The 223,710-nt window shown below is 67.0% G+C and carries 221 protein-coding genes, 1 tRNA gene, 1 other RNA gene and 16 pseudogenes (2 of these 239 running past the window's edge); 114 read left to right on the plus strand and 125 right to left on the minus strand.

Features of this window, described 5'->3' with window-relative positions; all coding sequences use genetic code 11:
* Positions 1-702: the 3' portion of a HesA/MoeB/ThiF family protein gene (locus QP166_RS08120; protein ID WP_333915456.1), read on the plus strand. 63 nt of this gene lie to the left of the window's left edge; the window shows 702 of its 765 coding nt (coding positions 64-765); its start codon lies beyond the left edge, outside the window; the stop codon is at positions 700-702.
* A gap of 3 nt (positions 703-705) precedes the next feature.
* Here the strand turns inward: QP166_RS08120 and galU are convergent, their stop codons facing one another.
* Positions 706-1,575, minus strand: coding sequence for a UTP--glucose-1-phosphate uridylyltransferase GalU (gene galU, locus QP166_RS08125; protein WP_333915457.1), 870 nt, complete (start codon positions 1,573-1,575; stop codon positions 706-708).
* Between galU and QP166_RS08130 the strand changes: the two genes are divergently transcribed.
* A complete protein-coding gene (locus tag QP166_RS08130) occupies positions 1,466-2,365 on the plus strand; it encodes a metallophosphoesterase family protein (RefSeq protein ID WP_333915458.1) in 900 nt (299 codons plus the stop codon). The genes galU and QP166_RS08130 overlap by 110 nt on opposite strands.
* A gap of 212 nt (positions 2,366-2,577) precedes the next feature.
* On the plus strand, positions 2,578-2,823 hold the full coding sequence (locus QP166_RS08135; protein ID WP_333915459.1) for a hypothetical protein: 246 nt from the start codon (positions 2,578-2,580) through the stop codon (positions 2,821-2,823).
* A 497-nt stretch (positions 2,824-3,320) separates the two neighbouring features.
* Here QP166_RS08135 and QP166_RS08140 read toward each other — a convergent pair whose 3' ends face one another.
* From QP166_RS08140 to hisI, 4 genes are read right to left on the minus strand one after another with little or no spacing between them, the layout of a single operon-like run.
* Positions 3,321-5,123: an acyl-CoA dehydrogenase C-terminal domain-containing protein gene (locus QP166_RS08140; RefSeq protein ID WP_333915460.1), complete on the minus strand. Its 1,803-nt coding sequence runs from the start codon at positions 5,121-5,123 to the stop codon at positions 3,321-3,323.
* A 4-nt stretch (positions 5,124-5,127) separates the two neighbouring features.
* Entirely contained in the window at positions 5,128-5,547 is a 420-nt protein-coding gene (locus QP166_RS08145; RefSeq protein WP_333915461.1) for a MerR family transcriptional regulator, read from the minus strand.
* Between the two features lie 32 nt (positions 5,548-5,579).
* A complete protein-coding gene (locus QP166_RS08150; protein WP_333915462.1) occupies positions 5,580-6,065 on the minus strand; it encodes a hypothetical protein in 486 nt (161 codons plus the stop codon).
* A complete protein-coding gene (gene hisI, locus QP166_RS08155) occupies positions 6,065-6,427 on the minus strand; it encodes a phosphoribosyl-AMP cyclohydrolase (protein WP_333915463.1) in 363 nt (120 codons plus the stop codon). Before hisI ends, QP166_RS08150 begins: the two co-directional genes overlap by 1 nt.
* A gap of 129 nt (positions 6,428-6,556) precedes the next feature.
* On the opposite strand from hisI, the gene purF reads away from it, so the two are divergent.
* Both purF and QP166_RS08165 read left to right on the plus strand, forming a co-directional pair.
* On the plus strand, positions 6,557-8,014 hold the full coding sequence (purF, locus tag QP166_RS08160) for an amidophosphoribosyltransferase (protein WP_333915464.1): 1,458 nt from the start codon (positions 6,557-6,559) through the stop codon (positions 8,012-8,014).
* Positions 8,015-8,019: 5 nt separating this feature from the next.
* Positions 8,020-8,727 (plus strand): SDR family NAD(P)-dependent oxidoreductase, encoded by a 708-nt coding sequence (locus QP166_RS08165; RefSeq protein ID WP_333915465.1) that lies wholly within the window; start codon positions 8,020-8,022, stop codon positions 8,725-8,727.
* A gap of 9 nt (positions 8,728-8,736) precedes the next feature.
* Here QP166_RS08165 and QP166_RS08170 read toward each other — a convergent pair whose 3' ends face one another.
* The 3 genes and pseudogenes from QP166_RS08170 to QP166_RS08180 form a co-directional block, all read right to left on the minus strand.
* Complete coding sequence (locus tag QP166_RS08170; RefSeq protein ID WP_333915466.1) at positions 8,737-9,951, minus strand: cyclopropane-fatty-acyl-phospholipid synthase family protein; 1,215 nt, start codon at positions 9,949-9,951, stop codon at positions 8,737-8,739.
* Between the two features lie 12 nt (positions 9,952-9,963).
* Positions 9,964-11,304: a cryptochrome/photolyase family protein gene (locus tag QP166_RS08175; RefSeq protein ID WP_333915467.1), complete on the minus strand. Its 1,341-nt coding sequence runs from the start codon at positions 11,302-11,304 to the stop codon at positions 9,964-9,966.
* 8 nt (positions 11,305-11,312) lie between these two features.
* Positions 11,313-12,232, minus strand: a pseudogene (locus tag QP166_RS08180) (histone deacetylase family protein).
* Between the two features lie 42 nt (positions 12,233-12,274).
* On the opposite strand from QP166_RS08180, the gene QP166_RS08185 reads away from it, so the two are divergent.
* The 8 genes and pseudogenes from QP166_RS08185 (at position 12,275) to QP166_RS08220 (ending at position 20,832) form a co-directional block, all read left to right on the plus strand.
* Positions 12,275-13,267, plus strand: a complete 993-nt coding sequence (locus QP166_RS08185) for an alpha/beta hydrolase (RefSeq protein WP_333915468.1) — start codon at positions 12,275-12,277, stop codon at positions 13,265-13,267.
* Positions 13,268-13,298: 31 nt separating this feature from the next.
* The gene (locus tag QP166_RS08190; RefSeq protein ID WP_333915469.1) at positions 13,299-13,799 is read left to right on the plus strand and encodes an RNA pyrophosphohydrolase; all 501 of its coding nucleotides are present in this window, start codon (positions 13,299-13,301) and stop codon (positions 13,797-13,799) included.
* A 15-nt stretch (positions 13,800-13,814) separates the two neighbouring features.
* Positions 13,815-14,873 (plus strand): DUF481 domain-containing protein, encoded by a 1,059-nt coding sequence (locus tag QP166_RS08195; protein WP_333915470.1) that lies wholly within the window; start codon positions 13,815-13,817, stop codon positions 14,871-14,873.
* 72 nt (positions 14,874-14,945) lie between these two features.
* A complete protein-coding gene (locus QP166_RS08200) occupies positions 14,946-16,148 on the plus strand; it encodes a hydrolase (RefSeq protein ID WP_333915471.1) in 1,203 nt (400 codons plus the stop codon).
* On the plus strand, positions 16,145-17,161 hold the full coding sequence (locus QP166_RS08205; RefSeq protein WP_333915472.1) for an arginine N-succinyltransferase: 1,017 nt from the start codon (positions 16,145-16,147) through the stop codon (positions 17,159-17,161). The genes QP166_RS08200 and QP166_RS08205 overlap by 4 nt, the downstream gene beginning before the upstream one ends.
* A pseudogene (locus tag QP166_RS08210) lies at positions 17,158-18,410 on the plus strand (N-succinylarginine dihydrolase). The gene QP166_RS08205 and the pseudogene QP166_RS08210 overlap by 4 nt, the downstream one beginning before the upstream one ends.
* The gene (locus tag QP166_RS08215) at positions 18,407-18,646 is read left to right on the plus strand and encodes a hypothetical protein (RefSeq protein ID WP_333915473.1); all 240 of its coding nucleotides are present in this window, start codon (positions 18,407-18,409) and stop codon (positions 18,644-18,646) included. The pseudogene QP166_RS08210 and the gene QP166_RS08215 overlap by 4 nt, the downstream one beginning before the upstream one ends.
* A gap of 59 nt (positions 18,647-18,705) precedes the next feature.
* A complete protein-coding gene (locus QP166_RS08220) occupies positions 18,706-20,832 on the plus strand; it encodes a TonB-dependent receptor (protein ID WP_333915474.1) in 2,127 nt (708 codons plus the stop codon).
* Positions 20,833-21,091: 259 nt separating this feature from the next.
* Here the strand turns inward: QP166_RS08220 and QP166_RS08225 are convergent, their stop codons facing one another.
* The 4 genes from QP166_RS08225 to QP166_RS08240 all read right to left on the minus strand — a co-directional run bounded on the left by QP166_RS08225 (position 21,092) and on the right by QP166_RS08240 (position 24,004).
* A complete protein-coding gene (locus QP166_RS08225; RefSeq protein WP_333915475.1) occupies positions 21,092-21,607 on the minus strand; it encodes a GNAT family N-acetyltransferase in 516 nt (171 codons plus the stop codon).
* A gap of 1 nt (position 21,608) precedes the next feature.
* Complete coding sequence (ndk, locus tag QP166_RS08230; RefSeq protein WP_333917295.1) at positions 21,609-22,031, minus strand: nucleoside-diphosphate kinase; 423 nt, start codon at positions 22,029-22,031, stop codon at positions 21,609-21,611.
* A gap of 80 nt (positions 22,032-22,111) precedes the next feature.
* Positions 22,112-22,552, minus strand: a complete 441-nt coding sequence (locus QP166_RS08235; protein WP_333915476.1) for a DNA polymerase III subunit chi — start codon at positions 22,550-22,552, stop codon at positions 22,112-22,114.
* A gap of 9 nt (positions 22,553-22,561) precedes the next feature.
* The gene (locus QP166_RS08240; RefSeq protein WP_333915477.1) at positions 22,562-24,004 is read right to left on the minus strand and encodes a leucyl aminopeptidase; all 1,443 of its coding nucleotides are present in this window, start codon (positions 24,002-24,004) and stop codon (positions 22,562-22,564) included.
* A 150-nt stretch (positions 24,005-24,154) separates the two neighbouring features.
* Between QP166_RS08240 and QP166_RS08245 the strand changes: the two are divergent.
* The 4 genes and pseudogenes from QP166_RS08245 to rsmA all read left to right on the plus strand — a co-directional run bounded on the left by QP166_RS08245 (position 24,155) and on the right by rsmA (position 29,639).
* A pseudogene (locus tag QP166_RS08245) lies at positions 24,155-26,390 on the plus strand (LPS-assembly protein LptD).
* 78 nt (positions 26,391-26,468) lie between these two features.
* Entirely contained in the window at positions 26,469-27,821 is a 1,353-nt protein-coding gene (locus QP166_RS08250) for a peptidylprolyl isomerase (RefSeq protein ID WP_333917296.1), read from the plus strand.
* Positions 27,822-27,831: 10 nt separating this feature from the next.
* Positions 27,832-28,821: a 4-hydroxythreonine-4-phosphate dehydrogenase PdxA gene (pdxA, locus tag QP166_RS08255; RefSeq protein ID WP_333915478.1), complete on the plus strand. Its 990-nt coding sequence runs from the start codon at positions 27,832-27,834 to the stop codon at positions 28,819-28,821.
* Entirely contained in the window at positions 28,818-29,639 is an 822-nt protein-coding gene (gene rsmA / locus QP166_RS08260) for a 16S rRNA (adenine(1518)-N(6)/adenine(1519)-N(6))-dimethyltransferase RsmA (protein WP_333915479.1), read from the plus strand. The genes pdxA and rsmA overlap by 4 nt, the downstream gene beginning before the upstream one ends.
* A 4-nt stretch (positions 29,640-29,643) precedes the next feature.
* Here the strand turns inward: rsmA and QP166_RS08265 are convergent, their stop codons facing one another.
* From QP166_RS08265 to QP166_RS08280, 4 genes and pseudogenes are all read right to left on the minus strand, one after another.
* Entirely contained in the window at positions 29,644-30,168 is a 525-nt protein-coding gene (locus QP166_RS08265) for a tetratricopeptide repeat protein (protein ID WP_333915480.1), read from the minus strand.
* Positions 30,169-30,201: 33 nt separating this feature from the next.
* Positions 30,202-31,352, minus strand: a pseudogene (locus tag QP166_RS08270) (RsmB/NOP family class I SAM-dependent RNA methyltransferase).
* Positions 31,353-31,884: 532 nt separating this feature from the next.
* Positions 31,885-33,342 (minus strand): IMP dehydrogenase, encoded by a 1,458-nt coding sequence (gene guaB / locus QP166_RS08275; protein WP_333915481.1) that lies wholly within the window; start codon positions 33,340-33,342, stop codon positions 31,885-31,887.
* Positions 33,343-33,567: 225 nt separating this feature from the next.
* Positions 33,568-35,178, minus strand: coding sequence for a phosphoenolpyruvate carboxykinase (locus QP166_RS08280; RefSeq protein WP_333915482.1), 1,611 nt, complete (start codon positions 35,176-35,178; stop codon positions 33,568-33,570).
* A gap of 167 nt (positions 35,179-35,345) precedes the next feature.
* On the opposite strand from QP166_RS08280, the gene QP166_RS08285 reads away from it, so the two are divergent.
* The 7 genes from QP166_RS08285 to QP166_RS08315 are packed head-to-tail and all read left to right on the plus strand — an operon-like array spanning position 35,346 to position 40,425.
* Positions 35,346-36,050 carry a response regulator transcription factor gene (locus tag QP166_RS08285; protein WP_333915483.1) on the plus strand — a complete coding sequence of 235 codons (705 nt, stop codon included), beginning with the start codon at positions 35,346-35,348 and terminating at the stop codon, positions 36,048-36,050.
* Positions 36,019-37,584 (plus strand): sensor histidine kinase, encoded by a 1,566-nt coding sequence (locus QP166_RS08290; protein WP_333915484.1) that lies wholly within the window; start codon positions 36,019-36,021, stop codon positions 37,582-37,584. Before QP166_RS08285 ends, QP166_RS08290 begins: the two co-directional genes overlap by 32 nt.
* Positions 37,581-38,012, plus strand: coding sequence for an HPr kinase/phosphorylase (locus QP166_RS08295; RefSeq protein WP_333915485.1), 432 nt, complete (start codon positions 37,581-37,583; stop codon positions 38,010-38,012). Before QP166_RS08290 ends, QP166_RS08295 begins: the two co-directional genes overlap by 4 nt.
* Positions 38,009-38,905: an RNase adapter RapZ gene (gene rapZ, locus QP166_RS08300; protein ID WP_333915486.1), complete on the plus strand. Its 897-nt coding sequence runs from the start codon at positions 38,009-38,011 to the stop codon at positions 38,903-38,905. The genes QP166_RS08295 and rapZ overlap by 4 nt, the downstream gene beginning before the upstream one ends.
* A gap of 29 nt (positions 38,906-38,934) precedes the next feature.
* Positions 38,935-39,342, plus strand: a complete 408-nt coding sequence (locus tag QP166_RS08305) for a PTS sugar transporter subunit IIA (protein WP_333917297.1) — start codon at positions 38,935-38,937, stop codon at positions 39,340-39,342.
* Positions 39,339-39,608, plus strand: a complete 270-nt coding sequence (locus QP166_RS08310) for an HPr family phosphocarrier protein (RefSeq protein ID WP_333915487.1) — start codon at positions 39,339-39,341, stop codon at positions 39,606-39,608. The genes QP166_RS08305 and QP166_RS08310 overlap by 4 nt, the downstream gene beginning before the upstream one ends.
* A 19-nt stretch (positions 39,609-39,627) precedes the next feature.
* Positions 39,628-40,425: a TrmH family RNA methyltransferase gene (locus tag QP166_RS08315; protein WP_333915488.1), complete on the plus strand. Its 798-nt coding sequence runs from the start codon at positions 39,628-39,630 to the stop codon at positions 40,423-40,425.
* Positions 40,426-40,431: 6 nt separating this feature from the next.
* Here the strand turns inward: QP166_RS08315 and QP166_RS08320 are convergent, their stop codons facing one another.
* The 4 genes from QP166_RS08320 to recR form a co-directional block, all read right to left on the minus strand.
* Positions 40,432-41,196: an AAA family ATPase gene (locus QP166_RS08320; protein WP_333915489.1), complete on the minus strand. Its 765-nt coding sequence runs from the start codon at positions 41,194-41,196 to the stop codon at positions 40,432-40,434.
* A gap of 5 nt (positions 41,197-41,201) precedes the next feature.
* Complete coding sequence (locus QP166_RS08325; protein WP_333915490.1) at positions 41,202-42,581, minus strand: DNA recombination protein RmuC; 1,380 nt, start codon at positions 42,579-42,581, stop codon at positions 41,202-41,204.
* A gap of 66 nt (positions 42,582-42,647) precedes the next feature.
* Positions 42,648-43,178: a peptide deformylase gene (gene def, locus QP166_RS08330; protein WP_333915491.1), complete on the minus strand. Its 531-nt coding sequence runs from the start codon at positions 43,176-43,178 to the stop codon at positions 42,648-42,650.
* Positions 43,179-43,209: 31 nt separating this feature from the next.
* The gene (gene recR, locus QP166_RS08335; RefSeq protein WP_333917298.1) at positions 43,210-43,806 is read right to left on the minus strand and encodes a recombination mediator RecR; all 597 of its coding nucleotides are present in this window, start codon (positions 43,804-43,806) and stop codon (positions 43,210-43,212) included.
* A 52-nt stretch (positions 43,807-43,858) separates the two neighbouring features.
* On the opposite strand from recR, the gene fmt reads away from it, so the two are divergent.
* Together fmt and truA are read left to right on the plus strand one after the other, a co-directional pair.
* Positions 43,859-44,764: a methionyl-tRNA formyltransferase gene (gene fmt, locus QP166_RS08340; RefSeq protein WP_333915492.1), complete on the plus strand. Its 906-nt coding sequence runs from the start codon at positions 43,859-43,861 to the stop codon at positions 44,762-44,764.
* Complete coding sequence (gene truA, locus QP166_RS08345; RefSeq protein WP_333915493.1) at positions 44,761-45,552, plus strand: tRNA pseudouridine(38-40) synthase TruA; 792 nt, start codon at positions 44,761-44,763, stop codon at positions 45,550-45,552. The genes fmt and truA overlap by 4 nt, the downstream gene beginning before the upstream one ends.
* Here truA and QP166_RS08350 read toward each other — a convergent pair.
* The 10 genes and pseudogenes from QP166_RS08350 to dapA all read right to left on the minus strand — a co-directional run bounded on the left by QP166_RS08350 (position 45,492) and on the right by dapA (position 57,258).
* Entirely contained in the window at positions 45,492-46,670 is a 1,179-nt protein-coding gene (locus QP166_RS08350) for a class I SAM-dependent RNA methyltransferase (protein ID WP_333915494.1), read from the minus strand. The two genes, truA and QP166_RS08350, sit on opposite strands and share 61 nt — an antisense overlap.
* Positions 46,667-48,040 carry an NAD(P)H-hydrate dehydratase gene (locus tag QP166_RS08355; protein ID WP_333915495.1) on the minus strand — a complete coding sequence of 458 codons (1,374 nt, stop codon included), beginning with the start codon at positions 48,038-48,040 and terminating at the stop codon, positions 46,667-46,669. The genes QP166_RS08350 and QP166_RS08355 overlap by 4 nt, the downstream gene beginning before the upstream one ends.
* Positions 48,041-48,198: 158 nt before the next feature.
* On the minus strand, positions 48,199-49,920 hold the full coding sequence (gene ilvD, locus QP166_RS08360; RefSeq protein ID WP_333915496.1) for a dihydroxy-acid dehydratase: 1,722 nt from the start codon (positions 49,918-49,920) through the stop codon (positions 48,199-48,201).
* Positions 49,921-49,970: 50 nt separating this feature from the next.
* Positions 49,971-50,318: a response regulator gene (locus tag QP166_RS08365; RefSeq protein WP_333915497.1), complete on the minus strand. Its 348-nt coding sequence runs from the start codon at positions 50,316-50,318 to the stop codon at positions 49,971-49,973.
* 89 nt (positions 50,319-50,407) lie between these two features.
* Positions 50,408-52,824: pseudogene (locus QP166_RS08370) on the minus strand (response regulator).
* A 17-nt stretch (positions 52,825-52,841) separates the two neighbouring features.
* A complete protein-coding gene (locus QP166_RS08375) occupies positions 52,842-54,884 on the minus strand; it encodes a M13 family metallopeptidase (protein WP_333915498.1) in 2,043 nt (680 codons plus the stop codon).
* 64 nt (positions 54,885-54,948) lie between these two features.
* Positions 54,949-55,488, minus strand: coding sequence for a DUF2062 domain-containing protein (locus tag QP166_RS08380; protein ID WP_333917299.1), 540 nt, complete (start codon positions 55,486-55,488; stop codon positions 54,949-54,951).
* A gap of 23 nt (positions 55,489-55,511) precedes the next feature.
* Positions 55,512-55,994: an SsrA-binding protein SmpB gene (smpB, locus tag QP166_RS08385; RefSeq protein WP_333915499.1), complete on the minus strand. Its 483-nt coding sequence runs from the start codon at positions 55,992-55,994 to the stop codon at positions 55,512-55,514.
* A gap of 39 nt (positions 55,995-56,033) precedes the next feature.
* Complete coding sequence (locus tag QP166_RS08390) at positions 56,034-56,354, minus strand: hypothetical protein (RefSeq protein WP_333915500.1); 321 nt, start codon at positions 56,352-56,354, stop codon at positions 56,034-56,036.
* A gap of 22 nt (positions 56,355-56,376) precedes the next feature.
* Positions 56,377-57,258 (minus strand): 4-hydroxy-tetrahydrodipicolinate synthase, encoded by an 882-nt coding sequence (dapA, locus tag QP166_RS08395; protein WP_333915501.1) that lies wholly within the window; start codon positions 57,256-57,258, stop codon positions 56,377-56,379.
* A gap of 113 nt (positions 57,259-57,371) precedes the next feature.
* Here dapA and QP166_RS08400 point away from each other — a divergent pair, with 113 nt between their 5' ends.
* The 4 genes from QP166_RS08400 to QP166_RS08415 all read left to right on the plus strand — a co-directional run bounded on the left by QP166_RS08400 (position 57,372) and on the right by QP166_RS08415 (position 62,488).
* Entirely contained in the window at positions 57,372-59,333 is a 1,962-nt protein-coding gene (locus tag QP166_RS08400) for a lytic transglycosylase domain-containing protein (protein WP_333915502.1), read from the plus strand.
* Positions 59,330-59,824 (plus strand): transcription elongation factor GreB, encoded by a 495-nt coding sequence (gene greB, locus QP166_RS08405; protein WP_333915503.1) that lies wholly within the window; start codon positions 59,330-59,332, stop codon positions 59,822-59,824. Before QP166_RS08400 ends, greB begins: the two co-directional genes overlap by 4 nt.
* A gap of 238 nt (positions 59,825-60,062) precedes the next feature.
* Positions 60,063-60,857: an NYN domain-containing protein gene (locus tag QP166_RS08410; RefSeq protein ID WP_333915504.1), complete on the plus strand. Its 795-nt coding sequence runs from the start codon at positions 60,063-60,065 to the stop codon at positions 60,855-60,857.
* A 2-nt stretch (positions 60,858-60,859) separates the two neighbouring features.
* A complete protein-coding gene (locus QP166_RS08415) occupies positions 60,860-62,488 on the plus strand; it encodes a M28 family peptidase (RefSeq protein WP_333915505.1) in 1,629 nt (542 codons plus the stop codon).
* Positions 62,489-62,616: 128 nt separating this feature from the next.
* Here QP166_RS08415 and QP166_RS08420 read toward each other — a convergent pair whose 3' ends face one another.
* Together QP166_RS08420 and ettA are read right to left on the minus strand one after the other, a co-directional pair.
* Positions 62,617-63,093: a hypothetical protein gene (locus QP166_RS08420; RefSeq protein WP_333915506.1), complete on the minus strand. Its 477-nt coding sequence runs from the start codon at positions 63,091-63,093 to the stop codon at positions 62,617-62,619.
* Positions 63,094-63,227: 134 nt separating this feature from the next.
* The gene (gene ettA, locus QP166_RS08425; protein WP_333915507.1) at positions 63,228-64,907 is read right to left on the minus strand and encodes an energy-dependent translational throttle protein EttA; all 1,680 of its coding nucleotides are present in this window, start codon (positions 64,905-64,907) and stop codon (positions 63,228-63,230) included.
* A gap of 110 nt (positions 64,908-65,017) precedes the next feature.
* Between ettA and QP166_RS08430 the strand changes: the two are divergent.
* The 4 genes and pseudogenes from QP166_RS08430 to QP166_RS08445 all read left to right on the plus strand — a co-directional run bounded on the left by QP166_RS08430 (position 65,018) and on the right by QP166_RS08445 (position 67,329).
* Positions 65,018-66,416, plus strand: a pseudogene (locus QP166_RS08430) (M20/M25/M40 family metallo-hydrolase).
* A 162-nt stretch (positions 66,417-66,578) separates the two neighbouring features.
* Positions 66,579-66,842 carry a hypothetical protein gene (locus tag QP166_RS08435; protein WP_333915508.1) on the plus strand — a complete coding sequence of 88 codons (264 nt, stop codon included), beginning with the start codon at positions 66,579-66,581 and terminating at the stop codon, positions 66,840-66,842.
* 12 nt (positions 66,843-66,854) lie between these two features.
* Complete coding sequence (locus tag QP166_RS08440) at positions 66,855-67,127, plus strand: hypothetical protein (RefSeq protein WP_333915509.1); 273 nt, start codon at positions 66,855-66,857, stop codon at positions 67,125-67,127.
* A 125-nt stretch (positions 67,128-67,252) separates the two neighbouring features.
* A tRNA-Pro gene (locus QP166_RS08445) sits at positions 67,253-67,329 on the plus strand.
* A gap of 191 nt (positions 67,330-67,520) precedes the next feature.
* On the opposite strand, the gene QP166_RS08450 is transcribed toward QP166_RS08445, so the two are convergent.
* Positions 67,521-67,805, minus strand: coding sequence for a hypothetical protein (locus QP166_RS08450; RefSeq protein WP_333915510.1), 285 nt, complete (start codon positions 67,803-67,805; stop codon positions 67,521-67,523).
* Positions 67,806-68,190: 385 nt separating this feature from the next.
* Between QP166_RS08450 and QP166_RS08455 the strand changes: the two genes are divergently transcribed.
* Genes QP166_RS08455 through QP166_RS08465 form a run of 3 tightly spaced genes read left to right on the plus strand, consistent with a single transcriptional unit; the run spans position 68,191 to position 69,459 of the window.
* Positions 68,191-68,766, plus strand: a complete 576-nt coding sequence (locus tag QP166_RS08455) for a hypothetical protein (protein WP_333915511.1) — start codon at positions 68,191-68,193, stop codon at positions 68,764-68,766.
* A 15-nt stretch (positions 68,767-68,781) separates the two neighbouring features.
* Positions 68,782-69,240: a hypothetical protein gene (locus QP166_RS08460; protein WP_333915512.1), complete on the plus strand. Its 459-nt coding sequence runs from the start codon at positions 68,782-68,784 to the stop codon at positions 69,238-69,240.
* A 21-nt stretch (positions 69,241-69,261) separates the two neighbouring features.
* Positions 69,262-69,459 (plus strand): SDR family oxidoreductase, encoded by a 198-nt coding sequence (locus tag QP166_RS08465; protein ID WP_443027198.1) that lies wholly within the window; start codon positions 69,262-69,264, stop codon positions 69,457-69,459.
* 112 nt (positions 69,460-69,571) lie between these two features.
* Here the strand turns inward: QP166_RS08465 and QP166_RS08470 are convergent, their stop codons facing one another.
* Positions 69,572-70,417 carry an RMD1 family protein gene (locus QP166_RS08470; RefSeq protein WP_333915513.1) on the minus strand — a complete coding sequence of 282 codons (846 nt, stop codon included), beginning with the start codon at positions 70,415-70,417 and terminating at the stop codon, positions 69,572-69,574.
* Positions 70,418-70,448: 31 nt separating this feature from the next.
* The gene (locus QP166_RS18980; RefSeq protein WP_443027199.1) at positions 70,449-70,745 is read right to left on the minus strand and encodes a DUF2256 domain-containing protein; all 297 of its coding nucleotides are present in this window, start codon (positions 70,743-70,745) and stop codon (positions 70,449-70,451) included.
* A 189-nt stretch (positions 70,746-70,934) separates the two neighbouring features.
* On the opposite strand from QP166_RS18980, the gene QP166_RS08475 reads away from it, so the two are divergent.
* The 4 genes from QP166_RS08475 to QP166_RS08490 all read left to right on the plus strand — a co-directional run bounded on the left by QP166_RS08475 (position 70,935) and on the right by QP166_RS08490 (position 73,785).
* Entirely contained in the window at positions 70,935-71,852 is a 918-nt protein-coding gene (locus tag QP166_RS08475; protein WP_333917300.1) for a bifunctional helix-turn-helix transcriptional regulator/GNAT family N-acetyltransferase, read from the plus strand.
* Positions 71,849-72,397, plus strand: a complete 549-nt coding sequence (locus tag QP166_RS08480; protein ID WP_333915514.1) for a GNAT family N-acetyltransferase — start codon at positions 71,849-71,851, stop codon at positions 72,395-72,397. The genes QP166_RS08475 and QP166_RS08480 overlap by 4 nt, the downstream gene beginning before the upstream one ends.
* Positions 72,398-72,482: 85 nt before the next feature.
* Entirely contained in the window at positions 72,483-72,935 is a 453-nt protein-coding gene (locus QP166_RS08485) for a carboxymuconolactone decarboxylase family protein (RefSeq protein WP_333915515.1), read from the plus strand.
* The gene (locus tag QP166_RS08490; protein WP_333915516.1) at positions 72,928-73,785 is read left to right on the plus strand and encodes a sigma-70 family RNA polymerase sigma factor; all 858 of its coding nucleotides are present in this window, start codon (positions 72,928-72,930) and stop codon (positions 73,783-73,785) included. Before QP166_RS08485 ends, QP166_RS08490 begins: the two co-directional genes overlap by 8 nt.
* On the opposite strand, the gene QP166_RS08495 is transcribed toward QP166_RS08490, so the two are convergent.
* Positions 73,757-73,936: a hypothetical protein gene (locus tag QP166_RS08495; RefSeq protein WP_333915517.1), complete on the minus strand. Its 180-nt coding sequence runs from the start codon at positions 73,934-73,936 to the stop codon at positions 73,757-73,759. The two genes, QP166_RS08490 and QP166_RS08495, sit on opposite strands and share 29 nt — an antisense overlap.
* 68 nt (positions 73,937-74,004) lie before the next feature.
* On the opposite strand from QP166_RS08495, the gene QP166_RS08500 reads away from it, so the two are divergent.
* Both QP166_RS08500 and QP166_RS08505 read left to right on the plus strand, forming a co-directional pair.
* Positions 74,005-74,964 carry an IS481 family transposase gene (locus tag QP166_RS08500; protein ID WP_333914047.1) on the plus strand — a complete coding sequence of 320 codons (960 nt, stop codon included), beginning with the start codon at positions 74,005-74,007 and terminating at the stop codon, positions 74,962-74,964.
* Positions 74,965-75,116: 152 nt separating this feature from the next.
* Positions 75,117-75,725 (plus strand): helix-turn-helix domain-containing protein, encoded by a 609-nt coding sequence (locus tag QP166_RS08505; RefSeq protein WP_333915518.1) that lies wholly within the window; start codon positions 75,117-75,119, stop codon positions 75,723-75,725.
* A 78-nt stretch (positions 75,726-75,803) separates the two neighbouring features.
* On the opposite strand, the gene QP166_RS08510 is transcribed toward QP166_RS08505, so the two are convergent.
* The 6 genes from QP166_RS08510 to QP166_RS08535 all read right to left on the minus strand — a co-directional run bounded on the left by QP166_RS08510 (position 75,804) and on the right by QP166_RS08535 (position 81,307).
* The gene (locus QP166_RS08510; protein ID WP_333915519.1) at positions 75,804-76,088 is read right to left on the minus strand and encodes a hypothetical protein; all 285 of its coding nucleotides are present in this window, start codon (positions 76,086-76,088) and stop codon (positions 75,804-75,806) included.
* Positions 76,089-76,130: 42 nt separating this feature from the next.
* Positions 76,131-76,784, minus strand: a complete 654-nt coding sequence (locus QP166_RS08515; protein ID WP_333915520.1) for a PEPxxWA-CTERM sorting domain-containing protein — start codon at positions 76,782-76,784, stop codon at positions 76,131-76,133.
* Positions 76,785-77,357: 573 nt separating this feature from the next.
* A complete protein-coding gene (locus QP166_RS08520; RefSeq protein WP_333917301.1) occupies positions 77,358-78,692 on the minus strand; it encodes an O-antigen ligase family protein in 1,335 nt (444 codons plus the stop codon).
* A 22-nt stretch (positions 78,693-78,714) separates the two neighbouring features.
* Positions 78,715-78,852, minus strand: a complete 138-nt coding sequence (locus QP166_RS08525; RefSeq protein WP_333915521.1) for a hypothetical protein — start codon at positions 78,850-78,852, stop codon at positions 78,715-78,717.
* 130 nt (positions 78,853-78,982) lie between these two features.
* Positions 78,983-80,659: a GMC family oxidoreductase gene (locus QP166_RS08530; RefSeq protein ID WP_333915522.1), complete on the minus strand. Its 1,677-nt coding sequence runs from the start codon at positions 80,657-80,659 to the stop codon at positions 78,983-78,985.
* A 66-nt stretch (positions 80,660-80,725) separates the two neighbouring features.
* Complete coding sequence (locus QP166_RS08535; protein ID WP_333915523.1) at positions 80,726-81,307, minus strand: gluconate 2-dehydrogenase subunit 3 family protein; 582 nt, start codon at positions 81,305-81,307, stop codon at positions 80,726-80,728.
* A gap of 242 nt (positions 81,308-81,549) precedes the next feature.
* Here QP166_RS08535 and QP166_RS08540 point away from each other — a divergent pair, with 242 nt between their 5' ends.
* Entirely contained in the window at positions 81,550-81,750 is a 201-nt protein-coding gene (locus tag QP166_RS08540) for a hypothetical protein (RefSeq protein WP_333915524.1), read from the plus strand.
* Positions 81,751-81,787: 37 nt separating this feature from the next.
* On the opposite strand, the gene QP166_RS08545 is transcribed toward QP166_RS08540, so the two are convergent.
* Positions 81,788-82,561 (minus strand): SDR family oxidoreductase, encoded by a 774-nt coding sequence (locus tag QP166_RS08545; protein WP_333915525.1) that lies wholly within the window; start codon positions 82,559-82,561, stop codon positions 81,788-81,790.
* A gap of 207 nt (positions 82,562-82,768) precedes the next feature.
* Between QP166_RS08545 and QP166_RS08550 the strand changes: the two genes are divergently transcribed.
* Entirely contained in the window at positions 82,769-84,862 is a 2,094-nt protein-coding gene (locus tag QP166_RS08550; RefSeq protein WP_333915526.1) for a hybrid sensor histidine kinase/response regulator, read from the plus strand.
* 48 nt (positions 84,863-84,910) lie between these two features.
* Positions 84,911-85,849 carry a cation diffusion facilitator family transporter gene (locus tag QP166_RS08555; RefSeq protein WP_333915527.1) on the plus strand — a complete coding sequence of 313 codons (939 nt, stop codon included), beginning with the start codon at positions 84,911-84,913 and terminating at the stop codon, positions 85,847-85,849.
* 281 nt (positions 85,850-86,130) lie between these two features.
* Here QP166_RS08555 and QP166_RS08560 read toward each other — a convergent pair whose 3' ends face one another.
* The 6 genes from QP166_RS08560 to QP166_RS08585 all read right to left on the minus strand — a co-directional run bounded on the left by QP166_RS08560 (position 86,131) and on the right by QP166_RS08585 (position 92,910).
* The gene (locus QP166_RS08560; protein WP_333915528.1) at positions 86,131-86,817 is read right to left on the minus strand and encodes a DsbA family protein; all 687 of its coding nucleotides are present in this window, start codon (positions 86,815-86,817) and stop codon (positions 86,131-86,133) included.
* 57 nt (positions 86,818-86,874) lie between these two features.
* On the minus strand, positions 86,875-87,720 hold the full coding sequence (locus QP166_RS08565) for an amidohydrolase family protein (RefSeq protein ID WP_333915529.1): 846 nt from the start codon (positions 87,718-87,720) through the stop codon (positions 86,875-86,877).
* Positions 87,721-87,730: 10 nt separating this feature from the next.
* Entirely contained in the window at positions 87,731-88,549 is an 819-nt protein-coding gene (locus QP166_RS08570) for an IclR family transcriptional regulator (RefSeq protein ID WP_333915530.1), read from the minus strand.
* Between the two features lie 5 nt (positions 88,550-88,554).
* Entirely contained in the window at positions 88,555-89,808 is a 1,254-nt protein-coding gene (gene fucP / locus QP166_RS08575; protein WP_443027248.1) for an L-fucose:H+ symporter permease, read from the minus strand.
* Between the two features lie 99 nt (positions 89,809-89,907).
* Positions 89,908-90,918, minus strand: coding sequence for a zinc-binding alcohol dehydrogenase family protein (locus QP166_RS08580; protein WP_333915532.1), 1,011 nt, complete (start codon positions 90,916-90,918; stop codon positions 89,908-89,910).
* A 180-nt stretch (positions 90,919-91,098) separates the two neighbouring features.
* A complete protein-coding gene (locus tag QP166_RS08585; RefSeq protein WP_333915533.1) occupies positions 91,099-92,910 on the minus strand; it encodes a DUF885 domain-containing protein in 1,812 nt (603 codons plus the stop codon).
* Between the two features lie 142 nt (positions 92,911-93,052).
* On the opposite strand from QP166_RS08585, the gene QP166_RS08590 reads away from it, so the two are divergent.
* Both QP166_RS08590 and QP166_RS08595 read left to right on the plus strand, forming a co-directional pair.
* A complete protein-coding gene (locus tag QP166_RS08590) occupies positions 93,053-94,834 on the plus strand; it encodes a cation:proton antiporter domain-containing protein (protein WP_333915534.1) in 1,782 nt (593 codons plus the stop codon).
* A gap of 48 nt (positions 94,835-94,882) precedes the next feature.
* The gene (locus QP166_RS08595) at positions 94,883-96,034 is read left to right on the plus strand and encodes a glycosyltransferase family 4 protein (protein WP_333915535.1); all 1,152 of its coding nucleotides are present in this window, start codon (positions 94,883-94,885) and stop codon (positions 96,032-96,034) included.
* A 69-nt stretch (positions 96,035-96,103) separates the two neighbouring features.
* On the opposite strand, the gene QP166_RS08600 is transcribed toward QP166_RS08595, so the two are convergent.
* Both QP166_RS08600 and QP166_RS08605 read right to left on the minus strand, forming a co-directional pair.
* Entirely contained in the window at positions 96,104-96,394 is a 291-nt protein-coding gene (locus QP166_RS08600; protein WP_333915536.1) for a DUF2218 domain-containing protein, read from the minus strand.
* On the minus strand, positions 96,391-97,014 hold the full coding sequence (locus QP166_RS08605) for a PadR family transcriptional regulator (RefSeq protein ID WP_333915537.1): 624 nt from the start codon (positions 97,012-97,014) through the stop codon (positions 96,391-96,393). Before QP166_RS08605 ends, QP166_RS08600 begins: the two co-directional genes overlap by 4 nt.
* 127 nt (positions 97,015-97,141) lie before the next feature.
* Between QP166_RS08605 and QP166_RS08610 the strand changes: the two genes are divergently transcribed.
* From QP166_RS08610 to QP166_RS08625, 4 genes are all read left to right on the plus strand, one after another.
* A complete protein-coding gene (locus QP166_RS08610; protein WP_333915538.1) occupies positions 97,142-98,470 on the plus strand; it encodes a replication-associated recombination protein A in 1,329 nt (442 codons plus the stop codon).
* A gap of 124 nt (positions 98,471-98,594) precedes the next feature.
* Positions 98,595-99,650, plus strand: a complete 1,056-nt coding sequence (locus QP166_RS08615; protein WP_333915539.1) for a type III polyketide synthase — start codon at positions 98,595-98,597, stop codon at positions 99,648-99,650.
* On the plus strand, positions 99,647-100,333 hold the full coding sequence (locus tag QP166_RS08620) for a methyltransferase domain-containing protein (RefSeq protein ID WP_333915540.1): 687 nt from the start codon (positions 99,647-99,649) through the stop codon (positions 100,331-100,333). Before QP166_RS08615 ends, QP166_RS08620 begins: the two co-directional genes overlap by 4 nt.
* Positions 100,315-101,391, plus strand: a complete 1,077-nt coding sequence (locus tag QP166_RS08625; protein ID WP_333915541.1) for an NAD(P)/FAD-dependent oxidoreductase — start codon at positions 100,315-100,317, stop codon at positions 101,389-101,391. Before QP166_RS08620 ends, QP166_RS08625 begins: the two co-directional genes overlap by 19 nt.
* 194 nt (positions 101,392-101,585) lie before the next feature.
* Here the strand turns inward: QP166_RS08625 and rplS are convergent.
* The 5 genes and pseudogenes from rplS to QP166_RS08650 all read right to left on the minus strand — a co-directional run bounded on the left by rplS (position 101,586) and on the right by QP166_RS08650 (position 103,684).
* Positions 101,586-101,970: pseudogene (gene rplS / locus QP166_RS08630) on the minus strand (50S ribosomal protein L19).
* Positions 101,967-102,700, minus strand: a pseudogene (gene trmD, locus QP166_RS08635) (tRNA (guanosine(37)-N1)-methyltransferase TrmD). Before trmD ends, rplS begins: the two co-directional pseudogenes overlap by 4 nt.
* Positions 102,697-103,023: a hypothetical protein gene (locus tag QP166_RS08640; protein ID WP_333915542.1), complete on the minus strand. Its 327-nt coding sequence runs from the start codon at positions 103,021-103,023 to the stop codon at positions 102,697-102,699. The pseudogene trmD and the gene QP166_RS08640 overlap by 4 nt, the downstream one beginning before the upstream one ends.
* Entirely contained in the window at positions 103,023-103,391 is a 369-nt protein-coding gene (locus QP166_RS08645) for a type II toxin-antitoxin system VapC family toxin (RefSeq protein ID WP_333917302.1), read from the minus strand. The genes QP166_RS08640 and QP166_RS08645 overlap by 1 nt, the downstream gene beginning before the upstream one ends.
* A gap of 5 nt (positions 103,392-103,396) precedes the next feature.
* A complete protein-coding gene (locus QP166_RS08650) occupies positions 103,397-103,684 on the minus strand; it encodes an AbrB/MazE/SpoVT family DNA-binding domain-containing protein (protein WP_333915543.1) in 288 nt (95 codons plus the stop codon).
* A gap of 63 nt (positions 103,685-103,747) precedes the next feature.
* Here QP166_RS08650 and QP166_RS08655 point away from each other — a divergent pair, with 63 nt between their 5' ends.
* Positions 103,748-104,656 (plus strand): NAD(P)/FAD-dependent oxidoreductase, encoded by a 909-nt coding sequence (locus tag QP166_RS08655; protein ID WP_333915544.1) that lies wholly within the window; start codon positions 103,748-103,750, stop codon positions 104,654-104,656.
* 85 nt (positions 104,657-104,741) lie between these two features.
* Here the strand turns inward: QP166_RS08655 and rimM are convergent, their stop codons facing one another.
* The 5 genes from rimM to QP166_RS08680 all read right to left on the minus strand — a co-directional run bounded on the left by rimM (position 104,742) and on the right by QP166_RS08680 (position 108,289).
* On the minus strand, positions 104,742-105,236 hold the full coding sequence (gene rimM / locus QP166_RS08660) for a ribosome maturation factor RimM (RefSeq protein WP_333915545.1): 495 nt from the start codon (positions 105,234-105,236) through the stop codon (positions 104,742-104,744).
* Positions 105,205-105,342, minus strand: coding sequence for a hypothetical protein (locus tag QP166_RS08665; RefSeq protein ID WP_333915546.1), 138 nt, complete (start codon positions 105,340-105,342; stop codon positions 105,205-105,207). The genes rimM and QP166_RS08665 overlap by 32 nt, the downstream gene beginning before the upstream one ends.
* 57 nt (positions 105,343-105,399) lie before the next feature.
* Complete coding sequence (gene rpsP, locus QP166_RS08670; protein WP_333915547.1) at positions 105,400-105,825, minus strand: 30S ribosomal protein S16; 426 nt, start codon at positions 105,823-105,825, stop codon at positions 105,400-105,402.
* A gap of 126 nt (positions 105,826-105,951) precedes the next feature.
* Positions 105,952-107,460, minus strand: a complete 1,509-nt coding sequence (gene ffh / locus QP166_RS08675) for a signal recognition particle protein (RefSeq protein WP_333915548.1) — start codon at positions 107,458-107,460, stop codon at positions 105,952-105,954.
* A 274-nt stretch (positions 107,461-107,734) separates the two neighbouring features.
* Complete coding sequence (locus QP166_RS08680; protein ID WP_333915549.1) at positions 107,735-108,289, minus strand: DUF924 family protein; 555 nt, start codon at positions 108,287-108,289, stop codon at positions 107,735-107,737.
* A 16-nt stretch (positions 108,290-108,305) separates the two neighbouring features.
* On the opposite strand from QP166_RS08680, the gene QP166_RS08685 reads away from it, so the two are divergent.
* The 3 genes from QP166_RS08685 to QP166_RS08695 are packed head-to-tail and all read left to right on the plus strand — an operon-like array spanning position 108,306 to position 111,114.
* On the plus strand, positions 108,306-109,484 hold the full coding sequence (locus QP166_RS08685; protein ID WP_333915550.1) for a MiaB/RimO family radical SAM methylthiotransferase: 1,179 nt from the start codon (positions 108,306-108,308) through the stop codon (positions 109,482-109,484).
* Complete coding sequence (ftsY, locus tag QP166_RS08690) at positions 109,481-110,413, plus strand: signal recognition particle-docking protein FtsY (protein WP_333915551.1); 933 nt, start codon at positions 109,481-109,483, stop codon at positions 110,411-110,413. The genes QP166_RS08685 and ftsY overlap by 4 nt, the downstream gene beginning before the upstream one ends.
* Positions 110,410-111,114 carry an inner membrane-spanning protein YciB gene (locus tag QP166_RS08695; protein WP_333915552.1) on the plus strand — a complete coding sequence of 235 codons (705 nt, stop codon included), beginning with the start codon at positions 110,410-110,412 and terminating at the stop codon, positions 111,112-111,114. Before ftsY ends, QP166_RS08695 begins: the two co-directional genes overlap by 4 nt.
* Positions 111,115-111,272: 158 nt before the next feature.
* Here the strand turns inward: QP166_RS08695 and QP166_RS08700 are convergent, their stop codons facing one another.
* From QP166_RS08700 to pspF, 5 genes and pseudogenes are all read right to left on the minus strand, one after another.
* Positions 111,273-112,601, minus strand: a complete 1,329-nt coding sequence (locus QP166_RS08700; RefSeq protein WP_333915553.1) for a PQQ-dependent sugar dehydrogenase — start codon at positions 112,599-112,601, stop codon at positions 111,273-111,275.
* Positions 112,598-113,020, minus strand: coding sequence for a DUF2231 domain-containing protein (locus QP166_RS08705; RefSeq protein WP_333915554.1), 423 nt, complete (start codon positions 113,018-113,020; stop codon positions 112,598-112,600). The genes QP166_RS08700 and QP166_RS08705 overlap by 4 nt, the downstream gene beginning before the upstream one ends.
* A 550-nt stretch (positions 113,021-113,570) precedes the next feature.
* Positions 113,571-115,690 (minus strand): annotated as a pseudogene (locus QP166_RS08710) (TonB-dependent siderophore receptor).
* A 178-nt stretch (positions 115,691-115,868) separates the two neighbouring features.
* On the minus strand, positions 115,869-116,480 hold the full coding sequence (locus tag QP166_RS08720; protein ID WP_333915557.1) for a superoxide dismutase: 612 nt from the start codon (positions 116,478-116,480) through the stop codon (positions 115,869-115,871).
* 61 nt (positions 116,481-116,541) lie between these two features.
* Positions 116,542-117,594, minus strand: a complete 1,053-nt coding sequence (gene pspF, locus QP166_RS08725; protein ID WP_333915558.1) for a phage shock protein operon transcriptional activator — start codon at positions 117,592-117,594, stop codon at positions 116,542-116,544.
* Positions 117,595-117,749: 155 nt separating this feature from the next.
* Here pspF and QP166_RS08730 point away from each other — a divergent pair, with 155 nt between their 5' ends.
* From QP166_RS08730 to QP166_RS08765, 8 genes are all read left to right on the plus strand, one after another.
* On the plus strand, positions 117,750-117,887 hold the full coding sequence (locus QP166_RS08730; protein WP_333915559.1) for a hypothetical protein: 138 nt from the start codon (positions 117,750-117,752) through the stop codon (positions 117,885-117,887).
* Positions 117,888-117,973: 86 nt separating this feature from the next.
* Positions 117,974-118,636 (plus strand): phage shock protein PspA, encoded by a 663-nt coding sequence (gene pspA / locus QP166_RS08735; protein WP_333915560.1) that lies wholly within the window; start codon positions 117,974-117,976, stop codon positions 118,634-118,636.
* A 1-nt stretch (position 118,637) separates the two neighbouring features.
* Positions 118,638-118,919 carry an envelope stress response membrane protein PspB gene (pspB, locus tag QP166_RS08740; protein ID WP_333915561.1) on the plus strand — a complete coding sequence of 94 codons (282 nt, stop codon included), beginning with the start codon at positions 118,638-118,640 and terminating at the stop codon, positions 118,917-118,919.
* Positions 118,919-119,299: an envelope stress response membrane protein PspC gene (gene pspC, locus QP166_RS08745; protein ID WP_333915562.1), complete on the plus strand. Its 381-nt coding sequence runs from the start codon at positions 118,919-118,921 to the stop codon at positions 119,297-119,299. The genes pspB and pspC overlap by 1 nt, the downstream gene beginning before the upstream one ends.
* 26 nt (positions 119,300-119,325) lie before the next feature.
* Positions 119,326-119,607 carry a hypothetical protein gene (locus QP166_RS08750; RefSeq protein ID WP_333915563.1) on the plus strand — a complete coding sequence of 94 codons (282 nt, stop codon included), beginning with the start codon at positions 119,326-119,328 and terminating at the stop codon, positions 119,605-119,607.
* A 56-nt stretch (positions 119,608-119,663) separates the two neighbouring features.
* Positions 119,664-119,888 carry a hypothetical protein gene (locus QP166_RS08755; protein ID WP_333915564.1) on the plus strand — a complete coding sequence of 75 codons (225 nt, stop codon included), beginning with the start codon at positions 119,664-119,666 and terminating at the stop codon, positions 119,886-119,888.
* Positions 119,889-119,917: 29 nt separating this feature from the next.
* Complete coding sequence (locus QP166_RS08760) at positions 119,918-120,151, plus strand: hypothetical protein (RefSeq protein WP_333915565.1); 234 nt, start codon at positions 119,918-119,920, stop codon at positions 120,149-120,151.
* A gap of 40 nt (positions 120,152-120,191) precedes the next feature.
* Positions 120,192-120,611 (plus strand): SufE family protein, encoded by a 420-nt coding sequence (locus tag QP166_RS08765; protein ID WP_333915566.1) that lies wholly within the window; start codon positions 120,192-120,194, stop codon positions 120,609-120,611.
* Between the two features lie 264 nt (positions 120,612-120,875).
* Here the strand turns inward: QP166_RS08765 and QP166_RS08770 are convergent, their stop codons facing one another.
* From QP166_RS08770 to QP166_RS08780, 3 genes are all read right to left on the minus strand, one after another.
* Complete coding sequence (locus QP166_RS08770; RefSeq protein WP_443027249.1) at positions 120,876-122,183, minus strand: sensor histidine kinase; 1,308 nt, start codon at positions 122,181-122,183, stop codon at positions 120,876-120,878.
* A gap of 58 nt (positions 122,184-122,241) precedes the next feature.
* Entirely contained in the window at positions 122,242-122,907 is a 666-nt protein-coding gene (locus QP166_RS08775) for a response regulator transcription factor (protein ID WP_333915568.1), read from the minus strand.
* A 99-nt stretch (positions 122,908-123,006) separates the two neighbouring features.
* On the minus strand, positions 123,007-123,300 hold the full coding sequence (locus QP166_RS08780; protein ID WP_333915569.1) for a hypothetical protein: 294 nt from the start codon (positions 123,298-123,300) through the stop codon (positions 123,007-123,009).
* Positions 123,301-123,415: 115 nt separating this feature from the next.
* Between QP166_RS08780 and QP166_RS08785 the strand changes: the two genes are divergently transcribed.
* Together QP166_RS08785 and QP166_RS08790 are read left to right on the plus strand one after the other, a co-directional pair.
* Positions 123,416-125,197: an ABC-F family ATP-binding cassette domain-containing protein gene (locus tag QP166_RS08785; RefSeq protein WP_333915570.1), complete on the plus strand. Its 1,782-nt coding sequence runs from the start codon at positions 123,416-123,418 to the stop codon at positions 125,195-125,197.
* A 69-nt stretch (positions 125,198-125,266) separates the two neighbouring features.
* The gene (locus QP166_RS08790; RefSeq protein ID WP_333915571.1) at positions 125,267-126,718 is read left to right on the plus strand and encodes a methyl-accepting chemotaxis protein; all 1,452 of its coding nucleotides are present in this window, start codon (positions 125,267-125,269) and stop codon (positions 126,716-126,718) included.
* 107 nt (positions 126,719-126,825) lie between these two features.
* On the opposite strand, the gene QP166_RS08795 is transcribed toward QP166_RS08790, so the two are convergent.
* Positions 126,826-127,638, minus strand: a complete 813-nt coding sequence (locus tag QP166_RS08795) for an ATP-binding protein (protein ID WP_333915572.1) — start codon at positions 127,636-127,638, stop codon at positions 126,826-126,828.
* A 140-nt stretch (positions 127,639-127,778) separates the two neighbouring features.
* Between QP166_RS08795 and QP166_RS08800 the strand changes: the two genes are divergently transcribed.
* The gene (locus QP166_RS08800) at positions 127,779-128,807 is read left to right on the plus strand and encodes a mannose-1-phosphate guanylyltransferase/mannose-6-phosphate isomerase (protein WP_333917303.1); all 1,029 of its coding nucleotides are present in this window, start codon (positions 127,779-127,781) and stop codon (positions 128,805-128,807) included.
* Positions 128,808-128,923: 116 nt separating this feature from the next.
* Here QP166_RS08800 and QP166_RS08805 read toward each other — a convergent pair whose 3' ends face one another.
* From QP166_RS08805 to QP166_RS08825, 5 genes are all read right to left on the minus strand, one after another.
* Positions 128,924-129,376, minus strand: coding sequence for a DUF3429 domain-containing protein (locus tag QP166_RS08805; RefSeq protein WP_333915573.1), 453 nt, complete (start codon positions 129,374-129,376; stop codon positions 128,924-128,926).
* 25 nt (positions 129,377-129,401) lie between these two features.
* A complete protein-coding gene (locus tag QP166_RS08810; RefSeq protein WP_333915574.1) occupies positions 129,402-129,965 on the minus strand; it encodes a Uma2 family endonuclease in 564 nt (187 codons plus the stop codon).
* A gap of 191 nt (positions 129,966-130,156) precedes the next feature.
* A complete protein-coding gene (gene groL / locus QP166_RS08815) occupies positions 130,157-131,800 on the minus strand; it encodes a chaperonin GroEL (protein WP_333915575.1) in 1,644 nt (547 codons plus the stop codon).
* Between the two features lie 54 nt (positions 131,801-131,854).
* Positions 131,855-132,142, minus strand: coding sequence for a co-chaperone GroES (groES, locus tag QP166_RS08820; RefSeq protein WP_333915576.1), 288 nt, complete (start codon positions 132,140-132,142; stop codon positions 131,855-131,857).
* 146 nt (positions 132,143-132,288) lie between these two features.
* Complete coding sequence (locus QP166_RS08825) at positions 132,289-133,641, minus strand: MATE family efflux transporter (RefSeq protein ID WP_333915577.1); 1,353 nt, start codon at positions 133,639-133,641, stop codon at positions 132,289-132,291.
* Between the two features lie 314 nt (positions 133,642-133,955).
* On the opposite strand from QP166_RS08825, the gene sppA reads away from it, so the two are divergent.
* Complete coding sequence (gene sppA, locus QP166_RS08830; RefSeq protein ID WP_333915579.1) at positions 133,956-135,824, plus strand: signal peptide peptidase SppA; 1,869 nt, start codon at positions 133,956-133,958, stop codon at positions 135,822-135,824.
* Positions 135,824-136,387 carry a GNAT family N-acetyltransferase gene (locus tag QP166_RS08835; protein ID WP_333915580.1) on the plus strand — a complete coding sequence of 188 codons (564 nt, stop codon included), beginning with the start codon at positions 135,824-135,826 and terminating at the stop codon, positions 136,385-136,387. The genes sppA and QP166_RS08835 overlap by 1 nt, the downstream gene beginning before the upstream one ends.
* 181 nt (positions 136,388-136,568) lie before the next feature.
* On the opposite strand, the gene egtD is transcribed toward QP166_RS08835, so the two are convergent.
* The 5 genes from egtD to gluQRS form a co-directional block, all read right to left on the minus strand.
* Complete coding sequence (gene egtD, locus QP166_RS08840) at positions 136,569-137,546, minus strand: L-histidine N(alpha)-methyltransferase (RefSeq protein ID WP_333915581.1); 978 nt, start codon at positions 137,544-137,546, stop codon at positions 136,569-136,571.
* Positions 137,546-138,805 carry an ergothioneine biosynthesis protein EgtB gene (gene egtB / locus QP166_RS08845; RefSeq protein ID WP_333915582.1) on the minus strand — a complete coding sequence of 420 codons (1,260 nt, stop codon included), beginning with the start codon at positions 138,803-138,805 and terminating at the stop codon, positions 137,546-137,548. The genes egtD and egtB overlap by 1 nt, the downstream gene beginning before the upstream one ends.
* Before the next feature lie 53 nt (positions 138,806-138,858).
* Positions 138,859-139,416 carry a cob(I)yrinic acid a,c-diamide adenosyltransferase gene (locus QP166_RS08850; protein ID WP_333915583.1) on the minus strand — a complete coding sequence of 186 codons (558 nt, stop codon included), beginning with the start codon at positions 139,414-139,416 and terminating at the stop codon, positions 138,859-138,861.
* A complete protein-coding gene (locus QP166_RS08855; RefSeq protein ID WP_333915584.1) occupies positions 139,416-139,643 on the minus strand; it encodes a twin transmembrane helix small protein in 228 nt (75 codons plus the stop codon). Before QP166_RS08855 ends, QP166_RS08850 begins: the two co-directional genes overlap by 1 nt.
* Positions 139,644-139,840: 197 nt before the next feature.
* Complete coding sequence (gluQRS, locus tag QP166_RS08860) at positions 139,841-140,644, minus strand: tRNA glutamyl-Q(34) synthetase GluQRS (RefSeq protein WP_333915585.1); 804 nt, start codon at positions 140,642-140,644, stop codon at positions 139,841-139,843.
* A gap of 126 nt (positions 140,645-140,770) precedes the next feature.
* Between gluQRS and QP166_RS08865 the strand changes: the two genes are divergently transcribed.
* The 3 genes from QP166_RS08865 to QP166_RS08875 all read left to right on the plus strand — a co-directional run bounded on the left by QP166_RS08865 (position 140,771) and on the right by QP166_RS08875 (position 143,893).
* A complete protein-coding gene (locus QP166_RS08865; RefSeq protein WP_333915586.1) occupies positions 140,771-142,780 on the plus strand; it encodes a S9 family peptidase in 2,010 nt (669 codons plus the stop codon).
* A 145-nt stretch (positions 142,781-142,925) separates the two neighbouring features.
* Positions 142,926-143,489: a DedA family protein gene (locus QP166_RS08870; RefSeq protein ID WP_333915587.1), complete on the plus strand. Its 564-nt coding sequence runs from the start codon at positions 142,926-142,928 to the stop codon at positions 143,487-143,489.
* Positions 143,486-143,893, plus strand: a complete 408-nt coding sequence (locus QP166_RS08875; RefSeq protein WP_333915588.1) for an acyl-CoA thioesterase — start codon at positions 143,486-143,488, stop codon at positions 143,891-143,893. The genes QP166_RS08870 and QP166_RS08875 overlap by 4 nt, the downstream gene beginning before the upstream one ends.
* 106 nt (positions 143,894-143,999) lie before the next feature.
* Here the strand turns inward: QP166_RS08875 and tal are convergent, their stop codons facing one another.
* The 7 genes from tal to QP166_RS08910 all read right to left on the minus strand — a co-directional run bounded on the left by tal (position 144,000) and on the right by QP166_RS08910 (position 150,978).
* On the minus strand, positions 144,000-145,109 hold the full coding sequence (tal, locus tag QP166_RS08880; protein ID WP_333915589.1) for a transaldolase: 1,110 nt from the start codon (positions 145,107-145,109) through the stop codon (positions 144,000-144,002).
* A 110-nt stretch (positions 145,110-145,219) separates the two neighbouring features.
* Positions 145,220-147,289 carry a transketolase gene (tkt, locus tag QP166_RS08885; RefSeq protein ID WP_333915590.1) on the minus strand — a complete coding sequence of 690 codons (2,070 nt, stop codon included), beginning with the start codon at positions 147,287-147,289 and terminating at the stop codon, positions 145,220-145,222.
* Between the two features lie 337 nt (positions 147,290-147,626).
* Entirely contained in the window at positions 147,627-148,298 is a 672-nt protein-coding gene (rpiA, locus tag QP166_RS08890; protein ID WP_333915591.1) for a ribose-5-phosphate isomerase RpiA, read from the minus strand.
* A 152-nt stretch (positions 148,299-148,450) separates the two neighbouring features.
* Entirely contained in the window at positions 148,451-149,101 is a 651-nt protein-coding gene (locus tag QP166_RS08895) for a sterol desaturase family protein (protein WP_333915592.1), read from the minus strand.
* On the minus strand, positions 149,077-149,286 hold the full coding sequence (locus tag QP166_RS08900) for a hypothetical protein (protein WP_333915593.1): 210 nt from the start codon (positions 149,284-149,286) through the stop codon (positions 149,077-149,079). The genes QP166_RS08895 and QP166_RS08900 overlap by 25 nt, the downstream gene beginning before the upstream one ends.
* Before the next feature lie 111 nt (positions 149,287-149,397).
* Positions 149,398-150,558, minus strand: coding sequence for a PEPxxWA-CTERM sorting domain-containing protein (locus QP166_RS08905; protein WP_333915594.1), 1,161 nt, complete (start codon positions 150,556-150,558; stop codon positions 149,398-149,400).
* Positions 150,559-150,654: 96 nt separating this feature from the next.
* Complete coding sequence (locus tag QP166_RS08910) at positions 150,655-150,978, minus strand: hypothetical protein (RefSeq protein ID WP_333915595.1); 324 nt, start codon at positions 150,976-150,978, stop codon at positions 150,655-150,657.
* Between the two features lie 157 nt (positions 150,979-151,135).
* Between QP166_RS08910 and uvrA the strand changes: the two genes are divergently transcribed.
* Positions 151,136-154,018 (plus strand): excinuclease ABC subunit UvrA, encoded by a 2,883-nt coding sequence (uvrA, locus tag QP166_RS08915; RefSeq protein WP_333915596.1) that lies wholly within the window; start codon positions 151,136-151,138, stop codon positions 154,016-154,018.
* A 16-nt stretch (positions 154,019-154,034) separates the two neighbouring features.
* On the opposite strand, the gene QP166_RS08920 is transcribed toward uvrA, so the two are convergent.
* From QP166_RS08920 to QP166_RS18985, 3 genes and pseudogenes are all read right to left on the minus strand, one after another.
* Positions 154,035-155,021: an ATP-binding protein gene (locus tag QP166_RS08920; protein ID WP_333915597.1), complete on the minus strand. Its 987-nt coding sequence runs from the start codon at positions 155,019-155,021 to the stop codon at positions 154,035-154,037.
* A gap of 6 nt (positions 155,022-155,027) precedes the next feature.
* Positions 155,028-155,468, minus strand: a complete 441-nt coding sequence (locus QP166_RS08925; protein ID WP_333915598.1) for a hypothetical protein — start codon at positions 155,466-155,468, stop codon at positions 155,028-155,030.
* Positions 155,469-155,474: 6 nt separating this feature from the next.
* Positions 155,475-155,780 (minus strand): annotated as a pseudogene (locus QP166_RS18985) (AlbA family DNA-binding domain-containing protein); the annotation flags it as partial.
* A gap of 305 nt (positions 155,781-156,085) precedes the next feature.
* Between QP166_RS18985 and QP166_RS08930 the strand changes: the two are divergent.
* On the plus strand, positions 156,086-157,222 hold the full coding sequence (locus tag QP166_RS08930; protein WP_333915599.1) for a hypothetical protein: 1,137 nt from the start codon (positions 156,086-156,088) through the stop codon (positions 157,220-157,222).
* Positions 157,219-157,665 (plus strand): DUF3597 domain-containing protein, encoded by a 447-nt coding sequence (locus QP166_RS08935; RefSeq protein WP_333915600.1) that lies wholly within the window; start codon positions 157,219-157,221, stop codon positions 157,663-157,665. The genes QP166_RS08930 and QP166_RS08935 overlap by 4 nt, the downstream gene beginning before the upstream one ends.
* A 21-nt stretch (positions 157,666-157,686) precedes the next feature.
* Here the strand turns inward: QP166_RS08935 and QP166_RS08940 are convergent, their stop codons facing one another.
* On the minus strand, positions 157,687-158,397 hold the full coding sequence (locus QP166_RS08940) for a glutathione S-transferase (RefSeq protein ID WP_333915601.1): 711 nt from the start codon (positions 158,395-158,397) through the stop codon (positions 157,687-157,689).
* Complete coding sequence (locus tag QP166_RS08945) at positions 158,394-158,663, minus strand: BolA family protein (protein ID WP_333915602.1); 270 nt, start codon at positions 158,661-158,663, stop codon at positions 158,394-158,396. Before QP166_RS08945 ends, QP166_RS08940 begins: the two co-directional genes overlap by 4 nt.
* Before the next feature lie 45 nt (positions 158,664-158,708).
* On the opposite strand from QP166_RS08945, the gene QP166_RS08950 reads away from it, so the two are divergent.
* Positions 158,709-159,302: a J domain-containing protein gene (locus QP166_RS08950; protein WP_333915603.1), complete on the plus strand. Its 594-nt coding sequence runs from the start codon at positions 158,709-158,711 to the stop codon at positions 159,300-159,302.
* A 3-nt stretch (positions 159,303-159,305) separates the two neighbouring features.
* Here the strand turns inward: QP166_RS08950 and QP166_RS08955 are convergent, their stop codons facing one another.
* The 4 genes from QP166_RS08955 to sdhC all read right to left on the minus strand — a co-directional run bounded on the left by QP166_RS08955 (position 159,306) and on the right by sdhC (position 162,722).
* Positions 159,306-159,878, minus strand: a complete 573-nt coding sequence (locus QP166_RS08955; RefSeq protein ID WP_333915604.1) for an ATP-dependent Clp protease proteolytic subunit — start codon at positions 159,876-159,878, stop codon at positions 159,306-159,308.
* Positions 159,879-160,114: 236 nt separating this feature from the next.
* Entirely contained in the window at positions 160,115-161,920 is a 1,806-nt protein-coding gene (gene sdhA, locus QP166_RS08960; RefSeq protein ID WP_333915605.1) for a succinate dehydrogenase flavoprotein subunit, read from the minus strand.
* A complete protein-coding gene (gene sdhD / locus QP166_RS08965) occupies positions 161,920-162,297 on the minus strand; it encodes a succinate dehydrogenase, hydrophobic membrane anchor protein (RefSeq protein WP_333915606.1) in 378 nt (125 codons plus the stop codon). Before sdhD ends, sdhA begins: the two co-directional genes overlap by 1 nt.
* On the minus strand, positions 162,297-162,722 hold the full coding sequence (gene sdhC, locus QP166_RS08970) for a succinate dehydrogenase, cytochrome b556 subunit (RefSeq protein ID WP_333915607.1): 426 nt from the start codon (positions 162,720-162,722) through the stop codon (positions 162,297-162,299). The genes sdhD and sdhC overlap by 1 nt, the downstream gene beginning before the upstream one ends.
* A gap of 180 nt (positions 162,723-162,902) precedes the next feature.
* On the opposite strand from sdhC, the gene QP166_RS08975 reads away from it, so the two are divergent.
* The 5 genes and pseudogenes from QP166_RS08975 to QP166_RS08995 all read left to right on the plus strand — a co-directional run bounded on the left by QP166_RS08975 (position 162,903) and on the right by QP166_RS08995 (position 167,985).
* Positions 162,903-164,261, plus strand: coding sequence for a methyl-accepting chemotaxis protein (locus QP166_RS08975; protein ID WP_333915608.1), 1,359 nt, complete (start codon positions 162,903-162,905; stop codon positions 164,259-164,261).
* 26 nt (positions 164,262-164,287) lie between these two features.
* Positions 164,288-165,637, plus strand: coding sequence for a methyl-accepting chemotaxis protein (locus tag QP166_RS08980; protein WP_333915609.1), 1,350 nt, complete (start codon positions 164,288-164,290; stop codon positions 165,635-165,637).
* Between the two features lie 28 nt (positions 165,638-165,665).
* Positions 165,666-166,363, plus strand: a pseudogene (locus QP166_RS08985) (SDR family NAD(P)-dependent oxidoreductase).
* Positions 166,353-167,297, plus strand: a complete 945-nt coding sequence (locus QP166_RS08990) for a 50S ribosomal protein L11 methyltransferase (RefSeq protein ID WP_333915610.1) — start codon at positions 166,353-166,355, stop codon at positions 167,295-167,297. Before QP166_RS08985 ends, QP166_RS08990 begins: the two are co-directional and overlap by 11 nt.
* A 16-nt stretch (positions 167,298-167,313) precedes the next feature.
* Positions 167,314-167,985, plus strand: coding sequence for a TIGR02117 family protein (locus QP166_RS08995; protein ID WP_333915611.1), 672 nt, complete (start codon positions 167,314-167,316; stop codon positions 167,983-167,985).
* A gap of 214 nt (positions 167,986-168,199) precedes the next feature.
* On the opposite strand, the gene QP166_RS09000 is transcribed toward QP166_RS08995, so the two are convergent.
* Positions 168,200-168,559, minus strand: coding sequence for a hypothetical protein (locus QP166_RS09000; RefSeq protein WP_333915612.1), 360 nt, complete (start codon positions 168,557-168,559; stop codon positions 168,200-168,202).
* Positions 168,560-168,665: 106 nt separating this feature from the next.
* Here QP166_RS09000 and QP166_RS09005 point away from each other — a divergent pair, with 106 nt between their 5' ends.
* Positions 168,666-169,568: a pirin family protein gene (locus QP166_RS09005; protein ID WP_333915613.1), complete on the plus strand. Its 903-nt coding sequence runs from the start codon at positions 168,666-168,668 to the stop codon at positions 169,566-169,568.
* On the opposite strand, the gene QP166_RS09010 is transcribed toward QP166_RS09005, so the two are convergent.
* Together QP166_RS09010 and nusB are read right to left on the minus strand one after the other, a co-directional pair.
* Entirely contained in the window at positions 169,555-169,734 is a 180-nt protein-coding gene (locus tag QP166_RS09010; protein ID WP_333915614.1) for a DUF4169 family protein, read from the minus strand. The genes QP166_RS09005 and QP166_RS09010 overlap by 14 nt on opposite strands.
* Before the next feature lie 2 nt (positions 169,735-169,736).
* Entirely contained in the window at positions 169,737-170,192 is a 456-nt protein-coding gene (gene nusB, locus QP166_RS09015) for a transcription antitermination factor NusB (protein ID WP_333915615.1), read from the minus strand.
* A 135-nt stretch (positions 170,193-170,327) separates the two neighbouring features.
* On the opposite strand from nusB, the gene QP166_RS09020 reads away from it, so the two are divergent.
* On the plus strand, positions 170,328-170,843 hold the full coding sequence (locus QP166_RS09020; protein WP_333915616.1) for a YciE/YciF ferroxidase family protein: 516 nt from the start codon (positions 170,328-170,330) through the stop codon (positions 170,841-170,843).
* A 41-nt stretch (positions 170,844-170,884) separates the two neighbouring features.
* Here the strand turns inward: QP166_RS09020 and hisD are convergent, their stop codons facing one another.
* Both hisD and hisG read right to left on the minus strand, forming a co-directional pair.
* Positions 170,885-172,180, minus strand: a complete 1,296-nt coding sequence (gene hisD / locus QP166_RS09025; RefSeq protein WP_333915617.1) for a histidinol dehydrogenase — start codon at positions 172,178-172,180, stop codon at positions 170,885-170,887.
* Positions 172,177-172,842 (minus strand): ATP phosphoribosyltransferase, encoded by a 666-nt coding sequence (gene hisG, locus QP166_RS09030; RefSeq protein ID WP_443027200.1) that lies wholly within the window; start codon positions 172,840-172,842, stop codon positions 172,177-172,179. Before hisG ends, hisD begins: the two co-directional genes overlap by 4 nt.
* 46 nt (positions 172,843-172,888) lie before the next feature.
* On the opposite strand from hisG, the gene QP166_RS09035 reads away from it, so the two are divergent.
* The 4 genes from QP166_RS09035 (at position 172,889) to QP166_RS09050 (ending at position 179,478) form a co-directional block, all read left to right on the plus strand.
* Entirely contained in the window at positions 172,889-173,950 is a 1,062-nt protein-coding gene (locus tag QP166_RS09035; protein ID WP_333915618.1) for a DUF2332 domain-containing protein, read from the plus strand.
* Between the two features lie 412 nt (positions 173,951-174,362).
* The gene (gene thiL, locus QP166_RS09040; protein WP_333915619.1) at positions 174,363-175,241 is read left to right on the plus strand and encodes a thiamine-phosphate kinase; all 879 of its coding nucleotides are present in this window, start codon (positions 174,363-174,365) and stop codon (positions 175,239-175,241) included.
* A 79-nt stretch (positions 175,242-175,320) separates the two neighbouring features.
* Complete coding sequence (locus QP166_RS09045; RefSeq protein ID WP_333915620.1) at positions 175,321-177,501, plus strand: sodium-translocating pyrophosphatase; 2,181 nt, start codon at positions 175,321-175,323, stop codon at positions 177,499-177,501.
* Positions 177,502-177,870: 369 nt separating this feature from the next.
* Complete coding sequence (locus QP166_RS09050) at positions 177,871-179,478, plus strand: DNA methyltransferase (protein WP_333915621.1); 1,608 nt, start codon at positions 177,871-177,873, stop codon at positions 179,476-179,478.
* Positions 179,479-179,633: 155 nt separating this feature from the next.
* On the opposite strand, the gene QP166_RS09055 is transcribed toward QP166_RS09050, so the two are convergent.
* The 3 genes from QP166_RS09055 to QP166_RS09065 form a co-directional block, all read right to left on the minus strand.
* Positions 179,634-179,876, minus strand: coding sequence for a hypothetical protein (locus QP166_RS09055; RefSeq protein ID WP_333915622.1), 243 nt, complete (start codon positions 179,874-179,876; stop codon positions 179,634-179,636).
* A gap of 107 nt (positions 179,877-179,983) precedes the next feature.
* Entirely contained in the window at positions 179,984-180,307 is a 324-nt protein-coding gene (locus QP166_RS09060) for a YbaB/EbfC family nucleoid-associated protein (protein ID WP_333915623.1), read from the minus strand.
* 13 nt (positions 180,308-180,320) lie between these two features.
* On the minus strand, positions 180,321-181,958 hold the full coding sequence (locus tag QP166_RS09065) for a DNA polymerase III subunit gamma/tau (RefSeq protein WP_333915624.1): 1,638 nt from the start codon (positions 181,956-181,958) through the stop codon (positions 180,321-180,323).
* A 235-nt stretch (positions 181,959-182,193) separates the two neighbouring features.
* Here QP166_RS09065 and QP166_RS09070 point away from each other — a divergent pair, with 235 nt between their 5' ends.
* Positions 182,194-182,388: a hypothetical protein gene (locus tag QP166_RS09070; protein WP_333915625.1), complete on the plus strand. Its 195-nt coding sequence runs from the start codon at positions 182,194-182,196 to the stop codon at positions 182,386-182,388.
* A gap of 201 nt (positions 182,389-182,589) precedes the next feature.
* On the opposite strand, the gene ffs is transcribed toward QP166_RS09070, so the two are convergent.
* From ffs to QP166_RS09095, 5 genes are all read right to left on the minus strand, one after another.
* Positions 182,590-182,687, minus strand: an RNA gene (gene ffs / locus QP166_RS09075) — signal recognition particle sRNA small type.
* 41 nt (positions 182,688-182,728) lie between these two features.
* Complete coding sequence (locus QP166_RS09080; protein ID WP_333915626.1) at positions 182,729-183,079, minus strand: hypothetical protein; 351 nt, start codon at positions 183,077-183,079, stop codon at positions 182,729-182,731.
* A 69-nt stretch (positions 183,080-183,148) separates the two neighbouring features.
* Positions 183,149-183,436 (minus strand): 2Fe-2S iron-sulfur cluster-binding protein, encoded by a 288-nt coding sequence (locus tag QP166_RS09085; protein WP_333915627.1) that lies wholly within the window; start codon positions 183,434-183,436, stop codon positions 183,149-183,151.
* A complete protein-coding gene (locus tag QP166_RS09090; protein WP_443027201.1) occupies positions 183,433-184,551 on the minus strand; it encodes a cysteine desulfurase family protein in 1,119 nt (372 codons plus the stop codon). Before QP166_RS09090 ends, QP166_RS09085 begins: the two co-directional genes overlap by 4 nt.
* A complete protein-coding gene (locus QP166_RS09095) occupies positions 184,509-185,573 on the minus strand; it encodes a cysteine desulfurase family protein (protein ID WP_333915628.1) in 1,065 nt (354 codons plus the stop codon). The genes QP166_RS09090 and QP166_RS09095 overlap by 43 nt, the downstream gene beginning before the upstream one ends.
* Before the next feature lie 72 nt (positions 185,574-185,645).
* Here QP166_RS09095 and QP166_RS09100 point away from each other — a divergent pair, with 72 nt between their 5' ends.
* Entirely contained in the window at positions 185,646-186,302 is a 657-nt protein-coding gene (locus tag QP166_RS09100; RefSeq protein WP_028965652.1) for an alpha/beta hydrolase, read from the plus strand.
* Positions 186,303-186,650: 348 nt separating this feature from the next.
* Here QP166_RS09100 and QP166_RS09105 read toward each other — a convergent pair whose 3' ends face one another.
* A complete protein-coding gene (locus QP166_RS09105) occupies positions 186,651-187,613 on the minus strand; it encodes a threonine ammonia-lyase (RefSeq protein WP_333917306.1) in 963 nt (320 codons plus the stop codon).
* Between the two features lie 149 nt (positions 187,614-187,762).
* On the opposite strand from QP166_RS09105, the gene QP166_RS09110 reads away from it, so the two are divergent.
* The 3 genes from QP166_RS09110 (at position 187,763) to QP166_RS09120 (ending at position 191,796) form a co-directional block, all read left to right on the plus strand.
* Complete coding sequence (locus QP166_RS09110) at positions 187,763-188,995, plus strand: type III PLP-dependent enzyme (RefSeq protein ID WP_333915629.1); 1,233 nt, start codon at positions 187,763-187,765, stop codon at positions 188,993-188,995.
* 109 nt (positions 188,996-189,104) lie between these two features.
* Positions 189,105-190,163, plus strand: a complete 1,059-nt coding sequence (locus QP166_RS09115) for a 1,9-bis(guanidino)-5-aza-nonane synthase (protein ID WP_333915630.1) — start codon at positions 189,105-189,107, stop codon at positions 190,161-190,163.
* A gap of 685 nt (positions 190,164-190,848) precedes the next feature.
* A complete protein-coding gene (locus QP166_RS09120; protein ID WP_333915631.1) occupies positions 190,849-191,796 on the plus strand; it encodes an alpha/beta hydrolase in 948 nt (315 codons plus the stop codon).
* Here the strand turns inward: QP166_RS09120 and QP166_RS09125 are convergent.
* Together QP166_RS09125 and QP166_RS09130 are read right to left on the minus strand one after the other, a co-directional pair.
* Positions 191,762-193,504 carry an asparagine synthetase B family protein gene (locus tag QP166_RS09125; RefSeq protein WP_333915632.1) on the minus strand — a complete coding sequence of 581 codons (1,743 nt, stop codon included), beginning with the start codon at positions 193,502-193,504 and terminating at the stop codon, positions 191,762-191,764. The two genes, QP166_RS09120 and QP166_RS09125, sit on opposite strands and share 35 nt — an antisense overlap.
* Before the next feature lie 72 nt (positions 193,505-193,576).
* Positions 193,577-194,648, minus strand: a pseudogene (locus QP166_RS09130) (LacI family DNA-binding transcriptional regulator).
* A 285-nt stretch (positions 194,649-194,933) separates the two neighbouring features.
* On the opposite strand from QP166_RS09130, the gene QP166_RS09135 reads away from it, so the two are divergent.
* Genes QP166_RS09135 through QP166_RS09150 form a run of 4 tightly spaced genes read left to right on the plus strand, consistent with a single transcriptional unit; the run spans position 194,934 to position 199,478 of the window.
* Positions 194,934-195,920, plus strand: a complete 987-nt coding sequence (locus QP166_RS09135) for an alpha/beta hydrolase (protein WP_333915633.1) — start codon at positions 194,934-194,936, stop codon at positions 195,918-195,920.
* Positions 195,921-195,946: 26 nt separating this feature from the next.
* Complete coding sequence (locus QP166_RS09140; protein WP_333915634.1) at positions 195,947-198,001, plus strand: TonB-dependent receptor; 2,055 nt, start codon at positions 195,947-195,949, stop codon at positions 197,999-198,001.
* Between the two features lie 35 nt (positions 198,002-198,036).
* On the plus strand, positions 198,037-198,576 hold the full coding sequence (locus tag QP166_RS09145) for an NAD(P)/FAD-dependent oxidoreductase (protein WP_333915635.1): 540 nt from the start codon (positions 198,037-198,039) through the stop codon (positions 198,574-198,576).
* Positions 198,519-199,478 (plus strand): flavin-containing monooxygenase, encoded by a 960-nt coding sequence (locus QP166_RS09150; protein ID WP_333915636.1) that lies wholly within the window; start codon positions 198,519-198,521, stop codon positions 199,476-199,478. The genes QP166_RS09145 and QP166_RS09150 overlap by 58 nt, the downstream gene beginning before the upstream one ends.
* A gap of 2 nt (positions 199,479-199,480) precedes the next feature.
* On the opposite strand, the pseudogene glmS reads toward QP166_RS09150, so the two are convergent.
* Together glmS and glmU are read right to left on the minus strand one after the other, a co-directional pair.
* A pseudogene (glmS, locus tag QP166_RS09155) lies at positions 199,481-201,303 on the minus strand (glutamine--fructose-6-phosphate transaminase (isomerizing)).
* A 1-nt stretch (position 201,304) separates the two neighbouring features.
* A complete protein-coding gene (gene glmU, locus QP166_RS09160) occupies positions 201,305-202,654 on the minus strand; it encodes a bifunctional UDP-N-acetylglucosamine diphosphorylase/glucosamine-1-phosphate N-acetyltransferase GlmU (protein WP_333915637.1) in 1,350 nt (449 codons plus the stop codon).
* Positions 202,655-202,716: 62 nt separating this feature from the next.
* On the opposite strand from glmU, the gene QP166_RS09165 reads away from it, so the two are divergent.
* From QP166_RS09165 to QP166_RS09215, 11 genes and pseudogenes are all read left to right on the plus strand, one after another.
* Positions 202,717-203,388: an HAD-IA family hydrolase gene (locus QP166_RS09165; RefSeq protein WP_333915638.1), complete on the plus strand. Its 672-nt coding sequence runs from the start codon at positions 202,717-202,719 to the stop codon at positions 203,386-203,388.
* Positions 203,385-203,732, plus strand: coding sequence for a hypothetical protein (locus tag QP166_RS09170; RefSeq protein ID WP_333915639.1), 348 nt, complete (start codon positions 203,385-203,387; stop codon positions 203,730-203,732). The genes QP166_RS09165 and QP166_RS09170 overlap by 4 nt, the downstream gene beginning before the upstream one ends.
* Positions 203,733-203,775: 43 nt before the next feature.
* Positions 203,776-204,979: pseudogene (locus QP166_RS09175) on the plus strand (sensor histidine kinase).
* A 73-nt stretch (positions 204,980-205,052) separates the two neighbouring features.
* Positions 205,053-206,117 carry a substrate-binding domain-containing protein gene (locus tag QP166_RS09180; protein ID WP_333915640.1) on the plus strand — a complete coding sequence of 355 codons (1,065 nt, stop codon included), beginning with the start codon at positions 205,053-205,055 and terminating at the stop codon, positions 206,115-206,117.
* Positions 206,117-207,493, plus strand: coding sequence for a phosphate ABC transporter permease subunit PstC (gene pstC / locus QP166_RS09185; protein WP_333915641.1), 1,377 nt, complete (start codon positions 206,117-206,119; stop codon positions 207,491-207,493). The genes QP166_RS09180 and pstC overlap by 1 nt, the downstream gene beginning before the upstream one ends.
* Positions 207,486-208,754, plus strand: a complete 1,269-nt coding sequence (gene pstA, locus QP166_RS09190) for a phosphate ABC transporter permease PstA (protein ID WP_333915642.1) — start codon at positions 207,486-207,488, stop codon at positions 208,752-208,754. Before pstC ends, pstA begins: the two co-directional genes overlap by 8 nt.
* Positions 208,751-209,518, plus strand: coding sequence for a phosphate ABC transporter ATP-binding protein PstB (pstB, locus tag QP166_RS09195; protein ID WP_333915643.1), 768 nt, complete (start codon positions 208,751-208,753; stop codon positions 209,516-209,518). The genes pstA and pstB overlap by 4 nt, the downstream gene beginning before the upstream one ends.
* A gap of 11 nt (positions 209,519-209,529) precedes the next feature.
* A pseudogene (gene phoU, locus QP166_RS09200) lies at positions 209,530-210,201 on the plus strand (phosphate signaling complex protein PhoU); the annotation flags it as partial.
* Positions 210,202-210,214: 13 nt separating this feature from the next.
* The gene (gene phoB, locus QP166_RS09205) at positions 210,215-210,907 is read left to right on the plus strand and encodes a phosphate regulon transcriptional regulator PhoB (RefSeq protein ID WP_184032802.1); all 693 of its coding nucleotides are present in this window, start codon (positions 210,215-210,217) and stop codon (positions 210,905-210,907) included.
* A 108-nt stretch (positions 210,908-211,015) separates the two neighbouring features.
* Positions 211,016-211,516, plus strand: a complete 501-nt coding sequence (locus QP166_RS09210; protein ID WP_333915644.1) for a hypothetical protein — start codon at positions 211,016-211,018, stop codon at positions 211,514-211,516.
* Positions 211,517-211,602: 86 nt separating this feature from the next.
* Positions 211,603-212,505: an SDR family NAD(P)-dependent oxidoreductase gene (locus QP166_RS09215; RefSeq protein WP_333915645.1), complete on the plus strand. Its 903-nt coding sequence runs from the start codon at positions 211,603-211,605 to the stop codon at positions 212,503-212,505.
* 46 nt (positions 212,506-212,551) lie between these two features.
* Here the strand turns inward: QP166_RS09215 and QP166_RS09220 are convergent, their stop codons facing one another.
* Together QP166_RS09220 and epsC are read right to left on the minus strand one after the other, a co-directional pair.
* A complete protein-coding gene (locus QP166_RS09220) occupies positions 212,552-212,896 on the minus strand; it encodes a DUF2794 domain-containing protein (protein ID WP_333915646.1) in 345 nt (114 codons plus the stop codon).
* Positions 212,896-213,589 (minus strand): annotated as a pseudogene (epsC, locus tag QP166_RS09225) (serine O-acetyltransferase EpsC). The gene QP166_RS09220 and the pseudogene epsC overlap by 1 nt, the downstream one beginning before the upstream one ends.
* Positions 213,590-213,746: 157 nt before the next feature.
* Between epsC and QP166_RS09230 the strand changes: the two are divergent.
* Positions 213,747-214,517 (plus strand): sulfite exporter TauE/SafE family protein, encoded by a 771-nt coding sequence (locus QP166_RS09230; RefSeq protein ID WP_333915647.1) that lies wholly within the window; start codon positions 213,747-213,749, stop codon positions 214,515-214,517.
* 45 nt (positions 214,518-214,562) lie between these two features.
* On the opposite strand, the gene QP166_RS09235 is transcribed toward QP166_RS09230, so the two are convergent.
* Together QP166_RS09235 and QP166_RS09240 are read right to left on the minus strand one after the other, a co-directional pair.
* The gene (locus QP166_RS09235) at positions 214,563-215,081 is read right to left on the minus strand and encodes a carboxymuconolactone decarboxylase family protein (protein ID WP_333915648.1); all 519 of its coding nucleotides are present in this window, start codon (positions 215,079-215,081) and stop codon (positions 214,563-214,565) included.
* A gap of 145 nt (positions 215,082-215,226) precedes the next feature.
* Positions 215,227-215,772: a peroxiredoxin gene (locus QP166_RS09240; RefSeq protein ID WP_333915649.1), complete on the minus strand. Its 546-nt coding sequence runs from the start codon at positions 215,770-215,772 to the stop codon at positions 215,227-215,229.
* A 153-nt stretch (positions 215,773-215,925) separates the two neighbouring features.
* Between QP166_RS09240 and QP166_RS09245 the strand changes: the two genes are divergently transcribed.
* Positions 215,926-216,828 carry a hydrogen peroxide-inducible genes activator gene (locus tag QP166_RS09245; RefSeq protein WP_333915650.1) on the plus strand — a complete coding sequence of 301 codons (903 nt, stop codon included), beginning with the start codon at positions 215,926-215,928 and terminating at the stop codon, positions 216,826-216,828.
* 116 nt (positions 216,829-216,944) lie between these two features.
* On the plus strand, positions 216,945-217,619 hold the full coding sequence (locus tag QP166_RS09250) for an energy transducer TonB (protein WP_333915651.1): 675 nt from the start codon (positions 216,945-216,947) through the stop codon (positions 217,617-217,619).
* On the opposite strand, the gene QP166_RS09255 is transcribed toward QP166_RS09250, so the two are convergent.
* The 3 genes from QP166_RS09255 to pgsA form a co-directional block, all read right to left on the minus strand.
* Positions 217,620-218,051, minus strand: a complete 432-nt coding sequence (locus QP166_RS09255; RefSeq protein ID WP_333915652.1) for a molybdenum cofactor biosynthesis protein MoaE — start codon at positions 218,049-218,051, stop codon at positions 217,620-217,622.
* A complete protein-coding gene (gene moaD / locus QP166_RS09260) occupies positions 218,048-218,299 on the minus strand; it encodes a molybdopterin converting factor subunit 1 (protein WP_333915653.1) in 252 nt (83 codons plus the stop codon). Before moaD ends, QP166_RS09255 begins: the two co-directional genes overlap by 4 nt.
* 99 nt (positions 218,300-218,398) lie before the next feature.
* A complete protein-coding gene (gene pgsA / locus QP166_RS09265) occupies positions 218,399-218,965 on the minus strand; it encodes a CDP-diacylglycerol--glycerol-3-phosphate 3-phosphatidyltransferase (RefSeq protein ID WP_333915654.1) in 567 nt (188 codons plus the stop codon).
* 128 nt (positions 218,966-219,093) lie between these two features.
* Between pgsA and QP166_RS09270 the strand changes: the two genes are divergently transcribed.
* Positions 219,094-220,389: an MFS transporter gene (locus QP166_RS09270; protein WP_333915655.1), complete on the plus strand. Its 1,296-nt coding sequence runs from the start codon at positions 219,094-219,096 to the stop codon at positions 220,387-220,389.
* 4 nt (positions 220,390-220,393) lie between these two features.
* Here the strand turns inward: QP166_RS09270 and QP166_RS09275 are convergent, their stop codons facing one another.
* Positions 220,394-220,567, minus strand: a complete 174-nt coding sequence (locus QP166_RS09275) for a hypothetical protein (RefSeq protein ID WP_333917393.1) — start codon at positions 220,565-220,567, stop codon at positions 220,394-220,396.
* An 83-nt stretch (positions 220,568-220,650) separates the two neighbouring features.
* Here QP166_RS09275 and QP166_RS09280 point away from each other — a divergent pair, with 83 nt between their 5' ends.
* Positions 220,651-221,193 (plus strand): gamma carbonic anhydrase family protein, encoded by a 543-nt coding sequence (locus QP166_RS09280; RefSeq protein ID WP_333915656.1) that lies wholly within the window; start codon positions 220,651-220,653, stop codon positions 221,191-221,193.
* A gap of 79 nt (positions 221,194-221,272) precedes the next feature.
* On the plus strand, positions 221,273-222,226 hold the full coding sequence (locus QP166_RS09285) for an NAD(P)H-dependent flavin oxidoreductase (RefSeq protein ID WP_333915657.1): 954 nt from the start codon (positions 221,273-221,275) through the stop codon (positions 222,224-222,226).
* 285 nt (positions 222,227-222,511) lie between these two features.
* On the opposite strand, the gene QP166_RS09290 is transcribed toward QP166_RS09285, so the two are convergent.
* Together QP166_RS09290 and QP166_RS09295 are read right to left on the minus strand one after the other, a co-directional pair.
* Positions 222,512-222,973, minus strand: coding sequence for a DUF1465 family protein (locus tag QP166_RS09290; protein WP_333915658.1), 462 nt, complete (start codon positions 222,971-222,973; stop codon positions 222,512-222,514).
* Positions 222,974-223,067: 94 nt separating this feature from the next.
* On the minus strand, positions 223,068-223,277 hold the full coding sequence (locus QP166_RS09295; protein WP_333915659.1) for a DUF465 domain-containing protein: 210 nt from the start codon (positions 223,275-223,277) through the stop codon (positions 223,068-223,070).
* A 165-nt stretch (positions 223,278-223,442) separates the two neighbouring features.
* Here QP166_RS09295 and QP166_RS09300 point away from each other — a divergent pair, with 165 nt between their 5' ends.
* On the plus strand, positions 223,443-223,601 hold the full coding sequence (locus QP166_RS09300) for a YdcH family protein (protein WP_081668721.1): 159 nt from the start codon (positions 223,443-223,445) through the stop codon (positions 223,599-223,601).
* 48 nt (positions 223,602-223,649) lie between these two features.
* Here the strand turns inward: QP166_RS09300 and QP166_RS09305 are convergent, their stop codons facing one another.
* Positions 223,650-223,710 carry the end of a hypothetical protein gene (locus tag QP166_RS09305; protein ID WP_333915660.1) on the minus strand. 371 nt of this gene lie beyond the right edge of the window, so 61 of the gene's 432 nt are visible here — the last part of the coding sequence; its start codon lies off the right edge, out of view; it ends in the stop codon at positions 223,650-223,652.

The raw sequence follows: 223,710 nt of genomic DNA on the forward strand, positions 1-223,710 counted from the left end.
GGCGGCGGACAATTGCGGCTGACGCGTGCGCATGTCCTGGTGATCGGCGCGGGCGGGATCGGGTCGCCGGTGATCCAGTATCTGGCGGCGGCGGGCATCGGCCGGCTGACGATCGTCGACGACGACCGGGTCGAACTCAGCAACCTGCAGCGCCAGACGCTCTTCGCGACCGAGGACGTCGGACGTGCCAAGGCGGAGGTGGCGGCGGCGAGCGTGGCGCGGCTCAACCCGCATGTGTCCGCGCGTGCGATCGTCGCGCGGGTAGGCGCTGACAACATCGCGTCGTTGCTGGACGAAGCACCGGACGTGATCGTCGATGGCTGCGATAATTTCGACACCCGGCTGGTTGTCGCCGATGCCGCGCTTGCGCATCGCATCCCGCTCGTGTCCGCGGCGGTCGGGCGGTTCGAGGGCCAGATTGGCGTCTATCGCGGCTGGGAGACGGACAAGCCCTGTTACCGCTGCTTCGTCGGCGACGCTCCGGCGCGCGATGCGCTGACCTGCGCCGAGGAAGGCGTGCTGGGGCCGGTCACCGGGATCGTCGGCAGCATGGCGGCGCTGGAGGCGATCCGGCAGATCGCGCCGTTCGGCGACGACAGCGCCGGACGGCTGATGCTGCTCGACTTCCTGTCGCTGCGGTTCCGCACATTGGCGTTGCCGCCCGATCCCGCGTGCCGCGCGTGTAACGCGACACGCGGGTAAGGATCAGCTGAGCCGCGCTTCCGCGAAGCTGCGGACCGCGGGACCGATGTCGCCGCGCGCCATCGCGAGCGCGAGATTGGCGGTGACGAAGCCGGTCTTGTCGCCGCAGTCGAACCGCTCACCGTTGAAGGTGAAGCCGTGGAACGGCTGCTGCCCGATCAGCTTGGCCATGGCGTCGGTCAGCTGGATCTCGCCGCCGGCACCCTTTTCCTTCAGATCGAGGATCTTCATGACCTCGGGCTGGAGGATGTAGCGGCCGGGGATCATCAGGTTCGACGGCGCGCTGCCCTTGGCGGGCTTCTCGACCAGCGCGGTCACTTCGGTCAGCGCGCCGTCGCGCGCACCCGGCGAGATGATGCCGTACTTGTCGGTTTCCTCGGGCGCGACTTCCAGCGCACCGATGACGTTGCCGCCGACCTTGTCATAGGCCTGCACCATCTGCGCCATGAAGTTCGGCGTGCCGACCATCAGCTCGTCGGGGAGCAACACCGCGAACGGCTCATCGCCGACGATGTCCCGCGCGCACCACACCGCATGGCCGAGCCCGAGCGGCTCTTGCTGGCGGACATAAACCGGCGAGCCGGGCTGCTGACGGATGTTCTCGATCACGGAAAGGCTCTTGCCCCGCGCGCGCATCGTCGTCTCGAGTTCGAACGAGATGTCGAAATGATCCTCGAGCGCGCCCTTGCCGCGCCCGGTGACGAAGATGATCTGCTCGATCCCCGCCTCCAGCGCTTCCTCGACCGCATATTGGATCAGCGGCTTGTCGACGACCGTCAGCATCTCCTTGGGCATCGCCTTGGTGGCGGGCAGGAAACGGGTGCCGAGCCCCGCTACGGGGAAAATCGCCTTGCGTACCGGCTTGATGGTCATTCGGTCCTCCTGTTGGCGCCGGCTCTCTACCGGCGGGCGATCCGGTAAGCAATTCGATAGCATGACGATCGGCGTCCCGCGCGATCGCCTGAGCCGCGCTTGCGGTCGTCAGGCATCTGGCCTAAGCACCCGCTCCATCCCGACATCGCCGGTTTTTGCGTTCTCCATGCTCAAGAAGCTGTTTCGTTCGTCCCGCGTCGTTTCCGGGCCTGCTTTCGCCCCGGAAGCCGGCAGCCGGATCTATGCCATCGGCGATATCCATGGCTGCCGGTTCGAACTCGAGCAATTGCTGGAGATGATCGATGCCGACGACGCAGCGCGCGGGGCCGCCGAGACGACGTTGATCTTCCTCGGCGATCTGGTCGATCGCGGACCGGATTCGGCGGGCGTGATCGCGCGGCTGATGCAGCTGGCGCAGGAGCGACCACGCGTCCGGTTCCTCAAGGGCAACCACGAGGAATTGTTCTTGCACGCGCTGGACGGCGCGAAGGACGCGTTGCGGATGTTCTGTCGCGTCGGCGGCAAGGAAACGGTGCTCAGCTACGGCGTCGACAGCGCCGAATATGATCTCGCTCGATTACCCGCAACTGGCCGAGCGGCTGGCGGCGCTGGTGCCGGCCGATCACCGGGCGTTTCTCGACGGGTTCGAGGACCTGATCGTCTCGGGCGACTATGCCTTCGTCCATGCCGGGGTGCGGCCGGACGTGCCTCTGGACGAGCAGAAACCCAGCGACCTGCGCTGGATCTCGCGAGAGCTTCCTCGACCATCGCGGTGCGCATCCCAAGATGATCGTCCACGGGCACACGATCACCGCGGAGGTCGACCGCCGACCGAACCGGATCGGTGTGGATACGGGGGCTTATGCCTCGGGCAAGCTGACGGCGTTGGGCATTCAGGAACGTGAGACCTGGATCCTGAACACATGATGCACCGCGGCAATCGACGCTTGCATTTCGCGCACGCGTAGTTAAGAGATGCCCTGCACGCAAAGGGAGTTCATCATGCGTATTGCCAAGTATATGCTCGCTGCTGCCGCCGCCACGATGGCGGTTGCTCCGGCGATGGCCGCGCCCGCCAACTCGGCAGCGAGCCTGTCGGTCGCCAAGTCGGTTCGCGCTTCGGCTCCGTCGGCCAAGAAGAACGAGCTCGCCGGTGGCGGAGTGATCGTTGCCGTTCTGGCAGCTGCGGCCGTTGTGGCCGGTATCGTCGTCGTCGCGCAGGAAGACGACAGCTCGGACAGCAACTAAGCTGACCTCTCCCTCGGGAGAAGGAATAGCGGCCTTCGGGCCGCTATTTTTTTGCCTGTCGTTTGTCGGGTTTTTGGACTCCGGTCATCTTGCGCGTGCCCGTGACGTGGCTGAGCCGCGGAAGACGTGAGGCTCGGGGTCACTGGATCGAGGGGGTCGTGGGCGTCGATACGACCCAGCACCGGTGCCGCTTGAGTTTGACCCAGCTGGCTTGAAGGATCTGTATTCGCACCACGGCGAAAGTCGCGGCCGAGATGGGAGGCCGGGGCAACGTAGCGCGACGCGGATCAGCAGCGTCCCCCAACTGGGCCCCGGCCTTCGCCGGGGTACACGGCAGCTTCGACCGGTCACACCGTGGGGGCCACCGGCTATACGTCATTGCGATTGTAGCGAAGCGATCTTGGGACGCGGCCTGATGCGGCCCCGGATTACTTCGCTACGCTCGCAATGACGGCAGGACGGGCGGCACCTGTATTCAGCCGCCCACAAACGATCCTTCACGCCGCTGCGAACATCTCCGGCGGCAGCGCCATGATCGCCTCGGCCCCGCCCTCGATCTGGCGGCGCAGCGAACCCGCCTCGGGCAGCACACGCTCGGCGAAATAGCGCGCGGTGACCAGCTTGGCATCGAGGAAGGCCGCATCGCCCTGCCCTTCGTCCTTCAGCTTCGCCGCCGCCGTCGCCATGCGCAGCCACATCAGCCCGGTCGCGACCGCGCCGACCAGATGCATGTACGGCACCGCTCCGGCGCCGACGTTGTTCGGGTCCTTCATGCCGTTGGCGAGGAACCACATCGTCGCCGCCTGCAACTCGCCCGCCGCCTTTTCGAGACGCTGTGCGAGGTCGGCGACCGCCGGATTGCCCTTGCCCGCGGCAATCTCCTCCATCACCAGCCGCCCGAACGCCTGCACCGCACGGCCGCCGTTCTGCGCAAGCTTGCGCCCGACCAGATCCATCGCCTGCACACCGTTGGTGCCTTCGTAGATCATCGCAATCCGCGCATCGCGGACATATTGCTCCATCCCCCATTCGCGGATGTAGCCGTGACCGCCGTAGACCTGCTGTGCGTTGGTCGCGATCTGGTAGCCGCGATCGGTGCCGACACCCTTGATGACCGGGGTGAGCAGCCCGAGTAGATCGCCCGCGAGCTGGCGATCCTCCTCGGCATCGGCATGATGCTCGAGATCGGCCTGGAGCGCGCCCCACAGGCAGAGCGCACGCAGCCCTTCGGTCCACGCCTTCGCGTCCATCAGCATCCGGCGGACGTCAGGATGGACGAACAAGGTATCGGCCTTCTCGCCCGGCTCCGCCGGCCCGGTCAGCGCCCGGCCTTGCCGGCGATCCTGCGCATATTGCACGGCGTTCTGGTAAGCGGTCTCGGCAACCCCGAGGCCCTGCAACCCGACGCCCAGCCGCGCCGCGTTCATCATGATGAACATTGCGGCGAGGCCCTTCATCTCGTCGCCGACCAGCCAGCCGGTCGCGCCATCATAGTTCATGACGCAGGTCGAGTTGCCGTGGATGCCCATCTTATGCTCGATCGAGCCGCACGACACCGCGTTGCGCTCGCCCAGCGATCCGTCGTCACCGACCATCACCTTGGGCACCACGAACAGCGAAATGCCCTTCGAGCTGTCCGGCGCGCCGGGGGTCTTGGCGAGGACGAGATGGATGATGTTGTCAGTCAGGTCATGCTCCCCGGCCGAGATGAAGATCTTGGTGCCGGTGATCTTGTAGCTGCCATCAGCCTGCGGCTCGGCGCGGGTGCGGATCAGCCCGAGGTCCGTTCCGCATTGCGGCTCGGTCAGGTTCATCGTGCCGCCCCACTCGCCCGACACCATCCGCGGCAGATACTTCTGCTGCTGCTCGGGGTTCCCCTTCACGACCAGGGCCGCGATCGCTCCATGCGCGAGGCCGGGGTACATGGCGAACGCCATGTTGGCCGAGATCATATATTCCTGAAACGCGGTGGAAACGACGTGCGGCATTCCCTGCCCGCCGAACGCCTCCGGCGCGCTGAGCGTACCCCAGCCCGATTCGACGAACTTGGCGTAGGCTTCCTTGAAGCCCTTCGGCGTCGTCACGCTGCCGTCCTCGTGCCGCGTGCAGCCTTCCTGATCGCCCGACTGGTTGAGTGGGAACAGCACCTCGGCGACGAAACGGCCGCCTTCCTCCAGCACCGCATCGACCGTGTCGGGGGTTGCCGAACCGAAGCCGGCGACATTGGCATAGCGGTCGAGCCCGACGACATGTTCGAGCACGAAACGGGTGTCGCGGATCGGCGGCGTGTACTGCGGCATCGTCTCACTCTTTCCTGGTTGCGCCACCGTCGAGCACGCCGACGAATTCGGTCAGCTCGGTGATGGCGGCGTCTAGGTCGTGCTTCTGCTGCTCGAGTGCCGCGATCCGGTCGCGACAGCGCTGGATCGCCACTGCGCGCTGCGTCTGGCGACCGTCGCCGAGGTCGTAGAGGTCGATCATCTCGCGGATATCGGCCAGGCTGAACCCGACGCGCTTGCCGCGCAGGATCCACGCCAGCCGTGCTCGATCGCGATGCGAGTAGATGCGGACCAGTCCGCGCCGCTCCGGCGCGATCAGCCCTTCGTCCTCATAGAAGCGCAGCGCACGCGGCGTAACGCCAAACTCCGCCGACAGATCGGTGATCGTGAAGCTGTCGCGGTCAGGCCGCGGGGAAACAACGGCATAGGCAGCAGAAGCGCTCATGGAACCGGGCATACCTTCCCCTTACGTGAACGTCAATCAGTGCAGAGCAACTTGCCGTCGGCGCCGCGCAACCGGGTCGCCTCGCCGCTCGCCTCGCTCAGCCGGTCGAGCGCGAGCGTGTCGAGCGTCGCCCGGCCCTGACAGTATCGGGCGCATTCGGCAGGCGCGCGGACCGGGAACAGCAAGCGTTCGCCATTGTGGGTTGCGGTGAAGCGGCAGCCGTCCCCGAGGTCGATCGCCAGCGTGCCCCGCCCCTGCGCCGTTCCATGCGCGATACAGCGTTGGCCGTCGCCGAAGTCGACGCTGACGCCGATCCGGTAGCGTGGCGCTGCGCCGGTCATGCAGAGGCGATCCTCGCCGACCGCGTAGACGCCGGTGGCATCGGCGATGTCGCCGATGATCCCCGCCTTGCGTGCCGAGGCTTCCAGCGCCTTGCCCGCCGCATCGTCGTCACCCGTATCGCGGGCGGGAGAGCAGGCGGCGAGCAGCAGCGACAACACCACCGCCGCGCGTGTCATCAGGCGAAGCGCTCCAGCCCCGAATCGGTCAGCCGCCGATAGAAACAGCTCGGCGCGCCGGTGTGGCAGGCCGGGCCGGCTGGGTCGGCGATGATCCACAGCGCATCCTGATCGCAGTCGACGCGCATTTCGACGACCCGAAGGACATTACCGGAGGTCTCGCCCTTCTTCCAAAGGCGTCCGCGGCTGCGCGAGAAGAAGGTCGCCTCGCCGCTCGCGCGCGTCGCGTCGATCGCCTCTGCATTCATATGTGCGACCATCAGTACGCCGCCACTGGCACGATCGGTCACGACCGCGGTCACCAGCCCGGCCGCATCGAATTTGGGCAGGAAATCACTGCCGGTTTCACGCGCATCGCTCATGCGAAAACCGCGTAGAACAGCCGAGGGCGAGCCACAACGCACGATATCGTCGGCCGATCCCCGGCAATTGATGACATTTGCGCGACCATCGCTATATGCGGCCCCGCACAACGCGAGCCCCCACCGCTTATGCTGACGACACATCCGTTCGACGACGATCATCTCCATGAGGAATGTGGCATCTTCGGTGCCTCCGGCTCGGAGGGCGCAGCCGCGCTCGTCGCGCTGGGTCTTCACGCGCTCCAGCATCGCGGCCAGGAAGCCGCAGGTATCACCAGCTTCGACGGCCACGTCTTCCACACCCATCGCGCGATGGGTCATGTCGCGGGTAACTTCGACCGCGACGAGGTCATCCGCGCTCTTGCCGGCGATGTCGCTTGCGGGCACGTCCGCTATTCGACGACCGGTGAGACCGCGCTGCGCAACGTCCAGCCGCTCTATGCCGAACTGCAGTCGGGCGGTTTCGCGATCGCGCACAACGGCAACATCTCCAATGCGATGCGGCTGCGTCGCGAGTTGGTGCGGCGCGGATCGATCTTCCAGTCGACCTCCGATACCGAGACGATCATCCACCTCGTCGCGACCAGCCAATATCGGACTCTGCTCGACAAGTTCATCGACGCACTGAAGCAGGTCGAGGGCGCCTATGCGCTGATCGTGATGACCCCCGACGGCATGATCGCGTGCCGCGACCCGCTGGGCATCCGTCCGCTGGTGATGGGCAAGCTCGGCGAGACGTACATCTTCGCGAGCGAGACGGTCGCGCTCGACGTGGTCGGCGCAACCTTCGAGCGCTCGGTCGACCCGGGCGAGCTGGTGATTGTTCAGAACGGCGAGCTGCGCTCGATCCGTCCGTTCGAGCAGGTCGCCGCGCGGCCGTGCATCTTCGAATGGGTATATTTTTCGCGCCCCGATTCGATCGTCGACGATCATTCGATCTATTCGGTGCGCAAGAACATCGGCGCGCAACTCGCGATCGAGGCACCCGTCGAAGCCGACCTCGTCATCCCGGTGCCCGACTCGGGCGTTCCCGCGGCGATCGGCTATGCGCAGGAATCGGGCATTCCGTTCGAACTCGGCATCATCCGCTCGCACTATGTCGGGCGCACCTTCATCCAGCCGGGCGACAAGGTCCGTCACCTCGGCGTCAAGCTGAAGCACAATGCCAATCGTGCGCTGATCCAGGGGAAGAAGGTCGTGCTGATCGACGATTCGATCGTGCGCGGCACCACCTCGCTCAAGATCGTACAGATGATGCGCGAGGCGGGCGCGGCGGAGGTGCACATGCGCATCGCCTCGCCGCCAACGCGGCATAGCTGCTTCTACGGCGTCGACACGCCCGAGCGCGCCAAGTTGCTGGCGGCGAAGCTGGATCTGGGCGGGATGACCGACTTCATCCACGCCGACAGCCTGTCGTTCGTCTCGATCGACGGGCTGTATAAGGCGCTGGGCGAGTCACAGCGCGCCGATGGCCGTCCGCGATATTGCGATGCGTGCTTCACCGGCGACTATCCGACCACGCTGACCGACCATGACGAATCGAGCGCGGTCGATCAGTTTGCGATGCTCGCCGAGCGGGTGAACTGACGCGCATGGACAAGCTATTGCAGGACAAACTGGCGCTCGTGACCGGCGCCAGCCGCGGGATCGGTGCGGCGACGGCCGTGGCGTTGGGGGAGCAAGGCGCGCATGTCGTGCTGACCGCGCGCACTGCCAGCGGTCTGGAGGAGGTCGAGCAGAGAATCTTCGACGCGGGCGGATCGGCGACGATCGCGCCGCTCGATCTGACGCAGAGCGACTCGATCGCCCGGCTTGCGACCGCGATTGGGGAGCGCTGGCAGGCGCTGGACGTGATGGTCCTGAACGCGGGGATGCTGGGGTCGCTTGCCGCGGTGCCGGCGATCGACGCCAAGGAACTGGCTCAGGTGCTGACGCTCAACGTATCGGCGCAAGTGGCGCTGATCCAGGCGTTCGATCCGATGCTGCGCCGGTCCGCCGGGGCGCGCGTGATCGGCGTTACGTCATCGGTCGCGCGTAGCCCGCGCGCCTATTGGGGCGCCTATGGCGCTTCGAAGGCGGCGTTCGAGACGCTGCTGGAGGCCTATGGCGACGAAATCGCCGAGGTGAGCAAGATCCGAGTGGCGGTGCTCGATCCGGGGGCGACGCGCACAAAGATGCGCGCGCGTGCCTATCCGGGCGAGGACCCGAATTCGGTCAAGCCGCCCGAGGCGGTCGCGGCGCGGATCGTGGCGCTGGCGGTCGATGGCTTTCCGCCGAACCATCGCGAACGGGTCAGCTAGTCTAAGCCGTCAGCGCGGTTTGACTAAAGTCACCTGCATGACGTCGATGCCGCCGCCGCGGAACCCTCCCTCGCAGTACATCAGGTAATAGCGCCAGAGCTGCTGGAAGCGTGCGTCGAAGCGTGGCGGGAGGCGCCCTTCGGCCACCGCGCGATCGAAGCGGCGCCGCCAGTCGAGCAGTGTCGCGGCATAGTCGAGCCCGAAGCGATGTTCGTCCTGCCACGCCAGCCCATGCGCTTCGGCGAGCGCGCGGAAGCGGCTGGCGGAGAGCAGCGAGCCGCCGGGGAAGACGTAGCGCTGGATGAAGTCGGCGCTGCCATTATAGGCGTCCCAGATATCATCGGCGATCGTGATGAACTGCAGCGCGGCGCGACCGCCCGGCTTCAGCACGCGCGCGATCGTCGCTAGATACGCAGGCCAATATTCGGGGCCAACCGCCTCGACCATCTCGATGCTGGCGACCGCGTCATAGCGACCGGCGACGTCGCGATAATCGGTCAGCGCGACGGTTACGCCCTCAAGTCCGCGCGCGAGCACATGGTCGCGCTGTTCGGTCGAAAGCGTCAGCCCGTGCACCGCGACGCCGGCAGCAGCCGCGGTCGCCGCGAACGAACCCCAGCCGCAGCCGATCTCGAGGATCGATTGCCCGGCGCTGGTCGCGGTGCGCGCGAAGACCGCGTCGAGCTTGCGCTGCTGCGCCGCCTCGAGCGGCTCGCCAGCGACGACGTCGAGCGCACTCGAGTACGTGAGCGTCGCGTCGAGCCATTCGCGGTAGAAGTCGTTGCCGAGGTCGTAATGCGCGGCGATGTTGCGACGCGCTCCGCTGCGGTGGTTGCGGCGCAGGCGGTGTCCGAGCCACACCGCCAGCCGCGCGACATGCTTGGCGCGCGCGACATTGCCCAGCGCGCCACGGTTGCGGACGAACAGGTCGAAGATCGGCACAAGATCCGGGCTGGTCCAGTCGCCGGCCGCCCACCCCTCGTACCAGCCGATCGATCCGGCGGTGACCAGCCGCCACAGCGCGCGCCAGCGCACCAGCCGCACCACCGCGACCGGCCCCGGCGCATGGCCGCCGAGCAGGCGCTGCGTACCGTCGGGAAGCTGCGCCTCGATCGCGCCTTCCCGCAGCCCGCGGTCGATACGATCGAGTACGCGGTGCCATATCGGCGCGAACAGCCGCGCTCGGCCCCGGGCAGGCGAAGGATGAGAGGTGGCCGCGTCCATCGCGGACGCGCCCTAACGTACCTTCTTGCCCGCCGCCAGCGCGCGTTCGCGCGCCTCGCGATGCCCGATCAGCTTGGGCGGGTAATCGTCCGGACGACAGCCGGCGGCGTCGGGATCATGGATTGCGTCGTCCGGCAGATCCTTCAGCTCCGGCACCCACTCTCGGATATAGTCGCCGGCATCGAATTTTTCGGATTGGGTCAGCGGCGCCATGATCCGGCCGAACATGTTCGCATCGATCCCGGTACCGGCCACCCACTGCCAGTTGACCGCATTGTTGCCGTAGTCGGCGTCGATGAGACAGTCCCAGAACCACCGTTCGCCCTCGCGCCAGTCGATCAGCATATGCTTGATGAGAAACGAGGCGGTGATCATCCGCACGCGGTTGTGCATCCAGCCGCTCTGCCAAAGCTGCCGCATCCCGGCGTCGACGATCGGATAACCGGTCTGACCGGTCTGCCACGCGCGCAGATCGGACTGGGCTTCCTTGCCGGTGCGCCACGGCAGCTTGTCGAATGCAGACCGACCGTTCTTGTCGGCATATTCAGGCAGCGCGAGCACGACACCATCGGTGAAGTCGCGCCACGCCAGTTCCTTGCGGAAGGTGATATCATGCGCGCCACTGGCATGCCAGACCGCGCGCGGCGAGACCTCGCCGAAATGAAGATGCGGCGAAAGGCGCGACGTGCCTTCCTCGGCGGGCATGTTGCGACGATCCTCATAGCCCTTCAGGTCGAGCGAAGCGATCTTCCGACATGCCTCGTCCTCGCCCGGCGTCCAGTCGAACCCGCCCGACCAATCGGGCTTGGTCGGCAGCAGACTCCAGTCGGCGAGCGTGTCGCCCTTCGGCCAATGCTTCGGCGCCGGAATGTCGTCCGGCTCGGCAAGCGGCTTCTCGGGCGGCAGATGCTCCTGCAACCCCTTCCAGAACGCCGAATAGATGCGAAACTGACCGCCGGAGCCCGTCGTCACCTGTTCGGGCGGGGCAAGGTGGTTGCCGTCGTGGAGGCAGAGACGCTCGCCGAGCGCGTCCTCCGCCTTGCGCCACCACGGTTCGTAGTGGCGCATCGCGTGGATCGCCTCGGCCCCGCTCGCCTCCGCCAGTTCGTTGAGGATCGACACCGCGTCGCCGCGACGCAGGATCAACCGGCTGCCCTTGTCGCGCAGCGCCTTGTCGAGCGAGGCGAGGCTTTGATGGAGCCACCACCGCTGCGCCCCGCCGATCCGCCAGTCGCCCGGCGCGTCGTCATCGAGGATATAGACCGGGATCACCGGTCCCTGCTGCGCGGCGGCGACGAGCGCCGGTTGATCGTGAAGCCGCAGATCCTGTCGCAGCCAGAGCAAGGTGGTCATTATTCGCGCTACGAACGATGGGGTTGCCCGGTTCCGGCGAACGCCTCGCCCAGCGTCGAAATCACCCGCACATGCCGCGCGGCGATCGCCATCACGTCATCGCCATAGCCGCCGCCGACGGTGCAGGCGAGCGGGACGCCATGGGCGATCGCAAGCCTCGCAACCAGCCGCTCGCGCCGAACCAAACCCTCCTCGCTGAGCGATAGACGGCCGAGGCGGTCACCCGCAAAGGGGTCGACGCCGCCCTGATAGAGGATCAGCGTCGGCTGCCATTCGGCGATCATCGGCGCGAGCGTTTCCTCCAGCATCGCCAGATAGGCGGCGTCACCGATCGCATCGGCGAGTGGCACGTCGAGCGTCGATTGCGCCTTTCGCACCGGAAAGTTCTTCGCGGCATGGATCGAGTAGGTCGCGATCTTGGGGTGACCGGCAGTCAGCGCAGCGGTGCCATCCCCCTGATGAACATCGACATCGACGATCAGCACGCGCGCGGTCGTCCCCTCCTCGACCAGCCGCAGTGCGGCCACGGCCAGATCGTTGAAGACGCAATAGCCCGCGCCGGTGTCCGACAAGGCGTGATGGCTCCCCCGGCGGTGTTGGCGGCGAAACCATGTTCCAGCGCGAGCACGGCGGCGAGATAGGTCCCGCCCGGCACCATCTGCGCGCGGCGCGCGACGACGGGCGTGACGGGAAAGCCGATCCGCCGCTCCTTGGCCGCGGGCACCTGCGCGGCGAGCACTTCCGCCACATAGTCGGGATCGTGCGCCGCCTCCAGCCAGCGTTGGGGCATCGGCTCCGGCGCGTGCCATTTGATCCGCTCGCCCTCGGCGCGAAGCAGATCGCGGATCGCGCCATTCTTGCCCCAGCGATAGGTGCTGCGCGCCGGCGCCTCGGTGACGTAATCGGGATGGTGGACGATGGCGATCATCGACCTAAGATAGGCATTGGCGCGCCCGCGCAGGAGTAGCGAATGACCGAACCGACCATCGCCGTTCAACCGTTCGTCCGCCCGGACGTCGCAACCTTCCTCAGCTATCTCAACAACCTGCCCGGACCGCGCACGCATCAGATGAGCGTCGCGGACGCGCGCGCCGCTATGCGCGCAATGTGCGACGTCGCCGACCCCCCGCGCGAGGCGCTGGCAGTCGACCGCGAAGTGACGATCCCCGGTCCGGGCGGTCCGTTGCCCGCGCAGTTGTTCGACACTTGCGCCGAGCGCGTCGCCGGTCCGGCGGTCGTCTTCTATCACGGTGGCGGCTGGGTGGTCGGGGACGTCACCAGCCACGCCAGTCTCGCCGCAGAAATGGCGCGGCAACTCGACATGCCGGTGATCTCGGTCGATTATCGGCTGGCGCCGGAAGCTCCTTTTCCTGCCGCGGTGGAGGACGCCGAGGCAGCGGCACGGTGGGTTGCGGCGAGCCCCGCTGAGCTGGGACGAACGGTTACCGGGCTGGTGCTGAGCGGGGACAGTGCCGGCGGTAATCTCGCGATCGTCACCAGCGTGGCGCTGCGCGACCGCCCCGCCGTGGTGCCGGTGCTCGTTCAGGCGCCGATCTATCCGGCAACGGACGCTACCCGCGCCTATTCCTCGTTCGACGCCTTCTGCGACGGCTATCTGCTGACGCGCGAGACAATGGGGTGGTTCGGCGGCCATTACCGTCCCGATCCCGATGACGCGCGTTTCTCGCCGCTTGTCGGGGACTTGAGCGACCTGCCGCCTGCGGTGATCGTTGCGGCCGGACTGGACCCGCTGCGCGATCAGGCGCGCGCCTATGCCGCAGCGCTCGCGCTTGCGGGGGTGCCGGTCACCTATCAGGAGGCACGCGGCAACATCCACGGCTTCGCGACGCTGCGGCGTGCGATCCCGTCGAGCCAACAGGACCTCACGACGTTTCTTGCCGCCGTCCTCGCAGCGGTCGCGACGGCGACGCACGATATCGCAAATGCGAAGGCGGCGGGTTGAAGCACCACGAGCCGCGGCCTATTCGACCTGCATGACTGCGCCAGACTCCCTGCCCTATCGCCCGTGCGCGGGCGTGATGCTCATCAACCGCGACGGGCAGGTGTTCGTCGGTCAGCGCATCGATAATGTGCTGGAAGCGTGGCAGATGCCACAGGGCGGGATCGATCCGGGCGAGGATGCGCAGGCCGCGGCGACGCGTGAATTGTGGGAAGAAACCGGGATAACCGTCGACAAGGTGACGTTGCTCGACGAGGCGCCCGACGACTTCTATTACGATCTCCCGCCCGAGATGATCGGCAAGGTCTGGAAAGGCAAGTACCGCGGGCAGCGGCAACGCTGGTTCCTGTTCCGCTTCGACGGCGAGGACAGCGACATCCAAATCGACACGCCGCACCCGGAGTTTCGCGCATGGCGCTGGGCCGCGCCTGCCGATCTTCCGCAGCTGATCGTGCCGTTCAAGGCGCAATTGTACCGCGACGTGCTCGCCGCCTTTGCCCCGCATCTGCAGGGTGGCGACGCGACGCCGCGCTGATCGGCTGGCCTCAAGATGCTGTCGGTGTTGATCGGGACGGTGTGTCTCGCCGCGCTGCCGGAGCCGGCGATTGCGCAGGCCCGCCGCCGCGTGTCCACGGCGGGGCGCGTTCGGCGACAGACGACGCTTGAGCGACCGGAGCTGGAGGTGGAGCCGGTCGCTATCACCGCGCCCCCGCTCGACGTGCCCGAACCCGTGCTCAACGATGTCGGCGTCGTGTTGGCCAAGATCCCCGGGCCGGAAATCTCCCCGGAGATGCGCGCGATGCTGGATGCCGCAATGCAGGCCGGTGACGAAGCCGGCGTCGACACGCTCGTGAAATATGCGCGAAACGGCGATCCGGGGTCGCGCGATCTGGTGCTGCGCCGCGCCACCGAGTGGAAGGAAGGCCGCGCCCGCGCCCGCAACGAACGCGTGCGACAGGCCAGCGCGTTCCAGCTTTGGAGCGGACGCGTCGAGGCGGGCGGGTTCGTCTCGTCCGGCAATTCCGACGTCACCGGGATCACCGGCGTCGCCGACCTGACCCGCGAAGGCTTGCGCTGGCGGCACCGTGTCATGGCGCAGGCCGATTTCCAGCGCACGGCCGGCGTGACCAGCCGCGAACGCTATGCGCTCGGTTATCAGCCCAACTACAAGCTCAACGATCGCGGATATATCTACGGCAACGGGCAGTATGAATCCGACCGCTTCCTCGGCTATTTCAATCGTTTCTCCGCGTCGGTCGGCGCCGGCTACAGTGTGTTCCGCCGCAACGGCCTGACGCTCGACATCGAAGTGGGTCCTGCGTTTCGTCAGACCGACTTCACCGACCGGACGATGCAAGGCAGCATCGCAGCGCGCGGGAGCATGGAGCTGAACTGGACGCTGTTCAGCGGGCTGACCGCGACGCAGAGCGCCTCGGGCTATTGGGAACGCTATAACAGCACGATCCGCAGCGTCTCGGCGATCGAGGCGAAGCTGCTCGGGCCATTGTCGGCGCGGCTGTCGTACACGCTACAATATGAAAGCGAGCCGCCGGCCGGACGGGTGACGACCGATACGACCAGCCGCGCCTCATTGGTATACGCGTTCTGAGGTGACACGGCCGCACAGGGCGGCGATCAGCCCTGTGTTCCGTTTCGGCGATCGTCCCGCTACGGTGGCGGAATGAACATACTTTCGTCCGTCGAACGGGCATCTCTGGAGAGGATCGACGCCGGCGCGATGCTGGCGCGGGTCGAGCGTTGGACGGCGATCAACAGCGGCACGCACAACGTCGCAGGTTGCGCGGCGATGGCGGCGGCGTTGGCGGATGCCTTTGCGGCGCTGCCGGGCGAGGTGGAGCTGATCGAGCCGACCCCAACCGACAGCGTCGGGGCTGATGGGCAGGTCACGCCGCTGGCGCATGGCCGACACCTGCGTCTGTCGGTCCGCCCCGATGCGCCGGTCCGGCTGTTGCTGACCGGACATATGGATACAGTCTATCCGGTCGATCACCCCTTCCAGACGTCGCGCTGGCGCGAGCCTGGCGTGCTCAACGGTCCCGGCGTGGCGGACATGAAGGGTGGATTGTCGCTGATGCTCGAAGCCTTGCTCGCGATCGAAGCAGGCTCGTCACGGCTCGGCTATGACGTAGTCATCAACTCGGACGAGGAAACCGGATCGCTGTCGTCCGCTTCATTGTTGGCCCAGGCGGCACAGGGCAAGGTCGCGGCGCTGACCTACGAGCCCGCGCTGCCCGACGGGACGCTGGCCGGGGCGCGGGGCGGAACCGGCAATTTCTCGATCGTCGTCCGCGGTCGCGCCGCCCATGCCGGGCGCAACCCGGAGGACGGGCGCAACGCGATCGTCGCCGCGAGCGCGCTGGCGGTGCGGCTGCATCAGGAACGCTCGCCGCGGCTGGCGGTCAACCCGGCCCGGATCGACGGCGGCGGACCCAACAACGTCGTCCCCGCCCTCGCGGTGCTCCGCGTCAACTTCCGCCCCGCCGATGCCGCTGAGATCGCCCGCGCGCGCGCCTCGATCGATGCCGCGGTCGCCGAGATCCAGGCAGCGCATGAGGTGAGCGTCGCGGTGCACGGCAGCTTCAACCGCCCGCCCAAGCCGATCGATGCGGGCGCGGCACGGCTCTTCGAACTGGTACGCGGTGCTGGCGCGGCCCTTGGCCAGCCGATCGCGTGGCGGGATACCGGCGGGGTCTGCGACGGCAACAACATCGCCGCGTGTGGCGTGCCGGTGGTCGACACGATGGGCGCACGCGGCGGCGCGATCCACTCCAGCGACGAATTCCTAATCGTCGACAGCCTTGCCGAGCGTGCCGCGCTGTCGGCGGTGACGATGTTGCGACTGGCCGAAGGAGCGCTGGCATGACGTTCGTGATCCGCGCCGCCGACCGGAACGACCTGTCGCATCTCTACGAAATGGCGAAGCTGACCGGCGGCGGGTTCACCAACCTGCCCCCCGATCGCAACGCGCTGACCGCCAAGCTGGAGCGCAGTGCACTGGCGTTCGGGCATGACGACACCTCGCTGACCGACGAACTCTTCGTGCTGATGCTCGAGAACAACGTCACCGGCGATGTGCGCGGAACCTGCCAGCTTTTCACGCATGTCGGGCAGAGGCACCCCTTCTACAGCTACCGGCTGGGCACGCTGGCGCAGCACAGCCGCGAGCTGTCGCGGACGTTTCGGGCCGAGATGCTGTCGCTGACTACCGATCTGGAGGGCGCGAGCGAGGTCGGCGGGCTGTTCCTCCATCCCGGCGAGCGCGCGGGCGGCCTGGGACTGTTGCTGGCGCGCAGTCGCTATCTGTTTATCCGCGCGCATCGCCCGCGCTTCGCCGACCGGACGCTCGCCGAGCTACGCGGGGTGATCGACGAGGCGGGCGGGTCGCCGTTCTGGGACGGGCTGGCCGGGCGGTTCTTCGGCATGGGGTTTCAGGAGGCCGATGAATTCAATGCGGTCCACGGGCACCAGTTCATCGCCGACCTGATGCCCAAGCATCCGATCTACACCGCGATGCTCTCCGACCACGCACGCGCTTCGATCGGGCTGCCGCATCCCTCCGGCCGGGCGGCGATGCGAATGCTGGAAAACGAGGGCTTCGCTTACGAAAATTACATCGACATCTTCGATGGTGGTCCGACGATGACCGCCAAGACCGACCAGATCCGCACCGTCCGGGACGCGCAGGATGCGACGGTCGTGGCGGTGCGAGAGGGTGGCACCAACGAGGCGCTCGTCGCGACCGGGCGACTTGCCGGCTTCCGGTGCGCCTACGCCCGCATCGGAACGGTCGATGGAGGCGTGACGCTGGACCCGGCCTCGGCCACGGCGCTACGGCTGCGCGAAGGCGACCGCGTGAGCTGGATCGGACGGATATGATACGCGAGATCAACTTCGACGGGATCATCGGACCCAGCCACAATTACGCGGGGCTGAGCCCCGGCAACCTCGCCGCCACCGCCAATGCCGGACAGGTCGCGCACCCGCGCGCCGCAGCGTTGCAAGGGATAGCGAAGATGCGCGCCAATCTCGCGCTCGGGCTGGTGCAGGGCGTGCTGATCCCCCGCCCCGCCCCGACCACGATTGGCTGGCGCGGCTCGCGATCGACTATGATTCGGCACCGGCGCACCTGAAGGCGCAGGCGCTCTCCGCCTCGTCGATGTGGGCCGCCAATGCCGCCACCGTCTCGCCGGCGCCCGACACCGCGGACGGGCGCTGCCAACTGACCGTCGCCAACCTGGTGACGATGCCGCATCGCAGTCACGAGTGGCGCGCGACGCTGGCGCAATTGCGGATCGCCTTCGCCGATGCCGCGCAGTTCGTCGTGCAGCCGCCGGTGCTCCCGCCATTCGGCGATGAGGGTGCCGCGAACCACATGCGGCTGTGCGCCGCGCACGATGCGCCGGGCATCGAGGTGTTCGTCTATGGCGTCACGGGCGGCGCGTTTCCGGCGCGGCAACATGTCGAGGCCAGCCGGGCGATCGCGCGCCACCATCGGCTCGACCCGGCGCGAACGCTGTTCGTCCAGCAATCGGCGGAAGCGATTGCGGCCGGCGCCTTCCACAACGACGTGGTCGCGGTCGCCAACGAGCGCATCCTGCTGGCACACGAACAGGCATTTGCGGATCGTGACGGCTTCTACGCCGATCTTCGCCGCTTGCTGCCCGAGGTCGAGATCGTCGAGGTGCCCGCGGCGGCGGTGAGCCTAGGCGATGCGATCGGCTCCTACCTCTTCAACGCGCAGCTCGTCACCCCGCCGGACGGCGTGCCGACGCTGATCGTTCCCGAGGAGGCGCGCGGCAATGCCCGCGTGTGGCGGTGGATCGAGGCACATCTCGCCGGCAACGGGCCGATCTGGCGCGTCGAGGTGGTCGATGTACGCGACTCGATGGCGAATGGCGGTGGCCCCGCGTGCCTCCGGCTGCGCGTCGCCTGCGATCCGGCGACCGTCGACCCGCGGTTCCTCGTCGACGATCAGCGGCTCGACCGGATTGCGGCGGTGATCGACCGGCACTGGCCCGAAGCGATCGCACCGGACGATCTCGGCGACCCTGCGCTGCTGGAGCAGATAGCGACCGCCCGCGCCGCGCTGGTCGAGGAACTGAGCCTCACGGAGCTGCGCGCATGACGGCGAGGTGGCAGCGTTGGTGGCGCGGGTTCGCGCGACTGTTCGTCGTCAAGACGAAGTTCGAGGCATTCATGCTGATCTACGCGATCGCGACTGGCGCGGTCGAACGCGGGATGACCTATCTGCATCGTTTTCCCGGCACGCCGGGCTGGATCATGTTCGTCGCCTGCACGATCGTCGTGTTCATGGCCGGCGGCAAGATCATCGACGGGGTGGAACGCGAGGCAGCCAACTAAGTGGATGGGTCTTGATATGTTGTAACATGGCGCTAAGGGGGACTCACAAGGAGTCGCCCATGAAGACCATGTTGTTTGCCGCGGTCGCGCTTGCACCGCTTACCCTGCCCGCCGCCGCCCAGACCGCCGATCCTGCACGGCAGCCTGACCCGCATCGCTCCGACGAGGTCATCGTCACCGCGCCGATCCAGACCAGCGAGTCCGACGTCCTGCAGGGCACGTCGGTGCTGACCGGCGCGAACCTGACCCGCGAGCTTCGTCCGACGATCGGCGAAACCCTCGCGCGGTTGCCGGGCGTGTCGGCGACTTCGTTCGGCCCGAACGCCTCGCGGCCGATCCTGCGCGGTTTCCAGGGCGATCGTATCCGCGTCCTGACCGACGGCATCGGATCGATCGACGTATCGAATACCTCGGTCGACCACGCGGTGGTGATCGATCCGCTGCTCGCCGAACGTGTCGAGGTGCTGCGCGGGCCGGCGGCGTTGCTTTATGGCTCGTCGGCCGTCGGCGGCGTGGTGAACGTGGTCGATCGGCGCATCCCGCGTGCGCTGCCGGAGAACGGCTACCGCGTCGATGCGATCGGCACCTATGGCAGCGCGGCGAACGAGCGCTCGGTCGGCGGCGCGGCGGACGTGACCGCGGTCGGTCCGCTCGTCCTGCACGTCGACGGATCGTATCTGAAGGCGGACGACCTGCGTACCGGCGGCTTCATCCTGTCGCGCGCCGCGCGCCGCGCCTCGCTGGCGCTGGCTGGGTCACCCCAGGATGGCGCCGAGCCGATCGACTTCGCAGCGAACGCGGCGCTGAGCGGCAAGCTGCCCAACAGCGGCGCGGAGACATGGACCGCTGGTGCGGGTGCGTCGATCATCACCGACGGCGGGATGCTGGGCGTCTCGTACGGCCATTACGACAGCGTCTACGGCGTGCCGATCCGCTATGCGACCGCGCTTGGACAGGAGCAGGAAGCGCCGCGGCTCGACGTGGTGCAGAACCGCTATGACCTGCGCGCCGAGGTGACGCCACACGGCGCGTTCATCGATACGATCCGCATCCGCGCCGCGCATGCCAATTACCGGCATTTCGAGCTGGAGGAAGACGGTTCGATCGGCACGGCCTTCTACAACAAGGGGCTCGAGGGGCGGCTTGAGTTGGTGCAGGCGAAGCGCGGCGCGTGGCAGGGTGCCAGCGGCGTGCAATATTTCAGCCGCGCGTTCGACGTGGTCGGTGACGAGGCATTCCTGCCCCGCAACCAGACCGAGCAGACCGGACTCTTCACGCTTCAGCAATTCGAAGACGGTCGCTTCAAGGCCGAGGGCGGGCTGCGATACGAACAAACGCGCCTGACCGCCGATCCGGGCTTCCGCGAAGGGACCGAACGCTTCACGGGCGAGGATCGCAGCTTCGGGACCTGGTCGGGATCGCTCGGTGCGGCCTATACGCTCGCGGACGGCGTCCGGATCGGGCTGAACGGCTCGCGCACGGCGCGCGCACCGTCCGCCGAGGAACTGTTCGCCAACGGGCCGCACGCCGGCACGCAGGCGTACGAGCTTGGCAATCCCAACTTCCGCGCGGAGACGTCATGGGGACTGGAGGCGACGCTCCACGCCCACAACCAGATCTTCAGCCTCGACGCATCGGCCTATTACAATTGGTTCGACAATTACATCTATGAGTCGCAGGTCGCCGCGGCGGCATGCGTGACGGCGGCACAGGGCGAGGTCGAGTTGCCGTGCTTCCGCTACGATCAGGCGAAGGCACGCTATTATGGCTTCGAGGCGGATGCGTCGGCCCGGCTCGCGACGATCGGGACGCATGTCATCACCGCCGATCTGCTCGGTGATTATGTCCATGCCGAGGTTGTCGATCGTGGACCGGTGCCGCGCATCCCGCCGCTGCGTCTGCTTGGCGGGATCGAGGCGCGCAACGACACCAGCGGCGCGCGCGTCGAGGTGGAGCGTGCCTTCGCGCAGAACCGCACCGCGCCGTTCGAGACGCGCACCGATGGCTATACGATGGTCAACGCCTCGCTGTCGTTCCATCCGTGGGGCGGGAGCGACCGGCGCAGCATCCTGCTGGCGGCGAACAACATCTTCGACGTCGAGGCGCGTCGTGCCGCCAGCGTGCTCAAGGACTTCGCGCCGCTCGGCGGGCGTGACGTTCGAGTGACGTTCCGCGTCGGGATTTGATGAAGACTGTCGCCCCGGATCAAAGCCGCGGCGACGACGATCTTAAGAGCGCGATGAGGTGGATCGGGATCGATCACCGTCATTGCGAGCGTAGCGAAGCAATCCAGGGCGTCCTGATCCGGCGCTGGATTGCTTCGCTACGCTCGCAATGACGAGTCGAGCTGCTGTCGTCCCGCTCAAAAACGCAATCACCAACTTTGAAGTGGCACCCCGGCGAAGGCGAGATGCAAGCCAGACGGATCAGCCTTTCAGGCCGCCCTCAAATCGCGCGCGCGTAGATGAGATCGTCGTGCCACGTCGCGCCGACGAGGAAGCGCCGCGTCCCTGCGACGACGAAACCCTGCTTCTCGTAGAAGCGCTGCGCACGCCTGTTGCCGCCATACACGCCGAGCAACAGCCGGCGACGCCCGGCCGAGCGCGCGTCTTCGATCGCCCTCGCCATCAAGGCCGGGCCCAGGCCGGTGCCGTGGGTCGGGAAGAGCGCGTAGATGCGCTTGAGTTCGACGTCACCCGGCTCAAGAGCGACGGGCAGATCGGGTGCGGTGAGCAGGGTGTAACCGATCGGAGCAGCACCAACGCCAGCCGTGGCCAGCGTCGCGATCGCGCCGCCGGCCAGATACGCCTCAAACGCTGCCACGCTGCTGTTGCGCGTGACATGCGCCACAATATCCGGGCCGTCGAGGATGCCCACGAACGCTTCGAGGAAAGTGGCGCCCGCTACCAGCGAAAGCGCGGCGGCATCCGCCGGCCCCGCACGATGCAGGCGCCAGTCCATATCAACCGACGATTTCTTCCGGCTTGAAGAAATAGGCGATCTCGATCTCGGCATTCTCGTCCGAGTCCGAACCGTGCACGGTGTTCGCCTCGATCGACTCGGCCAGTTCCTTGCGGATCGTGCCCGGCGCTGCGTTCTCTGGGTTGGTGGCGCCCATGATGTCGCGGTTGCGCTGCATGGCGTTCTCCCCTTCCAGCACCTGCACGACGACCGGACCCGAGGTCATGAACGTGACCAGATCGTTGAAGAACGGACGCTCCTTGTGGACGGCGTAGAAGCCCTCGGCCTGCTCCTTGGTCATCTGGATGCGCTTGGAAGCGACGACGCGCAGGCCGGCCTCCTCCAGCATCTTGGTGACGGCGCCGGTCAGGTTGCGGCGCGTGGCATCGGGCTTGATGATCGAGAAGGTACGGTTCGCGGCCATGACGGTCACGGGCTCCTGAAATGAATAGGATGGAAGTGGCGTCGCCCTAGGCGGACGCGGGCGGTGATGCAAGCTGGCGCTCAGGCCGCCTGTTCCCAGCGCCCGGCATCGTTCTGCTTCCAATAGCGCCGCTCGACGCCGTCGCGCGCGGCCAGTTCCTTCCACGCCGCCCGCGCCGCACGGATGTGTTCTTCGTCGAAGAAGTGGAAGGCGCGGTCGAAATCGAGCGCGGCGTCACGCCACTCGCCGTCGACCAGCGCGATGTACCGCGCGCGGTTGGCAGGGTTGACGTCGGCGGCGATCAGGATCGGCTGGCGCTCGTCCGCCGCCCCGCCCTGCTGCGCGTGCGGCAGGAAGCTGTCGGGCGCATAGTTCCACAGCAACCGGTCGAGCGCCGCACGCCGTTCGGCATCGGCGGCGACGATCAACAGCCGCGCGCCCGACGCCACCACCTTCGCCGCGATCTGCGGGAGCGCACGCTCCAGCGGCATCCGGCTCAGATGGTAGAAGTCGACCTGCATCGCGCCGCCTTAGCTCTCGCAGGTGTCGGCGACGAACCGGTCGAGGACGCGCACGCCATAACCGGTCGCGCCCTTCGCCCAGGTCGGGCCGTCCTTGTCCGCCCACACCATACCGGCGATGTCGAGATGCGCCCAGGCGACGCCGTCGTCGACGAAGCGCTGGAGGAATTGCGCCGCGGTGATCGAGCCGGCGCCGCGCGGCCCGACGTTCTTCACGTCGGCGATCGGCGAGTCGATCAGCTTGTCGTAAGCGTCGGAGAGCGGGAACCGCCACAATTTGTCGCCGGTGGCGAGGCCCGCCGCCAGCAACTGCCCGGCGAGCGTATCGTCGTTGCTGAAAAGCCCGCCGTACTCGTTACCGAGCGCGACGATCATCGCTCCGGTCAGCGTCGCAAGGTCCACGATCCGCGTCGGCTTGTGGGTATTTTGGACCCAGGTGATGCAATCGCACAGCACCAACCGTCCCTCGGCGTCGGTGTTGATGACTTCGATCGTCTGGCCCGACATGCTGGTAACGACGTCCCCCGGCCGCTGCGCATTGCCGTCGGGCATGTTCTCGACCAGACCCATGACACCGATAACATTGGCTTTTGCCTTACGAGTGGCGAGCGACAGCATCGCGCCGGCCACCGCCGCGGCACCGCCCATGTCCCACTTCATATCTTCCATGCCAGCCGCGGGCTTGATCGAAATGCCCCCGGTATCAAAGGTTACGCCCTTTCCGACCAACGCGGTCAGCGGCGCGCCCTCGCCGGCTCCCAACCACTTGAGGGCGAGGACGCGCGCTTCCCGTCGCGAGCCCTGCGACACGCCGAGCAAGGCACCCGCGCCCAGATCCGCAAGCTGCTGCTCATCAAGGACAGTGACCTCGAGCCCGAGACCGTCGACCGCCTCCAGCACACGCTCGACGAAGCTTTCCGGGTAGAGGATGTTCGGCGGCAGCGTCGCAAGCATGCGCGCAAGGCCCAGACCGCGCGTCACCGCTTCAGGCCCGGTCCATCCGGCGTCGTCGCCGACGATCGTGACGGCGGTCAGCGTCGGCTTCTGCTTATCCGAAAGCTTGTTGCGATATTCGTCGAAGCGCCACGCGCGCTGTACGACACCGGCTGCAAAGCGCGCGGTGGCCGACGGCGACACCCCGTGGAGATCGGCGACCGCATCGGTGACGCCCGAGGTGAGCAGCCGCGCGGTCAACGCGCCGCCCGCGCGCTCGAACGCAGCATCGTCACCGCTGCCGACACCGAGCAACAGCACGCGCTGCGTCCCCTGCCCCGCGGCTACGAACGCCTCCGCAACGCTGCCCGCCTCGCCGGTGAACCGCTGCCCCGCCGCGGCGGCGGCGATCAGCGCGTCCGCTCCGTCGATCAGTCCGGTCAGCGTCGCATCCTTGCGGATCGGCAGCGCCAGCACCGCAGCGTTTGCGGGGCGGTCGACGGTGAAGGCGATCTGCATTCCTGTATCCTCTTGCAACATGCCGCCTACCTAGGCACCGGACCATGAAATGGCAAAGCGTTGCAGCCTCGGCGTGGCGATGCGATAGGCGGCAAGAGCGTGTCCGCCATTTCCGGCCGGTCGCGCAAACGGGGCAACGACGACGACGTGATGCGTTTCGATCTTCTCGCCGGCGGCGTGCTGTGTCTGGCGCTTGCCGTACCGGCCGCGGCGCAGTCGCTTCAGGACCGCGCGGGCGACGGCCTCGCCCCGGCTTCGGCTCCCGCCGCCCCGGCGGACAGCGATCAGGTGCAGTTCAGCGCCGGTGCGCTCGAATATGACTATCAGGCCGATGTCGTGACCGCGACGGGCGAGGTCCGGATGAGCCGTGCCGGCGAACGGCTCCGGGCCGAGAAGGTGGTCTGGAACCGCAAGAGCGGGCGCGTCGTCGCGACCGGCAACGTCGCGGTGACCAATCCGCAGGGCGACGTCGCGTACGGAGATTCGATCGAGCTGACCGATACGCTGAAGGACGGCGTCGTCGACAATCTGCTGGTCGTGCTCGAACAAGGCGGACGGCTGGCGGCGGTGCGCGGCGTGCGAGAGGCCGACGGAACGATGAACCTCGACCGCGCGGTCTACTCGCCCTGCGCGGTCACCGGATCGGACGGCTGCCCGCGCGACCCGACGTGGAAGATCACCGCAGTCAAGGTCACCTACCACCCCGACAAGGAGCGCGTTTACTACGAGGGCGCGCGCTTCCACCTGTTCGGGCTGACCAGCCCGGCCCTGCCGCGCTTCAGCAACTCGGTCGCGGCGAGCAACGACACCGGCCTGCTGACGCCCTCGATCGGGCTGACGCGACTGAACGGTGCCGAGCTGGTGCTGCCGTTCAATCTCGCGCTGGGCGCCAACCAGTCGCTGGTCCTCGCCCCGCACATCTTCACGTCGGAAGTGCCGATGATGGAGGCGCGCTACAGCGGGCTCAACGAACTGGGCGCCTATTCCATCCGTGGCTTCGCGACGAGCAGCCGACGCACGCAGAACCTCGCCGACATCACCACTTCGGACACCGAGCGCGCGTTCCGCGGCTATCTGGACGGTGTCGGGCGCTTCCAGTTCGATCCCAACTGGAGCCTGTCGGGCTCGCTGCGGCTGGTGACCGATCGCACGTTCCTGCGTCGATACGACATTTCCAATGAAGACCGCCTGCGTACGACACTGGCGCTCGAGCGCGTCGATCCGAACAGCTATCTGTCGATCGCCGGCTGGGCAGTGCAGACGTTGCGCGTCGGCGACCAACAAGGAATGCAGCCGGTCGCGCTACCCGAGATCGACTATCGCCGCCGGGTGCCCGATGCGCTGCTCGGCGGGACGTTGCAGATCCAGCTCAACACACTGGCGATCGGGCGCAAGGCCGGCCAGGACACACAGCGCGCATTCGGCAGCGCACGCTGGGACTGGCGCGGGATCACCGTGCTGGGTCAGGAAGTGACGCTGACCGCGTTCGGCCGCGCCGACGCCTATGATACGCAGAATGTCGCGGCGACCTCGATCGCCAGCTATCGCGGGGTCGAGGGCTTCCAGACGCGGCTCATCGGTGCGCTGGCGGCGGATGTCCGCTGGCCGTTCGTCGGTGAATTGTTCGGCGGCTTTCAGCGCTTCACCCCGCGCGTGCAGATCGTCGCCGCGCCGAAGACCCGCAACATCCAGGTGCCGAACGAGGACGCCCGCGCGGTCGACCTCGAGGATTCTGAACCTGTTCGCGCTCAATCGCTTCTCCGGTTACGACCGCTGGGAAGATTCGAGCCGCGTGACCTATGGCGCGGAATGGGCACTCGACCTGGATCGTATCGCGATCTCGGCCAACGTCGGTCAGAGTTACCGCCTCAACGAGCGGCCGAGCATCCTGCCCGACGGCACCGGACTGTCGGACCGCTTCTCCGATATCGTCGGGCGTACCAACATCCGCTTCGGCGAGCTGGTGACGCTCACCCACCGCTATCGCATCGACAAGGACAATTTCTCCGTTCGCCGTAACGAGATCGATGCGACGGTCGGGACACGCCAGACCTATGCCACGGTCGGCTATCTGCGGCTCAATCGCGACATCGACGTGCTGGAGGATTTGCAGGATCGCGAGGAAGTGCGTGCCGGCGGCCGTATCGGGGTTACGCGCTTCTGGTCGGTCTGGGGATCGGCGATCGTCGACCTTACCAACCGCGCCGAGGATCCGTTGTCGACGTCGGACGGATTCACCCCGATCCGCCATCGTATCGGGGTCGCATATGAGGATGATTGTCTCAATCTGGGGCTGGCGTGGAAGCGGGATTACCGCAACGTCGGCGACGCCCGGAGCGGCAACAGCTATCTCTTGACGCTTTCCTTCAAGAACCTCGGCCGCTAAGCCGCGGTTCAGTTGGTTCCCGCCACAAGCGCCGTGGCGGCTGCGGGCGCACCTCATCGGGATTTCGAGACGGACGTGATGATCAAAACAAAGGGCGCGGCGCTGACCCGCCGGTTGCTGGGGACGATCGTAGCGCTGGGCGTGACGGGCGTTGCCTTGGCGCAGGACGCCGAGCCCGCGCGTGACACGACCGGGCTGAACCTTCCGAAGGATCTCCAGATCTTCGGCAAGGTCGATCCGAACATCCGCAAGGCGACCGCGATCGTCAACGAAGCGATCATCACCGGGACCGATGTCGACCAGCGCGTCAACTTCATCGCGGCGGCCAACAACGCCAAGCTGAACCCGGAGGAACGCGAGAAGCTTCAGTTGCAGGTGCTGCGGCAGTTGATCGACGAGACGCTGCAGATCCAGCAGGCGAAGGTGGCGGACATCACCGTGACCAAGGGCGAGATCGACCAGGCCTTTGCCGGCGTGGCGCGCAATCTTCAGAAGACACCTGCGCAGCTTACCACCTGGTTGCGTGAGCAGGGCTCGTCGGATCGTTCGCTGCGTCGCCAGATCGAGGGCGAGTTGGCGTGGAACCGCTATCTCAGCAAGCGTGTCGAGCCGTTCGTCAACGTCGGCGACGAAGAGGTGAAGGCGATCCTCGACCGGCTCGAGGCCGCGAAGGGCACCGAGGAATACCACCTCAACGAAATCTACCTCGCCGCGACGCCGGATCGTCAGCAGCAGGTGTTCGACAATACCAAGCAGTTGATCGCCGAGATCAGCAAGGGCCAGGCGCCGTTCAGCTATTTCGCGCGCAATTTCTCCGAGGCGTCGACGCGCGGCGTCGGCGGCGATCTGGGCTGGGTGCGTGCGGCGCAGTTGCCGGAACCGCTGGCGGAGACTGCGCAGACGATGCAGGTCGGTCAGGTCGCCGGACCGGTCGCGACGCCGGGCGGCTTCTCGATCCTGTATCTGGTCGACAAGCGACAGGTGCTGACCGCCGATCCGCGTGATGCACGGTTGAGCCTGAAGCAGCTGACGATCAAATTCCCGGCCGGTACGACGCAGGCGCAGGCTACCGCGCGCACCAGCGCGTTCGCCACCGCGATCCAGCAGTTGCAAGGCTGCGGATCGGTGGCGAAGGTCGCGGCGTCGCTGAACGCCGAGGTGGTCGACAATGATGCGATCCGCATCCGCGATCTGCCGCCGCCATTGCAGGCGATCATGCTGAAGTTGCAGGTTGGACAGGCGACCCCGCCGTTCGGCTCGCCGAGCGAGGGCGTGCGTACGCTGGTGATGTGCGGGCGCGACGAGGCAGCCGGCGGTCAGCTGCCGGGTGCGCAGCAGATCCAGAACCAGCTCGAGCAACAGCGCGTGAACCTGCGCGCGCAGCAGGCGTTGCGCGACCTTCGACGCGACGCGGTGATCGAGTATCGTTGAGGAATCGAGCATGACCGGCCCGATCGTCATTTCCATGGGCGATCCCGCGGGGATCGGTCCGGAGACGATTGCCAAGGCCTGGGATGCACGCGGCGAGCGCGGTTTGCCCCCGTTCGTGGCGGTAGGCGACCGCCGTGCGATCGCGCGCGTCTGGGACGGACCGGTGGCGGCGGTGACCGACCTGAACGCGGTGCCTGACGTGTTTGCCGAGGCGCTGCCGGTACTGACCGTGCAGGATGCGGGCGAGATCGTCCCCGGTATGCCCGATATCGATGGCGCGCGATGTGCGGTACGCGCGCTCGAACTGGCAACCGGGCTGGTGCGTTCGGGGGCCGGAAGAGCGTTGGTGACCGGGCCGGTCTCCAAGGCGCAGCTTTATCAGACCGGCTTTACCTACCCCGGACAGACCGAATTCGTTGCCGAGCGCTGCGGGATCGCGCGCGATAATGCGGTGATGATGCTCGCAGGGCCCGGCTTGCGCGTCGTGCCGTTGACGACGCACGTCCCGCTCGCCGATGTGTCGGGCCTGCTCACGGTCGACTTGATCCTCGCCAAGGCGCGGGTGACGGCGCGCGCGATGATGCGCAATTTCGGGATCGAGCGGCCGCGGCTCGCCTTTGCCGGCCTCAACCCCCACGCTGGCGAGAACGGCGCGCTGGGGCGGGAGGAGATCGACGTCATGCAACCAGCGATCGAGCAATTGCGCGACGAGGGCCTTGATGTCAGCGGGCCGATGGCGGCGGATACGATGTTCCACGCGCGGGCACGGGCGCGGTTCGACGTGGCGCTCTGCCCATATCACGATCAGGCGCTGGTGCCGCTCAAGACCTTGTTCTTCGACGACGGTGTCAACATCACGCTCGGTCTGCCGATCGTGCGGACCTCTCCCGATCACGGCACGGCGTTCGGGATTGCGGGTAAGGGCACGGCGCATCCCGGCGCGACGATCGCGGCGATCCTGATGGCCGCCGAAGCTGCGGCGCACCGCGCCGGCGCATGACCGCACCGGAACTGCCGCCGCTTCGCGACGTGATCGCGCGGCATGGCCTGTCGGCGTCTAAGGCGCTGGGGCAGAACTTCCTGTTCGATGCGCAATTGCTGGCGCGGATCGCGCGCATTCCGGGCGACCTGACCGATGCCGAGGTGCTGGAGGTCGGCCCTGGTCCCGGCGGACTGACGCGGGCGTTGCTGGCACAGGGTGCGCGGGTCACGGCCATTGAGCGCGACCGGCGCTGCATCCCGGCGCTGGCCGAGCTTGAGGCGGCGTATCCGGGCAAGCTGCGGGTGATCGAGGGTGATGCGACAGAGATCAACGCGCAGGCCTTGTTCGAGGGCGCGCCGAATATCGTTTCCAACCTGCCCTATAACGTCGGCACTGCGCTGCTGATCGGCTGGTTGTCGGCCGAATGGTTGCCGTGGTGGAAATCGTTGACGCTGATGTTCCAGCGCGAGGTGGCGGAGCGGATCGTCGCGCCGGTCGGGGGTGATGCTTACGGGCGGCTGGCGGTGCTGGCGCAGTGGCGGTCGACCGCGAAGATTGCCATGCCGGTGCACCGCTCCGCTTTCACCCCGCCGCCCAAGGTCATGTCGGCGGTCGTGCACATCACCCCGACCGATGCGCCGGAGGGCGTGGCACTCCCGGTGCTGGAGCGGGTGACCGCCGCAGCGTTCGGGCAACGGCGCAAGATGTTGCGCCAGTCGTTGCGCGGCGTGCCCGGGGCACTGGAGGCGCTTGAGGCCGAGGGGATCGAGGCGACGCGACGCGCCGAGACGGTGAGCGTCGCCGAATTCGTCGCAGTCGCCAAACGGTTGAGCTGACGGCTCAATCGTCCGACGTCGGTGTCGATCCGGTCGCGGCGGTGGTGGTGTTTGCGCCGACCTGCGCGGTCGTGATCGGCGGCCCCTTGGCGATGACGGAGGCGAGCGTCGTCGCCTGCGGGCACGTGCCCTTGCAGAGCGAGCGCACCTTGGCGAGGTTCTGACGCGCGCGCTCCACCGCGCCCTTCGCGACCATCGCCTCGCCCTGCCCTGCCAAAGCGTTGACATCGTTGGGTTCGAGCAGCAGCGCTTCGCGATAGAGGCGGATCGCCTTGCCCGGCAGTCCGCGCGCCTCCGCCACGCCCGCCAGCGCGACGAACGCCTGACGGTTGCGCGGATCGACGGTCACCGCGGTTTCGAGCAGGTCGGTCGCGCCCTCCAGGTTGCCCGCCGCGCGCGCCGCCTTGCCCTGTTGCAGCAAGGCTGTGCTGCGGGCGTCGATCTGATCGTCAGGCCGCTGCCCGTGGAGCGCGGTGGAGATCGACACCAGCGCCAGCGAGGCGGCCATGGCGATAGCGGTGAAACGCATGAACGGCTCCAGCTTCGACACGATCCGGCCTGGTTAGCATGGCGCCCGCAGCCGTGCGACGAAAAAACCGTCGGTGTCGTCATGCGCGGGGGTCAGGCGCGTGCCGGCGTGATGCGGACGACCGAACGGCAAGGCGAGCGGTTCGGCCTGCCACCCCGGATAAGCCGCAAGAAAGGCGTCGACCTGCGCTGCGCCCTCTCCATCGAGCAGCGAGCAGACGATGTAGACGAGCGCGCCACCCGGCTTCACCGCGCCCGCACCGATGGACAGGACGTGGCGCTGCGTCTCGATCAGCCGGTCGAGCCGTGCGGGGTCAGCCGCCAGCGCGCCTCCGGGTTGCGCCGCCACGTTCCGGTGCCCGAGCACGGTGCGTCGATCAACACGACGTCGGCCTGCACGTCGGCGAGCGCTTCGGCTTCGTGGTTCGGGTCGAGCAGGCGCGTTTCGATGATCGTCGCGCCGGCCTTTTCGGCGCGCGGGGCAAGCCGGGACAGCCGGGTTCGATCCACATCGCTGGCGACGATCCGCCCCTCGTTCGCCATTTGCGCGGCCATCGCGAGGCTCTTGCCGCCCGCACCCGCGCACAGATCGAGCACGGTCATGCCCGGTGCGACCGCTGCGGCAAGCGTGACCGCCTGACTGCCGGCGTCCTGCACCTCGAGCGCACCGGCATGTGCGGCGATGTCGCTGCCGGCGGGAAGTCGGCGGGCGAGCGGAAGGCCGGGGATCGGCTCGGCACCGGCCAAGTCGAGATCGGCGTGTTCCGGATGGAGACGCACGTCGAGCGGGGCACGATCGATCAGCGCGCGCTGCTCGTCCTCGCCGATCCCGGCGGCGGCGAGCCGCTCGCTCAGCCAGCGCGGGTGAAGCCCCTCGGCGGCGGGCGCTTCGTCGCCGATCGCGGCGGGACCGTGCGTGGAGCCGTCGAAGGTCGCGGCGAGGGCCGGGTCGGTCGCGGCGAGCGCGAGCATCGCGGCCCGGCCATCGGCGGGTCGCTCGCCGAGGCGGCGGATCGCGGCATAGACCAATTCGCGAACCGCGCGACGGTCCTTCGAGCCGGCGTAGCGGCGTTGCGCGAAATAACGGGAAATCAGCGTATCCGCCGCCGCCCCGCCCTCACGCGCGGCGGTGACGATCGCGTCGAGCAGGTCGATCGCTGCTTGGGTGCGGGCGGCGGGGGTCATTGCGGCGCTTTCGGCATTTGATGGGGTTCGATGTAGGGTAGCGGCCCTTCGAGACGCAGCTTCGACAAGCTCAGCCGCTCCTCAGGGCGAACGAAAGAGGATGCGAATGTTGTGCATGTTGAGACGGTGGCGAGTTGTTGCGGTCGCTCTTCCATCTGCGTCACCCCGGCGTAGGCCGGGGTCCAGTGACGGAGCCGTCGTTGTAAGCCACCAACGTCCCCCAACTGGGCCCCGGCCTTCGCCGGGGTGACGGCCTGGTACAGGGATAGTCCGACGCGGCGAATGTTGCGAATGTTGAGACGATCGCACGTTGAATGTGCGAATGTTGAGCTTGTTCCGGACCTATTTTGGGCGATCGATCCGACGCAGCGGGTGTGCGTCATGGGCCCCCTCGCTTCACGTGCTTCGACAAGCTCAGCACGAACGGTGAGAGCGGTTCGGGTTCAGCCCGCTTAGATACATCGGCATGGCCAGGAGGGCACATCATTGCCCCGCCGTGCCACAAACCGCCGCTGTAGGACAGGCGCGGACCTCAGCGCGTCGGATAGTTGGGTGCCTCGCGGGTGATCGTCACGTCGTGGACATGGCTCTCCTTGAGCCCCGCGCCGGTGATCTGGACAAACTGCGCGCGCGCCTGAAGGTCCTTGATCGTCGCCGAGCCGGTGTAGCCCATCGCCGCCTTGATGCCGCCGACGAGCTGGTGGATCACGTCACGCGCCGGTCCCTTGTACGGGACCTGCCCTTCGATCCCCTCGGGGACCAGCTTGAGCTGGTCGCGGACCTCGCCCTGGAAATAGCGGTCGGCCGAGCCGCGGCCCATCGCGCCGACACTGCCCATGCCGCGATAGGATTTGTACGCACGCCCCTGATAAAGGAAGGTTTCGCCTGGCGCTTCCTCGGTGCCGGCAAGCAGCGATCCGACCATGCACGTCCCCGCCCCGGCTGCGAGCGCCTTGGCGAGATCGCCCGAGGTGCGCAGGCCGCCGTCGGCGATCACCGGGACGCCGGCCTTCGCCGCGGCCTCGGCGCAGTCCATCACCGCCGTCAACTGCGGCACGCCAACGCCCGCGACGACGCGCGTCGTGCAGATCGAGCCCGGGCCGATCCCGACCTTGATCCCGTCCGCGCCCGCGTCGATCAGCGCCCGCGTCGCCTCGCCGGTGGCGACGTTGCCCGCGACGACCTGCACCGCGTTCGACAGCTTCTTGACGCGCTCGACCGCACGCGCGACCTCGCTGTTGTGGCCATGCGCGGTGTCGATGACGATCAGGTCGCATTCGGCGTCGACCAGCGCCTCGGTACGGCCGAAGCCCTTGTCGCCGACCGTGGTGGCGGCGGCGACGCGCAGGCGTCCCGCGGTGTCCTTGGTCGCCTCGGGGTACATGACTGCCTTTTCGATGTCCTTGACGGTGATGAGCCCGACGCAGCGATAGGCGTCGTCGACGACCAGCAGCTTCTCGATGCGGCGGTGGTGGAGCAGGCGGCGGGCCTCTTCCTTCCCGACGCCCGTCGAGACGGTGACGAGATTGTCGTGCGTCATCAGCTCGGCGACCGGCTGGTTGGGGTTCTCGGCGAAGCGGACGTCGCGGTTGGTGAGGATGCCGACCAGCTTGCCGTCGCTCTCGACCACCGGGATGCCGCTGATGCGGTGCGCGGCCATCAGCGCCTGCGCCTGCGCCAGCGTCGCCTGCGGCGCGATCGTGATCGGGTTGACGACCATCCCGCTTTCGAAGCGCTTGACCTGCCGCACCGCCGCGACCTGTTCGTCGACGGTCAGGTTGCGGTGTAGCACGCCCATTCCGCCGAGCTGCGCCATGACGATCGCCATGTCGGCCTCGGTGACGGTGTCCATCGCCGAAGAGAGCACGGGGATGTTGAGCGCGATGCCGCGCGTCACCTGCGTGCGGGTATCGGCCGCGCCGGGCAGGACGCTCGACTCCGCGGGCACGAGCAGCACGTCGTCGAAGGTGAGGCCGAGGCGGATGTTCATGGAACGCCGAATCCTGTGGGGGAAGGAAGTGGCGCGCCATGTAACCGCGATGCGGGAGAATCGCTAGGGGGAGTGGCCCGTCCCTTCTCCGCACTTCACACATGCGTCCCGCAGATAGCCGGGAACGCTTGTGCTCCGGCGAACGCCAGAACCCAGGGCCAGACCAGACAACGTCTTTTGGTCTGCGTGGCCCTGGGCTCCGGCGTTCGCCGGAGCACGGTGGCGTCAGGCGTCGACCTTCGCCACTTTCGGCGCCGCCTCGCGGACGCCCTGGTCGACGTGCTCCGCGAATTGCGCGAAGTTTTCGTTGAACAGGTCGACCAGCTTGGCCGCGGTCGCGTCATAGGCCGCCTTGTCGGCCCAGGTCGCGCGCGGGTCGAGGATCGCGCTGTCGACGCCCGGCACCGCGACCGGCACCTTGAAGCCGAAATTCGGATCGGTGCGGAACTCGGCATCGTTCAGGCTGCCGTCGAGCGCGGCGTCGAGCAACGCACGGGTCGCCTTGATCGGCATCCGGTGGCCGGTGCCGTACTTGCCGCCGGTCCAACCGGTGTTGACCAGCCAGCAATCCACCCCGCCCTTCGCGATCCGTTCCTTGAGCAGGTTGCCGTAGACCGATGGGTGGCGCGGCATGAACGGCGCGCCGAAGCAGGTCGAGAAGGTCGCATCCGGCTCGGTCACGCCAATCTCGGTGCCCGCGACGCGCGCGGTATAGCCCGAGAGAAAGTGGTACATCGCCTGATCCGGCGTCAGCTTCGCGATCGGCGGCAGAATGCCATAAGCGTCCGCGGTCAGCATCACGATGCTGCGCGGGGTGCCGCCCATATTCTCTTCCGAGGCGTTCGGGATGAAGTCGATCGGGTACGCACCGCGGCTGTTCTCGGCGAGGCTGTTGTCGTCGAGGTCGAGCTGGCGCGTCACCTCGTCCATGACGACGTTTTCGAGCACGGTGCCGAAGCGCTTGGTGGTGGCGAAGATCTCGGGCTCGGCATCCTCGGACAGGCGGATCATCTTGGCGTAGCAGCCGCCTTCGAAATTGAAGACCGCGTCGTCGGACCAGCCATGCTCGTCGTCACCGATCAGGGTGCGCTTCGGATCGGCCGACAACGTGGTCTTGCCGGTGCCCGACAGGCCGAAGAACACCGCGGTGCGCCCGTCCGCGCCCATGTTGGCCGAACAGTGCATCGGCATGACGCCGGTCGGCGGAAGCAGATAGTTGAGGATGCCGAACACCGACTTCTTCATCTCGCCCGCATAGCGCGTGCCGCCGATCAGGATCAGCTTCTCGGTCATGTTGACCGCGATCACCGTCTCGCTGCGGCAGCCGTGACGCGCGGGATCTGCGCGGAAGCTTGGCAGATCGATGATCGTGTAATCGGGAACGAGCCCCTTGAGATCCTTCTCCTCCGGGCGGACCAGCATCGTGCGGATGAACAGGTTATGCCACGCCAGCTCGTTGATGACGCGGACGCGGACGCGGTGCGACGGCTGCGAACCACCGTACAGGTCCTGGACGAACAAATCGCTCTTGGTGCCGAGCGCGGTGAGGAAATCCTCCTTGAGCGCGGCGAACTGCGCCGGGTCCATCGCCTTGTTCGACTTGCCCCACCAGACGGTCGATTCGGTTTCGGCATCGCGGACGATGAACTTGTCCTGCGCCGAGCGGCCGGTGTGCGCGCCCGTCTCGACGACCAGCGGGCCGTCGGCGGACAGCTTGCCCTCGCCGCGCGCGACCGCGGCTTCGGTCAGGCGTGCGGTGACGAGATTCCAGTGCAACGTGGCGCGGGTCTCGATGCCCTGTGTCTCAAGCCCGGCGTCGGGAATGCGATGGCTCAAAGGTCCGTCCTCCTAAGGGCGCTTGCGGAAAGCGCGTTCGATGGCAGCGAGATACGATGGTACAAGCCGCGCGTCAAACACGTTAAACAAACAGGCGGGACGATGTTGTCGTTGAGCGGCGTCGCGCTTTGGCTTACCGCTGCGGGCGTGATGACCGGGACCAATCCATGACCGCCACGATCGCGCTGGTCGACGACGATCGCAACATCCTGACGTCGGTATCGATCGCGCTGCAGGCCGAGGGGTTCATGACCCGGCTCTACTCGGACGGCGAGGCGGCGTTGAAGGCGCTGACCGACAATCCGCCCGATCTCGCGATCTTCGACATCAAGATGCCGAAGATGGACGGGCTGGAGCTGTTGCGCCGGCTGCGCGAGAAGAGCCGGTTGCCGGTCATCTTCTTGACCAGCAAGGACGACGAACTGGATGAGGCACTGGGCCTCGCGATGGGCGCGGACGATTATATCGCCAAGCCATTCAGCCAGCGGCTGCTGATCGCGCGCATCCGCGCGATCCTGCGGCGGACCGAGCCGGCGCAGGCGGGTGCGGAAGGCGAGGCCGAAACGCAGGGGCCGATCGAGCGCGGGCGGCTGGTGATGGACCCGGCGCGGCACCGCGTGACATGGGACGGCCAGCCCGTCACGCTGACCGTCACCGAATTCCTGATCCTCGAAACGCTGGCACAGCGCCCCGGCATCGTGAAGACGCGCAACCAGTTGATGGATGCGGCCTATCAGGACGACATCTACGTCGACGATCGCACGATCGACAGCCACATCAAGCGCGTGCGCCGCAAGTTCCGCGAAGCCGACCCCGCCTTCGATTCGATCGAGACGCTCTATGGCGCCGGCTACCGCTTTTCGGAGGAGTGACGCCGCCGAACAGGCGCGGGCGTGGTCGGGCAAGGTCTCGCTCACGCCGCGCATCCTGGCGGTCAACGTCCTCGCCCTGCTGCTGCTGGCCGGCGGGTTCTTTTACCTCGAATCGTTCCGTAGCCGCATTCTCGACCAGCGCTCGACGCAGGCGGGGCGCGAAGTGCGGTTGATGACCGAGGCGTTGGCGCCGATCCCGCTGGCGGCGCGCGACGCCACGATCGCGCGATTGGCGCGCGAAACGGGCACGCGCGTGCGGCTGTACGATCGCGACGGCGCAATGCTGGCCGACAGCCGGGCGCTGGGGGTCAACAACTTCCGGCTCGACGATCCCGATGACGATCCGATCGCGCGCCGCAGTGCACGCTGGCTCGACGCGGCGATCGACCGGATCGTTCGCGCGCCGCTCGCCCCCGGCTATCGCGAGCAGCGCGACGGGCGACGGTGGCCCGACGTGCGCGCCGTCCTTGCTGGTGCGGCCAGCGCGCAGACCTTGTGGCGCGCCCCCGATCGCACCCCCGTGATTACCGCCGCCGCACCGCTCGGCGACGGGTTCGCGCTACTGACAGCGGTCAACGCGCGCGACGTGACCGAGCGGGTGCGCGCCGAGCGCTACCGGCTGAGCGTGGTGGTGCTGGTGGCAAGCGTGATCTCGATCGGTCTGTCGCTGTTCCTCGCGCGGACGATCGTTGTGCCGCTGCGGTCACTGGCGCGCGCGGCGGTGCGCGTGCGGCTCGGACGTGCGCGCGAGGTGACGGTGCCGCGACTGCCCGAACGGCGTGACGAGATCGGCATGCTGGCGCGCGCGCTGTCGGACATGACGCTGGCGCTGCGTGCGCGGATCGACGCGACCGAGGCGTTCGCGGCCGACGTCACGCATGAATTGAAGAACCCGCTCGCCTCGCTGCGCTCCGCCACCGACGCGATGGGGCGGGTCGAGGATGCCGAGTTGCGCGCGAAGCTGCTCGGGATCGTCAATGATGACGTTCACCGGCTCGACCGGCTGATCAGCGATATTTCCGAGGCGTCGCGGCTCGATGCACAGCTGAGCCGCGCGACGTTCGAACCGGTCGATGTCGCGGCGATGCTGGCGGCGATGGTCGCCGAGCGCGAGGCGCGCGGCCCCGCGTATGACGTGCGCCTGCGCTTCGATCCGCTCGATGACGTGCTGATCGTGGCGGGTGAAGGCGCGCGGCTGGAGCGTGTCTTCGCCAATCTGATCGACAATGCGATCTCCTTCTCGCCAGAAGGCGGCACCGTGACGATCGCAGCGCGGCGCGACCGTTCGATGCTGGAGGTATGGGTCGAGGATGAGGGCCCCGGCGTCCCCGAGGAAGCGCGTGAGGCGATCTTTCGCCGTTTCCATTCGGTGCGCCCCGCCGAGGAGACATTCGGGCAGCATTCCGGTCTGGGGCTGGCGATCGCGCGGACGATCGTCGAGGCGCATCAGGGGGAGATCGGCGTCGAATCGCGCGAGGACCGGTTGAGCGGCGCGCGCTTCGTGGTGCGCCTGCCGCTGGCGGCGCGCGCGTGACCGCGACCATCCATGCGACCTGCGTCGCGATCGGCACGCGCGGCGTGCTGCTGACCGGACCGTCGGGCGCGGGCAAAAGCGATCTGGCGATGCGACTGATCGATCGCGGCGCCGTTCTGGTAGCCGATGATTATACTCTTCTCGCGCAAGAAGATGGCGTGTTGATCGCGCGGTCCCCGGCGACGATCGCCGGGCAGATGGAGGTGCGCGGGATCGGAGTCGTCGCGCGCCCTGCCCGCGCTGAGGTTCCGGTGTCGCTCGCGGTCGTGCTGGCGGGCGAAGACGAGCGGATGCCGGAGCCGCGCACAATCGTGCTCGCCGGGGTCACCGTCCCGGAGGTCGTGATCGATCCGCGCTGGCCATCCGCGCCGATCAAGGTCGAATGGGCGCTCGCCGAACAACCGCCTGTCGAAGAGGCCGAACGATGAACGAAGTGCTGCTGGTGACCGGCATGGCGGGCGCAGGCGTCTCGACGGTGTTGAAGACGCTGGAGGATCTCGGCTGGGAGACGATCGATAACGTACCCTTGTCGCTGTTGCCGCGCGTCGTCGCGCCGCCCACGGACCCCGACGAGGCCCCTCGCCCGCTGGCGATCGGTTTCGGCACGCGGACGCGCAATTTCGATGCCGACACGGCGTTGCGACGCTTCGAGGAATTGCGCCAGCGCGGCGACAATGTCGGGATGCTGTTCCTCGACTGTTCGGGAGAGGAACTGACGCGGCGCTTCGCCGAGACGCGACGCCGCCACCCGCTCGCCGACGATCGACCCGCCGTCGAGGGCATCCAGCGCGAGCGACGTCTGCTCGCCCCGCTTCGCGAGCGCGCCAACCGGTTGATCGACACCACGACCTTCAAGGCCAATACGCTGGCGCAACAGGTGCGCGAGATGTTCGCGCGCGATACCGGGGTCGGCACGACGCTGACGATCGAATCGTTCGGCTTCGCGCGCGGCATCCCGGCGGGGGTCGATATGGTGTTCGACATGCGCTTCCTGCGGAACCCGCATTGGGACCCGGCGCTTCGTCCCCGTACGGGACAGGACCCGGCGGTCGCGGCCTATATCGCCGCCGACCCGGCCTATGAAGAAGCGGTCGGAAAGATCGAGGACCTGCTGCTGCTGCTGCTCCCGCGCTATCGGGCCGAAGGAAAACCCTACGTCACCGTCGCAATCGGTTGTACCGGCGGCAAACACCGCTCGGTCCATGTCGCGGAGCGGATCGCTGGACGGTTGCGCGACGCGGGATTATGCCCCACCATCGTGCATCGGGACCTTGCGGCGGCCCCGCAGGATGCGCTCGAGGGACGCCCACACGGTCAATGAACGGATTGTCGAAGCAAATGTCGGGGCCAGTGATCGGTTTGGTGCTCGTTACCCACGGGCGTCTTGCCGACGAGTTCGTCGTCGCGATGGAGCATGTCGTCGGCCCGCAGCGGCAGGTGCGTACCGTCGCGATCGGGCCCGAGGACGATATGGAGGCGCGCCGCGCCGATATCGCCGCGACCATCGCCGAGGTCGATGAAGGCCGCGGGGTGATCGTCCTGACCGACCTGTTCGGCGGCACGCCCTCCAACCTCGCGATCTCGCTGATGGAGCGCGGGCGCGTCGAGGTGATCGCGGGCATCAACCTGCCGATGCTGATCCGGCTGGAGTCCGCGCGCAAGGCGATGACCGTCGTCGCGGCGGTCGCGGCCGCGCGTGAGGCGGGGCGCAAATATATCTCGGTCGCGTCCGAGGTGCTGGGCGAGGCTGCGGCATGACGGTGTCGCGCACCGTCGAGGTCACCAACCGCCGCGGGCTCCACGCGCGCGCCAGCGCCAAGTTCGTGACGCTCGCCAGCGGCCAGCCCGCGCCGGTGAAGGTCGCCAAGGGCGATTCGGAAGTGATCGGGACGTCGATCATGGGCTTGATGATGCTCGGCGCCGCCAAGGGCGACCATATCACGATCTCCGCCGAGGGCGAGCAGGCCGAGAATGTGGTCGAGACGATGTGCGCACTGGTCGAGGGCAAGTTCGGCGAGGATTGATCCTCCGCCGTCGTCGCTTATGCCCAAGGTCATTACCTCCTTCTCCAACCCGTTGGTCAAGCGCGTGCAGGCGTTGCGCGACAAGCGGCACCGGCGCGAAGAGGGCCTGTTCCTCGCCGAGGGCCTGCGCATCCTGACCGAAGCGCGCGAGACCGGACGCATCCCGCGCATCCTGTTCTTCGCGGCGGCGAGCGCCGACCATCCGTTGGTTCGCGCGCTGATCGACGCGGTCGAGGCGGATTATGGCGAGGCAGTCGAAACGACGCCCGACATCCTCTCGAAACTGTCGGGCAAGGACAATCCGCAGGCGGTGGTGGGCGTGTTCGACACGTTCGAGACGACGCTGGAGGACCTCGATCGCAATGCCGCGCCGATCTGGCTGGTGGCGGAGCGGCTGCGCGACCCCGGCAATCTCGGCACGATCCTGCGCACCGGCGATGCGGTCGGTGCGGGGGCGCTGATCCTCGTCGACGAATGCGTCGATCCCTTCTCGACCGAGGCGGTGCGGGCGAGCATGGGGGCGCTGTTCACGGTGCCGATCGTGCGGGTGATCTGGCCGGAGTTCCTGTCGTGGCTGCGCGAGGGGCCGGGGCAATTGGTCGGGCTGAGTTTGCAGACCGAGAACGGCTATCGCGACGCGCCCTATACCGCACCGACCTTCCTGCTGACGGGTAACGAGGCGCAGGGGTTGCCCGAGGAATATGAGGCCGAATGCGATCTGCTGGTGAAGATGCCGATGCTGGGCAAGGCCGATAGCCTGAACGCAGCGGTGGCGACGGCGGTGATGGCCTATGAGGTGCTGGCGCGGCATCGGTGAGGGCGGTCACTCATCCGCCATCGCTTCCACCGTGCCGCGGGGGTCAAGGATGAACTCGCGATAGAGCCGGTAATGGTCGCTATCTTCCAGCGCGATCGGATCGATGCCGGCGCGCGTCACCGACAGCAAGCGGGCTTCAGGCGTGGCCATCAAGATGGGAGAGTGCGTGGCGACGATCACCTGCGCCTTTCCGGCCGCCGCGATCGTGCGCAGCAATTTCACGAACTCGAACTGCCGCCGCGGAGACAACGCCGATTCGGGTTCGTCGAACAGGAAGATGCCCGGCCGTGCGCACCGCTCTGCGAAAAAGCGGAGGAAGCCTTCGCCGTGCGAATGGGACAGGAAGTCCGACGAGGCCGCGCCGTCCTCTAAAGCTGCCTGGTCGAGGTAGCGGGAGACGCTGAAGAAGCTTTCGGCGCGGAAGAACCAACCCTGCCCGACTTTGGGCAACCAATTGGCGCGCAACATGTCCTGCAAGCGGTCGCCATTCTGTTCGATGGCCGCACTATGATCGAGCGGCCGGTAGCCCGGACCGCCACCCGCCTGATCGAAGCCGGCGATGGCAGCGATCCCCTCCAGCAGCGTCGACTTGCCGACGCCGTTCTCGCCGACCATGATCGTCACGGCGCGGTCGAAACGCAGGGCGAAATCATCGTCGCGCAGCATCGGCAGGTTGAACGGGTAGCGCGTCCGATCGACCGCTACGTCGTCGCGAATGCGGATCTGCTTGAAGTAAGGTGGCGCGAGCTTGGTCTGGAACCCGCGCGCCATCTTTATTATTCCGCCGCGTCCTCGACGGCGACCAGCTTCGTCAGCGGGCGCGCGGCCTGTTCCCCGACCGGCAGCGTTTCGATCGACTTGTTGCCGGTGTCGATGTTGAGCAACTCGAAACGCCGGGCGCTGGTCAGCACCTGGCTCTCCAGACTACCGACGAAGCTGTTGTACGCGCCCATCGCGGTGTCGAGGTTCTTGCCGAGCCGCGCGACATGGCCGCCCATCACCGCGAGCCGCTGGTAGAGTTCCTTGCCGAGCGCCCCGATTTCCTGCGCCTCGCGCGCCAATTTCTCCTGCCGCCACACCGCCGAGACGGTGCGCGCGATCGCGATCAGGTTCGTCGGGGTGGCGAGCAGCACGCGGCGCTCGAACGCGTAATCCCACAGCGTCGCATCATATTCGAGCGCGGCGGAGAGGAAATGCTCGCCGGGGACGAACATCACGACATATTCGGGCGCGTCGTCGAACTGCGTCCAATAAGCCTTGGCCCCCAATGCGTTGACGTGCGCGCGCATCGACGCGGCATGCGCGGCGAGTCCCAGCTGGCGTTCGGCTTCATCGACCGCGCCGAACGCATCCTGATAGGCGTTGAGCGACACCTTGGCGTCGACGATCAGCGACTTGCCGCCGGGGACGCGAACGATCGCGTCGGGGCGCAGCCTAGCGCCTTCCTCGCCAGCGACGCTCACCTCCATGCGGAAGTCGGTATGTTCGGCAAGACCGCATGATTCCAGCACGTTGCGAAGCTGCTGCTCGCCCCAGCGCCCGCGCGCCTTGGGGGCGTTGCGGAGCGCGTTGACCAGCTTGGCCGCTTCGCCGGAGACACGCTCCTGCCCGACGCGCATCGCCTCAATCTGCCCACGCAACTCACCGAAAGCGTCGCGCCGCTCGGCCTCGATCTTGGCGACGCCCTCTTCGTAGCGGAGCAGGCGGTCGTTGACCGGCTGGAGCAAGGCGCGCAGCCCCTGCCCCGATTGCTCCTCGGCCTGACGAAAGCGCGCCTCGGCGCGTTCGAGAAATTGCTTCTGCGCGTCGCCCAGCGCGTTTTGCGCGACCTCGCGGAAGCGCAGGCTCATCTCGTCAGCGGCGGCGCGCAGGTCGGCGATGCGCTGCTCGGCGGCGCGGCCTTCCGCTTCGAGCCGCGAGACCTGCAACCGCGCCGCCTCGCGCTCGTCGCGCGCCTGCGTCAGTTCGGTGCGGAGCGCCTCGGCCGCCCGGGCGCGTTCCTCCGCGCCGGCCAGATCGGTGATCGCGCGCTTGAACTGCTCGACCTGCGCGTCACGCTCCTGCCGGAAAGCAGCGGCCTCACGCTTGCCGGCGAGCCAGCCGAGCAGGGCACCGAGCGCGAGTGCCAGGAGAGCGACGAGGATGTATTCGACCATCGGCGGAACATAGATCGAACGAGGTGGCGGCGACAACCGTTAATTGGCGCCCGACCCGCCCGCGGATCAGCTGCGACGAAGCTTGTCGAGCTTCTTGAGCAGCATCCCGCGCTTCAACCGCGAAATGTGATCGATGAACAGCACGCCGTTCAGATGATCGATCTCATGCTGCATACATGTAGACATAAGGCCGTCGAACTCGGCCTCCTGCCGCGCACCGTCGGTGTCGAGCCAGGCGACCCGGCAGCGCGTCGGGCGTGTCACTTCGGCATATTGCTCGGGGATCGAGAGGCAGCCCTCGTTGTACCTCGAGGTTTCCTCGCTGAGCCACGTAAGTTCCGGGTTGATGAACGCGCGCGGGTCGCGTGCCGCCTCGCGGGGCTCGCCTTCTTCCAACTCGCGCTCCTGAAGGTCGATGACGACGATCCGCTGCATGATGCCGACCTGTACCGCCGCAAGCCCGATGCCGTGTGCGTCATACATGGTGTCGAACATGTCGGCGACTGTCGCGCGCACGGCGTCGTTCACTTCCGCAACGGGTTCAGCGGTTTCGCGCAAGCGCGCGTCGGGGACTTCTACGATCGGGAGAATGGCCATGGCGCGGCGCTATAAGCGCGTCGCCGGCCCGTCAAGCGACCGGGCGGCGCGCCCGCAGCGCCTGCGCGAGCGTTCCTTCGTCGAGATAATCCAGCTCGCCGCCAACCGGCAGGCCGTGCGCGAGCTGCGTGAGCCGGACGGGATAGCGGTCCAGCCGCTCGGCGAGATAATGGGCGGTGGTCTGGCCTTCGAGCGTTGCGTTCATCGCCAGCACGACCTCGTCGACCGCCCCGTCGGCAACGCGCGCGATCAGCCCCTCGATCGCTAGATCCTCCGGACGAACCCCTTCCAGCGCCGACAAGCGCCCGCCAAGCACATGGAAACGGCCGGGAAAAAGGCGTCCACGCTCCAGCGCCCATAGGTCGCTGACATCCTCGACCACGCACAGGCTGCGCGGATCGCGGCGCGGGTCGGCGCAGATCTGGCACGGATCGCTGGTATCGACGTTCCCGCAATTACCGCAGGTTGCGAGCCGTTCCTCAACCGCGATCAGCGCCGCGCGCAACGGCGCTAGCGACGCCTCGCGACGCTTGAGCAGGTGGAGCACCGCCCGTCGCGCCGAACGGGGACCGAAACCGGGAAGCCGCGCCAGCGCGCTCGTCAGCGCCTCGATCTCGGGGGATGCCATGCGGAACAGATAGGGGGTTGCACCGCGCGCCGCCAGCGTGTCGAGAGGGGCGATGCGGATCATCTTCATGGGAACCCCGGCGTTCGCAGTGCCGACGCTGGAGGCTTTGGTCGCGGACGGGCACGATGTGGTCGCGGCGTACAGCCAGCCGCCGCGCCCCGGCGGTCGGCGCGGGCGTGAGCTGGTGCGCTCGCCCGTACATGTTCGTGCGGAAGAGCTGGGTGTTCCGGTGCATACCCCGGTTACGTTGCGCGACTCCGAAGCGCAGGCAGCGTTCGCGGCGCACGCAGCGGATGTCGCGGTGGTTGCGGCCTATGGGCTGATCCTGCCGCGCGCGGTGCTCGATGCGCCGCGGCTTGGATGCCTCAACGTCCATGGGTCGCTGTTGCCGCGCTGGCGGGGAGCGGCGCCGGTGCAGCGTGCGATCCTTGCCAGTGACGCCGAAACCGGGGTCGGGATCATGCAGATGGAGGCGGGACTTGATACCGGGCCGGTGCGGCTGGAAGGACGGACGCCGATCGGTCGCAAGAACGCCGGGCAACTCACGGACGAGCTATCGATGATGGGCGCGCGCTTGATGGTTCAAGTCTTGCGTGAACCCGACGCCTACCCGCCCGTCGCGCAGCCGGAGACTGGCATCACCTATGCCGAGAAGATCCGCAAGGAAGAGGCCCGGATCAACTTCGGCCAGGACGCCGCGCAGGTCGTGCGGCAGATCGCGGCCTTCTGTCCGGTGCCGGGTGGCTTCTTCGAACATCAGGGGGAACGGGTGAAGGTGCTCGAAGCCGAGCTGGCGGAGGGGCATGGGTCGCCCGGCGAGGTGGTCGACGAAGCGATGACGATCACCTGCGCAACGGGCGCGATCCGCCCGGTACGTGTACAACGCGCAGGGCGCGGCGTGATGAGCGTCGAGGAATTGTTGCGCGGCTTCCCGATCCCGGCCGGGACGCGGTTGTGACGCGCTATGCGCTGACCGTCGAGTTCGACGGGCGGCCGTTCATGGGCTGGCAGCGGCAGGCGCATGGCCCGAGCGTCCAGCAGGCGATCGAGGAAGCGGCGCTGGCAGTGACCGGCGAACAGGTCGTGGTGCATTGTGCCGGGCGAACCGATGCCGGCGTCCATGGTTTGGCGATGTGCGCGCATCTCGACATCGCCAAGCCGATCGGCGCGTTTCGGCTGAGCGAAGCCCTCAACGCGCGACTGCGTCCCGCGCCGGTGGCGATCCTCAACTGCGTCGAGGTGGATGAAGATTTTCACGCGCGATTTTCGTGCCTTGCGCGCGCTTATGAATATCGCATCGTCAATCGCCGCCCGCCGCTGACCTTCGAAAAAGGGCTGGCGTGGCAACTTCCGCAACCGCTCGACGCGCGCGCGATGCACGATGCGGCACAGCTATTGGTCGGCGCGCACGACTTCACCACGTTTCGCTCGGCGCATTGCCAGTCGGCGAGCCCGCTCAAGTCGATCGACTGGATGGCGGTGACGCGCGACGACGACCGGGTGACCGTGCGGGTGGAGGCGCGGTCGTTCCTCCACCATCAGGTGCGTTCGATGGTGGGGTGCCTCGCGCTGGTCGGGATGGGACGGTGGTCGAAAGACGATCTCGGCGACGCGTTGCGGGCCGCCGACCGGGGTCGGCTGGGCCTCAACGCGCCGCCCGACGGGCTGTTCTTCGTGAAGGCGCTCTATGCAGGCGACCGGCTGAAGCGCGACGCCAGTTCGATGTGCGTCGACCAGCGGAATTGACCGACCGCCTGCACCCAGTCGAGCGTGTAGCCGGCTTTGCACAATTCCTGTGCATCACGCGCGAAGCTGCTGGGACTACATGAAATATACCCGATAGTCGCGACCTTCGACGCGGCGAGTTGCAACACCTGCTCGCGGGCACCGGCACGCGGCGGATCGAGGACGATCGCGTCGAAGCGGTCCAGCTCCGCGCTGGTCAACGGACGGCGGAACAGGTCGCGATGCTCGGTGAACACCGGACGCTGCGCCCGCCCGGCCGCGGCCTTGAGCGCCATGATCGCATCGCGCGCCCCTTCGGCGGCGTAGACGCGCGCATCGAGAGACAAGGCAAAGGTGCCGAGACCGGCGAACAGGTCGGCGACGATCCGAGCGCCCTGCACTGCCTCGAGCGTGGCGGCGACCAGTGCCGCCTCACCCTCGACCGTCGCCTGAAGGAAGGCGCCTGGCGGGAGCGGCACCGCGACATCGCCGAGCGTGATCGTCACCGGCTCTGGCTCCCAGCGGGTTTCCGGCCCCATGCCGTCGTCGAACGCGATCCGCGCGACGCGGTGCGCCTGTGCCAATGCGGTAAGCGCGTCGTGATGCGCGAGACCTTCGGGCGCGACGCCCTTCACGAGCACGTCGACACCCTGATCGGCAAGGGTCAGATGAACGTCCAGGCGACGCTTCGCTTTGAAGCTTGGGAGCAGCCGCTTGAGCGGGCGGACCAGCGCGAACAGCTCGGGTGCGAGCACATGGCATTCATGCAGATCGACGATCTGATGGCTGCGCTCTGCGGTGAAGCCGATCCGGCCGGACGGCTCCATGTGCAGCGTGGCGCGGCGGCGGGTGCGCGGCGGCGACAATAACGGCGGACGGATCGGCGCACGCACGCCATGCGCCTCCAATGCCCCTGCAATGCGATCGGTGATGAACCCGGCCCAGGCGATATCGTCTAAGTGCTGAAGCTGGCAGCCGCCGCATTCTGGATAATGGCGGCACGGCGGATCGAGATGGTGCGGGCCGCGGACGATCGTTCCATCGGCGGCGAGCGTGTCGCCGGGAGCGGCCAAAGGGATGTGCCGACCGTCATCAGCGATGCCTTCGCCACGCGCCGCGACCCGGACGATGGTGGTCATGCGCGTGCTCCCGACAGGGCCGTTGCGAGTTCGTCGGCGATGAACGCGGGTCCGAGCCGCCGCGCCGCCTCGGCGTGGAGCCATACTCCGGCCGCGGCGGCGTCGAGCTGCGCGTGGCCGCCTGCGAGCATCGCGGCGATCGCACCGGCGAGGACGTCGCCGGTGCCGGCGGTCGATAGCCATGAGGTCGCTTCACCGGCCATGATCGCCTGACCGTCGGGCGCGGCAATGACAGTGGCTGGTCCCTTGAAGACGACGATGGCCTGCGCGCGTACGGCGGCGTCGCGCGCCGCGGCGAGTTTGTTTCCGGTGGGTGCCCCGAACAAGGCAGCGAATTCGCCGGCGTGCGGGGTGAGGATCAGCGGCGCATTGCGCTCGGCGAGCCGCTCGGGGCTGATCAGATGGAGTGCGTCGCCGTCGATCACCAGCGGATGGTCGGTGGCGAGCGCCTGATCGAGCAGCGCGCGCGCTTCGTCGTTGCGGCCGAGGCCGGGCCCAATCAACAGCGCGGTGATGCGCGGGTCGGCGAGCGCTTCCGCGTCGCAGCGGCGGCGGACCAGCGCGTGCGGCGCGCCGGGGATAGTCGCGCCGAGCAGTTCGACGTATCCCGCGCCTGCGTGCATCGCCGCGCGGGCCGCGAGCTGCGCCGCCCCGGCCATCCGCCCCCGAACGACCGCGACCATGCCGCGCGTGAACTTGTGCGCATCCATGGGTGGCGCGGCGAAATCCGGACGTGCGAGGGCGTGCACTGCGCTTTCGGTTCCGACGCCGATCGGGATCATGCGCACGACGCCGCACCGCGCAGCGGCGGGCTGGAGCAGATGCGCGGGCTTGGCAGCGCCGAGCGCGAGCGTGGCGTGGAACGCGGGGACGTCGCCGAGCAATGCACCGTCATCGGTCGAGACGCCGCTGGGGAGGTCGACCGCAATGGCGAGGTTCGCCTTTGCGACCAGCCGCCCGAGCGCGTCGCTGGTGTCGCTGTCGAGCGCGCGCGACAGGCCGGTGCCGAACAGCGCATCGACCAGCACCGGTGCAGGTGAGACCGTCGTGAGCGGCTCGACCGCGCCCGTCCATAACGCGCGCGCGGCGATCGCGGCGGGGGTATGCGGTTCGGCGGAGGCGGCGACGCGGACCATCCGCCCGGCGGCGTGCAGGCGGGCGGCGGCGACATAGCCATCGCCGCCATTGTTGCCGGGACCGCACAAGATCAACACTTCATTGACGCCCGCAAGCCGCCGGACGGCATCGGCGATCCCTGCCCCGGCGCGCTGCATCAGCGTATCGACACTGATGCCGGTGGCGATGACGGCTGCTTCCGCCGCGCGCATCTCGGCGGCGGTGAGCACGGGGGTTCCGGCGATCGGGATCATCACCGGTGCCTACCGCCTGATGACGCCGGAGTGAAGCGGTTCGTTGAGATGGATGGCACGCCTGCTCGCAAACCAGCCGAACCTGACGTCGCGCCTGTCATCGAAGCAATCCATCGCGGCGCCACCCGACAATGGATTGCTTCGCTGCATCCGCAGCCTCAAATATCTGCGTAGACGTGCCGCTCCGTCTTCGCGCCGGGGTGCGTCACCGCGCCCTTGTAGGCCGGACCGACATTCTGGGCGTAGCGCCACAAGGCACCCGCGCCATAATCGTTTTGGCGCGCCTGCCACCGGGCGCGGCGGTCGCCGAGCACCGCCTCGTCGACGAGCAGGTCGATCGTCCCTGCTTCGGCGTCGATGCGGATCGGGTCGCCGTCCTCGACGAGCGCGATCGGGCCGCCTTCGGCTGCCTCCGGCCCGACATGGCCGATGCAGAAACCGCGCGTCCCGCCCGAGAAGCGACCGTCGGTGATCAGCGCGACCTTCTCGCCCATGCCGAGGCCGTAGAGCGCCGCGGTGGTGGAGAGCATCTCGCGCATCCCCGGCCCGCCCTTGGGACCCTCGTAGCGGATGACGATGACCTCGCCCTCGTTGATTTGGCGTGCCTCGACCGCAGCGAAGGCGTCCTCCTCGCAGTCGAAACAGCGCGCCGGCCCTTCGAACTGCAGGCGGTGCATCCCCGCGACCTTGACGATCGCGCCATCGGGGGCGAGCGACCCGCGCAGCCCGACGACGCCGCCGGTCGGTGTGATCGGGGTCGAGACGTCGTAGATCACCTTCTGGTCGGGGTTCCACGTCACCTCGTCGATGTTCTCGCCGAGCGTCTTGCCGGTAACGGTCAGGCACTCGCCGTCGAGCAACCCGCCGGCCAGCATCGTCTTCATCAGCATGTAGACGCCGCCGGCCTCGTACATGTCCTTGGCGACATACTTCCCGCCCGGCTTCAGGTCGGCGATGTAAGGCGTCGACTTGAAGGCTTCGGCGACATCGAACAGGTCGAACTCGATCCCGGCCTCGCTCGCCATCGCGGGCAGGTGGAGCGCGGCGTTGGTCGACCCGCCGGTCGCCGCCACGACGCGCGCGGCGTTGATGAACGCGCTGCGCGTGCAGATATCGCGCGGACGCAGGTTGCGCGCGACCAGCTCCATCACCTGCGCGCCCGCGGCGACGGCGATCTGCTCGCGCGTCGTATAGGGTGCGGGGACCATGTTGCTGTTGGGAAGCGACAGGCCGATCGCCTCGCCGACACACGCCATCGTGTTGGCGGTGAACTGGCCGCCGCAGGCGCCGTGGCCGGGGCACGCGACCTTCTCCAGCTCGTGCACCTCGGACAACGGACACGCGCCGGCGGCATATTTGCCGACCACCTCGAACACGTCGACTACGGTCACGTCGCGGTCGTGAAAGCGGCCGGGGAGGATCGAGCCGCCATAGACGAAGATCGACGGCACATTGAGCCGCAGCATCGCCATCATCATCCCGGGCAGCGATTTGTCGCACCCCGCGAAGCCGACCAGCGCGTCATAGCAATGGCCGCGAACCGACAGCTCGACCGAGTCGGCGATCACCTCGCGGCTGACCAGCGAGGATTTCATCCCCTGATGCCCCATCGCGATCCCGTCGGTGACCGTGATCGTGTTGAAGCGGCGCGGCATCCCACCGCCCTGCTCCACACCGCGGCGCGAGGCGTCGGCCTGCGCGTTCAGCGTGGTGTTGCACGGCGCGCTGTCGTTACCGGCGGAGGCGAGCGCGACGAACGGGCGCGCGATCTCCTCCTCGGTGAGGCCCATCGCATAATAATAGCTGCGGTGCGGCGCGCGTTCGGGGCCGACCGACACGTGGCGGCTCGGCAGGCGGGACTTGTCGAAGGTCTGGGTCATGATGCGCACGCCTATGTCGCCGAAGGCGGGCGTTGCGCAAGTATTATGCGTCAGGCCAGCTCGCTAAGCGCCTTGTCGACGCCATCGATCGTGAACGGCTTGGCGAGGCGCGGCCGCTCGCGGTGGGTCGCGGCGATCTCGTCGCCGCCGCCACCGGTAGCGAAGACGAACGGGATGTTGCGTTCGGCAAGCGCGTCGGCGATCGCGAAGCTCTTCTCACCACCGCGCAGGTTGACGTCGAGGATCGCGGCGTCGAACCCGCCCGCCTCCACCAACGGCAGCGCCGCGGCGACGCTGTCGGCGGTCCCGGCATGAGTCTTGTCGAGCGCGTCGAGGAAATCCTCGAGCATCATCGCAATCAACGGTTCGTCTTCGACCAAAAGCACACGCATCGTCATGGCGAAATGCCATAGCGCGCTCTCGCGCGCACGCAACCGCTCTCACGTGTCCGTTACGATACAGAAACATCTCGATTTCAGGCGGCTGTTCACGCCTGAGGCCGGGATGCCTCATCCTGTGCGACCAGCACGTCTCGGGTCGCCTCCGCCAGCTGCTGCACCGAAAACGGCTTGGGCAGGAAAGCGACGTTGTCGAGGTCGATCGAGCGGCGCAATTGCTCCTCGGCATAGCCGGACATGAACAGGATCGGGATCCCCGGATGGATCTTGCGGAGTTGCCGCGCGAGCGTGGGGCCATCCATCAACGGCATCATCACGTCGGAGATGACCAACGTCGGCCTGTCGACGCCTTGCATCAACTCCATCGCCGCCTCGCCGTTTTCCGCCGCAAGCACGGTATAGCCCTGTCGCGCCAGCGCCCGCTCGGCGACCGCGCGAACCATGTCCTCGTCCTCGACCAGCAGGATCGTCCCGCTGCCCCACAGGTCGCCCGAGCGGTGCCGGGCGGCCTGTTTAGCCTGTGCCGCGACGGTCACCGCATCGGGGACGCCGGCGGTATGGACCGGCAGATAGATGGTGAAGGTCGCGCCGCGTCCAGGACGGGGTCGGCGAAGATGAAGCCGCCGGATTGCTTGACGATGCCGTAGACGGTCGACAGCCCGAGCCCGGTGCCCTTGCCCACCTCCTTGGTGGTGAAGAACGGCTCGAAGATCTTCGGCAACACCTCCGGCGGGATGCCGGTGCCGGTGTCGGATATTTCCAGCGCCGTATAATCGCCGTTGGGAATGATGTCGCCACGCCGGCGGGTCTCGCCGATCGGCACCGAGCGGGTCTGGATCGTCAGCTTGCCGCTGGTGCCGGTGCTGAGCATCGCGTCGCGCGCGTTGACCGCCAGGTTGACGACCACCTGCTCGAGCTGTCCCGGATCGGCACGTACGGCGCCGAGATCGCGGCCGTGCTTGACCTCCATCGTCACGGTTTCGCCCATCAGCCGGCGCAACAGGTTCGACACTTCGGAGACGACGTCGGGCAGCTGCAACACCTGCGGCCGCAGCGTCTGCTGGCGCGAGAAGGCGAGCAATTGCCGGGTCAGGCTCGCCGCACGGTTCGAATTGGCGCGGATCTGCTGGATATCGTCATAATCGCTGTCGCCCGGCGAGTGGCGCATCAGCATCAGATCGCAATGCCCGATGATCGCGGTCAGGATGTTGTTGAAGTCGTGGGCGACGCCGCCTGCCAGCTGGCCGACCGCCTGCATCTTGGTCGCCTGCGCCACCTCGCGCTTCAACCGGTTCTCCTCGCCATTGTCCTTGAGGCTCAACAGCACCGCCGCATCGCCGAGCCCACGGGCAGCGGCGATCGACAAGGCGACCGGATCGTCGGGATGCCCCTTCAACCGCACCGCCAGATCGGTCGAGCGCGCCGCCGTGCTCGCGAAACGACGGATCGCATCGGCGACCGCGCTCTTGTCCTCGCGCACGACGAGGTCGCCGGGGTAGATCGGCGGCACGCCGGCGTTGACGTTCGCCGCGCGAGCGAACGCACTGTTCATCTGGAGGAAGCGTCCCTCGCGATCGACAAGCGCGACACCGAACGGCATCAGCATCAGCAACGCCTCGATCCCGTCGCCCGATGCGCCGCCGATCGACGGATCGCTGTCGACCAGCGCGACGAGGATCGCCGCCTCAGGATCGTCGGAGAGGGGGATCTGAATAAGTCTCAGCGGGGTGGCCGCGCCTCCCTCCGCGACGAAGCGGACCAGCCCCGCATCGTCTTCTGCAAGGAAAGCGGCGAGATCCTCGCCGATGATCGGCCGATCCGCAGACGGCGAGGCGCGTGTCTGAAGCACCGCGTTCGCCGAGATGACGTAACCCTCGGCGGTGATGAGCGCCGCCATGACGCCCGCCGCGCCAAGCTGCGCGCCGAGCACGCCGTTGAGCGCCTCCATCAATCGTGCGGGCAGCCCCGGCGAAACCGCGCGGCCCGCGAAGCGCCAGATCAGCACATCCTGTTGCTGACCCGCCCGCACGATCGTCGCCTCGATCACCCCGACCGCACCTTTGAGCGCGACATGCGCCTTTCCATCGCGCCACGCGGTGCGCCCCGCTACCTCCAGCTCGCCTGCGCCGTCGCCGGCCAGCGGCAGCGACGGCGGGGTCGGGAAGCCGGCGAACATCTGCTCATATTGATCGTTCGCGCACACCAACCGCCCGCTGCGGTCGGTGATCGCGACACCGTCCGGGCTCGCCTCCGCCATGACGCGCAGCAATTCCCAATCATAGCTGACCATTACCGCCGCATCGGTCGCACGCCGCAGCCGGACGACCGCGGCAGCCGCCCCGGCGAGCACCAGCGCCGTTGCGAGAAAGCCGCCCGCGACCAGCGGATCGCCCACCAGCCACAGGATCAACGCGGCGGCGGCCATCCCGGCAACGCCGGCAATCGCCAGCGCGGCGACTCCGCCGTCGAGCCACCGCCGTTCCTTCTCGATCGTCGCGAGCCGCATCACCGTCGTTCAGCCGATCACCAGATCCGCACCCGCGCATTGGGCGCGAGGTACAGCTTCTGGCCCGGCTGCGGATTATAGGCCGAGTACCACGGATCCATGTTGCGGACGATATTGCCGCGCTGCTCGGACGGTGCGTGGGGGTCGGTGAGCAGACGCTGGCGCAGATTGGCCTCGCGATAGTTGCGGCGCCACACCTGCGCCCAGCCGAGATAGAAACGCTGGTCGCCGGTGAAGCCGTCGATCAACGGCGCGGGCTTGCCCCCCAGCGTCGCGACATAGGCGTCGTGTGCGGCGGCGAGCCCGGCGAGGTCGGCGCTATTCTCGCCGAGGGTCAGCTCGCCCTTCACATGCATCCCTGGCAGCGGCTTATAGGCGTCGTACTGCTTGACCAGCCGCTCGCTAAGCGCCTTGAACTTCTGCACGTCGCCATCGGTCCACCATTGCGTCAGCCGCCCCTTGGCGTCGTATTTCGCGCCCTGATCGTCGAAATGGTGGCTGATCTCATGCCCGATCACCGCGCCGATCCCGCCGTAATTGACCGCCGGGTCGGCCTTGGGATCGAAGAACGGCGGCTGGAGGATCGCCGCCGGGAAGGTGATCGCGACCAGACCGAAATTGGCCTGCGCGTTCACCGTCATCGGCGCCATGCCCCATTCCCAGCGATAGATCGGCTTGCCGAGCTTGGTGACGTTGTAATCGTGCCGCCACTGATTGGCGCGCAGCATGTTGCCGAACGCGTCGTTGGCGCGAACGTCGAGGTTCGAATAATCGCGCCACTGCTCGGGATAACCGATCCGCGGGGTGAAGGCGGCAAGCTTGGCGAGTGCCTTTTGCTTGGTCTCCGGCGCCATCCAGTCGAGCTTCTCGACGCGCTTGCCGAGCGCGGCGAGCACGTTCTTGACCATCTCGTCCGCCGCCGCCTTGGTTTCGGGCGGGAAATAGCGCGCGACATAGACCTTGCTGACCTCATCGGTCAGCGCCTCGGAGGTGAAGCTCACGCCGCGCTTCCACCGCTCACGCTGCTGCGGGGTGCCGCTCAGCACGGTTCCGTTGAACGCGAAGCTCTCGGCATCGATCGCTTTCGGCAGTACGTCGGCGAAGCCGTCGAGGCTGCGCACCAGCAACTGATCACGCAGCACCGCGATGGGCGTGGCGGCGATCAGCTTCGCGGTGCCCGCGATCGCGGTCGGCTGCGCGACGATCAGCGTTGGCGCGCTCGCCTTCTCGGCCTTGAGGAAGCCCGCGAAGTCGAAGCCCGGCGCGCTCTGCCGCAACTGCTCCAGCGTCATCTTGTTATAGGTCTTGTCCGCGTCGCGGCTGTCGATGCGGGTCCAGTGCACACGCGCCAGCTCGGTCTCGAACGCCACGAGCGCGGCGGCACGCGCCTCGCCGTTCGCTTCACCGGCGAGCGTCAGCAGCTTGGCCAGATGTGCCTGATAGGCGGCCTTGGTCTGCATCAGCTTGGCGTCGGTCGACAGGTAATAATCGCGGTCGGGCATCCCCAGCCCGTTCTGCATCAGGTTGACCGCATAGGTGTCCGGGTCCTTGTCGTCCTGCCCGACGTACAGGCCGAACGGGATGTCGACGCCGTTGCGATCCGCTTCGGCGAGCAAGGCGGGGTAACCGGCCTTGTCGACCTTGCGGATCTTGGCCAGCCACGGCTGGACCGGCTTCAGTCCGGCATTCTCGATCGCGCCGGTATCGAGGAAAGCGGCATAAGCGGTGCCGATCTTCGAGCGCGGATCACCCTTGGCGGCCTCGAGGATCGACCGCGTGCGCTCACGCGACAGGTCCTGCAGCACGTTGAAGGCGCCATAGTTCGACTCGTCGGCGGGGATCGCGGTGTTCTTCGCCCAGGTGCCGTTGGCGAAGCCGTAGAAGTCGTCGCCCGGCTGCACGCCACGGTCCATGCCCGCGGCGTCGAAGCCGAAGGTGCCGTACGTGGGGCGGTCGGCGGCAGGTGTCGGCGCAGGTGCGGGCTGCTGCGCGGATTGCGCGATCAATGCGGCGGGGATGAGCGCCAGAAGCGAAGAAACGGTGATGGTGACCAAACGCATTTACCAGGCATCCTTCGGGAAAGCCGCTGAATGCAGGTTTTGTAACCAGCCGTGACCGTCTGCGCTAGTTACCGTGGTGACGGTGCCGCCATTTGCGCGCGATCCACAGCCGCCACAAGAGCGCCGCCAGCCCGTAACCGAGCAGCGCGCCGATCACCGAGCAGACCACCATTCCCACCGCGGTGGCGGGACCGGCGTCCTGCAAGAGCCAGTCGATCCAGCCCGGCGCGGCCTGCACGGCATCGCCCAGCGGTTGTCCGGGCACCGAGCGATCGAGGTGGAGCAACCAGTTACCGACCTTATAGTACATCACGAACAGCAATGGCGTGGTCAGCGGATTGGTGAAGAAAGTGGTGAGCGCCGCCGCCGGCACGTTGGCGCGCAGCGGCAGCGCGAGCACCGCCGAGGCCGGGATCTGACCGAGCGGGATCAGGATACCGGTAAACATCCCCAGCGCCACGCCGCGCGGCACGGAGCGTCGCGTGAACCGCCACAGCTCAGGCGCGAGTACGCGATGCGCGACCGGGCGCAGCACGCGACTGTTCGCCATCGACTCGCGTGTCGGCAGGTTGCGGCGGCTCCACGCCGCGACGCGCTCCCACAGGGTCACCGGCCGCGTCGCCACGGTCAGCCGTGGTCGCGCAGGATGCGACCGGCTTCGCGTTTCCAGTCGCGTTCCTTGATATGTTCGCGCTTGTCGTGCGCTTTCCGTCCCTTGGCGAGTGCCAGTTCCACCTTCGCGCGTCCCTGCCCGTTGAAGTAGATCATCAACGGCACCAGCGTCATGCCGTCCCGCGCGACCGCGCCGTGCAGCTTGTTTATTTCACGCTCGTGAAGCAGCAGTTTACGGGGCCGCTTGGGTTCGTGATTGAAGCGGTTGCCGTGGCTGAATTCGGGGATGTTCGAATTGACCAGCCACACCTCGTCGCCCTTCACCTCGGCATAGCTTTCCGCGATCGAACCCTCGCCGAAGCGCAGCGACTTCACCTCGGTGCCGGTAAGCACGATCCCCGCCTCATAGGTGGTGTCGACCGCGTAATCGAAACGGGCGCGGCGATTTTCGGCGACGATCTTCTTCTTGTCGAAGGTGGTGGGTTTGGGACGCGACATGCGCGCGATGTAGGCGCGACCGACGCAGGGGGCAAACGGCTAACGCCGAGATTTTCCGAGCGGCACCTTGAGCCGGATCATCGCGCGATTGCTCTGCACCCCGCCGACGCTGGCGGCCTCGGTCTCCGCGGCCAGCGTCGCGCGGCCGCCGAGGATGCCGGTCTCGGCCTTGGGGAGCGCAGCGGCGTCGGCGTCGTAGCGATCGGAGAGCGGGCGGAGGCGGTAGCGTTCCGGATCAAGGCGCTGGCCACAGACGACCACGTCGTTGCCGGCCGGGGCGCGGCACGGGTCGGGCGCGACAGGCTTGTCGAGCAACGGGCCTGCGACGGCGGACTGGAGGATGAACCAGAGCGCCGTCATGTCCTATCTCCCGAAAGCCACGTCAGAGCCCAGCGTGTTCGAGCCCGGCATCCACCGCCGCACGGCTCGCCTCTGACGGCCAGGTCATCGGCAGGCGCAAGCCATCGGGGAAGCCGGGGCGCACCTTGGTCATCGCGTACTTCACCGGGCCAGGCGACGCGTCGGTGAACAGCGACGTGTGGAGCGCGAACAGCCGGTCGTGCAGGTCGCGCGCTGTCGCAATGTCACCCGCAGCACAGGCGCGCTGGAAGTCGGCGCATAGCCCCGGCGCGACATTGGCGGTGACCGAGATGCACCCCACCCCGCCATTGGCGTTGAAGGCGAGCCCGAGGTCGTCGTTCCCGGAAAGCTGGCAGAAGTCCGCGCCCAGCCCGGCGCGGTGCTGCGTCACGCGGGTCAGCACGCCCGAGGCGTCCTTCACCGCGACGAAGACCTTCGGAAACGCCGCGACGATGCGGATCAGCGTGTCGGGCTGGATATCGGTGACGGTCCGCGCGGGGACGTTGTAGAGGACGATCGGCAGCGGTGAGTCGGCGGCGAGTGCCTCGAAATGGCGATAGATGCCCTCCTGCGACGGGCGATTGTAATAAGGCGGCACCATCAGCGCCGCATCCGCCCCCGCCTCGCGAGCGGCGTGCAGATTCGCGGCGGCGACGCGCGTATCGTTCGATCCCGCCCCGGCAATCACCGGCACGCGTCCCTTCGCCTGATCGACGCAGACTCGGACGATCGCGAATTGCTCCTCCTTGGTCAGCGTCGCCGCCTCGCCGGTGGTGCCGCACGGCACGAGCGCGGAGGAGCCCTCGACGATTTGCCACTCGATCAGGTCGCGATACGCCGACTCGACGAAATCGCCCTGCGCATCGAACGGCGTGACCAATGCGGGGATGGAACCTGAGAACATGAGACGAATTTGCTCCTGACGCGCGTTTGGGGGACGCGGTTCAGCGCAGATACGGCTAGGGCTGCTATGCTGTCCACCACGGGCGTTGGTCAAAAACAGTGAAGGCGGGTGCGTTGATCCTTTTCGTTGCAGCAGCAGGAATCCTGGCGGTCGTCGCCGGGCAATATGGTGCGGTGCCCGCGACCCAGCCGGCACAACCCCCGGTCGCGGCGGCCCCGTTGCCGGGCATGGCGCAGCCGGTCGCGCAGTGGAAGGCGCTGCAACAGACCGACGCGTTGCCGTTCGACAGCTATTTCTCGTTCATCAGTGCCCATCCCGGCTGGCCGGGCGAGGCCGGTTTCCGACGCACGCTGGAGCGCAAGGCGGCGACCGATCCGAATACGCCGGTGGCGAGCGTCGCGGCGTTCTGCCGCCGGTGGAAGCCGTTGACCGCGGCGGGCTGGATCGCCTGCGCACGCGCCTATCAGTCGACCGGCGCGACGATCGACGCGCAGGTGGCGGCGCGCACCGGCTGGCGGCTCGGCAATCTGTCGCCGCAGGACGAATCGACCGTGCTGACCCAGTTCGCCAGCGCGCTATCGCCTGCCGACCATGACGCGCGCACCGATGCGTTGCTGTGGCAGGGTGCGACCAGCAGCGCGCAACGAATGCTCGCTTATACCAGTGAGGCCGCGCGCGCGCTGTTCACCGCGCGGCTGGCGTTCCGCAGCAATGCCGAGAACGCCTCGGCGCTCGCCGCCAGCTATGACGCGATCGGCGCACGCGATGCGGGCTATATCGCCGACAAGGCGATGTGGCTGCGCAACTCGGGCGCAAGCCCCAGCGCGCGCGGCTGGCTGGCGCGCACCCGCACCGACATGACGCGGCCGGGCAATGTCGAGAAATTCTACGAGGCGCTGCTGGTCAATGCACGCGCGGCGGCGGCGGACGGCCAGTGGCAGACCGCCTATGACATCGCGCGCCAGATCGACGACGCTTACCCGGCGGGCACCGACGTCTCGACCAAGCCTTATGGCGAGCGCGACGATTATACCTCGCTGGCGTGGCTGGCGGGTCAGGCCGCGCTCAAGCTCGGCCGTCCCGCGGATGCGCGCGCGATGTTCGAACGCTACGGGCTCGGCAGCCAGTCGCCGCAGACGCGCGCCAAGGGGCTCTATTGGGCGGCGCGCACCGCCGAGCAGGCGCGCCAACCCGACGCCAATGCGCTGTTCGAGCGCACCGCCGGCTATCGCGACCAATATTACGGCCAATTGGCGATCGAGCATCTCCGCCGCCCGCTGACCGCGCCCCCTGCCCCGCCGACGCCGGTGATAGCGGCGACAGCGCGCTCGGCTTTCTATGGTCGGGAGGTGGTGCGCGCGGCGCAGTTCCTCGGGCAGGCCGGGCAATATCAGGACCAGACCGCCTTCGTGAAGCAGATCGCGGCGGATGCGACCAGCGACACCGACCATTACCTCGCGGACGAATTGTCGCGCTCGCTCGGCCGCCCCGATCTTGGCGTGCTGCTCGGGCGCAGCGCGATGCAGAACGGCCTGACCGAATATAGCGCCACCGGCTTCCCGACCGTCGCGGTGCCGAGCGGATACGAGGCGGAGTGGCCGATGATCCACGCGGTCGCGCGGCAGGAAAGCCAGTTCGACCGCATGGCGCGCAGCCCGGTCGGCGCGAGCGGCTTGATGCAGTTGATGCCGGGCACCGCACGCGAGCAGGCCGGCAAGCTCGGGCTCAGCTACGATCCGCTGCGGCTGACCAACGACACCAATTACAACATCCAGCTCGGCTCGAGCTATTTTCAGCGGATCTTCGCGCTGTACGGCAGCTATCCGCTGGCGATCGCCGCCTACAATGCCGGGCCGGGCAACGTGAACAAGTGGCTGCGCGCCAACGGCGATCCGCGCACCGGGAGCGTCGACGCGGTCGATTGGGTCGAGGCGATCCCGTATGGCGAGACACGCAACTACGTCCAGCGGGTGCTCGAAAATGCGGTCGTCTACGATCTGATGAACCCCTCGCGCGCCAAGAGCCGCGGGCCGAACAATCTCAGCTGGTATCTCGGGCGGTCGCGCGGCGGATGAACGACCGGCCCAATTACCTGACGCCCGACGGCTATCGGAAGCTGCGCGAGGAGTATGAGCAGCTGTTCGCCAAGGATCGTCCCGCGCTGGTCGAGACAATCAGCTGGGCGGCGGGGAACGGCGATCGGTCCGAGAACGGCGACTATATCTACGGCCGCAAGCGACTGCGCGAGATCGACCGTCGGCTCGGCTGGCTGTCGAAGCGGATGAAGGCCGCCAAGGTCGTCGATCTCGCGCAGCAGCAGGACCGCTCGCGCGTGTGGTTCGGCGCGACCGTGACGATCGCCGACGAGGACGACAACGAACGCGTGCTGACGCTCGTCGGCGACGACGAGGCCGAGGCGGGCGCTGGGCGGGTCGGATGGAATGCGCCGATCGCGCGCGCCTTGCGCGGCGCGGCGGTCGGCGACGTGCGGCGCGTCATGTTGCCGGCGGGCGAGCGGGAATATGAGATCGTGGCGATCGGCTATCCCGAGCCACAGGGGTCGTGATTGTTCGACCACCGCCCGCATTGTGAGATCACCCCCGCCCCCCACGACCGTCATTCCCGCGGAGGCGGGGATCCAGAACCTCTGATCTATCGCCTCCATCGACGGACCTGCGCGTCTGGATTCCCGCCTTCGCGGAACGACGAAGTTCCGATCAATCACGACGTTTCGTCAGATCACGATGTTGCGAGGGGATCACGATGGCGTTGACCCAGCGCTTCCCGCAGTCGATGCAGCGCAGATGGCTGCCGACGACAATCCCAATCTAAACATCGCGCTGCTGATCGACGCCGACAATGCGTCGTGGCAAGCGCTCGACCCCGTGCTGACCGCCCTTGCCGAGTTCGGCCGCGTCAACGTGCGCCGCGTCTACGGCAATTGGTCCAAGGAAGGGCTGAAGGGCTGGCGCGAGATGAGCGTCAAGCACGGCATCGAACCGCAGCAGCAGTTCGACCTGACGCGCGGCAAGAACGCCACCGACATGAAGATGACGATCGACGCGATGGATCTGCTCCACCGCGGCCGGGTGGATGCGTTCGGGATCATGTCGTCGGACAGCGACTTCATGCCGCTCGCCACCCGCATCCGGCAGGACGGGCTCGACGTCTACGGCTTCGGCAACAGCAACACGCCGGCGGGCTTTCGCAACGCCTGCACGCGCTTCATCGACGTCAACGCGCTGATGGAGACGACCAAGCCGAAGCGCGCGCGGCGGGTCGAGGTGCCGTTCGGCGAGTCGGTGCCGCCGCCGATCGGCGTGTCGGCAACTGCGCCGCCGCCAGCCCCTGCCCCGGCGACGACGCGCCCGGCGGAAGATCCCGAACTGCTGCAGCTGCTCCACGACGCCTATGATTCGCTGAAGCCCGACGCAAAGGGGTTCGTGCGGCTTTCCGCCCTGGGCCAGCGCGCGGCCAACCGGTCGAGCTTCGACGTGCGCAATTATGGCTACAAGCGGTTGTCCGACCTGGTCGATGCGATCGGGTCGATCGATGTCGACCGCCGCGACAATCACGTGCTGGTACGATGGAAGGATTGACGATGCGGCTTACTTTGGCGCTGGCGCTGGCCGCGACGATCGCCACTCCGGTGCTGGCGGAGGATGCTTCGCCGCAGCGGCTGTCCGACGACGTGCGCGTGCTCGCGTCGCCCGAATATGGCGGACGCGCGCCCGGTACGGCCGGCGAGAAGAAGACGCTCGACTGGCTGGTCGCGCGCTTCACGGCGCTCGGGTTCCAGCCCGGCGGCTCGGACGGTCAGTGGCTGCAGAAAGTCCCGCTGATCCACACCCGCGTCGCGCCGGACGCGCGGATGACGATCGGACGCACGACGGTGACGCAGGGCAAGGAGATCGCGGTCACCACGGTACGTGCCGTGCCGACCGTGGCGATCACCGACTCGCCGATGGTGTTCGTCGGCTATGGCGTGTCCGCACCCGAGGCCGGATGGGACGACTTCAAGGGCATGGACATACGCGGCAAGACCCTGGTCTTCCTCGTCAACGATCCCGACTTCGAAGCGCAGCCCGGCGACGACGCCAAGGGCAAGTTCGGCGACCGCCGGATGACCTATTACGGGCGCTGGACCTACAAGTTCGAGGAAGCCGCACGACGCGGGGCGGCCGCCGCGCTGATCGTCCATGATACCGGCGGTGCCGGCTACCCATGGTCGACGGTCAATGCCTCGAACGGCGAGAATTACGACATCGTCCGGACCGCCAGCGATCCCCGCGTGCCATTACAAGGCTGGATCGAACATGACGTGGCCGACCGCCTGTTCGCCGACGCCGGGCTCGATCTCGCGAAGCTGCGCGTCGCGGCGCGGTCCAAGGCGTTTCGCCCCGTCGCGATGAAGCCACTTTTCTCCGCCGGTGCGACGGTCGCGGTCGAGCGGATCGAAAGCGCCAACGTGCTGGCGAAGATCCCGGGCACGAAGCGCCCCCACGAGACCGTGATGTTCGCGGCCCATTGGGACGCGTATGGCGAAGGCCCGGCGGATGCGTCGGGCAAGACGCTGCGCCCCGGGGCCAACGACGATGCGCTGGGTAGCGCCGGCGTGGTCGAACTGGCGCGCCTGTTCAAGGCGGCGCCCGCGCCGGAGCGGACCTTGGTGTTCGCGCTATGGACCGGCGAGGAACGCGGGTTGCTGGGCTCCGAACATTATGCTGCGCATCCGGTCTATCCGCTCGCCAAGACCGCGGCGAACCTGACGCTCGACATCCTCCAGACCGCGGGTCCCGCAAAGGACGTGGTGCTGGTCGGGCAAGGACAATCGTCGCTCGACGGGTTGCTGGCGGAGGCGGCGCGTGCGCAGGGCCGTGTCGTGACACCGGAGACGTTCAGCGAGCGCGGGCTCTTCTATCGCGCCGACCATTTCTCGGTGGTGCGGCGCGGGGTGCCGTCGCTGCTGCTGATGGCGCTGGGCGGCGCGGCGGACCTGCGCGACGGCGGTCGTGCGGGCGGGCAAAAGTGGCTCGATGATTACATGGCCTGCTATCACAAGACCTGCGACGCCTGGGATGCTGGATGGAAGCTGCAGGGCGCCGCGGCGGACGTCGACCTGTTCCACGCGATGGGGGCGCGGCTATCGAAGGCAGGCGTGTGGCCGACGTGGAGCGCGGGCAGCGAGTTTCTGACGCTGCGCAACAAAAGCGCGGGGGAGCGGAAGTAGGCGCTCGACGATCCGGAGTTTGTCAGCGTTGTGAAAAAGCGCGATCGCGGAGGCGACGATCGGTAACAGTTCGGGCTGGCACAGGTTATTGTGCACGGCCTCTCAGATAGATCGCCTAGGATCGTCGGCTATTGTCGATCATGACAAGGGGTGCATCCGACAAGATCGAAGAACTGCCGAATACGAAAGACGTCATCTTGAGAACCGCCGCTCGCCGGAAGCATGAAATGGGCGGGAGCACGGGCACCCCGCTTTGGCGCGGCGGAAAGGACCAGATACTGAGCGTCCATGCCGATAAATTCTCGATCCCCATGTGGCCTTGGCCCGCCATCCGGACTTGGTGGATGCCAGCCAGGAGCATTCGGATCGTCGGTTGACGCGATGTTCTGCAGACCGTTGCTGCCGCCGTCCCATGGCAACCACCAGGACGTCGTCTTCGCCTCGGCATTGCGAACCGTCAACGCGACACGAGCCGGCCAGTCCGCACCGCTCTCCACTGGATGGAAGGCGGCGGTCACCTCAGGATGATGCCTTAGCGCGTAATGCGCTCGCTCGACCGCACAGGTCGGGCCAGCGAGACTTGCAAGCACCAAAAATGCGATCATCGGCTCGATCCCCAATCGCCGTAGCAGCCGGCGCTGGTTCGATCGTATGACGCAACGATGGGCGGCTCAACGTTGCCCGGCCGTCATGGGTCAGCAAGGGACGGAGCGCTTTCGCGACCCGCCCCTCACCCCGCTCAGCGCGTCAGCTTCTTATATGCCAGCCGTGTCGGACGGTCGGCCGCGTCGCCCAGACGACGGCGCTTGTCCTCTTCGTAACTTTCGTAATTGCCCTCGAACCATTCGACATGGCTGTCACCCTCGAAGGCCAGGATGTGCGTGCACAGGCGATCGAGGAAGAAGCGATCGTGGCTGATCACCACCGCACAGCCCGCGAACGTCTCCAGCGCCTCCTCGAGCGCGCGCAGCGTCTCGACGTCGAGATCGTTGGTCGGTTCGTCGAGCAGCAGGACGTTGCCGCCCTCCTTGAGCATCTTGGCCATATGGACGCGGTTGCGCTCACCGCCCGATAGCTGGCCGACCTTCTTCTGCTGATCCGGGCCGCGGAAGTTGAACGCGCCGACATAGGCGCGCGTCCCCATCTCCTGCTTGCCGAACCGAAAGATTTCCAGCTCGTCGGAGATTTCCTGCCAGACGTTCTTGTTCGGATCGAGATCGTCGCGGCTCTGGTCGACATAGCCGAGCTTGACGGTCGAGCCGACCTCGATCGTCCCCAAATCCGGCGTCTCCTGCCCGGTGATGAGCTTGAACAGCGTCGACTTGCCAGCGCCGTTCGGCCCGATCACCCCGACGATGCCGCCCGGCGGCAACGTGAAGTCGAGGTTGTCGAACAGCAACTTGTCGCCATACGCCTTGGTCAGCCCCTTGGCCTCGATCACCTTGCCGCCCAGCCGCGAGGGAAGCTGGATCAGGATCGCGGCCTTGCCGGCAACGCGGTTCTCCTGCTTCTCCATCAGCTCGTCGAACGCGCGGATACGGGCCTTGCTCTTGGTCTGGCGAGCCTTTGGCGTCTGGCGCATCCACGCCAGTTCGTCGGCGATCGCCTTCTGCTTGCCGGCTTCCTCGCGCTCTTCCTGCTCGAGACGCTTGGCCTTCTTCTCGAGATAGCCCGAGTAGTTCGACTCATAGGTGTAGTAACGCCCGCGATCCAGCTCGAGCACCCAGTTGACGACGTTGTCGAGGAAGTAGCGATCGTGGGTAACGAGGATGACGTTACCGGTATATTCCTTGAGGTAGTTCTCCAGCCACGACACGCTTTCGGCGTCGAGGTGGTTGGTCGGCTCGTCGAGCAGCAGGATGTCTGGCTTTTCCAGCAACAGCTTGCACAGCGCGACGCGCCGCTTCTCACCGCCGGACAGATTGGTGACCGCGGAGTCGCCGGGCGGGCAGCGAAGTGCCTCCATCGCCTGTTCGAGCTGGCTGTCGAGCGCCCAGCCGTCGACCGCGTCGATCTTCGCCTGAAGATCGCCCATTTCCTCCATCAGCGCGTCGAAATCGGTGTCGTCCTTCGGATCGCCCATTTCGGCCGAGATTGCATTGAAGCGATCGACGAGATCCGCGACCGGACGCACGCCGTCCTTGACGTTGCCCATTACGTCCTTGGTCGGATCGAGCAGCGGCTCCTGCGCGAGATAGCCGACGCGGACGCCGTCCGCGGCCCATGCCTCGCCGACGAAATCCGGGTCCATCCCGGCCATGATCTTCATCAGCGTCGACTTGCCCGAGCCATTCGGCCCGATGATCGCGATCTTTGCCGAGGGCAGGAATTGCAAATGGATATTGTTGAGGACGGGCTTGTTCGCGCCCGGGAAGGTCTTGGTAAGACCCTTCATGACATAGGTATACTGGACGGCCATCTGGCGCGCGGCTCCGTAAAAGAGAGGGTGCGGCGAAAAAATCGTTGGCGCGCATGTAAGCGCAGCCCGCGCCGTTGGCAAACCGCACCGCGCCGGTTACGCCACGCTCCATGAAGCATCTTGCCCCGTTGACGCTCGCCCTGCTCCTCGCCACCCCCGCCGCCGCGCAGCGCACCGCGCCGCCCACACCGGCCGCCGTCGATCCACAGGTCGCCGCGCTGCGCGACGCCGCGCTGAAGGACGACCTCGCCTATGAGATCGTCGAGGGGCTGACCACCGAGGTCGGGCAGCGACTGGCCGGGACCGAGGCGGAGGCGCGCGCGCGCGATTGGGCGGTGAAGAAGCTGACCGCGCTCGGCTTCAGCAACGTCCGCGCCGAACCGTACCGGATGGCGGTGTGGGTGCGCGGTGACGAAACCGCGGAGCTCGTCGCGCCGGTGCCGCAGAAGTTGACGCTCGCCGCGCTCGGCAATTCGGCGAGCACCGGCGCCAAGGGGCTCACCGCCGAACTGGTGGTCTTCCCCTCCTATACCGAGTTCGCCAACGCCCCCGCCTCGGCGGTCCGCGACAAGATCGTCTACATCGGCAACGCGATGCAGCCGACGCAGGACGGGTCGAGCTATGGCAGCAGCGGCACCGCGCGCTTCACCGGGCCGGCGACAGCCTCGCAAAAGGGCGCGGCGGCGATCGTGATCCGCTCGATCGGCACCGATGCGCACCGGCTGCCGCATACCGGCACCACCACCTTCCCCGCCGGCGTCAAGCCGATCCCCGCCGCCGCGCTCTCCGCTCCCGACGCGGCGCTGATCGAGCGGTTGGCGAAGCGCGGGCAGCCGATCCGCCTCAAGCTGCTGCTGACACCGAAGATGATCGGCGAGCGCGAGTCGGGCAATGTCATCGCCGAGGTGCCGGGCACCGATCCTGCCGCGGGCGTCGTGCTGGTGGGTGGGCATCTCGACAGCTGGGACCTCGGCACCGGCGCGATCGACGACGCCAGCGGTGTCGCGATCACCACCGCTGCAGCCAAGCGCATCATGGACAGCGGAAAGCGCCCGCGCCGCACGATCTCGCGTCGTGTGGTTCGGAGCCGAGGAAGTCGGCGGCTTCGGCGGCGCGGCCTATGCCAAGCGCCACGGTGCCGAACGCCACGCCACCGCCTCCGAAAGCGACTTCGGCGCCGACCGCGTCTGGCGGTTCGAGACGCAATTTCCCGACGCCGCCAAGGCGGTGACTGCCCGGCTGGCCAGCGCGCTTGCTCCGCTCGGCATCGTTGCCGGCAGCGGACGTGCGGGCGACGGCACCGATATCGCGCCGACGATCGCGACCGGCGTGGCCGGTGTCGACCTCAACCAGTCCGGGCTGCGCTATTTCGACACCCACCACACGCCCGACGACACACTGGAGCGCGTCGACCCCGAACAATTGCGCCAGAACGTCGCGGCTTGGACGACGATGCTCGCGATCGTCGCCAACGCGCCCGAAGAAATCGGCGCAGTGCCGCGGCCGTGAAAATCGCGTGAAAAGGGTGCCTGAACGGGTCACCATTCGTCGCAACCTTTCGCAAAGGTGAATTTTGCTTATTGACCCCCCGGTTGGTAGGGTATTGCGAGCGTTCGCGACGGCGCTGGGGTCGGGCGCGAGTGTTTTTATGTAATGCTTGGGAGCATTCCGATGAAGAAGATCCTGCTCGTTGCCGCCGCCGCTGGCCTGATGTCGGTCGCCGCTTGCTCGAAGTCGCCTGAGGCTTCGGCGGTCGAGAACAACGCCGACATGATGGCAGACAACATGGACGCCATGGCGGCCAACGTTGCCGACATGTCGAACACCACTGCGAACCCGTTCTCCGAGGACAACGCTGAGGCGGTTGCCGAGAACATCCACTCGGCCGCCGACAACGTTCGTGACGCGGGCGAGGACGCTGCGAAGAACATGTAATCGACGGGAGCCGTGCCGGTGGTCATGCGGAAGTTCCTTCCCCTGCTCGCGATTGCGCTTTGCGGCGTGACGGCGTGCAGTGACCGCTCAGGCACGGCTTCGATCGGTAACAATGCCGAGGCGATGGCCGACGCGCTGGAGCGCAAGGCCAACGATCTCGATGCGATGGCTGAAGCCACCGCCAACGACAGCGCCGCCGCCATGCTGGAGGGTGCTGCCGACAATCTTGCGGACCAGGCGGACAATGTCCGCGACTTGGCCGAGGATGGTGCCGCAAAGCGCTGAGCGTATTGTGGTTTGGCGGAGGTCATCCGTTGCGAGGCGCCCCCGGGCGCCTCTTCTTTTTGTGAGGGTATGATCCGGCGCTTGCACGCGGCGGATGCGCGGCCTAGGCCGAACCCTCCACGCGTCGGGGAGTGGCGCAGTCTGGTAGCGCGCCTGCTTTGGGAGCAGGATGTCGCAGGTTCGAATCCTGTCTCCCCGACCAACTCACGCTAAGCTGTTGATTTCACGTCGCCAACCCGGCGATCGGGAACCGTTGTACCCACGGTTGTACCCATCGCTGTACCCATCGGGGGCAATGACGTGGGATTGCCGAACCTGAAACTGCGCGGCGGCAGCTATCATTGGCGGCGCAAGATCATGGTGGCGGGCCGGCCGCTGCCGCTCTCGATTTCGTTACGGACCGGGAATTATTCGCGAGCTCGCGCTATATCCGCCCGACTGAGTGTCGCAGTCGAGGGTTTGCGCATGGCCTATGGTCAGTTCACCGCCATGAGCCGCGAGCAGATAAGGCAGGTGTTCAGCGACGCGTTGCGCTGGCAGCTCCAGCGCATCGAGCAGGATCAAGTCGGCAGCCTGGCGGACCCGGGCGACCACGCCACCGCGAACTCGCTTCATGCCGAGGCATGGGAGTTCCTCGCCCGCGGCGGTATCGGGGCGCGCTGGACGCTCGACGAGCATCAGCGCCTAGTTGCGAGCGGCTGGAGCCCAGCACAGGCCAAGACTGTGGCGAACATCATCTTCGACCTCCAGAACGGCGGCGCCATCTCAGGCGACCAGGTGTCGGACTATAGCGAAGTCTTTGGCCTCACCGTCACGGCCGAGAGTGTCGCGCGCGTTCAACGCCTCATCTGCAAGGCCAGGGCGGCGGCGTGCCACCAGGCGACGGCGCGGCTTTCCTGGGGCGAGGACGAAAGCGATGCGTGGATCGACGAAGCACTCCGCGACGACACCCCCTTTGCCTTTGAACGGTCGAGCCAGCCACGACGCCAGACGCCGGCACGCCCATGCCGCCCGCCCCGACCGTGGAAGGCGAGCCGACGCCCCGCTACCGGTGCGCCCGAAGATGTCCCTGATAGAGGCCAGCGAGGAAGCGATCGCCGACCACCAGAAGGACGGCGACTGGGACACCGACACGGTCAAACAGGTGCGGACCGCGATCCGCCTGTTCGATTATGCCTGCGGCACCGCCATCATGATCGAAGACCTCGAACAATCGCATGTCCGCGCCTTCACCAAGCTGTGTGCCGCCCTGCCGAACCGCTGGGGCCGAACCCGCGAGGAGCGCGCCGGCGGCTTCGAAGCCAGCCTTGCCCGCGCTGCAACCCTGCCCGCGTCCGAAGTCGGTCTCGGTCAGGTGACGGTCAACAAACATCTGACTTGGGTGACCTCGGTCCTGGACCACGCTGCGGGCGAGGATGGCGATGAAACTGGCCATTGCCCCGCGATCCCGCTTCTGTTCAAAACGGCGCGAAAGGGTGCGGGCAAGGGCCCGCGGAAGGACCGCAAGCGCAAGCGTGACAAGCGCGCCAACTGGACGAAGGCCGAAGTTGCACACCTGCTGTCCGCGCTGATCTGGACGGGCACAAAAGGGGTCGACCACCGCCTGACGCCCGGAACCGAAATCATTCATGACGCCTAGTATTGGTTGCCGCTTATGCTGCCGCTCTACGGCGGCCGCAGTTCCGAATTGACCGGGTTGGGGCTGGCCGAGGTGCACGAGCATGAGCCGATCCCCTATTTCGTCATCGACTATACTGAGGATCGCCCGCTCAAGAATGTCCAGTCGATCCGCAAGCTGCCGATCCATCCCGAACTGATCCGGCTTGGCTTCATCGACTATATCACCGAACTGCGCCGCGCCGGCTGCACGATGCTCTTCCCCGAAATGGGGTCGACCGACTCGTCCAGCTTCGCGAGCACCTTCTACAAGGCGATCTTCATCAAGCTGCGGCGCTGGGCCTTTCCGAACGGAACGGAATGGCGCCGCCGAATTGGCGGGGCATGGAAGGACAAGGACGTCCACAGCTATCGCGGCCTCGCCACCACCATGTTGAAAGGCCGCGTGAGTGACAGCCTGCGCTGCGATATCTTCGGCCATGAAGGCGAAACCTAAACCACAGGCGACTTTCTCGCCATGCTTCAGGCGGCCAACGGCGGCACGATCGAAGACGCTCGCCAGTCAGTTCTCGATGCTCTCGGCGGCATTCCTATCGGTCGCGGAGCCGAACCTGCGGAGGTTGCCGACCTGATCGCCTATCTTGCCGCCGACCGCGCAGCCGCGATCCACGGCGCAGAGTTTGTCATCGACGGAGGAACGATCCGCACTGTTTGACCGCCTGGTGGTTGCTCGCCCTTTGGGGCGAGCGACTCTCCAAGCTATCGCCGCCTTGACCCACACTCGGTCATCCAATGTTCGATCGACGCGAAAATGATTGATGCCATCGCTAATGCGGCCAGCGAAACGCGATTTCGTACAGGCCGATGGCAACTTCAAAAGCGATGAGCCCGATTACTGACAATTCAAGACGCAACGAGCGTTTGTCCTGTACCAAGTCAAGCAACCATTCGGCTGAGTCGCCGAGCATCTCGAGCTTGCGCTCAATCGTGCGCATGCGATCGCCCAGCTCATATTCCGCTTCGAGGCGTCCATAAAGACGGTCGAGCTCCGGATGCTCCCAGAGCAGATCCGGCTTCTCGCCGATACGCGCGCGTCCGACGACGCGGTGCTGAGCGGAGAGGACGCTCCCGATCTGGCGCATGATCTGACGGATGGGAAGATGGGCGCGACCATGCTCCCGCATGTCGGTGAGAAGCGGCTCGATCCGGTCGAAAGCGTCCTCGATGCGCATCTCGTCGCGCGCCAGGACCACGGAGCGCGCGAGAACGGTGGCGGCGAGCAGTAGCCGCTCGGAAGTTACTTCTCGCAGCCGGATACGGCCGTCGGCGGATACGGTTTCCTCTCCTTCGTCACGCAGTTCGACGCGGGCGGTCTCGATCTCGGGGGTGGCCGGCGGATCGACGGCATGCGGCGCAACCTGGGCCAGGATCAGCGCCTCTTCCGTAGGCGTTGCACCGACGAGGACGACTGCGCCGTAGCGGAAGACAAACGCGCCTGCACCCTTCAGCTCGACCATCTCGGGATCGCTGAATCCGGCGAGCGCGCGCATATCGATACGCGTGCCCAGGAGATGCGCGCGCATCTCGACCTGGTCACCTCTTCCGGGCAGCGGTGCGACGAGCGCCTCCGGCACCCCGGTCGGTCGTAGCGTCTGTGTGTCGGGCACGAGCATATCCCCTTTATCGAGCGACTCTCGAAAGATTCTATGTTCCCGACGATCCGGCGCAGCCACGCCACAGTTGGCGACGATGTTCCGCTGTAGGCCGCTTGGCGCTTCCAGCAAGTCTTCGACCGCACAATGGGAACTTGGAAAGAAGGCCGCCAAGGCCGCACACGAGTGATCGTGAACCCGATCTCCCCCGCGGGGCGAAACCCGTGCCAAAAGCGCCACAGCGGTCCGGGCAATATTTCACGGCGCCCCAGTCGCGCTCCCGCTTCTTGCGCCAAGCGAACGGCCGGTACCCGATCCCGGAGAACGGGCAGTTCGCTGTGCATTCCACCGCCTCTCGCGGCGCGGGTCGGCTTCGCGATCGGTTATGAAAGCCAGTCGCAGTTCAGCCGTGACTATGGTCGCCTGTTCGGCGCGCCGCCCGATCCCGACGCGATCGCCCTTCGATCGCAACTCGTATCAGAACCGGCGCTACCGTAATACTTAACTCCGTCAAGCAATCCAAGGCAGCATGGCGGACATGGAGCATGAAGACGTCACTGCGATCCGCCGATTCAACCGCTTTTACACCCAGACGATCGGTGCGCTCGACGCCCGGTTCCTGGGCACCGAGGCGAGCCTTCCCAAAGCACGTTTGCTGTTCGAAATCGCCACGCGCGAACCCGTTACCGCAACCGTGTTGCAGGATGCGCTCGGCATGGACGCAGGGTATCTCAGCCGCGTCGTCGCGCGGTTCGAGAAGCGCGGCTGGCTCATGCGCGAGCGGCGTGAGGACGATGCTCGCGCGCGCGACCTGCGGCTGACCGAAGCGGGGCGCGACGCCTTCGCCATCGTCGACCACCGCCAGAGCGACGCCGTCAACGATCTGCTCGGCACCGTGGAAGGTCAGGGGCGGCGCGATCTGGTCGAAGCGTTGACCCGAGCGCGGCTGCTGCTCGATCCTGCGTCGGGCGGACCGTTCGTGATCCGGCCGTTCCGCACGGGCGAGCCCGCGCTGATCGCTGCCCGCCAGTCGCTCCTCTATGCCGAGAGCCATGGCTGGGGTCGCGAATTGGAGGTGATCGAAAGCGAGGTGACGGCGGCCTTTCTGCGCGACTTTAACCCGACGCGCGAGCAATGCTGGGTCGCCGAGATCGACGGCGTGATGGCGGGCGCGGTGTTCGTCACCGATGAAGGGAACCATAACGCCCGACTACGGCTGCTCCATGTCGAGCCCTTCGCCCGCCGCCGGGGTATTGGCGATGCGCTGGTCGAATGCTGCGTGGGTTTCGCGCGGGAAACCGGCTACCGCTCACTGGTGCTGTGGACGCATACGGTGCTGGAGTCCGCGCGTCGCATCTATGCTGCGCACGGCTTCGTGTGTGTCGAGACGGCGATCCACGACCGGTTCGGTGTTCCGCTTCAGGGGGAAACGTGGCGGCTGGATCTGGCCGCATGAGCGGTGGCCTGACGATCCGCCTCGCGACCGAAGCCGACCTCGGGGCGCTTCGCGCACTGATGACGCTGTCGATCGATCGTGGCCAGGCGGCGGTGCTGACCCCGGCGCAGATCATGGCCAGCCGAGCAGTGATGGGGCTCGACACGCAACTGGTGATCGACGGCACCTATTTCGTCGTCGAGGATCATGGCGTGCCGGTCGGCTGCGGCGGATGGAGCCGGCGGGCGACGCTCTATGGCGGCGATCATAGCACCGACTTGCGCGACCCGGCGCTTCTGGATCCGGCAACGGACGCCGCGCGCATCCGCGCCATGTACACCCACCCGGATCACGTCCGGCGCGGGATCGGCCGGATGATCCTTGACCACTGCGAACAGGCGGCGCGGGCGGAAGGGTTCGCGGCGATCGAATTGATGGGGACGGCCGGCGGTGTGCCACTTTATGCGGCCTGCGGCTACGAGCCGATCGAACGCGCCGATGTGCGCGTCGAGGGCGTCGTCGTGCCGTTGACCCGGATGCGGAAGCGCCTGCGCACAATGGCGTAGCGGTGCGCTGGCCAGACATTTTGCAGCGGCATGTCACACCTGCCATCGCTGTCTCGTCATGGTGTCGGAACCAAGGAGACCGACCATGACACCCCGTATCCCAAACCCGCACGCGCTGGCCCCGGAAGCGACCAAGGCCATGATGGCGCTGGAACAGAGCTTCACGAAGAGCGGCATCGACCACAATCTTCTCGAACTGGTGAAATTCCGCGTGTCGCAGATCAACGGCTGCGCCTTCTGTCTGCACATGCACTCGACCGACCTGCGCCGTCATGGCGAAAGCGAGATGCGGCTCTACATGCTGACCGCGTGGCGGGAGTCGACGCTTTATTCGGATCGCGAGCGGGCGGCGCTCGGCTGGGCCGAGGCGTTGACGCTGCTGCCCGAGACAGGCGCACCCGATGCGGATTATGAGGCGTTGAAGGCGGCGTTTTCCGAGGCGGAGCAAGTCTGGCTGACCATGGCGATCGGTGCGATCAATACCTGGAACCGACTGCAAGTGTCGTTCCGCGTCGCGCATCCGGTTGACGATGCCTGACTCAACGCTGTTCGAGGCGGAGCGGCCGCGACTCGTCCGGTTGGCCTATCGCATGACCGGTTCGCTCGCCGAGGCGGAGGATCTGGTGCAGGACGCCTGGCTGCGCTGGTCGCGAGCGGAGGGCGCCAACGCGCCCGAAGCCTGGCTGACCCGGGTGGTCACGCGGCTCTGCCTGGATCACCTAAAGTCGGCGAGGGTGCGGCGGGAAACCTATGTCGGCGCGTGGCTGCCCGAGCCATTGCTCGGCGCGGTCGAGCCGGATGACCTCGCCGACGACCTGACCGTCACGCTGATGCTGGCGATGGAGCGTCTGTCCCCGCTCGAACGGGCGGCGTTCCTGCTGCACGACATATTCGACGTCGACTTGCCCGAGGTGGCGCGGACGCTGGACCGAGCGCCCGCCACCGTGCGGCAGCTCGCCTCACGCGCCCGGCGGCATGTCACCGAGGCGCGCGCCCGCTACCCGGTCAACGCGAAGGAGGCGGCGCGGATCACCAGCGCCTTCTTCACGGCGGCGCGGGACGGCGATGCCCGCGCGCTGTCGGACCTGCTGGCGGAGGATGTCGCGATCCATTCGGATGGCGGCGGCCGTGTCCTGGCGTTCCACAATGTCATCCGGGGAATGGCGAAAGCGCAGCGGCTGTTCACCGGGTTGCGGCGCAAATATCGCGATACGCCGCTCGAACTTCTCCGCTTCGTCACGATCGACGGGCTGCCCGGCTATGTCAGTCGCACGGGCGGTAGCGTGCTTCAGACGACCGCGCTCGACATCCGCGACGGCCGGATCGCGGCGATCTACATCGTTCGCAACCCGGACAAGCTCACCCGCGTGGCGGCGGCGCTGCGCTGACGATGGCCTGCTGGTCCAGCATGTCGGCGACCAGCGCGTCGACCGTCGACTCCGCCGCCGCGATCGAGGCGGCAAGCCGGTCGTCGCCGAACTCGTCATATTCGACCGCAATCGTGTCACTCTGCGTGATGCCAATATAACGCAGCGGCACCGTCAGCCCGGCTGTTTGATCCCACGGTTTGATGGTGCGATCCTTTCGTTGGAATGGAAGGAAGCCGTATGGGACAGGTACGTCATGGGTGCGCCACGACCACGCACGCCGTCCGAGCAGCAATACAGCGATCGCAAGCTTCGCTCGCGACGCTGAGCCGGGAACTCGGGATCAACCCGAAGACGGTCGCGAAGTGGCGTAAGAGGGCGACGGTCGAGGACCTGAAGACCGGGCCGAAGGCCCCTCGTTCAACGACCCTGACTGAAGCCGAGGAGGCAATGGTTGTGGCGTTCCGGCGCCACACGTTGCTGCCGCTCGACGACTGCCTCTACGCTCTGCAGCCGTCGATCCCGCACCTGACCCGGTCAGCGCTGCACCGATGCCTACAGCGGCATGGCATCTCCCGCCTGCCGGACATCGAAGGCGACAAGCCGAAGCGGCAGCGCTTCAAGCGCTACCCGATCGGCTTCTTCCACATCGATATTGCCGAGGTGCAGACCGCCGAAGGCAAACTGTACCTTTTCGTCGGCATCGACCGCACCAGCAAGTTCGCGGTCACCCAACTGGTTGAGAAGGCTGACAGGCGGACAGCCTGGGAGTTCCTGGAACACCTGCTGAAAGCCGTGCCTTACCGCGTTCACACGATCCTCACCGATAATGGCATCCAGTTCGCCGAGCAGCCGCGTAATCGCAACACCGCCTGGTCGCGCCAGATGCGCTTCGACATGATCTGCGACGCAAATGGCATCGAGCACCGACTCACGAAACCGAACCATCCATGGACCAACGGTCAGGTCGAGCGAATGAACCGCACCATCAAAGAGGCGACCGTCAAACGCTTCCACTACGAAAGCCACGACCAGTTGCGCACGCACCTCGCCGACTTCATGGCCGCCTACAACTTCGCCCGCCGGCTCAAGACGCTCAGCGGTCTCACGCCCTACGAATACATCGCCAAGATCTGGACGTCAGAGCCAGACCGGTTCATCGTCGACCCGATCCACCAAATGCCAGGACTAAACACCTAGCTCGCTTTCGCTTCAACCACGATCTTTCTGTCCGCATCTCGCCCGGCCTGAAGGAAGGCGGCAAGATCACGCAGCATAGCGCAAGTCTGCTGATGTTGCAGCCAAATGATGTCACGACGGAATACGTTCCAGTGGAGCAGAAGAAATGCCTCATGACAATCGCAATCGAGCCGGAACGCCTTGAATCCCCGTTCGGCATCCGGCTGTCCGATTACATAACCATGGCTGACAGTTCGGCAAGCGTGGCTATTAGCCACCATGCCATTCATCAAAATAGCGATCTGCGCCGCACGACCGCCGAAATCTTCGCAAATAATCTGTCCGGCCGTTTGCGCTCCGCGTATCTCGCAGCAAAAGCGCAGGAATTATTGGCCCTTACCCTGCACAGCCTGAGCGAGGCAACGCAGGAATTGCGCCAACAACTGACAGAGCGCGACGTTCTGGCGATACAACACGCTCGATCCATCATCGAATCATCGATCACCGATGTTCCGGATGTCGCCCTGCTCAGCCGCACGGTCGGCGTAAACAGAACAAAGCTTTTCTACGGGTTCAAGCGGCTTTATGGCATGTCAGTAACCCATTATGCCAAAGATTTCAAAATGAACCGGGCACGGCGAATGCTCGCCGGCACGAATTTAAGGGTCTCCGAAATCACACAAGCCCTCGGCTATGAACATTCAGCAAATTTCTCGACACAGTTCAAAAGTCGCTTCAATTGCTCGCCGCGAAATTTTCGCGCGCAAGTCAAAGCCATGTAGTTTTAGCTTACTTATATAATAATCATCATTCGACCATTCGCTGGCGCCGTAGTACTTCAGCTTAGACCGCTTCGATCATCAGTCGAATATTCGGCGGATTACCGGAATTCCCAGCAGCGGCAGCGTGGCACCATTGCCGATCCACGACAGCGGTGCATTAGTCCCAACCCAGCAGGCCTCCTGCGTCCAGCGAAGGTCAAGATCGATCAGACCGGTCGCAACATCGCGGCAACGGGTCCGCCCCAAATTCTGCGTATTGGCCGGATCATAGAGCCGATCGATAGACCCGGCACCCGGCCGCACGCCGCCTCGCCGCAAAGAAAAACTCGGCCAACCGCAAGGCTGGCCGAGTTCTTCCGTCACGATCGCACACGGCGGCGTCAGGCGCCGCCGCGCGCTCGCATCTTACAGCATCGCGCGTGCGTAATTGCCGCTCCGCCGACGCGAGCGGGCGGTGTAGCCGATCACGCCGAAGCCGGCCATCAGCATCATCCAGGTCGCGGGCTCGGGAACCGCGGCAGTGCTCGCGGTCTGGAAACGGAACCCCGACGGGTTGATGTTGGCGTTCTGTCCCGGCGAATTGTTCGAGATCACGAACGTCAGGGTGTTCAGCCCCGCGGCCAGCCCCGAGACGCTGCCCGACGAGAACGAGCGGTAAGAGTTCGACAGCGTCGCACCGACCTCGACGCCGTTCAGAAGCACACGCGACAGCTTGTCGTCGGCAGCGAAGTCGAAGTTCAGCACGTCGTCGGCCGCTGCGCTGAAGGTGTTGCTGTACGAGAACCAACCGGGGCTGCTCGCCGCATTCGCCGAGGTCGACACCCACTTCGACATGCTGTCACCGACGAGCCAGCCCTTGACGCTCGAGGCCACCACGACGGCGGTCTTGGCACCGTCGGTCGAAAGCGCCTGCGCGTCGCTCGGGCTGTTCAGCGTGTCGCCCAGGAAGTTGACCGTCCAGTTCGAATCGACGCCGGTGTTCCCGATCGTCGGCATCGCCAGCGCGGGCGCTGCGACGAACGATGCCGCCGCCGCGATAGTCAAAACGAGTGAACGCATACTCTATCCTCCAAAATCACTCCGCATAACTCCCGATTCCGGGTTGCAGCACCGCCGGGATAGATCGTTAATCGCAGAATAGGGACGACTTTCTTCGTTCCACATTGAGATATCAAAAGCATGGAACCAACCGCTGCCCTCCCGGTTATTGCACCCCCTCGCCCTACGTCGCATCGCATCTTCGATCGTCCGCCGGGCTTTCTGTAAGTGCGGTTGAGCGTTCGAAGCGCACGATAAAAACCTGACATCGTCGATCAGGATGCGCTCGCGTGGCGGCATGGGAAACGCAGATGTCGCGGCACTGCAACGGCTCGATCGTTTTTGCATATCGACAGTCGGCGCGCTGGATGCGGGTTTCTCGGAACCGCGACAACGTTGCTCGACGCGCGACTGCTGTTCGATATCGCCGCCCGCGAACCCGTCACCTTCGTTCGACAACGCTCTGGAGTGCGATGACATCATGTCGGAGGCGAGACGTCATTGCGAGCGCAGCGAAGCAATCCAGGGCGTCCTGATCCGGCGCTGGATTGCTTCGCTACGCTCGCAATGACGAACTTCTTCGCGTCACCCGGTTCATTCCCGCACGCCCGCCATCGGCTCGTCATCTCCCGCCGCCGCCTTCGCCTGCTTCTGCGCAAGACGCTTCGCCCGTCGTTCTGCAGCCGCATCGGCGGTGACCTCCTCGGCCAGCCCGATCCCGAGCCCCAGAAAGACGAAGATCAAATGCTGCACGGGGTACATGACGAACGCCCACTCATACTTCAGGTGCAGCCCGACCATCAGCAGCGACATGCCGATCCCCAGCAAATATTCGCCGCGCTTGTCCTTGCGGTTCCGGAACGCGGTCCGAAGGATCTTCACGATCCCGCTTCCGATGAAAAGGACCAGCAGGATCGCACTCACCATCCCGGTTTCGGCGGTGACGAGCAGGTAGCTGTCATGCACGTTCGTCGAGCGGCTGCCCGAGGTCGCGTTGACGCCGGCGCGCGTCGCGTAATTGCCGATATTGCTGATGACGACGTAGCAATTGGCGCCGACCCCGGCCGGATAGTCCTTGATCATCATCCAGGCGGCTTGCTTGAACGCGGCGCGCTCGGCATTGCTGCTCTCGACATTGTTCGAATGCGCCCGCTTGCTGATCGTCGCGATCCCGATCGGCGTGACCACCACCGCCGCCAGGGTCGCCAGCGCGAAGATCTGCCGCTTCTGCGGCGTCCAGCGCCAGATGCTCGAGATCACCAGCAACGCCCCCATCCCGGCGGCACCGAAGGCGAGCGTCGCGCGCGAGGCGGTCAGCACGTCGATCGCGAGCGCCATGACCGGCCCGAGCTTCGCATACCAGCCACGCGTCTTGGCGAGCGCCAGCGACAGCGCGGGAATACCGACGAGGTTGGTCACCAGGCCGAGCAGGTTCTGCGCACCCATCGTCCCGCTCGCCTGCAACACGCCCGAGAAATGCTGTTGCAGCGCAAAGGCGAGCTGGATGCACAGCGCCACCACACCGCCGGCGACGATCGCCTTGAAGGCGTTCGGATTGCTCGACAAGCGGCGCGCGGCGAGCAGCAGGATCAGCATCCGGACGAGCTGTGCCGCGAAGCCAAGCGCCGCCAATTTGTCGATCGCCCAGCTCGCGCTCACCGCGACGATGGCGATATAGGCGATGAACAGCCATATCCAGGGCACGCGCTTCTTGCGACGCGGCGTCGCGACGAGCACCGCGATCGCCAGTGCATCGACGATCGAAACCTCGATCCCCTTCGTATGCCCCGGCCAATAGGGAAACGACACCGGCGCGACATAGAGGTGAAGCGGCGCGAGCAGGAACGGCAGCGCGCCCAGCGCGAACATGATCGCCGGCTGGTAACGAGGCTGGCGGGCGTATGTCGCGAACAGCGGGCAGAGGCCCACCAGGAGCAAGAGAAAACCCATTTCAAGGCGACGCGTCTCCAGCATTCGACAGGCGCCGCGGCGTGACGACCACGTTGTCGTCGCCATCTTCCGGCACCATGGAGTGGCCGATACAGGCCCGAAAGCCCGATACAACCGAAAACTCCACCGCCGCCTTCATGCGGAGGAAGGCCAGAATATCCCGTTAATAGAAAGCAGAGCGGCCAGCCGCCCTTTTGGCGTCATTGCGCGTCATGCGACGACCGATCGGCACGGACGGGGTGGATGGCACACCCCGTCCGCGAAAGGCATCAGATCACGCCGGCCTTCATCTGCTTGATCGCATGGTCGGCGGCGCGCGCGGTCATCGCCATGAAGGTCAGCGACGGGTTGACGCACGACACCGACGCCATCTGCGCACCATCGGTGACGAACAGGTTCGGCGCATCGTGCGCCTGGTTCCACCCGTTCAGCACCGAGGTGTTCGGATCACGCCCCATGCGCGCGCCGCCCATTTCGTGGATGGCCTCGCCCGGAACATGCTTGCCGCGCCCACCGGTGACGTTGACCAGCCCGGCGCGGCGCAGCATCAGCTGCCCCTGCTCCAGCGCGTCGTCCATCATCTTGATTTCGTTGTCGCGGAACGTCACGTCGAAGCGCAGCAGCGGGGTCCCGAAGCGATCCTGCTTGTTGAAGTTCAGCATGACGCGATTGTCGTCATAGGGCAGGCATTCGCCGAAAGCGCCCATCGAGAACTTCCACGGGCCATATTCGCGCATCCCGTGCTTCATGTCGGCGCCGAACCCATCGACCATCGCCGGCTGGCGGAACGCCTGCCCCTGATAGCCATAGCCACGCTTGAACGGCAGCTCTTCGGTCTTGAGATTGCGGAAGCGCGGCACATAGACGCCGCCCGGCCGCCGGCCATATTCGATCAGCTCGGTCATGCCGGGAATTTCGCCCTGCACGCCGACGCGGAAGATATGGTCCATCACCGCGCTGCCCAACGCGCCGTTCGAGTGGAACCAGCTGCGCTCGCTGTCCTTCGGGCGCGAGTTGAGCAGGATGTGCAGCGAGCTCATCGCCGACGCACACAGGAACACCATCCGCGCCTGCACCACCTCCGCACGCCCGGTCTTGGCGTCGACCATGCGAACGCCGGTGACGCGCTTCTTCGCCGGATCGTACTCGAGGTTGGTGACCCACGTATCCGAACGCAGCGTCAGCCGTCCGGTCGCGCGCGCCGCCGGCAGCGTCACCGCCTGCGTCGAGAAATACGCGCCGAAGCTGCACCCGTGGCTGCACTGAGACCGCTTCTGGCAGCGCGTACGGTTCTGCTCGGGCTTGTCCTCGGTGATGTTGCTGAGCCGCGCGTTGATCAGCTTGCGGCCCGGGAACTCGCCTTCCAGTCGCCCCTTCAGCCATTTCTCCGCGACGTTCATCGGGAACGGCGGCATGAACTCGCTGTCGGGCAGATAGTCGAGGTTCTCCTTGCCCCCGGACACGCCGATATATTTCTCGACATAGCTGTACCACGGCGCGACGTCGTCATAGCGGATCGGCCAGTCGACCCCCACGCCCTCGCGCTTGTTCGCCTCGTAATCGGTCGGCGCCCAGCGGAAGCTCCACCGCCCCCACGTCAGCGATTTGCCACCGACCACCGACGGGCGCACCCAGTTGAACTTGTTCGGCGCGTCGTAGTCGTAGGGGTTGAGGCGATCGTTGATGAAGAACGGTTGCGTGCTGGGCGACACCCAGCCGTTGAGCGCGAAATAATCGCGCTTGGCGAGCGCGGCGGGCATCTTGTCGCGCGCCGGGATCTCATAGGCGGGCTTGCCGTCGAAAGGATAATCCTCGCCATGTTCGACCATCCGGCCACGGTCGACCATCAGGACGCGCAGGCCCTTTTCGGTAAGCTCCTTCGCCGCCCAGCCGCCGCTGATGCCGGAGCCGATGACGATTGCGTCGAAACGATCTGTAGCTGCCATGATCTATATGCCCGCCTTAGGGAGGTTCGGGAGGAGGTGCGCCCACCCAGGTGGACGCCGTGTCGGTCAGGCCGAGAAGATGCGCTTGACCTTCGCATAGGGGTAAGCGCCGTCATATTCGCCGGGCACCGGCAGATACTCGCGCTCCTGCGTGATCCCGACCTCGGACGTAAAATAGCCGGTGATCACCAGCTGCTTGAACGCCGGGAAGAACTCCGTCGCGCCCGGCAGCTTGTCGTTCATGGCGAGCGTCAGTAACGCATCCTGCTGCGCCGCGGTCGCCTTGACCGCCGGGACGCGGTAGTCCGCCATGCTGCGCGCGTCGATCGCCGCCAGGCCGCCGAAGATCGTCGCCCGCTCGTCGTCGATCGCCCAGTCGCCGAGCATATGCTCGATATAGGCGGGCACGCCCGCGGTGATCGCGCCCGGCGTGTCGGTGGTCGGCATCACCCGCTCGCTGAGCGCCGCGACCAGCGCCCGCTGCGCAGCGGTGAAGACCGGTGCGGGCGGCCCGGTGTTGATGACGGGATCGGGCTTATAGGCGACCGCGCGCGCGAGCGGGGCAAAGGCGCTCGCCCCGAACGCCGCAACCATCGCGGCCAGCGTCTCGCGACGGCCGATCATCGCGACGCCTCGCGCCCGCGACATGCGTGAGCCTGGCTCATAAACATCCCCACCCGTTGATTTTGTTAGCGCAATCTTTCCACGCTCCGGCCGCCTAGTCAATGCGGCGAACGTCTGAGCCAGATCAGCCACATGCCCGCCATTAACCTTATTTCAGCAAGCATTTGTCATTGACGAGCTACACCCGGCTCGTTCGCGAGCGCTACATCTCGTCATGCCGCTCGCGTCCGGGCGGCTTCTTATTCAATCCGGGAAGGAGGTTCTTGATGACGACACGCGGCCTATCGGCATGGTTCGGCCTAGGTTCCAGCCTTCTGGCGATCCTCGTCGCCGTCGAGCGCCCACACTGGTTCGGCCTCGCCGCTGCCGCCCCGACGGTCGCGACGACGCAAACCGCAGCGCCCGCCGGCGTCACCGCGCGCTCCGCGCCGTGGCTCATCAAGCGCGACGGCGCGGCGCAGCGCTGACCGGGCACGCCGGTCGCCACGCCGCGCCAGTCTTCCGCTACTCGCCGCCAGCCGCGCGCTGCTGCGCGGCACGCTCGGTGAGCGTCTTCAGCGTTTCGTCGAATCGCCCTTCCCGCTCGGCCTGACGCAGGAACTGCACCTCGTCGACGAGGATCTCGCGCGGGGTCGGCTGTTGCAGGAACTGCGCGGTGACCGCATCGGCGAACGCTTCCAGCGGCATGTAGCCCGGGCGATGCGCCTGCCCTGGCGTCAGATCGGTCTGCACCCCCGGCGGTGCCAGCTCGATCACCTCGACCTTCCCCGCCAATTGCGTCCGCAGCGACACCGTATACGAGTGGATCGCCGCCTTGGTCGCCGAATAGGTCGGCGCGGCGACCAGCGGAACATACGCCAGCCCCGAGGTAACCGTCACGATCGCGGCATCAGGCTGCGCGATCAGATGATCCGTCAGCGCATTGGTCAGGCGGATCGGCCCGAGAATGTTGATCTCCACCGTCGCCTCGGCATCCCGCAGGTCACGACGCGCCGTCAGGTCCTCGAACTTCATGATCCCGGCGTTGTTGAACAGCACGTTCAGCTTCGGGAAGTCCGCAACGATCGCCTCCGCGAACGCCTCGACTCCCGCCGCATCCTCGACGTCCAGCGTCCGCACGTGGAGACGCTCGCGCCCCGCAGCGGCCTTCTCGAGTGCGTCGCGCCGCCGCCCGGCGATGATGACGGTATCGCCGCGGTCGTGGAAGCGGTGCGCCAGCGCCTCGCCGATACCGCTGCCGCCGCCCGTCATCAGGATCGTATTGCCACTGGTCTTCATCGTTGCTCGCTCCGCCTCCGCCGGCGCGCCTCGCGACCAGCGCGCATCATAACGTCATGATGATATTGCTTGTTTCCACGGCCGACGCGGCTCGTCGCGTCCTGAACCCGGATCGACCGCCGCACCGCAAGCCCGGCGGGACGCTTCCTTGATCGGGATCACCAAGCTAGATCGCGCGTTAACCTTCCCCGAACATTAATGGACTCCATGACCGATCCTTCCCCGACCATGGCCGACGATCTTCCGCCGGGGCTTGGCTTCCTGGCCGGTGGCGGTGCGGCGACGAAGTTGATCCTCGCGCGCGACTGGCGTGATCACCCGCTCGGGCCACCGCAGACATGGCCATCGGCGTTCAAGACCGCGCTCAGCCTGCTGCTCAACTCGCCCGAATCGATGATCCTGTGCTGGGACGCGGACGAGCTGTTCTTCTTCTTCAACGAAACCTATTTCCCGCTGCTCGGGCCCCGGCTCGACTGGGCGATGGGCACGCCGATGCGCGAGGTCTGGGCGGATGCCTGGGAACAGGCACGCCCGATCGTCGATGACGCCTTCGCGGGCCGCAGCCAGCGGTTCGTTGACCTGCCGTGGAAACTCGCCACCGATCGCGGCGCGGCGGATACGTGGTGGAGCTTCTCCTATTCGCGCGTCCTCGACGATCTCGGCGCAAGGGTCGGGCTGTTCATCTTCACCAACGAGACGACGCAGCGCGTGCTGGCGGACCGCGCGCTTACCGAAAGCCGCGCCGAACTGGTGCGGCTCAACGCCGATCTCGCCCGACAGGTCGCGGAGCGCACCGCCGAGCGCGACCGGATGTGGAACGCCTCCCCCGATCTGATGGTCGTGGTCGCGCCTGACGGACGCTATCGCTCGGTCAACCCGGCCTGGACCGACATCCTCGGCTATGCCCCCGGAGAGTTGATCGGGATCGACGCGCTGGCGCTGGTCCATCCCGACGACCTGACCAGCGCCGTGGTTGCGCTGGCCGCCGCGCAGAGCGGCACGATGCCGACCTTCGAGACCCGGTTCCGCCACCGCGATGGCAGCTATCGCTGGCTGCAATGGGTCGCGGCACCCGGTGAAACCGAGGTGTTCGCGATCGGCCGCCACGTCACCGACGCAAAGGAAGCGGCGGACCAGCTAAGGCGCACCACGGAGCAGCTCAGCCAGGCGCAGAAGATGGAGGCGATCGGGCAGCTGACGGGCGGGGTCGCGCACGATTTCAACAATCTGCTGACGATCATTCGCGGATCGGTCGAGCTGTTGCGCCGCCCCGATCTGTCGCCGGAAAAGCGCGATCGCTATGTCGAGGCGATCAGCGACACCGCAACGCGCGCCGCCAAGCTGACCGGGCAATTGCTCGCCTTCGCCCGCCGACAGGCGTTGACCCCCGAGTTGCTCGACATCGGCGCCGCGGTCGCTGAGATCGCCGAGATGGTGCAGACGCTGATCGGCGCGAGCGTCACCTTGCATGTCGATGCGCCGTCGACCCCCTGCCTCGCCGAGGTCGATCGCAGCCAGTTCGAAACCGCTCTGGTCAATCTCGCGATCAATGCGCGCGATGCGATGGACGGACAGGGTACGCTGCGGATCATCGTATCGCCCGCCACGGAGATCCCCTCGCTGCGCGGGCATCACGGGATCAGCGGTGAATTCCTGTCGGTAACGGTGATCGACGACGGTGCAGGCATCGCCCCCGACGCGCTCCCGCATATCTTCGAACCATTCTTCACCACCAAGGAGGTCGGCCGGGGCACCGGGCTCGGGCTGAGCCAGGTGATCGGCTTCGCCAAGCAATCCGGCGGTGACATCAGCGTCGCCAGCGAATCCGGCCACGGCACCAGCTTCACCCTCTATCTGCCCCGCGTCAGCGAGGGCCGCGCCGCCGCCAGCCGGATCGAGGACGACGGCCCCGCCGACGGTCAGGGCGCCTATGTGCTGCTGATCGAGGACAATGACGAGGTCGGGCAATTCGCCACCGCCGCGCTCAACGAACTCGGCTATCGCAGCCTGCTCGCCACCAACGCGATCGATGCGCTGGCGCTGCTCGAAACCGACGCCGCGCGCTTCGATATCGTCTTCTCCGACGTCGTGATGCCGGGGATGAACGGCGTCGAATGCGCGACCCGCATCCGCGAGTCCTACCCAACGCTGCCTATCGTGCTGACCAGCGGCTATGCGCATGTGCTCGCCGAGAATTGGCAGCATGGCTTCGAGCTGCTCCACAAGCCGTATTCGATCGAACAATTGTCACGCGTGCTGCGCGGCGCCGTCGCACGCAGCGCGCGTTTGCGAGGCCGGTAAGGAACCCTTGCCGTCACCTCGCGTCTCGCACTGAGCGAAGGAGACGGCGTGGGCGAGACGGAAGAAAAGAGTTGGCGCGACAATATCGTGCTGTTTGGCGCACTCGCCGCCAACCTCGGGATCGCAGTGGCCAAGTTCGTCGCGGCGGCGATCACCGGCTCGTCGTCGATGCTGACCGAGGGGGTGCACTCGGTCGTTGACAGCGGCAATCAGGTGCTGCTGCTCTACGGACAGCGTCGCGCGCGCCGTCCCGCCGATGCCGCCCACCCGTTCGGCTACGGCCGTGAGCTATATTTCTGGGCGTTCGTCGTCGCGATCCTGATCTTCGCGATCGGCGCGGGCGTGTCGGTCTACGAGGGCTATCTCCACGTCATCGAGCCTGAGCCGCTGACCGACCCGCTCGTCAACTATATCGTGCTCGGCATCGCGACGCTGATGGAAGGCGCATCCTGGACGATCGCGATGCGCGAGTTCAACCAGACGCGTGGCGAGATGGGCTGGTGGCAGGCGATCCACGAGTCCAAGGATCCCGCCGGGTTCATGGTGCTGTTCGAGGATAGCGCGGCGCTGATCGGGCTGGTGGTGGCGGCGATCGGCGTGTGGTGCAGCCATTATCTCAACGACCCGCGGCTCGACGGCGTCGCCTCGATCGTGATCGGCGCGATCCTCGCGGCGGTGGCGGTGCTGCTGGCGCGCGAGGCCAAGGGTCTGCTGATCGGCGAGCGTGCCGATCCGGCGGTGATCGCCCGCGCGCGCGCGATCGTCGCGGCGCATCCGGAAATCGCCGCGGTCAACCATGTCCGCACGGTGCATACCGCGCCCGAGATGGTCTTCGCGGCGATCAGCGCCGATTTCCACGACGACCTGTCGATGGGCGATGCCGAAACGCTGATCGAGACGATCGAAACCGAGCTGCGCACCGCCTTGCCGCAACTCAAGTCGATCTACATCCGCCCGGAAAAGCAAGCGGACGCGGTAACGTTCTAACCTCCCCACCCTTCAGCGGTGGAGCAGTGTCTCACCGAGACCGATGCCCCACCCCCGAGGGGAAGGGCCGCAGCTTCGCCTTGGCGTGCGATCCATCAAAGCTGACGTGTACCCCGGCGAAGGCCGGGGCCCAGTTGGGGGACGCTGCTGATCCGCATCGCGCTACGTTTCCTCCGCCTTCGCCGGGGTACGAAGACGGATCGTTCAAGGCAGCTGGATCAAACGCTAAGACACGATGGGATGTCATCGCTCCAACCCGATATATGTAACGCTAGGAAGATCTACCCCTCTTTCACCCCCGGCGATCCACCCCGCCGAGCCGCCGCAAACAACCGCGCGAACGCCGCCTCATCGATCACGCCGACCACGAGCAAGGATCCGGCAAGATAGCCCGGCGTCCCCGGCAGCACGATCGACGCCGCCTCCGCCGCGTGCCGCGTGAGCTGCGCGTCGATCTCCGCCCCGTGCGCCGTCAGATCGGCCTCGACGCGCGTCCAGTCGCCGCCCGCCTCGACCACAGCGCCGCGCAGCTGCGCCGTGTCGAGCCTTCCCGCCTCGGTCATCAGGATGTGATGCAGCCGCGGATAAATCCCCTGCCGCGCAGCGCAAAGCGCCACCCGCGCCGCGCGGACCGACGGCGCACCGAAGATCGGCCAGTCCTTGAACAACAGCCGCACATCGCCATCCCCGGCGACGGCGGCGTTGAGCGCGGCGAAACCGTGGCGACACGCCGGGCAGCGATAATCGCTGAACACCGCGAGCGACAGCGAAGCCCCCGCCGGCCCGATCGCCGGCGCGAACGGATCGTCGAGGATCCCGGCCACTGCACCCGAGGCACGCACGTCGCGCCCGACCGGCGCGGTATCCGACAACACGCGTCCGATCGCCCAGCCGCCGACACCCGCCGCGCCGAGCGTCAGCAGCGCGCGCCGATCGATGCGCGGTCGATGATGTGGGGCAGGCTCCATGCAAGGGAATGGTCGCGCAACCGGCGATCCCGAACAAGCCCCCGCCAAGCGACACGATTACCGTGTCACCCCGACTCCATAGAAATCGAGCGCGTGGCCGCCGAAAATGCCTTCAGCCGCTTCGGGACAATGCCGCGCGACATAGGATGCGATCACGTCATGCACCGCGCTATACTCGGCGGCGAGCAGGCACACCGGCCAGTCCGATCCCCACATCACCCGCTCCGGCCCGAAGACGGCGAAGACATGGTCGAGGTAGCGTTCCAGATCGTCCGCGCTCCAGCGCGCATGATCGGCCTCGGTCACCAGCCCCGACACCTTGCACATCACCCCTGCGCAGTTCGCTACGTCCGCCAGCCGCTCTGCCCACGGCTGCCATCCGCCCGACGCGATCGCGGGCTTGGCGGCATGGTCGAGCACGAAGCGCCCCTCCCCGACCCGGTCGAGGAACGCCGGCACGGTCGCGAGCTGCCGATGGTCGACGAGCAGATCGTAAGTGAGCCCGTGCGATGCGACAGCCCGCACCCCGCGAACGAAGGCGTCGCCCAACAGGAAGTCGGCATCGGGCTCATCCTGTACGACATGGCGGTAACCGACCAGCAACGGCGCGCCGTCCGCCACCAACCGTTCGGCGATATCGTCGGCGCGCAGGTCGACCCAGCCGACCACTCCGACGATTGCGGCACAGCGTGCCGCCGCATCGAGCAACATCCGCGTTTCTTCGGGCACCTGCCGCGCCTGCACTGCGATTGCGCCTGCTATTTTACGCGAGGCGAGCGCACCGGTGAGCGCATCCGTGTCGAAATCGCGCGCGATCGCGCTACCGGGATCGATCCAGCCGAACGCCGCCGGATCGTAGCGCCACAGGTGATGATGCGCGTCGATGCGCGGCGTCTGGGTCATCGCCTGTCCTTCAGTCCGCCAGATGATGCCCGAGCGTCAATGAGATACGCCCCGCCGCCGCCTGCAACAGCCCGTCGACCGCATCCAGCTTCACCCGCTGCGACCCGTCGATCAGTTCCAGATACGGTACCGTCAACGCCCCCACGATCTCGCCACTGAACGCGAACACCGGGTAACTGACGTCGGTAACACCCTGAGTTATTGGGCTTTGCCGACGATCGAACCCTTGCCGCCGCACGATCGCAAGACGTTCCTCAAGCCACTCCATGTCGACCGGCGTGCCCTGCGCCGCCGCCGCCTCCGCGACGATCCGCTGCACGCGTTGCGGCGAGGAGAACGCGAGCAACACCTGTCCCGAACAGCTACGGATCATGTCGATCGCCGCACCCAGCCGCAGTGAAAAGCCCCGCATTCCAGGGTTTTCCTCGCGGGCGATCACCAGGCCATAGCCGCCGTTCGGCACGACGAAATGGCACGATTGCTCGGTCTCGGCGGCGAGTTGCTGCATCTCCGGGGTCGCCGCACGCGTCAGATGCTGCGCCGGGGTCGCGCGATAGGCGAGATCGAGGATCTTGTACGACACCGTGTAGCGGTCGTTGACCGGCGAGCGCTGCAGATAGCCGATCTGCTCCATCACGACGACGATCCGGAACAGCTCGCCCACGGAGCGACCGAGCGCCGCCGCCATGTCGGTGACCAATGCGCCCTGTGGATAGGCGGAGAGCAGATCGAGGATTTCGAACGCTTTTTCCAGCGCGGGCGCCGCGTAGGTGGTCTGTTTCGGCCGCGCCTCCCCTTCGATGTCGGCCTGTTTGCGCGCGCGTGCCACCGGCGTCAGACCCGTACGCGGGCGCGGACCGCATAGGTCAGCACCACAAGGAAACACGCCGCCGGCACCAGCATCGCCGCCGCGATCCCCGCCCGATCCGAGACGAAGCCGATCACCCCAGTCAGCACCGCGCCGCCGATGATCGCCATGATGATGAGCGACGAACCGAGCCGGCGCAGCGGCCCGAGCGTTTCCACCCCGAGCGCGAAGATCGTCGGAAACTGGATCGACATGAAGAAGCTGGTGGCCACGAGCGCATAAAGCCCGACCGTCCCACCGATCAATGCCGCAACGCTCGCCAGCCCGGCAGAGATCAGCGCGAAGATCGCCAGCAGGCGCGCGGGCGCGATCCACGCCATCAACGTCGTGCCGACGAACCGCCCGCCTGCGAACAACAGCAGCGAAATGAACAGCATGTCCGCGCCCTGCCGCTCGTTCCAGCCGAGCGCCCCCTGCGCGTAGCGGATCGTGTAGCTCCACAATCCGACCTGCGCGCCGACGTAGAAGAATTGCGCGATCACCGCGCCGATCAGTCGTGGATGGTGCAGCAGGTCGGCGAAGCGCTGCGTCTTCGCTTCCGCCGGCACGTCGCGCACCGCGGTGTTGCGCGGAAACGCCGTCAACGCGGCGGCGAAGGCGAACAGCAACACGATCGCCGCGATCGCCAGATACGGCGTCGCGACCGCCTGTACCTCGTTGCGATAGAAGGCTTCGCGCGCAGCGGCGTTCATGCCGGCGAGCGTCGCCTCGTCATGCTCGATCCCCGACAGGATGAAGTTGCGACCGATCAGGATGCCGGTGATCGCGCCGAACGGATTGGCGGCCTGCGCCCAATTGAGCCGTCGCGTCGCGGTCGCGGGATCGCCCAATTCGGTCATCAGCGGATTGGCGGAGGTCTCCAGGAACGCCAGCCCCGCGGCGATCACGAACAAGGCGAACAGGAACAGCTGATAGGCACTGATCGCCGCAGCCGGATAGAAGAGCAGCGCGCCAAGGCCATAAAGCAGCAAGCCGGTGACGATCGCCGCCTTGTAGCCGAAACGCCGCAACACGATCGACGCCGGGATCGCAAACACGAAATAGCCGAGGTAGAACACCTGCTGCACGAAGCTGGTGCCGAAATCCGACAGGGTGAACGCCTTCTTGAACTGCGCGATCAGGATGTCGTTGAGATTGTTCGCCATCCCCCACAGGAAGAACAGCGAGGTGGTGATGACGAGCGCCGGCAGCCAGCGCCGCGCGCCGCCCGTTTCGCGCATATCCTCCGCGCGGGGATGATCCTCCAGCGGAGGGGAGCCTTGCCACGCCATTGCCGTCATCCTCTTTTCGCTGAGCCGGGTCGTCGCGCCCGCGCTTCGTCAGAACGTCACGATCGCCTTGAGAACATGGTCCGCCTCCGCAATCAACTGCGGCATTCGCACGGGCAGATCGTCGGCTTCGACGCTATGCGTGTGGAGCGCGTCGGTCGGGATGTCACCACTACGAATTGCGGCGAGCACCCGCGCGAAGTCGCTCGCCAGCGCGTTGCGGCTGGCGATCAGCGTCGTCTCGCGGCGGTGGAACTCGGGATCGGCAAAGATCAGATCGTCGGGCACGACGCTGACCAGCACGTAACTGCCGCCATTCGCGACATATCCGAGCCCGGCGCGCATCGCATGGATGTTGCCGGTCGCATCGAACACACAATCGAAAAAGTCGCCGTCGGTGCGTTCCGCCAGCGCTTCGCGGATCCCGCCATCGACCGTCACGACATCGTCAAACCCCAGCCGCTCGCGCGCATGGTCGAGCCGCGACGAACGCGTATCGATGATCGTTACCCGCGCGCCATCGAGCCGCGCGAACAATGACACCGCGACGCCGATCGGCCCCGCCCCCGCCACCAGCACGCGGTCGCCAGCGGACAGCTTCGCGCGCGCCACGGCGTGAGCGCCGATCGCGAGAAATTCGACCATCGCCGCCTGTTCGAGCGTCAGGTCGTCCGCTGGGATCACTGCGCGTTCGGGCACCGCGATGACATCCTGCATTCCGCCATCGGTGTGGACGCCGAGCACCGCGATCCGCGTGCAGCAATTGGGTTTCCCCTTGCGGCACGCCACGCACGTACCGCACGATAGATACGGGTTGATCGTCACACGCTGCCCGATGCGCAACGCCGATCCATCCGGCACCGCCGCGATCTCACCGGCCAGTTCATGCCCCATGACGCGCGGATAGGAGAGGAACGGCTGATTGCCCGCGAAGATATGATAATCGGTGCCGCACAGTCCGACGCGCCGCATCCGGATCAGCACCTCGCCTGCCGCCGCGATCGGTGCATCGCGCTCGACGCGTTCCAGCGCAAATGGCTCGCGGCACACTATCGCGCGCATCACTGAGTTCCTCTTCCTAGCCTGCTTTCATATATGAGACCTTGTTTCCCGATAGGCAACATGAAGATCGCGGCGTGCCGATATCGCTCCTCGATCCGAGGATCCGCTTCGTCGTCCTACTCCGACAGAAAGCAGGCTGCCGGATCAAGTCAGGACGACGCAGCTGACTGACGCTCCGGCTTATGCCATCCGCTCGCGCACCACCTGTTCCAGCACGGTCAATGGCATCGCGCCGAGCGTCAGCACGCGGTGGAACTCCTTGGGATCCCACTTCGCCCCCGCCTTGCGCTTCGCCTCGTCGCGCAGCCGCGTCCAGACGGTGTGGCCGATCTTGTAGCTGCACGCCTGCCCCGGCCAAACCGTATAGCGATCGATCTCGCCCTGGCTGCGACCGCGCGCGATCCCGGTGGTGGCGATCAGATAATCGGTCGCCTTCTCCCGGCTCCAGCGCTTGGCGTGCATCCCCGAATCGACCACCAGCCGGGTCGCGCGGAACAGCAAAGATTGCAGGTAACCGACCTGCCCGAGCGGATCGCCGTCATACATTCCCATCTCGTCGGCGAGCTGCTCCGAATAGAGCGCCCATCCCTCCGAATAGCCCGAATAGAAGCCGCGCCGCCGGATTAGCGGAATGTCCTGGCTCTCCAGCGCCGACATCACCTGCAGATGATGCCCCGGCACCCCTTCGTGATAGCTGAGCGTCGCCAGCCCGAACTTCGGCCGGTCGAACGTGTCGCGCAGGTTGATGAAATAGATCGCCGGCCGCGATCCGTCGAGCGACGCCGACTGATAATAGCCGCCCGGCGCGCCGGCCTGGATCGCCTCGGGCACGCGGCGCACCTCGACCGGCGCACGCGGCAGGATCGCGAATTGCTCGGGCAGCCGCTTCGTCATCGCCGCGACCTGCGCACGCAGTTGTTCGAGCAGCGCCTCGCGCCCCGGATCGGTGTTCGGATAAAGCTGATCCGGACGCTTGTTGAGCGCCACAAGCCGCTCGCCGACCGTGCCCTGCGTCATGCCCTGCTTGCGCAGGATGCCATCGATCCGCGCGCCGATCTCCGCGACCTGCGCGAGCCCGAGCCGGTGGATGTCGTCGCCGGTCATATCGGTGGTGGTCGCCGCGCTCGCCGCTGCGGCATAATAGCCCTCGCCACCCGGAAGGCGCCACACGCCGGCATCGTGTACCGCACGCCCGCGCAACTCCGTTACCAACGCCCGTTGACGGTCGAGCGCGGGAAAGACGCGCTCGGTCATCAGCTTCGTCACCGCTGCGGCACGATCGGCAGGCAGGTTCGCCGCCTTCAGCTTGGCGGCGAGGTCGGTCGCCGGTCCGGTCGCATCGGCGGCCTTGTCGCGCACCGCCGCGAGTTGCTTGAGTGTCGTATCGAGGATGTAGTCGGGCGCGAACACGCCCTTGCCCGCGTCGGCCCGCTGGCGCTCGGTCTCGGCGTCGATCACCGGCCCCCAGGCGGTGACACGCGCGACATAGGCATCGGCATCGGCGGCGTCGCGCACGCGGTGCTGATTGGCGAGGAAGTCGGGCACATCGCGATACGCGCCGGTCAACTGCGTCAGCACATAGGGCGCGTACCGTCCCGCGCTTGCGCCGAAGTCGTAACGCTCGCCTGCCAGCATCCGGTCGAGGCTATAGGCGACGATATCGTAATCGAGCCGCGCGGCATCGCCGAGCGTGTCGCGCGGGATTGCCTGCAACGCCGCGCGTTCGGCGCGAGCGCGTGCGAAGTCGCGCAATTCCCCGGCGCGGCTCGCATCCGATAGCCGCGACTTCAGCGCGGCGCGCGTACCCGTATCGAGCCCCAGCGACGTCGCCTGCTCCGGGCTCTGGTCGAGCCGCGCATAGAAGAAACGGTCGAGCAACGCGCGAAGCTCGGCATCGCGCGGCCCGGTCTTCGCGGCGGCAGCCGCGGCACGGGGCAAGGTGGCGAGCGCCGCCGCGGCGCTGGCGGAGGCGAGGAACTGGCGACGACGCATGCGGACTCTCGGTCTTGTTATGGCAGCCAGACTGACGTTCGCACCCGACTTTGTCGAGCGCAGCCAGCCGCTTGACCGGCAATCCGCATTTTTCGGGTCACGAAGGGCGACAAAGCCCGCCCGGCCTGCGTAAAGTCGAGGCATGGCGATTGGACTGCACAACGAAGGCTTCTCGGACGCGTTGGTGGTGCTGGGTGCGGCAGGGCTGGTGATCCCGGCGTTCGCACGGTTCCGGATCAGCCCGGTGATCGGCTTCATCCTCGTCGGCGCGCTGGTCGGCCCCGCCGGGCTCGGCGCGCTCGTGCCGCGTGCGCCATGGCTTTATTATTTCACGATTTCCGACCCGGACTCGATCGAGCCGTTCGCCGAATTCGGGATCGTGCTGCTGCTGTTTTCGATCGGACTAGAACTCTCGTTCCGACGATTATGGGCGATGCGGCAATTGGTGTTCGGCACCGGACCAGCGGCGCTGGTCGGCTCAGCGGCGCTGGTTGGGGTCGCGCTGCACCTGATGGGGCAAAGCTGGGGCGGATCGGCGGGGCTCGGCCTCGCGCTCGCATTGTCGTCGACCGCGCTGGTGCTGCCATTGGTCGGGACCACCAGCCCGGTCGGGCGCGGCGCGTTCGCGATCCTGCTGTTTCAGGACCTCGCGCTCGTGCCGATCATCTTCGCGCTGGGTGCGATGGCGCCGACCGCCAGCGACGAAGGCTGGGTCGGCATCGCCGGGGTGGCGTTGCGCGGCGGGCTGACCGTGGTCGCGATGTACGTCGGCGGCCGGCTCGTGCTGCCCCGCTTGTTTGCGCAGGCGGCGCGCACCAAAAGCCCCGAACTCTTCCTTGCCGCCTCGCTGCTGGTGGTGATCGTCGCCAGCGTCGCGACCACCGCGGCGGGGCTGTCGCCGATCGTCGGCGCGTTGCTGGCGGGGCTGCTGATCGCCGAAACCGAATATCATAGCGAGGTCGAGGTGATGACCGCGCCGTTCAAGGGCCTCGCGCTCGGCGTGTTCCTCATCACCGTCGGCATGAGCCTCGATCTCGGCGCGATCGCGCGCAACTGGATGCCGCTGCTCGCGGCGGTGCTCGGCGTGGTCGCGGTCAAGGCGGTGGTCACTTATCTGCTCTTGCGCGTCGCCAATGCACGTCCGGGGATCGCGGCGGAGACAGGGATGCTGATGGGTAGCCCGTCGGAGACGACGCTGATCGTGCTCGCCACCGCGGCGCAGGCGCAGCTCATCACGGCCGCTACCGCCAGCTTCTGGCAGACCGTCACCGCGATTGGGCTGACGATCACGCCGCTGCTCGCGCTGCTCGGCCGCGTGATCGCGCGGCGTATCGAGAAGCGCGACGGCGCGCGCCCCGATACGCTCGACCATACCGAGGGCCAGCGGGCGGTGGTGTTCGGCTTCGGCCGTGTCGGGCGGATGGTCGCGGACATGCTGGCGCGCCACGAGCAGCACTATGTCGCGGTCGAGGCCGACATCGATGCGGTGACGCAGGCGCGCGCGGGCGGCTATCCGATCATCTTCGGCGATGTCGCGCGCGGCGAACTGCTGGAGCGGCTCGACCTGTCGAACGCGCGTGTGCTGATCCTGACGATGGACGATCCGGTGCTGACGGTGCGGCTGACCAAGCGGTTGCGCGCCGCTTTCCCGGAACTGCCGATCATCGCCCGTGCGCGCGATACGGCTCATGCCGCCGAACTCTACAAGGCCGGGGTGACCGATGCGGTGCCCGAAACGCTCGAAAGCTCGCTGCAATTGTCAGAGGCGGTGCTCGTCGACCTAGGCGTCGCGATGGGTCCGGTGATCGCCTCGATCCACGAGAAACGCGAGGAACTGCGTGAGACGATCCGCCGCACCGCGATGCTCGAGCGGCAGCCGCGCATCAGGCGCATCCGGCGCAGCGATGAAATCCGACCCGCTTGAGGCCGAACGGTCGCGATTTTGCCGCACATCGTGGGTAGCGCACGGATCATGAACCCCTCCGACCTGCGCGTCGCCTTCGTAAGCGGCAATTACAATTACGTGCGCGACGGCGCGAACCAGGCGCAGAACCTGCTGGTCGGCTACCTCCTCGACCAGGGCGTGAAGGTGCGCGTCTACTCGCCGACCACGCCGACTCCGGCGTTCGAGGCACGCGGTACGGTGGTCGACGTCCCCGCGATTCCGATGCCGGGCGGGCGCGGCGAATATAAGCTCGGCCGCGGACTGCCCGCCAAGCCGCGTCGCGACATGGAGGCATTCGATCCGCATTTGGTGCACGTCTCCGCGCCCGAGTTCCTCGGCCATGCCGCGGTCACCTGGGCGCGGCGGCGCGGCGTGCCGGTGGTGGCGACGGTCCACACGCGCTTCGAGACCTATTTCCAATATTACGGCCTGTCGCTGGTCCAGCCATTGATCGTCGCGATCCTGCGCCGCTTCTACAATCGCGCCGACCGCGTGCTGGTGCCGACCCCGTCGATGGCGCAGGTGGTGCGCGACCTGGGGGTCACCTCGCCGATCTCGATCTGGGGCCGCGGCGTCAATCACCGCCGCTTCCACCCCGACGTTCGCGATCTCGCATGGCGGCGTTCACTGGGAATCGCCGACGACGAAGTGACGATCGGCTTTCTCGGCCGGCTGGTGCTCGAAAAAGGATTGGGCGTGTTCGCCGAGGTGCTCGCCCGCCTCGATGCGCTTGGTGTGCGCCACCGTGTGCTGGTGGTCGGCAAGGGACCGGCGCGCGACTGGTTCGCCGAGCGCGTGCCGCAGGCGGCGTTCGCGGGATTCCAGAGTGGCGACGATCTTGGACGCGCGGTCGCCTCGATGGACCTGCTGTTCAACCCCAGCGTCACCGAGACATGGGGCCAGGTGACGTCGGAAGCGATGGCCGCCGGGGTGCCCGTCGTAGCGGCGCGCGCCACCGGCGCGGTCGACCTGCTGGAGGACGGACGCACCGGCTTTCTCGTGCCACCGGAAGACCTCGACGGCTATGCCGCCGCGATCGCGCAATTGATCTCCGATCCGGCGTTGCGCGCAGCGGTGGGGCGCGCCGCGCACGACCGCGCTCAGCATTTCCGCTGGGACACCGCCAACGCCGCGGTGTTGCAGGTTTATCAGGAGCTTCTCGCGTCGCCTCGCGCCTGACCCCGCCTCACCGTTCGTGCCGACCTTGTCGAAACACGTGCATCGCACCACGCGCTTCGAGGTGGCGCGCTAAACCCCCTGCCAGTCGAACGTCAGCGGCGCCTCCCGAAAGGCGAAGCGATCGAGGTGGCTCGCCACCACCTCCTTCATCCGCGCCACGTCGCCCTCCTCCGGCACCGCCAGCCGCACATCGAGCGTCTCGCTGTCGGCGTGCAGGTCGAGCGTCGCGCCGTTCGGAAAGGCGATCCTTGCTTCCTGCTCGGAGAAGCTGACCTCCATCTTGTGGCTCCAATGCTTGGCGAGCTGCTGGAGATAGCGGCTCGCCGAATGCGTCGGCACGCGAGCGACGACGACGCTCACTTCAGTCGCTCCACCTTCTGCGCCACCTCGTCGATCAGCGCCGCGATCTCATGGAGCAGTTCCGGCGACGCATCGGCGCGCTTGACGCGATCCATGACCGCGTGGCGAAGGTTATGCATCGCGCGACGCACCGGCGCGCCCTCGCCCTCGCCCTGGGCGCGCTGCGCCGCCAGCGCCTCCAGCCGCGCCATCAACGTCGCAACCGTCTCGGCCTGTTCGTCGAGATGCGCGCGCCCGGCGTCGGTCACCGCGAACCGCTTGCGCGCGCCTTCGCTGGCCTGCTCCGCGATCAGCTCCATCTCGTCGAGCAGCGTCAGCGTCGGATAGACCACTCCCGGGCTCGGCGCATAAGCACCGCCGGTCAGCGTTTCGATCGCCTTGATGAGTTCATAGCCGTGGCGTGGCGTGTCGGCGATCAGCTTGAGCAGCACCAGCCGCAACTCCGAACCGTCGAACATCCGCCGACTGCGTCCACCGCCGCCCCCGCCGCCGCGACGATGCTCGCCCTCGTTGAGCCGCTCGATCCAGTGGAAGAACCGCTCGGGGTCGAACCCGCCGCTGCCGCCGCGCTGCCCGGAATGATGATGGCGGCCGCGGCCACCGTGCGAAAAACCAAACATTCGGTCGACTCCATCTCGTATCATGATGCAACAAGATATATCTTAGCGGCGACGAAGCAAGAGCGTTCAAGATATATTTTCGCTTTCGTGCATGACGCGGCCCCGCCCGCACCTTACATGCAAGCGCATGGCCGATCTGTTTGCCGGGTTCGATCCCGTCGATCCCCCCAGCCCTCCCGCCACGGATGCCCATGCCCCGCTCGCCGACCAGCTGCGCCCGCGCGCGCTGGCCGACGTGATCGGGCAGCGTCACCTGCTCGGTCCCGAAGCGCCGCTGGCGCTGATGATCCGCTCGCGCCGGCTCTCTTCGTTCGTGCTGTGGGGCCCGCCGGGAGTAGGCAAGACGACGATCGCGCGGCTGATCGCGGCCGAGGCAGGCTATGTCTTCGTCCAGCTTTCGGCAGTGTCCACGGGGATCGCGGACCTCCGCCGCACGCTCACGGTCGCGAGGGATCTGCGCGCCGCCGGCAAGCCGACCGCCTTGTTCATCGACGAGCTGCACCGCTTCTCGCGACCGGTGCAGGATGCGCTGCTGCCCGCGGTCGAGGACGGCACGATCGTGCTGATCGGGGCGACCACGGAGAACCCGAGCTTCAGCCTCGTCGCCGCGCTGCTGTCGCGCGCCAAGGTCTTCACGCTCGATCGACTGTCGGCCGCCGAACTCGAGACCGTCATCACGCGCGCCGAGGCGCAGCAGGAACGGACGTTGCCGCTCGATCTAGACGCGCGCGCCGCGTTGATCGCGATGGCGGACGGCGACGCGCGTTATTTGCTTGGGCTGTGCGAAACGCTGTTCCTGATCGAGTCCGACGCTGTGATCGACACTGCCGCGCTGGCGGCGATCGTCCAGAAGCGCGCACCGCTCTACGACCGCGGGCAGGAAGAGCATTTCAACCTGCTCAGTTGCTTCCACAAAAGCCTGCGCGGCAGCGATACGGATGCCGCGCTCTATTGGGCGGCGCGGATGGTGCGTGGCGGCGAGGATGCCGGCGTGATCTTCCGCCGCTTGTGCTGCGCGGCGTCGGAGGACGTCGGGATGGCCGATCCGCAGGCGCTGGTCCAGGTGATGACCGCATGGCAGGCGTTCGAGCGCGTCGGCATGCCCGAGGGCCGCTTGTTTCTCGCCCAGGCGATCAATTACGTGGCGACGGCGCCGAAATCGAACGCCTCTTACGTTGCCTTCGATCGCGCCAGTGCGCTGGCACGCGACACCGGTTCGCTGCCCCCGCCCAAGCACATCCTCAATGCGCCGACCAAGCTGATGAAGGAACTCGGCTACCACGAGGGCTACCGCTACGATCACGATTACCCCGATGCGTTCGCCGCGCAGGATTTCTTCCCCGCGGAGATCGGCGACGATCATCTGTTCTATGAACCCAACGAACGCGGCTACGAGCGCGAAATCCGCAAGCGGCTCGCGTTCTGGGCGGCGGCGCGCGAACGGCGCGATGATTGAGCCCGAGGCCGATTGCCTCGACGTGACAACACGATAAGCGCGGCAAGGTGAGTCGCATCAATTCAGTCCGCGCCAGCCGCTCGACGCCGGGCCGTTCCTCGCCGCCACGCGTTGAGCGCCGGTAATGCGCGTAACGCCCCATCTCGCCGCCGTCGGCACCGCCGTCCCGACCCACGATATCCACACCGCGTTCGTCGACTGGGCCGAGCAACGATTATGTGATCGCGAGGCACGCGTGTTCGCGCGCATGGCGGCACGATCGGGCATTATGCATCGCTGGTCAGTGCTTCCCGCCGAGCACGGCTCACCGGTGGGCACGACCGGCTTCTACGCCGCCGAGCCGCATCCCGGCACCGCCGCGCGGATGGCGCTTTACGCCCAAGCCGCCCCGGCGCTGGCGCTGGCAGCGATCGCCAATCTACGAACACAGGTCGCGCTCGACGGCATCACGCACCTCGTCGTGGCGAGCTGCACCGGCTTCGTCGCTCCCGGCGTCGACCAGATCCTCGCGCGCGCGCTCGACCTGCCGGGCAGCGTCGAGCGCACACTGATCGGCTTCATGGGCTGTTACGCGGCGATCGCGGCGCTGCGCACCGCTCGGCATATCGTCCGTTCGGAGCCGGCGGCTCGCGTGCTGGTCGTCACTGTCGAACTCTCGACGCTCCATCTTCAGGCTGACCGGATGCTCGAGCCGCTGCTGGCGATGCTGCAATTCGGCGACGGTGCGGCGGCTGCCTTGGTGACCGCGATACCGCAGGGCTTGGCGATCGGCCAGCCGTTCAGCGCCACCCTTCCCGATGCCGCCGGGTTGATCCGCTGGGACATCACCGATCGCGGCTTTGCGATGCACTTGTCGGGCGAGGTGCCGGGGCGGATCGGCGCCGCACTGCGCGACCCTGCGTTGATGGCGACGCTGACCGCCGGCCGCCCGGTCGATCGCTGGGCGGTTCATGCCGGCGGCCGCTCGATCCTCGACGCGGTGGAACACGCCTTCGCGCTGCCCGCCGACGCGCTCGAAGATTCACGCGCGGTACTCGCCGAGAATGGCAACATGTCGTCCGCGACGCTGATGTTCGTGCTGGCGCGGGTACTGGCCGGGTCACCGGTCGAGCACGGCATCGCACTCGCCTTCGGCCCCGGGCTTGCCGCCGAAGGGCTGGCATTCGCAAGCGCGGCATGATGCTCGACCAGCGCGCCACCGCCGAAGAACTGATGGACGCCGATGATCTTCCGGCGGACGTCTATGCCGCGGTCGTCGCCGATCTCGCGCGGGTCAATGTCGTGACGATGGCCGCGCGACCGACGCTGGCCTTCCTCGCGCGGCTGACGAAACCGGGGCAACACTATCGCCTGCTCGATGTCGGCTATGGCGACGGCGATATGCTGCGGCGGATCGCGCGCTGGGGAACGCGGCGCGGCGTCGCCCTCGAGCTGGTCGGCATAGACCTCAACCCGCGTAGCGAGGCCGCGGCGCGTGCCCATACCCCGGCTGACGTCGCGATCGACTGGCGCACCGGCGATTATGCCGATCTCGCCGGAGAGGGCTGGGATTTCGTGATCTCCAGCCTCGTCGCGCATCACATGACCCGCGCGCAGCTGATCGCCTTCCTGCGCTTCATGGCGCGTGAAGCGCGGGTCGGCTGGCTGGTCAACGATCTCCACCGCCACGACTTCGCCTATCACGGCTGGCCGCTGCTTGCCGGGCTGTTCGGCTGGCATTCGATCGTGCGGCATGACGGACGGCTGTCGATCGCGCGCAGCTATCGCCCCGCCGAATGGCCAGCGCTGCTCGACGACGCCGGGGTGAGCGACGCCTGCGTGTTCCGCGCCTTCCCGTTCCGGCTATGCGTCGCGAGCCGCTGATCCTCGGCGGCGGTCCGGCGGGCAGCGCCGCCGCGATCACGCTCGCTCGCGGCGGCACGCGACCGTTGGTGATCGAGCGGACGCGCGAGACCGGCGATGCGCTGTGCGGCGGCTTCCTGAGCTGGCGGACGCTGGAGACGCTGGCCGCGCTCGGTATCAAGGCCGATGCGCTCGCCCTACCGCGCGTGACGCGCGTCCGCATCTTCGCACGCGGGCGCGTGATCGAAGCAGCGCTGCCCGCGCCTGCGATCGGCGTATCGCGCGCGCGTCTCGACGCGCTGTTGCTCGATCGGGCCGTGTCGAGCGGCGCCGCGGTGGAACGCGGCGTCGTCGCCCGCGCGATCGAGGACGGTGCGGTCCGTACCGGTGACGGCGCGCTGCTCGCCAGCGAGGCGCTGTTCCTCGCCAGCGGGAAGCATGACGTGCGCGGCGCGGCCCGACCTGCCGAGGCACGCGGTGGCGATCCGACACTCGGCCTGCGCACCCGCCGCCGCGGTGCCGATGTCGCGCGCTGCGTTGGAAACGCGATCGAGCTTCACCTGTTCGACCGCGGCTATGCGGGCGTGGTGCTGCAGGAGGATGGCAGCGCCAACGTGTGCCTCGCGATCCGTCGTTCGCGCCTGACCGAGGCAGGCAGCCCGGATGCCTTGCTCGCTGCGCTGGCGATGGAGCTGCCCGCGTTCGGTGATCGGCTCGCGGGCGATGCCACGCCGCTCGAGGCAATCGCCAACGTGCCTTACGGCTGGCGGGCGCGCCGCGGGACGGACGGCTGTTATCGGCTCGGCGATCAGGCGGCCGTAATCCCATCATTGGCCGGCGAAGGCATGGGCATCGCGCTGGCAAGCGGCGTGTCGGCGGCGAAGGCGTGGCTGGCGGGCGAACCATCGTCGAACTGGCAAACCCGCTTCGCCCACCAGACTGCCCGCCCCGTCACGATCGCCAGCGCGATCCGCGCCATGGCCGAACGCCCGCCGATGATCGCGCCACTCCTGCCGCTTGCGGCGCGCCTGGGCCTGATCGACGCAGTCGCCGCAGCGACGCGCATCGCGAACGGCTAAAGTATGATCCATCCAAGCTGAATTCGTACCCCGGCGAAGGCCGGGGTACGAATGAAGATGGCGCAAGCCGTCCGGATCAACCCCAAGGCGCTTCACCACCTCACCCAGCGACAAACGGGACTGCCCCCCCAAACGAAAAGAGGCGCGGCGGTTTCCCGCCACGCCCCTTCGCAAACCCCACAGGGCCGTGCCGATTACTCGGCAGCGGCGACCGTGCGCGTGTCGCGACGCTCGGCGATACGCGCCGACTTGCCGGTCCGACCGCGCAGGTAATACAGCTTGGCGCGACGCACCGCGCCCTTGCGCACCACCTCGATCGAGATCGACGTTCGGCGAGTACAGCGGGAAAACGCGCTCCACGCCCTCGCCGAAGCTCATCTTGCGGACGGTGAACGACGAGCCCATGCCCTTGTTCGAGCGCGCGATGCACACGCCCTCGTAGTTCTGGACGCGGGTGCGCTCACCCTCGACCACCTTCACGCCGACCTTCAGCGTATCGCCGGGGCGGAATTCCGGGATCTTCTTGGTTTCGTTGAACTTGGCGATCTGCTCGGCTTCGAGCGTCTGGATCAGGTTCATTGGTCGTCCTCAGTCCGTTGCCGCGCGCCAGAGGGCGAGCCGACCCGAGCGCCCTCATGACGCTCCCAAAGGTCTGGCCGCCGTAGCCGTGTATCGATCTCCGCCTGCCGTTGCCGCCAAGCCGCGATCTTCGCATGATCCCCCGATCGCAGCACTTCGGGGATCGTGCGCCCCTCCCATTCGACAGGTCGGGTATAATGCGGATATTCGAGGAGGCCGCTTTCGAAGCTTTCCTCGACTCCGCTGGAAGCCGCGCCCATTACGCCGGGAAGCAGCCGAACGCAAGCGTCGAGCAGCACGAGCGTCGCCATCTCGCCCCCCGACAGGATGTAATCGCCGATCGACACCTGCTCGACCCCGCGCGCCTCGAGCAGCCGTTCGTCGAACCCCTCGAACCGCCCGCACAGGATCACCGCGCCCGGCCCGGCCGCCAGTTCGCGCACGCGCGCCTGCCGCAAGGGAGCACCACGCGGCGTCATCGCGAGCAACGGACGACCATCGGCATGGGCATCGACAGCACGCGCGAGGATGTCGGCACGCAGCACCATCCCTGCACCGCCCCCGAGGGCGTGTCGTCGACGGTGCGGTGTCGATCGGTGGTGAAGTCGCGAATATTGACCGCATCCAGCGACCATTTACCGTCGCCCAGCGCACGCCCGGCAAGCGAGGTGCCGAGCGGACCGGGAAACATCTCGGGATAGAGCGTCAGGATCGTAGCGCGAAACGTCATTGTCTTCTCGATAGGTGGACGATGCCTGCCGCCGCAGCCGCACCGAGCAGGAACGCACCCGCCGCATAGGCCAGGCCGAACATCGCGAAAACCGCCACCATCCCGCAAGCATCGACGCCGCACCGCTCCGGCGGGGACAGCGTCGCATGAACGAACAGTCCGACGCACGACAGCGCGCCGAGCGACGGCAGCGGCAAGGACGCGGTCAGGACAAGCCGCCGCCCCGACCACCCCCGTCCATGGAGGAGCAGCAACACGCCAGCCAGCACCGCCGCGACGATCGCCGGGAAGCCGACCAGCCACAGCAGGTCGCTCGCCGTCATCACGGCAATGTCCAGTTCTCGATCTTAAGCCCGGGGATGTCGGCGAAATCGCGTTCGTTGTTGGTGACGAGGGTCAGGTCGAGCGACAACGCATGCGCCGCAATCAGCATGTCGAAGCTGCGTCGCCGGAACTTCAGCCGCGCGTAGCTTCGCGCTGCGAGGAGATCGAACGGCAGAATCTCGAACAATCTTGGCAGCTGGTCCAACACGATCAGCGATGGTCGCTTGCCGTTCCAACTTCCCAGTGCGACCTCGGCAAAGGCGATCGAAGAGATCGCGACATCGCCCGGTCGACAGTCCTCGACCCGCTCACGCAACACATCGGGTCCACCACCCAGAAGGGCGATGACGATATTGGCGTCGAGCATGAACGTCACGCGTTCGGATCCTCACCCCAGCCCTGCCAGTCGGGATCGTCCCAGATCCGCGGGGAATGATCGAATTCACGCTCCTCCGGTGTCAACGGCTTGAGATCAGGGCAGGAGCCCCAAAGGCCGGTAAGATCGATCCGTCCGTCGTCATCTACCGACTCGAACGAGAACTTGCCGGCTTCCTCGCGGACTCGAACCTCCTGCCCCGCCTCGAAGCCAAGCGCCTTCGGCAGCCGCAACGCCACCGAATTCCCGGACTTGAACACCTTGGCGCGATATTCGTTACCCATCGCCAGCCTCCTGTATGTACAGCATGTATATACGGGTGGCAGAGCGTGCAAGGCGGAGGGTTCGTGGACGATTGCATCATCATCGGCGCCGGTCCGGCAGGGCTGACCGCCGCCATCTACCTGGCGCGCTACCATCTCGACATCCGCCTGTTCGACAGCGGATCGAGCCGCGCGGCGATGATCCCGTGCACGCACAACCATGCCGGCTACCCCGAGGGAATCGCGGGCAAGGACCTGCTGGCGCTGATGCAGGCGCAGGCCGAGAAATATGGCGCCCGACGCGAGCAGGTCAACGTCACCGGCCTCGCCTGCGACGGCGACGACTTCATCGTTCGCACCGATCACGGAACGCATCGGGCGCGCACCGTGCTGCTCGCCACCGGGGTCGTGAACCATCGCCCGGCGCACCTGCTTCCCGACGTTCACGATCCGGCGCTGGCGCAGGGGCTGCTCCGCTACTGCCCGGTCTGCGATGGCTATGAAGTGACCGACAGACGCGTTGCGGTCATCGGCACCGGCGATCATGGGATGCGCGAGGCGTTGTTCCTGCGCGGCTTCACGCGCGACGTGACATTGGTGTCGCCGGAGGCCGAACATGCGCTCGATCCGAAGTGCGCGCAGGCGCTCGATGACGCCGGCGTGGTGCGTGTAGAGGGGCCATGCGGCGGCTACGCCATCGAGGGCGAGCAACTCGCCTTCGACACCGCACGCGGGCGGATGCGGTTCGACAGCGTCTATCCCGCGCTCGGCTCGCGCATTCGCTCGCGGCTTGCGGTCGAGGCGGGCGCGCGCGCCAGCGACGAGGGCTGCCTTGAGGTCGACGACCATCAGCGCACCAGCGTGCCGGGCCTGTTCGCGGCCGGCGATGTCGTGAAGGGGCTCGATCAGATCAGCCACGCGATGGGCGAGGCCGGTGTGGCGGCGACCGCGATCCGCAACTTGCTCGCGGAGCGGAGGCCGCTCAGGAGGTAGTCTTGTAAGCCGCTCGTGCTGAGCGTGTCGAAGCACGTGTGCTGCACACGCCCTTCGACAAGCGCAGGGCGAACGGAGCGGCTTCTCAGCCCTCGACGAAATCGGCCTCGATCACCAGCCGCTCGGCATTCCATTCCGGCACTGCCGCGATCGGCACCATGAACGTCTTGCCACTCGCGCGCCGGACCTCGACCACGTCCCCCGCGCCGAAATTCTCGACCGCCGCGACCACACCCAGATCCTCACCGGTGGTGGACACAGCCGCCAGACCCAGCAGATCGGCGTGATAATATTCGCCCTCGCCCAGCGGCGGCAGCGCGTCGCGTGGGACCGTCAGCACCGTCCCGCGCAACGCCTCGGCCGCGGTGCGATCCGCGACCTCGGCGAAGCGCGCGATCGTGCCGTCACGCAGCTTCACCAGGTTCAGCGCACCGTCGTTGAACGAACGATGCGCCGCCAGATCGTCGGCGAAGACCTTGAGCCGAACCTCGCCCGCCACGCCATGCGCACCGGTCACCGCGGCCAGCACGATCGCGCCGGCCGGCACCTCATTCGCTGTCGGGCGAGCCGTCGTCGCCACCGGGGGCGTCGTCGCGCCCTTCGGCGGGGTCGTTGGCGGAGACGCCTTGGTTGGTCGCGTCTTCATGGTCCTCGGGTGCGGTGCGCGGGTCGGGATCGGCGGTCATCATGCGCTCTCCTCTCGAATTGAGGGGCAACAACGCACGACGACCGCGATCGGATGCTTATTCGGCGGTCGCTTCGGCCTCGGCCGCAGGAGCTTCCGCCTCGGCCGCAGGCGCCTTGGCTGCCTCGGCAGCGGCTTCCTCGGCCGCCTTCTGCTTCTCGGCACGCTCCTCGGCGCGCTCCTTGGCCTTCTCGCCCGGCTCGGCCTTCTTCGGGTTGCTGCGCACTGCGCGCTCCTTCACGCCGGCCGCGTCCAGGAAGCGGGCCACGCGGTCGGTCGGCTGCGCGCCCATCGCCAGCCAGTGCTTGGCGCGCTCGCCGTCGAGCACGATGCGCTTCTCGTCGTCCTTGGCGAGCAGCGGGTTGTAGTTGCCCAGCTTCTCGATGAACTTGCCGTCACGCGGGCTGCGCGCGTCGGCGACGACGATGCGATAATACGGACGCTTCTTCGAGCCGCCACGCGACAGGCGAATGCTGAGTGCCATTTGCTAACTTCCTTGCTTCTTCGTTTCGTCGCCCCTGCGGAGGCAGGGGCCTGTTTCTGCTTCAACAATCGGCGCCCCTCGTCGTGGAGAGACCTCAAGCCCCTGCCTCCGCAAGGGCGACGATCGCTATCTCTTGAACTTGAACCCGCCGGGGCCACCCGGAAGGTTACCGGGTAGACCGGGCAGCCCCGGACCACCGCCCGGACCGCCCAGCTTGCCCATCATGTCGCCCATGTCGGCGCCCCCGATGGCATTGCCGAGACCACCCAGGCCGCCCTTGCCGAGCATCGCCATCATGCCCTTCAGGCCGCCCATCTTCTTGATCTTCTTCATGGCGGTCGACATTTCTTGATGCATCTTCAGGAGCTTGTTGACCTCCTGCACCGTGGTGCCGGAACCCTTGGCGATGCGGATCTTGCGCTTGGCGTTGATCAGCTCGGGCTTGGCGCGCTCCTTGACGGTCATCGACCCGATCATCGCGTCGAGATGCACCAGCATCTTGTCGCTGCCCGACGTCGCGTCCATCGCGGCCTGCGCCTTCTTCATCCCCGGCAGCATCCCGGCCAGCGCGCCCAGCCCGCCCATGCGCTTCATCTGCGCAAGCTGGCTGCGCAGGTCGTTCATGTCGAACTGGCCCTTGGCGAGCCGGTTCGCCATCCGCTCGGCGTCTTCCTGCTGGATCGACTCCGCCGCGCGCTCGACCAGCGAGACGACGTCGCCCATCCCCAGGATACGACCCGCGACCCGCGATGGGTGAAACGCCTCCAGCGCGTCGAGCTTTTCGCCGACACCCGCGAACTTGATCGGCTTGCCGGTGACCGCACGCATCGACAGCGCCGCACCACCACGCGCGTCGCCGTCCATGCGGGTCAGCACGACACCGGTCAGCGGTACCTGCTCCGAGAAGTTGGTCGCGACGTTGACGGCATCCTGACCGGTCAGCGAGTCGACGACCAGCAGGATTTCCTGCGGCTTTGCGACGTCGGCGACCGCCTTCATCTCGTCCATCAACGCCTGGTCGACGTGCAGACGACCCGCGGTGTCGAGCATCAGCACGTCGAAGCCCTGCAGCTTCGCGGCCTGCACCGCGCGGCGCGCGATCTCGACCGGCTGCTGCCCGGCGATGATCGGCAGCGTCGCGACCTCGACCTGCGTGCCGAGCGTCGCCAACTGCTCCTGCGCCGCCGGGCGATTGACGTCGAGCGACGCCATCAACACCTTCTTCGCGGTGCGACCGGTCATCGATCCGGTCGACAGCCGCTTGGCGATCTTGGCGGTGGTGGTGGTCTTGCCCGAACCTTGCAGGCCGACCATCATCACGATCGCGGGCGGCGTCACTGCGAGGTTCAGCTCGGCGCCCTCGGGATCGTCACCGCCTAGCATCCGCACGAGCGCGTCGTTGACGATCTTGACGACCTGCTGCCCCGGCGTGACCGAGCGGAGCACGTTCTGCCCGATCGCCTCTTCGGTGACCTCGTCGACGAACTGCCGTGCGACCGGCAGCGCGACGTCGGCCTCGAGCAGCGCGACGCGCACCTCGCGCATCGCCTGACGCACGTCGGCTTCGGTGAGCGCACCACGCCCCCGCAGCCGGTCGAAGACGCCGCCAAGACGATCGCTGAGGCTATCGAACATCGAAACTCCTTTCATCCGCCACGAAACGCAAAATACGCCGGCGGGCGAAACCTCGCCGGCCAGCGTGCGCCACAAGAGCGCTTGATCCTTGCGTCCCTCAACGGAACTTGGGTTCGCCGATAGCCGAAAGCTGCAGGGGAGGCAAGTTTGTTCGGACCTTACTCTCCGCCTCCCCGTCATCCCCGCGAAGGCGGGGATACAGACGCGCAGGTCCGTCGATAGAAGCGCGACGTCCGAGGTTCTGGATTCCCGCCGTCGCGGGAATGACGGGAGGCTACCAACCCCCACCCGCCTCCAGATACACCCGCTCCGCCGCCGTCGTCTCGCGCCCCAGCGCCGCATTGCGTGCCGGAAACCGTCCGAACCGCGCAATCACCTCGGCATGGTCCCGCGCAAACCTCGCATTCTCCTCAATCCCCAACGCCTCGAACATCGCGACGCTCTTTGCCTGCCCCTCCGCATCCTCGGCGTGCATCAGCGGCATGTAGAGGAACACCCGCTCCTCCTTCGACAAGTCCGCGTCCCATCCGCGCGCAATCGCCAGTTCGGTCAGCTCGCGTGCCAGAGGGTCGGCCCTGAACGCCTCGGCCTTCCCCCGGAACAGGTTGCGCGAAAACTGGTCGAGCACGATCACCGCCGCCAGCACCGTGCGCGGATCGTCCCGCCACGCGGCGGCACCGCTCGTCAGCACCCGCTCACGCAACGCCCCAAACCGAACGCGGATCGCTGCGTCGCGCGCATCGTCCTTCGCAAATTGCTGCTCGGTGGTCAGCGCGAACCAGAAGTCGTGCACTTCGCGCGCCGCGGAGTCGACTTCGCCCTTCGTCATAACTAGATCGCCCGCCATGTCCTTCTCCACCCAGCCAGAGGTCGTGACGCTCGGCTGCCGCCTCAACATCGCCGAAAGCGCGGCGATCCGCCAGATGGCGGGTCGTGGGCAGGTGGTGGTGAACGGCTGCGGCGTCACCAATCAGGCGATGAAGGAAACGCGCGCCGCGATCCGCCGGCTGCGCCGCGCGCGTCCCGATGCCGAGCTGATCGTCACCGGCTGCGCCTCCGAGATGGACCGCGACGGCTTCGCGGCGATGCCCGAGGTCGACCGCGTGATCGGCAACGCCGCCAAGCTGCTGCCCGCCACCTGGGGCGCGCGCCCGAACGCGCCGCGCGCGATCCCGCAGACCCGCGCCTTCGTCGGCGTCCAGAACGGCTGCGACCATCACTGCACCTTCTGCGCGATCCCGCAGGGCCGCGGCCGTAACCGCGCCGAGCCGATCGCGGCGGTGATCCCGCAGATCGCCGCGCTGGTAGAAAACGGGCAGCGCGAGGTGGTGCTGAGCGGGGTCGATCTCGCTAGCTACGACGATCGCGGCGCAGGACTGGGCGCACTGGTCGAGCGCCTGCTCGCCGAGGTGCCGGCGCTCGAACGCCTGCGTCTCTCCTCGCTCGATCCCGCCGCGATCGACGACCAGCTGCTCGCGCTGCTCACGCAGGAGCCGCGCGTAATGCCGCACGTTCACTTGTCCGTGCAGGCCGGCGACGATATGATCCTGAAGCGGATGCGCCGCCGCCACACACGCCTCGACGTGCTGCGGCTGGTCGAGCGGCTCAAGGCGGCGCGCGACGTCGCGATCGGTGCCGACCTGATCGCGGGCTTCCCGACCGAGGACGACGCAATGTTCGCCAACACGCTGGCGCTGATCGACGACGCCGACATCACCCACGCCCATGTCTTCCCTTACTCGCCGCGCGCCGGCACGCCCGCGGCGCGGATGCCGCCGGTCGCCCCCGCCACCGCTCGCGACCGGGCCGCGCACCTGCGCGCCGCCGCTGCCGCGCGCCTCGCCCATCGCCTCGCCGCGCAGGTCGGCACCGTCCAGCCGGTGCTGGTCGAGAAGCCCGGCGACCGCGGCCACGCGCCCGATTTCACCGCGGTGCGCCTGCCCGCGCCCTCTCCCATTGGCGGCATCGTCGCGGTGACGATCACCGCCGCCGCCTCCGACCATCTGACCGGAATCATCGCATGAGCACGAGCTGGCACGACAAGCTGCTGGGCGGTTTCCGCCGCACCTCCGACCGGTTGGTCGGCAACCTCGCCGGTCTCGGCGGCGCGCGGCTCGACGAGGAAACGCTCGACATCGTCGAGGAAGCGCTGATCGCGTCCGACCTCGGCCCCGCCACCGCCGCCAAGGTCCGCGACCGGCTGGCCGAAGGCACGTTCGAGCGCAACATGGAGGAACTCGGCATCCGGCTCGTCGTCGCCGAGGAGGTCGAGAAGGTGCTGCGCGACGTCGCAAAGCCGATCGGCATCGACGCCTTCCCGCGCCCGCAGGTGATCCTGGTGATCGGCGTCAACGGCTCGGGCAAGACCACCACGATCGCCAAGCTGGCCCACCTGTTCCTCGAACAGGATTATGCGGTCATGCTGGCGGCGGGCGACACGTTCCGCGCCGCCGCAATCGGCCAGCTCAAGACCTGGGCGGAGCGGATCGGCGTGCCGATCGTCACCGGCCCCGAAGGTGGCGACGCCGCCGGCATCGTCTGGGACGCGGTGAAGCAGGCGACCGCGATCGGCACCGACGTGCTGATCGTCGACACCGCCGGCCGGCTCCAGAACAAGCGCGAGCTGATGGACGAGCTGGCAAAGATCCGCCGCGTGCTCGGCCGCCTCAACCCCGCCGCGCCGCACGACGTGCTGCTCGTGCTCGACGCCACGACCGGCCAGAATGCGCTCAGCCAGATCGAGGTGTTCAAGGAAGTCGCCGGCGTCACCGGCCTGGTCATGACCAAGCTCGACGGCACCGCGCGCGGCGGCGTGCTGGTCGCGGCGGCGGAACGCTATGGTCTGCCGATCCATGCGATCGGCGTCGGCGAGCAGATGGACGACCTGCGCCCGTTCGACGCGCATGAGGTCAGCCGGATCATCGCCGGCATCGATGGGGGCAAGCAACGATGAGCACGCCGCAGAACGAAGGTCATGGCGGCATCCGCGCGCTGGTCGATTACGGCCCGCTCGCCTTGTTCTTCGCCGCCAACTTCCTCGTCCCCGCAGAGGTCGCGCGCGGGATCATCGCGCATTTCACCCCGATGCTCTCGACGCTCAAGCAGGTCGAGGCGCTGCTGCTCGCGCGCGTGATCCTCGCCACCGCGGTGTTCGTCGTCGCCAGCATCGTCGCCTTGGTGATCGCACGCGTGAAGCTCGGCCGCGTGCCGCCGATGCTGCTGATCTCGGCGGGGCTGGTGATCGTGTTCGGCGGGCTGACGATGTATTTCCGCGACCCCCGCTTCATCCAGATGAAGCCGACGATCGTGTATGCCCTGCTCGCCGCGGTACTCGGCTTCGGGGTCGCCACCGGGCGGCCGTTGCTTCAGCAGTTGATGGGGAGCAGCTATCCCGGCCTGCGCGAGAGTGGCTGGCGGCGGCTGACGCTCAACTGGGTGTGGTTCTTCGTGATCATGGCGTTCCTCAACGAGGCGGTGTGGCGCGGCGCGGCGGTCGCGGTCGGCCCGCAGCGCGGCTGGGACCTGTGGGCGATCTACAAGGTATGGGTGGTGATCCCCGTGACGATGCTGTTCGCGATCGCCAACGTGCCGATGCTGATGCGCCACGGCCTGACGCTCGGCGACGACGCTCCGCCGGTTCCGCCGGAGGGGTAACCCTCTCACCGACGCCCCTGCCTTGGTTCGTGGCGATGGACGTCAGCCCGGTCCCATGATTCTGCTTATAGCGACCCAATATCGACCGTTCGTCCTGAGCTTGTCGAAGGGCGTGTCCAGACACGCGCTTCGGCAAGCTCAGCACGAACGGCGGAAAACTATCCCCGCGGCCTTGCTTGCCCCACCACCGCACTGGTCACCGCCGGCGTCACCCGCCACACCGTGTTCGACAGGTCGTCGGCGATGAACAACGCCCGGCGCGGTGCGTCGTAGAGCACCCCGACCGGACGCCCGCGCGCCTTGCCGTCCGCACCGATGAACCCCGTCACCAGATCGCGCGGCTCGCCGGCCGGGCGTCCACCCGCGAACGGCACCCACGTCACCTTGTAACCCGCCAGATCCTGCCGGTTCCAACTGCCATGTTCGCCGACGAACGCGCCCTCGCTGAACGCCCCGCCCCAGCCGCCGCCGGAGACGAACGACAGCCCCAGCGCCGCGACATGCGAGCCAAGCGCATAATCCGGCGCTACCGCGGTCGCGACCAGATCGGGCCGCCCCGGATGTGCCCGCGGATCGACGTTCCGGCCGTAGTAACTGTACGGCCAGCCATAGAAGGCGCCGTCCCGCACCTGCGTCAGATAATCGGGCACCAGCCGCGGCCCGAGTTCGTCGCGCTCGTTGACGACGCTCCACAAGGCATTGGTGGTCGGCTCGATCGCCAACGCGGTTGGGTTGCGGATGCCGGTCGCGATTGCTCGATGTGCGCCGGTCTGGCGGTCGATCTCCCACACCACCGCACGATCCTGCTCGACCTCCATCCCGCGCTCGCCGACGTTACTGTTCGAGCCGATCCCGACATACAGCTTCGATCCATCCGCGCTCGCCGCCAGCGACTTGGTCCAGTGATGGTTGATCCGCGACGGCAACTTGGTCACCTCCGCGCCCGGCGTGGTGATGCTGGTCGCACCCGGCACATAGGCGAAGCGCTTCAACCCGCCCTGCTCGGCGACGTACAGCTCGTTGCCGACCAGCGCCATGCCATATGGCGCGTCGAGCTTGTCGATGAAGGTGGTGCGCACCTCCGGCCGCCCGTCGCCATCGGCGTCGCGCAACAAGGTGATGCGGTCGCCGCCCTTCACGCTCGTCGTGCCGAGGCTCTTGATATAACCCGCGATCACGTCCTTGGGCCGCAGCTTCGGCGCGTGCCCACCCTTGCCCTCCGCGACCAGCAGGTCGCCGTTGGGCAGCACCAGCATCTGCCGCGGCACCTTCAGGTCGGTCGCGACCGCCGTGATCGCGAACCCCTTCGGCACCGTCGGGCGCGTATCGCCCCAGCCGGTCGGCTTGGCGATCTTCATCGCGGGGATCAGCGAGGGTTGCTGGTCGGGCAATTGCGGGTTCGGCCCGGTCTGCCGGACGTCGCTCGGCTGGCTCCCGCACGCGGCGAGCAGCACCAGTGTGGCGAAGGTGGCGGCAACGCGGATCATCGCACCATCTCCCGCACGACGACGCGGCGGCTGCCTAGCGCCAGCCACCCCGCCACGAGCACCGCAGCATTCGACACCAGCGACAGCAGCAGCCCGCCGATCCCGACCGACACCCACGCGTCCTGACTATGCTGGAAGGCGTTGACCAGCCCCGCAACCCACGCCAGCCCGAGCAGCAGTGGATACAGCCACGTTGTACGCCGCCGCAGCGCCGCGAACACGCTCAATGCCAGCGCCGGTGCTCCGAACACCAGCGCGCCGGTGATCGCCCAGGCCGCCATGTTCGACCATTGTATCTCGGCACTGCCCAGATAGGTCACATCCGCAGCCAGCGCGGCGGGGAATAGCGCTATCGGAAAGGCGAGCAAGATGCCGTGAAGCGGATGAATACGCCACGGCGCGGCGGTGGGTGCGAGCATGAAGATCTCCGCACGCCCGAACGCGGGCGCTCGGAACGACAATGATTTCAGCCCCGCATGGTTGCCCAAGCGCACGCACCAGCATACGCCCCGCCTTATACCGCTGATGCTGACCCCGTCGAAGCACTCGCCGCCTGACACGCCCTTCGACAAGCTCAGGGCGAACGGCTGAAGCGCATGCCTCTCCCCACTCACACTGCTCGTGTTGAGATTGTCGAAGCACTTGCGCGTGACACGCCCTTGGACAGGCTCAGGGCGAACGGCTCATGCACAAGCACCGCCCCACCCACACCGTTCGTGCTGAGCTTGTCGAAGCAGGGACCACATAACGACCGCCCGTCGCCAAGCCAAAGGTAAACGAACCCTACGATCGCGAACACTCCTCAGGCTAGCGTGTGATCCATCAACTCTGACGTGTACCCCGGCGAAGGCCGGGGCCCAGCTGGGGGACGCTATTGATGTGCGTCGCTTCATCCCCCGGCCTTCCCAAATGGGCCCCGGCCTTCGCCGGGGTACGAAGAGGGATGGTTCAAGTCAGCTGGATCAAACCCTAGAAGCGCGCCCGGACGCCGACCGTCGCGGTGCGCGGCGCACCCGGCTGCACCCACACCGGGGCATAGCTGTTCGCATACCATTGCGCGTCGAACAGGTTGCTGACCGACGCGAACAGCGTCGTCTCCGGCGTCAGATCGACCTCGCCGAACACGCGCGCCAGCGTATGCGCGGGCAAGGTGAAGCTGGTGCCGGTCTGCCCATTGCGCTCGCCGACATGTTGCACCCCCGCCCCCAGTGATGCCTCGCGCGCACCGAAGGTCAGATGCTTGGCGAGCTGCACATTGGCATTGTGCTTCGGAATATTGATGAGCGGATCGCCCGGGACGATCTGGAAAGAGAAATTCGGATCGCGCACCCGCGACCGCGCCTCGGCATCGGTATAGGCATAGCTGATCGATACATCGATGCGCCCCGGCAATTGCCCGTTGACGTCCAGCTCGATCCCGCGGCTGCGCGCCTTGCCGATCGCGATCGAGAAGCCCGGATTGGCGGGGTCGGTCGCCAGCACGTTCGCCTTGTCGAGTTGATAGACCGCGAGCGTCCCGCTCAGTCGACCGCCGAACGCCGCCAGCTTCACCCCTGCCTCGATCGACTTGCTCGTCTCCGGCTCGAAGACAGCCCCTCGCGCATCGGTGCCGATATTGGCGCGATAACCTTCGCCATAAGCCGCATAGAGCGACAGCGGCTCCGCCAGTTCATAGACGATGCCGGCCTGCGGGCTGAACCGTGCACGGCTGCGGCGGCCTTCGGTGTTCAGCAACCGGTTGTCGACGCGCAGCAGGAAATTGTCGACGCGTCCGCCGATGCGGACCTGCAAGCGGTCAGTCAGGCTGATCTGATCCTGCACATACCCGCCCAGCGTGCGCTGCACGTCGAGCCGGTTGGTGGTCGGCGTACCCGTCGGCACCGGCCAGCGACCATACACCGGGTTCCGGATATCGATCGCATAGCTCTGCCGATCGGAGGTCGTCGCGGTGAGGACCGGCCCACGGAAGCGCGTGAAATATTGGTCCGTGTCGAAATAGTCGATGTCGCCGCCGATCAGCACCCGGTGGCGTACCCCGCCCGTCGCGAACTCCCCCGCCATTTCGGCGCGGAACACGTCGTGCGTCGACGTATAGCTGCGCGTCCGGCGCTGCCGCGACAATGTACGGCCATCGACGAACAGCTTCTGCCGCGCGGTCGCGGTCTCGGCATCCGATGACGCGCCGGTCAGCTCCGTGTCGCGATGGCTCGCGCCAAGCAACAGGCTCCACCCGCCGCCGAAATCATGCTGGAGCCGCAATTGATGGCCAAAGGCGCGCGCGACCGTATCGCCGTCGCTGGGCTCTCCCAGGAAACGCGAACGCGGCACGGTGCGGAAATCGTTGTTAAGCACGACGATGCCGCGATCGAACGGCACCGCGGTGCGCGTCCACTCCATATCGTAGATCAACCGCGTGTCCGCGCCGATCGCCAGCGCGACCGACGGCAGGAACCCCCAGCGCCGCTGGCTGATCGTGTCGCGAAACGTGTCGCCGGATTCGGCATAACCGATCCACCGCGCCGACAGCGTGCCGGTCAGCGCGACGTTCGCGTCACCCTCCGCGCGCACCGTGTCGAAGCTGCGATATTGCAGCGACGCGCTGCCGAACGTCCGCCCGATCTCGGCCTGTTTGGTCACCAGATTGATCGATCCGCCCGGCTCTCCTCGCCCCAGCACCGCCGCCGCCGGGCCCTTGAGCACCTCGACCCGTTCGATCCCCGCCACGTCACGCTGCCCGCTGAACCCGCGTCCGGCATTGAACCCGTTCACCAGATAGCCGCTCGGCAAATTCTCGTCGCCGGCAAAGCCACGGACCGCGAAACTGTCCCACAGCCCGCCCAATGTGTTCTGGCGCGCCACCGAGGCGTTGAGGTCCAGCGCATCGGTAAGCCGCAGGATGTTGTTTTCCTGCAGGGTCACGGCATCGATCGTGGTGATCGCCTGCGGGATCTCGCTCAGCGCGAAGCTCCCACGATACGGCTGCCGCACCCCTCGACCGTGACGTCGTCGTGATCCACCGCCTCGGGGTTGGCTGCGGCCGGCAACGGTGCGATGGCGAGCACCAGCGCGACGGGCAGACCACCGATCATCGCGGCGGAGCGCTTCAAACGACGACGCACGATCTTCTTCCTCCGTTCGCAGCGGCACGTCGCTCGTATCGCCCCCGTTCTCAAAAGATCGTTAACAGTGCATCCACCATGATCCAATGCGCACGAAAAAGGCCCGGGAAATCGCCCCGGGCCTCGTTCATCGACGCTATTTTGAGGCTCAGCCGCGCGCCGCTTCGTACCGGCGTCCAGCCTCGTCCCAGTTCACGACGTCCCACCACGCCTTCAGGTAACCGGGGCGGTCGTTCATGTAGGTCAGGTAATAAGCGTGCTCCCACACGTCGTTACCCAGGATCGGCGTGCCCTTTTCCTTGGCGTCGTCCATCAACGGATTGTCCTGGTTCGGCGTCGACGTGACCTTCAGCGCCCCCGCCGAATCAGCAATCACCCACGCCCAACCCGAACCGAACTGGCCCGCGCCCTTGCCGTTGAAATCTTCCTTCAGCTTGTCGAGCCCGCCGTACGCATCGATCGCCTCGGCCAACTTGCCCGACGGCTGGGTCGAACCCTTCGGCCCCATGATCTTCCAGAAGAAATCGTGGTTCCAATAACCGCCGCCATTGTTGCGGATCAGCGGCAGCAGCGACGAGACGCGCGCCAGAATATCTTCGATCGACAGCCCTTCGAGCGACGAATCGGCAGCAACACCCTCGTTCAGCTTGTTGGTGTACGCCGCATGATGCTTGTCGTGGTGGAAGGTCATCGTCTCCTTGGAGATGACCGGCTCCAGCGCGTCATAGGCGTAGGGCAGCGGCGGCAGTTCGAAAGCCATAAATCCTCCTAAAGGTTCGCGTCGGGAACGCGATGCGCTCCAAATGGCTCCCCGACACTCGTTACGCAACCGCTCCGATCAGATCATGTCGGCGCAGCGCATGGCGCAGCTGATCGTAGCTGAGCCCCAGCGCCTCGGCGGTCGCACGCTGGTTGAAGCGATGCTCAGCAAGCGACTTGGTCAACAATTCGCGCTCGAACAGCGCCACGCGGCTCTTGAAGTCGGACGGCCCGACCTCGCACGCCGCGACTTCCTCGTCGACCGGTTCTCCCGAAGGCGGCGGCGCAGTAGGCGTCGGGGCAGGCGTCGCCGCCGGGCGCTTGCCGTTCGCGCCGGACGGCCGATAGGGCGAGTCGAACGGATCGAACTCGATCGCCCCGACCGGCCCCGCACGCTCCCAACGATAGACCGCCCGCTCGACGACGTTTCGAAGCTCGCGGACGTTGCCCGACCAGCGATAGTCGCGCATCGCCTCTTCCATCTCCGCCGAGAAGCCTAGCCATTCGTCACGCCCCAGCTCCGACGACATCCGCCGCCCGAAGAAATCGGCGAGCACCGGAATGTCGCTCTTGCGCGCACGCAGCGGCGGCAGCGTCACCACCTCGAAGCACAGCCGGTCGAGCAAATCGGCGCGAAAGCTATTGTCCTCGACGCGGTCGGGCAGATGCTCGTTGGTCGCCGCGACGATCCGTACGTCGACGCGCAGAGGACGAGACGCACCGATCCGCGTCACCTCGCCATATTCGACCGCACGCAACAATCGCTCCTGCGCACCCATCGACAGCGTGCCGAGTTCATCGAGGAACAACGTCCCCCCGTCGGCCTCTTCGAACCGCCCCACCCGCGCCTTCGACGCGCCGGTGAACGCCCCCGCTTCGTGGCCGAACAATTCCGCCTCGATCAGCGTCTCGGGCAGGGCCGCGCAGTTCATCGTCACCAGCGGCTGATCCCAACGCGGGCTCAAGTGATGAAGCCGCTCGGCGACCAGCTCCTTGCCGGTCCCGCGCTCGCCGATCACCAACACCGGACGGTCGAGCGCGGCCGCGCGGCTCGCGCGCTCCAGCGCATCGAGAAAGACACCCGATTGTCCGATCACCTGCGTACTGCGCTTCATGCACCAAGGATTGGCGCAATTTGCCAGACGATAGCAACCGTCAGTTTTTCCAATTGCGCACCGCAGGGACGAAAACCCAGCATTTCCGCCACAAACGTAATTTGGCACGCCTCCTGCAATGCTTCTGGCAACAACGCATTCAGGGAGTTTCCACCATGACCACCACCTTCACCAACAAGCTTGCCGCCCTCGCCCTCACCGTCCTCGTCAGCGCCACGATGGTGCTCGGCGCGGTCGGCCCGGCGACGGCACTGGCGAACACCCCCATCGCTTCCGCCCGCGCGACGGCGTGAGCGGAGGACGGGGTGCGGGAACAGACCCTCCCCGTACCCCGTCCAATCCGCTAAGAAGGCGCGAATACCCAAGGAGTCCGTATCGAATGGGCATTTTCTCCCGCACTCGCGACATCGTCGCCGCCAACATGGCCGAGTTGCTCGACCGTGCGGACGATCCCGCCAAGATGGTCCGCATCATCATCGCGGAGATGGAAGACACGCTGGTCGAGGTTCGCGCCTCTGCCGCGCGGACCATCGCCGACCAGAAGGAGATGCGCCGCCATATCGCCAAGCTGGCGGAACTGGAGGCAAGCTGGACCGAAAAGGCCGAGCTGGCGCTTTCCAAGAGCCGCGAAGACCTCGCCAAGGCGGCACTGGTCGAGCGCCGCAAGGCTGCTGACATGGGCGCGCAGCTCCGCGAGGAAGTGACCGGCCTCGACGAGGCGCTTCGCTCTTCCGAAGAAGATATCGCCAAGCTGCAGAACAAGTTGCGCGAAGCGCGTGCCAAGCAGAACGCGATCGCGACGCGGCTGGAGAGCGCCAACACCAAGGCGCGGCTGCGCGAGATGTGGAACGGCCCCAAGACGCACGAGGCGTTCAGTCGCTTCGAGGTTCTGGAGCGCCGCGCCGACGAGGCGGAGGGACGCGCCGAGGCGATGGGCCTCACGCCCCGCACGCTGGAGGATGAATTCAACGAGTTGCGGTCGAACGACAAGATCGACGCCGAACTCGAAGCGCTCAAGAAGCGCCTGAACAAGGAGGGTTGAGATGGATTTGACCGGCGTCATCGCCATTCTGGCATTCATGATCGGATTGCCGTGGCTGATCCTGCACTACGTGACGAAGTGGAAGACCGCGCCCAAGATGACCGGTGAGGACGAGCAATTGCTCGACGAGATGTACAATCTCGCCCGCCGGCTCGAGGACCGCGTCAACACCGTCGAGCGGATCGTCGCCGCGGACAATCCCGATTTCCGCCCGGGCATCGCCGACTATCGCTCGGCGCCTGACTATCGTCTCGATCAACCCACGTCGCAGCGGAGGAACTGATGTCCGACAGCCGCACCAACTTCTATCTCGATCCGCAGAACGGCAAGTGGAAGGGCGTTTGCGCCGGTATTGCCGACTATATCGGGATCGAGGTCTTGTGGGTCCGCCTCGGGATCGCCGGCCTGACGATCGTCGCGCAGCAATGGTGGATCCTGCTCGCTTACATCATCGTCGCCTGGATCGTCGATCCGAAGCCGACCGGCCTCTATCAGGATCATGACGACCAGAAATTCTGGCAGGGCGTCCGCGCCAATCCGAAGCGGTCGACCGCCGAAGTCCGCGCCAAGTTCCGCGACATCGATCGCCGCCTCGCCGATATCGAGCTGCATTACACCAGCCGCAACTCGTCACTGGCCAAGGAAATCGACAGCCTGCGGTAAGCGCTGCGTCAGCAAAGGGTTAGGTCATGCATATCAGTCCGCTTCTCATCCCACTCTTCGCGCTGCTGATTCCGATCATCGGGGCCCTGTCCGCGCTGGTTTTCAAGCCGTGGCTGGAACTTCAGCGTCGCCGGCTCGAGATCGACGCCGAGCGCACCGCCGAGAAGGCCGCCCAATATGCGGCGCAGACCGAGCGGCTGGAGGCACGCGTCCGTGTCCTTGAACGGATCGCCACCGACAAGGGCGTGGCGCTCGCCGACGAGATCGACGCGCTGCGCACCATGCCCGACCAGCGTCCGCTGAACTGAACACCTGAAGATGAACGAAAGAGGGAGGAACTATCGTGCCGTGGTCCGTAGCGATAATGGTGGTCCTGATCGTGATGATCGTCACCATCGGCCGCGTCAGCCGGGAGAGATATCGGGCCGAGCGCGCGCAGACGCGGCTCCCCGATACTGAGGCATCGCCCCGCGCCTACGACGAAATCCGCCAGCTCAAGGAACGCATCGCAGTTCTGGAGCGCGTCATCACCGATCAACACGGCCGCAGCGATCTGGAACGCCAGATCGAAGAGCTGCGCGACCGCTGACCTCAACGCCAGCACAGGAGAAGGCAGCCATGTCCGATCCCCAGATCACCCTTACCCTCGCCGTTGCGTCGCTTGCCGGACTGGCGATGCTGGTCTTCGCCGCCCTGAACGGCTGGCGCGGCTGGCTCCAGCTCAAGAGCCAGGAGATGCGCTTGGGGAGCGAACCCTCCCCCGCACCCCAGGCGGGGGCGCGCATCGAGATCGCCGACCTCAAGGAGCGCATCCGCAAGCTGGAAGCGATCGCCGCCGGCGTCGACCTCTGAATGGTTGCGGGCGGCGCGCCAGAGCGGTAGCGCGCCCGGCATGACCGAAGCCGCTGCCACGCTCGACGACGTCCGCGACGAATATGCCTTTTTGGAAGGCGACGACCGCTACCGCCTCCTCGTCGACCTCGGCCGCGCGCTCGAGCCGATGCCGGCGGCACTCAAGACCGATGCGACCTTGGTGCGCGGCTGCTCCGCCTCGGTCTGGGTCTATCCCGCGGTCCGCGAGGATGCCCGGCTCCACTTTCTGGCGGACAGCAACGCGCACATCACCAAGGGCATCATCGCTTTGGTGCTGCTCACGGTGCAGGATCGCACACCCGCGGAAATCCTCGCGACCGATGTGGAGGGCGAACTGGCGTCCTTCGACCTGAAGGCGCAACTCAGCTCGAACCGCACGCAGGGCATTCCGAACATGATCGCGCTGATCCGCGAGACCGCCGCCCGCTACGCCGGCTGACTCCTTCGTCATTCCCGCGAAGGCGGGAACCCAGACGCGCAGGCCCATCGATAGAAGCGTGAAGTCAAAGGTTCTGGATTCCCGCCTACGCGGGAATGACGCCGACAATGAAAGCCATTTTCTCAACCGTCACCCCGGCGAGGGCCGGGGCCTAGTTGGTAAGGCCGTCGTGAAAAGAACGCCTCGCGCCGTCACGAATACTGCGTAGCGGGACCCCGGCGTTCGCCGGGGTGACGGGATAAATAGGTGACGGCGCGCGCCCCCTCACCCCGCCATCGGCAGCCGCAACCGCACCAGCAACCCGCCGAGGTCCTCGCTCTCCTCCAGAGTCACCATCCCGTCGTAGATCTCCGCGACGTCCCGCACGATCGCCAGCCCCAGCCCGGTGCCCGGCTTGCCGGTATCGAGCCGCACCCCACGGTCGAAGATCCGAATACGGTCCGCCTCCGGTATCCCCATCCCGTCATCCTCGACCAGTATCTCGACGAACCCCGCCTCGGCGCCGACGGTCACGAACACGCTGCCGCCGCCGTATTTCGCGGCATTCTCGACCAGATTGCCCATGATCTCGTCGAGATCCTGCCGCTCGATATGCGCGACGAGATCCTTCGGCCCGCTCATGTCGATCCGGACATGCGGATAGAGGCGCTGCACCGCGCGCTCGACCGATTCGACGCTCGGCCACACCTGCGCGCGGCTGTGCGCCGATCCGCGCCGCCCGACCGCGCGCGCGCGCGCCAGATGGTGGTCGACCTGACGCCGCATCGTCCGCGCCTCACGGATCACGGTATCGGCGAGATCGTCCGACTGCGCAGTCGCGGCGTTCATGATGACCGTCAGCGGCGTCTTGAGCGCGTGCGCCAGATTGCCGGCATGGCGCCGCGCTTCCTCGGCCTGCGTCTCGTTGTGCGCGACCAGCGCGTTGAGTTCCTCGACCATCGGCAGCAATTCGAGCGGCATCGCCCCGCTGATCCGGTTCGATCGCCCGGCGCGCATCTTGGCGATCTCCAGCCGTAATCGCCGGAGCGGTAGCAGCCCGTAGAAGGTCTGCAGCGTCGCCAAAACCGCCAGCCCGACCCCCAGCAGCACGAAGCTACGCACCAGCGTCCGGCGGAGCACCGCGATCTGTGCCTCCAGCGCATCGCCACGGCTCGCGACCTGGAACCGCCAGCGGACGTTCGATCCGGGCAGCGTCACGTCGCGCTCGATCACGCGCAACTTCTCGTCGGGGAACTGACTGCTGTCGTACTTGCGGATGTCCGATCCGCTATGCGGCTTGCCGTACGCCAGCTCGCGATCCCACAGCGATCGCGACGGAAACGTCTCGTGCCCCGGCGCCGACACCTGCCAGTACAGCCCCGAATAGGGCTCGAGAAAGCTCTGGTCGGCAGGCTGGCGATTGAAGCGCACCTCGCCGATCGGGTCGATCTCCGCCGACGCCAGCAACGACCGCAGCACATATTGCAGCTGGTCGTCGGCGTTGGCGGTCACCGCGCCGACCAGCACGCGATCGAGCGCGAACCCGCCGCCGACCAGCAGTGCGGCGATCCACGCGAACGCGATCAGGATCATCCGTCGCGAGAGCGACCCGCTCGCGCGCGGCTGGCTAACCTCGCCTTCGGTCATCGTGTCAGGCGTCCGGGTCTTCCAAGCTGTAGCCGAGCCCGCGGATCGTCGTGATCACGTCCTGCCCCAGCTTCTTGCGGATGCGCGTGACGAACACCTCGATCGTATTCGAATCGCGGTCGAAGTCCTGATCGTAGATATGCTCGATCAACTCGGTGCGGCTGACCACCTTGCCCTTGTGATGAAGCAGATAGCTGAGCAGCTTATATTCCTGCGCGGTCAGCTTCACCGGATCGCCGGCGCGCGTCACCTTCCCCGAACGGGTATCGAGCCGCACATCGCCCGCGATCAGCTCCGACGAGGCATTGCCCGACGCGCGACGGATCAGCGCGCGCAGCCGGGCGATCAGTTCCTCGGTCTGGAACGGCTTGGCGACGTAATCGTCGGCGCCCGCATCGAGCCCGGCGACCTTGTCCGACCAGCTGTCGCGCGCGGTCAGCACCAGCACGGGGGTGACCTTGCCCTCCTTGCGCCAGCGATCGAGCACCGTCAGCCCGTCGATCTCCGGCAGGCCGAGGTCGAGCACGATCGCGTCGTAATTCTCGGTGGAGCCGAGGAAATGCCCCTCCTCGCCATCGGTCGCCAGATCGATGGCGTAACCCGCACCCTCCAGCGTTGATTTCAGCTGCTGCCCCAGATTGGGCTCATCCTCGACGATCAGCACGCGCATGGGTGAAGGGGCTCCTCAAGAAAACGATTGTCTGGCGATCGGGCTAGCACGAAAGCCGGGGGCTATGGAATTGCGGCTTTCACCGCGCTGAACGCCTGCTCAGCGGCCAGTCCGTCCCAAAATCTGACCGGTACGGCCATCGACGTCGACCCAGATCACCGCGCCGTCGCGCAGGAACTTCAGCGTGTAGATGCCGCTCGGCATTTCGAGGTCGAAGCCGATATATTGCGCGTCGCGCATCGTGGGCACGACGCGCCGTTCGATCTCCGGCAGCGGCAGTAATCTCCCCTGCCGCCGCGCCTGCAACGCCGCCGCCCCCTCGCGCACCTGCTCGGGCAGCGGCAGCGCGATCGCCGGGGCGGCCAGGCCGCACAGAAGAAGCGAAGGAAGCATTTTCACCGGTGTAGGCGTAGCGATAGCGGCTTGAACAGCCTGTGAACGACGAAAGCGGTGCATGTATCCTCCGCGCAACTTGCTCCCGCCCTCCCGGTTCCCTAGGTCGCAGGCCATGGCCGCACCTATATTGTCGTATGAAGACCTCGGGCTCGTTCAGGGGTCCGGCTGGCTGTTCCGCCATCTCGACCTATACGTGGGCGAGCGGGATCGGCTGGCGCTGATCGGGCGCAATGGCGCGGGCAAGTCGACGTTGCTCAGGCTGATCGCGGGCGTCATCGATGCCGACGAAGGGCGGCGGACGATCGTGCCCGGCACCAAGGTGGTGATGCTGGAGCAGGATCCGGACGTCAGCAATTTCGCGACGCTGCGCGACTATGCGCTGGCCGGAAACGACGCGCCTGAACATTATCAGGCCGACGCGATCGCCGACCAGCTCGGCATCGACTTGTCGCGCGAGGCATCCTCCGCCTCGGGCGGCGAGCGTCGCCGCGCCGCGATCGTCCGCGCATTGGCGATGGACCCCGACGTGCTGCTGCTCGACGAACCGACCAACCACCTCGATATCGCCGCGATCGAATGGCTCGAGGATTGGCTCAAGCGCTTCACGGGCGCGTTCGTCGTCATCAGCCACGACCGGACCTTCCTCACCCGGCTGACCAAGCAGACGCTCTGGCTCGATCGCGGCGAGCTGCGCCGTGCCGAGGTCGGGTTCGGCGGCTTCGATGCATGGACCGAACAGGTCTATGCCGAGGAGGAGCGCAACGCGCAGCGCCTCGACGCCAAGCTGAAGATCGAGGAGCATTGGCTGCAACGTGGCGTCACCGGACGCCGCCGCCGCAACCAGGGTCGGCTGTCGAAGCTCAAGGAAATGCGGGCGGAGCGTGCCGCTATGATGGGGCCGCAGGGCGCCGCCGCGCTCCAGATGGCGAGCGACGACAACAAGACCAAGATCGTGATCGACGTCGACCATGTCTCGAAGAGCTTCGGCGACCGCCCGATCATCCGCGACCTGAACCTGCGCGTCGCGCGTGGCGACCGGATCGGTGTGGTCGGACGCAATGGCGCGGGCAAGACGACCCTGCTCAAGCTGCTGACCGGGGAGCTGGAACCCGACGCCGGTACCGTCAAGCGCGCCAAGACGCTCGACGGCATCTTCATCGACCAGCAGCGCAGCCTGATGGCGCCGCAAAAGACCGTGCGCGAAGTACTGGCCGACGGCGGCGAGTGGATCGACGTGCTCGGCGCGCGCAAGCACATCCACGGCTATCTCAAGGAATTCCTGTTCGATCCCTCGCTGACCGAGGCGAAGGTCGGCACCTTGTCGGGCGGCGAGCGCTCGCGCCTGCTGCTCGCGCGCGAGTTCGCCCGTGAATCGAACCTGTTGATCCTCGACGAGCCGACCAACGATCTCGATCTGGAAACGCTCGATCTGTTGCAGGAGGTGATCGCGGATTACGGCGGCACCGTGCTGATCGTCAGCCACGATCGCGACTTCCTCGACCGCACCGTGACGATCACGCTCGGGCTGGACGGGTCGGGGCAGGTCGACGTCGTCGCGGGCGGTTACGAGGATTGGGAGCGGCAACGCAGGCCGCGCGTGCAGCCAACGAAGAAGGCCGCGGCAAAGCTCGCCGCCGTGCCGCCATCTCAGGCCCCGACGCGCGTGAAGCTCACTTACAAGGATCAGCGCGACTACGATCTGCTGCCCAAGCGGATCGAGGAGTTGGACGCGCGCATCGCTGCCGACGAAGCCGCTATGGCCGATCCGGGACTGTATACACGCGATCCCGCGGCGTTCGACCGACTGAGCCGCAATATCGCGACGCTCCGCGACGAGAAGGACGCCGCCGAGATGCGCTGGCTTGAACTGGCCGAGATTGTAGAAAATGCTTGAAAGTCAAAGGTCGAAGCTTACCCGGCTTTAACCGTTTCCGCTTAATGCTCACGGCACGGAGGAAGTGCTGTGAGCGGATCGGAACCAATCGACTTCGAACAACGTCTGGCCGCGTTCGGTTATACCGAACGCAGCTATGCGGCCTTTCCCGTGGTGCAGCGCGCGATCGAGCGTCATGCCCCCACCGCGCTCGTCGCGCTCTACAAGCATATTGCCAGCACGCCGGCGATCAGCCGCATGTTCCAGTCGCAGGCACGGATGGATCACGCCCGCGACAAGCAGCTCGAACATTGGCGCAAGCTCTTTTCGGGGCCGATCGATCGTAACTACGCCGCGGCCGCCTCGCACATCGGGCAGATCCACGCGCGCATCGGCCTTGCCCCCACCTGGTACATCAGCGGCTATGCGCGGATGCTGGAGCATGTGCTCCCAAAGGTGATGCTGGGCCGCCTGCTCTGGCCGTTCGGTGCCCGTCGCCGCGCGCGTGCGGCGACCGCCTTGGTCAAGGCGTCGCTGATCGACATGGACATCGCGCTCGCCGCCTATTTTGAGGCCGAGCAGGCCGGTCGCCGCGCCGTGATCGAGCGCTGCGGGCAGGTGTTCGAGCGAATGGCGCACGGCGACCTGACCGAGACGCTCGACGGGCTCCCGGCCGAATATCAGGCGCTCGCCGACAGCTTCGAGGCGATGCGCACGCAGATGTCGACGACCCTAGGCGTCGTCACCCGGTCCAGCCTGCAGATCCGCACCGGCTCGGGCGACATTCGTCAGGCCTCCGACGATCTGTCGCAGCGCACCGAGCAGCAGGCCGCCTCGCTCGAGGAAACCGCCGCCGCGATGGACGAGATCACCGCGACGGTCCGCCAGACCGCGGACGGCGCCACACAGGCCAACCGCATCGTCGGCGAAGCGCGCACCGAAGCGGAAGAATCGGGTCAGATCGTCCGCCGCGCCGTCGAGGCGATGGGCGGCATCGAACGCTCCTCGGCGGAGATCAGCGAGATCATCACCGTCATCGACGGCATCTCCTTCCAGACCAACCTGCTCGCGCTCAATGCGGGCGTCGAGGCGGCGCGTGCCGGTGAAGCGGGCAAGGGCTTTGCGGTCGTCGCGTCCGAAGTCCGCGCGCTGGCGCAGCGCTCGGCAGACGCGGCCAAGGACGTAAAGACGCGCATCCTCGCTTCCTCCGAACAGGTCGGCGTCGGCGTCGATCTCGTCAACGAGGCGGGTCAGGCGCTCCAGCGCATCATCGGCCGCATCGGCGAGATCAGTGATCTCGTCTCGCGCATCGCCACCTCGGCGAGCCAGCAGTCGGTCGGGCTCGGACAGGTGAACACCGCGGTGTCGGAGATGGACAACGTCACGCAGCGCAATGCCGCGATGGTCGAACAGGCCACCGCCGCGGCGCGCACCCTCGCCGCGGAGGCCGAAACGCTGTCGCGCGAAGTGGCACGCTTCCGGCTCGGCGAGGCGGACGGCAACCCGGTTCACCGAATGCAAAAGCGACTGGCGGCGGCCTGATCCGACCCGCCCGACAGACGCGGACCCGGGGCCGACCGACTTTCAATCCTTTCGGTTGGCTCCTTCCTTCTAACCTTGTTGCGCAACGAAGCACTGAGCGCCCCACGTCACCCCAGCTGCTTCCCCTCTCGCCCGGCGACCTCGACGACATATTGCCACGCGACCCGCCCCGAGCGACTCCCGCGGCGCGTCGCCCATTGCACCGCCTCCGCCGCGTCGAACGGCAATCCGTAGCGCTCGGCAAAGCCGCGCACGATCGCCAGATAGCCATCCTGATCGACGACATGGAAGCCGAGGCTCAGCCCGAAGCGATCCGCAAGCGCCATCTGGTCATCCACGGAGTCGCGCGGGTTGATCGCGCTTTCCTGTTCCTTGATGTCGCGGGTCACCAGGTGGCGACGGTTGGAGGTGACGATCAGCCGCGCGTTCGCCGGCCGCGCTTCTGCGCCACCTTCGAGCAGCGAGCGCAGCACGCGGGCTTCCGCCGCCACGTGGAAGCCGAGATCGTCGAGGAAGATCGCAAACGCGCGCGGCTGCCCCGCGACGACGTCGAACAGCCGTGGCAGCGTCTCCAGGCGATCCGCCGCGACCTCGACCAACGCGATCGCACCGCCCTCCGCCTGCACCGCGCCGACCGCCGCCTTCACCAGCGCCGACTTGCCGGTCCCGCGCGCTCCCCACAGCAGCGCGTCCTGCGCCGGTAATCCCTCCGCCAGCCGCTTGAGATTTGCGAGCAAGGCCACCTTCTGCGCCTCCGCCCCTTGCAACAACGCCAAGGGCAGTGGCGCAAAGGCACGTGCCGCCACCAACGCGCCATCGCGCCAGATGTAGGCGGGATCTGCCAGCGGATCGGCGCTGGTGGGCGGTTTTGGAGCGAGCCGCTCCAGCGCGGCGGCGATCCGGTCGAGGGCGTCGGTCATCGCGATTCCGCTAATCTGGTCGTCACGTTGCCGCAACGGAAGATCGCGCATAAGGAAACCTTGCGCGATCAAGTGTGTTGAGGCGTCGAGGGTGCGGCTGCGCCCTCACGGGGGAACAGGAGCAGCAATTGACCGAAATCGTGCCGGTGATCCTTTCAGGCGGATCAGGTACTCGCTTGTGGCCGATGTCTCGGCCGGAAAAGCCCAAACAGATGCTCGCACTCACCGCGAGCGAGACGATGTTGCAGTTGACGGCGGCACGCGCGCACGGTGACGCATTCGCCGCACCGATCGTCGTCGCCAATGCCGCGCACGCCGATGCGGTCGAGGATCAGCTCGGCGCGATCGGCACCCTGCCCAGCGCGCTGATCCTCGAGCCCGCCGGGCGCAACACCGCTCCCGCGATCGCGCTTGCCGCGCTCAGCGCCGACGCCGATCAGGCGATGCTGGTGATGCCGTCCGATCACGTCATCGCCGACCGCGAGGCGTTCCACGGCGCGATTCACGCCGCGCTGCCGCTCGTCGAACAGGGCTGGCTCGTCACCTTCGGCATCACCCCCGACGCGCCCGAGACGGGCTACGGCTATATCAAGGTCGGCGAGGAGATCGCCGCCGGGGTCCACCGCGTTGCGCGTTTTGTCGAGAAGCCCAAGCGCGACGTCGCCGAGGCGATGATCGCGTCGGGCGACCATGCCTGGAACGGCGGAATCTTCCTTTTCCGCGCCGACGCCTATCTTGCGGCACTCGAGCAATTCGCGCCCGCGATCGTCGACTCGGCACGTAAGGCGTGCGCCGGTGCGCGCCGCGAGGGTGTGCGAGTCTACCCGGATGCCGATGCGTTCGCCGCCTCGCCCTCCGACTCGATCGACTATGCGGTCATGGAAAAGGCCGATCGTGTCGCAGTCGTCCCGGTCGCGATGGGCTGGAGCGACGTCGGAAGCTGGGACGCACTCCACACGATCAGCGAAGGCGACGCGCGCGGCAACGTCGTTAACGGCGACGTCCTCTTACTAGACAGCAACAACTGCCTCGCGCGCAGCGACGGCGTGCGGATTGCGATGGTCGGGGTCGAGGATCTGATCGTCGTCGCCAGCGGCAACGACGTATTGATCCTGCCGCGCGGCCGCAGTCAGGACGTCAAGCTGTTGCTGGAAGCCATGAAAGGCTGAAGGTTGGGGCGGCGTGGGCTTACATCATTGTCCCCGTCGCCCCGGACTTGATCCGTAACCCCTTCTTCTTCACGCGGACCGGGGCGAAGGAATGAGGCAAGTGAAGGTCGCCCGACCTATCCCAACATCACCCACGCCCAGCACGCTGCCAGCCCCGCGCAGCCAAGCAAGAGCTGCGGCGGACGCAGGCGTGCGAAATGCGCCGGCGCATTCCCGGCCAGCGCCGCTTGGCGGTCGAGCAGCGCGGCCAGCGCATAGCCCGCTGCGAGCAGCGCGAGAGACGTGCTGACGAACGGCACTACCAGCGCCAGTCCCGCGATCGTGAAATAGCCGACGGCCGCGACGACCTCGACCACGGTCGACGCGCGCGGCTTGGCAAACCCGAACCCACGCCGCACGCCGCCGATGAACGACAGGATCAACGCGCCCCATACGATCGCCAGCCGTACCGCGATCATCCCCCAGCCGGGCGCCAGCACCCACGCGCCGATCCCGGCGGCAACGAGCGGGAGCATGGGACCGAAGCCGAACACGATGCTGTCTGTGGGAATACGACTACGCTGCTTCATGATCGCCGAACGCACAGCCGCCGCATCAGTCGCGTGCGAAGATTCCCATGTGGGGGATGGTGAGGTTCAGGGTTGGGAGAAATACGTCATGCGGTTGCGCGAATAGATCGTCACGCCACGACTCCGGGCCGAGCCGCTGCACGACCCGGGTCAGCTCGTTGTCAGGATCGACGAGCACGATCGTGCTGACGGACGGCAAGTTGCGATACGCCGCCAGCTTGCTTCCCGCATCGATCTTGGCTGTCGTTTCCGAGAGTACCTCGAAGATGACAACTGGATCGCTGTAGACCCGCTGTTCCTCGCGTTCGCGCGAAGCAGGATTGCCGCAGAAAACGGTTACGTCTGGATACCTGACCATATCGTCGGCCAGTCGGATGCCCATGTCGGAATTATAGGCCCGACATCCGGTCCCACGCAGTCGCGGCCCAAGATAACTAAGGATGTTCGTCGCCACACGCGAATGCGCTGGCGTTCCGCCCGTCATCATGTGGATGACACCGTCGACCAGTTCGAACTTGCGGTCGCTGCCGAAATCGATCGCGAGGAATTGCTCCACCGTAATCGGCTCGTAGAGGGGGTCGTGGCGCATGCTAGGAATATAGCGGATCGCCCCACGCAAACAAAGGGCCGGCGGATCGCTCCGCCGGCCCTTCGCCGTAACACTCGGGCAGCAGCGGCAAAGCCGCTGCCTTGGACGTCATCCCGGATCGGCGCTGCCGACCGGCTGTCCGCGCCGTGGCGGGTCCTGCGCCAGCCACGCTGGCGCAGGCCGCCCTGGGCTTAGAAGTCCATGCCGCCCATGCCGCCCATGCCGCCGCCGGCGGGCATCGGCGAAGCCTTGTCCTCGGGCAGCTCCGAGACGGTCGCCTCGGTGGTGATCAGCAGACCCGCCACCGATGCGGCGTTCTGAAGCGCGGTGCGCACGACCTTGGTCGGGTCGATCACGCCGGCCTGCACCAGGTTCTCGTAGGTGTCGGTCGCGGCGTTGAAGCCCATCGACGTGTCGTTGCCGTCGAGCAGCTTGCCCGAGACCACCGCACCGTCATGACCGGCGTTCTGCGCGATCTGGCGGACCAGCGAGGTCAGCGACTTGCGGACGATGTCGACGCCGCGCGTCTGGTCGTCGTTCTCGCCGGTCAGGCCGTCGAGCGCCTTCGACGCGTACAGCAGCGCGGTGCCGCCGCCCGGGACGATGCCCTCTTCGACCGCGGCGCGGGTCGCGTGAAGCGCGTCGTCGACGCGATCCTTGCGCTCCTTCACCTCGACCTCGGTCGAACCGCCGACCTTGATGACCGCAACGCCGCCTGCGAGCTTCGCCAGACGCTCCTGGAGCTTCTCGCGGTCGTAGTCGGAGGTGGTCACCTCGATCTGCTGGCGGATCGCCTCGGTACGGCCCTTGATCGAGTCGGCGTCACCGGCACCATCGACGATGATGGTGTTGTCCTTGTCGATCGTCACGCGCTTGGCGGTGCCGAGCATGCCGAGCGTCACGGTCTCCAGCTTGATGCCGAGATCCTCGGAGATCACCTCGCCCTTGGTCAGGATCGCGATGTCTTCCAGCATCGCCTTGCGGCGATCGCCAAAGCCCGGCGCCTTGACCGCTGCGACCTTCAGGCCGCCGCGCAGCTTGTTGACCACCAGCGTGGCGAGCGCCTCGCCCTCGATGTCCTCGGCGATGATCAGCAGCGGACGGCCCGACTGCACCACTGCCTCGAGGATCGGCAGCATCGCCTGCAGCGACGACAGCTTCTTCTCGTGGATGAGAATGTAGGGGTCGTTCAGCTCGACCTGCATCTTTTCCGGGTTGGTGATGAAGTACGGCGACAGATAGCCGCGGTCGAACTGCATACCCTCGACGACGTCCAGCTCGAACTCGAGACCCTTGGCCTCCTCGACGGTGATGACGCCTTCCTTGCCGACCTTCTCCATCGCTTCCGCGATCTTCTCGCCGACCTCACGGTCGCCGTTGGCGGAGATGATGCCGACCTGCGCGACTTCCTGCGAGCCCGAGACGGGCTTGGAACGCGCCTGGATGTCCGCGACGACCTTGATGACCGCGAGGTCGATGCCGCGCTTCAGGTCCATCGGGTTCATGCCGGCCGCGACTGACTTCATGCCCTCGCGGACGATCGCCTGCGCCAGCACGGTGGCGGTGGTGGTGCCGTCGCCCGCGATGTCGTTGGTCTTCGAGGCCACTTCGCGCACCATCTGCGCACCCATGTTCTCGAACTTGTCCTTGAGTTCGATTTCCTTGGCGACCGACACACCGTCCTTGGTGATGCGGGGCGCGCCGAAGCTCTTGTCGATCACGACGTTGCGGCCCTTCGGCCCCAGCGTGACCTTCACCGCGTCGGCGAGGATGTCGACGCCGCGCAGGATGCGCTCGCGCGCGTCACGGCCGAATTTCACGTCCTTGGCTGCCATGTGGCTACCCTTTCAGATGAACGAATGTTGAGAAAGTTGAGGCGTTCGGAAAGCTCAGGCAACGATGCCGAGGATGTCCGATTCCTTCATGATGAGCAGGTCTTCACCGTTGACCTTGACCTCGGTGCCCGACCACTTGCCGAACAGGATGCGGTCACCGGCCTTGACGTCGAGCGGGGCGACCTCGCCCTTGTCGTTCTTGGCGCCCGCACCGGCGGCGACGACTTCGCCTTCCTGCGGCTTTTCCTTGGCGGTGTCGGGGATGATGATCCCGCCGGCCGTCTTCTCTTCCGCCTCGACGCGGCGGACGAGAACACGGTCGTGCAACGGACGAAAGTTCATTGCTCAGTACCCCTCTGAAGGTATGTGACAGTTCTTTGGCACTCGACCCAGCCGAGTGCCAGCTGGTCGCATATGTGGATGACCCCCGCCGGGGTCAACGCCCGCGCGCAAATTTTTGGGAACCGTCGGACGGGCCGTGCGTGCGATCAGGCCGCGTGTGGCGACAGGTGCAGTCGCTCCCGCGCGCTCCACCGCCAGATCAGCAGCGCCGAGACGACGCCGAGCCCGACCGCCAGGCCCCACCAGATTCCTGCTGCGCCCCAGCCGAGCCCGAAGCCGAGCAATAGCGCGGTCCCGAACCCCGCCCCCCAATAACCGGCGATCTGGATCAACATCGGCACGCGCGTGTCCTGCACCCCGCGCAGCACGCCCGCCGCGACGGCTTGCGCGCCGTCGACGAGCTGGAAGATCGCGGCGATCCCCAGCAGCGCCACCGCAAGCGACGCCACCGCCCCCTCGCGCGCCGGATCGACGTACAGACGCACCAGCCAGTGCGGCACCGCCCAGAACACCATCGCACTCAGCGCCATCACCGCGATCCCGGTCACGATCGCGACGTTGCCGGCGCGCGCCACCCACGCGCGGTCGCCCGCACCGAACGCGAAGCCGACGCGGATCGTCGCGGCCTGCGCAAGCCCGAACGGGATCTGGAAGGCGATCGCGGCGATGTTGAGCGCCACGGCATGTGCGTCGATCGCCGCGACCGAAATCAGCCCCATCAGCAGCCCCGCGCCACCGAACAACCCGCCCTCCGCCATCCAGCCGAGCGCGATCGGCGTACCAAGCCGCGCGATCTCCGCCATCCGCGACCATTCGGCGCGCCACCATTTGCCGAGCAGGCGATAGCGCCGCAGCCGGCGATCCTTCAGCAGGATCACGACATAGGCCGCGCAGGTCGCCGTCGAGACGATGGCGCTCGACAAGGCCGAGCCTTCCAGACCCAGCGCCGGGAAACCGGCATTGCCGAACACCAGACACCAATTGGCGAGCACCGCAACGCCCAGCGCCAGCGCGGTGACCATCAGCGCCCAGCCCGGCCGCCCCAGCGCCGCCGCGGTCAGCCGGATCAGCGCCGCGCCGACCGCCGGCAGCACCGCCAGCGAAAGCACCCGGCAGAACGACCCGGCGCGCGCCGCCACCGCCGGGTCCTGACCTGCTAGCCGCAACAGCGGCGCAACGCAGTTGAGCACGGCGATCACCACCACCGAGCCCAGCACCGCCAGCCACATCGCCATCCGGAACGACCGCCGCACCTGCCGCACTGCGCCAACGCGTCGCCCGAGCGCGGCGGCGATCAACGGCTCGGCCGCGCCGACCATCCCGATCAGCCCGAAGCCGAGGATATGGAAGAAGAACACGCCGAGCGTCGCGGCGGCGAACTCGACCGGCCCGAGCCGCGCGACGAACACGACATCCACCGCGAACACCGCCATCTGCAGCAGGTTCGCCCCGATCAGCGGCCCCGCCAACGCCGACAGCGCGCGCAGCTCGCCGCCCAAGTCGGCGGCGGCGCCTGCGTTAGCGGCGCGAAGGTGGCGGGGGCGTTCATCGAGCGAGCCCCTAGCCGAGCCTGTCCGTCATTGCGACCCCGCCCCTCCGCCGTCATCCCCGCGAAGGCGGGGATCCAGACGCGCGGGTCTGGCGATAGAAGCGCGAGGTCCCGAGGTTCTCAATTCCCGCCTTTGCGGGCATGACGGAGAAGGGCGGGAACACGGCCCCGCACCCAACCCTACCATTTACCACCAAAGCGTATTGCCCCCGTCATACACGCCGCGCTACGGTCGCTGCCACGTAATGTAAGGTGGCAGGAACGATGAAGCTGGTACGCGGCGCATGGAAGCTGCTGGTCGGGATCAAGGACGCGCTGGTGCTCGTCGCGATGCTGCTGTTCTTTGCGGCGATCTTCGCCGCGCTCAACGCGCGGCAGCGCCCGACCGCGATCGGCGACGGCGCGCTGGTCCTGAAGTTCGACGGCCCGATCGTCGAACAGCCCGAGGAAGTGCCGCTGACCGCACTGGTCAGCGGTCAGCAGGTCGGCAAGCAATATCGCCTCCGCGACGTGCTGCGCGCGATCGACACCGCGCGCACCGACGACCGCGTCAAGGCGATCGTGCTCGACCTCGATCGCTTCGGCGGCGCGTATCCTGCGGTGCTCGGCGAGGTACAGGCCGCGCTGCTCCGCGCGCGTACCGCGGGCAAGCCGGTGCTCGCCTATGCCACTGCCTATACCGACGGCGGCTACCGCCTCGCCTCGGCCGCGAGCGAGATCTGGATGGACCCGCTGGGCGGCACCTTCTTCGCCGGTCCCGGCGGCAACCAGTTGTTCTACAAGGGGCTGATCGACAAGCTGGGCGTCAACGCGCACGTCTATCGCGTCGGCAAGTTCAAGTCGGCGGTCGAGCCTTATACCCGCACCGATCAGAGCCCCGAGGCGCGCGAGGCGAGCCAGGCACTCTACGGCACATTGTTCGATCAGTGGCGCGAGGCGGTCGCGACCGCGCGTCCCAAGGCGCAGCTCGCGCCGTGGCTGGGCAACCCCGCGCAGCTCGTCACGCAGGCGCAGGGCGACGTATCGCGCGCCAACCTCGCCACCGGGCTGGTCGACAAGCTCGGCGATCGCGTCGCGTTCGGCCGCCGCGTTGCGCAGTTGGCAGGCGGCGACGACAAGAAGATCGCGGGCTGGTTCAAGACCATCAACTACAACGCCTATGTCGCCGCCAACCCGCTCCCCAAGAAGGGTAAGGTCGGCGTGCTGACGATCGCCGGCGAGATCGTCGACGGCGAGGCCGGTCCCGGCAAGGCGGCGGGCGATACGATCTCGAAGCTGCTCTACAACGGGCTGGTCGATAACGACCTCAAGGCGCTCGTGGTGCGCGTCGACTCGCCGGGCGGCTCGGTGCTGGCGTCCGAGAAGATCCGGCTCGCGATCCTCGAGGCGAAGCGCCGCGGGCTGCCAGTCGTCGTCTCGATGGGCGGGCTCGCCGCCTCGGGTGGTTATTGGGTATCGACCCCGGCCGACGTGATCTTCGCCGAACCCGGCACGATCACCGGCTCGATCGGCATCTTCGGGATCATCCCGACCTTCGAGAACACGCTCAAGAAGATCGGCCTGTCGACCGACGGCGTGAGGACCACCCCGCTGTCCGGTCAACCCGACGTGCTCGGCGGCACCACGCCCGAGCTGGACCGGATCGTCCAGGCCGGGATCGAGCATGGCTATCTGCAATTCCTCACCCGCGTGTCGCAGTCGCGCAAGCTGCCGGTCGAGCGCGTCAACGAGATCGGTCAGGGTCGCGTGTGGGTCGGCGGGATCGCACAGCAGCTGAAGCTGGTCGACCGCTTCGGCGGTCTCGACGATGCGGTCGCCGAAGCCGCAAAGCGCGCCAGGCTCGACGATGCGCAGCCGGTGTGGCTGGAGAAGAAGCCCGGCTTCGCGGCGCAGATCGCACAGCAGGTCGCCAACCAGGAAGACGATGACGACGCCAGCGCCCCCGACGCGCTGTCGCGGCTGACATGGCAGCGCCAGCAGGCGTTCGCCGCGGCATTGGGCGATGCGAAGCGGATGCTGGGCGGCGCGGCGGTGCGTGCGCAATGCCTCGAATGCGTCGGGCTCGGCCCGATCGCGGCGCGCGCCGAGGATCGCAACCTGTGGCAGCTCGTCGTCGCGCGGATCGGTCTGTGATGTCGCACGGCCCGATCACGATCCGCGCCGCGACCGGCGACGACGCCGTCGAGATCGCCGCGATCTATGCGCCGTTCGTGCTGTCGGGCACCGTCTCGTTCGAGAACGAGGCGCCTGATGCGGCGGCGATGCGCGACCGCGTCGAGGCGTCGGACGGCTATTATCCGTGGCTGGTCGCCACCAGCGGAGATGCGGTGCTCGCTTATGCCTATGCGACGCGTTTCCGCGACCGTCCGGCGTACCGCTATGTCGTCGAGACCTCGATCTATGTCGGCGGCGCGACCCACGGGCAAGGTGTCGGCCGACTGCTCTACGAGGCGTTGGTCGATACGCTGCGCGCGCAGGGGTTTACGCAGGCGATCGGCGTCATCACCCTGCCCAACGACGCATCGATCACGCTCCACGAAGCCGTCGGCTTCCGCCGCGCGGGCGTGTACCGCGAGGTCGGCTACAAACAGGGCCGCTGGATCGACGTCGGTTTTTGGCAGTGCGAACTGAATGACTCCACGATCCCGCCGATCGAGCCGAAGCCGTTCAGCAAGACGGGGGTACGACGGGACTGACATAGCGATCGATCGACGCTGCCGCCGACGTCCCAAACTCCCGCCGTCGCCCCTGCGTAGGCAGGGGCCTATGTCTGCATCGTACGTCCTGCCGCCTGCCACATGGCCGACGCGACTGTGTCAGATGCCCCACCAAGCCGACGCAGCGATAGGCCCCTGTCTCCGCAAGGGCGACGAGGCGTTAGGGCGCCGGCCGCTCCGCCTGCGCTTCCGCTAGTATCACCGCGAACTTACCCTCAGGGTCGGTCCATTCACGCACCGGCGTCCACCCGCCCGAACGGAGCAGGATACGCGCGTCGCGCTCGCCATATTTGTGGCTGTTCTCGGTATGAATCGACTCACCCGTCGCCACCGCAAAGTCACGACCCTCGACCGTGAAGGCGACATCGCGGGTCGCGACCAGATGCATTTCGATCCGCGCGCGATCGTCGTTCCAGCGTGCCTCGTGCGCGAAGGCGTCGAGCGGGATCGTCCCGTCAAGCTCGCGGTTGATCCGCTCGAGCAAATTACGGTTGAACGCCGCGGTAACCCCCTGCGCATCGTCATAGGCCGGGACCAGCACCGCCGGATCCTTGATCCGGTCCATGCCGATTAGCAGCATCGCCCCCTCACCCAGCGACGCCCGCATCGCGCGCAACAGGTCGACCGCAGCCAGCGGGATCAGATTGCCGATCGTCGACCCCGGAAAGAACCCCAGCTTGGGCGCATCGCTGATCGTGTGCGGCAGGGTCAACGGGCGCGTGAAATCGGCCTCGAACGGCAGCACCAGCAACTCGGGGAATGCGTCCGACAGCTCGCGTGCCGACTGGCGCAGGAACTCGCCCGAGATATCGATCGGCACATAGGAAGACGGCTTCACGCAGCGCAGCACGATCGGCGTCTTGGTCGACGAGCCCGACCCGAACTCGACCACCGCGCGCCCCTCGCCGACGACGTCGCGCAGCTCAGGGCAAAGCCCCTCGAGCAACGCCGTCTCGGTCCGCGTCGGATAATATTCGGGCAAGTCGGTGATCTGCTCGAACAATTGCGAGCCGCGATGATCGTAGAACCAACGTGCGGGGATCGCGCGCGGGCGACGCTCCAACCCGGCGAGCACATCGGCACGGAATTGCGGGTCGGCGAGCGTCACCTGCCCGTCCTCGATCTCAGGCTTCAGCATCAAAGGTCCTTTGCCAGCCGCACGCCGGTGAATTGCCAGCGCTGATGCGGATAGAAGAAGTTGCGATAGCAGGCGCGCGCATGGCCCCGCGGAGTCGCGCAGCTGCCGCCGCGCAGCACGAACTGCCCGTTCATGAACTTGCCATTATATTCGCCGACCGCACCCTCGACGGGGTGGAAGCCGGGATAGGGGCGATACGCCGATCCGGTCCATTCCCACACGTCGCCGAAGAACGCCGGCCCGCCCTCGGACGGTCGCGGCTCGATCGCCCCCGCGCCGTCGAGCTGGTTGCCCGCGCCTGCATCATGCGCCGCCGCGGCGCCTTCCCATTCGAATTCGGTCGGCAAGCGCGCGCCAGCCCAGGTCGCATAGGCATCCGCCTCGTAGAAGCTGATATGCGTCACCGGCGCCGCCGGATCGACCGCGCGTCGCCCGTCGAGTCCGAAGCGCGTCCACGCCCCTTCGCGATGCTCCCAGTACAGCGGCGCGCCGATCCGCTCGCGCTGCACCCACGCCCAGCCGTCCGACAGCCACAGCCGCGCGTCGCGATAGCCGCCGTCGGCGATGAACGCCGCCCATTCGCCATTGGTGACGGTCCGGTCGGCGATCGCATGGGGGTGGAGCAAGGTGCGATGTCGCGGCCCCTCGCAATCGAACCCGAAGCCCCCGCCCTTATGCCCGACCTCGACGACACGCTCGTCGCTCTCGATCCACCCGACTGGTCCCGGCATCGCGACCGGCACCTTGCGCTGCGCCGGCCACACAGCCGGCTCCAGCGGGTTCTCGGAGAAGAGATGCAGCACGTCGGTGACGAGCAATTCCTGATGCTGCTCCTCATGATGGCAACCCAACGCAACCAACTCGAGCGCCGCCGCCGGCAACTCGGCAAAGGCCGCGAGCACCGCCGCATCCACCGCGTGGCGATAGGCCAGCACTTCGTCCAGCGCCGGCCGGGTGATCATCCCGCGCCGTCCGCGTGCATGACGCCGCCCCTCGGCCTCGTAATAGCTGTTGAAAAGAAACGGGAAGCGCGCGTCGTGCAGCGCGTAACCGGGAACGTGATCGCGCAGCACGAAGGTTTCGAAGAACCAGGTCGTATGCGCCAGATGCCATTTCGCCGGAGAGGCGTCGTCCATCGACTGAACGGTGGCGTCGGCATCGGACAGCGGGGCGACCAGCGCCTCGCTCAGCCGCCGCACCTGCGCATAGCGCCGCGCCAACGGGTCGGTCCCGGCGTCACGCCGGGGGAACGCTTCCATGCTCGTCCTCCTGCAGCCACCCGGGAGATCGGGCGCGCACGGGACTGCCTATGCTATCGGTTTGCCCCTGCTACCCACAGAACGTCCCCACCTGTGTTAAGGTTCACCGATCGGCAGGCGACGAAAAGAAAATCCGACAGGCGATTGAGATAGATCAGCGCCTGGGGATTGGCATGCGGGGCGAGCGCGATCGCCGATCGCTCGGCACGGCGCACGATTGCACGCGCCAGATGCAGCGACGCCGCCGCACCGCCGGGCAGCACGAAGCTGGTCAGCGGCGGCACATGCTCGTTGAGCGCATCGATCTCCGCCTCCACCCGCGCGACCTGCGCGGGCACGATCCGCAGCGTCATCTCGCCGGGCTCATAATCGTCACCCGGCGTCGCGAGATCGGCGCCGAGATCGAACAAATCGTTCTGCACGCGGGTCAGTTGCTCGGCCAAGGCAGTGTCGCCGATGCCGGCGATCGCGACCCCGATCGCGCTGTTCGCCTCGTCGACATCGCCGATCGCCTGCATCCGCGCATCGGTCTTCGCGATGCGGCTGCCGTCCGACAGCCCGGTCGTGCCTTCGTCGCCGGTGCGCGTATAGATGCGATTGAGCCGGACCATCAGGTGCGCCCGGCGGCGAACAGGATCACGACGACGATCAACACGGCCAGCGCCTGATAGAAGATGCGCATCTGCATCATCCGGTTGGATTTGAGCTGCGCCGCGGTCGGCCCCTCGCCGCGCGCCTCGGCCGACGCGCTCTGGAGGAACGAGACGATGCCGCGCACCAGCGCGACCACCGTGGCGATCATCGCCGCGACCAGCAGGATGATGAGAAAGGTATTCATAAACCGAAGCTAAGACGCGGCGGCGCAAACGGCAATGGGCCGCGCTCCCCGTTCTGAGCCCGTCGCCCCTGCGAAGGCAGGGGCCCGTGGCTGTCGCGTAGAAGAAGAAGGCCGACAGACATCGGACCGCCCATGGTCAGGCCGCCCACCAGGCCGAAGGAGCCATAGGCCCCTGCCTCCACAGGTGCCAGCAAGAGTTAGCCCGCCCCCGCCCGCAACGTCGCCGCGACCTCCGCCCCCTCCACCCCAGCCTCGCGCAATGACGCAAGGGTTGGCGCCCCATGCCGCTTCGCCAGCCGAGCGCCACCCGCCCCCACCAGCAGGTCGTGATGCCACCAGCGCGGCACCGGCAGCCCAAGCAACGCCTGCAACACGCGGTGCACGTGCGTCGCCTCGAACAGGTCGCGCCCACGCACCACATCGGTCACCCCCTGCTCCGCATCATCGATCGTCACCGCGAGATGATAGCTGGCCGGCGCATCCTTGCGCGCCAGCACGACATCGCCCTGCGCCAGCGCTTCGTTCGCCACCACCTGCCCATGGTCGGTCCAGGACAAATCCCCGCACCGCGCGACCGCCGCCGCCATGTCGATCCGCCAGCAATGCGGCGCATCGCGCTGCGGCGTCCCGCGACACGTCCCCGGATATGCCGCCACCGCGCCATGTGGCGCGCTCAATGCCTCAGCGATCTCCGCACGGGTGCAATAACAACGATATAGCAGCCCCATCTCGCGCAGGCTCTTAAGCACCGCAGCATAGCTAACGAGCCGCGCCGACTGGAAGACCACCTCACCGTCCCAGCTCAGTCCGAGCCATTGCAGGTCCGCGACGATCATCGCGACATGCTCGGCGCGGCTCCGCGTGCCGTCGATATCCTCAATCCGCAGCAGAAACCGCCCGCCGCGTTCGCGCGCGAAATCATGCGCCCTAATCGCCGAGAAGGCGTGCCCCATGTGCAGCCGCCCGGTCGGCGATGGCGCGAAACGGGTGACGACGCTCATGTCCGGCGATGTGCGCCGTGCCGCGCCTGCCGACAAGAGGGTGACGTTTCGCAAGATCGCGCGTTAGGTAGCGCTTATGACCGAACCCACGCCCCCGTCGCCGCCACCCGCCCGCATAGCTTCACGATGCACGGCATCACGATCGACGATCCCTGGGCCTGGCTGAAGGACCCGAACTATCCCGACGTCACCGACAAGCAGGTGCTCGCCTATCTCGAGGAAGAGAACGCCTATTTCGAGGCACAGATGGCGCCGCACCGCCCGCTGGTCGACCGTCTCTACGAAGAGATGAAGGCGCGCATCAAGGAGGACGAGAGCAGCGTCCCGCAGAAGGATGGCGACCATCTCTACTGGACCGCGTTCGAAACCGGCGGCCAGTATCGCAAATGGTGGCGCAAGCCGGTCGCGGGCGGCCCCGACGAACTCTTGCTCGACGAACCCACGCTTGCCGACGGCAAGGAATATTTTCGGCTTGGCGCCTTCTCGCTCTCGAACGATGCGAGCAAGCTGGCCTATGCCATTGACGACAATGGCTCCGAGCGGTTCACGATCCACGTCAAGGACCTGACCACCGGCGAACTGCTCTCCGACACGATCCCCGGCATGTTGTCCGAGATCGTCTGGACCGCCGACGACAGCGGCTTCCTCTACGGGCTCGCCAACAAGGAATGGCGCACCGACAATGCGCGCTTCCACCGGCTCGGCACCGACCCGGCCGAGGACGTCCAGCTGTACCACGAGGATGACGAAGGCTATCGGGTCGCGGTCGGCGAGACCAGCGACCGCAAGTGGATCGTCATCGGCACCGGCGATCACGTCACCAGCGAGATCCGGCTGCTCCCGGCCGATAACCCGTTCGCCGATCCGATCCTGATCGCACCGCGCCAGTCAGGACGCGAATATGACGTCGACACGCATGGCGACACGTTGTTCATCCACACCAACGACACTGATCCGATGTGGCGGCTGGTCACCGCGCCGATCGCTTCACCCGGCGAATGGACCGAGCGGATTGCGCCATCCGCGCATTTCTACATGACCGGCGTCGAGTGTTTCCAGGACTTCTTCATCGTCGAGGGGCGCGAAGACGGGCTCGATCAGGTCGAGATCCACGCCTACGATCCGGCCGCCGCGCCGCGCCGCATCCCCTTTCCCGAAGCGAGCTATGCCGCCGGCCTTGGCGATAATCCTGAGTATGATCAGAGCGTTCTGCGGCTCGGCTACGAATCCATGGTAACCCCCGGCACCGTCTACGATTACGACACCACGACCGGCGACCTCACCACGTTGAAAGTGCAGGAAATCCCCAGCGGCTATGACGCCGCAAGATACGATACGCAGCGGCTGAAGATCACCGCGCGCGACGGCACCGCGGTGCCGGTGTCGATCGTCTACCCGCGTGACTTTCCGCGCGATAGGTCACGGCCATTGTTCCTCTATGCTTATGGCGCCTACGGCCATGCAATCCCGCCGGGATTCGCGACCGGCATCCTCAGCCTGCTCGACCGTGGCTTCGCCTATGCGATCGCGCACATCCGCGGCGGCGATGACCTCGGGCAGCAATGGTATCACGACGGCAAGCTCGAGAAGCGCACCAATACCTTCAACGACTTCGTCGATGTTGCGGAGGCGCTGGTCGAACAAGGCTGGACCAGTGAGGGGCGGATCGCGATCGCCGGACGCTCTGCGGGTGGCGAGCTGATGGGCGCGGTCGTCAATTCCGATCCCCAACTTTGGGGCGCAGTCATCGCCGACGTACCGTTCGTCGACGTTCTCAACACGATGCTTGACGAAACCCTGCCGCTCACGCCGGGCGAATGGCCCGAATGGGGCAATCCGATCGAGGACCAGGCAGCGTTCGAACTGATCCGCAGCTATTCGCCATATGACAATGTAAAGGCACAGGATTATCCGCCGATGCTCATTTCGGGCGGGCTCAATGATCCGCGCGTGACCTATTGGGAGCCCGCCAAATGGGCCGCCAGGCTCCGCGCCACCAAGACCGACGACAACGTCCTGCTGCTCAAGACCAACATGGGCGCGGGGCACGGCGGCAAGTCTGGACGGTTCGAGAGCCTGCGCGAGGCCGCCGAGGAACATGCCTTCGTGCTCTGGCAATTGGGTGTGGAGGGGTGACTCGACACCGGCCTGCAGTCCGGGCAAGGTTCCACCCGTTCGCCCTGAGCCTGTCGAAGGGCGTGCCTCCGGTCACGTGCTTCGACAAGCTCAGCACGAACGGAATGGGGGATAAGTACCAGCATCTGCCAGACTTGACGCCCCGATGACGATCGAGGCGATCGTCGCGCGCTACGGTCTCGCCGCGCTCTTCGCCGGCGCGGCGCTCGAGGGTGAGGCGGCGGTGATGGCGGGCGGAATTCTCGCCCATAAGGGACTGCTGTCGCTGCCGCTGGCGATGCTCGCCGCCGGGCTGGGATCGTACACCGCGGATCAGGCATGGTTCTACGCCGGCCGGCATTTCCGCGACCACAAATGGATCGCCGCGGCGCGCGCCAAGCCCGCCTTCGCACGCGCCATCGCCGCGTTCGAGCGCCACCCTACCGCGTTCATCTTCGCCTTTCGCTTTCTCTATGGCCTGCGCACGGTCAGCCCGATCGCGATCGGCTCCACCAACGTGTCGGCGCGGCGCTTCGCGATCGTCAACGGCGTGTCCGCGACCTGTTGGGCGATCCTGTTCACCGGGATCGGCGATCTGTTCGGGCACGGCTTCGAGCAATTGCTCGGCAGGATCGTCGCCGACCGGCATCTGTGGTGGGCGGTCGGCGCTGTAGTGGCCGCGGGGATCGCCTTCGCCGGCTGGCGCTGGTACAAGGCGCGCCACGCATGACCTTCACCCAGACCTTCATCGCGCAACCCGCCGACATCGACGAACTCGGCCACGTCAACAACGCCGTCTGGGTGCGCTGGATACAGGAGCTGTCGGTCGCGCATTGGGCGGCGATCGCGCCGCCTGCGCATCAGGCGGCCTATGTCTGGATGATCACGCGCCACGTCATCGATTATCGCGGTAACGTCGTGGAAGGTGAGACGGTGACGGGCGAAACCTGGGTCCCGGACCCGCCACGCGGCGCCCGCTTCGACCGCCACTTCCGCTTCCTCGGCACCGACGGCAAGCTGCGCGTCGAGGGCATCACGACATGGGCACTGCTCGATCGCGCGAGCGGGCGGCTGTTACGGATCACACCAGAAATCGCCGCGCCGTTTCTGGCTTCAACGTCATTGCGAGCGTAGCGATGCAATCCAGGGCGTCCTGATCCAACCCTGGATTGCGTCGCTACGCTCGCCATGACGAGGCGGCGGAGGCCGTCACCAGCCCCCGCCACTTCGCGCCGTAAACTCAGGCGTTTGCCGGCTGCTTCTCGCCGATCACCTTCAACAGATCGTCGAACGACTTGGAGAAGCTCGCCACGCCTTCCTCGACCAGCGTCTTGGTCACGCCGTCCAGATCCAGCCCGAGCCGCGCCTGCTCTTCGATCACGTGCCGCGCGCCCTCGACATCCTGTGTCAGGGTCTGCGCCACTGTCCCATGATCGCGGAACGCATCCATCGTCTTGGGCGGCATCGTGTTGACCGTCTCCGGCCCGATCAGCTCGTCGATATACAGGGTATCGGGATAATCGGGGTTCTTGGTCCCGGTCGATGCCCACAGCAACCGTTGCGGCTGAGCACCCTTGGCGGCCAGCTTCTGCCAGCGGTCCGACGCTATGAACTCCTGATACCAGGCATAGGCCAGCTTGGCATTGGCGATCGCCACCTTGCCCTTCAACGCCTTCGCCTCGTCGCCGCCCGTGCCTGCATCGATCGCATCGTCGATCTTGGCATCGATGCGGCTGACGAAGAAGCTGGCGACGCTCGCGATCCGGTCGATGGGCAGGTCCTTGCCGACGCGCTCTTCCAGCCCTTCGACATAGGCCATCGCGACCTTCTTATACGCCTCGACCCCGAACAGCAGCGTCACGTTGACGTTGATCCCCTTGGCGATCGTGTCGCGGATCGCGCGGACGCCATCGTCGGTGCCGGGGATCTTGATCATCAGGTTCGGCCGGTCGACCGCCTTCCACAGCCGCTCGGCCTCCTCGGCGGTTTCCGGGCCCTTCAGCGCCAGATACGGCGACACCTCGAGGCTGACATAGCCGTCCTTGGCATCCAGACGGTCATAGACCGGACGCAGCGTGTCGCACGCCGCCTGGATATCCTTGATCGCCTGCGCTTCGTAGCGCGCCATCGGTTCCGCGCCAGGATTCGCCTTGTCGAACTCGGCAAAGCCCGCGTCATACGCGTCGCCCGCGCCCATCGCCTTCTCGAAGATCGTCGGGTTGGAAGTGACCCCGGTCAGCCCGTCCTCGTCGACCAGCTTCTGCAAGCCGCCCTGCTCGAGGAACTTGCGATCGACGAAGTCCAGCCACACCGCAGTGCCGGCGTTGCTGAGGTCCTGTAGCTTGCTCATCTGCTCTCTCCGGTCTGTCATCCCCGCGCGGGCGGGGATCCATGTCTCTCACCGCGCACGGTGTCGCTCGCCGATATAGTCATGGGCCCCTGCCTTCGCAGGGGCGACACTTACGCCATCGCTTCCTTCGCCACCTTCACGACATTCTCGACCGTGAAGCCGAACTTGTCCGCCAGCTTGGCGAGCGGCGCCGACGCACCGAAGGTCGACATCGTGACCTGCCGCCCTTCAAAACCGACATAGCGATCCCAGCCGAGCGACCCGGCCATCTCGATCGCCACCCGCGCCTTCACGGCCTTGGGCAACACGCTCTCCTTATAGGCGGCGTCCTGCAGCTCGTAGCGATACCAGCTCGGCATCGACACGACGCGCGCCTTCACGCCCTCGGCGACCAACTTCTCGTAAGCCTGCACCGCCAGCGACACTTCCGAGCCGGTCGCGATCAGGATCACCTCGGGGGTCTCGTCGCCCCCCGCCAGCACGTACGCGCCCTTCTCGACGCCATCCGCGCTCGCATATTTGCTGCGGTCGAGCGTCGGCAGCGCCTGCCGCGACAGGATCAGCGCCGCCGGGGTGCTCGCATCCTTCATCACCGCCCGCCATGCCGCCGCGACCTCGTTGGCGTCGCCCGGACGCAACGTATCGATTCCCGGGATCGCGCGCAGCGTCGCGAGATGCTCGATCGGCTGGTGGGTCGGCCCATCCTCGCCCACGCCGATCGAGTCGTGCGTGAACACCCAGACCGCGCCGATTTCCATGATCGCCGACAGCCGCACCGGCGCGCGCATATAATCGAGGAAGACCAGGAAGGTGGAGCCGTAGGCGCGCAAGTGTGACAGCGCCATGCCGTTCACCACCGCGCCCATGCCATGCTCGCGCACGCCGAAGTGCAGGTTCGTGCCGCCGTAATTGTCGGCCTCGAACGAGGGTGCGCCCTTGATGTCGGTCTTGGTCGAGGGCGACAGGTCGGCAGAGCCACCGAGCAGCCACGGCACCTTCTTGACGATCGCGTTCAGCACCTTGCCGCCAGCGTCGCGGCTCGCCACACCCTTCTCGTCGGCCTCGAAGGTCGGGATCTCGCTGTCCCAATCCGCCGGCAATTCGTCCTTGAGCAGCAGGTCGAGCTCGCCCGCCAGTTCGGCATGTTCGCCGCGATACTTGTCGAACAACGCGACCCACTCATCGCGTGCCTTGCCGCCGCGGTCCTTCACCGCCTTGCCGAACGCTTCTTTCACGCCCTCGGGCACGAAGAAGTCCTCTGCCGGCCAGCCGTACGCTTCCTTGGTCTTGGCGATATTCTCGGCGCCCAGCGGCTCGCCATGCGCCTTCTCGCTGCCCGCGCGCGGCGAACCCCAGCCGATCACCGACTTCACGACGATCAGCGTCGGTGCCTCGGTCTCCTCACGAAAAGCCTCAAGCGCTTCGCTCAGCGCCTTGATATCGTTGGCGTCGTCGACATGGATCACGTTCCAGCCATAGGCATGGAAGCGCGCGCCCACGTCCTCGTCGAACGCCAGATCGGTATCGCCTTCGATCGAGATCTGGTTGCTGTCGTAGATCCAGCACAGGTTGCTGAGCTTGAGATGCCCGGCCAACGATGCCGCCTCCGACGAGACGCCTTCCATCATGTCGCCATCGCCGCACACGACATAGACGTCATGGTCGAACAACGCGAAGCCCGGACGATTGTAGCGTGCCGCCAGCCAACGCTCGGCGATCGCCATCCCGACCGAATTGCCGCAGCCGGCACCTAGCGGACCGGTGGTCGTCTCGACCCCGGTGGTGTGACGATATTCGGGGTGCCCGGGCGTCTTGGACGAAAGCTGGCGGAACTGCTTGATGTCGTCCAGCGACATCGCCGGCTTGCCGGTCTTCTTCCCCTCGGCGTCGATCTCTTCGACCCCGGCGAGATACAGCAGCGAGTACAGCAGCATCGAGGCATGGCCGACCGACAGCACGAAGCGGTCGCGGTTCGGCCAGTCGGCATGGGCGGGATCATAGCGCAGGAATTGCGTCCAGATCGTCCAGCCGACCGGCGCCAGCGCCATCGGCGTACCGGGGTGGCCCGAATTGGCTTTTTGCACGGCGTCCATCGACAGCGTGCGGATCGTGTCGATCTGCAGCCGCTCCGGGCTGCCGTCCTCGTGTAAACCGGCGGGCGAGCTGGCGGTATCGGTCATGCAATCCTCATGTCGGGAGTCACGGGGTCGAACGCACCGGCGCGACGCCGGTTGCCGAGTCCCGCTTCCCTTAGGGTCTGCACTCGATCGCAACAAGGATCGTGATCGCCTCTGGAAGGCCGCCCACGAGGAGCGAAGCGCAGTCGGGTAGCTGCGCTACCCGCAAGCAAGCGACGATGCTGGGCGGACTTCCAGAGGCGACCGCGAAGCGGCGGGCGGCTTTGGCGCCAAGCGGCGTCGCGCCTCGGTCACGATGCTTTGGCATCGCTCCCTCCTTGCTCCTGGCCTGGCGCCAAAATCCGCTCCGTCACGACCTTGTTGCGACCGAATGCAGGCCCTAACCGCTGAGGTCCGCGCGTTCCAGCCGCGTAACGACGCCGTCGTCCGCGACATAGGTCGCATCCACCTCGTCGAGGAACAGGCCGTGCCCCAGCACGCCGGGTGTCGCATCCAGCGCTGCGGCCAGCCCACGCGCATCGGGAAAGGCCGCGAAGCGCGCATCCAGCACGAGGTTGCCGTTGTCGGTCACGCCGTCGCGCACCGTCACCGCCGCGTCGAGCATCGCCAGCCGCTCGGCGACATAGGCGCGCGCAAACGGCAGCACCTCGACCGGCAGCTTGGCCGCGCCGATCGCCGCCACCCGCTTCGATGCGTCGGCGATCACCACCATCCGCGTCGAGGCCGCCGCGACGACCTTCTCGCGCAGCATCGCGCCGCCCGCGCCCTTGATCGCCCACAGTCGCGCGTCGATCTCGTCGGCACCGTCGATCGTCAGGTCGACCCGTGCGATCGTCGCGAAGTCGCGCACGACGATGCCGAGCGCGCCGGCCTTCGCCGCGCTGTCGTGGCTCGTCGACACCGCTTCGATGCGCAACCCCTCCGCGACCCGCCGCGCCAGCGCCTCGATCGCGAAGCGAACCGTCGATCCCGTGCCCAGCCCGACGAGCATCCCGTCGCGGACCTCGCCCACCGCCGCCTCCGCGGCCAACCTCTTGTCATCGTCCTGCATCGTGCCTCCGGACCGCAACAGCGCTCAACGATCGCGAGAGTTCAACATGCGACCTCCACCGCGGCCAAGACTTCGATGTGGAGAGCATCGTCATTGCGAGCGCAGCGAAGCAATCCAGGGCCACACGCAAGCCCCTTCGGATTGCTGCTACATCAGACCTTATCGGGCCGCCCATGGCCCTCCGTCCCCGCCTCGTGCCGAAACGGATGCAGCAACTCCGCCGCGATCCCGCCTTCGATCGGCGCGTCGATCCCGTACACCGGCGGCCAACGATCGTTCGGCAGGTGCAGCGTCCCGAACAGCCGGTCGATCCACGGGAACATCGCCGCGTAGTTGCGATCACGCCCCTCGGCACCGTTGGTATGGTGCCAGTGATGGAAGGCCGGGGTCGCCGCGACCTGCTCCAACCAGCCGAACCGCCACCGCACATTGGCATGGACCAGGAACGACCACACCGTCCCGACCAGCGTGACGTAAACCGGGATAATCGCATCCGCGCCGCTCGCCTGCGTGCTCGCCAGCCCCAATGCATAGACCGGCACCAGCCCGCACAGCCGCACGAAGACGATGTCGAGCGGATGCGCGCGGGTGTTGACCAGCCAGTCGATATGCTCGACCGAGTGATGTATCGCGTGGAACCGCCATAGGAACGGGACCTCATGGCACCAACGATGCGCCCAATAGGCGCCGACCTCACTGACCAACAACGCCGCGATCAGCTTCGCCGCGAACGGAAGGGTCGCGATCCATGCGGTGTAGGATGCGGGCGTCACCTTCGTCAGCAGCACCGCCACCATCGCCATGACCGGCGCGATGATGACGCCGGCAGCAGGCTGTTGAGGAAATAATAGGCCAGGTTGGCAAACCGCCACCGGCCGCGTCGCTCATGCAGGCTGAACAGCCACTCGAGCGGCACGAACAGCAGCGCCAGCAGCAGCAGCCACACGCTCAGCCGTATCACGTCGATCACCATGCTCGACAGTGTCATCACCCGCCCCCGATGCCGCCCCGCTATCCCGCGCGGACCGTCAAGAAACGATGAAGCGGCGGCGTGCCGGGAAAGCACGCCGCCGCCGTCACCTCGGCCGATCGCCGACGATCAGACCAGCTGCGTGCGGGTCCGGTCGCTCGGCTTGCGGCGACGCATCGCTGCGCCGACCACGCCGAGGCCCAGGATCATCGTCATCCACGTGCCCGGCTCCGGCACCGCGCCCATCAGCGAGACGTTGTCGAGCAGCAGCGCCGGCGGCAGCCCGGTCGGGGTGCCCTGCGCCAGGAACGACAGCGTCTGGGTGGTGCCGGTCGCGGTGAAGTTCAGCGACTCCGTCTTCCAGCCCGAGAAGCCCTTCGGCGCCACGGTCAGCGTTTGGGTCGAATGCGTCTCGCCACCCAGCGACACATCGAAGCGCTGCGTCGTCTGGCCATCCTGCGTGAACCAGGTCACGCCCGCCCAGTCGAACGACACCGTATACAGCTTGCCGACTTCCAGGCCGGTGATGGCTTGGCTGACAGTGCCGTGATAGTTCGCGTCACCGTCGAGCAGCAGGTAGTTGTACCCGTGCTTGTCGAAGTTCGCGCCGCTGTAACCGATGGCCGACAGGTTGTTGGTGTACGTGCCCATATTGTTGGTCACGCTCGTCGAAATGCTGCCCAGCTGACCGAAGATATGATCATGGTCGTTGTTCAGCGAGTAGAAACCGTCGCCGTCCGGGCCGTCGCCCTGGATCAGGAAGTTATAGCCATAACCGGTGTAGTGCGTGGCGGGATCGAAAGACTGGTTGGTCCAGTCGTTGACCTGGTTGCCCTTGAACTGGCGGCTACCGTCCACGCTGCTCTGCTCGAACCCGCCGTTCTTGACGAGGTTCTGCGCCGATGCGTTACCGGCGAGCAGCATCATGGCCGCAGCGGCCAATAGGTACGTCTTCATTTTTCTTGCCCCCCACGACAGCGGCAATGCGCCGTGTCTTGGCGGTCGCCGATAAAGAGTTGCGGAGAAAATGGTCAACGCGGCATCCATCACGCCGCAAAAAGCGAAATACGTAGGTTTCAATGCCTTGCAGCCACCGCGTCCCTGATTGAGACACATGTCATCTATCGCCGCCGCAGTTTCTCCGACGAAAGTCTCGGATGCCGGGCGGCACCTAACGCCGGCGCGCGACATTTCGATGACGCTGTTGTCGGCAACGCGCATCGGTCCGCCAGATGGCGACATGCCCTTCAGCCCGCCGATCCTTGATGTCGGCGGCAGGTCTGGGATCACACCGGACGCGTGCGTGTCTGGCCGCTCGCCCGGCAGCAGCGCGACGTCGCACCCCGCTCAGCATCATCGTCCTGCGCGCGGCCGCCCCTTCGCCGGTCAGCTTGGAAGGCGGTTTCCGAACAGCGTGACGATAGAACTTACCAGCTTCTCGACCGCTTCGTCACGCCGCCCGGTCGGCTCGGTGGTCTTCTCGCGCGCCGGGTCAGCCGCCGCGTCGCCGTGATGCGAGTCCTTGGCCGCTCGCGCCACCGCAGCGGTCATCGCCGCGCCCGCCACCGCGGTCAGTGCGCCCGCGATCGCCTGCCGCCCCGCCGGCCCCTGCACCTGCTCGATCAGCTTCTCGCCCGCCTTGCGCAGCTCCTTGGGCACCTTCACGCCCAGCACTTCCTTGGGCAGCTTGCCCTTCTTCTTCTTCGCCATCGTGTCGCCTCCTGACCGTGACACTCATATAAGACACCGCCAGCGCCTCGCAACCGTGTCGCTCACCAAGCGTCTTGCCGCAGTGCGGCACCCGCCCCACATCGCGCGCTTGCCGCCGGGCTGGACGCGGCCGAACAGATATGGAACAAACTCCCTCATGGCATTGACGACGATCTCCGTCCGCGGCGCGCGCGAGCACAACCTCAAGGACGTGAGCGTCGATATTCCGCGCGATACGCTGACGGTCATCACCGGCCTCTCGGGGTCGGGAAAGTCCAGCCTCGCCTTCGACACCATCTATGCCGAGGGGCAGCGCCGCTACGTCGAATCGCTTTCGGCCTATGCGCGCCAGTTCCTCGAGCTGATGCAGAAGCCCGACGTCGACCATATCGAGGGCCTGTCGCCCGCGATCTCGATCGAGCAGAAGACGACCAGCCGCAACCCGCGCTCGACCGTGGCGACCGTCACCGAAATCTACGATTACATGCGCCTGCTCTGGGCGCGCGTCGGCGTCCCCTATTCGCCCGTCACCGGCCTGCCGATCGCCGCGCAGACCGTCAGCCAGATGGTCGACCGCGTCATGGCGCTCCCCGAAGGCACGCGGCTCTATTTGCTCGCCCCCGTCGTCCGCGGCCGCAAGGGCGAGTATCGCAAGGAACTGGCCGAGTGGCAGAAGGCGGGCTTCACCCGCGTCCGCATCGACGGCACGATCCACGAGATCGACGAAGCCCCCGCGCTCGACAAGAAGTACAAGCACGATATCGAGGTTGTGGTCGACCGCCTCGCGGTCAACGAAAACGCCGCCACCCGCCTCGCCGACAGTTTCGAGACCGCGCTGAAACTCGCCGACGGCCTCGCCTACATCGACCCCGCCGACCCGGTCGAGCCGCGCACCCCCGAAAGCGTCGTCCTCGGCGACCACGCTCCCCCGGGCCGCATTGTCTTCTCCGAAAAGTTCGCCTGCCCTGTCAGCGGCTTCACCATCGCCGAGATCGAGCCGCGGCTCTTCTCGTTCAACGCCCCGCAAGGCGCGTGCCCGGCCTGCGACGGGCTCGGCGAGAAATTGGTGTTCGACGAAGACCTCGTCGTCCCCAACCACGAATTGTCGATCAAGAAGGGCGCGGTCGTCCCCTGGGCGAAGTCCAACCCGCCCTCGCCTTACTACATGCAGGTGATGGCCAGCCTCGCGCGCGAATTCGGCTTCTCGCTCGACACGCCGTGGAGCGAGCTGCACCCCGAGATCGCCGACAAGGTCCTCTACGGCACCGAGGGCCAGGCGGTGACGCTGACCTTCATCGACGGCAAGAAGAGCTACGACGTCAAGAAGCCGTTCGAGGGCGTGATCGGCAACCTCAACCGCCGCCTGCTCCAGACCGAGAGCGCGTGGATGAAGGAGGAGCTGTCCAAATATCAGTCGAGCCAGCCGTGCGAGGTTTGCAAGGGCGCGCGGCTCAAGCCCGAGGCGCTCGCGGTCAAGATCGCCAATGAGGACATAAGCCACGCCACCCGGTTGAGCGTGGTCGACGCGCTCGCCTTCTTCACCGACCTGCCCAACCACCTCGGCGACCAGCAGCGCGCGATCGCCGAGCGCATCCTGAAAGAGATCATCGAGCGGCTCGGCTTCCTCAACAACGTCGGGCTCGACTATCTCAACCTCGACCGCACCAGCGGCACCCTGTCGGGCGGCGAGAGCCAGCGCATCCGCCTCGCCTCGCAGATCGGCAGCGGGCTGTCGGGCGTGCTCTACGTCCTCGACGAGCCGTCGATCGGCCTTCACCAGCGCGACAACGACATGCTGCTCGCCACGCTGCGCCGCCTGCGCGACCTCGGCAACACCGTGATCGTCGTCGAGCATGACGAGGACGCCATCCGCATGGCCGATTACGTCATCGACATGGGGCCCGGCGCAGGCGTCCACGGCGGGCAGATCGTGGCGCAGGGCACCGTCAAGCAATTGCTGAAGAGCAAGACCTCGGTCACCGCCGATTACCTCAACGGCACGCGCGAAGTCGCGGTCCCGGCCAAGCGCCGCAAGGGGTCGGGCAAGAAGCTCACCGTCCACAACGCCACCGCCAACAATCTGACCGGCGTCACCGCGTCGATCCCGCTCGGCACCTTCGCCTGCATCACCGGCGTGTCGGGGTCGGGCAAGTCGAGCTTCACGATCGACACGCTCTATGCCGCCGCGGCGCGCACGCTCAACGGCGCGCGCATCCTGGCGGGCAAGCACGACAAGATCACCGGGCTCCAGCATCTCGACAAGGTCATCGACATCGACCAGTCGCCGATCGGCCGCACCCCGCGCTCCAACCCCGCCACCTATACAGGCGCGTTCACGCAGATCCGCGACTGGTTCGCCGGGCTGCCGGAATCGCTGGCGCGCGGCTACAAGCCCGGCCGCTTCAGCTTCAACGTCAAGGGCGGGCGGTGCGAGGCGTGCCAGGGCGACGGCGTGCTCAAGATCGAGATGCACTTCCTCCCCGACGTCTATGTCACCTGCGACGTCTGCCACGGCGCGCGCTACAATCGCGAGACGCTGGAGGTGAAGCACAAGGGCCACAGCATCGCCGACGTCCTCGACATGACCGTCGAGGACGCCGCGAGCTTCTTCGCCAACGTCCCCCCGATCCGCGACAAGATGGCGATGCTGGTCGAGGTCGGGCTCGGCTACGTCAAGGTCGGGCAACAGGCCACGACCTTGTCGGGCGGCGAAGCGCAGCGCGTGAAGCTCGCCAAGGAACTCAGCCGCCGCGCCACCGGCAACACGCTGTATATCCTCGACGAACCCACCACCGGCCTGCATTTCGAGGACGTCCGCAAGCTGCTGGAGGTGCTCCATGCCTTGGTCGAGCAAGGCAACACCGTGGTGGTGATCGAACACAACCTCGACGTCATCAAGACCGCCGACTGGATCGTCGACCTGGGGCCGGAAGGCGGCGTGAAGGGCGGCGAGATCGTCGCTGCCGGCACGCCCGAGGAGGTGGTGAAGGAACCGCGGAGCTTTACGGGGCGGTATCTAGCGCCGTTGTTGCGTGGGTGACACCCAGCTCAGCCCACTAACCGTTGCTTGCTATAGCATTAGCTTTTCGCGCCACAAGAATGCGATCCCCTAAACTTAGTCCGTTCAAGGAGTTCATAGCGTATTCCGCCTCTGCGATCGTTTCAAATTGCAGAAAAGCGCAGGAAGATCGCGCACGACTACGTCTTTTGGGGAACGTAATGTCGACGTTGTACCCTTGTTTGCGGAATGTCGATATTAGCTCAGCCTTACTTAGATTGGTCGGCACATTACCAAGGTAAAGCTTGGCACCTTCATTCATTGACGGCATGTCAATTACTGAGCGAGTTTCCTGCTCCGCCTTTTTGCCACGAGCCGCCCCATCTCGTTTTGGTGGTCGATTTGGATCCGGTATTTTCACCTGAAATCTTGAAACATCCCGAATATTTATTCTTTTAACTTGCGCGATCCTAGTTGCCTTAGCTTTCGGCATGGTACTCTCAAGGACATCCTTATCCGTTAGGTTGGTTATAATTTTCCGAAAATCATCAGTGTCGACAATTCCGAGCCCATTTAGAATATCATTCGGTGACAGCACCCGGCCATCATAACCCATGACAACGACAGCTTTCTCTTCCCGCGTCAGATCAAGGTGGGAAAAGTTATCCAACCAAATCAAATGCTGCTGAGAGTACAAGGTTTTATTACTTAGCCTAACCCCAAAAGTAGTAAGATCGGTGTAAAACTCCGGCTCTTCAAGTTCGTTCGATTTCATAAGCTCATAAATACGACGAACACCCTCTCCAATCTCTCGCATGTAGCCAATTTCGCGCAACGCTCGCGCCACAAAGGTGTTTCGCGACTGGTGCACTCCCGTGAGGCTATTTAGACTTTCAATTGTGAGAGTCGAAAGTAGCGATCCGGGACTTCTGACCTCAAGCCGATCATCGAAGATATGAATCTCTATCCCTCGGCCTTCTTGAGAATAGTCGCGGTGAGCTATGGCATTAATCAAAGCCTCTCTACATGCGTACTCAGGATACATGACCCTTTATTCGAAACGCGCACTATGACTAAGTTTTGTCTGAACAAGATATGGTCTCAGCTTATCCCAAGCTGTCTCTACAATCTCTACTACATTGCCTTGAACCTGATCCTCAGAGTAAACATTGTAGTGCTCACCCGTCTCTAGCCTTGTGCCCGCAACTCTAAGAATTCTTATCTGTGAGCGAGGATGCCACCTCGTCACGTCAATTGCGAAAAGCAAAAGCGCAGCGCGCCTAAGACGAAGAGTTCCACTAGCAAAATCGGCAAGGCCAAGAAATTGAAGACACTTTTCTTTTGATGTACCTTTTGATATTTGATTTGCCAAAGCCTCCAACGCTGTGGGATTTAAATCATTTACGGTGGCGTTATCAACAAAGGCCCGGTCATATTCTTGAGAAATTCGCTCAGCTCTGGTATATTGAATTTCTTCAACACTTATTGGCACCGTCTCAAGGTCCCTTCGCTGGAGACAGCGGCCATCGGAGGTCTGATGAACGTACGCAACGCTCTTCGGAATGTAAAAGTAAAGCACCTCCTTTCCGCCTTCATCTATTTTTCCAACTTGAACCTCTCCAAGAGGGGTTTTTTTATGAACCCCATCTTTCCAGCACGATCTTAGATAATTTTCGTCCTCATCCGAATGTTTCAGGCCTGTTACTTTGCCATCGTCTTCAACACCAACCAGCAGAGTCCCTCCATCGGCATTTGCAAATCCGACGAGGGTGCTACAGATATCTTTTGCGATCTCTTTTCGCGATCGAGCACGTTTCGAATCTGGGGGCCTTAAAGAGCGCTTTTAAATTCACGAAAATGGCTCTCACCGAGTTCAATCGACGTTCGAATGCGATCTGCCAAGAGGACGGGTTCAGTCACAATGCTAAATCCAATGCCGCCACCTCGAGTACGAGGTCAGAGAAACGAGATCTTGCGTTAGTAACGCCGCGAAGTAAATGCTGCATCGGCTAGAGGTTAAGACAGCCAAACAATTTGGCTATCTGCGCTGTCCTACACCCTCCAACAAAAGCCACCCTCCCGCACCCTTTCCGCAGGAGGACACCGCACATGACCGTCATGACCCCGATGGAAGGCATCACCGCCCCCGCCCGCCGGGCCACGACGCCGCCTCCAGTCCTCCCCGCCCCAGCCGAAACCACCCAATCCCGCCGCCACGACGGCTGGTCCGCCACCAACCAGCGCGCCTTCCTCGAGGCGATCGCCGAGGGCCACGGCGTCGACGCCGCCTGCGCGCACGTCGGCCTGTCCGCCACCTCCGCCTACGCCTTCCGCCGCACCGCCAAGGGCGCGGCCTTTGCGCTCGGCTGGCGCGCCGCGTCGCTCGTCGCGCGGGAGGTCGTCGCCGAGACGCTGATGGTCCGCGCGCTCGACGGCCATACCGACACCTACACCCGCGCCGACGGCTCGGTCGTCACCCGCCACCGCCACGACAACCGCCTCGCGATGAGCCTGCTCGCCCGCCTCGACCGGCAGGTGGAGGCCGCCCCCGACACCGACGTGAAGGCCGCGCGGCTCGTCGCGCAGGACTTCGACGCCTATCTCGATCTCGTCCCGCAAGATGGCGGTGCCGCGCGCGCCGGGCTGTTCCTCGCGCAGCGCAGCGGCGCGCTCGATGCCGACGGCGCCAGCGCCACCGATCTCGCCCCGCTCTACGCGCTCGCCGCCGCGGACCGCTTCGCGCGCACCGGTCACGCCAGCGCCGCCGATGTGCCGGTCGACGATCTCGACCCGACGCAGCGCGCGCGATGGACCGCCGAGCAATGGACGCGCGCCGAAGCCGCCGGGCTGGTCGCCTTCGCCGCCCCATCCGCCCTCGCGTCACCCCCGCCGGCGTCTCAACATTCGCAACATTCGGCCCCGCCCGCCGACCCGGTGTGGTGGGACGACCAGGCACAGGACTGGCGCACCTTCTTCCCGCCGCCCCCGGACTTCCTCGGTATCGAGGAAGGCGATCCCGCCGATCCCGATTACGAACGCTCGCTGACCGATGCCGAGGAAGCGCTGATGGGCGACCCGCCCGATGACAGCGACCGCGGGCTGGTCGCGCAGCTCACCCGCGAACGCGACGCATGGTTCCGCGCGCGCGCCGACCCCCCGCCCCGCCTGAGCCTTACTCGCCTGAACCTTCCCCGCCCGGCGACGTTGCCCCCGCAGCACTCACCACACAGGAGCCAAGCGAAATGAGCATCTTCGGCGCGATCAAGAAGGCGATCTTCGGCGACCACGGCCCGCTCGGCGGACAGTTCGGCGGCAAGAAGGACGCGCCCGCCGCGGCCCCCGCACCCACGGGGTCGACCGCACCCGGCGCGCCGCCCGCCGCCGCCCCCAGCACCGCCCCTGCGCCCGCAGCCGCCACGCCGCAGCAGCCGGTCGATGTCGAGGCGGTGCTCACCGGCATCGCGCACCAGAAGGGCAACCCCGATCTCAATTGGCGGACGTCGATCGTCGATCTGATGAAGCTGCTCGATCTCGACTCCAGCCTCGCCAACCGCAAGGAACTGGCCACCGAACTCGGCTATAGCGGCGCGAAGGACGGCTCGGCGGAGATGAACATCTGGCTCCACAAGGCGGTGATGCGCGAGCTGGAGAAGAGCGGCGGCACGGTGCCCGCCGCGCTCAAGGACTGACGGCCAGCCGGACGGCGGCGATCAATCGTCGCCGTCCAGCTCGGGATAATGGCGGAAGATGCCGTCGGTATTGAACGCCACCCGCCGTTCGCTCGCCAGATAGGCCGCGACCGCCGGCAGCGCCGCGACCGTGTCGTGCAGCGCCGCCATCCGCGGATAGTCCCCGGCCAGCGCCGCCATCCGCCCCGGGAACATGTAGCGCAGCCCTGCGACGATCTGGAACAACGCCGTGTCGACCCCGCTCCACGCCTCGCCCGCCACGAACGGACCGGTCTCCGCCCCCAGCGCCGCCTCGAAATGGTCGAGGAACTTGGGCAGGCGCGCGTCGCGGAACTGCGCCGCCGTCCGTAACGCCTCGGCGCGTTGCTCGTCGTAATAGGCCATCGGATCGACCGGGTGATGCACCGCATGAACCTCCGCGACCAGATCGGCGACGGTCAGTTGCAACTGGTGCAGCCAGTACCGCGTCGCCGCGTCGCGCGGGCCGAGGCCATGCCGGTCCTGCAGGAACAGCACGATGTCGGCGACCTGCGCCACGGTCATGTCGTCCGCGACCAGATATGGCGGCGCGAACGGCGCGCGCGGTCCCCGCGCCGCCATGTCGCGCAACATCGCCTCCGCCCCGTCGTCCCGCGCCCGGTCGCGATAGGCGATGCCGCCCGCTTCCAGCACCAGCCGCACGAACTCGCCGCGCCCCTGGATCGTCGGCCAATACCACAGGTCGTACGTCATTCGCCGGGCGCCTTGGCCTGGATGGCGAGCGCATGGATGCGCTCGGCGAGCAGATCGGCGAGCGCGTGGTTGATGAGCCGCTGCCGCGCGACCCGCGACTGCCTGGCAAACGCCGCGCTCTCGACGATGACGCGGAAGTGGCTCTCGCCCGTCCCGTCGTCGCCGAGATGCCCGCGATGCTGCGCGCTTTCGTTGAGGACCTCGAGCCGGGTCGGGGTGAGCGCGGCGGTCAGCCGCGCGGTGATCAAGGTGGCGATGTCAGTCATGCGACCCCATATAGCGCCCTTTGTGCGTCAAGCGACGAGTGAGTGGTGAAGCCCCAGAACGATCGACCCCATACGCGTTTCCATGGCCGGGTGGCGGACTCGGAACGGCCGTGCGCGCATCCCGGCTGTGCCGAGCCGGGCGAGTTCCGCGCGCCTCCGCTCGAAGGCGCCGGCGCACACGACGGCCCGCCGCGCTTCCGCTGGTTCTGCCTCGACCACGTCCGGGCGTTCAACGCGGGCTATAATTACTTCGACGGCATGACCGCCGACGAGATCCATCAGGCGCAGCGCCCGCTGGCGGGATGGGAAGGCGAGACGCGTGCCTTCTCCCGCACGCGGATGGGCGATCAAGGGCCGCGCTGGGCCGACTTCACCGATCCGCTCGACGCGATCGGCGCGAAATATGCGCGCGCACCCTCGAAAGCGAACGGCCGTCCCTTGTCGCTGGAAGATCGCCGCAGTCTGGAGACGCTCGGGCTACCGTCCGACGCCGATCGCAGTGCGCTGCGCAAACGCTATTCGGAACTCGTCCGCCGCTATCACCCCGATCGCAACGGCGGCGACCGCACGCACGAGGCGGCGCTTCGCAAGGTCATCACCGCCTATCAGCACCTTCGCCGCGCACCGGCCTTCGCGTGACGATCAGATGATGTCGAGCACCAGCCCGAGGTCACGCGCCTCGGTCGCCTCGATATACCAATTGTTCGGCGCACGCTCCTTGAGGTCGTCGAGCGACACCTTGCTCCCGCGCACCAGATCCGCAAACCCTTCTTCCTGGATGCGGATCGAGTCCTCGATCTCGTTGAGCTTGGCCTTGAGCACCGGCGCCAGCGTGTTGAGCGGGCCTGACAGCTTGATGGTCGAATCCATCAACCGCTCGTGGATCATGATCCGCGAGTTCCGCGTCAGGAACCGCTTGTCGACCGGAAAGGCGGACATGAACGTCGCCCCCGCCGAATAGACCGCGACCTTGCCGAGGAACAGCGCCTCACGACCCGTATATTCCCGCAGCAGCCGGATCGTATCGCCCATCGCCCGCGCCATTTCCGGATCGCCGCCCAGCGTCGTGATCGACACGACGATCGGTCCCTCGCCCGGCACGGTGGCGAGCTGGTCCTTGAAATTGGCGTACATCATATCGTCCACGGTGCCGTGGAGCTGGATGTGCGGCACCGCGAGCAGCGGGTACGAACTGGCGTTGTGGTTTTCGGTCATGCCGCGCTCAAGCCGCGAGCACCGTCAGGGTTCCGCCGCTGTCCTACATCGCGGCGATACGGTAGGTGGAGCGTGTCATTCGGCACACGCTCTTTCCCAAGTCCGGTTTGATCGCGCCAATCTGTGGAGCGCTACACCGAATCCAATTCAGCACCCGCGGCCTGACCCGGGGTCCCGCTTCTTCTGGCGAATGGACGAAGGAAGCGAGGCCCCGGCTCAAGGCCGGGGCGCAGGGATCAGTAAACGCGCTTCTTCGGCTTGATATATTCGGCATCGTCGGTGAGCGTGTAATCGTGCACCGGACGATAATCGATCGCGGTCGCGCCACCCTTGCCGCCCCAACCGTCGAAGGTGGTGATCGTGTGCTTCATCCAGTTCGAGTCGTCGCGCTCGGGGAAGTCCTCGTGCATGTGCGCACCGCGGCTTTCCTTGCGGTTCTCGGCGCTCTTCATCGTCACGACCGCCTGGCCAATCAGATTGTCGAGTTCCATCGTCTCGACCAGATCGGTGTTCCAGACCAGCGAGCGATCGGCGACGCTGACATCGTTCATGCCCTGATAGATCGCCTCGATCTTGCCGACGCCCTCCTGCAGCAACGCGCTGTCGCGGAACACCGCACAGTGGCGCTGCATCGTCCGCTGCATCTCGGCGCGCAGCTTGGCGGTCGGCGTGCCACCCTTGGCGTTGCGGAAATGGTCGAGCCGGCCGAGCGCCATCTCCTCCGAGCCCTTGGGCAGCGGCTTGTGCGGCGTGTTCGGCTTGAGCATCTCCTTGAGGCGCAAGCCCGTCGCGCGCCCGAACACCACGAGATCGATCAGCGAATTGGAACCGAGCCGGTTCGCGCCGTGTACCGACACGCACGCCGCCTCGCCGACCGCGAACAGCCCAGGAACCACCGAGTCCGGATCGCCGTCCTTCAGCCGCACGACCTCGCCGTGATAGTTACACGGGATGCCACCCATGTTGTAATGGACCGTCGGCGTCACCGGCAGCGGCTGGCGCGTCAGGTCTACGCCCGCGAAGATCTTCCCCGTCTCGGTAATTCCGGGCAACCGCTCGTGCAGCACCTTGGGATCGATATGGTCGAGGTGGAGGTAGATGTGGTCCTTGTCCTTGCCGACGCCGCGCCCCTCGCGCATCTCCATCGCCATCGAGCGCGCGACGACGTCACGGCTCGCCAGGTCCTTGGCGGACGGCGCATAGCGTTCCATGAACCGCTCGCCTTCGGAGTTGGTCAGGTAACCGCCCTCGCCGCGTGCGCCCTCCGTGATGAGCACGCCCGCGCCATAGATGCCGGTCGGGTGGAACTGCACGAACTCCATGTCCTGCAACGCCAGGCCCGCACGCAGCGCCATGCCGTTGCCGTCGCCGGTGCAGGTGTGCGCCGATGTCGCCGACTGGTAGACGCGCCCGCCGCCACCGGTCGCCAACACGACGGCATGGGCGCGGAAGCGGTGGATCGAACCGTCTTCCATGCACAAGGCGATCACGCCGCGGCACTCGCCGTTTTCCATGATCAGGTCGAGCGCGAAATATTCGACGTAGAAGTCCGCGTCATACTTCAGGCTCTGCTGGTACAGCGCGTGCAGCATCGCATGGCCGGTACGATCGGCGGCGGCGCAGGTGCGCTGCACCGGCGGGCCTTCGCCCATGTTCTGCATGTGGCCGCCGAACGGCCGCTGGTAGATCGTACCGTTGTCGTTGCGGCTGAACGGCACGCCGGCGTGCTCCAGCTCGTAGACCGCGGCGGGTGCCTCGCGCACCATATATTCGATCGCGTCTTGGTCGCCGAGCCAGTCGGAGCCTTTGACGGTGTCGAACATATGCCAGGACCAATGGTCCGGCGTGTTGTTGCCCAGCGAGGCCGCGATGCCGCCTTGCGCCGCCACGGTGTGGCTGCGGGTCGGGAACACCTTGGTGATGCAGGCGGTCTTCAGGCCGCTCTCGGCGATGCCCATCGTGGCACGCAGGCCCGAGCCGCCCGCACCCACGACGACGGCGTCATAGGTGTGGTCGATGATCTTGTAAGCGTCGGCGGACATCAGGCGGTGGCTCCGAAAGCGACCTTGAGGATCGAGAAGATGGCGGTGCCGGCGGTCGCCAGCGTGAAGACATTGACGAGGACGGTCAGCACGAAACGGCTTTCCTTATGCGCATAATCCTCGATCACCACCTGCAGGCCGAGGCGGAAGTGATAGAAGACCGACGCGATCAGCAGCGCCATCGGGATCGCGGCCCATGCCGAATGCAGCCACAGCCGCACGGTCGCATGGTCATAGGACGGCAGCGACGCGATCGACGCGAGCAGCCAGACCATCAGCAGGAAATTGGTGCCGGCGGTCAGCTTCTGGTGCCACCAATGGTGCGCGCCGTGCCCGGCGCTGCCCAGCCCGCGGACGCGGCCGATCTCGGTACCCATTACTTGACCCCCAGATAAAGCCAGAACGCGATCGTCAGCAGCGTCGATGCGACGAAGGTCAGCAGCGCCAGCCGCTGGTTCACCTTCAGTTCGAACGCGGCGCCCGTGTCCATCACCAGATGGCGGATACCGCTCATCATATGCTGGAACAGCGACCACGTCAGCCCGACGCCGACGATCCAGCCCAGGATGTTCAGCGCGCCCGTGGAGGTAGTGAACACGTCGAGGAACACGCCATAGGCTGCAGGGCCCGCGGCGATCGCGGCCAGCCACCAGACCAGCAACAGCGTACCGACGGTCGCCATCCCGTCGCCGGTCACGCGGTGCATGATCGACGCGGTCATCGCCGGGCTCCAGCGATAGTGCAATTGCATGGGACCGCTGAACAGGTGCGGGCTGCGCGGGCGGGCGGGTTTCGAGGCCAAGCGCGAAATTCCTTGAATGTGGGCCGGTGCTGGCGAGTTTGCGGGGGTCTATGCGTCCGCGGCGAACGCGATGCAAGCTCGGCGGTCGCCGCCAGCCCGCCAAAGTCGGGTCCGGTCCCTAACCCGCTGTTAAGGGATGGTTGTTAGTCCGATGCCCGAACCAATTACTGTACGGAGCAGATGTTGCCCAACGATTTGCCACCGATCGGATCCGTCGCCGCCGCGCTGGACCTCAATGCACGTTTCGACGTGTTCGATCTGGACGGCGAGCTTACGCGCGCCGCGCGTGACGCGTGGGAGACGCTGCGCCCGCAGGCGCGCACCATCGCGGACGCTTATTGGTCGCATTGGAAGCGCTGTTTCGGCACCACGGCCAACCATGCATCCTATGAGAACGAGCGGATGATCGACCTCGGGGTCGCCTTCCTCGAAAACCGCTTCCTGCGCACGCGCGAGCGGGCGTGGGTCGAGTCGATCGAGCGTTCGGTCGCCTCCGCTTATGCCGCGAGCGTCTCGCCGATGGCGCTGCTGGCGATGATCAGCGCCAGCGATCGTGCCGCCTTGGGCGTGCTGATGGCGGCGCTGCCGCGCGAGGATCCCCGCCTGCCGATGCTGATCGACACGCTGATGCGACTGTCGGCGCTGGAGGGTGAACTCACCGTTGCGATCTATTCGATCTATACGACGCACAGCGCGCAGGGCGCACGCGACAAGCTCGCCGCCGATTTCCGCAACGAAATCGCGGTGACCGTCGAGGCGACCACACACGAGGGGCATAGCCTGCGCTCACAGGCGTCGGTCGCTTCCTCGTCGGCGCGCGGCATGCTGGGCAAGACCAGCGAGGTCGCCGCCGCTGCCGAGCAATCCGCGGTCGCGATGCGCGACGCCGCCTCCACCGCTGCCGGGCTCATCCGCGCGATCGAGGATGCGCGCGCCGAGGTAGAGGTCGCCGCCGACATCGCCACCCGCGCCGCCTCGCAGGCCGGCGACGCGGTGACCGTCTCGGGCGCGCTCAGCGACCACGCAAAGTCGATCGAGTCGATCCTCGGGCTGATCCGCGACATCGCCGGACAGACCAATCTGCTCGCGCTTAACGCCACGATCGAGGCCGCCCGCGCCGGTGATGCCGGCCGCGGCTTCGCGGTCGTCGCGCAGGAGGTGAAGAGCCTCGCCAACCAGACCGCGCGCGCCACCGACGATATCGCCGCCAAGATCGCCGCGATCCAGGCAGCCACCCGCGTCACCGTCGACACCTCGGCCTCGATCCGCAACACCGTCGCCGAGGTCCAGGATTCTGCGACGCGCATCCGCCACGCGATGGAGTCGCAGGCGCAGACGGTCACGGCGATCACCGCCGCGGTCGACGAAACCGCGCTGGCCGCCGACTCGATGTCGCACACGATCGCGACGATCCGCACCGACACCGAAGCGGTCGCCAGCGAGATCGACCAGCTCGGCACCGGCTTCGAATCGCTGGCCAGCCGCCTTGGCGACCTCGACACCCGCGCCGGGAATTTCGCGACCCGCGTCGCCGCCTGACACCTGACGCCTGGGGAACGTCCAAGATGAACTCGTTCGTCCACCACGACGTGCGCCCGCTCGCCGAGCGCGCACGCGACTTCGACCCCGACGGTCGCATCCTGGCGAGCTGCGCGGAGATCGCGACGCTCCTCACCGAGCACGACGCATGGGCCGAGATCGCGGTGACGTTCTGGAACCATCTGGCGTCCCGGGCGACCGTCCCCGCGGCGGTTCGCGACCTGTCCCCGGCCAAGCGTCAGAGGCGCGTGGAGGCCGCGATCGGCTACACCCGGCTCCGCTACCAGGAACCGCTCAGCGTCGCGTGGCGGGAGATGGTCGTCGCGCAGGTCAACGAATCGCAGGCTGCCGGCATCCCGCTGACCGCGCTGTTGTCCGGCCTCTCGGCCGCGCATTGCCGCACGACCGAGATCGTCGCTGCGGCGGTCGGCGACGACACGGCGCGGCTGCTGCGGCTCGGCAACGCGTTGCTGCGGCTGGCGATGCTCGAATCCGACCTGTTGACCACACAGCTCTGCGTGATCGGCGTGACCCGCGCGCGCACCCAGCGCGCCGAGCACGCTGCGGCGTTCCGTACCCGGATCGGCACGGGCATCGACGCGATCGCGGCGCGCGGGCGGGTGGTGCGCGACCGCGCGCGCTCCACCGGCGGTGCGGCGAGCGGCATGATCGACAAGACGCGCGAGGTTTCGGTCGCCGCGGAGCAGTCGGCGCTCGCGATGCGCGACGCCGCCTCGACCGCCGCCGGCCTCATCAACGCGATCGGCAGCGTCCAGCGCGACATGCAGGTCGCGACCCAGACGCTCACCGCCGCGACCGACCAGGCGGAGGGCGCAGTCGCCGCCTCCGCCGCGCTCGACGAACACGCCAAGTCGATCGAGTCGATCCTCGGGCTGATCCGCGACATCGCCGGACAGACCAATTTGCTCGCCCTCAACGCGACGATCGAGGCCGCCCGCGCCGGTGATGCCGGCCGCGGCTTCGCGGTCGTCGCGCAGGAGGTGAAGAGCCTCGCCAACCAGACCGCGCGCGCCACCGACGATATCGCCGCCAAGATCGCCGCGATCCAGGCCGCCACCCGCGTCACGGTCGAGAAATCCGCCTCGATCCAGACCAGTATCGAGCAACTTCGCGGCGCCGCGTCGCAGATCAACGATTCGATGTTCGAACAGGCGCGCACCGTCACCGCGATCACCGCCGCGGTCGACCAGACCGCGCTCACCGCCGACTCGATGTCGCATACGATCGCCGCGATCCAGGAAGGAACGCAGATCGTCGCGGGCGAGGTCGAGTCGCTCGGCCAGTCGTTCGAGATGATCGCCCAGCGCTTCGAAACGCTGCGCACGCAGGCGGACGACTTCGCCAACGTAGCCTGATCGCCGCGGCGTCGTTACAGACGGCGCCATGACGAACATCCTCATCACCGGCGCCAGCCGCGGCATCGGTGCCGCGATCGCCGAAGCGCTGGCCGCGATCCCCGACGTGGTGGTCGCCGGACAGGGCACCACCAGCGGCATCGCCGCCGACTTTGACGACCCGGCCGCCCCCGACGCGCTCTGGGCCGAAGCGCTGGAGCGGCTCGACGGGCGGATCGACGTCCTCATCAACAACGCCGGCGTATTCGAGGCCAATCCGCTCGATGGCGACGATGCCGACTGGCTGGCCGGCTGGGAGCGGACGCAGCGCATCAACCTCACCGCCGCCGCGCAGCTGTCGCGCCACGCCGTTCGCCATTGGCAGGGCAATGGCGGCGGGCGGCTGGTGAACGTCGCCAGCCGCGCCGCCTATCGCGGCGACTCCCCGCGCACTGGCATTATGCCGCCGCCAAGGCCGGGCTGGTCGCGATGACCAAGACGATCGCGCGCGGATATGCGGCGCAGAACATCCTCGCCTTCGCGATCTGCCCCGGTTTCACGATGACGGGCATGGCCGACGATTATCTCGCCAGCCGCGGCGGCGACAAATTGCTCGCCGACATCCCGCTCGGCCGCGTCGCGCAGCCGGAGGAAGTCGCGACGCTCGCGCGCTTCTGCGCGATCGACGCCCCTCCGTCGATGACCGGCGCGGTCCTCGACATCAACGGAGCCAGCTATGTCCGCTGATATCGACAGCTGGCGCGTCACCCTGCCCTGCACCCGCGCCGAGGCGGAGGCGATCGACGCCGCCGACGATCTCGCGATCGACGCGGTGCTTATGACCACCGAGGAAGTCGAGGACGATCGCGAGCATTGGCGGCTCGACGCCTATTGCGAGCATGAGCCCGATGCCACGATGCTCGCCGCGCTCGCCGTGCTTGTCCCCAGCGCCGCCGGCACCGCGCCGACCGTCACCCCGCTCACCGCACAGGATTGGGTGACGATGAGCCAGGCCGGGCTCGAGCCGATCCGCGAGGGCCGCTTCGTCGTCCACACCAGCTCGCACCCGGTCGACACGCCCGAAGGCGGTCGCGCGTTCCTGATCGATGCGGGGCAGGCGTTCGGCACCGGACACCACGCCACCACTTCGGGCTGCCTCGCGATGCTCGACGGGCTGGCCGACCACACCATCACCAACGCGATCGATCTCGGCACCGGCACCGGCCTGCTCGCCTTCGCCGCCGCGCATCTCTGGCCCGCTGCGTCGATCACCGCCACCGACATCGACCCCGCCGCGATCGAGGTCACCCGCGAGAACATGGCGGCGAACCAGGTCGACGGCATCGAACTGATCGTCGCCGACGGCGCGCTGTCGGAAGCGATCGCCGCGCGTGCGCCCTACGATCTGCTGATCGCCAACATCCTCGCCGGACCGCTGATCTCGATGGCGCCGGAAGTTGCCGCGATCGCCACGACGCACGCCGCGATCGTGCTCGCCGGCTTGCTGGAAACGCAGCGCGCCGAGGTCGAGCGCGCTTTCACCGCCTGCGGCTGCACGGTCGAGGCGGTCGATCGCCGTGGTGACTGGTCGATCCTGCGGCTCACCGCCGGTACCGAGCGCTACGTCCCCACCCGCCCGATCGATCCCAAGGGCCGCGACGGCTGGGCGCTCGACCTGTGACGCGGTGCCGCGCGCTTTGAAGCGGCTCGCGACGATCGCGGCACGCGCGCTCGGCGTGCTCGCGATCGTCGCGTTCGTTTATCTGCTCGCCGGCACCGCACTCTCGACGATCCCGCGCAATCGCGACTGGCATGCGCCGACGACGGGCGGCGTGACGATCTGGATCGAGGACAATGGCGTCCACACCGGGATCGTCATGCCCAAGGTCGCCGCCGGCATCGACTGGCGCAGCGACTTTCCCGCTGCCGATCTCCCCGACCCACGCTTTGCCGCGAACGACCACGTCGCGATCGGCTGGGGCGAAAGAAACTTCTTCCTCGGCACCCCGACATGGTCCGACGTGCGCCCGGTCACCGTTCTGCACGCGGCATTCGGCAGCGACGAGACGTTGCTCCACGTCGAGCATATCCCCCGCCCACAGGCGACGAGGGACGTACGAGCCGTCGTGCTCCGCCCCGACGAATATCGCCGCCTCGCCACCGCGATCCGCGCCAGCCGCGCCAGCGGTCCGGCGATCCGCGGCTATGCCGGGTACGACGCCTTCTATCCCGGCGCGGGCCGGTACGACGCGCTGCGGACCTGCAATGCGTGGACGGGGGACCGCCTTGCGGATGCCGGGGTCAAGATCGGCTGGTGGACGCCCTTCTCGGCATCGGTGATGCAATGGTTCGAGCGCGCAACGGGCTAGACTCGATCAAAAATCCTATTCGTAACGAGCCGTGCTCCTGCGAACGCAGGAGCCCAGAGTATCGGGCGTTGTACTATCCGGCGCTGGGTTCCTGCGTTCGCAGGAACGCGCAGGCGCCGTAAACCACCCCGAGAGCCGACCATGCTTCCGGCATTGCATCGCTGCGCGCGCAATGACGAACGGAGCCAACACGAGGGTCGGCGCCGATCACCCCTCAGCCGTTCGACGACCCCGTCTGGTTCGCCATCTCGCCACGCGTCGCCGACAGCGTCGGCGCCGGCCCGGTCGCCGGCCGCAGCCCCTCGCGCTCCGACGCGGGCACCGGCGCGGTCGGATCGGGACGGAACGCCTCGGGCGCGCGCGTCGACCCGGGCGTCGGCGCATCGGCGGCGAGATCAGGCGCGTCATGCTCGGCATTACCCGTCGGCAGGAAGCGATCGAGCCACCCCATGCCGAATGCCGCGCCGATACCGGCGATCACCGCGCCGACCGCACTCGCCGCGACGATTGCCCGCGTCCGCCGGGCTTCCTGCGCCTTCACGGCGCGCGATTGCTGCTGCTTTTTCTTGCTCATGCCCGCTCCAACCCCTCCATCCGCATCTGCGTTCCCGCAAGCGCTGCATGCTCGCCCGCGCGCGCCTTCGCTGCTAAGCGGCGAGAAACGCTGACGGAGGAAGCGCATGTCGACCCGCGACGATCTGGTGCTGCAGACGCTGGAGCCCGCCACCCACGACCTTGGCGGCTTCAAGGTCTATCGCACCTTGCCGCACCGCGATCGCACGATGGTCGGCCCCTTCCTGTTCTTCGACCAGATGGGGCCCGCGCACTTGCCGCCCGGCAACGGCGTCGACGTACGACCGCACCCGCATATCGGCCTGTCGACCGTCACCTATCTGTTCGAGGGCGCGTTCCAGCATCGCGACTCGCTCGGCAGCGACATTCGCATCACCCCCGGCGCGGTGAACCTGATGACCGCCGGCGCGGGGATCGTTCATTCCGAACGCTCGCCCGATGACGTTCGCGTCGACGGCCCGCGGCTCGACGGCATTCAGACGTGGCTCGCGCTCCCCGACGGGCAGGAGGATCGCGCCCCGGCTTTCGAGCATGTCGCCGCCGAGAAGATGCCCGTCATCGACGCGCACGGGGCCACCGCGCGCGTGGTGATGGGATCCCTGTGGGGCGTCACCTCGCCGGTGACGGCCTATGCCGAGACGATCTACGCCGACATCGTGCTCGCCCCCGGCGCGGCGGTGCCGATCGACGACAGCACCGACGAGCGCGCCATCTATCTGGCCAGCGGCGATGCGACGCTCGACGGCCTCGCGCTCGAACCCCAGCGTCTCTACGTGCTGCGCCCCGGCGTGGCCGCGACGCTCTTTTCGAAGACAGGGGGCCGCGCGATGCTGGCGGGCGGCGCGGCGTTCGCGACCCCGCGGCATGTCTGGTGGAACTTCGTCCATTCGTCGCGCGACGCGATCCGCGAGGCCAAGCGCGCGTGGAAGGCGGGCGAATTCGCCAGCGTCCCCAATGACAGCGAGTGGATCCCGCTCCCCGAGGTGCCGAAGACCGTCAGCTATCCGTGAGCTTGGCGCCATCGAGCAGCGCAACCTTGCGCGCCTGCTCGGTGGCGTCGGCGGCCTTCTGCGCCTTGGTCCGCCCGAAGACGGCCCGGTTGGCGGCGGCCTGCATCTCCTTTGCGGCGCGCGCCTTCGTCTTGCGCGCCTGCTTCAAGGAGACGATCTCGCCCATTGTCAGGCGCGCACCTGCTTGCCGATCGCATCGAGCAGGCCGTTGACGAACCCGGCCTCGCGCTTCTGATAGAAAGCATGCGCGACATCGACATAGGAGCTGATCGCCGCCCCGACCGGCACGTCGGCGCGCGCCAGCAATTCATAGGTGCCCGCGCGCAGGATCGCCTTCATCGGCTTGTCGAGCCGCTCCAGCGTCCAGCCGGCGCTCAGCTTGGCCTCGACCAGCATGTCGATCTCACCGGCACGCGCGGTGACGCCCTTCACCAGATCGTCGAAGAACGCGACGTCCGCCTCGGCATATTCGACCTCCTCGATCGTCGCGCCCAGCCGGTGCTGGTGGAATTCGTGGAGCAGCACGGGGACGGCAGTGCCCTCCATCTCATGTTGATAGAGCGCCTGGATGGCGGCGAGGCGCGCGGCGGCGCGGGCCTTGGTACGAGCAGCGGTGCGGGACATAGGCCGCGCGCCATAGTCGCTTGCCGCGCGTTCGTCACCCCCTGCCGCGCCTTTGACCTCGATCAGCGAGATTGTTCGCAACGCTCCGGCGGGCCTCTCGTTCGTCGCGGGTAACTTCACCCGAGGAGATGGCACATGGGCCTGTTCACCAAGGATATCGCGACGCTCGAGGACCTGTTCCTGCACCAGTTGCAGGACGTCTATTATGCCGAGAACCAGATCACCAAGGCGCTGCCGAAGATGATCGACAAGGCGACTGCGCCCGAGCTGAAGAAGGGCTTCGAAACGCATCTGCGCGAAACCGAAGGCCAGATCGCGCGGCTGGAGCAGGTGTTCGAGGCGCTCGACCATAAGGCGAAGGCGGTCACCTGCCCGGCGATCGACGGCATCATCAAGGAAGCCAACGAAGTCGCGGGCGAGATCGCCGACAAGGCGGTGCTCGACGCCGCGCTGATCGCCTCGGCGCAGGCGGTCGAACATTATGAGATCACGCGCTACGGCACGCTGATCGCCTGGGCCAAACAGCTCGGCCACGCCAATGTCGTCTCGCTGCTCCAGGCGACGCTCGACGAGGAAAAGGCCACCGACGACAAGCTGACGACGCTCGCCGAGAAGAAGGTGAACAAAAAGGCCGAACTCGCCAGCGCGTAAGTAGATGCCGTCGCCCCTGCCTGCGAAGGGGCGACGGCTGCCTACCGATTGCTTCGGATCCGCAACGCCACCGACTGCGCATGTGCCGGCAGCCCCTCGGCCCGCGCCAGCGCGATCGTCGCCGGCCCCAGCTCGTTCAACGCCGTCTCATCGAGCTGCAAGAAGCTGGTCCGCTTCATGAAATCGGTCACTCCCAGCCCGCTCGAGAACCGCGCGCGCCGTCCGGTCGGCAGCACATGGTTCGGCCCCGCGACATAGTCACCGATCGCTTCCGGCGTATGTCGCCCCATGAAGGCCGACCCAGCGTGCCGCAGCAAGTCGAACAGCGCCTGCGGATCGTTGCACGCCAGTTCGACATGCTCGGGCGCGAGCCGGTCGACCAGCGGCATCGCCGCTTCCAGCGTCGGTACGATCACGATCGCGCCATTGTCCTCCCACGCCACCCGCGCCACCGCCTGCGTCGGCAGCGCCTGCAACTGCCGCTCGACCGCCTCCGCCACCCGATCGGCAAAAGCGGTATCATCGGCGAACAGGATCGACTGCGTCGTCGTGTCATGCTCGGCCTGGCTAAGCAGGTCGGCGGCGATCCATTCCGGATCGTTCGCGCCATCCGCCACGACGACGATCTCGCTCGGCCCGGCGACCATGTCGATCCCGACCACGCCATAGACCTGCCTTTTGGCCTCCGCGACCCAGGCGTTGCCCGGTCCGGTCACGACATCGACCCGCGCGATCCGCTCGGTCCCATACGCCAGCGCCGCGACCGCTTGCGCACCGCCGACCCGCCACACTTCGTCCGCACCAACCAGATGCGCGGCAGCCAGCACCAGCGGATTGACCTCACCATCCGGCGTCGGCGTCACCACCACCAGCCGCTCGACCCCCGCGACCCGCGCCGGAATCGCGTTCATCAGCAAGGTCGAGGGATAGGCCGCTCGACCGCCGGGCACGTACACACCCGCCGCATCCACCGCGCGCCACCGCGCGCCCAGCCGGACCCCGGCGGCATCGGTGAAGCTCACGTCCTCGGGTCGCTGCTTCTCGTGATAGGCGCGGATGCGCGTCGCGGCGAGTTCCAGCGCCGCGCGCAACTCCGGCTCCAGCCCCTCGAACGCCGCCGCACAGGCCGCCGCATCGACCCGCCACCCCGTCTCGTTCAGGTCGTGCCGGTCGAGCTTCTGCGTAAAGGCGTGCAGCGCCGCATCTCCGTCGTCGCGCACCGCGCGCACGATCGTCGCCACGTCGCGCGCGACATCGCTCGCCGCCTCGCGCCGTGCATCGACCAGATCATCGAAACGGCTGGCGAAATCGCCATCGCGCGTGTCGAGCCGGATCATGCCGCCACCGCCGCGCGAAACGCCTCGACCAACGGGAAGACATGCGCACGCGTCTTCATCGCCGCACGATTGACGATCAGCCGCGCCGACACCTCCATGATCCGCTCCACCTCGACCAGACCGTTTTCCTTCAACGTCTTGCCCGACGACACCAGATCGACGATGCGGCTCGCCAGCCCGAGGGTGGGCGCCAGCTCCATCGCACCGTTCAGCTTGATGCACTCCGCCTGCACCCCGGCGCGCGCGAAATGCTGCGCGGTAACGTGCGGATATTTCGTCGCGACGCGCACATGGCTCCACCCGCGCGGATCGTCGTTGGCGGCCATGTCGGCCGGCTCGGCGATCGACAGTCGGCAATGGCCGATATTCAGGTCGACCGGCGCATACAGCTCGGCATAGTCGAACTCGGCGAGCACGTCGGATCCGACGATCCCCAATTGCGCCGCGCCATGCGCAACGAACGTCGCGACGTCGAAGGCGCGGACGCGGATCAGCTCGATCCCGTCGCGATCGGTGCGGAAACGCAGCGCGCGGCTCTGCGGGTCACCGAACGCCGGCTCGGGGACGATCCCGGCGCGTGCGAGCAGCGGCAGGGCTTCTTCGAGGATGCGCCCCTTGGGAACGGCGATGACGATCGGGTTGGGGATGGGCGGCTCGGACATGCGCGCGGCTTTACGAAGGCACCGCGACCGGCGCAATGAGGCGCGCATGGCAGACGAGTCCACCAACCGCGCCGCCTTCGAGGTCCAGGCGCAATATTGCGACGCGATGGCCGCGCCGCAAACCGCCGCGCTGTGCCGCGCGCTCGCCCGCGTGCTGACCCGCGACACCGTGGTCGGCGCACGGCTGCTCGATTGGCCGGGGGAGCCGGTCGCCGATGCGACCGTGCTGCGCATCGTCGGCGGGCTCCACGCGCTCGCCCGCCGCGGCGTTGCAAACCCCTTCGCCGCCGACGATGCGATGCTGGCGACGATCCTCGCCACCTACGACGCCACGTTGCTGCCCTGGCTCGACGGACCGCCGCAGACCAACGAGGCGCAGCGGTCGGCGGGGCTGATGACCGGGCTGCTCCACGTCGCCGCCACGCTCGGCCCGCGCGTCGAGATACTCGAGATCGGCTCCAGCGCCGGGCTCAACCTGCTGATCGATCGGATGCACTTCGATCTCGGCGGGGTCCGCGTCGGCCCCGCCGACTCGCCGCTCGCGATCGTTCCCGCCTGGCGCGGCCCGCCGCCGCCCGCCGCACCGATCGCGATCGAGCGCACGCGCGGCGTCGATATCGCCCCGGTCGACATCCGCGACCCGGCGCAGGCCGAGCGGCTCGCCGGCTATGTCTGGGTCGACAATCACGAACGCCTCGCCCGGCTCGCCACCGCACTCGACCTGGTCCGCGCCCGCCCGGTCGATCTGGTGCAGGGCGACGCCGCCGACTGGGTCGAGGCACGCCTGGCCGAGCCGCAGGAACAAGGCGTCGCGCGCGTCCTGATGCATTCGGTCGTCTGGCAGTATCTCCCCGCCGCGTCGCGCAGACGCATCCGGGCCGCGATGGCCGAAGCCGGCGCGCGCGCTACGCACGATCGCCCACTCGGCTGGGTGATGATGGAGCCCAACCGCGACCTCCACCGCCACGAGGTGCGCGTGCAATATTGGCCGTCCAACCAGCCGATGCACCTGGTCGCGCTCACCCATGCGCATGGCACGTGGGTCGAGGGGCTGCCTGCGCCATACGAAACCCGCGACTATGTCATGCGCCGCGGTGCCTATGAGTGAGCCGGCATCCCTGTTCAACACCCCGTCATTCCCGCGAAGGCGGGAATCCAGAACCTCGGACCTGTCGCCTCTATCGCTGAACCTGCGTGTCTGGATCTCCGCTTTCGCGGGGACGACGGCAGCAGGCGAGCGGTAATCAAATGACCGAAGCCGACTTCCCCGCCCGCCTCCGCACGCCGCTGCCCCAGTCGGACGCAGGCGGGCTTGCCAACGACACTGCCACATTCGCCAGCCGCACCATCATGACCGGCACCCTGGTCGGGGGCATACACTTCGCCGTTCCCACCCACCCCTCCGTCATTCCCGCGAAGGCGGGAATCCACAACCTCGGACCTCGCGCTTCTATCGCCATACCCGCGCGTCTGGATCCCCGCCTCCGCGGAGATGACAGCAGCAGGCGAGCGCTAAACAAATGAACGAAGCCGACTTCCTCGCCCGCCTCCGCTCGCTTCCGCTTCACCCGGGCGCAGGCGCCCTGAACGACGACACCGCCACCCTCGCCAACCTCACCATCACCACCGACACATTGGTCGAGCGCATCCATTTCCTCCCCACGGACCCCCCGCAGGACATCGCGTGGAAGCTCGTCGCCACCAACCTCTCCGACCTCGCTGCCAAGGGCGCGATCGTCGAGGGTATCCTCCTCAACTACCCGCTCCGCGACGCGACATGGGACACCGCCTTCCTCGACGGCCTCGCCGAGGTACTCACCACCCTCGCCTGCCCGCTCCTCGGCGGCGACACCGTCACGCTCCCCGCCAACGCCCCGCGCATCCTCACCGTCACCGCCTTCGGCCGCGACGCCCCCGCCCCACCGCGTTCTGGCGCACGGGCCGGCAACGCGCTCTACGTCACCGGCACGATCGGCGATGCCGGTGCCGGGCTCGCCATCGCCCAAGCCGGCACCGGCGACCCGACGCTGCTCGCCCGCTATCGCCGCCCCGTCCCGCGCCTTACCGAAGGTCGCGCGCTCGCCCCGCGGGTCAACGCGATGATGGACGTGTCCGACGGGTTGCTGATCGACGCCGCGCGCATGGCCGTCGCCAGCGGTCTGGCGATCACGATCGACCTCGCCGCCGTCCCGCTGGCCCCCGGCGTCACCGATCCGCTCGCCGCCGCCACCGCGGGCGACGATTACGAGCTGCTGTTCGCCGCCCCCGCCGATCAGCCACTGCCCGTTCCCGCCACCCGCGTCGGCACCTTCGCGCCCGGCACCGGCCTGACGTTGACCCAGGATAAGCGGATCATCCCGCTCCCCGTGTCGCTCGGTTACCAGCACGGGTTGCGCTGACGCCGCCACCTGTTAGCCTCCACTCCCCGCGCGACGTACCGGCGACAGACCGGACGCGCCACAAGGAGGGATGAAGGGCATGACGATCGTCTATCTTGCCATCGTCTGCGGCCTAATCGCCGTACTCTATGGCTTCGTGACCAGTCGACAGGTGTTGTCCGCTTCGCCGGGCAACGAGCGGATGCAGGATATCGCCGCCGCCATCCAGGAAGGCGCTCGCGCCTATCTCGGGCGGCAATATACCACCATCGCGATCGTCGGCGTTGTCGTCGCGATCGTGCTCTTTGCCACCCTTGGCACGCTGTCGACGATCGGCTTCGTCATCGGCGCGCTGTTGTCGGGGCTCGCGGGCTTCGTCGGCATGAACATCTCGGTCCGGGCCAACGTGCGCACTGCCGAGGCGGCGCGCGGATCGCTGCAGGGCGGGCTGACGATGGCGTTCCGCTCCGGCGCGGTCACGGGCATGCTCGTCGCCGGGCTCGGTCTGCTCGCGATCGCATTGTTCTTCTGGTACCTCACCGGTCCCTCCCGCCTGCTCCCCAACGATCGTGCGATCATCGAGGCGCTCACCGCGCTGGCGTTCGGCGCGTCGCTGATCTCGATCTTCGCGCGGCTCGGCGGCGGGATCTTCACCAAGGCCGCCGACGTCGGCGCCGATCTGGTCGGCAAGGTCGAGGCCGGCATCCCCGAGGACGATCCCCGTAACCCCGCGGTGATCGCGGACAATGTCGGCGACAATGTCGGCGATTGCGCGGGCATGGCCGCCGACCTGTTCGAAACCTATGTCGTGACGCTCGGCGTGACGATGGTGTCGATCGCGCTGCTGATCCAGGCGAGCCCCGCCGAGCTGATGCGCCTGATGAGCCTGCCGCTCGCGATCGGGGGCGTGTGCATCATCACCTCGATCATCGGCACCTATATGGTCCGGCTCGGGCGCGGCTCGATCATGGGCGCGCTCTACAAGGGCTTCTGGACCTCGGCCTTGCTGTCGGTGCCCGCGATCTGGGCGGTGACGCAATGGACGCTCGGCGACATGAATGCGGTGATCGGCGGCGCCGGTTTCCTCGACGCCGACCGGGACGCCGCGTTCGACGCGATCACCACCGGCGGCGCCGATGCGGCGGTCGCCGGCGTTCCCGCCGCAATGGCGTTCACCGGCACCGATCTGTTCTGGTGCATGATGATCGGCCTCGCCGTCACCGGGTTGATCGTCTGGATCACCGAATATTACACCGGCACCAATTACCGCCCGGTCAAGTCCATCGCCAAGGCCAGCGAGACCGGCCACGGCACCAACGTGATCCAGGGCCTCGCGATCAGCCTCGAGGCGACCGCGCTGCCGACATTGGTGATCGTGATCGCGGTGATCGCCGCCTACAAGCTTGCCGGGATCATCGGCATCGCCTTCGCTGCGACCGCGATGCTCGCGCTCGCCGGGATGGTCGTCGCGCTCGACGCCTACGGTCCTGTCACCGACAATGCCGGAGGCATCGCCGAGATGGCCGGGCTGGAGGACGAGGTCCGCGAGCGGACCGACGCGCTCGACGCGGTCGGCAACACCACCAAGGCGGTGACCAAGGGCTATGCGATCGGCTCGGCAGGCTTGGCGGCCCTCGTGCTGTTCGGCGCCTATACCACCGACCTCAAGACCTACTTCCCCGACCTCACCGTCGATTTCTCGCTGAGCAATCCGTACGTGATCGTCGGGCTGCTGCTCGGTGCCTTGCTCCCCTATCTGTTCGGCGCCTTCGGGATGACCGCAGTCGGCCGCGCCGCGGGCGCGGTCGTCGAGGAAGTCCGCGAACAATTCCGCGAAAATCCCGGCATCATGCAGGGCACCAGCCGCCCCAATTACGGCCGCACGGTCGACCTCGTCACCCGCGCGGCGATCCGCGAGATGATCGTCCCGTCGCTGCTCCCGGTGCTCTCGCCGATCGCGCTCTACTTCATCGTCCGCGCGGTCGACGGGCAGGCGAGCGGCTTTGCGGCGCTCGGCGCGATGTTACTCGGCGTGATCGTCTCCGGGCTGTTCGTGGCCCTGTCGATGACGAGCGGCGGCGGCGCGTGGGACAATGCCAAGAAGTACATCGAAGACGGCAACCACGGCGGCAAGGGCTCGGAGGCGCACAAGGCCGCGGTGACCGGCGACACGGTCGGCGATCCGTACAAGGACACCGCCGGCCCGGCGGTCAATCCGATGATCAAGATCACCAACATCGTCGCGCTGCTGCTGCTGGCGGCGCTGGCCGGCCACGGCTGACGCGCCTTCGTCATCCCCGCGAAGGCGGGGATCCAGACGCGCGATCCTTCGATAAGTCGCGGGACCGGCGTTTCTGGAACCCCGCTTCCGCGGACCTCTGCGGAGATGGTGGATCATAAATGTCCCAGGCCGTTCCCTGGCGAAGGCCGGGGTCAAGTTACGATGGGTTCTCGGATAGTTACGAGCGTCCCCCAACTGGACCCCGGCCCTCGCCGGGGAACGGGAAGCAGGGTTTCGCAGAGGTTCCCCTCCGCGAGGAGGACGTCGGTCGTGGCAGATTGATCCGTTTTCGACGCGTTCGGCCGCATACCGTCAAAACGGCCCCACCTCGCCGCGACAATCGCCCCCCGCCCCGCTCCAGTCGCGCGCATGTCCAGCGCGAATCGACCCACCAACCACCTGTATTACGGCGACAACCTCGACGTGCTCCGCCGCGAGATCGGCGATGCGACGATCGACCTCGTCTACCTAGATCCGCCCTTCAACTCGAACGCCAGCTACAACATCCTCTTCCGCTCACCGACCGGCGACACCGCGGACGCACAGATCGAGGCGTTCGAGGACACGTGGCGCTGGAACGACCGCGCCGAGGATGCCTTCGACCACGTCGCGCGCAGCGGCCACACCAAGGCGTTCGACCTGCTGAACGCGATGCGCAGCTTCCTCGGCGACAACGACATGATGGCCTATCTGGCGATGATGGCGGTGCGCGTGATCGAGTTGCACCGGGTGCTCAAGCCGACCGGCAGCCTCTACCTACACTGCGATTCCACCGCGAGCCATTACCTCAAGCTGCTGCTCGACGGCGTGTTCGGTGCCGATCGCTACCGCAACGAGATCATCTGGAAACGAACCACCGCCCATGCCGACGGCGGCCGTTGGGGCCGCAACCTCGACACGTTGCTCTTCTACACACGAGGTGCGGAATACGTCTGGCACCCGCCCTACACCGCCTATGACGCGGAATACGAAGCCCGCTTCCGCCAGCGCGACCCCGACGGTCGCCGCTGGATGGACGACAACCTCACCGCCAAGGGGCTGTCGGGCGGCGGCTATACCTACGACTATAAGGGCGTGACCTCGCTGTGGCGGATGCCCGAGGAAACGATGCGTCGCCTCGACGCCGAGGGCCGGCTCCACTTCACGCGCAGCGGCGGCATCCGGCTCAAACGCTATCTCGACGAGGCCAAGGGAATGCCGGTGCAGGCGTTATGGGCCGACATCCCCGCGCTCAACTCGCAGGCGCAGGAGCGGCTCGGCTATCCCACGCAAAGGCCGATCGCGCTGCTCGAGCGGATCATCGCCGCGTCGTCAAACGAGTGTGATGTCGTGCTCGACCCGTTCTGCGGCTGCGGCACCGCGGTCCATGCCGCGCAGAAGCTCCACCGGCAGTGGATCGGGATCGACGTCACCCATCTCGCCATCTCGCTGATCGAAAAGCGGATGCAGGCCGCCTTCCCCGGCGTGTCGTTCACCGTCGAGGGCACGCTCAAGGACCTCGCATCCGCCGAGGACCTCGCGCGTCGCGACAAATATCAGTTCCAATGGTGGGCGGTGTCGATGGTCGACGCCATGCCGTACGGCGGGCGCAGGAAAGGTGCCGATGGCGGCATTGATGGGATCATCTATTTCAAGCCCGACGGTCGCCGCACCGAGCGCGCGCTGGTCTCGGTAAAGGGCGGGGATCATGTCGGCGTGACGATGGTCCGCGACCTGCATTCCGCAATGATCCGCGAGAAAGCCGCCGCCGCGGTCTTCGTCACCAAGGTCGCGCCATCGCGCCCGATGGAAAAGGAAGCCGCCGCCGCCGGCCGCTTCACCTCCGAGGTCACGGGCAAAAGCTATCCGCGCCTCCAGATCATCACGCTCGCCGAACTGTTCAAGGGCCGCCGCCCCGACCTGCCCTACGTCGACGCCACCGCCGCCTTCCGCCAGGCCCCGCGCGAGAGCGGCTCGCGGCAAGCGTCGTTGCTCTAAATGTCGTCCATTCCCCCGGCGAAGGCCGGGGCCCAGTTGGGACACGCTCGTGACGAGTCGAAACGCCGCCCAACTGGACCCCGGCCTCCGCCGGGGAACGGTTCGAAAAATCGCAGCGGTTCGATCAGGTCCGGAGACCGAACCGAGCGAAGCCATCACTTCTTGTCGGTCGCCCCGTCGATCGCCGACCCGGCCTTGTCCGCCGTGCTCTCGACGCTCTTCGCCGCCGAGGTGATCGCATTGTTCTTGGCCGTCTCGCTGTCGCCGCGCGCGATCATGAAATAGGCCGCGACCGCCACCACGATCAGCACCGCCAGCCCGATCAGCAACCCGCCGCCGCTACCGCGACGCTCGATGATCGTGGTGTGCGGGGTCTGCGTTACGCGATCGTCACTCATAGCTCTCTCCCTTTGCTTTGGTGGAGCCATGAATGCGACCGTCCCGGCAATGTTCCGTTACCGGAATTACTTGCCCTGTCCCAATCTTGGGCCTGTCCCGAACCGGATCAGAACGGCAGCTTGAACCCCGGCGGCAGCGGCAGGCCGCTGGTCATCTTCGACATCTCGGTCGACGACGCCGCATCCGCCTTCGCACGCGCATCGTTCAGCGCCGCCGCGATCAGATCCTCGAGCATCTGCTTCTCTGACGGGACGATCAGCGAAACGTCGAGCGCCACCGCGATGATCCGCCCCTTGGCCGAGGCCTTGACCTTCACCAGCCCGCCGCCGGCAACGCCCTCGACCTCGATCGTGTCGAGGCTGTCCTGCGCCTTTTGCAGTTCGTTCTGAACGTTCTGGGCCATCGCCAGAATGTCGTTGAGATCCTTCATGTAATACTCCCCATCATGTAATACTTCGCTGCGCGGGTTTCGGATCGATCAGCTCGGCGCCCGAAAAGGCATCGAAGGCGGCGGCGACGATCGGATGCGCGCGCGCCGCGTCATGTCGCGCCTGCACCACGTCCTGCTCGGCCTCGAACATCGTCGGCGCGCCGGGCAGGTCGGCCATTGCCAATTTCCACGGCATCCCGGTCGTCTCGCGCAGCACCGCCGCCAGCTCGGTCAGCGTGTCGGTCGACAACGGCCGCGTTCCGCTGAACACGATCTCGGGCGGGGCGTAGCGCACGAGGCTCGCGCCACGCCGCAACCGCACCAGCAGGTCGAGCTTGCCCCGCTCATCAAGCAAGGCAAGCACCCCCGCAAACTCCTTGGGCGCGCGATCCTCGGGCGTCGGCGGCGCGGCAGGCGCCACCGGCGCACTCGGCGCCGCCGTCGGCACGTCCCCCGCTGCCAGCCGTCGCGCCAGTTCGCCCGGATCGGGCAGCGTCGAGGCATGGATCGCGCGCAGGATCGCCATCTCGGCGGTCTCGATCGGCAGCGCCGCGCGCCCGACCTCCTCATGCCCCTTCAGGAACAATTGCCACAGCCGGTGCAGCGCCGGGAACGACAGCTTCCCCGCCCAGTCGCGATAGGCCGCGCGCTCCTCGGCCGGCTGCGCGGCATCGTCGGGCGCACCGACCTTCACCTGAGTCACGCCATGCACCGCCTCGAGCAGCGCGCGCATCACGCCCAACGGATCGACCCCGAGATCATATTGCCGGCGCAAGGCGGCGAGTGCGCCGGGCGCATCGGCGGCGAGCACCAACGCGAGCAGGTCGCGCACCGCGTTGCGGTCCGACAACCCCAACATCTCGCGCACCGCCTCGGCACGCACGCCCCCGCCTTCGAGATCGGCGTGCGCGATCGCCTGGTCGAGGATCGACAGCCCGTCGCGCGCCGACCCTTCCGCCGCGCGCGCGATCAGCGCCAGCGCTTCGGGATCGGCCTGCGCACCTTCCGCCGCGACGACGCGTCCGAAATGCTCGGCGAGCAGTTGCGCGGGAATGCGCCGCAAATCGAACCGCTGGCAGCGCGACAGCACCGTCACCGGCACCTTGTTCACCTCGGTGGTGGCGAACAGGAACTTCACATGCGCCGGCGGCTCCTCCAGCGTCTTGAGCAGCCCGTTGAACGCCGCCTTCGACAGCATATGGACTTCGTCGATGATGTAGATCTTGTAGCGCGCCGAGACCGCGGCATAGCGCGACGCCTCGATGATCTCGCGCACGTCATCGATGCCGGTATGGCTGGCGGCGTCCATCTCGATCACGTCGATATGCCGCCCCTCGGCGATCGCCCGGCACGGCTCGCACACCCCGCACGGATCGATCGTCGCGCCACCCTGCCCATCGGGTCCGACGCAATTGAGTGCCTTCGCGATCAGCCGTGCGGTCGAGGTCTTGCCGACCCCGCGCACGCCGGTCAGCAGAAAGGCGTGCGCGATCCGGTCGCGCTTGATCGCATTGCCCAGCGTCTGAACCATCGCGTCCTGCCCGATCAGCGCGGCGAAGGTCTGCGGCCGGTATTTGCGCGCCAACACGCGATAAGGCTGCGCGCTTGCCGCAGGCTGCGGCGGCGTACCGAGGTCGAGAGAGTCGGACATTGCCATGGGATATAGGAGCGCGCGGACGGCTTGTCGAAGCCTCCTGAAGCGAGGAGGTTTCATTAACCCTGTCACGGCATCATCGTGCCTTCAGGCAGGCAGGATCATCGACATGTTGAGCATTACCGGCACGACGACGGCGTCGTCCATCACCGGCACGTCGACATCGCAGCCCGCAAAGGCCGGCGGCGCCTCGTTCGCCGACGTCATGGACGCCTTCCGCAAGGAAGCGCGGATGACGCCGCAACAGCGCATCCGCCGCGATGTCCTGAAGGAGAACCGCCTGACCGAAGAGGGGCTGGCCGCGATGTCACCGGCTGAGCGCAAGGCGATCGAGGAAGAAATCGCCCCGATCATCGCCAAGCGCGTCAAGGCGCTGGAAGAAGAGGCAAAGACGAAGGGCAAGCTGATCGGCCTGCCATCGATGTAGGCGACCTGTCGCAACCACCGTCGCCCCTGCGAAGGCAGGGGCCCATGTCTGCGCATTCCTGCGATCCGCTCGCCGCCAAACCAAACGCCGATGTGTCCGAAGAGCAAAACCGCCGCGGCAAAGCCGCGCCGTCGGCCGGAGCTGCGCCCCGCCGGCCGCGCTTGCCAGCGTGGAGCGTCACTGCCGCTCTCTCGCTGGCTACGCGGTGGGAGCCGGAACGACCCGCGGCGAAATCGTTGTGGCTGCTTCCGTCAGGACCTGACCAAGTTGGCGACGACCACGTCCGCCCGACTCCCACGCGCCCTATGGCGAAGTCGGGCGGACGGATCAAGCCGTCAGCTTAGCGACGGACGCGGAAGCACTGCCGCTGCGGACCATAATAGCCGTCCACCCACTGGCAGACCGTCCGCGTACGCGGCCCGCCGCGATAGCCGTTCCATGCATAGCGATTGTCCCGCCAGCCGCGATTGTCGCGCCACCCGCGGTCGCCGCGCCAGCCGCGGTCGCCACGCCAACCGCGATCGCCGCGCCATTCACGCCGGTCGTCATACCCGCGCCGGTCGTCACGCCGGTCGTCCCAGCCGCGCCGATCGTCCCAGTGATGCCGCGGTCCCGGCTGCGCGGATGCCGCAGTCGGCACCAGCGTCATGGCGGCCATCAGGCCCGCGAAGCTCAAGGTCATCAGTTTCATACGCTCTACTCCCGAAATCCCCTGCCCTGTGTGCAAGATGCTCCGGTGGCGCTGCACCGACCCTGAACCCTATGGTAAGCTAACAGAAAGCTTGTCGAACGCCGGGGTCAGCACGATCTGGCACGCCAGCCGGCTGGTCCGCCGAGCGTCGGCGACCAGGTCGAGCATGTCCTCTTCCTCCTCGCGCGCGGCCGGCAACCGCGCAAACCACTCGGCATCGACGATCACATGGCAGGTCGCGCACGCCAGATCGCCATTGCACGTCCCCTCCAGCGGCAGACCATTGCGCCGCGCGACATCGAGCAATCGCTCGCCTGCGGTCGCCGCGCGTTCCTCGCCGTCGAAGATCACCTTCATGCCGCCACCTTCTGCGCATTCGCCGCCGCCACCAGCCGGTCGAGCGCGGCCACCAGTTCATCCTCGTGCGTATAGCGACCGAAGCCGATGCGGATCGTCGCGCGCGCCTGCGCATCGCTCAGCCCGATCGCACGCAGCACATGGCTGGTCCGCCCCGACCCGCTCGCGCACGCCGACCCCGCCGAGAACGCCACATCGCGCACGTCGCTCATCAACCGCGCGACATCCACCCCGTCGCGGCGCACGCTCACATTGCCCGGCCAGCGCTGGCCGTCGGCGCCATTGAGCGTCCACCCCGCCAGCCGCGCCCGCGCCACCGCGAACAATCGCGCCGCCTGCGCCGCATCTTCCGCCATCCGCGTCTTCGCCAAGGCCGCCGCCGCGCCGAAGCCAGCGCACAACGCCGGGCTCAACGTCCCCGATCGCCCGCCTTCCTGGTCGCCGCCATGCAGCAGTGGCGTCGGCGTCACGCCGTCGCGTATCCACAAGGCACCGATCCCCTTCGGCCCGTAGATCTTGTGCGCCGACACCGCGACCATGTCGCACCCGTCCGGGATCGCGATGCGGCCGAACCCCTGCACCGCATCGCACAGCAGCATCGCGCCCAGCGGCTTCACCGCCGCCGCGATTTCCGCGACCGGCTGGATCGTCCCGATCTCGTTGTTGACCAGCATCACCGCGACCAGTCGCGCGCCGGTCTCGTGCACCGCCGCCGCCGCCGCGTCCGGCGAGACCCGCCCGTCGTTGTCGACCGGCACCAACACGTTCGCGCGCCCGCTCGCCGCCACGGTGTCGAGCACCGCGGCATGTTCGGTCGCCTGCGTCACGATCGCGCCGCTTGCGCCCTTGATCGCCCAATTGAGCGCCTCGGTCGCCCCGCTCGTGAACACGACGCGCCCGCCCGCGGGCAGCAGCCCCGCGACCTGCGCGCGCGCCATCTCGACCGCCGCCTTCGCCGCACGTCCGGCGCGGTGCGGCGAGTGCGGATTGGCATGTTGGTCGCGCAACCACGGGAGCATCGCATCGAGCGCTTCGGGTGCGAGCGGCGTCGTCGCCTGATAATCGAGATAGGTCACGCCGCGAACCGGCCGGTCGCCCGCGCCACCCCGCGCCATGCCGCGATGAAGCGCTCGACATCCGCATCGGTCGTCGTCCGCCCGAAGCTCACCCGCACCACCTCGCGCGTCGCTTCCTCGCTCCACCCCATCGCGCGCAGCACATGGCTCGGCTTCAGGCTCCCGCTCGCGCACGCGCTCCCCGCCGACACCGCGATCCCCTGCATGTCGAAGCGGATCAGCTGCGCCGCCGACGCCACGCCCGGCATCCGATATGCGCCGATCGCCGGGTGCCGCGCAGTTTCCTCAGCGACGACGATCCCCCCGGACCGCCGGATCGCATCATCCAGCCGCGCCCGGCGGACGCCATGATCCGGCTCCGCCTCGTCCAGCGCCGCAGCGTGGCCGAGCACTCCCGGCAAATTCTCGGTGCCCGGCCGATAGCCGCGCTCCTGCCCACCGCTCGGATGCAAGGTCGCGACATCGCGCACCAGCAGCGCGCCCGTCCCCGGCGGACCGCCCCTCTTGTGCGCCGACACCGCGACGAAGTCCGCGACCGCCGCCAGCTCGTCCAACGCCGGCATCTGCGCGGCATCGACCAGCAACAACCCGCCACCCTCATGCACCGCCGTCGCGATCGCCGCGATCGGCTGCCGCACCCCTGTCTCGCTGTTGCACCATTGCACCGCCACCAGCGCATCCGCCACGTCGCCCAGCGCCGCCGGGTCGACCCGCCCCAGCGCATCGATCGGCACCACATCGGCCCGCCCCGCAGCGCGCAGCACCGCATCATGCTCCACCGCCGACACGATCCGCCGCCGCGCCGTGCAGCGAGCGAGCGCGATCGCCAGCGACTCGCTCGCCCCGCTCGTCAGCAACACCTCGCCCGACCAGCCATAAGCCGCACCGATCCGCCCCCGCGCCGCCTCCAGCGCCGCGCGCGCCGCGCGCCCGGCGGCGTGGGGCGAGGACGGATTGGCCCACATCGCCATCCCGTCCCGCACCGCCTGCACGGCCGCGCGGGTCATCGGAGTCGTCGCGGCGTGGTCGAGATACAGCGGCTCGGTCAAGACACATTCCATTTTTGGCGTTCGGGCCTATATAGCGCGCTTCCTGCCGTCCCCAACGGCTGCCTGCCCAAGCACAAGGTCATCATGCCAGAAGTCATCTTTCCCGGACCCGAAGGCCGCATCGAGGGGCGCTTCGCCCCCGCCCCGCGCCCGCGCGCGCCCGTCGCGATGATCCTCCACCCGCACCCGAACGCGGGCGGCACGATGAACAACAAGATCGTGCAGGAACTCTACAAGACTTTCCAGCGCCGCGGCTTCGCGACGCTGCGCTTCAACTTCCGCGGCGTCGGCAAGAGCCAGGGCACGTTCGACAACGGCATCGGCGAATTGTCCGACGCCGCCTCCGCGCTCGATTGGGTGCAGAGCTTCCATCAGGAAGCGCAGACCACCTGGGTCGCGGGCTTCGGCTTCGGCGCGTGGATCGCGATGCAGCTACTGATGCGCCGTCCGGAGATCCGCGGCTTCATCTCGATCGCGCCGCCCGCGAACCTGTTCGACTTCTCGTTCCTCGCGCCGTGCCCGTCGTCGGGGATCATCATCCAGGGCGCGGAGGACGAGGTCGCCACCCCGCTCGCCTCGCAGAAGCTGGTCGACAAGCTGCGCACGCAGAAGCACATCACGATCCACCACGACGTGATCCCGCGCGCCAACCACTTCTTCGAGCACGAGATGGACGACCTGATGAAGTCGGTCGACAACTACCTCGACATGCGGCTCGATCCGAACTCGCCTATCAAGTGAGCCGCGCGGAAGCGCAGGCGCTCGCCTGCGCCCGCCTTCCGCGGCGCACCGGCCGGCGGCGCCCAGCGCCGACCGACGACGCGGGCTTTGCCCGCGTTCTCAACTCCCCTCCCTAAAAGGGAGGGGCCGGGTGTGGGTGGCCGCTTGCGAAGCGGCACTTGAATGCCCCCTCACACCGTCCAGATCAACACATTCCCCACCAGCACCGCGGCCATCACCAGCATCAGCACGCCCTTCAGCCGCTGCCGCCGCTTCACCAGCAGATGCGCCCCCCGATCGCGCAGGCGAACGCCGCCAGCATCGCCACCGCCGGCGCGACCGCCGCGATCCCGTTCAGCGCAGCAGCGTTCACGCCCCGTCTCCCGCCAGCACCCGCGCATAGTCCGCCATATCGACGTTCCCACCCGACAGCATCACCAGCGTCCCCGGCTCGACCGCCACCCGCCCGGCCAGCACCGCCGCAAGCGCCACCGCGCCCCCCGGCTCCACCACCAGCCGCAAATGCGCCGCGGCCCAGCGCTGAGCCGCCCGCACCTCCGCCTCACTCACCGCCACCCCGGTCGCATCGCGCCGCGCCAGCACTTCGAACGTCAGCGGCGAGACGCGGGTCGTCTGCAACGCATCGCACGCCGTCGGCGGCGGCGCGTCGCCGACCGGCTCGATCCAGCTCGCCTCTAGGCTGCGGCGCATGTCGTCCCAGCCCTCCGGCTCGACCACCGTCACCCGCGCCTCGGGGAGTGCAAGCGCGAGCCCCGCCGCCAGTCCGCCACCACCGCATGGCACCACGACATGCCGCGGCGCGCCGAACCCCGCGGCCGCCATCTGCGCCGCCGCCTCGATCCCGGCGCTACCCTGCCCCTCGATCACCCATGGATCGTCGAAGCTCGGCACCAACGTCGCACCGCGCGCCTCCGCCAGCCGTGCCGCGATCGTCTCGCGCGATTCGGTCGCGCGGTCGTACGGCACCACCTCCGCCCCCAGCGCCAGCGTCGACTCGCGCTTGGCGGCAGGCGCGTCGGAGGGCATGACGACGGTTGCCGAAATACCCAATTGCTTCGCCGCCCACGCAATTCCCTGCGCATGATTGCCCGACGAGAACGCCACGACGCCGCGTTGCCTCGATTCGTCGCTTAAAGCGGTCAGCCGATGCCATGCACCGCGTACCTTGAACGCCCCGACCGGCTGAAGACACTCCGCCTTGAAAGCGACGTCCAACCCGTTGATCTCTGGCGAAAAAATTGGCGTCGGTGGGAGCACCGCCGCCACCTTGGCCGCGGCATCGCGCACCCCGGCGCGGGTCGGCTGTCGCATAATCGTCACAATTGAACCTTTCGTCGCAATGGACACTTTACATCCACGTCCAGCGATCATATTTCGCGCCTCCGCTGCCCCATGGGACTTCCAACCGCAAGGCAGCTTTTTGTCACCGTATGCCGAAAGGCAATTGGAGGTCCCTTGAGTTGCACCAGCATCATCGCGCGCTGGGGTTAGCGCCCCTCTCGACCGTTTCCGCCGATCACGTCGCCGGGGCCATCGACATCGCCGCTCGTCAGCCGGTTCAGCCGGTGACGATCGTTCGTCCGCACGCCGCGGCACGGGCCGCCCGCTTCTTTACGGAGAAGTTTCCGGGCCGGACCATGTATGCGGTCAAGGCGAACCCGAGCCCGGAGCTGCTACGCACGCTCTATGACAATGGTGTGACGACCTACGACGTCGCCTCGATCGCCGAGGTCCGTCTGGTCGCGCGCACGTTGCCGGACGCGACCTTGTGCTTCATGCACCCGGTCAAGGCCGAGGAAGCGATTGCCGAGGCGTATTTCACGCACGGTGTCCGCACCTTCTCGCTCGACAGCATGGAAGAGCTGGCGAAGATCGTGCGTGCCACCCGCGGCGCTGCGGACCTTACCTTGTGCGTGCGGCTGCGCGTCTCGTCGGAGCATTCGAAACTCAGCCTGGGCGCCAAGTTCGGCGTCGCGCCGGACGAGGCCAAGGAGCTGCTGCTCGCTACGCGTCAGGTTGCCGATGCGCTCGGCATCTGCTTCCACGTCGGCTCGCAGGCGATGACTCCGGATGCCTATGCACAGGCGATGGAGCGCGTGCGCCAGGCAATCGTCGCGGCGGCGGTGACGGTCGACGTCATCGACGTCGGCGGTGGCTTCCCCTCGGTCTATCCGGGCATGACCCCGCCGCCGCTGGAGCGTTATTTCGAGACGATCCACCGCGCGTTCGAGAGCCTGCCGATCAGCTATTCGGCCGAGCTCTGGGCGGAGCCGGGTCGCGCGCTCAGCGCCGAGTACAGCTCGGTCGTGGTGCGCGTCGAGCGTCGCCGCGGCGAGGAACTGTACATCAACGACGGGGCCTATGGCGCGCTGTTCGACGCCGCGCACATCGGCTGGCGCTACCCGGTCGCGCTGCTGCGCGAACCCGAGTCGACCGTCCGCGATCATGCGTTCAGCCTTTGGGGTCCGACCTGCGACGACATGGACTATATGCCCGGTCCGTTCCCGCTTCCGGCGGATGTGACCGTCGGCGACTATGTCGAGATCGGGATGCTCGGGGCCTATGGCGCCGCGATGCGGACCGCGTTCAACGGCTTCACCTCGGACGAGACGGTGGTCGCCACCGACGAGCCGATGGAGTCGCTCTACATCGCATTGCCGCAGCAGGTTACCGGCAACGTCGTGAAGCTGTAACGTTACGACTTCAGTGATCCGATGACGGCGTGCGGACATCCCGCACGCCGTCATCGTTCGGGTCTTCGCGTCCCCATTGAACGACGTGTATTTCCCTGTGGGAGCCCCCATGACCGACACCAAGATCAACGACCATCGCAAGGCGGAACTGCTGTCGAAGCAGGTCAAGCACATCGACATCAAGAGCTTCGACGCTCGCCCGATCGTCGACGCGATGAGCGACATGAGCTTCACCAGCCGCGACCTCGGCCGCGCGACGAAGATCTACAACCAGATGCTGGGCGACAAGGACTGCACCGTCGTCCTCGTCATCGCCGGGTCGACCTCGGCCGGCGGCTGCATGGACCTGTATGCGGAACTGGTCCGCAACAACATGGTCGACGTGATCGTCGCGACCGGCGCCACCATCGTCGACATGGATTTCTTCGAGGGCCTGGGCCACAAGCATTATCAGGCGCTCGAAGTGCCCGACGACGATACGCTGCGCTCGCTCTACATCGACCGCATCTACGACACGTATATCGACGAGGAGCAGCTTCAGGACTGCGACCACACGATCTACGAGATCTGCAACCAGGTCGAGCCGAAGGCCTATTCGTCGCGCGCCTTCATCCGCGAGATGGGCAAGTACCTCGTCGAGCACGGGAAGAAGGAGAACAGCCTCGTCAAGCTCGCCTATGAGCATGACGTGCCGATCTTCTGCCCGGCGTTCGTCGACAGCTCGGCCGGCTTCGGCCTCGTCAAGCATCAGGTCGACCGTGCCAAGGAAGGCAAGCCGTATCTGATGATCGACGCGGTCGCGGACTTCCGCGAGCTGACCGACATCAAGATCAAGGCCGGCACGACCGGCCTGCTGATGATCGGCGGCGGCGTGCCGAAGAACTTCATCCAGGATACCGTCGTCTGCGCCGAGATCCTCGGTCACGAGGACGTCGAGGTGCACAAGTACGCGGTGCAGATCACCGTCGCCGACGTCCGCGACGGCGCGTGCTCGTCCTCGACGCTGCAGGAAGCGGCCAGCTGGGGCAAGGTCAACACCGGGATCGAGCAGATGGTGTTCGCCGAAGCCGGCTCGGTCATGCCGCTCCTCGCCTCGGACGCCTACCACCGCGGCCTGTGGAAGGACCGCCCGACCCGCAAGTGGGCGACGCTATTCGACGACAAGTAAGACGCACGGGGGAGAGTGGACGACACTCTCCCCTTCGTCATTCCCGCGCAGGCGAAAGCCGCCGCGCAATCCCTCTTGCTGTACCCCGGCGGAGGCCGGGGCCAGTTGGGGGACGCCACGAACCAAGCGACACGTCACCCAACTGGACCCCGGCCTGCGCCGGGGCACGGTTCGGGGAGGGCCTCCGGCAGACCCCGTCTCGGGAGGGATGACAGCACCCCTTCGCCAACCCCGCCACAGCCCTCCCGCAAACAGAGAAAGCAGCCGTGACCTCCCCTCCGGCATTGCCGCGAAGGCGAAGGCCGCCGCGAAATCCCTCTTGCTGTACCCCGGCGGACGCCGGGGCCCAGTTGGGGGACCCCACGAACTAAGCGACACGTCACCCAACTGGACTCCGGCCTGCGCCGGGGCACGGTTCTGGGAAGACCTCCGGTAGATCCGTCTCCGCAGGGATGACGGCACCCCTTCGCCACCCCCAGCCACAACCCTCTCGAAAACAGAGGAAGCAGCCGTCTCCTCCCCTCCCGTCATTCCCGCGAAGGCGGGAATCCAGAACCTCTGACGTAACGGCTCTCACGAAGACCAGCACATCCGAGCCCCGTCACCCCAAGGCTTGACGCCAGCGGTTGCACCCCCTCTCCAACACCTGCCATAACCCCCTCGAAAACAACGGAGGGACACAGCGATGCCAATCGACCGACGCGCCTTGATCGGCGGAGCGGCGGGCCTCGCCACCCTCGCCGTGACACCGCAGGCCGCGGCGCAGGAAACCACTCCCTGGCCCCCACGCGAGCACTTCAAACTCTGGCCCAAGCAGCCGCCCAACAGCCCGCGCCGCCTCCCGACCCCGAACAACGAGATGAACGGCGCGCCCCCGCGTCGCGAGCTTCACCTGCGCGGCGTGGCCGAGCCGGTCGTCGGCGTCTACCGCCCCGACCGCCCCGACGGCCGCGCGCTGCTCTCGCTGCCCGGCGGCGGCTATCGCTTCCTCTCGGTCGAGAACGAGGGCATCAACGTCGCCCGGACCTTCAACCCGCTGGGCGTGACCGTCTTCGTCCTCGCCTATCGCCTCCCCGGCGAAGGCTGGCTGGAGCCGCAGGACGTGCCGCTACAGGATGCGCAGCGCGCGATGCGGTTGATCCGTGCCCGCGCCGCCGGTTTCGCGATCGATCCCGCAAAGCTCGGCGTGGTCGGCTTCTCGGCCGGCGGGCTGCTCGCCGCCAGCATCGCCACCGCTTTTGCCGATCCCGTTTATGATCGCATCGACGCCGCCGACGACCAACCCGCCCGCCCCGCTTATGCCGGGCTGGTCTACCCGGTGATCACCGGCGACAGGATGCGCGTCGGCGCGCTCGGCGCGGCGCGCTTCGACACCGACCGGCGCGTCAATCGCGACACTCCGCCGATCTTCATCACCCATGCGCTCGACGATCCGGTCGTCCCCGCCGCGCAACCGATGGCGATGCTCGCAGCCTGCCAGGCGGCGCGCGTCCCGGTCGAGGCGCATTTCTTCCAGGAGGGCGGGCACGGCTTCGGCCCCGCCTATCTCCCGCCCGAACTGCCCGGTTCGCACTGGCCGCAATTGTTCGACCTGTTCATCAAGCGGACGCTGGCCAGCCGAACAACCGGCTGAGGCTTCGCTCGAGCACCAGCAACCGCCACAGCAGCGCAGCGGGTGTATCGTCCCCGCTGCGGTGCCGCTCGATCCACGCTCCGATCCGGCCCGTGTCGAACCAGCCCAGTTCGGCCAGCAACCGCGACCGCTCCAGCCGCGCCATGTCGGCGCTCAGCGCTCCCCGCAGCCATTGCGACACCGGCGGCGCCGGCGCGGGCACCGGCATCGCCGGCAAGTGCCGCGCCATCGCCCCGACCAGCGGCGAGGTCCGCGCCCGCCGCACCCCGACCGGCAGCGACAGCACGAACCCCACCAGCCGCGGATCGGCGAACGGCGTCCGCCACTCCGTCCCCGCCGCCATCCCCGCGCGATCCGCGATCGTCAGTACCTGCCCGGACAGTCGGGTCGCCAGATCGACGCGCATCGCCGCATCGAGCGGATCGCCACCCCGCCACGCCGCCGCGAACCGCCGCATGACATCCCCATCGCCCAGCGCGCGCCGACCCTCCGGGCTCCACACCCCGCTCGCGTCAGCCGCGCCGACCGCCAGCGCATAGTCCGCAGCCGCCTCGCCGAGCCCCGGCACCGTCCACCGAAACCGCCGCCACCGCTCACGCCGCGCGAACCGCCGCCAGCGACCGCCCTCCATCAGCAACGACGCACCGGCCCCCGACATCGCGACCGGCCCGCTCCCCCGCGCCGCGACCATCGCCGCCAGCGCAGCCGGATCGCCACACGGCTCGTCGAAGGCCGCCACAAGATCGGCGAGCACCGCCGGCACGTCATCGAGCGCAACTCGACGGTGCGCGGTCGCAAATCGCGTCGCCACCGCGCCATCATCGCCGACACCGACCGTCGCCACCGCCTTCGCGCTCGCCTCCGCCGCCAGCGCGACCACCGACGCGTCGCCCAGCCCGCCGAGCAGCACCGCCACCGGCCGCCCCTCGCCTACACCCCGCGCGACCGCCGCGCGCAGCTCGGCCAGCAACGCCTCCGCCGGCGCCTCGCCCGCGTCAGGCAACGCCCACCACCGCCGCGCGCCCCGCAACGGCCGTGCGCGCTCGACCAGCAGGAAGTGCCCCGCCGCCAGCTTCTCCACCCCCGCGATCACGCAGGCATCGTCGGGCACATACCCCAACGTCAGGTAATCCCCGACCGCCGCCGCATCGGGCACACGCCGCAGCAACGGATGCGCAAGCAACCCCTTCAGCTCCGACGCGAAGATCAGCGCGCCATCGGGCAGCATCGCCAGGTGCAGCGGCTTGGCCCCCAAACGGTCGCGCGCGAGGAACAGCGTCTGCGTCGCGGCATCGTGCACCGCGATCGCGAACGCCCCCTCCAGCCGGTCGAGCAACGCCGGCCCCCATGCCGCAAAGCCGTGCAGCACCACCTCCGCGTCGCCGTCTCCGACGAACACCCGCCCCAGCCCGCGCAACTCCGTGCGCAGCGCCGCATGGTTCAGGATCGTCCCGTCGAGCATCGCGGCATAGCGCAGGTCGGGGGTCGCGACCGGCTGCGTCGCCGCCGCGCCGCCGATCACCGCCAGCCGGCGATGCGCGAAGCCGACCCCCGGCGCGGTCCACTCGCCCGCGCCGTCCGGCCCGCGATGCGCCATCGCCTCCGCCATCGCGCGGAGGCGCGCCGGATCGACCGGCTTCGGCGTCGAGGGATGGAACAGCCCGGCGATCGCGCCCATCTCAGCCGCGCCCCGCTGCCACGCCGTCACTCACCGCCGAACCTCCACGCCCAATCACTGACGGCACCGTCACCGCCCGCGCGCTAACACGCGCCGCGCGGTTCAGCGACCCCGATCGCCCGACATGTGTCGCGGCGGTGCGTCGGACCGTCGCCGCACCAGCGTATAATCCAGCGTCACCTGCCGCGCAGCGCCGCGCCCGATCTCGCGCCGCTCGGACAGCATCGTCGCCAACAGCTCGACCGCCGCGCGGCTCATGTCAGCGATCGGCTGGCGGATCGTCGTCAACTCGGGCCAGATCGTCGTCGCGAGCGCGCTGTCGTCGAAGCCGCACACCGTCAGGTCGCGCGGCACGTCCAGCCCGCGGCGGTGCGCCACCGCCACCGATGCCGCCGCCATGTCGTCGTTGCTCGCGAAGATCGCGGTCGGCGGCTCGGCCATGTCCAGCAGTTGCTCGGCCGCCGCCAAACCGGAGCGATAATCGAACAACCCCTTGGCGATCAGCCCGTCGTCCGGCGCCTCCCCCGCCGCGATCAATGCCGCGCGATATCCGGCCAGCCGCTCGGCGCTGGCATGGATATTGTCGTTGCCGCGGATGAAGCCGATCCGCCGATGCCCCAGTGCGATCAGATGCGCGGTCATCGCCTCGGCCGCGCCGCGATCGTCGATCGCCACCGCGCCCACCTGCGGCGGCGGCGCGCTGGTCGCCACCGCCACGGTCGGAATACCCGCGGCGAGCAGCACGTCGAGCACCACCGGCGAGATCGCACAATGGCGGCGGCAGGATCACCCCGTCGATCCCGCCCGCGATCAACCGCGCCGCGACATCGCCCTCATGATCGTCCAATTCGCATTTCTGCACGATCAACTGGATGTCGGACCGTCCCGCCTGATCGAGGCTGCCGAGCAGGAACGCGCTCAGATACGATTCGCTGGGATTGCTGAACAGCAGTCCGATCCGCAACTGCGCCGCCCCCGCCAATCGACGCGCCGCCGGGTTGGGCGAATAATCCAGCTGCCGGATCGCCGCATTGACGGTCTCGCGCGTCTCGGCACGAACATTGCCCTCGGCATTGATGACGCGCGACACCGTCATCTGCGACACGCCGGCCAGCTGTGCCACATCGGCGATCGTCGGTACGCCCGAGCGTCGCTTGCGTCTCTCCCCCGTCATTCGCCCTGCTTAGCATCAACCTTGCCGCAGGTAAGTCTCCCCGCACATTTTGATGATAACGCTCCCTTGCGTTGCCTTCACCCTCTCCCCTTCAAGGGGAGAGGGTGGCGCAGACTTGGTCTTTGCGCAGCAAGGACCTAGTCGGAGCTGGGTGAGGGGTGAGCGCTCGCACAAGCGAGCGCGCGAGCCGTCGGCTCGCTCGCCCTCCCACCCCCTACCACCACCACCTTGTTGCGCCCCCACACACCCCCTAAGCCCGGCGCGTTAATCCTCGGAGAGAGATGCATGGCCGCGACGATCGACGCCCCCACCCGCCGCGCGCTGCTTGCCGCGCTTGCCGCCGCCCCGCTCGCGCCCGCGATCGTCGCCGCGCAGCCGGGCGACGAGACGTTGCCGCTCTGGCCGAAATCCCCGCCGGGCGCACCCGCCACGCTGCCGACCCGCAAGGTCGAGCAACGCTCGAAGACCGCCGGCTTCAACGACCGCTGGCTCACCGGCATCGGGATGCCGACGCTCACCGTCCGCCGCCCGGCGCAGCCGAACGGCGCGTCGGTGATGCTGATCCCCGGCGGCGGCTACGGCTTCCTGGCCTGGGACAATGAGGGGGAGGAGCAGGCGCGCTGGCTCACCGCACGCGGCGTCACCTGCTTCATTCTCACCTACCGCCTGCCCGGCGAGGGCTGGCGCGACCGCGCGCTGGTGCCGCTTCAGGATGCGCAGCGCGGGCTGCGGCTGATCCGCGCCAATGCCGCGCGCTATGGCCTCGATGCCAGCCACGTCGCGATCATCGGCTTCTCGGCGGGCGGGCATCTCGCCGGCAGCCTCGCCACCCGCCATGCCGAGCGGACCTACACGCCGGTTGACGCCAGCGACCGGCTTTCGGCGCGACCCGATCTCGCCGGGCTGATCTACCCGGTCGTCTCGCTTGCCGAGCCGTTCACGCACGTCGGATCGCGCGACAATCTGCTCGGCACCCCCTCGGACGAGGCCGCGCGCCGCGCCGCCTCGGTCGAGCGCCACGTCGATGCGCAGACCGCGCCGATCTTCCTCGCGCATGCCAGCGACGACGGGCTCGTTCCGATCGCCAACAGCCTCGCGCTCTATCAGGCGCTGCTCGCCGCGCAGCGCCCGTCCGAGCTGCACGCCTTCGACAAGGGCGGCCACGGCTTCGGCGTCCGCCTGCCCGCCGGTACCCCGGCGGCGGCCTGGCCGATGCTCTTCGCTGCCTTTGCCGCGCGCCTCGGCATTTTCCCTACGGCACCTGCGACCTGACCGGCGCTGCCGCCCGGAGACGATCCATGAAACGCCTGACCACCGCCCTGCTGCTCGCCGGCACGCTCACCACGCCGGCCGCCGCGCAGGAGGGCGAGGAGGTGGTCGTGCGCGGCCGCGGGCTCGCACCCCGGCCGGGCGACAAGGCCGCGTCCGTCGTGACGATCGATGCCGAGCGCATCCGCGAGAATGCCAGCAACCGGCTCGAAAGCGTCCTCGCCGACGTTGCCGGGCTCCAGCAATTCCGCCGTGCCGACTCGCGCTCGGCCAATCCCACCAGCCAGGGCATCTCGCTGCGCGGGATCGGCGGCAACGCCTCCAGCCGCGCCTTGCTGATCCTCGACGGCGTGCCGCAGACCGATCCGTTCGGCGGCTGGGTGCCGTTTCCCGCTTATGCCACCGACCGGATCGGCGCGATCCGCGTCACGCGCGGTGGCGGCAGCGGCTATTTCGGCCCCGGCGCGCTGGCGGGGACGGTCGAGATCGACAGCAGCGGCCCGCGTGACCAGTCGGCACTCGCCGCCGACCTCGCTTATGGCAGCCGCAATGCGCTCGATGCCAGCGCCTCGGCGTTGCTCGAACGCGGCGCGGGCTTCGCGACGCTCTCCGCCGCTTATGCGCGGGGCGACGGCTTCATCCCCACCGTCGCCGGGCAGCGCGGCCCCGCCGACCGCCCCGCCCCCTATGAGCAATTCTCCGCCGCCGCGCGGACCGTCATCACCGTCGCGCCCGCGACCGAATTGCAGGCGAACGTCTCCGGCTTCACCGACACGCGCGAGCGCGGCACCGCCTTCACCGCGAACCGCAGCGAGGGCGCCGACGCCAGCCTGCGCGTCGTCGGCCACGGCGCGCTCGGCTGGTCGGCGCTCGCCTATCTCCAGACACGCGCCTTCGCCTCGCAATTCGCCAGCGTCGATGCCGCGCGCCAGACCGCGACCCAGACGCTCGACCAATACAACACCCCCGCGACCGGCGTCGGCGGCCGGATCGAGCTGGCACCGCGGCTCGGCACCGGTCGCGACCTGCGCTTCGGTGCCGATATCCGCCGCGTCGAGGGCCGGACGCAGGAACTCTACACCTATGTCGCCGGCCTCCCGACCCGCCGCCGCGTCGCGGGCGGCGCGGCGCTCAACTGGGGCGTGTTCGGCGACGGCACGCTGACCGTCGGCGCGGTGACGCTGACGCTCGGCGGGCGTGTCGATCGCTGGCAACTCACCGACGGCAGCCTGCGCGAGGTCGCGCTCGCCAACGGCGCGCCGCTCACCACCAGCGACTTCGCCGATCGCGCCGGCACCGAATGGACCGGACGCGCCGGCGCGGCATGGACGATCGCGCCGCCGCTGACGCTGCGCACCTCCGCCTATCGCGGCTGGCGACTGCCGACCCTCAACGAGCTGTACCGGCCGTTCCGCGTCGGCACCGACGCCGTCGCCGCCAATGCTTTGCTGTCCCCCGAGCGGCTGACCGGCGTCGATGGCGGCGTGACGTTGGTGCCGGTCGGCGGGGTCAGCCTGACCGGGACATTGTTCTGGAACCGGCTCACTGATGCCATCAGCAACGTCACCGTCGGGCGCGGCCCCGGCACCTTCCCCGGCGTCGGCTTCGTCGCGGCGGGCGGCACCTACCGCGTCCGCCAGAACCTCGACGCGATCGAATCTACCGGCATCGAGCTGGACGCGCGCTGGGACCACGGACCATGGTTCGCCAGCGCCTCGTGGAGCCATGTGAATCCGCACGTCCGCGCCTCCGGCAGCGCCGCGCCACTCGACGACCTGCGCCCGGCGCAGACCCCGCGCGATCTCGTCTCGACCGCGCTTGGCTGGCGCCGGCAGGATGCCGCGCTCTCCGCCACGCTCCGCCACAGCGCCGCACAGTTCGAGGACGATCAGAACAGCCGCACCCTCGCCGCCGCAACGACGCTCGATGGCTATGCCGCGCTCCCGCTCACCCGCCGGATCGCGATCGAGGCCCGTGCCGAGAACGTTTTTGACGCGCGCGTCGAAGCGGGGATCAGCGGCACCGGCGTGGTCGAGCGCGCCACCCCGCGCACGCTTTGGATCGGCCTCCGCCTCCGCTCGTGATGACAAGGCCCGGTCCGCGCCCGTAAGGGTGGAACATGAACGACCATCTCGACGTGCTGATCGTCGGCGCCGGCCTGTCGGGGATCGGCGCGGCCTATCGCGTCGGCCACGACCGTCCCGAGCGGCGCTGGGCGATCTTCGAGGCGCGCGACGCGATCGGCGGGACCTGGGACCTGTTCCGCTATCCGGGCATCCGCTCGGACTCGGACATGACCACGCTCGGGTTCCCCTTCCATCCATGGCGTGGCGAGAAGACGATCGCGGACGGCGCCGACATCCTCGCCTACCTTCGCGACACCGCCCGGACCTTCGGCATCGACCGTCACATCCGTTTTCGCCACCGCGTCGTCGCCGCCGAATGGTCGAGCGAGGCGGCGCTTTGGACCGTCAGCTACGAGGTCGACGGCACTTTCGCGCAATTGACGTGCCGATTCCGTTTTTCTGCTCCGGCTATTACGATTATGCGCGCGGCCATGCCCCCGAATGGCCGGACATGGGGGTATTTTCGGGCGGGATCGTGCACCCGCAGGCGTGGCCGGCGGACCTTCCGGTCACCGGCCAGCGCGTCGTGGTGATCGGATCGGGCGCCACCGCGGTCACGCTCGTCCCGGCCCTGGTCGCGCAAGGCGCAGCCCACGTCACGATGCTCCAGCGTTCTCCGACGTTTATCGTCGCGATGCCCGCCCGCGACCGGGTCGGCGCGGCCCTCCACCGCCACCTCCCGGCGCGGCTCGCAGACACGCTAACCCGCTGGAAAAGCATCGCTTACGGGATCGGCAGCTACACGCTCGCCCGCCGCCGGCCGGGATTGGTCAAGCGACAGATCGCCAAGCAGCAACGGGTCGCCCTCGGCGAGACATATGACATCGCCAAGCATCTGACACCGCGTTACAATCCTTGGGACGAACGCCTGTGCCTGGTCCCCGACGGCGACCTTTTCGCCGTCCTCCGCGGTGGCCGCGCCTCGATCGTCACCGACACGATCGACCGCTTCACCCCCGACGGTATCGCCCTGACATCAGGCGACATTCTCCCCGCCAACCTGATCGTCACCGCCACCGGGCTGCAGCTGAAGCTCATGGGCGGCGCCACCCTCTCCGTTGACGGCCGGCCGATCGAGCCGCACAACCACTTGATCTACAAGGGTTCGATGCTCAGCGACGTGCCCAATATGGCCTTCGCCACCGGCTACACCAACGCCTCCTGGACGCTACGCAGCGACCTCACCGCCCGCTTCGTCGCCCGCCTCCTCGACCATCTGGACGCCACCGGCGCCACCACCGCAACCCCTGTTCCGCAAGCCGCGGAGGAGGTCACGACCCCAATCCTCGACCTCAAATCCGGCTATATTCAACGTGTTGCAGGGCGGCTGCCCCGCCAGGGCAATCGCGTTCCGTGGCGGGTCCAGCAAAATTACATCCGCGACGCGCTGACGATGCGCCGCCGCCTCGACGACGGCGTGCTACGTTTTCGCTAACCTTATTCGACCGTTACGCTCTTCGCGAGGTTGCGCGGCTGGTCGACGTCCGTCCCCTTTGCGACTGCGACATGATAGGCCAGCAACTGCACCGGCACCGCATAGACGATCGGCGCGATCAGCGGATGAACCTTCGGCATGGTGATCGTCGCAACGCACCCTTCGCCCGCTGCCTCGACCCCGTCATAGTCGCTGATGAGCAGGACTTTTCCGCCGCGTGCCTGCACTTCCTGCATGTTGCTGACAGTCTTGTCGAACAGCGGCCCGGAAGGCGCTATCACCACGACAGGAACATTCTCGTCGATCAATGCGATCGGCCCGTGCTTCATCTCGCCCGCCGCATAACCTTCGGCATGGATGTAGCTGATTTCCTTGAGCTTTAACGCGCCCTCCAGCGCCAGCGGATAATCGGTCCCGCGCCCCAGATACAGCACGTCGCGCGCGCCAGCGATCACCCCGGCGATCGCCTCGATCGACTCGTCATAAGCGAGCGCGCCGTTGATCGCGGCAGGTGCCTCGGCGAGCTGCCGGACGATGTTCCGCTCCTCGCTCTCGCTCAGCCGCCCCTTCGCCTTGGCGAGGTTCGCGGCCAGCGCCGCCAGCACGGAAAGCTGACAGGAGAATGCCTTGGTAGAGGCGACGCCGATCTCCGGCCCGGCGTGGGTCGGCAGCAGCAGATCGGCCTCGCGCGCCATCGTGCTGGTCGGTACGTTGACCACCACTGCGATCGTCTGCTTCTCCAACCGTGCATGACGCAGTGCAGCCAGCGTATCAGCAGTCTCCCCGGACTGGCTGATAAACAAGGCCAACCCGCCCTCTTCCATCACCGGCGCGCGGTAGCGGAACTCGCTGGCGACATCGAGATCGACCGGCACGCGCGCGAATTGCTCGAACCAATATTTGGCGACCATCCCCGCGTAGAAGCTGGTCCCGCACGCCACGATCGTCACGCGCTTGATGCCCGACAGGTCGAAGTCCGGGATCGGCAACACGATCTTGCCCTCGAACCGCTGAAGGTAGCTGCGCAGCGTCTGCGCGACCACGATCGGCTGTTCGTAGATCTCCTTCTGCATGAAGTGGCGGTGATTACCCTTGTCGATCAACGCGCCAGTGACGCCCGAGATCGTGACCGGCCGCTCGACCGGCTGGTTGTCGCGGTCATAGACCTGCGTGCCGTCGCGAGCGCAGACCACCCAGTCGCCCTCTTCCAGATACGCGATCCGCTGCGTCAACGGCGCCAGCGCCAGCGCGTCCGAGCCGAGATAGGTCTCGTCGTCACCGCAACCGACCACCAGCGGCGAGCCGAGCCGTGCGCCGATCAGCAACTCCGGGTGGCTGCGGAACAGGATCGCCAGCGCGAACGCGCCATGCAGCCGCGGCAGCACCTCACGCACCGCCTCGATCGGCGACTTCCCGCCCTCGACCTGTTCGCTGATCAGGTGCGCGACAACCTCGGTGTCGGTTTCGCTGGTGAACACCCGACCACGCGTTTGAAGTTCTTCGCGCAACGGCTTGAAATTCTCGATGATCCCATTGTGGACGACCGCAACCTCGTTCGTCGCGTGCGGGTGCGCATTGTTGGTGGTCGGGCCCCATGCGTTGCCCAGCGCGTGTGCGCGATGCCGGTCGTACCAGGCAACGGGTGCGCGGCGAGCTCCTTGCCGAGATTGACCAGCTTGCCCGACGCGCGCCGCCGCTCGATCGCGCCATCGACGATGGTCGCGATCCCGGCGGAGTCATAACCGCGATATTCGAGCCGCCTCAGCCCGTCGAGCAAGCGATCGGCCACATCATCATGGCCCAGGATACCGACGATACCGCACATCTTACTTGTCGCCCTTCTTCTTGGCCGTCATCGCCTCGCGAAAGCGCTTCGCCCAGCCGCGGCGCTCTTCCTGCCGGCCACGCGCCAAGGCAAGTGAATCCGCGGTAACATCGCGGACAACAACGGAACCCGCGCCGACGATCGCCCCCGCACCCACCGACACCGGCGCGACCAGTGCGCTGTTCGATCCCACGAACGCGCCCTCGCCGATCACCGTGCGATATTTGAAGAAGCCGTCGTAATTGCAGGTGATCGTTCCCGCACCGATGTTCGCGCGTGCGCCAACCTCGGCGTCGCCGATGTACGACAAGTGATTGACCTTCGCCCCGACGCCGATGGTCGCCTTCTTGATCTCGACGAAATTTCCGACCTTGGCGCTCTCGGCCAGCACCGCGCCCGGCCGCAGCCGCGCATAGGGGCCGACATCAGCGTGCACGCCTACCGTCGCGCCCTCCAGATGGCTGAACGCGCGGATCGTCGCACCATCGGCGACCGATACGCCAGGGCCGAACACCACGTTCGGCTCGATCATCACGTCGCGCCCGAGGCGCGTATCATGCGCGAACCACACCGTTTCCGGTGCGATCAACGTCGCGCCATCCGCCATCGCCTGCGCACGCCGCGCCTGCTGCCACATCGCCTCGACCGCCGCGAGTTCGCCACGGCTGTTGACGCCCGTCACCTCCTCGGCGCTCGCCTCCACGACCACCGCCGCACCCGACAGCTCGACCACATCGGTCAGATAATATTCGCCCGCCGCATTGTCGTTGCCGAGCCGCGCGAGCAGATCGAACAGCAACTCACCCCGGGCCGCCATCAAGCCGGAATTGCACAGCTTTACCGCACGTTCGGCGGCGTCGGCATCCTTATACTCGACGATCTTCTCCAGCCGGTCGCCGCCCTCAGCGACGATCAGCCGGCCGTAAGCGCCCGCATCGGCAGGCCGGAAGCCCAGCACCACCACCGCGGGGGCATCATCGGAATCGAGCCGCTCGATCATCGCGCGCATCGTCTCCGGGCGCACCAACGGCACGTCGCCATAGAGGATCAGCACGTCGCCCGTGAAGCCTGCCAGCGCCTCGCGCGCCTGCATCACCGCATGGCCGGTGCCGAGCTGCTCGGCCTGCACCGCGATCTTCGCCCCCAGCGGCGTCACCGCCGCGTCAACCTGCTCGCGCCCGGCCCCCGTCACCACCACCGTCCGGTCGGGCGACAGCGTCGCAGCGGAGGCGAGCAGATGCAGCAACATCGGTCGCCCGGCGATCGGGTGCAGCACCTTGTGCAGATCGGACTTCATGCGGGTGCCCCTGCCCGCGGCGAGGACGACGACGGCGATGTTACGGCTCGACATGGCGCCTGCCCTGCCACCCTTTGCTTGCCAATTCCAGTATCGCACGGCAACGCCCGCAACTGATGACTGACTTCCCCTTCCACATCGTCGGGTTCGATCTCGACGGCACCTTGCTCGACACGTCGGGCGATCTCGCCGCGGCACTCAACCACGCGCTCGCCAGTGCCGACCGCCCGACCCTGTCGGTCGAACAGGTCAAGCCGATGATCGGCGGTGGTGCCCGCCACATGCTCGCGCAGGGCATGGCGGCCACCGGCGGCTGCACCGACGCCGAACTCGACGTGCTGCAACGCCGGCTGCTCGACTATTATCAGGCGAACATCGCGGTCCTCACCCGCCCCTTCCCGCATGCCCTCGACACGCTCGACCAACTCGCCGCGCGGGGCGTGACGCTGGCGATCGTCACCAACAAGCTCGAGACGCTCGCCCGTCAGATCCTCGACGATCTCGGGCTCATCGAACGCTTCGCCACGATCATCGGCGGCGATACGATGGGCCCCGGCAACGGCAAGCCTTCGCGCGTGCCGATCGACGCGATGGTCGAGCGCTGCGGCGGCGGACGCGCCGTGTTCGTCGGTGACTCGATCTACGACATCACCGCCGCGCACGCCGCAGGACTGCCCGCGATCGCCTGCTCGTACGGGTTCCTGATGCAGCCGGTCGAGGAGCTGGGCGCCGAGTTGGTGATCGACAGCTTCGCGGACCTGATCCCCGCGCTGGAGCGACTGGCATGACCGAGACGCGCGTCCCGTGGCTCGTCGCCCTGATCGTGGCGACCGTCTTTGCCGTTAGCATGGCGTTGACGCCGCATCCGGTGCCGATCGCCGAGGTGGGCGACAAATGGCAGCATATGGCGGCGTTCGGCACGCTCACCCTGCTGTCGGTATTCGCCTTTCCGACCAGCTCGCTGCTGCGGATCGGCGAGCGGTTGTCGTTCCTTGGTGCGATGATCGAGGTGTTGCAGTCGATCCCCGCGCTGCACCGCGATTGCGACATCATGGACTGGGTGGCGGACACGACGATCATCGTCGGGGTGCTGATCGTCGTACGGATCGGGCGCGGGATGCAGGACCGCTGAAACGGTCTGCCTTTCGTCACACGGCTGCGCTATCGCGGTGCGTGTGATCGACGAACTTCCCTTGCGCGCCTGGCTGGCGGTGGCGATTGCCGCCGCGACGGCCGCAGTGGTCTTCCTGTTGTCGCGCGATGGCCAGGTCGCGCTGGCGGCGCTGGCCGGAGGGGCCGCGCTAGTCGTCATCATCGCCACCATCCCGGAAGAGCAGGCCGCCGAGGCCGACGAAGCGCCCGCCAGCCAGCATGACCTGCCCGCCGCCGCAATCGTCGAGGCGGTCTCGGAGCCGGTGCTGGTGTTGCGCGGCGGGCGTGTCGCGCTCGCCAATGTCGCGGCCCGGACCCTCCTGGGCGCGCATATCGTCGGCGAGGATGCCCGCGTCGCGATCCGCCACCCCGGCGCCGCCGCGCATCTGGTGGAGGACGTGACCCAGCCGGTCGACCTTGTCGGTATCGGCACGCTGGATCAACGTTGGGAGATGCGCGCCGCGGCGATCGGACAGGACGCCCGGCTGGTGCAACTGGTCGACCGCACCGGGCAGCACGCCGCCGAGAAGATGCGCGTCGATTTCGTCGCAAACGCCAGCCACGAACTGCGCACACCGCTCGCCTCGATCCTGGGCTATGTCGAGACGCTGGCCGACGAGGCGGGTGACGATCCGGAGCTGCGCAAGCGCTTCCTCGCGATCGTCTTCGACGAGGCCCGCCGCATGGAGCGGCTGGTCGAAGACCTGATGAGTCTCTCCCGAGATCGAGGCGGAGAAGTTTCGCGAGCTGCGTGCTGCAGTCGACCTCGCCGATCTAACGCAGGAGGCGTGTGACGCGCTCATCACCACGCATGGCGATCGCGGCGAGGACATTCATCTCGACATCGCCGAGGATCTGCCGCCCGTCACCGGCGATCCGATCCAGTTGTCGCAGCTGATCCACAATCTGATCGGCAACGCGATGAAGTACGGGCGCGCCGGCACCCCGGTCGAGGTGTCGTTGTGGACGCAGGCGCAGAACGTCTGCCTGCGCGTCGCAGATCATGGCGACGGGATTCCACCCGAGCATCTTCCGCGGCTTACCGAGCGCTTCTACCGCGTCGACCCCGGTCGCAGCCGTTCGATCGGCGGCACCGGGCTGGGCTTGGCGATCGTCAAGCATATCGTCGAGCGCCATCGCGGCCGGCTCGACATCGCAAGCACGGTCGGCGTCGGTACACGCGTCACGGTCACGCTGCCCGCCCCGGCACCGAAGCCGCTGTCATGAAGGCGTAACCTCTATGTCACACGGCGCGCTGCACGAGGGCTGCCGTGTCGGCGAACGCCCGTGTGGGGGATTCATGTCGCGCTTCGTCCAGGCGCTTGCAGCCATGCTGCCGCTCGCCGTGGCGTGCGGGCTGGCAGCGTGCGTCGATCAGGCGGCGGGCGGCGGCGCTGGCGCGCGGGACCAGATTCGCGCGGTTGGTTCTTCCACCGTCTACCCCTTCACGACGATCGTAGCGGAGCGCTTTCTCGCCACGGTACCACAGGCCCGCCCACCGGTGATCGAATCGACCGGCACCGGCGCGGGTATCCGCTTGTTCTGCGCCGGGATCGGCGCCGCACACCCCGATCTTGTCGATGCGTCGCGCCGCCTGCGTCGCAGCGAATATGCGGAATGCGCGCGCCATGGCGTTGACCAGATCCTGGAGGTGCAGATCGGCATCGACGGCATCGCCTTCGCCGAGGCACTGCAGGGACCCGGTATGACGCTGACCCCGGCCGACATCTATCGCGCGCTCGCCGCCACGCCGCTCGGCCGGCGCAATCGCGCGCGGCTGTGGCGCGACGTGAACCCGGCGCTGCCCGCGATCCCGATCCAGGTGTATGGCCCGCCGGCTACCAGCGGCACTCGCGATGCACTTGCGGAGCTGATCCTCGCCAAGGGCTGCGAGGCGGTCGAGCCGGACACGGTCGGATTGCACGACCGTGATCCGAACGCCTTTGCGACCCGCTGCCAGCGGCTTCGCGAGGACGGCGCCTATGTCGATGCCGGTGAGAACGACAATCTGATCGTCCAGAAGCTGCGCTCCAACCCCAATGCGCTCGGCATCTTCGGCTACGGCTATCTCGAACAGAATGCCGGCGTCGTTCGCGGCGTGCCGTTGAACGGCGTCGCTCCCACCTATGCGACGATCGCCAGCGGCGCCTATCCGGGCGCGCGCCCGTTGTTCATCTACGTCAAGAAGGCGCACCTGCGCGCCATCCCCGGGCTGCGCGCGTTCCTGCGCCAATATGCGACATTGTGGGGCGCGAACGGGCCGCTCGTGAAGCGCGGGCTGATCGCCACACCCTTGCCAGTCCAGCGCCGTGCCGCAGCGATCATCGCCAGCGAAACCGCGCTCGACCCGCGCGAGCTGCACTGATGTCGGCGCTCGCGCTCCTGTTCCTGATCGCGGCGCTCGGACTGATCGGCTGGGTCGTGGCCCGCGCGCGCGCCGTCCGCTTCCGCAGCACGACCACCCGCCGGTTCAGCTCGCTGCCCCAGCATCACGGCTGGTATGTCGCGATGTGGACCTTGCTGCCCGCGCTGGTGTTCCTCGCGGTCTGGCACTCGGTCGCCCCCGCCTTGGTCACCGACGCGGTCATCGCCACCCCGGCTGCCGCCACGCTGCCAGCACCGGGGCTGGACCGCGCCGCCATCCTGTCGGAGGCGCGCAACCTCGCCAATGGGGACCCGTGGGGCGCGTTCCACCCGCTGTCGGAACGACTAGCCCCCGCCTATGCGGCCGCGCAGTCGCGCTATGACCTGATCGCCACCACGATCGCGCTGCTGCTCGCCTTTTCGGGTGGTGCGGTCGCCTTTCTGCGCGTCCGTCCCGGTTTTTCGGCGCGCTCGCAGGTGGAGCGCGTCGTCATGGGGCTGTTGCTCGTCGCCTCGCTAATCGCGATCCTCACCACAATCGGCATCGTCGCCTCGCTGCTGGTCGAGAGCGCGCGCTTCTTCCGCATTGTTCCGATTACCGACTTCCTGTTCGGCACGCACTGGAGCCCGCAGGTGATCGACGCGCGCGATCCCGGCGCGGCGCTGGGCGCGGTGCCGTTGTTCTGGGGCACGTTCTTCATCGGCGCGGTGATCGCGATGGCGGTCGCGGTCCCGCTCGGGTTGATGAGCGCCATCTACTTGACGCAATATGCACGCCAGACGACCCGGCGCTGGATGAAGCCGATGCTGGAGATCCTCGCGGGCGTGCCAACCGTCGTCTACGGTTACTTCGCCGCGCTGACCGTCGCACCGGCGGTGCGCGACCTCGGCGTCGCACTCGGCGTCCGCTGGGCCTCGTCGGAAAGCGCGCTGGCCGCCGGCGTGGTGATGGGTGTGATGATCATTCCCTTCGTGTCGTCGATGGCCGACGACTCGCTCTCCGCCGTCCCCGCCTCGATGCGCGATGGCAGCCTGGCGATGGGGGCGACCAGTTCGGAGACGATCCGCCGCGTGCTCGTCCCCGCCGCGTTGCCTGGCGTCGTCGGCGGCGTCTTGCTCGCAGTCAGCCGCGCGATTGGCGAGACGATGATCGTCGTCATGGCCGCGTCGGGCGTCGCCTCGCTGACCCTGAACCCCTTTGCGAGCACGACGACCGTCACCAAGCAGATCGTCGACCTGCTCACCGGCGAGGCCGAGTTCGATTCGGCCAAGACGCTCGCCGCCTTTGCGCTCGGATTGACGCTGTTCGTCATCACCTTGCTGCTCAACGTCGTCGCCTTGATCGTCGTGCGCCGTTACCGCGAAGCCTATGAATAAGCGCGCCGCCACCCCCGCGCGCCAGCCGACCGACTGGCAGACGCCCGCGATGCAGCGCCGCGTCCGGCGTCGCTATGCGGCGGAGCGGCGCTTCCGCGCGATGGGCGTAGCGGCGGTGTTCGTCTCGGCGGCATTCCTCGTCTATCTGCTCGCCACGATGATCGCGCAGGGGGCGAGCGGCTTCACCGAAACCCGCCTCGCGCTGCCGCTCGACCTGCGCGCGCATGTCGTGGTCAGCCCGTCGCAACTCGGCGGTCCTGCCGCCGACTTCGCGCTGGCGGGCGCCGGGCTGGAGAATGCCGTCGATGCCGCTGCCGACCGCGCCTTTCCAGCCCAGGGTGGCGCGGCGTTACTATCGGATGGCGCATGGCTGCGCATCCGCGATGCGATCAAGCACGACCCGCAAGTGCTGGCTAGGCCGACGACGCTCGATGTGCCGGTCGCGACCGACATCGACATGGCATACAAAGGCGTCGGCACGCCCGAAAGCGAAGCAGCGGTCGCGGCGCTCGGCCCACATCTCTCGCGCGGCCTCAACGTCAGCTTCTTCACCGGCGCCGACGCGACTGATCCGACCCGTGCCGGCATCTGGGGTGCGCTCAAGGGCTCGCTGCTGACGATGGTCGTGACGCTCGCGCTCGCCTTCCCGATCGGCGTTCTCTCGGCGCTGTACCTCGAGGAATATGCGCCGCGGAACCGCTGGACCGACCTGATCGAAGTCTCGATCAACAATCTCGCCGCCGTGCCCTCGATCATCTTCGGACTGCTCGGGCTCGCGGTGTTCCTCGGCACGTTCCACATGCCGCGTTCGGGCGCGATCGTCGGGGGGCTGACACTCGCTTTGATGACGATGCCGGTGATCGTCATCGCCGGGCGGAACGCGATCACCGCCGTGCCGCCGTCGATCCGCGACGCCGCGCGCGCGCTCGGCGCCTCGCCGATCCAGGTCGTCTTCCACCATGTATTGCCGCTGGCGCTGCCCGGTATCCTGACCGGCACGATCATCGGCATGGCGCGTGCGCTGGGCGAAACTGCGCCGCTGCTGATGATCGGGATGCGCGCCTTCATCGCCGCTCCGCCGAGCCGGCTGACCGACCCAACCACCGTGCTGCCGGTGCAGATCTTCCTCTGGTCCGACGACGTCCAGACCGGATTCGTCGAGAAGACCTCGGCGGCGATCATCGTCCTTCTGGTGGTGTTGCTCACGATGAACGGACTCGCCATCTACCTTCGCAATCGTTTTGAGACCCGCTGGAAATGACCAACGCCGCGCCGAAAATGACCGCCACCGGCGTCAACGTCTTCTACGGACGCAAGCAGGCGATCCGCGACGTGTCGATCGACGTCCGCCGCGAGGATGTCACCGCGTTCATCGGCCCGTCGGGCTGCGGCAAGTCGACCTTCCTGCGCACGCTCAACCGAATGAACGACACGATCCCCGGCGCGCGGGTCGAGGGTGACATCCGCCTCGATGGCGAGGATATCTACGCCAAGGCCATGGACGTGGTGCAGTTGCGCGCGCGTGTCGGCATGGTCTTTCAGAAGCCGAACCCCTTCCCCAAGTCGATCTTCGAGAATGTCGCATACGGCCCGCGCATCCATGGGCTCGCCCGATCGAAGGCCGATCTCGCGCAGATCGTCGAGCGTTCGCTGACGCGCGCCGGTTTGTGGGCCGAGGTCAAGGATCGCCTGTCCGAAAGCGGGACCGCGCTGTCGGGCGGCCAGCAACAACGGCTGTGCATCGCGCGCGCGATCGCGGTCGATCCGGAAGTGATCCTGATGGACGAGCCATGCTCGGCACTCGACCCGATCGCCACCGCCAAGATCGAGGAGTTGATCCACGAATTGCGCGGCCGCTATGCGATCGTGATCGTCACCCACAACATGCAGCAGGCGGCGCGCGTCAGCCAGCGGACCGCCTTTTTCCATCTCGGCCAACTGGTCGAATATGGCGACACGTCGGACATCTTCACGAACCCGCGTCAGGATCGGACGAAGGACTATATTACAGGCCGGTACGGCTGAGGATTGCAGGCATGGGGAACACGCAGGAACATACCGTCAAGGCGTTCGACCAGGACATTGGCCAGCTTCGCGGGTTGATCTCGCAGATGGGCGGACTGGCCGAAAGCGCCATCGCCGACGCGATGATCGCGTTGCAGCGCGGCGACGCCTCGCTTGCCGAGCGGATCGCCGCCGACGACAAGCGGATCGACGCGATGGAGGCCGAGGTCGAGCGGACCGCCGTCCGCATCATCGCGTTGCGCGCGCCGATGGCCGACGACCTGCGCGAGGTCGTCGCCGCGCTCAAGATCGCCAGCGTGATCGAGCGGATTGGCGATTACGCCAAGAACATCGCGCGCCGTGTTCCGCGGATCGAGAGCGAGCATCGTATCGAGCCGGTGTCGATCCTGCCCGCGATGGGCCGGATGGCCGCCGCGATGGTCCACGACGTCCTCAACGCCTTCGCCGCGCGCGATCCCGAGGCGGCGCTGGCGGTGTGCCAGAGCGATAATGCGCTCGACGATTTCTACGACAGCATCTTCCGCACACTGGTCACCTTCATGGTCGAAAACCCGAAGACGATCAGCGAGTGCGCGCAATTGCTGTTCGTCGCCAAGAATCTCGAACGGATCGGCGATCACGCCACCAACGTCGCCGAGATGGTCTATTTCGCCGCAACCGGGGTGCGGCTCGTGGAACGCGAAGAGGAGTCGATTGATGGCCAAGGCCCGCATGTTGCTGGTGGAGGACGATGCCAGCCTCGCCGAGCTGCTGGTGTGGCATTTCACCCGCGAGCATTTCGACGTCCAGCACACGATCGATGGCGAAGAGGCGTTGCTGCTCGCCAAGGAGACGCCGCCGGATATCGTCCTGCTCGACTGGATGGTCGAGGGCATTTCCGGGATCGAGGTATGCCGTCGCCTGCGCCGCGCTGCCGAGACGCAGAATGTGCCGATCATCATGCTCACCGCGCGCGGCGAGGAGGAAGATCGCGTGCGCGGGCTCGAAACCGGTGCCGACGATTATGTCACCAAGCCGTTTTCGCCGCGCGAATTGGTCGCACGCGTCGGTGCGGTGCTGCGCCGCGTGCGCCCCGCGCTCGCCGGCGAGCAACTCACCTATGCCGATCTCGAGATGGATACGGTCGGCCACAAGGTCCGGCGCGGCGGTGACGTCGTCGCGCTAGGGCCGACGGAATTCCGTCTTCTCAAGCACTTCCTCGAACATCCCGGCCATGTCTTCTCGCGCGAGCGTCTGCTCGACAGTGTCTGGGGCCACGACAGCGACATCGAGAGCCGTACCGTCGACGTCCACATCCGCCGGCTGCGCAAGGCGATCAATGAAGGCGGACGCCCCGACATCATTCGTACTGTGCGTTCGGCAGGTTACGCGCTCGACACCGGCCATTGAATCTTTCCGGTGTCGCAACAACGGACCTTTTTCTGTCGTGGGGCGTTGCCCGGACCGCGTGATAACAACGCGTTTCTGACCGAACGCACACGGCAGGAGAAAGATAAGATGAAGGCCATTCTTCTCGCGGCAGCCGCCGTCATCGCCATCCCCACGATGGCGGTTGCACAGGACACGCCGCAGACCACGACGACCGCGCCGGACACCGGTGCTGCGCCGGCGACGACCGCGGACCCGAGCATGCCCGCCGATCCGGCCGCCGCGCCGCAGACCGACACCACGATGCCCGCCCCGACGACTCAGGCCGATCCGGCTGCGCCGGCCCCCGAAGCCAATGCGCCGATGACCCCGCCGGCCGGTGACGCGATGACCCCGCAGTCGGGCGGCGCGATTGGCACGATGAGCGGTGGCGGCTACCAGCCGTCGCAGCCGGCCGTGTCGGGCACCCCGCAGCCGGGTGCGATCGTCCGCTACCAGGCCGCGCCATCGCCGTCGCAGGCGTATCCGGCACCTGCGCCCAAGGCGAGCTACCCGATCTGCAAGAAGGGCCAGTATGACGGCTGCATGCAGGCCAGCGACGCGCGCAAGTCGACGCGGCGCCGCCGCTAACCAAGGTAACTTCGGACGGGCATTGCGCACGTTCGAAGGATGAGTATGGAAGGCGCTTCATTCGTTCAGGAGGGAGCGCCTTTTCCATGTCGATCCGTTTCGACGATCGCGTCGCCATCGTCACCGGCGCGGGCGGCGGCCTTGGCCGGCATTATGCGCTCGAACTCGCGAAACGCGGTGCCCGCGTCGTCGTCAACGATCTGGGCGGCGATCGCAGAGGCACCGGCGCCTCCGACGCCGCACTGGCGGTCGTCGAGGAAATCCACGCTGCCGGTGGCACCGCGATGGCGAACGGCGCCAGCGTCGCCGACTATGAGCAGATGGTCGAAATGGTCGCGCACGCCACGGAGGTGTGGGGCGGCGTCCATATCCTCCTCAACAACGCCGGGGTGTTGCGCGACAAGTCGTTCGCCAAGATGGACCCGGCCGATTTCGCCTTCGTCGTCCAGGTCCACCTGCTCGGCAGCGCCAACGCCACCAAGGCGTGCTGGGAGACGTTCCGCGCGCAAAATTACGGCCGCGTTCTGATGACCTCCTCATCGTCCGGCCTGTTCGGCAATTTCGGGCAAGCGAATTATGCTGCGGCCAAGCTCGGCATCGCCGGGCTTGCGCGCACCTTGCATCTGGAAGGCGCGAAGCACGACATTCGCGTCAACACCATCGCCCCCACCGCCGGCACCCGCATGACGGAGGGGCTGTTCCCCGATGCCGCCTTCGCTGCCTTCGCGCCCGAAAAGGTCGCGCCGGCCGCGCTCTATCTGGTCAGCGAAGAAGCGCCCTCCGGCCACATCGTCGGCGCCGGAGCAGGCGTCGTACAAGCCAGCTATATCACGCTCACTCCCGGCGTAGCGCTGGAAGGCGAAGACCTTTCACCCGAAGGCGTGGCGCGTCACTGGGCCGAGATCCTCGACCGTTCCGACGAGATCGTTCCCGGCTCGGGCGCCGAACAGGCGATGCTGATCGCGCGAACCTTGCAACACCCCCAGTGAAGCCGTGCGCCAAGGCTCGGCACGCGGGCCTTGAACCGTCCTGAAGCTATTCCTCGACCAGCTTCATCAACCGCCGTTCGACCGGCGCGAGCACCGGGCCAAGCTCATGCCCGCGCCGCACCACTTGACCTGCCTCGCCGACCAGCGCCCACATGCCCTGCCGATTGCGCAGCGCCGGGCGCTTCTCGACGCGGAACTCGGGGCGCTCGGTGGCACGGCGAAAGGCCGAAAACACCGCAGCGTCGCGCCCAAGATCAAGCGCATAGTCCCGCCAATGCCCGGCGGCGACCATCCGGCCGTACAGGTCGAGGATCCGCATCAACTCGGCCCGGTCGAAGGCCACCTGTCGCGATTGACCGGCACCGGCCGGAAAGGGCGTCACGATCCCCATCAGGCGCGGTCACGCTCCTGTCCGCCTTCGGGCTGTTGTTCGGCGATCAGCGCATCGAGCCGCTTCTTCATCGCCTCCAGCTCGCAGCGCAGCGATTCCACGCGCTGCGTCGCGGGATCGAACATCTCGCGACATGGCGTGCCATAGGGGACGAAGCGCGACTCGGGCGCCGCCCCGCCCTCGACGACGGTCGGGCGCGCCGGAATGCCCACCATCACCGCCCCCTCGGGCACGTCGCGCGTGACGACAGCGTTCGCGCCGACCCGCGCACGCGGCCCGACCGTGATCGGCCCCAGCACCTGCGCGCCCGATCCGATGATCGCCCCATCGGCGATCGTCGGATGGCGCTTGCCCGCGACACCGTTATCGGGGCTGGTCCCGCCCAGCGTCACGCATTGATAGATGGTGACGTCGTCACCGATCTCCGCCGTCTCGCCGATCACCACAAAGCCGTGGTCGATGAAGAAATTGCGCCCGATCGTCGCCCCGGGATGGATGTCGATCGCGGTCAGCGCGCGGGAGAAATGGTTCACGATCCGCGCCGGCAGGTAGAAACCCGCGCGATACAGCCGATTGGCGACCCGATGCCACGCCAGCGCCCAAACGCCGGGATAGGTCAGAACCTCAAGCCGCGAGTGCGGCGCCGGGTCGCGCGCGCGGATCGAGATCCAGATAGTTGATCAGTCGCGACATCCGCGTTCCCTTTTGCCTTCGCCGCAAGATAGAGCGTCGTCGCGCCCGTTTCCATAAGCAGCGCTATCGAGCGAGAAACCGGATTTTCCTATCGTCATTATGGGATATGACCGATGACGGGCTGCACGGTCCTTCCTGATCGTGCTGGGGAGACCGAATGCAGGCGCTGACGCAACTCGATTTTGCCGCACTTTGGCCGTTCATCGCGGTCGGTTTCGGCGCTCAGCTCGTCGATGGCGCACTCGGCATGGCATTCGGAGTCATCTGCAACACGTTGCTCGTCGCGGTGATCGGGCTGCCCCCGGCGCGTGCGTCGGCGAACGTCCACATCGTCGAGACCTTCACCACCGCGATCTCGGGGATCAGCCACGCGATCACCGGCAACATCGACAAGGGGTTGTTCCTGCGGCTGCTCGTCCCGGGCGTGATCGGTGGCGTTGCCGGCGCCTATCTGCTGACCAATATCGACGGCGCGGTCGTGAAGCCGTTCGTGCTCGCCTATCTGGTCGCGATTGGCATCTATCTGCTCGTGCGCGGGCTGATGTTCCCGCCCAAGGTCAGCAAGCCGAAAGTGGTCGAGCCGCTCGGGCTGCTCGGCGGCTTCATGGACGCTGCCGGCGGCGGTGGCTGGGGGCCGATCGTCACCTCGAATCTGCTGGTGCAGGGCGTCGAACCGCGCAAGGTCGTCGGCACGGTCAGCGCGGTCGAGTTCTTCCTCACTGCGGTCGTCTCGGCGACCTTCATCTACCATCTGGGCATAAAGGACTTCGCGACTGCGACTGTCGGCTTGCTGATCGGCGGGGTGTTCGCCGCGCCGCTGGGCGCGTTCTTCGCCAAGCGCATTCCGATGAAGGTGATGCTGGTGATGGTCGGCACCGTGCTGACCATCACCAGCACCTACGGCTTCATCCGCGCCGTGCTGATGTAGGCATCCGCGTCATTCCCGCTTTCGGCAGGAATGACGATCATCGCCTCAGGCGATCGCGTGCACCGTAGCGACCGCCTTCATTACCGAAGCGATGCGCGCCGCGGTCTGAATGACCTCGGCGGTGACGCCAGCCTTCTTGAGCACCTGCTCATGGCTGTCGATGCACATGCCGCACCCGTTCATCGCGCTGACCGCGAGGCTGAACAGCTCGAAATCGACCTTGTCGATCCCCGGCGCGCCGATCACGTTCATGCGCAGCTTGGCCGGCATCCGGCTGTATTCCTCGTTGCTGGCGAGGTGCGTGAAGCGATAATAGACGTTGTTCATCGCCATCACCGCAGCCGCCGCGCGCGCCGCGGTCGCCGCCTCAGGCGAAAGCTTGCCCGCGACTTCCGCCTCGGTCGCCTCGACCAGCGGCTTGTAGCCGGAGCCATGCGCGCAGGCGAGCAGCGTACCGTACTTGCGTTGGTCGTTGAGGACCGTCTCGTTCAACAGCGAACCGACGTTGAGGCGAATGTCCTTGGCGAAGTCGGGCAACGCGCCCGCGAATTCCTTGAGTGCCATGTTTCTCTTTCGACATAAAAAAGCCCTCTCCCCCATGGGGAGAGGGTTGGGTGAGGGGCAGGTGTCTCGCAGAGAGGCAGATCTCGGTTAGACCCCGGCCCCTCACCCCGGCCCTCTCCCCGACGGGGAGAGGGAGAAGCATCAATCAGGCCGCGACCTGCAGGACGTCGTCGCCCTTGTTCCAGTTGCACGGGCACAGCTCGTCCGTCTGCAACGCGTCGAGCACGCGCAGCGTCTCGGCCGGGTTGCGCCCGACGTTCAGGCCGTTGACCTGCACCGCCTGGATGATGTTGTCCGGATCGACGATGAACGTCGCGCGGAACGCGACATGCTCGTTCTTGTCGACGATGCCGAGCGCGTCGGCCAGCTTGCGACCGTTATCCGCCAGCCACGGGAAGTCGGACGCCGCCAGATCCGGGTCCGACTTGCGCCATGCCAGGTGAACGTGCGCGGTGTCGGTCGACGCACCGATCAGCACCGCGTCGCGGTCTTCGAAATCGCCCTTGATCTGGCTGTAGCCGACGATCTCGGTCGGGCAGACGAAGGTGAAGTCCTTCGGCCAGTAGAACAGCACCTTCCACTTGCCCGGATAGGCGGTGGTCAGGTCGAGCGTCTCGCCGTTCGGGAGCGCGCTGGTGCCCTGCTGGACGGGGACGGTGATGGCGGGGAAGGTGTCGCCGATGGTCAGCATGTCTGGCTCCTGTAAATAGAATGCGGAGTTCCAGTCATCCTCTCTGCCGGGGCCGCGTCGCTGCGCCGCCTCTCGTTGCGATGGCGATATAGGGGGCTTCGCGTGATCGAACAAATCGTCTATTCCACGGGCAGTGATCGCTGGAGACGATGAATGGCCGCCACCTACCTCCCGACGCTCAAGCAATTGCAATATCTCGTGGCGCTCAAGGATCATGGTCATTTCGGCCGCGCGGCGGAGGCATGTTTCGTGACCCAGTCGACGCTCTCGGCGGGGCTGCGCGAGCTGGAAACGCTGATCGGCGTGACATTGGTCGAGCGCACGCGCCGCGTCGTACGCTTCACCCCGCTCGGCGAACAGATCGCCGCCAAGGCGCGAGTCGTGTTGCGCGAGGCGGAGGAACTGGGTGACCTCGCCCGCGCCGCCGGCCGTCCCTTGTCGGGCGAGATGCGACTGAGCGTCATTCCGACGATCGCACCCTTCCTGCTCCCGCGCATCCTGCCGCGGCTGCGGCGCGACTATCCCGACCTGAAGCTCTACCTGCGCGAGGAGCCGAGCGGCCCGGCCTGCGAAGCGCTCCACAACGGCCGCACCGATTGCGTGCTGCTCGCGCTGCCCTATTCCTGCGGTGAGGTGACGGTGCTCAAGCTGTTCGACGACCGCCTGTTCCTCGCCTTTCCCGAGGGCGAGATGCCCGCCAGCCTCGCCGCGGTCCGCCCGGAAGAAATCGACGAGACGCGGCTGCTGCTGCTCGAGGACGGCCATTGCCTCAAGGAACATGCGCTGGCGGCGTGCAACCGCGCCGAATTGCGTGCCGAGGCGACGATGCTCGGCACGTCACTTCACACGATGGTGCAGATGGTCGACAACGGGCTGGGCGTCACCATGCTGCCCAAGATCGCGCTCGACGCCGGCATACTCGACCATACCAAGGTCGTCGCGCGTCCGCTGGACGCTGCCGCGCCGGTCCGCACGCTGGCGTTGGTCTGGCGCCGCGCCTCGCCGCGCGAACGCGATTTTCACCTGCTCGGCGAGGTGCTGAAGGCCGCCGCCTGAGTGGACCATCGTCGCGATTGACGCGCAGTCGCAATCGGCGCAGCTTCATTTCCTGGAGCTCGTCGTTCGTCGGGCAACGTGTCCGTCGCGGCGCCTCCGGTCGGGAGGTTGGTCGCATGGCTTATGCAAATCGCATCGACAATTCACGGCGTTTCACCACGATCGCGGGCGTCGCCGCGATCCACGGACTGATCGGCTATGTCTTCATCAGCGGCATGGCCACCAGCTTCGTCCATTCGATCTCCAAGCCGTTCATCACCACCAACATCCCGATCGAAACCCCGCCGCCGCCCGACGTCACCCCGCCCAAGCTGGAAAAAGTGACACCGCGACAGAGCAGCGTCGCGCCACCGCGCGTCACCGTCACGCCGATCGTCCCGACGCAGCAGAGCACCGACACCTTCGTGCTCGTCGACACGCCTACGCTTCCGCCGCTCGCATCCGGCAACGACGGCGTGACCGTCGACCAGCCCGCAACGATTGCGGCCGTCAGCAAGGCGAGCGGCGTGCTCGCACGCGGCAACCGCAACGATTGGATCACGACGGACGACTATCCACCATCGGCGATCCGCGCCGAGGAGGAAGGCGTGGTCGGCATCGCGCTGCGGATCAACGCGGAGGGGCGGATCGATCCGTGCAGCGTCACCGCGTCGAGCGGCCATGCCTCGCTCGATCAGGCGACGTGCCGCCTCTACCAGCGCCGCGCGCGCTTCACCCCGGCGCACGACGATGCCGGGGCACCGGTCACGGCGACCTTCACCGACCGCATTCGCTGGCAATTGCCGCGGTAATTACGACCAGCGCGCCGCCGCGTTATCGTCGGCGGCGCGCGCCTCTACCCAGCGAGACGCGCCGTCGACCGTCTCGCGCTTCCAGAATGGCGCATCGGTCTTGAGCCGGTCGATCAGGAAGGCACAAGCGTCGAGCGCGGCGGCGCGGTGGGCCGAACAGGTGCCGACGAACACGATCCGCTCGCCCGGCGCCATCGGCCCGACACGGTGGACGATCGTCGCCGCGGTCAACGACCAGCGCGCGCTCGCCTCTTCGGCGAGCCGCGTCAGCGCCGCCTCGGTCGCGCCCGGATAATGCTCCAGCTCCAGCGTCGCGACACCATCGTCGGCGCGCACCAGCCCGGTGAAGGTCGCGACCGCCCCGCCCCGCTCCACGCGCTCGAATTCGGCCGCGACATCGATCGGTTCGCGCGAGACGAGCACGCGGATCATCCGCCCGTCACCGGCGGAAAGATCGCGACCTCGCGCGCGCCTGCGATCGGCGTGTCGAGCGAGACGAACGCCTGATCGACCGCTGCGCGCAGCCGCGCCGGATCGGCGAAAGCGGCGGTGTGGCCGGGGCTGCGCGGCGCGAGCCAAGCGACGAGATCGGCGACGGTCGCGACCTCGGCGGGCGCGGTCACGTCTTCCTCGGCCAGTCCGATCCGCTCACGCACCCAGGCGAAATAGAGTAGTTTCATACGCGTTCCTGACCCGCCGCCGTTCGTGCTGAGGAGGCATTGAGCGAAGTCGACAAGCTTAGCCTCCGCTCAGGACGAACGGCGGAGAAGCCGGCTCCCTCAATCCATATGCTTCAAACCGACCCGTAGATAATCCCATCCGGTGACGATCGTCAGCGCCGCCGCGCCCCACAGGCTGGCGAGGCTCGCCACCTTGATCCACGCCTCGCCCGGCAACGCGCCGGACAGGATCAGACCGCCCAGCGAGACGAGCTGCAGCGTCGTCTTCCACTTCGCCAGCCGTGAGACCGGCAGCGACACCTGCAACCCGGCGAGGAATTCGCGCAACCCGCTTACCGCGATCTCGCGCAACAAGATCACCAGCGCGGCAATGATATGCACGCCGGTGATGGCAGCGACATCGTCGTGCCGCGTTCCGACGAGCATCAGGATCACGGCCGCAACCATGATCTTGTCGGCGATCGGATCGAGGAACACGCCCAGTTTCGACACCGTGCCCTGCGCCCGCGCCAGGTAGCCGTCGAAATAGTCGGTGATCCCCATCAGGCAATAAAGGCCGAAGGCGATCCCGAACCCGAACCGCCAGCTTGGCCACCAAAGGAACGCCACCAGCAGCGGCACGGCGACGATCCGCGACAGCGTCAGGATGTTAGGCAGGGACAGCATCGGTGCGACGTGGACCCGCGGGGCGGACAGCGCAAGCGCCTGTCGACCGAAAAACGCCGTTGGATCGCAGCGGGCCAGCGGCTATGGCTCGGCGAATTGCCAACAATCCGGGGGCCGGGTCCCGCGTCATGATCAATGCCCTCGGGCTTCTCAAGCGGCGGCGTTTCCTGCCGCTGTTCACCACGCAATTTCTCGGTGCCTTCAACGACAATCTGTTCAAGACCTCGATGGTGCTGTTCGCCACCTATGAGATCTTCGCCGACGAAACGCAGGAGAGCTTCTTCAACGCGCTGACCGCGGCGCTGTTCATCCTGCCGTTCTTCGTGCTGTCCGCGCTGTCGGGCCAGCTTGCCGACTCGAGCGACAAGGCGCGGATCATTCGCATCGTGAAGACGGTCGAGATCGCGATCATGGGCGTCGGCGGCGCGGGGCTGATGCTCGCGCGCACGGGGGCGGTGACGCTGCCGCTCGTGCTGATGCTCGCCGCGGTGACCGGGCTCGGGGTGCATTCGACGTTCTTCGGTCCGATCAAATACGCGATCCTGCCGCAGCATCTCGACGAGGACGACGTGCTCGGCGGCACCGGGCTGGTCGAGGCGGGAACGTATCTGTCGATCCTGCTCGGCACGATCCTCGCCGGCTTCGTCTATAAATCGCCCTTGCTCGTCACCGTGCTGACACTTGCGGTCGCGCTGCTCGGCTGGCTGACCGCGCGTGCGGTGCCGCCTGCGCCGCGGCTCGGACCGAAGCTGGTGCTCGACTATAATCCGATCCGCGCCTCGTGGCGGCTGATTGCCGAGACGATGCACATCCCGCGGCTATTCCTGGCGATCTGCGCGATCAGCTTCTTCTGGACGATCGGCTCGGTACTCATCATCGTCTTCCCGCCGCTGGTGAAGAACGTCCTGACCGCCGATGCCAGCGTCGCCAGCCTCGTGCTCGCGGTGTTCTCGATCGGCGTCGCGATCGGCTCGGTGGTCATCAACCTGATGTTGCGGGGGCAGATTTCGGCGCGCTTCTCGCCCGGATCGGTGATCGCGATGGGGCTGGCGGTGCTTGCCTTCTGGTGGGTCGTAGGGCTGTGGACGCCGGCGCCCGTTGGGCACCTGTTCGACATGGCCAGCTTCATCCGGCAACCGCACGCGGTGCTGGTGCTGCTCGCCCTGCTCGGCGTCGCGATCTTCGGCGGGATGTTCGTGGTGCCGCTCTATGCGTTCCTGACCACCACCGTGACCAAGGACCATACCGCACGCACGGTGGCGGCGAACAATGTCGTCAATGCCGGCGCGATGACCTTCGGGTCGATCGCCGTCGCGGGGATCACCGCCTTGGGCGTCACCCCGTCGGAGCTGTTGCTGGTGGTCGTCGGGATGTGCGTGATCTCGGCGCTGATCGCGCAGCGGCTGCACCGCGCCTGCGACTGACCGCCTAAAAGAACAACGTCGAGAAGGTGATGAAGAAGGCGCCGAAGCTGAGCAGGAACAAACGCACGTCCTGATCGCCCGCCTTCGCCGCCTGCGGTGCAGGCGGTGGCGGCAGGGTGCGGCGGAAAGGATGTCGTGCACCCTCGTTCGTCAGGACCAGTCGGCGTTGCATAGCCATCTCTTAACGCTTCGTTTACGAATTCGGCCACCATTCCCTGTCGCGTCCCCTGTGTCGCGACGGGACAACCGGGGAACGACGCGATGCCGCTCTACGCCTTCAAGGGACAACGCCCGACCCGAGCCGCCTCTGCGTGGGTCGCGCCCAGCGCCGACGTGATCGGCGATGTCGTGCTCGGTGAGGACGTCGGCGTGTGGTTCGGCGCGGTGATCCGCGGCGACAACACCACGATTGCCGTGGGCGCGCGCAGCAACGTGCAGGAAGGCTCCATGCTCCACTCCGACCCCGGCGTGCCGCTGACGATCGGCACCGAATGCACGATCGGCCATCATGCGGTGCTCCACGGCTGCACGATCGGCGACCGCACGCTAATCGGCATGGGCGCGATCGTCCTGAACCGCGCGGTGATCGGCGCGGACAGCATCGTCGGCGCCGGCGCGCTGGTCACCGAAGGCAAGGTCTTTCCGCCGCGCTCGCTGATCGTCGGCAGCCCGGCGCGCGTGGTGCGGGAGCTGGACGATGCGGCCGTCGCAGCGCTCCGGATATCGGCAGCGCATTACGTGGAGAACGCGCGCGCGGCGGCAGCGGGGCTTGAACGCGTGGACGAGCCCACCCAGCGGAAATGACGAACGGGCAAAAACCCGCGCGCAGGTGACGTGGCGTCAATCTTGCCACACCCCCGCCCGCCCCACATAACCCACTGCCATGTCGATCCACCCGTTGCTCTCGCACCTGCGCCTACCCGTGATCGGGTCGCCGCTGTTCATCATCTCCAACCCGGATCTGGTGATCGCGCAGTGCAAGGCGGGGATCGTCGGATCGTTTCCCGCGCTCAACGCGCGTCCGGCCGCGATGCTCGATGAATGGCTCCACCGTATCACCGAGGAACTGGCGACGCACGACCGCGCCAACCCCGATGCGCCCGCCGCGCCGTTTGCGGTCAATCAGATCGTCCATAAATCGAACGACCGGCTGGAGGCCGATCTCGCGGTCTGCGCCAAATGGAAGGTGCCGATCACGATCACCTCGCTCGGCGCGCGCGAGGAACTCAACCAGGCGGTGCACGCATGGGGCGGGATCACGCTCCACGACGTCATCGACGATCGCTTCGCACGAAAGGCGATCGAGAAGGGCGCCGACGGACTGATCCCGGTTGCGGCCGGGGCCGGCGGCCATGCCGGTCGGCTCTCGCCATTCGCCTTGGTACAGGAAATCCGCAGCTGGTTCGACGGCCCGCTCGCTTTGTCGGGCGCGATCGCCAGCGGTGATGCGGTGCTCGCCGCGCAGGCGATGGGCGCGGACTTCGCCTATATCGGCTCGGCATTCATCGCGACGCACGAGGCGAATGCCGACGAGCGCTACAAGCAGGCGATCGTCGACGGGCGCGCCGCCGACATCGTCTACTCGGACCTGTTCACCGGCGTGCACGGCAATTACCTGCGCGCCTCGATCGTCGCTGCCGGGCTCGATCCCGACAACCTTCCGCAGGGCGACCTGAAGACGATGAGCTTCGCGTCTGCCGGTGCTGCCAAGGCGTGGCGCGACATCTGGGGCTCGGGCCAGGGGATCGGCGCAATCGACACGATCGTCTCCGCCGCCGAGCGGATCGAACGACTGGCCGCCGAATATCGCGCCGCGCGCGAACGGTTGCTGAGGTAGAGTTTGATCCAGCTAGCTTGGAACATCTCGTTCTATACCCCGCCCGTCGGCGGGGGACGTTTCCAGCTCAAATCTATCACACCCTAGATCAAGATGACGTGGAGACGACCCACGTTCGTCATTGCGAGCGTAGCGAAGCAATCCAGGGCCGGACCCAGACGCCCTGGATTGCTTCGCTACGCTCGCAATGACGGCTTCCGAATCGACGCTATGTCATCGCAGTTTAGTTCAGCGAGCCGCTACCATCGTCGCGACGGAGCTGATCCAACGTGACGGGAAAAACTCCTAGAACGCCGTCGCCAACCGATCGAGCATCGAGCGCGCCGGGCTGACCACCGCCACCTCCCCCGTCAGCGCGGTATCCAGCAGCGCCACCCGTCGATGCAAATCGACGCTGCTCCAGATCAGCCCGCGCGCCTGCGTCGGAAAGCGCGCCAACAGCTCCACATCGGTGGCCGGCGCCACACCGAGCCGCCGCGCCGGATCGAGCGCCCAGGTTTCCGGCAGCTCGCCGGCAGCGATCGCGCGCTGCGTCAGCAACCATGAGATGACGTGCATCAACCGCGTCGTCACCTTGAGCGATTCACAGCTGAACGCCACGCGCTCCATCGGGGGCAACGCCTCGCGCTCCGCACGTCCGCCCTCGTCGAAATAATGGCGCGCTTCGTCCGCCAGCACCATGGCCTCTGTATAGAAGGAGTCGACCAGGCGGCGTTGCAGGCGGGGATCATGCGCGTATTCTGCCATGATATTTCAATGCCATGGCGGCAGGTAGCCCGCCAAGCGCGTTTATCGCGCCGCGGACGCGAAACCGTCCCGAAACGCGCCAATCGTGACAGGGTCAGGCGATGATGTCGGGGATCAACTGATCTTCGAGCGCAGCGATCTCGTCACGCAGCCGCAGCTTGCGCTTCTTCAGCCGCATCAACTGCAATTGGTCGGACGAGCCGCCGCCTGCCAGCGCGGCGATCGCCGCGTCGAGATCGCGATGCTCCACGCGCAGCATCTCGACGCGCCGTTCCACCTCGGCGTCTTCGCCCCTGTCGTTCATCCCGGCACTCCCGACGCCTGAGTCGCGCCTGCATAGCCGCCGCGCCCGTATGACGCGACCCGTCGTACGAAAGTCGCAGATGATCGCGTGCAAGCAAAAGTCACGGGACATATCCCCCGTTTCGTGATTTTCTTGCTCTCCCTCTCAACCACAAAGGAGACTGCCATGCAGACTGCGCACATCTCGGCCCTCGAGGCCAAGCATGCGACGATCGACCAGCGCATCGCCGCCGAGTCGCAACGTCCCGTGCCCGATACGATCGTGCTTGCGGATCTGAAGAAGCAGAAACTACGGTTGAAGGAGGAAATCACCTCCTCACACTAAGCTGAGCAAGGTGGCGCCCGGTGGACACGTTCCGCCGGGCGCTTTGCTTTATGCCGCGCAGCCGATCAGCCCCGCGAGCGGCACCACGACCGTGTCGCGACCCTCGCGA

Origin of the sequence: Sphingomonas sp. LR60 (assembly GCF_036855935.1) — a bacterium.
Lineage (GTDB): Bacteria > Pseudomonadota > Alphaproteobacteria > Sphingomonadales > Sphingomonadaceae > Sphingomonas.

Excerpts from the sequence above, each read along its gene's own strand:
- galU (WP_333915457.1), bottom strand. The coding sequence starts at position 1,575 with ATGACCATCAAGCCGGTACGCAAGGCGATTTTCCCCGTAGCGGGGCTC.
- QP166_RS08135 (WP_333915459.1), top strand. The coding sequence starts at position 2,578 with ATGCGTATTGCCAAGTATATGCTCGCTGCTGCCGCCGCCACGATGGCG.
- QP166_RS08140 (WP_333915460.1), bottom strand. The coding sequence starts at position 5,123 with ATGCCGCAGTACACGCCGCCGATCCGCGACACCCGTTTCGTGCTCGAA.
- QP166_RS08145 (WP_333915461.1), bottom strand. The coding sequence starts at position 5,547 with ATGAGCGCTTCTGCTGCCTATGCCGTTGTTTCCCCGCGGCCTGACCGC.
- QP166_RS08150 (WP_333915462.1), bottom strand. The coding sequence starts at position 6,065 with ATGACACGCGCGGCGGTGGTGTTGTCGCTGCTGCTCGCCGCCTGCTCT.
- hisI (WP_333915463.1), bottom strand. The coding sequence starts at position 6,427 with ATGAGCGATGCGCGTGAAACCGGCAGTGATTTCCTGCCCAAATTCGAT.
- purF (WP_333915464.1), top strand. The coding sequence starts at position 6,557 with ATGCTGACGACACATCCGTTCGACGACGATCATCTCCATGAGGAATGT.
- QP166_RS08165 (WP_333915465.1), top strand. The coding sequence starts at position 8,020 with ATGGACAAGCTATTGCAGGACAAACTGGCGCTCGTGACCGGCGCCAGC.
- QP166_RS08170 (WP_333915466.1), bottom strand. The coding sequence starts at position 9,951 with ATGGACGCGGCCACCTCTCATCCTTCGCCTGCCCGGGGCCGAGCGCGG.
- QP166_RS08175 (WP_333915467.1), bottom strand. The coding sequence starts at position 11,304 with ATGACCACCTTGCTCTGGCTGCGACAGGATCTGCGGCTTCACGATCAA.
- QP166_RS08185 (WP_333915468.1), top strand. The coding sequence starts at position 12,275 with ATGACCGAACCGACCATCGCCGTTCAACCGTTCGTCCGCCCGGACGTC.
- QP166_RS08190 (WP_333915469.1), top strand. The coding sequence starts at position 13,299 with ATGACTGCGCCAGACTCCCTGCCCTATCGCCCGTGCGCGGGCGTGATG.
- QP166_RS08195 (WP_333915470.1), top strand. The coding sequence starts at position 13,815 with ATGCTGTCGGTGTTGATCGGGACGGTGTGTCTCGCCGCGCTGCCGGAG.
- QP166_RS08200 (WP_333915471.1), top strand. The coding sequence starts at position 14,946 with ATGAACATACTTTCGTCCGTCGAACGGGCATCTCTGGAGAGGATCGAC.
- QP166_RS08205 (WP_333915472.1), top strand. The coding sequence starts at position 16,145 with ATGACGTTCGTGATCCGCGCCGCCGACCGGAACGACCTGTCGCATCTC.
- QP166_RS08215 (WP_333915473.1), top strand. The coding sequence starts at position 18,407 with ATGACGGCGAGGTGGCAGCGTTGGTGGCGCGGGTTCGCGCGACTGTTC.
- QP166_RS08220 (WP_333915474.1), top strand. The coding sequence starts at position 18,706 with ATGAAGACCATGTTGTTTGCCGCGGTCGCGCTTGCACCGCTTACCCTG.
- QP166_RS08225 (WP_333915475.1), bottom strand. The coding sequence starts at position 21,607 with ATGGACTGGCGCCTGCATCGTGCGGGGCCGGCGGATGCCGCCGCGCTT.
- ndk (WP_333917295.1), bottom strand. The coding sequence starts at position 22,031 with ATGGCCGCGAACCGTACCTTCTCGATCATCAAGCCCGATGCCACGCGC.
- QP166_RS08235 (WP_333915476.1), bottom strand. The coding sequence starts at position 22,552 with ATGCAGGTCGACTTCTACCATCTGAGCCGGATGCCGCTGGAGCGTGCG.
- QP166_RS08240 (WP_333915477.1), bottom strand. The coding sequence starts at position 24,004 with ATGCAGATCGCCTTCACCGTCGACCGCCCCGCAAACGCTGCGGTGCTG.
- QP166_RS08250 (WP_333917296.1), top strand. The coding sequence starts at position 26,469 with ATGATCAAAACAAAGGGCGCGGCGCTGACCCGCCGGTTGCTGGGGACG.
- pdxA (WP_333915478.1), top strand. The coding sequence starts at position 27,832 with ATGACCGGCCCGATCGTCATTTCCATGGGCGATCCCGCGGGGATCGGT.
- rsmA (WP_333915479.1), top strand. The coding sequence starts at position 28,818 with ATGACCGCACCGGAACTGCCGCCGCTTCGCGACGTGATCGCGCGGCAT.
- QP166_RS08265 (WP_333915480.1), bottom strand. The coding sequence starts at position 30,168 with ATGCGTTTCACCGCTATCGCCATGGCCGCCTCGCTGGCGCTGGTGTCG.
- guaB (WP_333915481.1), bottom strand. The coding sequence starts at position 33,342 with ATGAACATCCGCCTCGGCCTCACCTTCGACGACGTGCTGCTCGTGCCC.
- QP166_RS08285 (WP_333915483.1), top strand. The coding sequence starts at position 35,346 with ATGACCGCCACGATCGCGCTGGTCGACGACGATCGCAACATCCTGACG.
- QP166_RS08290 (WP_333915484.1), top strand. The coding sequence starts at position 36,019 with ATGGCGCCGGCTACCGCTTTTCGGAGGAGTGACGCCGCCGAACAGGCG.
- rapZ (WP_333915486.1), top strand. The coding sequence starts at position 38,009 with ATGAACGAAGTGCTGCTGGTGACCGGCATGGCGGGCGCAGGCGTCTCG.
- QP166_RS08310 (WP_333915487.1), top strand. The coding sequence starts at position 39,339 with ATGACGGTGTCGCGCACCGTCGAGGTCACCAACCGCCGCGGGCTCCAC.
- QP166_RS08315 (WP_333915488.1), top strand. The coding sequence starts at position 39,628 with ATGCCCAAGGTCATTACCTCCTTCTCCAACCCGTTGGTCAAGCGCGTG.
- QP166_RS08320 (WP_333915489.1), bottom strand. The coding sequence starts at position 41,196 with ATGGCGCGCGGGTTCCAGACCAAGCTCGCGCCACCTTACTTCAAGCAG.
- QP166_RS08325 (WP_333915490.1), bottom strand. The coding sequence starts at position 42,581 with ATGGTCGAATACATCCTCGTCGCTCTCCTGGCACTCGCGCTCGGTGCC.
- def (WP_333915491.1), bottom strand. The coding sequence starts at position 43,178 with ATGGCCATTCTCCCGATCGTAGAAGTCCCCGACGCGCGCTTGCGCGAA.
- recR (WP_333917298.1), bottom strand. The coding sequence starts at position 43,806 with ATGGCATCCCCCGAGATCGAGGCGCTGACGAGCGCGCTGGCGCGGCTT.
- fmt (WP_333915492.1), top strand. The coding sequence starts at position 43,859 with ATGCGGATCATCTTCATGGGAACCCCGGCGTTCGCAGTGCCGACGCTG.
- QP166_RS08350 (WP_333915494.1), bottom strand. The coding sequence starts at position 46,670 with ATGACCACCATCGTCCGGGTCGCGGCGCGTGGCGAAGGCATCGCTGAT.
- QP166_RS08355 (WP_333915495.1), bottom strand. The coding sequence starts at position 48,040 with ATGATCCCGATCGCCGGAACCCCCGTGCTCACCGCCGCCGAGATGCGC.
- ilvD (WP_333915496.1), bottom strand. The coding sequence starts at position 49,920 with ATGACCCAGACCTTCGACAAGTCCCGCCTGCCGAGCCGCCACGTGTCG.
- QP166_RS08365 (WP_333915497.1), bottom strand. The coding sequence starts at position 50,318 with ATGACGATGCGTGTGCTTTTGGTCGAAGACGAACCGTTGATTGCGATG.
- QP166_RS08375 (WP_333915498.1), bottom strand. The coding sequence starts at position 54,884 with ATGCGTTTGGTCACCATCACCGTTTCTTCGCTTCTGGCGCTCATCCCC.
- smpB (WP_333915499.1), bottom strand. The coding sequence starts at position 55,994 with ATGTCGCGTCCCAAACCCACCACCTTCGACAAGAAGAAGATCGTCGCC.
- QP166_RS08390 (WP_333915500.1), bottom strand. The coding sequence starts at position 56,354 with ATGACGGCGCTCTGGTTCATCCTCCAGTCCGCCGTCGCAGGCCCGTTG.
- dapA (WP_333915501.1), bottom strand. The coding sequence starts at position 57,258 with ATGTTCTCAGGTTCCATCCCCGCATTGGTCACGCCGTTCGATGCGCAG.
- greB (WP_333915503.1), top strand. The coding sequence starts at position 59,330 with ATGAACGACCGGCCCAATTACCTGACGCCCGACGGCTATCGGAAGCTG.
- QP166_RS08410 (WP_333915504.1), top strand. The coding sequence starts at position 60,063 with ATGGCTGCCGACGACAATCCCAATCTAAACATCGCGCTGCTGATCGAC.
- QP166_RS08415 (WP_333915505.1), top strand. The coding sequence starts at position 60,860 with ATGCGGCTTACTTTGGCGCTGGCGCTGGCCGCGACGATCGCCACTCCG.
- QP166_RS08420 (WP_333915506.1), bottom strand. The coding sequence starts at position 63,093 with ATGATCGCATTTTTGGTGCTTGCAAGTCTCGCTGGCCCGACCTGTGCG.
- ettA (WP_333915507.1), bottom strand. The coding sequence starts at position 64,907 with ATGGCCGTCCAGTATACCTATGTCATGAAGGGTCTTACCAAGACCTTC.
- QP166_RS08435 (WP_333915508.1), top strand. The coding sequence starts at position 66,579 with ATGAAGAAGATCCTGCTCGTTGCCGCCGCCGCTGGCCTGATGTCGGTC.
- QP166_RS08450 (WP_333915510.1), bottom strand. The coding sequence starts at position 67,805 with ATGCTCGTCGAGCGTCCAGCGCGCCCCGATACCGCCGCGGGCGAGGAA.
- QP166_RS08455 (WP_333915511.1), top strand. The coding sequence starts at position 68,191 with ATGTCCCTGATAGAGGCCAGCGAGGAAGCGATCGCCGACCACCAGAAG.
- QP166_RS08460 (WP_333915512.1), top strand. The coding sequence starts at position 68,782 with ATGCTGCCGCTCTACGGCGGCCGCAGTTCCGAATTGACCGGGTTGGGG.
- QP166_RS08465 (WP_443027198.1), top strand. The coding sequence starts at position 69,262 with ATGCTTCAGGCGGCCAACGGCGGCACGATCGAAGACGCTCGCCAGTCA.
- QP166_RS08470 (WP_333915513.1), bottom strand. The coding sequence starts at position 70,417 with ATGCTCGTGCCCGACACACAGACGCTACGACCGACCGGGGTGCCGGAG.
- QP166_RS08475 (WP_333917300.1), top strand. The coding sequence starts at position 70,935 with ATGGAGCATGAAGACGTCACTGCGATCCGCCGATTCAACCGCTTTTAC.
- QP166_RS08480 (WP_333915514.1), top strand. The coding sequence starts at position 71,849 with ATGAGCGGTGGCCTGACGATCCGCCTCGCGACCGAAGCCGACCTCGGG.
- QP166_RS08485 (WP_333915515.1), top strand. The coding sequence starts at position 72,483 with ATGACACCCCGTATCCCAAACCCGCACGCGCTGGCCCCGGAAGCGACC.
- QP166_RS08490 (WP_333915516.1), top strand. The coding sequence starts at position 72,928 with ATGCCTGACTCAACGCTGTTCGAGGCGGAGCGGCCGCGACTCGTCCGG.
- QP166_RS08500 (WP_333914047.1), top strand. The coding sequence starts at position 74,005 with ATGGGACAGGTACGTCATGGGTGCGCCACGACCACGCACGCCGTCCGA.
- QP166_RS08505 (WP_333915518.1), top strand. The coding sequence starts at position 75,117 with ATGACAATCGCAATCGAGCCGGAACGCCTTGAATCCCCGTTCGGCATC.
- QP166_RS08515 (WP_333915520.1), bottom strand. The coding sequence starts at position 76,784 with ATGCGTTCACTCGTTTTGACTATCGCGGCGGCGGCATCGTTCGTCGCA.
- QP166_RS08525 (WP_333915521.1), bottom strand. The coding sequence starts at position 78,852 with ATGAAGGCGGCGGTGGAGTTTTCGGTTGTATCGGGCTTTCGGGCCTGT.
- QP166_RS08530 (WP_333915522.1), bottom strand. The coding sequence starts at position 80,659 with ATGGCAGCTACAGATCGTTTCGACGCAATCGTCATCGGCTCCGGCATC.
- QP166_RS08535 (WP_333915523.1), bottom strand. The coding sequence starts at position 81,307 with ATGTCGCGGGCGCGAGGCGTCGCGATGATCGGCCGTCGCGAGACGCTG.
- QP166_RS08540 (WP_333915524.1), top strand. The coding sequence starts at position 81,550 with ATGACGACACGCGGCCTATCGGCATGGTTCGGCCTAGGTTCCAGCCTT.
- QP166_RS08545 (WP_333915525.1), bottom strand. The coding sequence starts at position 82,561 with ATGAAGACCAGTGGCAATACGATCCTGATGACGGGCGGCGGCAGCGGT.
- QP166_RS08550 (WP_333915526.1), top strand. The coding sequence starts at position 82,769 with ATGACCGATCCTTCCCCGACCATGGCCGACGATCTTCCGCCGGGGCTT.
- QP166_RS08560 (WP_333915528.1), bottom strand. The coding sequence starts at position 86,817 with ATGGAGCCTGCCCCACATCATCGACCGCGCATCGATCGGCGCGCGCTG.
- QP166_RS08565 (WP_333915529.1), bottom strand. The coding sequence starts at position 87,720 with ATGACCCAGACGCCGCGCATCGACGCGCATCATCACCTGTGGCGCTAC.
- fucP (WP_443027248.1), bottom strand. The coding sequence starts at position 89,808 with ATGCGCGAAACGGGCGGCGCGCGGCGCTGGCTGCCGGCGCTCGTCATC.
- QP166_RS08580 (WP_333915532.1), bottom strand. The coding sequence starts at position 90,918 with ATGCGCGCGATAGTGTGCCGCGAGCCATTTGCGCTGGAACGCGTCGAG.
- QP166_RS08585 (WP_333915533.1), bottom strand. The coding sequence starts at position 92,910 with ATGCGTCGTCGCCAGTTCCTCGCCTCCGCCAGCGCCGCGGCGGCGCTC.
- QP166_RS08590 (WP_333915534.1), top strand. The coding sequence starts at position 93,053 with ATGGCGATTGGACTGCACAACGAAGGCTTCTCGGACGCGTTGGTGGTG.
- QP166_RS08595 (WP_333915535.1), top strand. The coding sequence starts at position 94,883 with ATGAACCCCTCCGACCTGCGCGTCGCCTTCGTAAGCGGCAATTACAAT.
- QP166_RS08605 (WP_333915537.1), bottom strand. The coding sequence starts at position 97,014 with ATGTTTGGTTTTTCGCACGGTGGCCGCGGCCGCCATCATCATTCCGGG.
- QP166_RS08610 (WP_333915538.1), top strand. The coding sequence starts at position 97,142 with ATGGCCGATCTGTTTGCCGGGTTCGATCCCGTCGATCCCCCCAGCCCT.
- QP166_RS08615 (WP_333915539.1), top strand. The coding sequence starts at position 98,595 with ATGCGCGTAACGCCCCATCTCGCCGCCGTCGGCACCGCCGTCCCGACC.
- QP166_RS08620 (WP_333915540.1), top strand. The coding sequence starts at position 99,647 with ATGATGCTCGACCAGCGCGCCACCGCCGAAGAACTGATGGACGCCGAT.
- QP166_RS08625 (WP_333915541.1), top strand. The coding sequence starts at position 100,315 with ATGCGTCGCGAGCCGCTGATCCTCGGCGGCGGTCCGGCGGGCAGCGCC.
- QP166_RS08640 (WP_333915542.1), bottom strand. The coding sequence starts at position 103,023 with ATGACGGCGAGCGACCTGCTGTGGCTGGTCGGCTTCCCGGCGATCGTC.
- QP166_RS08645 (WP_333917302.1), bottom strand. The coding sequence starts at position 103,391 with ATGCTCGACGCCAATATCGTCATCGCCCTTCTGGGTGGTGGACCCGAT.
- QP166_RS08650 (WP_333915543.1), bottom strand. The coding sequence starts at position 103,684 with ATGGGTAACGAATATCGCGCCAAGGTGTTCAAGTCCGGGAATTCGGTG.
- QP166_RS08665 (WP_333915546.1), bottom strand. The coding sequence starts at position 105,342 with ATGACCGCCGATCCCGACCCGCGCACCGCACCCGAGGACCATGAAGAC.
- rpsP (WP_333915547.1), bottom strand. The coding sequence starts at position 105,825 with ATGGCACTCAGCATTCGCCTGTCGCGTGGCGGCTCGAAGAAGCGTCCG.
- ffh (WP_333915548.1), bottom strand. The coding sequence starts at position 107,460 with ATGTTCGATAGCCTCAGCGATCGTCTTGGCGGCGTCTTCGACCGGCTG.
- QP166_RS08680 (WP_333915549.1), bottom strand. The coding sequence starts at position 108,289 with ATGACGAAGGGCGAAGTCGACTCCGCGGCGCGCGAAGTGCACGACTTC.
- QP166_RS08685 (WP_333915550.1), top strand. The coding sequence starts at position 108,306 with ATGTCCTTCTCCACCCAGCCAGAGGTCGTGACGCTCGGCTGCCGCCTC.
- ftsY (WP_333915551.1), top strand. The coding sequence starts at position 109,481 with ATGAGCACGAGCTGGCACGACAAGCTGCTGGGCGGTTTCCGCCGCACC.
- QP166_RS08695 (WP_333915552.1), top strand. The coding sequence starts at position 110,410 with ATGAGCACGCCGCAGAACGAAGGTCATGGCGGCATCCGCGCGCTGGTC.
- QP166_RS08700 (WP_333915553.1), bottom strand. The coding sequence starts at position 112,601 with ATGATCCGCGTTGCCGCCACCTTCGCCACACTGGTGCTGCTCGCCGCG.
- QP166_RS08705 (WP_333915554.1), bottom strand. The coding sequence starts at position 113,020 with ATGCTCGCACCCACCGCCGCGCCGTGGCGTATTCATCCGCTTCACGGC.
- QP166_RS08720 (WP_333915557.1), bottom strand. The coding sequence starts at position 116,480 with ATGGCTTTCGAACTGCCGCCGCTGCCCTACGCCTATGACGCGCTGGAG.
- pspF (WP_333915558.1), bottom strand. The coding sequence starts at position 117,594 with ATGAAGCGCAGTACGCAGGTGATCGGACAATCGGGTGTCTTTCTCGAT.
- QP166_RS08730 (WP_333915559.1), top strand. The coding sequence starts at position 117,750 with ATGACCACCACCTTCACCAACAAGCTTGCCGCCCTCGCCCTCACCGTC.
- pspA (WP_333915560.1), top strand. The coding sequence starts at position 117,974 with ATGGGCATTTTCTCCCGCACTCGCGACATCGTCGCCGCCAACATGGCC.
- pspB (WP_333915561.1), top strand. The coding sequence starts at position 118,638 with ATGGATTTGACCGGCGTCATCGCCATTCTGGCATTCATGATCGGATTG.
- pspC (WP_333915562.1), top strand. The coding sequence starts at position 118,919 with ATGTCCGACAGCCGCACCAACTTCTATCTCGATCCGCAGAACGGCAAG.
- QP166_RS08750 (WP_333915563.1), top strand. The coding sequence starts at position 119,326 with ATGCATATCAGTCCGCTTCTCATCCCACTCTTCGCGCTGCTGATTCCG.
- QP166_RS08755 (WP_333915564.1), top strand. The coding sequence starts at position 119,664 with ATGGTGGTCCTGATCGTGATGATCGTCACCATCGGCCGCGTCAGCCGG.
- QP166_RS08760 (WP_333915565.1), top strand. The coding sequence starts at position 119,918 with ATGTCCGATCCCCAGATCACCCTTACCCTCGCCGTTGCGTCGCTTGCC.
- QP166_RS08765 (WP_333915566.1), top strand. The coding sequence starts at position 120,192 with ATGACCGAAGCCGCTGCCACGCTCGACGACGTCCGCGACGAATATGCC.
- QP166_RS08770 (WP_443027249.1), bottom strand. The coding sequence starts at position 122,183 with ATGATCCTGATCGCGTTCGCGTGGATCGCCGCACTGCTGGTCGGCGGC.
- QP166_RS08775 (WP_333915568.1), bottom strand. The coding sequence starts at position 122,907 with ATGCGCGTGCTGATCGTCGAGGATGAGCCCAATCTGGGGCAGCAGCTG.
- QP166_RS08780 (WP_333915569.1), bottom strand. The coding sequence starts at position 123,300 with ATGCTTCCTTCGCTTCTTCTGTGCGGCCTGGCCGCCCCGGCGATCGCG.
- QP166_RS08785 (WP_333915570.1), top strand. The coding sequence starts at position 123,416 with ATGGCCGCACCTATATTGTCGTATGAAGACCTCGGGCTCGTTCAGGGG.
- QP166_RS08795 (WP_333915572.1), bottom strand. The coding sequence starts at position 127,638 with ATGACCGACGCCCTCGACCGGATCGCCGCCGCGCTGGAGCGGCTCGCT.
- QP166_RS08805 (WP_333915573.1), bottom strand. The coding sequence starts at position 129,376 with ATGAAGCAGCGTAGTCGTATTCCCACAGACAGCATCGTGTTCGGCTTC.
- QP166_RS08810 (WP_333915574.1), bottom strand. The coding sequence starts at position 129,965 with ATGCGCCACGACCCCCTCTACGAGCCGATTACGGTGGAGCAATTCCTC.
- groL (WP_333915575.1), bottom strand. The coding sequence starts at position 131,800 with ATGGCAGCCAAGGACGTGAAATTCGGCCGTGACGCGCGCGAGCGCATC.
- groES (WP_333915576.1), bottom strand. The coding sequence starts at position 132,142 with ATGAACTTTCGTCCGTTGCACGACCGTGTTCTCGTCCGCCGCGTCGAG.
- sppA (WP_333915579.1), top strand. The coding sequence starts at position 133,956 with ATGAAGCTGGTACGCGGCGCATGGAAGCTGCTGGTCGGGATCAAGGAC.
- QP166_RS08835 (WP_333915580.1), top strand. The coding sequence starts at position 135,824 with ATGTCGCACGGCCCGATCACGATCCGCGCCGCGACCGGCGACGACGCC.
- egtD (WP_333915581.1), bottom strand. The coding sequence starts at position 137,546 with ATGCTGAAGCCTGAGATCGAGGACGGGCAGGTGACGCTCGCCGACCCG.
- egtB (WP_333915582.1), bottom strand. The coding sequence starts at position 138,805 with ATGGAAGCGTTCCCCCGGCGTGACGCCGGGACCGACCCGTTGGCGCGG.
- QP166_RS08850 (WP_333915583.1), bottom strand. The coding sequence starts at position 139,416 with ATGGTCCGGCTCAATCGCATCTATACGCGCACCGGCGACGAAGGCACG.
- QP166_RS08855 (WP_333915584.1), bottom strand. The coding sequence starts at position 139,643 with ATGAATACCTTTCTCATCATCCTGCTGGTCGCGGCGATGATCGCCACG.
- gluQRS (WP_333915585.1), bottom strand. The coding sequence starts at position 140,644 with ATGAGCGTCGTCACCCGTTTCGCGCCATCGCCGACCGGGCGGCTGCAC.
- QP166_RS08865 (WP_333915586.1), top strand. The coding sequence starts at position 140,771 with ATGCACGGCATCACGATCGACGATCCCTGGGCCTGGCTGAAGGACCCG.
- QP166_RS08870 (WP_333915587.1), top strand. The coding sequence starts at position 142,926 with ATGACGATCGAGGCGATCGTCGCGCGCTACGGTCTCGCCGCGCTCTTC.
- QP166_RS08875 (WP_333915588.1), top strand. The coding sequence starts at position 143,486 with ATGACCTTCACCCAGACCTTCATCGCGCAACCCGCCGACATCGACGAA.
- tal (WP_333915589.1), bottom strand. The coding sequence starts at position 145,109 with ATGAGCAAGCTACAGGACCTCAGCAACGCCGGCACTGCGGTGTGGCTG.
- tkt (WP_333915590.1), bottom strand. The coding sequence starts at position 147,289 with ATGACCGATACCGCCAGCTCGCCCGCCGGTTTACACGAGGACGGCAGC.
- rpiA (WP_333915591.1), bottom strand. The coding sequence starts at position 148,298 with ATGCAGGACGATGACAAGAGGTTGGCCGCGGAGGCGGCGGTGGGCGAG.
- QP166_RS08895 (WP_333915592.1), bottom strand. The coding sequence starts at position 149,101 with ATGGCGATGGTGGCGGTGCTGCTGACGAAGGTGACGCCCGCATCCTAC.
- QP166_RS08900 (WP_333915593.1), bottom strand. The coding sequence starts at position 149,286 with ATGACACTGTCGAGCATGGTGATCGACGTGATACGGCTGAGCGTGTGG.
- QP166_RS08910 (WP_333915595.1), bottom strand. The coding sequence starts at position 150,978 with ATGGCGAAGAAGAAGAAGGGCAAGCTGCCCAAGGAAGTGCTGGGCGTG.
- uvrA (WP_333915596.1), top strand. The coding sequence starts at position 151,136 with ATGGCATTGACGACGATCTCCGTCCGCGGCGCGCGCGAGCACAACCTC.
- QP166_RS08920 (WP_333915597.1), bottom strand. The coding sequence starts at position 155,021 with ATGTATCCTGAGTACGCATGTAGAGAGGCTTTGATTAATGCCATAGCT.
- QP166_RS08930 (WP_333915599.1), top strand. The coding sequence starts at position 156,086 with ATGACCGTCATGACCCCGATGGAAGGCATCACCGCCCCCGCCCGCCGG.
- QP166_RS08935 (WP_333915600.1), top strand. The coding sequence starts at position 157,219 with ATGAGCATCTTCGGCGCGATCAAGAAGGCGATCTTCGGCGACCACGGC.
- QP166_RS08940 (WP_333915601.1), bottom strand. The coding sequence starts at position 158,397 with ATGACGTACGACCTGTGGTATTGGCCGACGATCCAGGGGCGCGGCGAG.
- QP166_RS08945 (WP_333915602.1), bottom strand. The coding sequence starts at position 158,663 with ATGACTGACATCGCCACCTTGATCACCGCGCGGCTGACCGCCGCGCTC.
- QP166_RS08955 (WP_333915604.1), bottom strand. The coding sequence starts at position 159,878 with ATGACCGAAAACCACAACGCCAGTTCGTACCCGCTGCTCGCGGTGCCG.
- sdhA (WP_333915605.1), bottom strand. The coding sequence starts at position 161,920 with ATGTCCGCCGACGCTTACAAGATCATCGACCACACCTATGACGCCGTC.
- sdhD (WP_333915606.1), bottom strand. The coding sequence starts at position 162,297 with ATGGGTACCGAGATCGGCCGCGTCCGCGGGCTGGGCAGCGCCGGGCAC.
- QP166_RS08975 (WP_333915608.1), top strand. The coding sequence starts at position 162,903 with ATGTTGCCCAACGATTTGCCACCGATCGGATCCGTCGCCGCCGCGCTG.
- QP166_RS08980 (WP_333915609.1), top strand. The coding sequence starts at position 164,288 with ATGAACTCGTTCGTCCACCACGACGTGCGCCCGCTCGCCGAGCGCGCA.
- QP166_RS08990 (WP_333915610.1), top strand. The coding sequence starts at position 166,353 with ATGTCCGCTGATATCGACAGCTGGCGCGTCACCCTGCCCTGCACCCGC.
- QP166_RS09000 (WP_333915612.1), bottom strand. The coding sequence starts at position 168,559 with ATGAGCAAGAAAAAGCAGCAGCAATCGCGCGCCGTGAAGGCGCAGGAA.
- QP166_RS09005 (WP_333915613.1), top strand. The coding sequence starts at position 168,666 with ATGTCGACCCGCGACGATCTGGTGCTGCAGACGCTGGAGCCCGCCACC.
- QP166_RS09010 (WP_333915614.1), bottom strand. The coding sequence starts at position 169,734 with ATGGGCGAGATCGTCTCCTTGAAGCAGGCGCGCAAGACGAAGGCGCGC.
- nusB (WP_333915615.1), bottom strand. The coding sequence starts at position 170,192 with ATGTCCCGCACCGCTGCTCGTACCAAGGCCCGCGCCGCCGCGCGCCTC.
- QP166_RS09020 (WP_333915616.1), top strand. The coding sequence starts at position 170,328 with ATGGGCCTGTTCACCAAGGATATCGCGACGCTCGAGGACCTGTTCCTG.
- hisD (WP_333915617.1), bottom strand. The coding sequence starts at position 172,180 with ATGATCCGGCTCGACACGCGCGATGGCGATTTCGCCAGCCGTTTCGAT.
- hisG (WP_443027200.1), bottom strand. The coding sequence starts at position 172,842 with ATGTCCGAGCCGCCCATCCCCAACCCGATCGTCATCGCCGTTCCCAAG.
- QP166_RS09035 (WP_333915618.1), top strand. The coding sequence starts at position 172,889 with ATGGCAGACGAGTCCACCAACCGCGCCGCCTTCGAGGTCCAGGCGCAA.
- thiL (WP_333915619.1), top strand. The coding sequence starts at position 174,363 with ATGAACGAAGCCGACTTCCTCGCCCGCCTCCGCTCGCTTCCGCTTCAC.
- QP166_RS09045 (WP_333915620.1), top strand. The coding sequence starts at position 175,321 with ATGACGATCGTCTATCTTGCCATCGTCTGCGGCCTAATCGCCGTACTC.
- QP166_RS09050 (WP_333915621.1), top strand. The coding sequence starts at position 177,871 with ATGTCCAGCGCGAATCGACCCACCAACCACCTGTATTACGGCGACAAC.
- QP166_RS09055 (WP_333915622.1), bottom strand. The coding sequence starts at position 179,876 with ATGAGTGACGATCGCGTAACGCAGACCCCGCACACCACGATCATCGAG.
- QP166_RS09060 (WP_333915623.1), bottom strand. The coding sequence starts at position 180,307 with ATGAAGGATCTCAACGACATTCTGGCGATGGCCCAGAACGTTCAGAAC.
- QP166_RS09065 (WP_333915624.1), bottom strand. The coding sequence starts at position 181,958 with ATGTCCGACTCTCTCGACCTCGGTACGCCGCCGCAGCCTGCGGCAAGC.
- QP166_RS09070 (WP_333915625.1), top strand. The coding sequence starts at position 182,194 with ATGACGCCGCAACAGCGCATCCGCCGCGATGTCCTGAAGGAGAACCGC.
- QP166_RS09080 (WP_333915626.1), bottom strand. The coding sequence starts at position 183,079 with ATGAAACTGATGACCTTGAGCTTCGCGGGCCTGATGGCCGCCATGACG.
- QP166_RS09085 (WP_333915627.1), bottom strand. The coding sequence starts at position 183,436 with ATGAAGGTGATCTTCGACGGCGAGGAACGCGCGGCGACCGCAGGCGAG.
- QP166_RS09090 (WP_443027201.1), bottom strand. The coding sequence starts at position 184,551 with ATGGCGCGGGGTGGCGCGGGCGACCGGCCGGTTCGCGGCGTGACCTAT.
- QP166_RS09095 (WP_333915628.1), bottom strand. The coding sequence starts at position 185,573 with ATGGAATGTGTCTTGACCGAGCCGCTGTATCTCGACCACGCCGCGACG.
- QP166_RS09100 (WP_028965652.1), top strand. The coding sequence starts at position 185,646 with ATGCCAGAAGTCATCTTTCCCGGACCCGAAGGCCGCATCGAGGGGCGC.
- QP166_RS09105 (WP_333917306.1), bottom strand. The coding sequence starts at position 187,613 with ATGCGACAGCCGACCCGCGCCGGGGTGCGCGATGCCGCGGCCAAGGTG.
- QP166_RS09115 (WP_333915630.1), top strand. The coding sequence starts at position 189,105 with ATGACCGACACCAAGATCAACGACCATCGCAAGGCGGAACTGCTGTCG.
- QP166_RS09120 (WP_333915631.1), top strand. The coding sequence starts at position 190,849 with ATGCCAATCGACCGACGCGCCTTGATCGGCGGAGCGGCGGGCCTCGCC.
- QP166_RS09135 (WP_333915633.1), top strand. The coding sequence starts at position 194,934 with ATGGCCGCGACGATCGACGCCCCCACCCGCCGCGCGCTGCTTGCCGCG.
- QP166_RS09140 (WP_333915634.1), top strand. The coding sequence starts at position 195,947 with ATGAAACGCCTGACCACCGCCCTGCTGCTCGCCGGCACGCTCACCACG.
- QP166_RS09145 (WP_333915635.1), top strand. The coding sequence starts at position 198,037 with ATGAACGACCATCTCGACGTGCTGATCGTCGGCGCCGGCCTGTCGGGG.
- glmU (WP_333915637.1), bottom strand. The coding sequence starts at position 202,654 with ATGTCGAGCCGTAACATCGCCGTCGTCGTCCTCGCCGCGGGCAGGGGC.
- QP166_RS09165 (WP_333915638.1), top strand. The coding sequence starts at position 202,717 with ATGACTGACTTCCCCTTCCACATCGTCGGGTTCGATCTCGACGGCACC.
- QP166_RS09170 (WP_333915639.1), top strand. The coding sequence starts at position 203,385 with ATGACCGAGACGCGCGTCCCGTGGCTCGTCGCCCTGATCGTGGCGACC.
- QP166_RS09180 (WP_333915640.1), top strand. The coding sequence starts at position 205,053 with ATGTCGCGCTTCGTCCAGGCGCTTGCAGCCATGCTGCCGCTCGCCGTG.
- pstC (WP_333915641.1), top strand. The coding sequence starts at position 206,117 with ATGTCGGCGCTCGCGCTCCTGTTCCTGATCGCGGCGCTCGGACTGATC.
- pstA (WP_333915642.1), top strand. The coding sequence starts at position 207,486 with ATGAATAAGCGCGCCGCCACCCCCGCGCGCCAGCCGACCGACTGGCAG.
- pstB (WP_333915643.1), top strand. The coding sequence starts at position 208,751 with ATGACCAACGCCGCGCCGAAAATGACCGCCACCGGCGTCAACGTCTTC.
- phoB (WP_184032802.1), top strand. The coding sequence starts at position 210,215 with ATGGCCAAGGCCCGCATGTTGCTGGTGGAGGACGATGCCAGCCTCGCC.
- QP166_RS09210 (WP_333915644.1), top strand. The coding sequence starts at position 211,016 with ATGAAGGCCATTCTTCTCGCGGCAGCCGCCGTCATCGCCATCCCCACG.
- QP166_RS09215 (WP_333915645.1), top strand. The coding sequence starts at position 211,603 with ATGTCGATCCGTTTCGACGATCGCGTCGCCATCGTCACCGGCGCGGGC.
- QP166_RS09220 (WP_333915646.1), bottom strand. The coding sequence starts at position 212,896 with ATGGGGATCGTGACGCCCTTTCCGGCCGGTGCCGGTCAATCGCGACAG.
- QP166_RS09230 (WP_333915647.1), top strand. The coding sequence starts at position 213,747 with ATGCAGGCGCTGACGCAACTCGATTTTGCCGCACTTTGGCCGTTCATC.
- QP166_RS09235 (WP_333915648.1), bottom strand. The coding sequence starts at position 215,081 with ATGGCACTCAAGGAATTCGCGGGCGCGTTGCCCGACTTCGCCAAGGAC.
- QP166_RS09240 (WP_333915649.1), bottom strand. The coding sequence starts at position 215,772 with ATGCTGACCATCGGCGACACCTTCCCCGCCATCACCGTCCCCGTCCAG.
- QP166_RS09245 (WP_333915650.1), top strand. The coding sequence starts at position 215,926 with ATGGCCGCCACCTACCTCCCGACGCTCAAGCAATTGCAATATCTCGTG.
- QP166_RS09250 (WP_333915651.1), top strand. The coding sequence starts at position 216,945 with ATGGCTTATGCAAATCGCATCGACAATTCACGGCGTTTCACCACGATC.
- QP166_RS09255 (WP_333915652.1), bottom strand. The coding sequence starts at position 218,051 with ATGATCCGCGTGCTCGTCTCGCGCGAACCGATCGATGTCGCGGCCGAA.
- moaD (WP_333915653.1), bottom strand. The coding sequence starts at position 218,299 with ATGAAACTACTCTATTTCGCCTGGGTGCGTGAGCGGATCGGACTGGCC.
- pgsA (WP_333915654.1), bottom strand. The coding sequence starts at position 218,965 with ATGCTGTCCCTGCCTAACATCCTGACGCTGTCGCGGATCGTCGCCGTG.
- QP166_RS09270 (WP_333915655.1), top strand. The coding sequence starts at position 219,094 with ATGATCAATGCCCTCGGGCTTCTCAAGCGGCGGCGTTTCCTGCCGCTG.
- QP166_RS09275 (WP_333917393.1), bottom strand. The coding sequence starts at position 220,567 with ATGGCTATGCAACGCCGACTGGTCCTGACGAACGAGGGTGCACGACAT.
- QP166_RS09280 (WP_333915656.1), top strand. The coding sequence starts at position 220,651 with ATGCCGCTCTACGCCTTCAAGGGACAACGCCCGACCCGAGCCGCCTCT.
- QP166_RS09285 (WP_333915657.1), top strand. The coding sequence starts at position 221,273 with ATGTCGATCCACCCGTTGCTCTCGCACCTGCGCCTACCCGTGATCGGG.
- QP166_RS09290 (WP_333915658.1), bottom strand. The coding sequence starts at position 222,973 with ATGGCAGAATACGCGCATGATCCCCGCCTGCAACGCCGCCTGGTCGAC.
- QP166_RS09295 (WP_333915659.1), bottom strand. The coding sequence starts at position 223,277 with ATGAACGACAGGGGCGAAGACGCCGAGGTGGAACGGCGCGTCGAGATG.
- QP166_RS09300 (WP_081668721.1), top strand. The coding sequence starts at position 223,443 with ATGCAGACTGCGCACATCTCGGCCCTCGAGGCCAAGCATGCGACGATC.